The following is a 186794-nucleotide window of genomic DNA, read 5'->3' as shown; positions in this document are numbered from 1 at the left end:
TGTCATGGAGGTGCCGTCGCCGGCGATGTGGTGCAGGCAGATGGCGAGCAGGTGCTCGTCGTCGCTGATGGTGTAGAGGCGCACCCGCAGCGGCGGCTCCGACTCCAGGTCGAACGGCCGGCGGCACAGCCGCTCCGCGGCCGCGTCCGCCTCGGCGGCGGTGACCCGGGCGGCGGCGAAGTCCACCGGCGTGTCGGCGATCGGCAGGACGCGCTGGCCGGGCTCCCCGTCGGCCTCGCCGTACACGGTGCGCAGGATGTCGTGCCGGGCCATCAGGTCGCCGACGGCGGCGCGCAGCGCGGGCACGTCGACCGGGCCGTGCAGGCGGGTGAGGACCGGGATGTTGTACGTCGCCGAGGGTCCCTCGTAGCGGTACAGGAACCACAACCGGCGCTGCGCGGACGACAACGGGACCATGGGAAGCTCTCTCTCGGCGACGGGGCGGGCGGTCCGGGGCGGCGGCGCGGCTAGGCCGGCCGGTCGGCGCGCATGGCGTCGACGAGGCTGCGCGGGCGCATGTCCACCCAGTTCGCCTCGACGTACGCCAGGCACTCCGCCCGCGTGGTCTCCGGCAGGGCGACGGTCCAGCCGGCGGGCACGTCCACGAAGGACGGCCACAGCGAGTGCTGGTTCTCGTCGTTGACCAGGACGGTGAAGCGGCCGTTCTCGTCGTCGAAGGGGTTCATGCCGGGGCTCCTCAGCAGCGGGGGCGGCCGCGGGTGCGGCGGTGCCCGGCCGGGGCGGGGGCACCGGGGCCAGCGTGGCGGTCGGCGCTTACCGGGGGCTTCCCGGATTCTTCCCGCGGCGCCGGCGACGGCCGGGAACGCGGCGGACCCGCCGCGGGAAGCCCCGCGGCGGGTCCGGTGACCCCCGGCAGGGGGTCGGTGTCGATCAGTGGTGGGCAGGGCCCGGCAGGGCTAGTTCCACCACTGGTAGTTGCCGCCGTTGCAGGCGTGCGTGTAGAGCTGCTTGGCGGCGTTGCTGTCGAGGCAGAAGCCGGTGGCGACGTTCTTGAAGCCGACGTCGCCGCCGCGGCGCAGGACGGTCCACTTCTGGTAGCTGCCGCCGTTGCAGGCGTGGGTGTACGCCTGCTTGGCGGCGTTGCTGTCGAGACAGAAGCCGGTGGCGACGTTCTTCAGGACGACGCCGCCGCTGGACTGGACGTCCCACTTCTGGTAGTTGCCGCCGTTGCAGCCGTGCGTGTATGCCTGCTTGGCGGCGTTGCTGTCCAGGCAGAAGCCCGTGGCCACGTTCTTGAACGTCTGGACGGACGGTGCGGCGGCGCTGGCCGGCGAACCGACCGCGATCCCGGTGATCGCGAGCGCCGCGGCGGCCCCGGCGGACAGGAGCCTGGCAGTGGTGCTGGTCATGCAATGCCTCCCCGGCAGTGGGATGGACGACTCGCGGATGCGGCAGCATCCACGATTGACGTTCGTCAGCCTAGAGGGCCACATCGGACGATCGCTACCGGCTGGTACCGGTCCGGACTGTGAACCGTCTCATAGCGACGGCCGTAACACCGCGTGGCGGCGCCGGTTGCCTATCGTGAACGGATGGCCCACCCCTCGCGCCGCACCCCGGCGACGCCGGCGCAGCGGCGGGCCGACCGCCGGCGCCGGCTGCTCGGCCTCCTGGCCGCGGCCCTCGGCGCCGGTTACCTGGGCTGGACCGTCGCCACCCTGAACCCGGCCGCGCCGTGGCTGGCCGCGCCGGTCGCCGGGGCGCACGCGCTGTTCGTCGGCCAGGTGTGGCTGGCGGTGGTCAACCACTGGCACCGCAGCCACCCGGCGCTGCCGCCGCCGCTGCCCCGCGGCGCCGAGCCGCCGGTCGCGGTCGTCGTCCCGACCAGCGGCGAGCCGGTGCCGATGCTGCGCCGGACCCTGTGCAGCGTGCTCGACCAGGACTGGCCCGGCGACGGGCTGGTGCTGGTCGTCGGCGACGACGCCGGGCGGGCCGCGGTGCGGGCGCTGGTCGCGGAGCTGGCCGCCGGCTACCCGGCGCCGGCCCTGCACTACCTGCGCCCGCCGCCGCGCGGCGCCGCCGCCCGCCGCGGCGCCGGCAAGGCCGGCAACCTCAACGCCGCCCTGGACCTGCTCGACGCGGTCGCGCCCGCCGCCCGGTACGTCGAGTTCCGGGACGCCGACGACCTGGTCGGCGACCCGCTGTTCCTGCGCCGGGTGGTCGGGCACCTCGCCGCCCGCCCCGAGCTGGCCTACGCCCAGACGATCAAGGACGCCCGGGTGTCGCCGGGGGACCCGTTCGGCAACCGGCACGCGCTGTTCTACCGCGGGGTGCTGTACTCCCGGGACGCCGCCGGGGCCGTCCCGCCGTGCGGCAGCGGGCTGGTCTGGCGCCGCGCCGACCTGCGGGCGATCGGCGGCCTGCCGACGTGGAGCCTGGTCGAGGACGTGTACTCCGGGTACGTCGCTTGGCGCACCGGCCGCCGCGGCACCCACCTGCCGGTGCGCGGCGCCGTCGCCCAGATCGCCCCGGAGGACCTGCCGAACGTGTACCGGCAGCGCGGCACCTGGGCGCTGGACACCCTGCGCACGTTCCTCTGGCGCTGCCCGCTGTGGGCCCGCGGCCTGACCGGCCGGCAGCGGGCGCACCTGACCGAGCAGGCCGCCTACTACCTCACCGCGTTCCCGACGCTGGCGCTGATCCTCGCCCCGGCCGCCGCCCTGCTGCTGGACCGGCGGGCCGTGCTGGCCCCGCCGCTGCCGTACGCGGCGGCCACGGCGGCGTACCTCGCCGCCGGCACCCTGTTCACCCGGTCGCTGGCCGACCGGCTGCCGTGGCGGGACCTGCTGCGCGGCCGGCAGGTGTACACCGGCCTGGCGCCGCTGTTCGCGCTGGCCGCCCTGCGCGCCCTGTGGTACGGCCCGCGGCGCAAGCCGGACTGCCCGGTGACCCGCAAGGTGCACCGGCCGGGCCTGTACCCGCGGCTGGTGCTGCCGCAGGCGGTGCTGTGCGCGCTGCTCGGCACGGCGGTCGTGGTGCACCTGAGCCGGCACGCGCTGTCCACTCTGGACGCGGGGGCGCTGCTGTGGGCATGCTGGCACCTGTGGCCGCTCGGCCGGTTCGTCGGCCGGGCCCGGTACGGGTGGCGCGCCCGGTTCCACCGGCGTGACCGGTTCCGCTGGCGCCCCCGGCTCCGGCGGCCGCCGGGCCGCCGCGCCCGCCCGCCCGCCGACCCCGGAGGTGCGCCGTGCCCGCCGCCCGCCCCCGCGCCGCGGCCGTCCAGCGCGCGCTCGACCGGTTCGGGCTCGGCCGGCTGACCGGCCTGGCGCCGCTGGCCGGCGGCAGCTTCGGGCAGAACCACGCCGTCGACACCGACCGCGGCCGGTGGGTGCTGCGCGGCCCGCCGCACACCGACCGGCAGTTGCCCACCGAGGCGCACTTCGCCGGGCTGCTCGCCCGGCACGGCCTGCCGGCGCCGTGGCCGTACCACGTCGACCCGCGGGCGGACCTGCTCGGCTGGCCGTACGCGCTCATGCCGCTGCTGCCCGGCCGGACCGCCGGCGACCCGGCCACCCGCGCCGCGACCGGCGGGTCCGCGGCCGACGCCGGGCCGGTCGCCGCGCTGCTCGGCGCGACGCTGGCCGCGCTGCACGCCGTCCCCGGCCCGCACCCCGGCCGCTGGCAGCCGGGCCGCGGGGTCCGCCCGCTCGACCCGGTCACCGAGCTGGCCTGGTGGGGGCGCCCCGACCCGGCCGCCGCCGCCCGGGCGCCGCGGATCGGGTACGGCGAACGGGCCCGCCGCCGGACCCGGCACCGGCTGGCGGCGGCCCGCGCGCACGACCCCGCCGGCACCACGGCGGCGGACCTGGCCCGGGTCGGGGAGTTGCTGGCCGCGGCGGCGCCGGCGCTGGCCGCCGACCCGTACGCCGCCGACCCGGCCGGCCCGGCCACCGTGGTCATGCACGATTTCCACGCCGGCAACGTGCTGGTCGACCGCGACCCCGGCGGCGCCTGGCGGACCACCGGCGTCCTGGACTTCATGGAGTGCCACTACGGCGACCCGGAGGCCGACCTGCCGCGGCAGCTCTGCGCGTACCTCGACGAGGACCCGGCCGGCGGCCTCGCCCGGGCGTTCGTCGGCGGGTACCTGGACCGGCGGCCGGCGCGGCCCGGCCTGGCCGCCCGGTTCCCCGCGTACCTGCTGCTGGACCGGGCCGAGCTGTGGGGCTTCCTGTGCCAGCACCGGCGGCGGCCGGGCGGCGCCACGTTCGCCGGGTGGGCCGGGCACTACCTCGACCTGGCGGCGGCCGCGGTACCGGCGCTCGGCCGGTGACCCCGGCGCCGGGCCGAGCGGTCAGTGGGCGCCGGAGCCGGTGAGCGCCCGGTGCTCCAGCGCCGCGAACGCCGCGTCGTCCGCCGCGTCCCGGCGCCGCCGCCCGGTGGCCGCGCCGAGCGCCGCCAGCGCGAAGCCCGCCGGAATGGAGATCAGGCCGGGGTTCTCCAGCGGTACCGGCGCCACGGTCGTGCAACTGAACAGCGCGCCCGGGTTGCCCACCGTCGTCGCGCCCGCCGGCACGCCGCAGGTCGCGGCCTGCTTCGCGGTCAGCTTCACCGCCGGCTTGGTGGCCGAGGCGCCGCCCCAGCAGATCGGGCTGAGCAGCACCACGCCGACCGCGGCGACCAGCCCGCCGACGATGCCCCAGACCGCCCCGCGGGTGGTGAACCGGCGCCAGAACAGCGTGAACAGCAGCACCGGCAGGTTCGCCGACGCGGCGATCGCGAACGCCAGCGCCACCAGGAAGGCGACGTTGAGGTCGCGGGCGAACACCGACAGCCCGATCGACAGCGCCCCGATCACCACGGCCGCCAGCCGGGCCACCCGCATCTCCCGCCGCTCGTCGCCGGCGCCGCGGCGCAGCACGTTCGCGTACAGGTCGTGCGCCACCGACGACGACGCCGCGAGGGTGAGCCCGGCGACCACGGCGAGGATCGTGGCGAACGCCACCGCGGCGATGAACGCCAGCATGAACGACCCGCCGGCCGTCCCGGCGCCGCCGCCGAGGGTCTCGGCGAGCAGCGTCGCCGCGGTGTTGCCGCTGGGGTCGGACGCCTTGATGTCCGCCCCGCCGACCAGCGCCGCCGCGCCGAACCCGAGGACGAGCGTCATCAGGTAGAACACGCCGATGATGCCGATCGCCCAGAGCACGCTGCGCCGGGCGGCCCGGGCGCTGGGCACGGTGTAGAAGCGGATGAGGATGTGCGGCAGGCCGGCGGTCCCGAGCACCAGGGCCAGGCCGAGCGAGAGCAGGTCGAGCTTGCTCCACGCGTCGGTGGCGCCGTACTTCAGGCCGGGCTCCAGGAAGGCCAGCCCCTTGCCGGACCGGTCGGCGGCCGCGCCGAGCAGCTCGGAGACGTCGAAGTGGTAGTGCGCCAGCACCAGCACCGTCATCAGCGCGGCACCGGCCATCAGCAGCACGGCCTTGACGATCTGCACCCAGGTGGTGCCCTTCATCCCGCCGACGGTCACGTAGAAGATCATCAGCGCGCCGACGGCGACGATCACCCACACCTTCGGCGCGACGCCGGTGACGCCGAGCAGCAGCGACACCACCGAGGCCGCGCCGACCATCTGCGCCACCAGGTAGAACGTCGACACGACCACGGTGGACACCCCGGCGGCCAGCCGGACCGGGCGGGCGCGCAGCCGGGCGGCCAGCACGTCGGCCATCGTGTACCGGCCGCTGTTGCGCATCAGCTCGGCGACCAGCAGCAGCGCCACCAGCCAGGCGACGAGGAAACCGATCGAGTAGAGGAAGCCGTCGTACCCGTTCAGCGCGATCAGGCCGGCGATGCCGAGGAAGCTCGCGGCGGACATGTAGTCGCCGCCGATCGCGACGCCGTTCTGCATCGCGGAGAACGACCGGCCGCCGGCGTAGAAGTCGGCGGCGCTGCGGGTCTGCCGGCTCGCCCGGATCGTGATGGCCAGCGTGACGGCGACGAAGCCGAGGAACAGCGCGATCGTCACCGCACACCACCCGTCGCCCCGCCGTCGCCCGCCGGCCCGGCGCCGTCGCCCGCCCCGCTCGCGCCCGCCCCGGTGTCGGCCGCTCCGGTGTCGGCCGTCCCGCTGCCCGCCGGTGCGCTGCCGGCTGTGCCGCTGCCGGCCGGTGCGCTGCCGGCTGTCGCGTCGGCGGCGGCGCGGAGGCGGTCGGCCAGCGGGTCCAGCCGGCGGCGGGCGTACGCGGCGTACCAGGCGGCGATGCCGAACGTCGAGGCGAACTGCCCCAGCCCGAGCAGCAGCGCCACGTTCACGTTGCCGACCACCCGGACCGCCATCAGGTCGCGGGCGTACGCCGAGAGCAGCACGTACAGCAGGTACCAGCAGAGGAACGCCGCCGTCATCGGGAAGGCGAACCGGCGGTACCGCCGGCGCAGGACATCGAGGTCGGGCTCGGGCACGGGTACCTCCGCGGGCTCGGGGAGGACGCCGCACGCGGTCCGGCCCCGGCGCCCCGACGGATTCTCCGGGCGGTACCGGTCCGGGGCAAGGGGGACATGCCGGAACATTCACGATGGCGACACCGCCGTCCACCCCGTCCCGCTGCGCGCCCCTAGGCGGCGACCCCGTCGTCGCCGCCGACCAGCGCGAACGAGTGATGCTCGTGCGTGACGACCCAGCGCCCGCCCCGCTTGCGCAGGCCGACGGTCAGCCGCAGCCGCCGGTCGGGGTGGTCGCGCAGCTCGGTCGGGGTACCGCAGCGCAGCAGCGCCCGGGCGAACGCCACGTCGGCGCCGGCGGTCACGTCCAGCTCGACGAGGTCGAACCGGGCGCCGCCCTCCTGCCAGCTCAGGAACGGCGGCCAGGTGGCCCGGTACGCGGCGAGCCCGCGCACCCCGTCCTGCGGCGGCGGCACGTCGAACATCACTATGTCGTCGGCGTGGTCGGCCAGGACCGCGTCGAGGTCGCCGGCGTGCACGGCCCGCACCCATCGCTCGATCAGCCCGCGGATGACGACCTCGTCGGCGCTCGCCCCGCCGCTCACGCCGCAGCGCCCGCCCCGGCGCCGCCCCGCGGGTCGGCCCCGGCCGCCGGGTCCGGCGCCGGGCCGGCCAGGACGTCGAGGTAGTGCTGGTTGTACATCACGCCCAGCACGTTGCCGAACGGGTCCACCACGCTCGCCGTGACGAACCCCGGCCCGTGCTCGGTGATCGGCAGGTACGGCGTCGCCCCGAGCGCGAGCAGCCGGTCGACCGTCGCCGGCAGGTCGTCCACGTGCCAGTGCATGATCGCGCCGCCGGGCTCGGTCGGCGCGCCGGGCGGGGCGTACCGGCGGTCGATGATGCCCAGCTCGGCCAGGCGGTCGCCGATCCGGAACTCGGCGTAGGCCAGCCGCCCGTCCGGCCCGGGCCTGGTGAAGTACGCCGGCCGCCCGAGGAACTCCGTGTACCAGGCCACCGCCGCCGCCGGGTCGTCCGCCCAGTAGTTGATCGTGCTGAATCCGCGCAGGCTCATCGCTCGTCCCTCCCGTACCGTCGCCGGGCACGCTAGCCGGGGCCACCGACATTCCCCGACGCGCCGCCGCCAACCCCGCCGGCGCCCGGTATCGCCCCGCCCGCGCGACTCCCCCGGATCGGCAGCCCGCCCGGCCGGCACCGGCGGGCGCCCCGGCCATCAACCGCGCCCCGGCGATCAGCCGCGCGCCTCGTGCACCAGGATCGCCGCCTGCACCCGGTTGGCCAGCGACAGCTTCGCCAGCGCCCGGCTGACGTGCGCCTTCACGGTCGCCTCGCGCATGTCCAGCCGCCGGCCGATCTCCGCGTTGGACAGCCCCTCGGCCACCGCGTCGACCACCTCGGCCTCCCGGCCGGTCAGCGCCGCCAGCCGCCGCCGCGCCTCGTCCGCCCGGCTCGGCCCGCGCTCGGCGAACGTGCTGATCAGCCTGCGGGTGACCCGCGGCGAGAGCATCGCGTGCCCGGCCGCCACCGTGCGCACCGCCGCCGCCAGCTCCCGCGGCGGGGTGTCCTTGAGCAGGAAGCCGACCGCCCCGGCGCGCAGCGCGGCGTGCACGTACTCGTCCAGGTCGAACGTCGTCAGCATCACCACCCGCGGCGGGTCCGGCAGCGCGGCCAGCCCGGCCGCGGCGGCCAGGCCGTCCTGGCGGGGCATCCGGACGTCCAGCAGCACCACGTCCGGCCGGTGCCGGGCCGCCGCGGCGACCCCCTCGGCGCCGTCGCGGGCCTCGGCGACCACCGCGATGTCGTCGCTGGCCTCCAGGATCATCCGCAGCCCGGACCGGACCAGCTCCTCGTCGTCGACCACCAGCACCCGGATCACGTCGCCTCCTCCACCCCGGCCGGCAGCCGCGCCTCGAGGGCGAAGCCGCCGCCCGGCTCCGGCCCGTACGCCAGCCGGCCGGCCACCAGCGCCACCCGCTCGGCCAGCCCGGTGAGGCCGTACCCGCTGGGCGCCTCCCCGTCGCCGGGGAGACCGTTCCCGCTCGGCGCCTCCCCGTCGCCGGGGAGACCGTTCCCGCTGGGCGCCTCCCCGGCGCCGGCCGCCGGCCGCGGCTCCGGCGGGGTGTTGCGGACGGTCACCGTCAGCCGCGTCGGCTCGTACCGCAGCGTCACCGCCACCGCCGCGCCCGGCGCGTGCTTGTGCACATTGGTCAGCGCCTCCCGCACCACCCGGTACGCGGTCCGGCCGACCACCGGCGCGAGCGGCCGGGCGCCGCCGCTGACCCGCAGGTCCGCGGGCACCCCGGCGGCCACCGACTGCGCCACCAGCCCCGGTACGTCGTCGACGCCCGGCTGCGGGGCCAGCGGCGCGCCGTCGTCCGGCTCGCGCAGCGCGCCGAGCGCCGCCCGCAGCTCGACCAGGGCGGCCCGGCCGGTGGTCCGGATCAGGTCCGCCGCCGCGGCGGTCCGCTCGTCCGGCGCGTTGACCTCCAGCGCGCCCGCGTGCAGGACGATCAGCGACACCCGGTGCGCGACGACATCGTGCATCTCCCGGGCGATCCGCGCCCGCTCCTGCGCCCGGGCGGCGCCGACCGCGGCGGCCTCCTCCCGCTCCCGCCAGCGGGCCCGCTCGTGCAGCCCGGCCAGCACCTGCCGGCGGGCCTGCACCCACATCCCGAACACGAACGGCAGCGCCAGCCCCACCCCGGCGGTCAGCAGCGCCAGCAGCAGCGCGCCGCCGAGCTGGCCGCCGGCGATCCCGCCGAGCACCACCGGCAGCACCACGGCGGCGCCGGCCGCGACGAGGAACAGCAGCGCCCGCCGCCGGTCCAGCCGGGTCGCGGCGTGGTACGCGGCGATCGGCAGCGTCACCCAGACCGATGTCGCCCACCACAGCACGCCCGCGCAGGCGTACAGCGCCGCCGGCCGCCGCCGGGCCCGGTACGTCGCCCAGGTCGCCCACAGCGCCCCGGCGACCATCAGGCCGCCGATCAGCCAGCCCGCGGCGTTGCGGTCCGCGCCCCACGGCTCGTCGACGAACCAGCGCAGCGGCGGCATCGCCGGGGTGAGGAAGGACAGCAGGAACACCGTCGGCAGCAGCACCCAGGGCGCCAGCCGGCGGGCCCACCGGGCCGCCCCCGGATAGATCGGCGGGTAGATCACCCCGGCCCGCGTCCCCGTCATGCCCCGAGCGTACGGCCGGGGCGGCGCCGGGCGGGCCGCCGTCGGTCGACGCCACCCCCGACGAAAGTCGGGGGTCCGGATCGACCGCGGCCCGATGCCGGCCGGCGCCGGCCGGCCGAGCATCGGGGCCATGGAGATCACGGTACGGGGCGTGGGCCTCACCAAGACGTACGGCGCGGGCGACGCGGCCGTCACCGCGCTCGCGGGCGTGGACGTGGCCATTCGCCGCGGCGAGTTCTGCGCCATCATGGGCCCCTCGGGCTCCGGCAAGTCGACCCTCATGCACTGCCTCGCGGGCCTGGACACGCCCACGGCCGGCGACGTGCACCTCGGCGGCACCCGGCTCACCGGGCTGCGCGACGACGCGCTGACCGCGCTGCGCCGGGACCGGATCGGCTTCGTCTTCCAGGCGTTCAACCTGCTGCCGACGCTGACCGCGGCGGAGAACATCACCCTGCCGCTGGACCTGGCCGGCCGCCGCCCCGACCCGGCGTACCTGGACACCATCGTCGACGCCGTCGGCCTGCGCGACCGGCTCGACCACCGCCCGGCCCAGCTCTCCGGCGGCCAGCAGCAGCGGGTCGCCTGCGCCCGGGCCCTGGTCACCCGCCCGGACGTGGTGTTCGCCGACGAGCCGACCGGGGCGCTGGACTCGCGCGCGTCCGCCGAGGTCCTCGGCCTGCTCCGGCGCAGCGTGGACGCCCTCGGCCGGACCGTCGTCATGGTGACCCACGAGCCGACCGCCGCCGCGTACGCCGACCGGGTGCTGTTCCTCGCCGACGGCCGGCTGGTCGCCGAGCGGGCCGGCGCGACCGCCGACGGTATCCTCGACGCGCTCAAGTCGCTGGACGGTGCCCCGTGCTGAGGTCCCTGCTGCGCGACCTGCGCGCCCACCCCGGCCGGCTGGCGATGACGCTGCTGGCCATCGTCCTGTCGGTGTCGTTCGTGGTGGCGAGCTGGGTGTTCGCCGACTCGCTGTCGCGCACCGCCGCCGACGCCCGCACGCGCGACGACGCCGGCGTCCTCGTCGCCGCGGCGGCCCGCCCGTTCACCCCGGCCGAGCGGGACCGGCTGGCCGCGCTGCCCGGCGTCACCGCCGCCCGCGGCGTCGTCGTCGGCCGGGCCGGGTTCGTCCAGCGCGACGGCAAGCTCGGCGGGCTGTACGACCCCGGCCGCGGCGGCACCGACTGGGACGGCACCCGCCGGTTCGCCCTCGTCGCCGGCCGCGCGCCGGCCGGGGCGGGCGAGGTGGCGCTGGAGGAGGAGGCCGCCGAGCAGGGCGGCCGCCGGCCCGGCGACACCGTCCGGGTGCAGCTCGCCGGCGGTCGGACCCGGGACCTGACCGTCACCGGCCTGTTCACGTACCGGATGCTGGCCGGCGCGGTACCCGCGCTGGCGCTGCCCGAGGCGACCGCGCTGGAGCTGCTCGGCGGCGGGTTCGCGCAGGTCGAGCTGGACGGGCCCGACCCCGCCGCGCTCGCCGCCGCCGTCCGCGCGGCCCGCCCCGACCTGCCGGCCGACGCGGTCGCGCTCGCCACGGACCTGGCCGCGAAGCGGCGGGCGGCCGCCCGCGAGGAGGCCGAGGAGATCCGGCTGCTGCTGCTCGCCTTCGCCGCCGTCGCCGTCCTGGTCGGGGCGCTGGTCATCGCCAACACGTTCACCATCCTGGTCGCGCAGCGGACCCGGCAGTTCGCGCTGCTCCGGGCGGTCGGCGCCAGCCGGCGGCAGGTCCGCCGGGCGATCCTCGCCGAGGCCGCCGTCGTCGGCCTGCTCGGCGCGACCGCCGGCGGCGCGGCCGGGGTCGGGCTGGCGTACGGCGGGCTGGTCCTGCTGCGGGCCGCGGGGGAGGAGGTCACCCTCGCGCTCGGCCCGGCCGGGCTCGCCGTCGGGTACGCGATCGGGCTCGGGGTGACGCTGCTCGCCGCGTACGGCTCGGCCCGGCGCGCCGCCACCATCGCCCCGGTGGCCGCGCTGCGCACCGACGCGACCGTGCGCCGCCGCTCGCTGGCCCTGCGCGGGACCGCCGGGGTGCTCGCGCTCGCCGGCGGCGCCGCGGTCCTGCTGGTGGTCACCGACGGGCCGCTGAGCCGGGCCGACCGGGTGGCCGGCATCGGTGCGGTCCTCGCCGCCTGGCTGGGCGTCCTGCTGATCGGGCCGCTGCTGGCCGGGCTCGTGCTGCGCCCGCTGGCCGCGCTGACCCGGTACGGCGGCGGCCCGGCCCTGCGGCTGGCCGTGCGCAACGCGATCCGGGACCCGCGGCGGACCGCCGCCACCGCCTCGGCGCTGATGATCGGCGTGGCGCTGGTCTGCGCGTTCGCCACGATCGGCGCCAGCGCCGAGCGGCTGCTGATCGGCGACGTCGCCCGCACCCTGCCCGCCGGCACCGCGATCCTGCGCGCGCCCGGCTTCGCGTCCACCCTGGACGGCACCGTCGCCGACCGGGCCCGGGCCGCGGCCGGCGTCGACCGGGTCGCCGCCGTGCGCCCGCTGGTGGCCACCGTGGACGGCGAGCCGGACACCCTCCAGCTCGTCGACGCCGCACCGCTGGCCACCCTCGTCACCCCGACGATCGTCAGCGGCGCGGCCAGCGCCCGCGGCGGCGCGCTGGTGATGGACGACCCGGTCGGCGGCGCCCGGGCCCGGGTCGGCGACCGGCTGCGGCTCGGCCTGCCCGACGGCCGGGCGGCGACCGTACCGGTGGTCGGCACGTACCGGGCCGTGCAGGGCTTCGCCGGCACCCTGGTCGACGCCGCCCTCGTCCCCGGCGCGGCCGCGGTGCCGCCCGGCACCGTCTACGCCGGCGGCCCCGACCCGGCGGCCGCCCGGGCCGGGCTGCGGGCGGCGTTCGCCGACCGGCCGGACGTGCTGGTCGAGGACCGCGAGGCGACCATCGCGCAGCTCGGCGACGCGTTCGCCCTCACCCTGCGGGTCCTCGCCGTCCTGCTCGGGATGGGCGTGGTGATCGCGGTGTTCGGGGTGGTGAACACGCTCGCGCTGAGCGTGCACGAGCGGACCCGGGAGATCGGCGTCGCCCGCGCGGTCGGCGCCGGGCGGCGGCTGATCCGGCGGACCGTGCGCGGCGAGAGCACGGTCCTGGCCGGGTACGGCGCCGTGCTCGGCGTCGCCGTGGGCCTCGCCGTCGGCGCGATCATGCAGCACCTGCTGCTGGACGCGCCGGTCCTGGACGCGGTCGTGCCGGTCGGCACGGTCGCGGCGGCGCTCGGCGGCCTGGTGGCCGCGGGCGTGCTGGCCGCCTGGTGGCCGGCCCGGCGGGCCGCCCGGACCCCGGTGCTGACCGCCATCGCCACCGAGTAAACCCGGCGGCGCCCGCCCGCCGCGGCGGTGCATTGCGGCCCGCCCGCCCCGTCGCCCTGCCGGCGGGGCGGGCGGGCCGGCGGCGCGGCGTCAGCGAGGGGTCGACTGCGCCGCGATCTCCGCGTCCAGGGCGGCCCGGGCCGCCGCGAACCGCGGCCCGCCGAACTGCCGGACGGCCGCGTAGTACAGGTCCGCCACCCGGCGGCAGGCCACGTCCTTGCCGCAGATGCCGTACAGGTCCTTCTTGAGCTGGTTGTCGATGCGCAGCCGGCTGTTCTTGTCGAACCGGTGCTGCCGCTTGTGGTTGCGGTACCCGAAGTCGTGCCGGTGGCAGCCGGGCAGGAAGTCGTGCCCGGCGGGCCGGTCCGGCGACCAGGAGCAGCCGTCGCTGGCCCAGTCCAGCTCGCCCGGGCGCGGCTGCTGGCGGCGCAGGTCGACGAAGGCCGGCAGCGCGGTGGCGAACACCAGCCGGTCGGTGAACTGTTCGATGGTCTCCGCGCCGGCCGCGGCCGGCGCGGCGGCGAGGGCGGTGGCCAGGGCGGCCGCGGCGCCGAGGGCCGCGATCGTCCGGCGGGGGATGGTCCGGGTGGGGTGGCGCATGCCGCGCTCCCTTCGCGCCGGCTCCGCCCCCGTACGGATCGAGTGTCGTCTATTCTCAGGGTCCGCCGCGGGCGGCCGGATGAGAAGGGTCCGTTCGGCTGTTCCGGCACCGGGCGCACGGTTCGTCCCACGGGGGTGGCGGCGCGGGCCGCCGGGCCGCATCATGTCCACACGAGAGGGTCACCCGGGCGGGGGACGGGACGGAGGGGACCCATGGCCGTACGATCCGCCGCCGCACGACCCGCGGCCGCGCCGGGCCGCGTCCGCGCGCCCGGCCGCGCCGCGCGCCGCCGGGGCGAGCGGTGGCGGCTCGACCTGCCCGGCGGCCGCACGCTGGCCCCGCCGTACGAGGGCGTGCTGTACGCCGGCACCGACGACGGGCTCGCCGCCGTGGACGCCGCGACCGGCGCCCTGCGCTGGTCGCACGAGCTGCCGTACCGCGGCTCCCGCGCGGTCGCCGCGGCCGGCGACCTGGTCTTCGTCGGCGGCGAGGACACCGTCACCGCCCTCGACCGCCGGACCGGCGCGCCCCGCTGGGCGCAGCCCACCCGGTACCCCACCGGCCTGCGCGGCGTCAGCGGCGGCCTGCTGCTCGCCGTCGGCGAGCGGCCCGGCGGCGGGACCTTCCTCCAGGCCCGCGACCCGGCCACCGGCGCCGTCGCGTGGAACCTCGACGACACCGCGCTGCCCGGCGGCCCCGGCCCGGTCGGCCCGCTGCCGGCCGCCGTCCTGGCGGCCCGCGACCCGGCGGTCGAGTACGGGCGCCGCGTCGACCTGCTCACCCTCCCCGACGCCGCCGCCCGGTGGACCGCCGCCCGCACGAGCCTGCTGCCCGACGCCGGCCGCCCCGGCGCGCACGCCGGGTCACTGATCGCCGCCGGGTACCGGCTCGCCGACCGATCCGTGCTCTGGCTGGACGCCGACACCGGCGCGCTGACCTGGCAGGTCGCGGTACCGGGGCTGAGCCTGCTGCGGGTCGCCGACGGCGTGGTGTACGCGGGCGACCTCGACGGCGTGACCGCGATCGACGCCGGCCACGGCGGCCGGCGCTGGGCGTGGGCGCAGCCCCTGCGCGACCTCGCCGGTACCCCCGGCCGCGCGCACGTCGCCGCGCCCGACGCCCTGCACACCCTCGACTCGGCCACCGGCGCGGCCGTCGGCGACCCGCTGCCGTACGGCTGCCACGCCGTCGCCGCCGACGCCACCGGCGTGTACGCCCTCGACGGCGCCGGCCTCGTCGCCGCGGAGCCCCGGTGAGCGCCGCCCGGCTGCGCCGGCGCAGCCTGCTGGCCGCCGGCCTCGCCGCGGCGCTCGCGCCGCGCCCCGCCGCCGCCGCGCCCGCGCCGCGTCCCGCCCCGGCCCGGCCCGGCTGGACCCACCGGCTGCCGCGCGGCGCCGTGCGCGCGGCGCCCGCCCGCGGCGGCGACCTCGTCGCGCTCGTGCAGGTGCGCAGCGTGGTCGCGCTCGCCGCCGCCGACGGCCGGGAGCGGTGGCGGGTGCCGCTGGCCGACGACGCCGACGACGACGCCGGGATCGCGCTGGTCGTCAGCGGGGACCGGGTCATCGTCTGCCGTACCGAACCGGCCGACGGGGGCCAGCGGCGGGCCACGGTGTCGGCGCTGCGCGCGGCCGACGGCGCGCCGGCCTGGACGGCCCGGGTCCGCGGGCCGGTGACCCCCGGCGTGCGGGGCGGCACGCTGCTGCTGGAGTGCGGCTGGCCCCGCGACGCGTACGTGCAGGCCCGCGACCCCGGCACGGGCGCCGTCCGGTGGAACCGCCGGGCCGCCGCCCTCGGCGCCGCCGAGCCGGTCCGCCCCGCCGACCCGCTCGTCCCGGTCGCCGTGGAGCTGGACACCCCGCGGGCCGGCTGCCATCTGCTCGACGCCGCCACGGGCGACGCCCGCTGGCGGTCCGGGCGGGTGGCCGTCGCCGCGGCCGACCTCGCGCCCGGCGGCGGGTACCTCGCCGCGCTGACCGCGACCGCCGGCGAGGCCGAGCTGATCCGGCTCGCCCGCGCGACCGGCGGGCCCGAGTGGGCGGTGCCGGTCACCGACACCCGGGCCGTGCGGGCCGGCGCGGCGCACGTCGTCACCGTCACCGGCGGCGGCGAGGTCGCCGCCCGCGACCCGGCCACCGGCGCGGTCCGCTGGCGCTGGGTGGCGCCGGCCCCGCTGCGCGACCCCGCCGTCCTGCTCCCGCCCGGCGTCGTGCTGGTGTGGGGCGAGGAGCGGCTGTACCCGCTGGACGCCGCCACCGGCGCGCCGCTGCCCTCCCCGCTCGGTGCCGTGGAGTGGCGGCCGGCGCTGGACGCCGCCGCGCTCTACGCGATCAGCGGCCGCGACGTTGTCGCCCTGCCGCTGGGGTCCCGGTGACCCCCGCGCGGCGCCCCGCCGCCGTCACCCGGCGCGCCCTGCTGCGCGGCGCCGCCGCGGGCCTCGCCGCGGCGGCCGCCGGCGCGACCCCCGCCGCCGCGTCGCCGCCGGCATCCGCCGCCGCGGCCCCCGGCACCGCCCCGGCTACCCCGGGCACCGCCCCCGCGGGCCCGGACGCCGCTCCCGCGGCCCCGGGCGTCCGCGGTCCGGCCGGCGGGGCGCGGCGGGGTGGCCCGCCGCCCGTGCGGTGGCGGACCCCGCTGGCCGGCATCGGCGCGTTCACCCTCCGGGACCGGATCGTGTACGCGATGCAGGGCGCGACCCTGCGCGCCCTGTCCGCGGCCGACGGCGCGCCGCGCTGGCGGGTCCCGGTCGGCCCGCCCGACGACGCCCGGCTGCTCGACGTGGCCGTCGTCGCCGGCGCCGAACGGGTCGCCGCCACCGTCACCCGGCACCGCCCCGGCCCGAGCGGCCCGACCGTGGTCGGCGACGTGTTCGGCGCGGACGGCGCGCTCGGGTACCGATTGGACAGCGGCCGCGGCGACCTGCACTTCTTCGGCGACACCCTGGTCCGCAGCGTCCGGGCCTCGCACTCGTCCTTCCACTATGTCGAGGCGTACGGGCCGGACGGCGCCGTCCGGTGGCAGACCGACGACCTCGGCTCGGCGTGGCTGAGCGGCCTGCCCCCGGTGGCCGGCCCGGCCGCGCGGGCGCTGCTGACCATCGAGGACGACGCCGGCGGCACCCGGCTCGCGCTCGTCGACACAGCCACCGGCGCCGCCCGCTGGTCGGTCGACGGCGTCGGGCAGCCGGCGCCGCTCGGGCTGGACGAGGGGGATCGGCTGCTGGTACCGCTGGTCCCCGCGGACGGGCGGCGCGACCGCCGGACCCGGCTGTACTGGCTCGACCCGGCCACCGGCGCGGCCGCCAGCAGCGTGCCGGTGGAGGAGTTCGCCGGCCAGCTTCGCTGCGGCGGGACGCTGTTCGTGGTCACGTACGACGGGGCGGTGCTGGCGCTGGACCCGGCGTCCGGGGTGGCGCGCTGGCGGGCCCACCTCGACGCCCCGCCCGCGGCGACGGCGCTCGCGGCGAGCGGCGGGGCGCTGCTGGTGTGGGCCGACGACCGGGTGTACCCGCTGGACCCGGCGTCGGGGGCGGCCCGGGGCGCGCCGTGGCCGGGGGTGGCCGCGCCGGTGTGCGCCGACGCCGCCGGCGTGTACGCCAGGGTCGGCAACGAGCTGGTCGCCTACGCGCCGCCCACCGGCTGACCGGCCGCGATCACCGGACACCACCGGCTCGAACCGGACGGTCACCGACCCGCCGCCACCGCCGGATCGTACGGCGCAACCACCGATCCGCCGCGGTCGGATCGGTTCGCGCGACCGCCGGCCGGCGGCTGCGCCGCGGCCGGTGCGGGTGGTACCGGTGCGCCCGGTGCGGCTCAGGAGCCGCCGGGATGGGTGGCGATCAGGCCGGCCAGCCGTTCGACCTCGCGCATCGGCAGGTTGACGCCGAGAGCGCGGAGCTGGGTGGCCATCTCGGCGGCAACCTCCGCCAACGGCCGGCCGGCGAAATTGCCTGACATATTCTTGATGACCTGCTCGACCCGGACCTCCTGGTGCCGGTTCAGCGCGGAGCGGTAGCCCCCGCCGTCGCCGGCGGCGCTGATGGGTTGGGTGGGGCGCGCCTGTTCGTGCGACATGCAATGAAGGTAAAACAATGAGTACACGGCCCGGGCCGGAACGGCCGGGTCGCAACAGTTGCCCGGCCGGTCGCCGGGGCGGCGTTCAACGCCGGTGCGACAGCGCCCGCCCGTCGCCGCGCCCACTGCGACGGCGGGCGGGGCGGCCGTGGCGGATGCGCCCGTCGGCCCGGATCGGTGGGGCCCGGGCCGCAACCGGTCCGGACCCCACCCGTCCGGCGGGCGCACGTCCGCCGGGGCGGATCCCCCCGGCGGCCCGCCGGACCGATCGGGAGCGCGGCGACGGCGGACCCCGCCGGCCGCGCCGGGGTGCCCGCGGCCGACCGCGCGCCGCCCGCGACGGGCATGGGGACCCGTCGCGGACGAATCGACACTAAGCAATGCAATCGTCGCGGAGTACCCGCCTACAATCCATCGGCGTCCGCCGCTGCCGCGGTCCTTGTTTATTGCCGCAAGGCCCGGCCGCGGCGCCTCAGCGCCGGGGGCCGCCGGCGAGGACGGCCAGCGCGGTGGCGCTCTCCACGTCGTCGTCGAGGAACAGCTCCGGGCCGGTCCCCGGCCGCCAGGCGGCCAGCCACGGGAACAGGCCCATGCAGGTGCGGGCCAGCGGCGGGAAGCGCAGCCGCGCGGGCAGCCCGTCGCCGGCCCGCGCCGACCAGGCGCGGCGCACCCGGCTGTCCCGCCGGACGACGACCGTGGGCGTCCGGTCGGCCAGGCCGCCGGCCCGCAGCCAGTCCGCGGCCAGTCGCTGCACCCGGGGCCAGGCGCCCGCGGTACAGCGGTCCAGCACCGCGCAGCCGAGGATCCGCGGCCCGCGCCCGACGTACTCGGGGCCGAGCCGCAGCACCCCGCCGGTGGACCGGGCCGGGCCCGGCGCCCGCCCGGCGGTGCGGGCCAGCTCCACCGCCAGCAGCGCCCCGGTACCGGGGCCGTCGGGCGTGGACAGGTAGTCGATCAGGGCGGCGCACGCCGCGGCCGGCGAGGCCCCGCCGAAGTCGACCACGTCGAACGGCCGGTGCGCCGGCCGGTGGTGCGGGTACGGCACGAACGCCCCGCCCGGCGCCGCGCCGGGCGCCCACCGGCTCGTCATCAGCACGTCGATCCCGGCGAGCGCCGCCGGCCCGGCCGCGGCCAGCACCGCGTCGACCGGCTCGGCCCGGTCGTCCGGCCGGGCGTCCCGTGGCGGCAGGAGGACGTGCCGGACCGCCTGTACGTACAGCGGGGACGGCACGGTTCAGGCGGCAGCCGGGCCGGCGGGGCGGACCCGCGCGGGGGCGGTCCCGAGGGCGAGCGGCAGTCGCGGACCCGGCGCGGCGCTGCCGGATACGAAAGCGACGGTCCTGTCCTCGAACGCCATGCGGCTCCTTCAGCGATCCGGTCGGCGAAATCGCCGGTGCGCAGTGGGGTTTACTGTGGCCTTTGCCGCGAGTCAGCGTAGCTGTTGCCCAAGGGCCATTCCAGTGACGTATCGGCGAAATTCCGGGGGACGCGGAAAACCCGATTCATGGCCGTCGCGTGAATCGAATATCTCCCATGTGGAGACTCGGAAAACCGGCCATCCGGACCGAGCCTGCGGGGGTCACGGCGAATGCCCGGAAATGCGCAGCCGCGGCAATGGTACGGCACTCGAACGGGGGAGGACAATCGTCGGCGCTGAATCGCCGGACGTCGTCCGGAACCCCGCCCATCGACATCGGACATCGCCCGTTCGATCATGATCGCGGCGACCCGGGGTTGACCTCCACCGGGTGCAGGTTTCACGATCGGGGCCGCGCCGGCCGCGCGGCCGGCGCACCCGAGTGGGGGAGGAATGCGGCAGTGGGCTTCACGTCGTACGGCGCGGTCCCGGTCCGCTACGGCGAGGGGCTCGCCGACGGCACCGCGGTCGCGCCGGGCATCCCGCTGCCGGTGCCGGACCCTTCGGCGGCGCGGCTGCGCGAGCTGGCGGACCCGTACGACCGCGGCGTGCTCCGGGTGCACCTGCGCGCGGTGCGCCCGCTGGCCCGGGCGGCCGACGCGCACCGCGCCGCGTAGACCGGCCGCGGCAAGGTCGTCCGGACGGTCCCCTGAACCCCGGCTGCGGGCACGGAAAGGGCGGGCCGGCGACCCGACCCGCCCCTTCGCCGCGGTCTACTTGTTGGGCTGCGGCGTGACGCGCAGGTACGGCTTCTTGGCCTCGAAGCCCTTCGGGAAGCGCTCGCGCGCCTCGTCGTCGGACAGCGCCGGCGCGACGATCACGTCCTCGCCGTCCTTCCAGTCCGCCGGCGTGGCGACCGTGTACTGCGCGGTGAGCTGGAGCGAGTCGATGACCCGCAGCACCTCGTCGAAGTTGCGGCCGGTCGACGCCGGGTAGGTCAGCGTCAGCTTGACCTTGTTGTCCGGGCCGATGACGAACACCGAACGGACCGTCAGGGTGTCGTTGGCGTTCGGGTGGATCATGTCGTACAGGTCGGCGACCGTGCGGTCCGGGTCGGCGATCAGCGGGAAGTTGAGCGCGTGCCCGGTGACGTCGGCGATGTCGCCGGCCCAGGCCTTGTGCTCCTCCAGCGGGTCGACCGACACGCCGATGACCTTGACGTTGCGGCGGTCGAACTCCGGCTTGAGCGCGGCCACCCGGCCCAGCTCGGTGGTGCAGACCGGGGTGAAGTCGCGCGGGTGGGAGAACAGCACCGCCCACTTGTCGCCCTTCCAGTCGTGGAAGTCGACAGTGCCGTCGGTGGTCGCCGCGGAGAAGTCGGGCGCCTGGTCGCCGAGTCGCAGAGTTGCCATTGATGCCTCTCTCGAAGGGGGATTCGTTTCGGCGGAACCTAGCGCGTCCCCCGCGGGATGCCCAGCCCCGAACGGGACAAATGCCACCCCGATCCGATCACCCCGCCCCCGGTCACCCGCTCGGGGCGCCCGCGGCCGTGCCGGTCCGCCGTCCGCGGGTGCCGGCGGCGGCGCGCTCAGCGGTCGAGCAGCCCGCGCAGGTACGCCGCCTGTCCGGCGTGCTGGAGGCCGTCGTCGGCGATGCTGACCAGCCGGACGCCGAGCGTCACCGGCGGGTCCCAGGCCCGGTCGACGACCCGGTCCAGGTCGGCCGGGGTGAGCCCGGCCAGGTAGTCGGCGGTCCGCTCGTGCACGGCCGCGTGGTACTCGACCAGGACCTGCCAGCTCTCCGGGCGGACGGCCGCGACCTCGTCGGGGGTGTGCCCGTAGCCGGTGTTCTCCGGGTCCGGGTCCAGCCCGAACCGGGGCGCCCAGCCGCCGGCGACCCAGAGCTGGTCGGCGCCGAGCAGCGCGGCGACGTGGTGGTCCTGCACCCGGCTGAGGTGCCACACCAGCCAGCCGGCCGGGTTCGCCCCGGCCGCCGGGGCGAACCCGAGCCGGTCCGGCGTCAGGTCGGTGACCGCGGCGCGGACCAGGTCCGGCAGGCGGCCGTACAGCTCGCGCAGGAGCCCGGCGACGTCCACGGCCCGAACTCTACGCGGCCGGTCAGAACCCGGCGGTGATCCGGGCGAACTCCCAGTCGGCCTGCGGCGTGCCGCTGGACCCGCTGCGGTCGCGGTTGATCGCCCAGTACGTGAACCGGGCCAGCCCCTTGCCCCTGGCCCAGTCCCGGATCCGGGTCCACTGCGCGGGCGTGGTGACCTCCTTGTTGTCGGAGGCGCCGTTCATGCCGGAGATGCCCATCCGCGCGTACGCCTGCTGGTCGGTCCAGCCGAACACCCCCCTGAGCGTGGCCCGCAGCGCCTCGGTCGACTCGACCGTGCAGTCGTACATGTCCAGGCCGCCGGTGCAGCCGAAGTTGAACGGCATGATCGTGTAGACGTCGATGTCCACGCCGGTGGCCTTCGCGTTCTCCACCAGGTGCTTGCCCGGCGCGCTGAGCCCGCTGCGGAACGTCGGCAGCGTGACGACGACCCTGATGCCGGGGTTCTTCTGCTTGACGATCCCGACCGCGGCGATGATCCGGTCCTGGTTGGGCAGGTGGTTCAGCTCGTCGTCGTTCTCGATGTCGAGGTCGATGGCCGTGAGCCGGTACTCGTCGATCACCTTCTGGTACGCCGCGGCCAGCGCCTCCGGCGTCCGGCAGTTGGTCCCGAGCTTGCTGCCCGACCAGCCGCCGAACGACGGGATCACGTCGCCGCCGGCCGCGCGGATCGCGGCGATGGCCCTCGCGTCCGCGCCGCCGGCGAGCGGCCGCTGGCCGTCCCAGGCGGGGTTGCAGCCGTTCTGCGCCAGGACGAAGGCCATCGTGTACCGGGTGATGCCGGTCGCCCGCATCACCGCGACCGGGTCGGGCGGGCTGTCCCAGCCGAGGTACAGGTACGGCGCGGCGGCCGTGCCCGCGCCCGGCGGCGCGGCGGCGGCCGGGACGGCGAGCGCGGCGCCGGCGAGCACGCCGGCCAGGCCGGCGGCGAGGGCGGTACGGGGGTTGCGTGTCACCTCTGTGTCCAGTTCCGGGTGCGAAGGGGCGGGTCCGGTCAGGGAAGGGTGGCCAGGTGGGGCTTGACCGCGCGGGCGAAGCCGCCGCCGTTGCGGACGTCCCAGTTGATCGACCAGGTCATCGCGCCGCGGATCCCCGGGTACGTGCGCGGCGGCCTGAACGAGCCGCACCCGGTGCCGCGGGCCAGGCAGTCCAGCGCCGCGTTCACCACCGACGGGGCGACAATGCCGCCGCCGGCCGCGCCGGCGCCCGAGGGCAGGCCGAGCGCGACCTGGTCCGGGCGCAGCCCGTTCTCCAGCGGGATGCAGGCCAGCGCGGTGAGGAAGTCCAGCGTCCCCTGGGCGTACGCCTTCGACTGGTCGCAGCCGAGCATCGTGCCGGAGTTGTAGTACTGGGTGTGCACGACGGTGAGGATGTCCTTGAGCGCCAGCGCGACCCTGAAGTAGTCGGTGTTCGCCGACTGCATGTCGATGGTCTGCGGCGCCATCGTGAGGATCTTCTCCGGCGGGCTGATCCGGCTCCACACGGTGCGCAGCGCGGGCACCATGTACGTGCTGTTCAGGCCGTTCTCCAGGTCGATGTCGACCCCGTCGAAGCCGAACTCGTCGATGATCCGGGCGAGCGTGTCGGCGAAGTTGTCCCGGGCCTCGGCGTTGCCGACCCAGACGGTCCCCTTCTCGCCGCCGACCGAGATGATCACCTTCTTGCCCCTGGCCCGCAGGGCGGCGATGTCGGCCTTGACGTCGGCGTCGGTGTACCCGCCGAGCTTCTTGGCCAGGCCGGCGTCCACGCCGAAGGTCAGCGCGCCGCGGGTGGCCGGGACGGCGTCGGCGAACGCGACCGCGATCACGTCGTACTCGGCCGGCACGTCCCGCAGCTTCAGCACGGTCGACCCGTTGTCGAAGTTGTGCCAGTACCCGGTCAGGACGTGCTTCGGCAGGGCCGGCGGTGCGGCCGGGCCGGCCGGCGCCGCGGCGGCGGGGACCGGGGCGAGGACGGCGGCGGCGATGGCCGCGGCGACCCGGGAACGCAGCACAGTGACCTCCATCGATGTCGGCTCGCCGACCAGCATCGGGGGAGGGGGCCGTACTTGGCAAGAGGAGGACCATGCCGGTCCATACCGGTACCCGAAATATCCGCATTCCGCGGCCGGTCGACCGCCGGCCGTTACGCCGCCGGCGGCATTCGCCCGGATTCGCCCGGCGTCAGCCCCGGCTGCCCGGATCGGCGAACGGGGCGTGCAGCGCGTCGAGGTGCTCGGCCAGCTCGACGTCGAGCGCGGTGACCCCGCCGGCGTCGTGGGTGCGCAGCGTGACGTCGACGCGGTTGTACACGTTCGTCCACTCCGGGTGGTGGTTCATCCGCTCGGCCCGGGTCGCCGCCGCGGCGAGGAAGCCGATGGCCCTGGCGAAGTCGGGGAACGCGTACCGGCGGCGCAGCGCGTCCGCGGCCACGGCCCAGCCCGGCAGGCGGGCGGCGGCGTCGGCGAGCGCGGCGGGGTCCAGGGTCACGGGCACGGGGCCAGCGTAGTGCGTACGACGATCTGAACAAACGGGCAGTCGTCGCCAATGCCCGCACACCGCGCGGTATCGATGCGCGCAGTGACGGATCAACCACCTTTCGTGGATGCTTCGGGGAGCTGGTCTAGACCGGCATGGGCCGGTACTTGCCAGCGGTACGCGGCGCCGTCGATTCTGTTCCCGGAACTCATATCGACGGAGGTCACTGTGCGACGACCGAAGCTCATCCCCTCTCTGGCGGCTGCCGTCGTCGCGCTGCTGGCCGCCGTCGGGGCGGCGGGGCCCGGCCGGGCGGACGCCGCGCCCGGCCCCGCCGCTTCCGCCGACGACGAGGCGTGCCGCCCGGACGGCCTGTACCGGACGCCGGGCGCCGCCGTGCCGTACTGCACCGTCTACGACACCGCCGGCCGGGAGAAGCTCGGCGACGCCCACCAGCGCCGGATCATCGGCTACTTCACGAGCTGGCGGACCGGGAAGAACGGCATGCCCGCCTACCTGGCCAACAACATCCCGTGGCAGCGGATCACCCACATCAACTACGCCTTCGCGCACGTCGACGCCGACAACCGGATCTCGGTCGGCTCGCCCGCCGCCAGGGACAACCCCGCCACCAACATGACCTGGCCGGGCGTGCCGGGCGCGGAGATGGACCCCACCCTGCCGTACACCGGGCACTTCAACCTGCTCCACAAGTTCAAGAAGGCGCACCCGCACGTCAAGACGCTGGTCAGCGTCGGCGGCTGGGCCGAGACCGGCGGGTTCATCGACGACGCCGGCAAGCGGGTCGACGCCGGCGGCTTCTACCGGATGACCACCACCGGCGGCAACGGGATCAACACCGCCGGCATCAACACGTTCGCCGACTCGGTCGTGGAGTTCCTGCGCAGGTACGGGTTCAACGGCGTCGACATCGACTACGAGTACCCGACCTCGAACAAGTTCGCCGGCAACCCGCTCGACTTCGCCCAGTCCAATGCCAAGCGGCCCGGCCTCAACGCCTCGTACCACGTGCTCATGAAGGTGCTCCGGGAGAAGCTGGACGCGGCGTCGGCCGCCGACGGCAGGCACTACCTGCTCACCATCGCCGCGCCGGCCTCCGGCTGGCTGCTGCGCGGGCAGGAGGCGTTCCAGTCGTTGCAGTACCTCGACTACGTCAACATGATGACCTACGACCTGCACGGCTCGTGGAACCACTTCGTCGGCCCGAACGCCGCCCTGCTGGACAACGGCAGGGACAACGAGCAGATCGACGGCGGCGTGTACAGCGGGTACGACGGCATCGGCTACCTGAACGCCGACTGGGCGTACCACTACTTCCGCGGCGCGGTGCAGGCCGGGCGGATCAACGTCGGCGTGCCGTACTACACCCGCGGCTGGCGCGGCGTCACCGGCGGCAGCAACGGGCTGTGGGGCAAGGCCGCCCTGCCCGACCAGAAGAAGTGCCCGAACGGCACCGGCGGTACGGTCGGCTCCACCACGCCCTGCGGCAACGGCGCGATCGGCATCGAGAACCTGTGGCACGACCTGGAGGACGGCAAGGAGGTCGCCTCGGGCGTCAACCCGATGTGGCACGCGAAGAACCTGGAGAACGGCGTGCCGGGCGACTACCTGGAGGCGTACGGGCTCACCCCGGCCACCGACCCCGACGACACGATCAGGGGCACGTACGCCCGGCACTACGACGCCTCGCTCGCCGCGCCCTGGCTGTGGAACCCGACCCGGACGTCGTTCCTGTCGACCGAGGACGAGCAGTCGCTCGCGGTCAAGGCCGACTGGGTCGTCGACAAGGGCCTGGGCGGCGTGATGATCTGGGAGCTGGCCGGCGACTACGCGCACGACGCGGCGAAGAAGCAGTACTTCATGGGCGACACGCTCACCACGCTGCTGCACGAGAAGTTCCGCAGGTCGACCCCGTACGGCGCCGCCAAGTCCACCATCGCCATGCCGGACCGGGCGCTCGACGTCGGCGTGGAGATCACCGGGTTCGCGCTCGGCGACAACAACTACCCGATCAGCCCGAAGCTGACCCTGCGCAACAACTCGGGGCAGGCCATCCCGGCCGGGTCGAAGCTGGAGTTCGACTACCCGACCTCGGCGCCCGGCTCGCTGACCCAGCAGTCCGGCTGGACGCTGACCACGGTCTCGTCCGGCCACAAGGGCCCGAACGCCGGCGGCCTGAAGGGCGACTTCCACCGGGTGTCGCTGAACATCCCGTCGGCGATCAACAACGGCGGGTCGGCGACGGTGGCGCTGAGCTACCGGCTGCCGATCGCCGGCCCGAGCAACTACACGGTGACGATCGGCGGCACCCGGTACGCCCTCGCCGCGGACCACCCGCGCACGAAGCCGGCGCGGTAGGCGCGCGCCGCACCGACGCCCCCGCCGGGCCGCCCACTACTCCCGCGGCCCGGCGGCGGGCCCACCCGCCCGCCCCGCCCGGCACCCCCGGGGACCGCCCGCGCCCGTGATCGTGGCCGCAGCGACCTTGTGGGCTCATCCAGCTCATGGTGATCGAGTTGCTGGCCGTGTCGGTGGGGCCGGGGTGGTTCCCGCGCGGCCGGGCAGTGGGGGAATGCACTCGGATCGCAACCGTGTGCGTGTCCGATTCCGGCGGCGCCGGCCGATCGGACGGGCTGTCACGGTTCGACGGGTGGGAGGCCGGCATCATGGAGCAGCACGAGAGGGACGGGGCGCAGCCCCCGGCACGCGTACGCTGGGCCCGGCGGCGCGGCCTGCTGACCCTGCTGGGTCTGGGCGTCACGGCGGCGGTCGTGTACCAGCAGACGGCGGGTACGTTCAGCGCCACCACCTCGAACCCCAGCAACGCCTTCACCATGGGCTCGGTCGTCATCACCGACAACGACTCCGGCGCGGCGCTGTTCACGGTGACCGGCATGGTCCCCGGCCAGACCGCGAACAACTGCCTCGTGGTCACGTACAGCGGTAACGCCACCTCGACGGTGAAGCTGTACACGGCGAACTACAACGCGACCGACGGCGCCGCGGACGGCGCGACCGCGCCGTCGTGGCTGCGGATGCACATCCAGGTCGGTACCGGCACCTGCGGCGCCCCGGTGGGCCTGACCAGCGTCACGGCGGCGGCGCCGGGCGACACGATGGCCACGGTGTCCGGCAAGACCAACTTCGCCAACGGGTACACGACCGGCTGGACCAGCGCGACCAACGGCAACACCCGGGTGTTCCGCTTCACCTACACCCTGGACTCCAGCGCGCCGAACACGGCGCAGAGCGACGGCATCACGACGGACTTCGTCTGGGAGGCGCAGAACAACTAGCCCCGCCCCCGTGAACGCCGACGGCGCGGTCCCCGATCCGGGGGCCGCGCCGTCGTGCGTCGGGTGGGCGTCAGCCGCCGACCGCGCCGCCGGTGGCCTGCTTGATCCAGGACAGGTGCGCCGGGACGCTGGTGTAGATGGAGGGGTTGCGGGCGCAGGTCTGCTCGCCGCGGCTGGTCACGCCGATCAGCACCCACTTGCCGTCCACCTGGCTGATCTGCGGGCCGCCCGAGTCGCCGAAGCAGGCACCCTGGTTGCCGCCCGGGTTGTCGGTGCAGATGTCGCCGCTGGGGTCGAACTGGCTGATGCCGCGGCAGCGCCCGGCGTCGACCATCGACGTGTCCAGCTCCTTGAGCACGGACGACGGCGAGCCGCCGGAGGCCGTGGTGGCGCCCCAGCCGAGCAGCTTGCTCTTGGTACCCACGGTCGGGTGCGCCGCGGCGATCGGGATCGGCGGGGTCTTGGCGGGCGAGGCCAGCTCGCCGACCGCGATGTCGTGGATCGTCCGGTACTGCGGGTGGTTGGTGTACCGGGTGACCCGGACGACCTCGCCGCCGGAGTTCTTGTTGTTCGAGTCGAGGCGGACGTTGCCGCCGCCGCCACTGGTGCAGTGCGCGGCGGTCACGATCCACTTCTCGTGGATCAGGGCCGAGCCGCAGCCGCCGAGGCTGCCGGTGAACGGCCACTTCTCGGTGGTGACCTTGCCGCCGACGATGCGGTTGCTGCCGGGGTCGGCCGCGGCCGGTACGGCGACGGCGCCGGCGGCGAGCGCGGCTGCCGCCAGTGCGGCCAGCGCGATTCTCGGTGCGATCTTCACGGATGGCTCCTTGTGCCCGGGGTGGGGAATGGGGTGGGTGGTCGTCGCCCGCCCGGCCGGGGCGCGGCGACCGCGGCGGACCGTTCCCTGCCCACGCTAGACCGCATCGAGCAACTTCGATAGCTGTTGGTCAAGCGAATTCGACCCGGGCCGGCGGCATCCCCGGGCGGGGCCGGCGGCATCCCTCCCGACGGGAGACCGCATCCTTCCCGACGGGAAGGTCAGAAGACGAGCACCAGGTTGTCGTGCCGGAGCAGCCGGTCGGCGCAGTGCCAGCGGACGGCCCGGGCGAGCACGGTCCGCTCCACGTCCGCGCCCAGGCGGGCCAGCGCGGCGGTGTCGTCGCGGTGCGACGCGCGGATCACGTCCTGCTCGATGATCGGGCCCTCGTCCAGGTCCTCGGTGACGTAGTGCGCGGTCGCGCCGATCAGCTTGACGCCGCGCTGCCGGGCCCGCTCGTACGGGGCCGCGCCCGGGAAGGCCGGCAGGAACGAGTGGTGGATGTTGATGATCGGCACGCCGACCCGGGCGAGGAAGTCGGCGCTGAGGATCTGCATGTACCGGGCCAGCACGATCAGGTCGCAGGTCCCGGCGAGCAGCTCCAGCAGCCGCGCCTCGGCGGCGGCCCTGCCGTCGACCGGTACCGGCACGTGGTGGAACGGCAGCCCGAACTCCGCCACCGTCGGCGCGAGGTCGGGGTGGTTGGCGGCGACCAGCGTGATGTCGCCGCCCAGCTCGCGGCGGCGCCACCGCCAGAGCAGGTCGACGAGGCAGTGGTCGGCGCGCGAGGCCAGCACCGCGATCCGCTTGGGCACGGCGGCGTCGGCGATCCGCCACCGCATCGCGTACGGCGCGGCGACCCCCTCGGCGAACGCCGCCGCCAGCCCGGCCCGCCCCGGCGCCGGCAGGTGGAACTCCATCCGCAGGTGGAAGGTCCCGCGCTGCGGGTCGGAGGAGTACTGGTCGGACGTCGTGATGTTCGCGCCGCGCCCGTGCAGGAAGCCGGAGACGGCGCTGATGATGCCGGGCCGATCAGGGCAGGTGACGAGGAGGCGCAGTACGTCCACCGCCACCGCCCCCGTCCCGTCGTGCGTGCGCCGGGCGCCGCGGCCCGGCCGTGATCACCCTACCGCGGGCCGCTGCCGCGGACGGGGCGCGGACGCGCGGGTCCCCGGATCGACCGGCGCCGACCCGGCGGCGGGCGGCGGGTCGCCCGGCAACGGCGCGGTGGGCAACGGGGCGGCGGGCGCGGTGCCGGCCAGGGCGGCGAGTTCGGCGCGGAGGTGGCGCAGTTCGGTGGCGACGGCGATCAGGCCCAGCGCCTGCGCGACGCTCGCCTTCACCAGTCGCATCTCCGGGGTACCGGCCTTGCCGGCTTTCACGATGGCCTCGGTGACCCGTGCGATGGGGTCCGCTTCGTCCCGCATGCGAGCTCCTCGGGTGCTCGGGGGTGTCCCGAGAGATTCCCACGACGGCGGCGCCGCGTCGACCGCTGGAAACCCGCCCGGCGAACGCGCCATCCCGAATTCGCCGGCCGGTCGGGAAACGGCGACGGCCGATCCCCGCCGGTCACGGGCGGTTCGCCAGGGCGTCGCACAACGGCCACCCGACCCGGCCCGCCGGCCGGGGTGCGCCGCGGCTGCCGGCGGGTGGCGGCGCGCAGGAAAGGGGCCGCCGCGGCCCTGTCGGATATCCGACAGATCACCGAACGCGGTTGCACACTGTCCATCCGTGACAGTGGTCCGGCGGCCGCGTTGACCCACGGGGGAGGAAGCGATGACCGAGTCCGCACCACCCGGGCCGGGCGGCGCCGACGCGCCGACGCCCGCGCCCGGCCGTCCCGCCGGCCCTCCGGCACCCCGCCCCGGCGGCGCGTCCGCACCCGGCGGCGGGGCCGGTTCCGGTCGCCGGCCCGCGCCCGGCGGCGAGCCGGCGGCGGAGCCGGAGCACCCGCTCGCCGCGCTGCTCGCCGCCGTCACCGCCGTCGACCGCCTCCGGTACCTCCCGCGCCCGATCATCGCCCTCGCCACCACCGGACGCTCGTCGTCGCCAGCGCGGGCCACAGCCACGGCCTCGGCGCCCGGCGCCGCCCCGCCCACCGGGCCGTCCGCGGACCCGGCCGATCTGGTCGGTGCGGTGGGGGCGCTGCTCGACGCCGCCGCCCCGCGCATCCCGCACGCCGTCGTCGACGCCGCCGCCCACCCGGACGTCCGCGGCCTGCTCGACGCCGCCGTGGCCCAGTTGGAGCGGCCGGGCTCGGGCTGGCGGCCGCTGCCGTTCCCCCGGTACCGCGACGTCGCCGCCATCGCCGACCTGCACCTCACCACCAGCGGGGTGGACCGGCGGGCCGCCGCGATCCGCGCCGCGATCGGCCCGCCGAACACCGGCGCGCCGCGGGCCACCGAGCCGATGGTGTCGATGCTCACCGCCGCCGGTACGGTCGCCGCGCTCTCCGCCGGCCAGGCCGGCGGCACCCGGCTGTCCGCCGCGCTGTACGCGCTCGGCGTGGCCCTGCTCTGCGTCGTGCTCGCGCTGGCCGCGCGCCGGCTATGGACGGTGGCCGGGCCGCGCTGGCGGCTGCGCCGGCTCGGCCGGCGCGGCGTCGGCGTCGAGCGCGGCGCCGGGGTGCTCGCCGAGGCGACGACGTGGACCGCCGACGCGGTGGCCTCCGCGCGCGACCCCGGCGCGGCCCGGCTGCGCCGGGACCGGGTGCTGGTCGCCGCGTTCCTGGCCGACCTGCGCGCGGCCCACCGGCGGCGGTGGTGGAGCGGGGACTGGCGGACGGCGTACCCGGTGCTGGTCCTCGCCGACCGCGCCGGCGCGCCCGCGGCGGCCACGCTGCTCGCCGGCCACGCCGCGACCGCCGACGCGCGGGCGCTGGTGGTCGTCACCGACCGGCCGGACCCGCGCGCCCGGTACCGGCCGCTGGCCCAGTGGACGGCGTACCGGCGGCCGTGGGCCGGCGGCGCCGACCGGACCCGCCCGTGGGCGCTCGTGCTGGACGCCGCCGCGCTGGCGGCACTGGCGGCGGCGACCGCGGGACCGGCCGCCCGCCCGGCCCGGCGGACCGAGCGGGCGCGCAGCCGGCTGCTGGCGGCGGCGCTCGGCGCGAGCCTGCTGGCGGGCGCCGGCGTGGTCGCGTACCGGTCGCTGGTGTGGGCCTGCCGGCCCGGCGTGTTCGGCGAGAACGTGGTGACCGAGCAGGGGCAGGAGATCGGGTACCGGCTGTGCGGGGCGCCGTTCGGCGGGCCGGCGAGCCGGTCGGCGCGGTACGAGAAGCTGATCTACGCCGAGAACCGGCGGGTCGAGCGGCTGCGCCGCGAGCAGCCGGCCCGGCGGCCGCTGACGCTGGTCCTGCTCACCGCGCTGACCCGGCCCAGCGGCGACGCGCGCACCTCGCAGGTGGCGGAGTCGGAGGACCTGGCCGGCGCGTACGCGGTCCAGCTCGCCGTGAACAACGACGGCCCGTCCGGCGGGCCGCTGCTGCGGCTGGCGGTGGCGAACGCCGGTGCCGCCAGCGGCCACGCCGGCCTGGCGGTGGACCGGCTGGGCGAGCTGCTGGCCGCCGACCCGACGGTCCGCGGCGGCGTGGTCACCCTGGACAGCCGGGAAGCGGTCAAGCAGGCGCTGACCCGGCTCGACCCGGCCCGGTTCGTGATGATCAGCCCGACCATGACGGCCGAGGACCTGGTCCGGGCGCTGCCGGGGTTCTTCCAGATGATCGCGCCGAACGGCGCGCAGGCCGAACTCGTCCGCCGGTACGTCGACCGGGTGGCGCCCGGCGCGACGCTGATCGACGTGTACGCCGCCGGGGCCGAGCAGGCCGCGGACACGTACGTGCTCACGCTGCGCCGGGAGCTGGCCCGCCGGTTCGGCAAGCGGTTCGGGGTCTGGCGGTGGAGCCGGCCGGGCGAGCCGCCCGGCCGCGACCGCGACGGCCCGCTGACGAACGCCTTCTGCGGCGGGGCGAACCGGGTGCTGTTCTTCGGCGGCCGGTACACCGACTTCCGCGACTTCACCTGGGACCTCGTGGACACCTGCAACGGCCGGATCCCGCTGCTCATCGCCGACGACTCGACCTCGCGGTTCATCGCCGACCGGGACCTGGCGGCCAGCGCCCCGCCCGGCCTGGCGGTGGTGATGGCGACCAAGAGCGTGCTGCTGTCCTGCCGGCGGCTGCTCGACGACCGGTTCGCCGGCGCGACCGCCGGGCCCGCCGGGACGGGCGTCGCGCCCCGGCTCCAGTTCCGCCGGGACATCGGGGCGGCGCTCCAGCGCTGCCCGACCGCCGAGCGCGCGGGGGAGCGCGCCGACGAGCTGACCGACCTGGCCGGCGGGTGGGCGGCGACGTCGTACGAGGCGGTCCGGCTGCTGCACTGGGCCGCCGGCCGGGCCGAGCCGCCGCGCGCCGGCGCCGCCCCGGCCGGGCCGCTCGGCGAGCGGATGGCGGCGGTGCTGCGCGGCGGGACGCAGCGGGTGCCGCTGCCGTACGGGGTGAACAGCCCGGTCCGGTTCGACGCCGACCGGGTGAGCCGCAGCCGGCGCACGTCGCTGGTCTGCCTGCGCGACCTGACCGCGGCCGCGGTCTCCGGCACGGCGGCGGACGTGGCGGTGGAGGTCGCCCGGCGCGGCACGGCCTACCCGGCCGACGGGCGGGAGCCGGTACCGGTCACCTGCCCGCCGCCGGCCGTGCCCCGCGGCGCCGGCTGAGCCTGCGCCGCCGCGGCCCGGGCGTCCGGCCGGACGCGCACACGAGGGTGGGGCGGGGCACCCCGCACGGGTGCCCCGCCCCGAGGGGATGCGGTTCAGTCGAGGAGGGCGCCGGCGTTGCGGACCGCGTACGCGCCGACGCGCCGGCCCAGCTCGGCGCCCACGATGTCCGCCGTCCGGGTGTGGATGCCGGAGAACACCCGGGCGTCCACGTTCTCGTCGGTCAGCGTCCGCCAGGCGCGGTACGTGCGCACCGCCCCCGGCTGGGTCGGGCTGCCGATGCTGAACGGCGCCCGGGCGTGCTCGCCGACCAGGGCGGTGAGGACCGCCTCCGCCGCGCCCGAGTAGGTGTTGTGGCCGCTCGGGTAGTCCGGGTGCGCCGGGGTGCGGTGCAGCGGGGTCCAGGCCGCCTCGCCGCCGGCCCGGATCGCCGTCACCGGGCGCCAGGTGAGGTACGCGTACTTGGCGTCCGAGGTGGCGATCTGGGTGTCGACCAGCGCGGCGTGGAACACCGCGACCAGCGCCGCCCGGTCCGCGGTCGGAGCCGCCGACTGCACGACGGCCGCCCGCAGCACCCCGGTGTACAGGGTCAGCGAGGAGCCGAGCCAGAACGTCGCGGTGTCGGTCTGCGCCGCCGTCCGGGCGGTGCTGGCGGCCGACCCGTACGCCCTGACCTCGGCGAGGTCCCGGTGGTACGGCGCCGAGCCCACCGCCGGCGGGGTGGCCGGCCGGAACCGGTCCGCGGCCGGCAGCACGAACGGCTTCGCCACCCGGTTCCCGGCCTGCTGCGCCGGGTCGAAGGTCGGCGGCGTCGGCTGCCACACGCCCGGCGCCGGCTGCGGCGTCGGGAACGGGGCGTTGACGCCGGCCGGGTCGAGGCCGTCGCCGGTCCGGGCCCCGAGCAGCTCGGCCGCCTCGGTCCGGCCGGCGGCCACGCCGCGCTCGCGGGGCGCGCCGGCGGGGATCCGGCCGAGGGTGGTGGCCAGCGCCGCGTCCAGCGGGGCGGCCCGGTCCGGGACGAGCGCGCGCAGCGCGTGGTGCACCGCGGTGGCGAGCGCGGCGTCCCGGTACTGCCGGGCCGGGCCGGGCTCGGTGAAGGTGGGCGTGCGGCGCAGCGCGCGGGCCGCCGCGAGCCAGCCGATCGCCCACGTGCGGCTGTCGGTGACCTGCGGCTCGGTGCCGGCGGCGACCGCCGCGGCGGTCACGTCGTACCACTCGGCGACGGTGTCGACCTCGGGCCGGGCGGCCGCCGCCGGGCCGGCGAGGCCGCCCGCGGCGATGAGGGCGCCGGTCGCGGCGGCAACCGCGCGGCGCAGGGGAGAGGAGAGGACGGACATGGATTCGCTCCCTGTGGCGAGGAATGGCATCGAACGCCGGCCGGAGTGGGCCGGCGGCGGTGTCCGCGCAGCCGTTGTCGGCGCGCCGCCGGGCGGGCGGCGCGGAGCGCGGGGTCGAGTGCGATGGGGCAGCGGATCAGGGGCGACAGCGGGTACTGCACACCCGCTGGTGGTCGATGACGCGGCGGCGGGTCAGCCGCGGGTCGGGGGGCATGCCGGAAAACTACGGCCGGCGCGCCGCGGATGTCCATGCGAATGTGCCCCGCATCACCTATTAAGCCCATGGGATTACTGGGATACGATCATGCCCACCGGACGATTCCGCACGTCGGCCGGCATGTGAACGCGAATACAGTGAACGTTCCCACCCGTCGGCCCGCCGCCGCCGGCCTGTCGAGCGACAATCCGCGCGTACCACCGCACAGCGGGCGGGAAATCCGGGCGCCCGCCGCCGGCCGGGTGAGCGCCCATCACCTGTGTTGATCGATGGCTATGGATGAATTCCGGCCCGGGTCCTAGGGTGGCGACGCACGGCGGGTCACCCACCCCGCCGTCTCCCGCCCCACGGGGAATTCCCTGGTGAAACGAGGTCCGTGTGACTGCAAACGCCGTCCGCATCCTGACCGCCGCCGGGCTGGTCGTGGCCCTCGGGTCCGGCTCGGCCGTCGCCGCCGCGGCCCCGCCGGCGCCCGTCGCGGCCCGCGGTACCGCCCCGTACTGCTATGACGAGCCCGTCACGGCGCAGGCCGACATCAGCGACGTCCGGTCCGCCTTCAAGCAGAGCAATTGGCTGCCCACCATCCAGGCCATGTACAAGCGCCGCTGGCCGAGCGGCGAGGGCCTGGCGACCGCGCAGGCGAAGGACAAGTACTTCGACCAGTTCGTCAAGAAGGAGAGCTTCGAGGCGCTCGCCGAATCGATGATGGTCGCCATTCACGAGGAAACCCACATGTGGGACCTGGACCCGTCCCGCACCTCGTGGAACAAGCACATGGGCGCCTGGATCAACAACACGCAGCAGGCGGCGAAAGTGCCGCTGCACGGCGGATTCCCGCGCAAGGAGATCCTGCCGCTGATCAAGGACAACCTCACGTCGAGCATGGACGAGACGTACCTCAAGGACAAGACGCAGGGCGAGTACTTCCTGCAGGGCGTCATGGCCGAGCTGAACGCGGGCCTGATGGGCCTGCCGGCCGCGACCGTCGTCGGCGAGTACATCAAGGGCGTCGGCGCGAGCAACTCCCGCGACATCGTCGCGACGAACATGCTGTACCTCCAGCTCTACCTGCGCGTCGCCAAGAGCAGCCACGCCGACTACTGGGCGAAGATCAAGAACGAGCCGGCGCTGCGCGAGCTGGTGCTGACCGAGTTCCTGCGCGGGGCGTACTGGCAGGAGCGGGCGGCGGCGCACCCGGCCGCCGGCAAGCTCGGCGGCCCGAACGCCACGAAGATCATCGCGAAGAACTACGACCCGGCGAACATCGCGATCCTGGAGGAGTTCACCGGCCGCAAGCTGCGGGTCCAGGGCGGCCAACTGCACTGCACGGCCGACTGACCGCGGCAACGGCGGCGGGGCGGGGGGCGACAGCAGCCGCACCCCGCCCCGCCGCCGTTCACCGCCCGTCGGAATACCAAGTTAACCGGTCGGAATTATGGGTGTTCTCGGTCACGTTCCCGTGAGGGTTTCCCGGTGCGCGGGTTAACGTGCCGGCAGTGGCCGCCCGGTGACCGCCCGGCCCGGCCGCGCGTCCACCCCCGCCCGGCCGGAGGAGTACCGCAGTGCCGCAGCGCCGGGCCGAACGGGCCGTGTTCGTCGTCCTCGCCGTCGCCACCGGCGCGTTCTCGGTACTGCAATCCCTGGTCGTCCCCGCGCTCGGCACGTTCCGGCACGCCCTGGACACCACGCCCGCCGGCGCCGCGTGGATCCTCACCGCGTACCTGCTCAGCGCCTCCGTGCTGACCCCGATCATCGGCCGGTTCGGCGACCTGTACGGGCGCAAGTGGCTGCTCGTCGCCGCCCTCGGTGGCCTGTGCGCCGGCTCGATCACCTCGGCACTCGCCGACAACCTGGCGCTGATGCTCGCCGGGCGGGTCGTGCAGGGCGCCGGGGGCGCGGTGTTCCCGCTGTCCTTCGCGATCGTCCGGGACCACGTCGCCCCGGACCGCCGCCCGCGCGCCATCGGCGCCCTGTCCGCGGTGCTCAGCGTCGGCGGGGCGCTCGGCACGGTCGCGGCCGGGCCGATCCTGGACCACCTGTCGTACCACTGGCTGTTCTGGATCCCGGCGGGCGTGACCGCCGCGGCCGCGGCGACCGCGGCGGTGCTGGTGCCGCGCTCGCCGGTCGACCGCGGCGGCGCCCGGGTCGGCTGGGCGGGCGCCCTGCTGCTCGCCTCCTGGCTCACCCTGCTGCTGCTGGCGATCAGCACGGTCGGCCGGGCCGACTGGCGGTCGCCGGCCGCCGCCGGCCTCGCCGCCGGCGCGGCCGCGCTGTTCGCGGTCTGGCTGCGCGTCGAGGCCCGGGCGCGGCACCCGCTGGTGGACCTGCGGACGCTGTGGCTGCCCACCGTACGGGCCACCAACGCCGCCACCCTCCTGCTCGGGCTCGGCTCGTTCGGCGCGTGGATGGTGGTCCCGCTGCTGGTCCAGCAGCCGGCCGGGACCGGGGTCGGGTTCGGCGCCACGCCGACCGTCGTCGGGCTGGTCATGCTGCCCACGGCCGTCGGCAACGTGCTGGTGATGCGCTGGGGCGGCAGCACGACCAACCGGCGCGGGCCGCGGGTCACGCTGCTCGCCGGCACGGCCCTGTCCGGCGCCGCGTACCTGCTGCTGGCCGCCGGCCACCACCACCTGCCGGCGGTCTGCGCCGCGGTGCTGCTCATGGGCGGCGGGGTCGGGCTGGCGTTCGCCGCGGTCGCCGTCCTGGTGGTCGAGGCGGTGCCGGCGGACCAGACGGGCTTGGCCACCGGCATCAACACGATCATGCGGACGATCGGCGGCACGCTCGGCTCGACCGTCGCCGGCAGCCTGCTCACCGCCGCGCTGACCCCGGCGGGGTATCCGCACGACGGGGCGTACCTCGCGGCGTTCCTGCTGTTCGCCGCGGCGCTGGCCGGCTCGTTCCTGGTCGGCACCCGGGTGCCGACCAGGCCGGTGCCGGGAGCGGCGGCGCCGGCGGCGCTGGCCGGCCTCACTCCCGCCCGCTGACCGCGACCCCGGCCGGCCGTGCCGGAACCCCGGGATCGTGCTCACGGTCGAGCGGCCCTCACGGTCGCGTGGCCGGGGCGGCGCTCACGGCCGGGCGGCGGCCGCGGGGCGCGGGGCCGGGACGCTCGCGGCGAACGGCACCGCCGCGCCCGCGTCGGCCGGCTCGCCCGCCGGGTGCCGCCACAGGCCGCGCGCCCGCAGCACCGGCAGCACCCCCTCGCCGAACCAGTACGCCTCCTCCAGGTGCGGGTGCCCGGACAGCACGAACTCGGTGATGCCGAGCCGGTGGTACTCGGCGATCCGGTCGGCGACCTCGGTGTGGCTGCCGACCAGCGCGGTGCCCGCGCCGCCGCGGACCAGGCCGACGCCGGCCCACAGGTTCGGCGCCACCTCCAGCCGGTCGGTGCTGCCGCCGTGCAGGTCCAGCATCCGCCGCTGCCCCTCGGACTCGCTGCGGGCCAGCCCGCGCTGGACCGCGGCGATCGTCGCCGGGTCGATCCCGGCCAGCAGCCGCCGGGCCCGGGCCCACGCCTCGTCGGCGGTGTCCCGGCTGATCACGTGCAGCCGGATGCCGTACCGCAGCTCGCGCCCGCGCGCGGCCGCCGCGGCCCGGACCCGGTCCAGCTTCGCGGCCACCGCCGCCGGCGGCTCGCCCCAGGTCAGGTACGTGTCGACGTGCCGGGCGGCGACGTCGATCGCCTCGGGGGAGGAGCCGCCGAAGTACACCGCGGGCACCGGGTCCGGGACCCGGTCGAGCTGCGCCCCCTCGACCCGCAGGTGTTCGCCGGCGAAGTCGACCGGCCCGCCCGCCCACAGTGCGCGGACGACGTGCAGGAACTCGTCGGTGCGCCGGTACCGGGCCGGCTTGTCCAGGAAGTCGCCGTACGCCCGCTGCTCGTGGCTCTCCCCGCCGGTCACGACGTTGAGCAGCAGCCGCCCGCCGGAGTGCCGCTGGAACGTCGCCGCCATCTGCGCGCCGAGCGTCGGCGAGACGAAGCCGGGCCGGAACGCCACCAGGAAGCGCAGCCGCTCGGTCGACTCCACCAGCATCGCCGTGGTCAGCCAGGCGTCCTCGCACCACGCGCCGGTCGGGGTCAGCGCGCCGACGAAGCCGAGCTGCTCGGCGCTGCGGGCGATCTGCCCCAGGTACGCCAGCGTGGCCGGGCGGGCGCCGCCGGCGGCGCCGGCGGGCGTGCCGTGGCCGCCGGCGACGATGTCCCGGCTGTCGCCGTACGTGGGCAGGAACCAGTGGAAGGTCAGGGTCATCGCGGGTACCTCGGGTTCGGGTCAGAGCAGGCCGTGGCGCGGCGGGAGCGTCCCGTTCAGGACGTACCGGCCGATGTGCTGGATCTTCCAGCGCACCGGGTCGTGCAGGGTGTGCGTGCGGGCGTTGCGCCAGTGCCGGTGCAGGTTGAGCCGGTCCGGGCTGGACCGGGTGCCGCCCAGCTCGAACACCGCGCTGCCCAGCTCGACGGCGACCGGGTCGACGTACGCCTTCGCGCTGGCCACCGCGATCGACGCCGCCGCGGCCGACGCCCCGGTCAGCTCGCCCCGGGCCGCGTCCACGGCCCGGCCGGCGGCGTGCAGCAGGGCCTCCGCGGCCCGCACCTTGATCGCCAGCTCGCCGACCCGCTGGATCGACAGCGGGTCCGCGGCGGCCGTGGGCACGCCGCTCTCGAACCACGGGCGGGCGCTGGTCCGGACGAACCGGACGGCCTCGTCCAGCGCGGCCCCGGCGATGCCGACGTCGATCGCGGCGTGCAGGAGCTGGGCGTACGCGCCGTGGAGCTGCGGCCCGGCGAACGTCCGGTGGTGCGGCACCACGTGCGCCGCCGGCACCGGCACGTCGTTGAGCCGGACCGTGCCGCTGGCCGTCGTCCGCTGGCCCATCCCGTCCCAGTCGTCGACGACGGTCAGGCCGGGCGCGCCGCGCGGGACGTACGCGACCAGCAGCGCGTCGTCCGGCCCGAGGGCGAGCACCGGCACCCAGTCGGCGAACAGCGCCCCGGTGCTGTAGTGCTTGGTGCCGCGCAGGATGTACCCGCCGTTACCGTCGGGGTGCAGCCGGGTGCGGTACTCCTGCACGTGCGCGGTGCCGGCCTCGGACTGGGCGTTGCCGAACCGCTTGCCGGCCAGCACCTCGCCGAGCAGGTACGCCCGCTGGTCCTCGGTGCCCTGCTGGCGCAGCACGTTGACGTAGACGAAGTGGCTCTGCGGGATCTGCGCGATGTTCGGGTCGCCCGCGGCGAGCAGCCGGAACACCTCGGCGGCCGTGGTCGCGCCGACGTCGGCGCCGCCGTACCGGCGGGGGACCGTGATCCCGAGCAGCCCGCTGGCCGACAGCCGGTCCAGCTCGGGGCCGGGCAGCCGGCGTTCGGCGTCGCGGGTGGCGGCGTCCACGGCGAAGTCGGCGGCCAGCTCGCGGGCGGCGGCCAGCGCCTCGGTGTCGTCGGCGATCACCCGGGCGGCCGGGGCGGCGGCGCGGTCGGTCATCGGCGGGCTCCGTCTCGGTCGGGGCGGCCCGGCGGCGCGGCGACCCGGACGGGAGCGCCCGGCGGGCCGGGGGAGACCGCGAGAATATCCTAGTCAGCCGATCTGACATATAGGTGTGCTGTGATACTGCTCTCGCTGCGGTGACGCCGGCCCGGCGCGGGCGATACGGTCCCGGTCCGAAAGCGAACCCGCCGCCCGCCCGGGCGGCCGTACCCGGGCGGAGCCCCTCATGACCATCGACCTCGGCTCCGGCGCGCGCCGGTGGCGCCGCGCCGGCACGGCCGCGCTGGCCGTCCTCACCCTCGTCGCGACGGGCACCCTGGCCGGCTGCGCCGACGACGAGCCGGCCGGCGGCCCGGGCGACCCCGGCGCGCTGCGGGTCGGGTACCAGCGGTTCGGCGGCCTGAGCCTGGTCAAGGCGCGGGCGGCGGCGCCGGCGGCGCAGTGGTCGCTGTTCGAGAGCGGGCCGGCGCTGACCGAGGCGCTCAAGGCCGGCGCGATCGACATCGGCCAGACCGGCGAGGCCCCGCCGATCTTCGCCGCGGCCGGCCGGATCCCGTTCGTCGTCGTCGGGACCAGCGCCCCGGTGCCGAAGGGCGAGGCCGTCCTGGTGAAGAAGGCCCGCGGGTTCCGGACGTTCGCCGACCTCAAGGGCAGGACGATCGCGCTGAACAAGGGCTCGAACGTGCACTGGCTGCTGGTCAAGCTGCTGGCCGCGCACAAGCTGACGCTCGCCGACGTCAACGTGAAGTATCTCAAGCCCGCCGAGGGGCGCCCCGCGTTCGACAACGACCAGGTCGACGCGTGGATCATCTGGGACCCGTACTTCGCCCTGGCCGAGCGGCCCGACGTGCAGATCCTCGCCGACGCCACCGGCCTGGCCGGCAACCGCGAGTACATCCTCGTCTCGCCGGGGGCGGCGCGGGGCAAGGCGGAGCTGCTGCGCGAGTTCCTCCGCACGTACCGCAGCACCACCGACTGGGGCATCGCCAACCCGGCGGAGCGGGCGAGGGTGCTCGCGCCGGAGCTGAACATCCCGCTGGACGTGGCCAGCCGGGCGCTGTCGCGCAGCGCCCAGCCGCTCGCCCCGGTCACCCCGGCCATCGGCGACGAGTTGCAGGCCATCGCCGACGGGTTCAGCACGCTGAAGCTGATCCCGGAGCCGATCGACATCAGGTCCCGGATCGACCCGCAGTTCGGCGAGGCGTTCCGGTGACGGTCGCGCCGCCGGCCGCGGGGTCGCCGACGACGACCCCGGCCGCGGCTCGGGCAGCCGCCCGGCCGCGCCGGCGGCTGCCGCGCTGGCAGCGGCTGGCCAGCCCGCTCGCCATCGCGCTGGTCTGGGAGGCGGCGGCCCGGGCGGGCCTGCTGTCGCCGGAGAAGCTGCCCGCCCCCAGCGCGGTCCTGCGCACCGGGTGGGCGCTCGCCGCCGACGGCACGCTCGGCGCCAACCTGGTCGACTCGCTGACCCGGGCCGGCGCCGGCCTGGCGATCGGCGGCGGCCTGGCGCTGATCCTCGGCACGGTGTCCGGGCTGCTGCGCCGCGGCGACGACCTGATCGACCCGCCGGTGCAGATGGCCCGGATGCTGCCGCACCTGGCGCTGGTCCCGCTGCTGATCATCTGGATCGGCATCGGCGAGCCGCTGAAGATCACGCTGGTCGCGCTGGGCTCGTTCTTCCCGATCTACTTCAACACGTACGCCGGCATCCGCGACATCGACGAGCGGCTGGTCGAGGCGGCCCGCTCCTGCGGGCTCGGGCCGCGGGCCCGACTGCGGTACGTGGTGCTGCCCGGCGCCCTGCCGGGGGTGCTGCTCGGCGTGCGGCTGGCGATCGGCGCCGCCTGGCTCAGCCTGGTGGTGGGGGAGCAGACGAACACCCAGAGCGGGATCGGCTTCCTGATGATGGAGGCGCGCGAGTTCAGCCGCACCGACGTGGTCGTGCTCGGCCTGTTCGTGTACGCGCTGCTCGGGCTGCTGTCCGACCTGGGCGTCCGGGTGCTGGAGCGGCGGCTGCTGGGCTGGCGCCGCGGCCTGCGCGCGGGGTGAGAACGGCGGGCCGGTCCCGTGGCGGCGGCCCGGCCCGACCGCGGCGGGCCGCCGACGATCGAGGTCGTCGGCGGCCCGTTCCGGGGCGGCCCCTTCCCGGCCGGCGGCCCGGAACGGCCGGTACCGCCCGAGGGCGCGGTACTGCGGTGGCGCGGTGCGCCCGGCGGCGCCGGGGGTCGGGCGGGCGGTTGCCTAGGCGGCTTCCGGGTCGGGCAGCACCCGGGCCACGCCCGGGTCGCCCATCGCCAGCGCGCGCGGCGGGATCGCGTCGGCCTTGGCCGGGTCGATCTGCTCCAATGAGCCGTCGGCGGCGCCCTTCACGATGGCGATCATCGAATTCAGCGCCGACTCGATCTGCGACTCCTCCTTGCCGGGCAGGTCCGACAGCTCGACCAGCAGCGACGAGCTGCCGCGCAGCCCGTACGCGTTGCGGGCGATGCCGTCCAGCTCCTCGCCCGGGTACTTGGTGACGTTCGCGCCGCCCGCGGTCATCGTCGCGTGGGTGAGCACGGCGAGCTGCTTGCCGCGGTTGCGGGCCTCGGCGGTCACCTTCGCATGGGTCGGCCAGAGGATCGAGGACGTGATCACCTTGCCGTTCGGCGAGGTGAACTTGCCCTGCATGTGGTAATCGACGACGATCCGCGGCTTGGTCTCCAGCCACAGCCGCTGCATCGCCGCGGCCTCCGGCGCGGGGTTCTTCTCGGGCGCGGTGGTCGGGTGGTGGTACCGGTTGATGTCGTACCCCTTGCCCGCCTCGCCCCACTGCGGCTTGGCCTTCGGGTCGTAGTTGTACCGCCACTTGCGCGCCTGCCCGTCCGGGTTGGCCCGCACGACGATGTCCAGCGTGATCCTGCTGAGCAGCCAGCGGGTCCACTCGGTGTCCTCGACGCCGACGGCCCGGAGTGCCCGGACGGCGGCCGGGGTGCCCAGCGGCTCGTTGCCGTGCTGCTGGGTGACGAAGCAGACGCGGACCGGGCCGGTGCCGACGGTCGCCCGCTTGATCGGGCGCTTCTCGTTGGTCGTCCCGATGGACCCGATCGTGACCCGGCCGCCGCTGGCGGCGGCGATGTCGTCGAGCTGCTTGGTCAGCTCCTCGTTGCTGGGGTCGTCCGGGCCGAACCGGGCGGCGCCGGCGGCCAGCTCGGCGGGGCCGGGGGCGGCCGGCGCGGCGGGCGCGCCGAGGGCGGGCGCGGGGGCGGCGATCAGCAGGCCCACGAGGGCCGTGGCGGTGATCCGGGTGGGGGACCGCATGTGGAACCTCCTATTGATTCCCATGGATGCGTCAGCCTAACGGCGCGCGCGCGGGAACTCACCGGTTCGGCTCCCACGACAATTCCACAGCACGGGCTCCGGCGACGTCACTGCGTGCACATCACCGTGAAACGCCGAATCGCCGTCGATCGATACGCTATGCGTACGGATCACGGCGGTCCGGACAGCGCACAACCGCATCGCGCGCATCAATGCGCGCCCGCCGGCGGGCATGCCGAGGGTGGCCGGGATCCGGTGCCGTCCCTTGGCACCGGACCCCGACCGCTCGGTGAACGCGCGCCGCCCGTCGCCGGTTCGGGGCCGGGCGGCACGTCGATAGTGGTCCACCGATCCGGGCGGCCGGGCCGTCGCCGGCCGGCCGCCCCGACGGGGGAGCGTCAACACATCGTTCCGGGCAACCGCATGGCGGCAGGGAAGCGCCGGGCCGGGTGCCACCCGCACCGGACCGGTTCGACGACTCCCGTCCGCCCCATCCGCCGGACGATGCCTCGGCCACCCCCTCGCCGCGCTCCTCGACCCGGCACCGCCATGCCGGCCGACCTGGCCCAATGCCGCTGCCCCGGGGCGCGTCGGGGGAGAGCTGCGGGCCGTGCTGCGTGATACGGTCCCGGCCAGACATCCGCGTACGATCGGGCGACGTACACCTCGGAGCAGCCGGCTCATTACTGAGCGAGATTCTGACGGAACTCGGCTTTTGAGGGAAATAACTATGGCGCCGTCCCCATACGCTGCGCGCATGGATGTGCAGTTGCGACATGTCCAATCATTCATTGCGGTCGTGGACTCCGGTACGTTCACCGACGCCGCCACGGCGCTCGGGGTGTCCCAGGCCGCGGTGTCGCGGTCGATCTCGGCACTGGAGACCGCGCTCGGCGTACGGCTGCTCCAGCGCACCACCCGGCACGTCGAGCTGACCGCCGCCGGCCACCGGGTCGTGGCCCGGGCCCGGCGCATCCTCGACGAGGTGCACCACCTACAGCAGAGCGTCGAGGACACCGACACCGAACTGCGGATCGGCTACGCCTGGTCCGCGCTGGGGCGACATACCCGGATACTCCAGCGCCAGTGGGCGGCGGCGCACCCGCACGTCCCGCTGGTGTTCGTCCACGCGAACACCCCCACCAGCGGGCTGAGCGAGGCCACCGCGGACATCGCGGTGATCCGCCGGCCGTTGCAGGACTCGCGGTTCGACACGGCCCTGGTCGGGGTCGAGGCCCGGTACGCCGCCGTCGCCACCGACAGCCCGCTGGCCCGGCGGCGGTCGCTGATGCTGGCCGACCTGGCCCGGTACACGGTCGCCATCGAGTGCCGGACCGGGACCACCACGCTGGAGCTGTGGCACCGCGAGTCGACGCCGGTGGCGACCCGGGTGACGCACGGCGTGGACGAGTGGCTGACGCTGATCGCCGCCGGCCAGGCCGTCGGGATGACCTCGGAGGCCACGGTCAACCAGCACCCGCGGCCGGGGATCGCGTACCGGGTGGTCCGCAACGTCCCGCCGATCCCGGTAAGGCTCGCCTGGTGGCGGGACGACCCGCCGCCCCGGCTGAGCGAGCTGATCGCCCTGATCCGGACCAGCTACGGCCGCATCCCGCAGGCGCCCCCGGGCGCACCGCCCCCGGCGGCCGTCCGGGAGCCGGGCGAACCCACGCCCGCCTGACGCACGACCGACCGACCGCAGGACCCGCACGACCCCGCCCCGGGCCCCACACCGCGGCGACCACCCGAACCGCACGCACCCCGACCGGCCCTCGCGGGCCCCCTCGGCATGCCCGCGACCGGCACCCGGCCCCGGGGCGGGGCGCGGGCGGCGCCGCCGGTCAGCGCGGCGCCGGTCATCGGCCGGCCGGCGCGAGCCGGTCATCCGCCGGCCCGCGCGGGCCGGTCAGTAGTGGATCGGGCCGGTCGCGCCGCCGCCGGCGGCGATCGCGTCGCCGTTGATCGCCACGCCGGCCGGCGAGGCGAGGAAGGCGACCACCGCGGCCACCTCGTCCGCGGTCACGGCCCGGCCGATCGCCGTACCCGCGGCGAGCCGCCGGGCCGCCTCGTCGGCCGGTACGCCCCACTCGGCGGCGGCCGCGGCGACCCTGGCCGGCGTCCGCTCGGTCACCGTGGCGCCGGGGTGGACGACGGTGACGTTCACCCCGTGCGGGCCCAGCTCGTCGGCGAGGTTCTTGGTCAGCGCGACCACGCCGGCGTTGCGCAGCGTGGCGACGAGGTTGCCGGCCGACCGGACGGACAGGCCGCCGATGTTGACGATCCGCCCCCAGCCGCGGGCGACCATCGCCGGGGCGACCGCCCGGGCGGTGCGCAGTTACCCGGTGACCTTGACATTCACGTCGTCGACGAGCTGCGCGTCGGTGACCCGCGACGGCGGCACGCCCTGGCTCAGCCCGCCGGGCGCCGCGGCGTTGTTGACCAGGATGTCGATCCCGCCGAGGCGCTCGGTGACCGCGGCCACCGCCGCCCGGACCGAGGCGTCGTCGCCGGTCTCCACCGGCACCGCGACCACCCGCCCGCCCCGGCCGGCCAGGGCCGCCGCGGCGGCGTCCAGCCGGGCCCGGTCCCGGGCGGCGATGGCGACGTCGGCGCCCTCGGCGGCCAGCGCCCGGGCGATGGCCAGGCCGATCCCGCGACTGCCGCCGGTCACCAGCGCGCGCTTGCCCGTCAGCTCCAGATCCATCGATGCTCCTCCCGCCCCGGTGGGCCCATTGTCAAAACCCTAGTTCTACGATAGGAAAAGCATGCTATACGCCCGCCGTCGGCGCGGGTACCCCGAGACAAGGACACCCCCATGGCCATCGCCGCCCTCCGCCCGCTGCGCCGGACCCCCCTCTGGGCGCAGCTCCTCGCCGGCCTCGTCGCCGGCGTCCTGCTCGGCCTGCTGGCCCGCGGGCTCGCCCTGGACTGGCTGACCGAGACCCTCGCCCGGGTCGGCGCGATCTTCGTCCAGTTGCTGAAGCTGGCCGTCCCGCCGCTGGTCTTCACCGCGATCGTGGTGAGCGTGGCCGGCCTGCGCGGGGTGGCCGGCGCGGCCCGGCTCGCCGTCCGGACGCTCGGCTGGTTCGCCCTCACCGCGCTGCTCTCGGTCGCCGTCGGCATCGGGCTCGGCCTGCTGCTCGACCCCGGCCGCGGCCTCGCCGTCGACCCCGCCGCGAAGCCGCCGGAGTCCGCCGGCGGCTGGACCGACTTCCTCACCGGCATCCTGCCGAGCAACGCCGTCGGCGCGTTCGTCGAGTTCAACGTCCTGCAGATCGTCTTCCTCGCCATCGTCACCGGCGCGGCGGCGCTCGCGGTGGGGGACCGGGCCGAGCCGTTCCTGGCCGTCGGCCGGTCGGTGCTGGAGATCGTGCAGAAGGCGCTGTGGTGGGTGATCCGGCTCGCCCCGATCGGCGTCGCCGGCTTGATCGGCAGGGCCGTCGCCTCGTACGGCTGGGACCTGCTCGCCCCGCTGACCCGGTTCACCGTCGGCGTGTACGTCGGCTCGCTGCTGGTGCTGTTCGGCGTGTACCCGCTGATCCTCGCCCTGGCCGCCCGGCTCAACCCGGTCCGCTTCTACGCCGGCGCCTGGCCGGCGCTGGAGCTGGCGTTCGTGTCCCGCTCCTCGCTCGGCACCCTGCCGGTGTCGCTGCGGGCCGCGCGGCGGCTCGGCGTGCCCCGCGACTACGCGTCGTTCGCCGTGCCGTTCGGCGCCACGACCAAGATGGACGGCTGCGCCGCGGTGTACCCGGCGCTGGCCGCGATCCTGGTCGCCCGGGTCTTCGGCGTGGACCTCGGCCTCACCGACTACCTGCTGATCGCCTTCGTGGCCGTGGTCGGCTCGGCGGCCACCGCCGGCCTGACCGGCGCGATCGTGATGCTCACGCTGACCCTGTCCACCCTCGGGCTGCCGCTGGCCGGGGTGGCACTGCTGCTGGCGATCGACCCGATCCTGGACATGATCCGGACGGCGACCAACGTGGGCGGCCAGCTCCTCGTCCCGGTGGTGGTCGCGGCCCGCGCGGGCATCCTGGACCGCGCGGCCTACGACGGCACGGCCACCCCGACGGACCCCGACCCCGCCGCCGACGGTACGGGCGACCCCGCCCGTACCGCGGTGCCGGTGGGCGCCACCCCGGCGGACGCGGACGCCCGCACCCCGGCCGTCCCGGACCAGCGCCGCGGCACCGCCGACGCCACGACCACCCACCCGGCCTGACCCCGCCGCGCCCGCGCGACGCCGGTGTCAGGCCGGCGCCGCGCGGGCGCCACAGCGATCGGGGGTCACGGTTCGGTGGGGAAAGCCCAGGAGGCCAGGGCGAGAGCGGTCGGTGCGCCGCCCTCCGCGACCGACCAGGCCCCGGCCAGCACCAGCAGCCGGCAGCCCGCCGGCGGCGTGAACCGCACGGTGACCCGGCCGCCGGTCGCGGTGTACCCGCACGGCCCGGCACCGGCGCACTCGTGCAGCCGCGGCGCCCCGACCGGCAGCCCGCGGCCGTCCACCGCCGAGTAGGTGAGCACGTCCACCGTGGCCGGCGGCGCGGCCGTGTCGATCCGCAGCCGTACCGGCACACCCGCCGCCAGCGCGACCGCGCCGGCGCGCGGGACCCCGCGGGTGCCGGCGGCGTCGCTGCGCCCCCGCCACTGCGCCCGCACCAGCAGCCCCCGCACGGCAGCCCCGCCGGGCCGCAGCAGCACGACCCCCGGCGGTGCGTCCGGCGGCGGCACGTACTCGCGCAGCGGCACCCCGCCCGACCCGCCGCCGCCCGGCGACCCGGCGCCCCGCGGAGCCCCGCCCGGCGTCCCGGCACTGCCCGGAGACCCGCTGCCCGGCGGGCCCGGTGGGTCGCCGGCGCAGCCGGTCGGGAGCAGCAGCGCGAGCAGCAGCGGCCACGCCGCCCGCCCCGGCAGCGGGTGCCGGGGCGAGGCGGCGGACCGCCCCGCGCGGGCCGGCCGGAACGGCCGACCCGCGGCGGAGCCGGGCGCCCGCGGGCGCCGCAGCGTCATCTCACCCTCCCGGCGTGCAGCTCACGGTCGTGCGCGAGCGGGACAGCGCCGCGTGGTAGCTGCTCCCGGACTCGACGCTGATCTGCGAGGTGGTGCCCCGGTACGTGCCGGCCGGCCGGCCGATGCAGGACGGGCTCGCGGCCGTGCTCCTGATCGTATCGATGCCGGTGGTCCGGCGTACCCCGGAATCGCCGACCAGGGTCCAGCCCCACTGGTCCATCCGCAGCAGCCACGTCCGCGCGCTGAGCGTGCTGACGTTGGCGTCGCACGAGCCGAGGCCGTGCACCGCCACCGTGCCGGCGGTGCCGGCCGCGCCGGAGCCGCGCGGGTTGTCCAGCGCCGCCGTGCACCGGGCCGGGCTGTACCGGATCGTGCTCGCCGAGGCGCCCTCGTCCCACGGCGGGACGTTCGACGACGACGTGGACACCCAATCCTCGGACGTTTCCATCTGGCCGGTGCCGCTCGCGCCGCCGCTGGGCACCGGTTCGAGCGCGGCGAGCGCGTCGGCGCCGACCCGGAACCGGTACGCGCGGGCCGGCGAGTCCACGCCGAGCGACGACCGGGCGACCACGGAGAGCACCTGGTCCCCGCTGGTGGTCGGCGTCACCGTGACGGCGACCGGGTTGGCCGGGTCGGCCGCCACCTGCGTCGTCGCCCCGCCGTTCAGCCAGTACGTGTACGTGGCCACGTCCGGCATCCCCGGCGGCGGGCTGATCGCGAACGTGCCGGCGCTGCCGGCCGGTCCGCCGCCGGCGTTCTCCGGGTAGTCCAGCGAGGAGACGTCCGGGACGGTCGTGTCGACGGTGAACTCGCACCAGTCCGACCACGGCGTCTCGGCGCCGGAGTCGGACGCCCGGCTGCGCCACTTGTACGTGCCGAGGTGGGCGAGCTGCCCGCCCGGCACCGCCGCCGTCGGGGTGAGCCGCAGGTCGGCGTCGGCCAGCGTGGTGCTGCCGAGCGGGGCGGTGCCGTTGACGTCCCACCACTCGACCGTCACGTCGGCGGTGGTGGAGTCGCTGTCGCTGTACTCGGCGGCCAGCGCCGGCGTCGCCGTGTTGACGACCGGCCGGCCGGCGCCGGTGGCGCAGGCGCCGCCGGGCAGCATCGCGTTGGCGACGAACCGCGGGTACGAGGTGTAGACCACGACCAGCTTGGGGTTGTTCGAGAAGGTCTTGTACCCGCGGGTGTCGGTCTCGCTCGTCGCCTTCAGTCCGATGTTGACGTTGTTCCAGCCGTTGAGCTGGGAGTTGCGGGCCAGCGACGTGACGTCCAGCTTGACCGTGCCGGGGTCGGCGCAGCCGGGCCGCCCGAGGTTCGTGGTCGCGCTGGACAGGATCTTGTTGATCCCCGGCTGGCTGTTCCAGGTCGTCGTCAGCCCGGGGGAGCTGGTCAGCGAGTACGCGCTGAACTCCATCGGGACGCACGACGCCGAGTACTCCAACTGGAGCTGGAGCTTGGCCGAGACCAGGTAGTCGGAGGGGGTCCAGGGGATGTTGTCGGCGTTCTCCACGAAGTACGACCGGTACTTGGTGGCGCCGGCGTTGGGGGTGCCGATCGGGGCGTCGGCGCCGGAGTTCCAGAAGTTCGTGTTGGGGGTGGCGGAGCTGGTGTACGTCCAGTTGCGCCGGGGGGCGGTGTAACCGGGGTCGATGTATACCGGGTACGTGGTGTCCGGGTCGGCGAGCATGGCCGCGTCCGGCACGATCGACAGGCTGTCGGCGGTGACCGCGACGGCCATCTCCTCCTCGACGCCGTGGTGCGCCGGGTCGGGCTGCCCGCCGGTGTCCCGGTGCGCGTCGGCGAAGTCCTGGTCCCACATGGTCGGGGTGGCGCCGATGAACAGCTCCGCCCCCGTGGCGTCGGCGACGGTCAGGTTCCCGGCGGCGTCGGCGCGCACGGTGGCGTCCTCGCGGACCATCGGGAAGGTGAGCCGGTCCAGCTCCGGGTTGGCCGCCGCGGCCTCGCTCTTGACGACGAGCTGCTGGGCGTACCCGTCCACGTCGGCCCGCAGCCGCAGGTCCACGCCGGGCAGCACCTCGGGGTACGTGGCCGTGTCGCCGTCGAGCACCGGTGTCGGCAGCGCGCCGAGCGGCGAGCCGAACGCCACCGTGCTGTCCTCCTTGGCCAGCGCCACCAGCGGCTCGGTGCCACCGCCGGAGAACGCCATGTCGGCGGCGGCGGCCCGCGGCCCGACCGTCCCGTCCGGCCGGACCTCCAGCGTGGTGTCCACCGGCACCCAGTCGCCGTCGCGCTCCAGCCGTACCGGCCGGTAGTGGTGCGACCACTCGACGGTGCCGTCGGGCAGCGCCCACGCCTCGTCGGTCTCGGTGGTGAGCCCGGTGATCCGGACCCGCTCGCCGCCGGCCCGCGCCGCCGCGACCGCCGTCGCCTCGTCCGGTGCCGCGTCGGTGCCGGCCGCGCGCGCCGGCACGTCCAGCATCGTCACCATCATCGCCACGGCCACACCGGCCGTAACCGTCCTACCCGTACGCATAACCCGCCAACGGGCGCCGGACCCGGCAGGGGCCGACTGCCCACGTGAAGCAATCACGAATCGCTCCTTCGTCCATCTGATCACGACGGCCATCCATGGCCGCCCCCATGCCGGATCAGACGGCGGGGCGAAGCGATAACTGAGTTCTCTTCGACGGATGATGATCCACGGGCGCCGGCGTCAGGGCGCGAAGACGGTCACCCGGTCCGTTCCGGTGCGCGCGTACAGCCGGCCGCCCGCGACCGCGACCGGGGTCAGCGGGCCGGCCAGCGCGGAGCCGGCGGCGACCCGGGCGCCGGTGGCGGCGTCGCGGACCACGAGCGGGCCGCCGGCTACCGGCGCGTAGACCAGGCCGCCGGCGCGCAGCGGCCGACCGACCCGGCCGCCGCACGGCACCGACCAGCGCAGCCGCCCGTCGCGGGCGTCGTACGCCGCGAGCCGGTCCCCGATCCCCAGGTACACGCGGCGGCCGTCGGCGGCGATCCGGTCGCTGACGGCGTCCACGCTCCACTGCGGGTCGTCGCCGCCGGGCGCGTGCGCGGACAGCGACCAGGTGGTCGCATCGCCCACGTAGTACTGGCCGCCGGGGGCCGCGGCGAGGTACGTGAACCAGCCGTCCCGCCCGCCCCAGCGCAGCTCACCGGTCGCCGTGTCCAGGCCCCGGAACTCGCCCCGGTGCTCGACCAGCAGGGTGTGGTCGGCGACGACGGTGCTGACGATGCGGTGCGTGTCGGCGTCGCCGTCGCGGGTCCACCGGACGCGCCCGTCGGTGATCCGGTACGCGGTAATCGTCGGACCATTGACGTTGTCGCCGCTGACGATGACGTGGCCGTTGTCCACGATGACCCGGTCCGTGGCGGTGTCGTCCCGCGCGCTCCACCGCCGCGCCCCGGTGCCGAGGTCGTACACGGTGACCAGGCCGTCGGCGGCGCCGCCGTCGGAGCGGCAGGGCCCGCGCCGGGCGGTGTGCACGAGCAGGTTGCCGGCGATGACCAGGCCGGTCGGCGCGCGGTCGGCGGCGGCGGTGGCCCGCCAGGCGGGGGTGCCGTCGCCGACCCGGCGCGCGGCGATGCCGTCGGCGTCGGCCGTGACGGCCAGGCCGGCGCCGATCACCGGGCCGGCGGTGCCGCAGGCGCCGGGGCGCAGCGGCAGCCGCCAGCGCGGGGCGAGCCGGCGGACGCTGCCGGCGTGGAGCACCGACTCGTCCGGGTTGTAGTGGGACCCGCCGGCGTCGTAGCCCGGGGCGGGCCAACCCGGCGCGGCGGCCGGGCCGGCGGGCGCCGCGGGCGCGGGGCGGGCCGGCGCCGCGGTGGCGGGCGCGGCGAGGACGGCGAGCAGGGGCGCGGCGGCCAGGGCCGCGCCGAGTGCGTTCGGCATGATCTCCCCCGGGAAACGACAGCCCGCCCACGATAGCCGGATTCAACTATTTGAACCTCGTTTGTCTCACATGGGGGACGGGTCGCCGGCCCGCGCCAGGTCCGCCGCCCGCCAGCGGTACGGGCCGCCGGGCGGGCCGACCGCCCACCACAGCGTGTCCGGCCCGGCCGCCACGACCGCGACGCCGCGGTCGACCTCGAACAGCCGGCCGGTGGCCAGGTCGACCAGGCGCAGGGTCACCGTCCCGCGGCCGGGCTCCGGTACGCCGACGGGCTCGAACCGGTCGGCCACCGCGAGGTCGGCGATCACCTCGGTGGCGTCGGCGCCGGCGACCCGGCGCCGGTCCCGGCCGTCCGGGCGCATCAGGTCGACCCGGCCGGCGCCGCTCTCCTGCCCCACGACCACCCGGCACCAGGACGGCCGGCAGCGCGCCGACTCGGTCGGGTCGGTCGGCACCACCCGGCTGGTCCGCCGGCGCACGTCGTACAGCACCGTCGGGATCGACACGTCGCTCTCGGCGCTGGTCAGGTACGGCCACGCCGTCGGCGCGACCAGCGGCGGCACGGTCCGGCGGCGCACCGGGCCGCCGGCCAGCGGCACCGCGCGCAGCTCGGCCGGCGTGCGGCCGCGCACGCCGCCGACCGCCCAGTGCACCCAGTGCACGGCGCCCTCGGCCACCACCAGGTCGAAGGCGCTGCCGCGCAGCACCGGGTTGCCGGCGTCCGCGGCGAGCAGCCGGGCCGTGCCGGCGACCGGGTCGCCGAGCAGGATCGCGGTCACGTTGACGCCGCCGGGCGCCGGTACGGTCTCGGCCCACACCACCGCGCCCGGCCCGGCCGGGGCGAAGCCGGCGAAGTCGGGGTTGCGGGCGGCCGGCACCCGGCGCAGCTCGACCAGCCGGCCGTCGGCGTACCGGGCCAGCACCCGCTGGGCCAGGCCGTCGGGCGTGGGGGCGGTGCCGATCGCGCGGTCCGCCGCGGGGTAGAGGCGCGGCGCGAACGTCGTGCCGTCCGGCAGCCGGTCGGCGGCGGGCGCGGAGACCACCGCGCCCGGCAGCGCGCCGGCCAGCGGGGCCGCGCCGGCGGCGGGCGGCTGCGGCGGCCGGGGGAACCCGGCCAGCAGCGCCGCGGCCGCCAGCAGCGCCGCGGCGGGGCCGGCCGCGACCAGCGCCCGCCGCCGGGTTCCGCCCATGCGCACCCCTCGCCGCCCGATGTGCCCGTACCGCGGACGGTAGCCGCCGCGGCCGGCTGCGCGCGTCGCCCGTCCGGCCGCCCGTCCGGTCGGCGGGCGACGCCCACCCGGCCAGTGAAACGGGCGGGCGCGCCGCCGGCAAGCCGCCGCCAGAGAGCGCAACTGGACGGGCGGGGCTCAGTTCTCCCGGCGCGGGACGAACCGCAGCAGCGCGCCGCCCAGCCCGATCAGCGCGACCGCGCCGATCAGCAGCCAGATGATCGAGATGCCGGTGTCGGCCAGCGCCGCCAGACCGCCCGCCGCGCCGACGCCGCCGGTCACCTTGCCGTACATGGGGCTCCTTCCGGGTCGGGGGGCGCCCAGCGCTGGTCGCTGCGCCGGGCGAAGCGGTAGCAGGCGGCGATGAACACGAGCTGCTGGAACAGGTCGTACGCGATCTCGATCGGCGCGCACAGCGCCACCGCGGTCGGCCGCGCGCCCCGGCCCCGGCAGGTCCACACCCGATCGGCGAGGTACACCAGGAACACCCCGATCCAGAACGGCTGCCAGCGCAGCGACCCGGCGTCGGTCGCGGCGATCCCGGCGATCAGCCCGAGGTACAGCAGGGAGAGCAGGGTGACGAACGCGGTCCAGCAGGTCTTGGTCAGGTACGGCCAGGTGGTCCGGTTGAGCCCGTGGTCGCGCAGGTTCTCCAGGGCGCCGCGGCGCCAGCGCACCCGCTGGTGCCACAGCTCGCCGAGGGTGGCCGGCGCCTCGGTGTACAGCGCGCACGCCTTCGGCGAGACGATCCGGTAGCCGAGCCGCTGGATGGCCAGGCTCAGCTCGTTGTCCTCGGTGAGCACGCCGGTCTGGTAGTACCCGGTACCCGGCAGCCGGCCTTCGTCCCTGGCCCGGCGGACCTCGCGCAGCACGCCGACCCGGAACATCGCGCCGGCGCCGGTGAGCACGTTCGCCCGGGCCAGCGGGCGGCGGCTGATCTGCCGGACGTACCGGGCGTACTCGTTGCCCTGCACCACCCGCAGCAGGTTGTCCTCGGTGGCGGCGTAGAAGCTGCCGCCCACCCCGCCGACCGCGGGGTCGGCCAGCCGCCGCTCGGCCTCGGCGAAGAACACCGGCGCCAGGGTGGTGTCGGCGTCCATCACGAACACCGCGTCGTCGTCGCCCAGCTCGGCGTCCAGCAGCGCGAGCCCGTGGTTGATCGCGCCGGCCTTGAGGCCGGGGTTGATCGGCATCTCGATCACCCGGGCGCCGGCCGCGCGGGCGACGGCGGCGGTGTCGTCGCGGCAGTTGTTGACGACGGCGACGATCTCCTCCGGCGGGCGGGTCTGCCGGCGCAGGCTGTCGATCGTCTCGGCGACGGTGGCGCGGCGGTGCACCGGGATCAGCGCGTGGATGCGCCGGGGCCGGTCCGGGGGTGGCGGGGCGGGCGGGCGGGTGGGCGGCATCCTCTCTCACCCCATGACTCGGGGCGCGCCGCTGCGCGGGCACCCGGGATCCGACGTGTCCGATCAGGACGCGACGAAGCTAACCCGGCCCGGGTGGGTGCTCAAACCGATGCGGATGGGTCGATGTCCTTTTCCGCGCGCCGCCCCGCGGGGCCCCGGCCGGGGCGGGTGCGGGCGGGCGCGACCGTCCACCGTGAACGACCTGGTCAGGGCGGGCAGCGGTGGCGCGGCGAAGGTGAATGGGTGGCGTTGACCACACCCGCGTACGCCGAGCGGGGGGCGGCGCGGCATGCGATGCTGCTCCGGCGGACCATCACCGGCCACCGGCTGCGGGCTGCGGCGTTCCCCGGCCGCGGGGTCGCCGGGTCGGGCAGGGCGGACCGCCGGCCCGGGCGGGTCAGGTGAGGAGCAGGGCGGCGGCCGCGGTGAACGAGTCGGCCGTGGCGTCGGCGGCGGGCTCGTCGGCGGCCCGGGCGTACTCGCCCGTGCGCACCCGGATCGCCCGCGCCCCCACGGCCCGGGCCACCGCGACGTCCTTGCCCGGCCGGTCGCCGATCATCACGACCCGGTCGGCCGGCACGCCCAGCGCCGCCGCGGCGGCGACCAGCCCGGCCGGGTGTGGCTTGCGGGCGGCCCGGCCGCCCAGCTCGTCGGAGAGCACGACCGCGTCGAACGCCGCGGCCAGGCCGGTGGCGGCGAGCTTTGCCCGCTGGATCGCCGGGGCGCCGTCGGTCAGGCAGGCCACCGGGTAGCGGTCGCGCAGCGCGGCCAGCGCCGCGTCGGCGCCGGGGTACCGGGGCAGCGTGGCGGGCGCGTGCGCGGTGAACGCCGCGACCAGCTCCCGGACCAGCTCCGGTGCCGGGTCGACGCCGCAGGCGGCCAGCGCCCGGTCGATGGTGCCGCCGCGGTCCGAGCCGGCGGCCAGCTCCCGGCGCAGCGCCCGGCCGACCGCCGGGCCGGGCAGCCCCGCCCCGGCCGCGGCGCGGCCGACCGCGTCGGCGGCCCCGGCCAGGTACGCGGCCTGCGGGTACAGCGTGTCGTCCAGGTCGACGACGACGGCCGCGGGCGTCACCGGGCGGCCCCCACCGGCGGCGGGCCGGCGGTGAAGTCGGGCTCGACCAGGTCGAGCAGCCGGTCGGTGGCCGGGTCGCCGAGGATCGCCGCGACCCGGGCGCCGGTGGTCCCGTCGCCGTACGGGCAGGGCAGCGCCGCCAGCCGGGCCAGCGCGGCCGGCTCGCTCAGCCCGGCGGCGGCGGCCAGCGCCCGGTCGGCCTCGTCGTCGGAGGTCAGGCCGGACAGCACCGTACCGCCGGCGGACACCCCCTCCCAGCGCGGCGTGGACCGGCGCAGCACGACCACGGGCACCCCGAGGTACGCCGCCTCCTCCTGGATGCCGCCGGAGTCGGTGACCGCCACCCGGGCGCCGGCCAGCGCGCCGAGCAGCGCGTCGTACGGCAGCGGGTCGACCAGCGCCACGCCGGGCAGCCCGGCCAGCCGGTCGAGCAGGCCGGTGGCCCGCAGCCGGTCGGCGGTCCGCGGGTGCAGCGGGAACGTCACCGGGCCGACCCGCCCGGCCAGCGCCCCGACCAGCCCCACGAGCCGGGCCAGCCGCTGCGGGTCGTCCACGTTGGTCGGCCGGTGCGCGGTGACCAGCACGCCGGAGCGCAGGTCGGCCGGCAGCGGCGCGGCGCCGCGCTCGCGCAGCGCGTCGATGACCGGGTTGCCGACGACGAACACCCGCTCGTCCGGCACCCCCTCGGCGGCCAGGAACGCCGCCGCCCGGTCGGTCGGGGCGAAGTGGAGCTGCGCTGCGGCCGCGGCGACCCGCCGGTTGACCTCCTCGACGCTGCGCTGGTTGAAGCTGCGCAGCCCGGCCTCCAGGTGCCCGAACGGCACGCCGAGCCCGCGGGCGGCCAGCGCGTACGCCGGCACGGTCGCGGTGTCGCCGAGGGCGAGGACCAGGTCGGGGGCGACCCGGCCGACGGTCCGGATCGCGTCCGCGGTGAGCGCGCCCTGCCGCTGCGCCGGGTCGCCGGCCGGCAGGGTGAGCGCGATGTCGACGGGCAGGCCCAGCTCGGCGTACCGGGCGGCGCCGAGCGCCGCGGCGGCGTGCTGGCCGGTGTCCACCGTGGTCACGGCGTGGCCGGCGGCCCGCAGCGCCCGGACGACCGGCGCCAGCTTGATGATCTCCGGGCGGGTGCCGCACGGCACCAGGACCCGCCGCCGCGCGGTCACGCCGCACCCACCGGCGCCGCCGCGGCCGGACCGGCCGCCGACCCGGCCGGCACCGCACCGGCCGGCGCCGTGCCGGCTGCCGGGGCGGCCGCGGGCGCGGCCGGGGCCGGGTGGGCCGCCGGGCGCAGCGGGTCGGGGACGGTCGCGCCGTCGGCCGCCGTGTACACCTCGCTGAAGTGCCGGGCCATCCGCACCCCCGGCTCGTACGTCAGCCGCGGCAGCTCGGCGTCCGGGTCGAGGATGCCGGCCAGGTACGTGCCGACGACGTCCGCGCCGGCGGCCAGGGTCAGCGGCAGCCCGCCGGAGAACCGCGGGTTCACCTCGACCACGGCCACCCGCACCGGGGCGTCGGGGTCGGCGGCGAGCGCCTCCGGGTCGGCAACGAAGCCCTGCACGTTCGCCGGGCCGGTCAGCCCGACCGCGCGCAGCGTCGCCGCCACGATCGCGGTGACCGCGGCCGAGTCGAACGTGGTGCCGCGCACCGAGATGCCGGCCTTGGTCTCGTCCCGCCAGCGCGGTACGCAGGTGAGCAGCGTGCCGTCCCGGCCGACGAGCGCGTCGGCGGTGAACTCCCGGCCGGCGAGCCGGGTCTGGGCCAGCGCGTCCGGCACCCGGGCCAGCGCGTCGGCCAGCTCGGCGGCGGTATCGGCGGCGACGACGTCGCGGCTGCCGCGGCCGTGGACCGGCTTGACGATCCACGGGCCCGGCAGCTGCGCCGCCCGGGCGGCGCCGGCCGCGGTCGGCGGGTGCGGCACGCCGGCGGCGTGCAGCGCGCCGGCGAAGGCCAGCTTGTCCAGGCAGGTCGCGGACGCGGCCGGGTCCGGCAGCCAGGTGCGGCAGCCGAGGTCGGTCAGCGCGTCGGCCAGCGGGGCCAGGGCGGCGTACTCCTCGGCGACCGTGCAGACCAGCGCGTCCGGCCGGTGCTCGGTGACGAGGTCCAGCAGCGCGGCGGCGTACCCCGGCTCGTCGGCCCGGGGCAGCACCCCGGCGGCGGAGGCGAGCCGGAGGCCGACCGCCTCGGGGTTGGCGTCCAGGCCGAGCACCCGGTGGCCGGCGGCGCGCAGCGCGCGGATCACCGCGACGCCCGCGGGGCCGCCCGCGCCGGTGACGGCGACGGTGCGCTCGCCGACGCCCGCGCCGGGGGTCGGCTCGGGCGCGCGCATGATCCAGGCCCGGGCCCACAGCCGCAGCGCGGTCACCTGCGGCCGGGTCACCGGCTCCCACTGCCGGGCGGCGACGGCCGCGGCCAGCGCGTCCAGCACCACCGGGTCGGTCTCGTGCGAGGCGACGGCCAGCAGCGTGGCGGTGTGCACGCCGAGGCCCTTGGCGGCCAGCGCGGCGACCCGGTTCGCCCGGGCCTGCGGGCCGAGGTGGCCCAGCCGGTAGTCGACCCGGCTGCGCTCGCGGCGGGCGCCCAGCCAGCGGGACACCGGCCGGGGCAGCAGGAACCGGTGGACGAACGAGATCAGCCGGTACTTGCCGCGCGGGGCGCTCGCGGCCGCGGCGTCGTCGGCCCGGTAGCCGAGGCCGGGGCGGGCCCAGGCGTCGGGGCGGTTGGCGGTGTGCCGGCCGCTGCGGTCCTGCTCGGCCCGCTCGGCGCTGTGCATCGTCGTGGTGATCAAGATGAGGAGTCCGATCAGCGTGTAGGCGAAGTTGAACAGCGCGCCGACCCAGTCGTGGAACAGGATCAGCGCCCCCTCGCCGTACGCGACACCGGCGAGCAGGGAGGCGACGAGCCGGGCCAGGTTGGCCCCGATCACCCAGGCGGCCGCCGCGGCGACCCCGAGCAGCGCGTGCGGGCGGTCCCGCAGCAGGAACAGCGCCAGCGCGCCCAGCGCGAGCAGCGCGGCCAGCGCCGAGCAGGACGGCGTGAGGACGGCCAGCATCATGCCGCCGTCCGGGCCGAAGACGAGGAACGTGTCCTCGAACGCGCCCGCGACCCGGTTCTCGCCGAACAGCCCGAGCAGCAGCAGGACCAGCTTCACCTCGGCCCGCCGGGCCGGGTCGATGAGCAGGGTGAACCCGCCGTAGCACCAGACGACCGCGCCGACCAGCTCCAGCACCACGCTGCGCCGGCGGGCGATCGCGCCGGGACGGCGGCGGCTGGCCCGGACCCGGCGGACGAGCCGGCCCTCGCCGACCGCCGCGGTCACCGGGGCACCCCCGTCGGGGCGGGCGCGGCGGCCCGCCGGGCGAAGGTCGCCGGCCGGCGCGCCGGGGCGGCGCCGGGGGCCGCGCCGACGGTGCCGGAGCGGGCGGTCTTGGCCCAGCTCAGCCGCTTGCCGACCATGCCGTCGAGGTACGCGTGGGTGGCGGTCAGGATGGACAGCCCGAACGCCGGCAGGAACGCCACGAGCTGCCAGGCCGCCCGCCGCTCCACCCGGCCGATGATCAGCCCGACGGCCAGCTCGGCGAACGGGCCGGCGAACAGCAGCGCGGACAGCGGCAGCAGGCCCACGATCGCCTGCCCGCCGACGCCGAACGCGCGCAGCAGGGTCAGCGCGAGGCCGAGCCCGCAGAGCACCGGCACGTGGTACACCCACAGGAACATCACGGTCTCGATCTTGTCCATGAGGCCCAGGTGCGGGCTGCGCACGACCGGCCGCCAGTAGTCGCGCAGGCACTTCTGGTGCCCGAGCGCCCAGCGGTGCCGCTGCCGCCAGAACCGGCGGGTCGAGTGCACGGCCTCCTCGAAGTCCACCGCCGTCGGGTCGTACCGGACCCGGCCGCCGGCCAGCAGCACCCGCAGGGTCAGGTCCGTGTCCTCGGTGACGGTGTCGGGGTTCCAGCCGCCGAGCGCGCGCAGCGTGCTGACCCGCACGGCGCAGTTCGCCCCGCCGTACGCCGGCAGCTCGAACAGGGCCTGCCGGCCGTACTCGTTGACCAGGTACCCGGACAGGTAGTCCACGAAGATCGTCCCGGCCAGCGACGAGTCGGCGCCGTTGCGCACCACGCACCGGCCCATGACCGCGCCGACGAACGGGTCCCGGAAGTGCCGGACGAGCCGGCGCAGCACGTTGCGGGCCGGCTCGTGGTCGGCGTCGAACACCACGGCGATCTCGGCGTCCACCCCGGCCAGCGCGTCGTTGAGCGCGCCGGACTTGCCGCCGCCGGCCCCCTCGGGCCGGTGCAGTACGCGCAGCCGCCGGTCGGTGGCCGCCCAGGCGTCCAGCCGGGCGCCGGTGCCGTCGGTGGACGCGTCGTCGACCACGACGATGGTCAGCCGGTCCGCCGGGTAGTCGAGCCCGAGCAGCGCGGCCACCATGCCGTCGACGACCAGCTCCTCGTTCTTGCAGGCCACCAGCACGGCCACCGGCGGGGTGAAGCCCTCCAGGCCGATGCTCGCCGCCTCCAGGTCCGCCTCGGCCCAGCGGGCCGCCGAGATGGCGAACGCCAGGTGCCGGAAGAAGAACGCGAGGAACACGACGTTGAGCACGCCGGCGATGACGCCCAGCGTGAGGTCGAGCCCGATCAGCCACACGGCGCCGGCGAACGTGAGCGCGTAGACCACCAGGGCGATCCAGTGCCGCTCGACGTGCCCCCCGGCGCCCGGTGCGGTGCTCACCACGGCGGCGCGGTGGCCTGGCCGGGCGCCACGGCGACCCGGGCCGGCGGCGCGTCGGCGGGGATGCGGCCGAGGTCCCAGACGAACCGGGCCGGGACGAACGCCTCGGCGTACCGGATCCGGGCCCGGGCGCCGTGGTACCGGGCGCCGGCCGCGACCGCCTCCGGGTCCACCATCGCCGACCCGGCCACCTGGCTGCGGTGGCAGGCGAGCGCGGCGAGCTTGCGGTCCAGGTGCGCGGCGACGTCGACGTACACGGTCGGCTCGAACGCCGTCGTCGACGGGCTCTGGTAGTGCAGGACCCGGGTGCCGTACCGGGCGGCCGAGACGACCGCGGCGGCGGTGGCCCGGTGGTCCTGGTGCGAGTCGTCGGGCGCGTGCACGTAGATCACGTCGGCGGCGACGGCGTCGATGACCTGCTCGATCCCCGAGATCGTCCCGGCGTCGGCGGTGACGGCGCAGTCGACCAGGTGCCCCCACAGCAGCACCGCGCCGAGGGTCCGGGCGGCGTCCTCCTGCTCGGCGACCCGCTCGCTCACCGAGCCGGGCCCGTTCTGCCCGCCCGAGAGCACCAGCATGGTCACCACGTCGCCCGCCGCGGCGTGCGCGGCCAGGGCGCCGCCGCAGCCCAGTTCGATGTCGTCGGGGTGCGCGCCGACGGCCAGCACGCTGTACATCAGGCCCGCCGGCGGCGCAGCTTGTGCACGACGAGGACGGCGATGGTCACCAGGCCGCTGATGCCCAGGGCGATCAGCGGGCCGGTGCCGTTGCCGTCGGCCGGCAGGCTGACCTGCGGGCCGCAGCTCCGCGAGGAGGCCCGGGCGGTCGCGGCGTTGCCGTTGACCGTCCACCGGATCTCCGTACCCACCGGCACGGCGGTGGTGGTGAACGCGGCCCGGCGCTGGCCGGGGGAGAAGCGGGTCGGCTGGGTGCCGTTGAGCGTGCTCGGGGTCACGGCGTTGCCGCTGCCGAGGGCGACGGTCGTCGTGGACGCCGCGTAGTTGGTGTAGCTGAAGATGGCCCGGTACCGGCCGTCCACCGGCGTGGTCACGCACTCGACCGCGGGCACGACCTGGCCGTAGTGGGCACTGGCCGGGGCGGCGGGCAGGGCGACGGCGCCGGCGGCGGCCGCCGCCGCGACGGCGTACGCCAGGCGGCGGGTCGGGGTAGTGAGCACGGGGGCCTCCGTGGCGTCGGGTCTACGGCGCCACCGCCTCCTGCGGCTGGCCCACGGGGATGTTCGGCCGCCGCGCCGCCGGGCTGAGGACTCCCGCCGGCCACACCGGCCCCGCGGGGCCTACCCCGTGCCCCCGGCCCACTCCCGGCGCAGGATCGCGTACACGTACTCGTCCCGCCACTCGCCCTTGACGTGGTTGTTCTCGACGAAGTGCGCCTCCCGGCGCATGCCCAGCCGCTCGGCCAGCCGCGCCGAGGCCGCGTTGCCGGCGGCGCAGCGGGCGACGATCCGGTGCAGGCCCCGCCCGGCGAAGCCCCAGTCCAGCAGCGCCCGGGCGGCCTCCGTGGCCAGCCCCCGCCCGTGGTACGCCGGGTGGAACACCCAGCCCAGCTCGCCCGCGCGGTGCGCCTCGCTGACCCAGACCAGCTCGACCGTCCCGATCAGCCGCCCGCCGCACTCGGCCGCCAGGGTCAGGCAGTCGCCCTCGGCGGCCAGCGCCCGCTCGCCGGCCATGTCGGCCACCGACGCGCGCGCCGCCGCCCGGTCCCGCGGCTCCCAGCGCAGGTACCGGGCCACCGCCGGCAGCCGCTGGTACGCCCACACGTCGTCCAGGTCGGCGGCCGCGACCGGGCGCAGCAGCAGCCGCGCGGTCGCCAGCGGCAGCGCCGGGGCCCGCTCGTTCCCCGATTGCCCCATGCGGCCGAGCCTGCCACACCGGCCCCGGGCGCACCACGGGGTTGTCCGGCGGCCGTGGACGGAATGGACCCCGCGGAGCGGCCGCGGTCTGTAACGATGACACGATCATGTGGAAGTGGTCGCAGTGGCGCCTGCTCGCGGGCGTCCTGGTGCTGCTCGGGGCGTTCGCCGTCCCGCTCTGGCTGGTGGCGGTCAACGCCTTCGACCGGCTGGAGCGCCGCGCCGTGGGCGACGAGGGCCGGGACCTCCAGGTCGCGCTGAACGCCCGGGCGCAGCGGCTGACCGACTTCGGCGCCACCAACGCGATCTGGACCGTCGCGTACGAGGAGATCCGCACCCGCGACCGGGTGGGCTTCGCCCGCGACTTCCCCGGCGCGATCCTGCGCAACCTCTATGGCGTCACCGGCGTTCTCGGCGTCGACCGCGCCGGCGTCGTCCGGGTGGGCGGGCCGATCGACGCCGCGGGGCAGTACGGCCCGCCGACCGGGGCGTTGGCCGACCCGGCGGTGCTGCGCCGCATGTACGACCCGGACAGCGCGCCCGGCGCCACGCGTTGCGGCGTCGTGAAGGGTCCGGACGGGCCGCTGGCCTACTGCGGCCTGGCCGTCGTCCGCGACGGCGGGCGCGGCCCGGCGGTCGGCGGGTTGATCGTCCTCTCCGCACTCGACGCGGCCTGGCAGCAGCAGCTCAGCACCACCCTCGACCAGCGCATCGAGGTGGTCGAGAGCGCGGCCCCGCCCGGCGTGGCGCACCGCGACTTCGGCACCGCGCTCGGGACGCTGGACGTCCGTACCCAGACCCGCGGCGAGCGGATCCGGATGTCCGCCGCGCTGCCCACGGTCAACGAGGGGCCGGTCACCCTGCGCTCGGACGTCCCGCGCCCGATCCACGACCTCGCCACCGAGACCCTGCTGCGGGTGCTGGGCCTGCTCGCCGTCGCCGTCGTCCTGATCACCGTCGCGATCCTGTGGCTGATCCGGCGCGGCATCCGGGACGAGGTCCGGCCGCTGCGCCGGACCGCCGAGCAGATCATCGCCGGCAACGACCTGTCGCTGCGGATCGAGCCCGCCGGCGACGGCGACATCGCCGCCCTCGGCCGGACGTTCAACGGCATGCTCGGCAACCTCCAGGCGCACCAGCAGCTCCTGGAGCACACCCACCGCCAGTACGAACAGGGCCTGCGGGACCGGTTCGCCGCCCGCGAGGACGAGCAGACCGCCGCCGACGCGGCGAGCCGGGAGGCGGCCGGGGCCGCGCTCGCGGCCATCGCCGACGACCTGGCCGGCGCCGTCGAGCGGCTGGGCGGGGTCGCCGCCGCGGCCCGCGACCTGGCCGGCGGCGCCGGCACCGCCGAGGCCGCCATCGAGGACGCCGCCGGCCTGCGCGAGCCGGTCGACCGGGCCGCGGCGGCGCTGGGCGCCAGCCTGCCGACCGTCACCGAGCTGGCCACCGTGATCACCGAGATCGCCGGCCGGACCCGGCTGCTCGCGCTCAACGCCACGATCGAGGCGGCCCGCGCGGGCGCCGCCGGGCGCGGCTTCGCCGTCGTCGCGCACGAGGTGAAGGACCTCGCCGACCGCAGCGCCCGGGCCGCCGAGCGGATCGCCGCGACCCTGCGCACGCTGCACACCGACGCCGACGGCGTGGCCCGGTCGGTGGCGTCGCTGTCGGCCTCGGTCGACCGGGCCCGGTCCGGCGTCGGGGACATCGGGCGGGTCGCCGAGGAGCAGCAGCGGGCCGCCGACCGGCTGGCCGGCGAGGTCGAGGTGGCCGCGGCCGCGCTCGCCGACGTCCGCGCGGGCCAGCGGCCGGCCGCCGACTGACCGCCGCGCCGGCCGGGCGCGGTCAGGGCGCCGCGCCGCCCGGGGGCAGCAGCGGGTACGGGATGAACGTGCTGCGCTTCTCGTCCAGGTCCAGCCGCCCGCCGATCGGCGCCGCCGCCCGCTGCGGGCAGGTCGGCCGCTCGCACGTCTTGCAGCCCGGCCCGATCGGGGTGGCCGCGTCGGTGGCGTGCAGGTCCATCCCGGCGGAGTAGACGAGCCGGCCGGCGTGCCGGATCTCGCAGCCCAGGCCGATCGCGAACGTCTTGCCCGGCTGGCCGTACCCGCCGTGCCGGTGGGTCACCGTGCGGGCGATCCACAGGTACCGCTGTCCGTCCGGCATCGCCGCCACCTGCACGGTCACCCGGCCGGGGGCGCTGAACGCCTCGTACACGTTCCACAGCGGACAGGTGCCGCCGGAGCGGGAGAACGGGAACCCGGTCGCCGACTGCCGCTTGGACATGTTGCCCGCCCGGTCCACCCGGACGAACGAGAACGGCACCCCGCGGGCCTTCGGCCGCTGCAGCGTGCTCAGCCGGTGGCAGATGCTCTCCCAGCCGAGGGCGAAGTGCCCGGCGAGCAGCTCGATGTCGTACCGCAGCCGCTCCGCCGCGGCCAGGAACTTCGCGTACGGCAGGATCAGCGCCGCCGCGAAGTAGTTGGCCAGCCCGATCCGGGTGAGGATGCGGGTCTGCATGTCGTCGAACCGCTCCGCCTCGATGATCTCGTCGATCAGCGCCGCGTACTCCAGCAGCGCGATCTGCGCGCCCATCCGGATGGCCTGCTGCCCGGCGCCGAGCGAGCCGGCCAGGTACAGCGTCCGGGTGCCGGGCCGGAACCGGTGCAGCTCGCCGCCGAGCGCGTCGGCGTCCTGCGCGACGATCCGCACCCCGTGCAGGTCGGCCAGCCGGTCGTGCAGCGCCGCCCGGGCCTCGCCCCGGCGCACGCCGATCCGGGCGGACAGCTCCTCGGCGGCGGCGTCCAGGTGCGGGATGTAGTTCTGCCGCCGGTAGAAGAAGTCGGTGACCTGCTCGTGCGGGCTGCGGGCGCCGGTCCAGTCCCGGTCGCCGACCACCTCGGCGAGCTGGTCGTCGGTCTGCCGGTACCGCCGGTACAGGTCGATCACCGCCTCGGCCACCTCGGGCAGCCGGCGGGCCAGCTCGGTCAGGTCGGGCAGGGTGGCCCGGGCGGGCAGCGCCTCGCGCAGGTCGGCGACCAGCCGCGGCGTGTCGTGCGGGGCGAAGTACGCGGTGTCCACCCCGAACACCTCGGTGATCCGGATCAGCACCGGCACGGTCAGCGGCCGCGAGTCGTGCTCGATCTGGTTGAGGTAGCTGGGCGAGATGCCGAGCTGGCGGGCCAGGTCGACCTGGCTGAGCCCGCGCTCCTCGCGCAGCCGGCGCAGCCGGTTGCCGGCGAACGTCCTGGCCATGGCGTCTCCTCGCGCCCGCGTCCCCGCACGCGCCGCGCTTCGACGCGGCTCGATCCCGCTGGGTCGACGGGGTTGAATACGTTAGCACGCGTGCCAAGCGGGCCTTCGCAAGTTGGCGAAACGATGTGCCAGCTTTTCAAGGTTTTGCTTGTTGCGGGTCTCGACCCGGCCCCGACGCCCGTGCCAAGGTGTGCGGCACGTCACGTTGACGGACCGGAGGGAGGCCCGGGATGAGCGCATCGGTGGAGCAGTTGCGGACCGAGTGGAGCACCGACCCGCGGTGGCGGGGGGTGGCCCGCACGTACCACGCCGCCGACGTCGTCCGGCTGCGCGGCCCCGTCCGGGAGGAGCACACGCTCGCCCGCCGCGGCGCGCAGCGGCTGTGGGCGCTGCTGCACGACGAGGACTACGTGCCGGCGCTCGGCGCGCTCACCGGCAACCAGGCCGTGCAGATGGTCCGGGCCGGGCTGAAGGCGATCTACCTGTCCGGCTGGCAGGTCGCGGCCGACGCCAACCTGGCCGGGCAGACGTACCCCGACCAGAGCCTGTACCCGGCCAACTCGGTGCCCGCGGTCGTCCGCCGGATCAACAACGCGCTGCTGCGCGCCGGCCAGATCGCGGCCGCCGACGGCGACGACGCGGTGGCCGACTGGCTGGCCCCGATCGTCGCCGACGCCGAGGCCGGCTTCGGCGGCGTGCTCAACGCGTACGAGCTGATGACCGCGATGGTCGTCGCGGGCGCCGCCGGGGTGCACTGGGAGGACCAGCTCGCCGCCGAGAAGAAGTGCGGCCACCTGGGCGGCAAGGTGCTGATCCCGACCGGGCAGCACGTCCGGACGCTGAACGCGGCCCGGCTCGCCGCCGACGTGGCCGGCGTCCCGAGCGTGATCATCGCCCGGACCGACGCCGAGTCGGCCACCCTGCTCACCGCCGACACCGACGAGCGGGACCGCCCGTTCCTCACCGGCGAGCGCACGGCCGAGGGCTTCCACCGGGTGCGCGGCGGGCTCGACCCGTGCGTGGCCCGCGGCCTGGCCTACGCCCCGTACGCCGATCTGCTGTGGATGGAGACCGGCACCCCGGACCTGGACGTGGCCCGCCGGTTCGCCGAGGCGATCAAGGCGGAGTTCCCGGACCAGCTCCTCGCGTACAACTGCTCGCCGTCGTTCAACTGGCGCAAGCACCTGGACCCGGCGACGATCGCGAAGTTCCAGCGGGAGCTGGGCCACATGGGGTACCGGTTCCAGTTCATCACCCTGGCCGGCTTCCACGCCCTCAACTACGCGATGTTCGACCTGGCCCGCGGGTACGCCGCCGACGGCATGTCCGCGTACGTCGACCTGCAGGAGCGCGAGTTCGCCGCCGAGCCGCTCGGCTACACCGCGGTCAAGCACCAGCGGGAGGTCGGCACCGGCTACTTCGACCTGATCGGTACCGTGCTCAACCCGACCGCCGCGACGACCGCCCTGCGCGGCTCCACGGAAGAGGAGCAGTTCGCATGAGAATCAGCATCACCGGACCCATGCGCGACCGGTACGACGAGGTCCTCACCCCGGCGGCGCTGGACTTCCTCGTCGCCCTGGACAGCGGGTTCGCCGCCCGGCGGGTCGCCCTGCTGGACACCCGGCGGGCCCGCCGCGCCCGGTACGCCGCGGGCCAGCTCCCCGGCTTCCTGCCGGAGACCGCGCCGGTGCGCGCCGACCCGACCTGGTCGGTGGCGCCGGCGGCGCCCGGCCTGGTCGACCGGCGAGTGGAGATCACCGGCCCGACCGACCGCAAGATGACCGTCAACGCGCTCAACTCCGGCGCCCGGGTCTGGCTCGCCGACCTGGAGGACGCGTCGGCACCCACCTGGGACAACGTCGTCGGCGGGCAGCTCAACCTGCGGGACGCGATCGAGCGGCGGATCGACTTCACCGACCCGCGCGGCAAGCGGTACGCGCTCGGGCCGGACCCGGCCACGATCGTGGTCCGGCCGCGCGGCTGGCACCTGGTGGAGAAGCACGTGCTGGTCGACGGCCGGCCGATCGCGGCGAGCCTGGTCGACTTCGGGCTGTACTTCTTCCACTGTGCCCGGCCGCAGCTCGCGGCCGGCAGCGGCCCGTACTTCTACCTGCCGAAGCTGGAGAACCACCGCGAGGCGCGGCTGTGGAACGACGTGTTCGTCTTCGCCCAGCGGTACGTCGGGCTGCCCGTCGGCACGATCCGGGCGACCACGCTGATCGAGACGCTGACCGCGGCGTTCGAGATGGAGGAGATCCTCCACGAGCTGCGCGAGCACTCCAGCGGCCTGAACGCCGGCCGCTGGGACTACATCTTCAGCATGATCAAGAATCTGGGCCACCGGACGGACTTCGTCCTGCCGGACCGGGCCGGGGTGACGATGACCGTGCCGTTCATGCGCGCGTACACCGAGCTGCTGGTGAGCACCTGCCACCGCCGCGGCGCGCACGCGATCGGCGGGATGGCCGCGTTCATCCCCAGCCGGGACCCGGCGGTCAACGAGGTCGCGCTGGCCCGGGTGGCGGCGGACAAGGAGCGCGAGGCCGGCGACGGCTTCGACGGCTCGTGGGTGGCGCACCCCGGCCTGGTCCCGGCGTGCCGGGCGGCGTTCGACGCGGTGCTGGGCGACCGGCCGCACCAGGTGGAGAAGCGCCGCGACGACGTCGTGGTCACCGCCGACGACCTGCTGGCCGTCGACCGCACGCCCGGCCGGGTGACCGCCGCCGGGCTGCGGTCCAACGTCGCGGTCGCCCTGCGGTACTTCGACGCCTGGCTCGGCGGCACCGGCGCGGCGGCCATCGCGAACCTGATGGAGGACGCGGCCACCGCCGAGATCGCCCGCTGCCAGGTCTGGCAGTGGATCCACCACGGCACGCCGCTGGCCGACGGCGGCGCGGTCACCGCGGACCTGGTCCGGACCCTGCTGGACGAGGAGGCGGCCGCGCTGCGCGGCGAGCGGCCGGCCGCCGGCCACGGCCGGGTCGACGCGGCCGTGGCGCTGTTCGCCGAGCACGCGCTGGCCGAGGACCTGCCGGCGTTCTTCACCCCGACCGCGTACGCGCGGCACCTGGTGACGCCGGCCTGAGCCGCCGGGGGTCCGCGCACGGCGCCGCGGACCCCCGGCCCACTCCGGCCGGGACGGCGGGTGCCGACGGGCCCCCGCCGCGTGGCACCCGCCGCCGGCGGTGCCCGGTCAGCGCGGCGCGGCGCCGCCGAGGGTGTTCAGCAGCAGGTTCGGCGAGCCGGGCTTGGCGTCGCCGATCGTCACCTTGCTGGCCGCGGCCACGAGCGCGTCCCGGACCTCGGCGGCCGTGGCGGTCGGCTTGGCGGCGAGTTGGAGGGCCGCGGCGCCGGCGACGTGCGGGGAGGCCATCGAGGTGCCGCTCATCGTGCGGCTGCCGCTGTTGTTGTTGTGCGACGCGGAGACGATCGAGCTGCCGGGCGCCCAGATGTCGAGGCAGGAGCCGTAGTTGGAGCTGCCGGCGCGGCCGTCGGCGTTGGTGACGTTGCCGACGGTGATCGCCTCGGGCAGCTTCGCCGGCGAACTGGTGCAGGCGTCGGTCGACTGGTTGTTCGCCGACAGGGCCCACACCGTGCCGGAGAGGATCGACTTCTTGATGGCGGCCTCGAGGCTGCTGCCGCCGCCGACGATGCTGAAGTTGGCCACGGACGGCTTCACCGCGTTCTTGGCCACCCACTCGACGCCGTTGAGCACGCCGGAGCCGCTGCCGCTGCCGCTGCAGCTCAGCACCCGGACGGCGACCAGCTTGACGCCCTTGGCCACGCCGTAGGTGGCGCCGCCGACCGTGCCGGCGACGTGGCTGCCGTGCCCGTGGCAGTCCTGGGCGGTGTTGTCGTTGTCGACGAAGTCGTACCCGTACGACGCCCGGCCGCCGAAGTCCTGGTGCGCGGTGTTGATGCCCGAGTCGACGATGTAGGCGGTGACGTTCGGGGCGGTGCTGCGGTAGGTGTACGACTTGCTCAGCGGCAGGGCGCGCTGGTCGATCCGGTCGATGCCCCAGGACGGCGGGTTCTGCTGCGTCTCGTCGGCGGCGCCCGCGGCGTGCACGACGGGGTCGGGCTCGACGTACTGCACCGCCGGGTCGGCGCTGAGCCGCTGCGCCTGCGCCGCGGTGAGCCGGGCCGCGAAGCCGCGCAGCGCGACGGACCAGGTGTGGGTGACGCTGCCACCGTACCGGTCGGCCAGCGCCCGGGCCCGGCCGGCGACGTCGCCGCGGACGCCGTCCCCGAGGACGACGATGTAGCTGCCCGGGATCCGCGGCGCGCCGCCGGCGTCGAGCAGGCCGGTCGGCAGGTCGCCGGCGGGGGCGGCGGCGGCCGGCGCCGGGCCGGCCAGGAGCGCGGCGGCCAGGGTGAGTACGGCGAGGGTGCAGGTACGCGGGGTGGGGCGCAACGGTGTCATTCGGGCTCTCCTCCACGGTGGGCCGCCGGCCTCGCGGCCGTTCGGGTGCGGCGTGACGCCGTAGTGTAGAGAGATGCCCGTCAATATCCGGTAGTGCTGAATCGGCTGCCCGAACGGCTCGTGCACAGGTGAAAACCGCAGCTCCGTGCGCCGCATCGACGTATGAGCGTCAATATGTGAACGAGTGGAAACGTTCCGTGGTTTCTACGTTCTGTTTATTGCGTCAAACCCCGCCGCCCGGACTAGAAGGGCGCGGGCCCCTCGCCGGCCACCTCGACGGCGACCGAGTCGGGCGCCGACCGGCGCAGCGCGACGGCGCCGTCCGCGCCGATGTCCAGGCGCAGCGGGCGGGTGCTGCCGAGGTCGACGCAGAACACGCCGGCGCGGCGCTCGTCGGTCGCGGTGACCGTGCCGTCCCAGATCCGCCGCCCGCCCTCGACGCGGGAGTGCAGGTCGACGACGACCGGCAGGTCGGTGCCGTCGCCGAGGGTCAGGTTGCCGGTACCGCGGAAGCGTGCCATGCCTGCACGGTAGCCGGCGGCCCGGTCACCCGCGCGACCCGGCCGGGTGCAGCGAGCCGGGGTGCCGGCGCTCCCACTCGTGCGCGAGCAGCTCGTACGAGCGGATCCGGTCGGCCGGGTCGTGGGTGATCGTCGTGACGATCAGCTCGTCCGCGCCGGTGGCCGCCCGGAGGCCGTCCAGCCGGTCGGCGACCCCGGCGGCGGTGCCGACGAACTGCGTCGCCAGCCGGTCGGCGACCAGGCGCCGGTCCTCCTCGGTCCACTCGTGTGCCGCGGCGGCCGCGGGCGGCGGGAACGGGATCGCGCCGGCGGCGGTCCGGATGCTGCGCACCCACAGGCCGTACCCGGCGGCCGCCCGGCGGGCCGCGGCCGCGGTGTCGGCCACCACCACGTCCGCGGAGACCGACACGTACGGCCGGTCCACCGCGCCGGGCCGGAACGCCGCCCGGTACCCGCCGACCGCCTCCAGCACCGTGGCCGGGCTGACGTGGTGGTTGGCCGCGAACCGCAGCCCGTTGCCGCCGGCCACGGCCGCGCTCTCGCCGGCGCTGCTGCCGAGGATCCACACCTGTACGTCGGCGCCCTCGCCGGGTACGGCGTGCGCGGGGGTGCCGGCCGGCGACCGGTACGTGCCGGCCAGCAGCGCGAGGATGTCGCCGACCTGCGCGGTGTAGTCCGCGGGGACGGCGCCGGGCGGGTTGAGCAGCAACTTCTGCACGGCGAACCGGGGCGAGTCGAGCAGCGCGGCGAACGAGAACCGCGCGGGAATGACCAGCCCACCCGCCGCCGCACCCGCCCCGGCCCCGGTCGCGGGGCCCGGGTCCACCGCTGCCGCCGGGCCCGCGGTCGCGTCCGATTCGGTCGATGTCGAGCCGGCCGCCGACGCGGTGGCCGCGGGGTTCGTGGCCGGGGCCGGACCCGGCCCCGGGGCTGCGGGGTCGGCCGGCGGGCGGGCCGGCGGGGCGCCGCCCGAGCGGCCCAGGCCCAGGTCGAGCCGGCCGGGGTGCAGCGCGTCCAGCAGGCCGAACTCCTCCACCGTGGCCAGCGCCGTGCGGTGGCCGAGCTGGACCGCGCCGGAGCCCACCCGGATCCGGGCGGTCGCGCCGGCCACCAGCGCCAGCACGACCGCCGGGGAGGTGCCGGCCACGCCGGGGTTGAGGTGGTGTTCGGCGACCCAGTACCGGGCGTAGCCGAACTCCTCCGCCCGGCGGGCCAGCTCGATGCTCGCCCGCAGCGCCGCCGCGGCGGTCGCCCCGGCCGGGATCGGCACCAGGTCCAGGACGGTCAGCGGTACGCCGGTCATCCGCCCACCCCCGCCGGCCGGGCCACGCCGAGGTGCTCGCGCAGGGTGCGGCCGGTGTACTCGGTGCGGTACGAGCCGCGCTCCTGGAGCAGCGGCACCACCCGGTCCACGAACCCGTCCAGGCCGCCGGGCACCAGGTGCGGCACGAGGATGAACCCGTCGGCGGCGTCGGCCTGGACGAAGTGGTCCAGCGCCGCCGCGACCGTGGCGGGGGAGCCGACGAAGGACTGCCGCCCGGTCACCTCGATGATCAGCTCCCGGGTCGACAGGTTGCCGGCCGCGGCCCGGGCCCGCCAGTCGCGGGCCACGGCGAGCGGGTCGCGGTGCATCCGGACGCTGGCCCGGCCGTGCGCGACGGTGTTCTCGCCCGGCAACGGGTCGACCGCCGGGAGCGGGCCGTCCGGGTCGTGGTCGGACAGGTCCCGGTTCCAGAGCTGTTCGAGCAGGTGGATCGCGGTCGCGCCGCTGACCTGCTGCCGGCGCACCTCGCGGGCCAGCTCGCGGGCCTCGGCGTCGGTGTCGCCGAGGACGAACGTCGCCGCCGGCAGGATCAGCAGGTCGTCGGGCCGCCGCCCGTACCGGGGGAGCCGGGCCTTGACGTCGGCGTGGAAGGCCCGCCCGTCGTCGAACGCGCTGTGCCGGCTGAAGATCGCGTCGGCGGTGGCGGCGGCGAAGTCCCGGCCCTCGGGCGAGTCGCCCGCCTGGAAGATCACCGGCGTGCCCTGCGGGCTGCGCGGGACGGTGAACCGGCCGGCGATGTCGAAGTGGTCGTCCCGGTGGGCGAAGGCGCCGGGGTCCGGGGCGGCCAGGAACACGCCGGCGTCCCGGTCGGCCACGATCTCGTCGCCGCGCCAGGAGTCGAACAGGTGCCGGGCCGCGCGGAGGAACGCCGCCGCCCGCTCGTACCGCTGCTCCCGCGGCAGGTACCCGCCGCGGCGGAAGTTCTCGCCGGTGAACGCGTCCCAGCTCGTCACGACGTTCCAGCCGGCTCGCCCGGCGGACAGGTGGTCCAGCGTGGCGAACTGGCGGGCCACCTCGTACGGCTCGTTGAAGGTCGAGCTGATCGTGCCGGCCAGGCCGATCCGGTCGGTGACCGCGGCGAGCGCGGCGAGGACCGTGAACGTGTCCGGCCGCCCGACCACGTCGAGGTCGTGGAGCCGCCCGTGCTGCTCGCGCAGGCGCAGCCCCTCGGCGAGGAAGAGGAAGTCGAACCGGCCGCGCTCGGCGGTCCGGGCGAAGTGGACGAACGAGTCGAACGCGATCTGGCTGCCCGCCCGCGGGTCGCTCCACACGGTCGTGTTGTTCACGCCGGGGAAGTGCGCGCCCAGGTGGATCTGCTTACGCGGCCGGCTCATCGCCGACCCCCGGCGGCGGCCGGGGCGGCGTACCGGCTGGCCGGCCGCGGCAGCCCGAGCCGGGCCCGCAGCGTGGGCGCGGGCGGCCCCGACCGGAACACCCGGCGCCGGCGCAGCTCGGGTACCAGCAGCCGGGTGATCTGCCGCAGGTCGTGCGGCAGGGCGGCGGGCCGCAGCCGGACGCCGGTGACGCCGGCCGCCAGCCAGTCCACGAGCAGGTCGGCCAGCCGGACGGGCGTGCCGACGAACACCGCCGGCCCGGCGGCGGGCGCCCCGCCGGCGGCCCGGTCGAGCCGGTCCCGGCGGGCCGCGGCGGCGTCCGCGTCGGCGTCCAGGAGGACGACCAGGTCGGCGAGCAGGTGGGCGGGCCCGGCCGGCGGCTCGGGGCCCGCCGCCGGCCCGGCCGACGCGCGGACGTCGTCGGCCGGGCCAGCGGACGGGTGCGCGGGTCCGGCCGCCGCCCGGGCGGCCGCGGCCGGTGTCGCGGCGGCCGCAGCGCCGGCCGTCGTACCGGTGCCGGGGCGCAGCCGGCGGGCCAGCGCGGCCGCGGCGGCGGTGTCGGCGGGCGCCACCAGGCCGACGTCGGCCGAGCCGGCGATCAGGCCGTACCCCGCGTCGTCGCGACCCGGTACGAGCACCGGCGGCTGCCCCTGCGGCGGCCGGGGCGTGATCGACGGGCCCTTGACCCGGAAGTGCGGCCCGGCGAAGTCGATGTAGTGCAGCTTGTCCCGGTCGATGAACCGGCCGGTGGCGACGTCCCGGATCTCCGCGTCGTCCTCCCAGCTGTCCCAGAGCCGGCGCAGCACCTCGACGTAGTCGGCCGCCTCGGCGGCCAGCCCCGCGGCGACCGCCGGGTCCGCGGCGCCGGCCGGGAACGTGCGCCGGCCCAGGTGCGCGGCCTCGGCCGGGTCGGCGGTGACCCGGACGGCGACGCCGGCCCGGCCGCGGCTGACGTAGTCGAGGGTGGCGACGGCCCTGGCGGCGTGGAACGGCTCGGTGTGCGTGGCGACGACCGTCGGGACCAGGCCGAGGTGGCGGGTCAGCGGGGCGATCCGGGCGGCGACGAGCAGCGCGTCGAGCCGGCCGCGGACCCGGTCGGCGCGCGGGCCGGCGGCCTCGCCGTCGGACTGGAGGCGCAGCGCGTCGTCGATCGTGACGAAGTCGAGCTGCCCGCGCTCGGCCTCGGCGGCCAGCCCGGCCCAGTAGCCGGCGGTGAACAGGGCCGCCGGGTCGGCGTCGGGCTCGCGCCAGGCGGCGGGGTGCCAGCCCGCGCCGTCGAGGGCGGCCGCGAGCACGAGGTGGTCGGGGGGTGTGGACATGGCGGCGCTGCCTTCCCCGCGGGGGCGCGGTCGGGTGCCGGGACCGGGCACCGGCGCTGTGGCGGACCGCCTTCCCCGCGGGGCGCGGTCGGGTGGCGACGGTGGTGAAGGCGCGCGGCGCCCGCCCGGGAACCGGACCGGGCGGGTGTCGGTGCGTCCCCCACCGCCGTCCGGTCCAGCGTATCGGCCGCTGAACCTTCCCACAATCCCGATCGGGTTGACAGGAATATTGTCCCTGGCTGCGGCTCGCCCGGCGGGCTATATTCCCCCTGCGCCGACGGGAGTGGTGGGAAGGGATCCCGCGCCGCGGCGCCGGAATGGGGTACCACATGTCCGTCACCGACGCGCTGCTGGACAGCGCCGCGGCGTACCGCGCCGCCTTCGACCGCGGCGACCTGCCGCTGCCGCCCGCCCGCGGGGTCGCCGTCGTGGCGTGCATGGACGCCCGGCTCGACCCGCACCGGCTGCTCGGGCTCGCCGAGGGCGACGCGCACGTGATCCGCAACGCCGGCGGGGTCGTCACCGCGGACGTGCTGCGCAGCCTCGCGATCAGCCAGCGGCTGCTCGGTACCGGGGAGATCGTGCTGCTCCACCACACCGACTGCGGCATGCTCACGTTCACCGACGACGAGCTCAAGGCGGGCATCGTCGCCGATACCGGGCTGAAGCCGGCGTGGGCGAGCGAGGCGTTCACCGACCTCGACGACGACGTGCGGCAGTCGGTCGGGCGGATCCGCGCCGACCCGTTCGTACCGCACACGGACGCCGTCCGCGGCTTCGTCTACGACGTGCGCACCGGCGGGCTGCGCGAGGTGCCGACCGACTGACCGCTTCCGCCCGTCCGGCCGCCCGGCTACCGTCCGATGTGGCCGCCCCGCCGTCGCACCGCCCGGCCGCGTTTCGCCGGGCGCCCGGCGGGGAATCGGGGCCGCGGCGAGGGGAGGCGCGGATGGCGCGCACGGGTACGGGTACCGGGGCCGAGATCGTCGTGTGCGCGGACGGGCCGCTGCTGCTGCGCGGCGACTTCACGATCGTCACCCAGTCCGGCGAGCCGGTGGACGCCCGGCGGGCCACCGTCGCGCTGTGCCGGTGCGGGCGCTCGGCGATCCGCCCGTTCTGCGATGGTACGCACAAGCTCGTCGGCTTCACCGCCCCCGACCACCGCGAGGGCTGACCCCGTCGGCCCGGTGCCGTGCGGGGGCGTCGCCGGGTCCGCGGTTGCCGCTCGGCCCGTGCTGCCGCCCGGCCGGCCGGGCGTGCCGGTCAGGCGGCCGCGGCGGCGGGCGGGGCCGGGCGCAGCGAGGACGCCCCGGCCGCCCAGGCGTCGAGCAGGTGCGCGGCGAACAGCCCGTCCAGGTACAGCGCGCAGGCCGCCCCGAACAGCACGTCCGCCGCTTCCGCCGGGTGCGCGGCCGCGAACGCCCCGCACATGCCCCGGGCGGCGATCTGCTCGTGCACCGCGTCGGCCTCGACGTGCTCGTCGTAGAAGTCGGTCGCCGGGGCGGCGCCGCCCAGCCGGCGCAGGCCGCTGCCGTACCGCCGGTTCGGCAGCGACGAGGTCATCTCGTACGCGGCCAGGTGGCCCAGCAGCGCGCCCCGGCGGGCCCGGTGCAGGCCGAACAGCGACATCAGGTTGTTCGTCGCCAGGGTGACGCCGGGGGCCGCGTCGACGTGGGCGCCGTACCGGCCGGCCAGCCCGAAGTGGGCCAGCACGTGCCCGAACAGCGTGCTGTGCATCCGGTCCAGCCGCCCGTTGCCGTACTCGTCGCGCTGGATCTCCACCAGCGCCGCCTTCGCCGGGCCGGCCAGCCGCGGGATCGCCCAGGTGTGCGGGTCGGCCTCCCGCTGGTGGTACACCGACCGGTGCGCCACGAACTCGGCGAACTCGGCCGCGTCGGCCCGCCGTTCCAGGTACCGGGCCAGCGGCGGCCCGTCGTCGGCCGCGACCAGCGCCCGCAGCGCCGCGGCGACGGCCGCCGGCTCCGGCTCCGGCGTCGTCGGGACCGGCACGCGGCGGCGCAGCCCGCGCAGGAACCGCTCCTCGGCCGCCGCCCGCAGCCGCAGCAGTTCCGGCGCCCACTCCCACTCGGCCGGGACGCCGTCCCAGCCCCGGTAGTGCAGCTCGTAGCAGGCGAACAGCGTCACGTGCAGGTCGTCGTCGGTCAGCGGGTCGCCGGTGAACGGCGGCAGGCCGGCCGGCAGCGCCCCCGGCCGGCCGGGCAGCCGGGGGAACAGGCGGGCGGAGACCGGGCCGCGCGGCTCGGGCAACTGCATGCGGGGCACTCCCGGGTGGACGGCGGTGCCCGTCGGCGTGCGGCCGGGCGCCGAGTGGGTGATCAGCGGGACGGCCCTACCCGGCGCCCGCGGACCCGAAACGATACCGCCCGCGCCCCCGCCGGCCCGGCGCGCCGCCCGGGCGCGGCGCGCAAGGCCCCGGCCCGACATTCGCGCTGTCCGCACGACGTCGCCGGCGACGATTGCCGCTCCCGGCGGCGGGGAAACGGCCGACGGCGGGGGAGGGGCCGCAGTCGCGGCCCGCGGCCCGCGCCCGGACCCCGGGCCCAGCCGACGGAGGCCGACATGCGCTACCACGACATCGACCGCGGGACGGTCCTGCCGCCGGCCCCGCCGGGGTACCGGTACCTCGACTTCCTCGGCGGCTCGCGCGACCTGCGCTGCTACCTGGTGCCCGCCGACACCCCGCGCTGCGTGTTCCTGCGCCGGCACCGCGACGTGCTGGACGAGGCGCTGCAACCGGTGTACGACCACCGGGGCGTCTGCGTCCGGCAGGACGCCTCGCACGCCCTGCCCGGCTTCTACATCGTCGGCCTGGACCGGCAGTACCCCGCGCTGGACCTGATGGACGAGGATACCCACCTGCGGGTGGCGCTGGTCCTGCGCGCGGTCCGGGCCGGGATGCGCGCGGCCCTCGGGATCGACTACGTGCACGTGTACCAGGAGGAGAAGCCGGACCCGTCGTGCAACGTGCACTACTGGCTGATGCCGATCGTCGAGCCGTGCGGCGACGCCACGACCGTGGCCCGGCTGGACGTCGGCCGGTACCTGGCGGCGTTCCGCTTCCCCGACCACCGGGCGACGATCCGGCAGTACAACCGGCGGCTGCGCCGGCACCTGGCCGCTGCCGACCTGGCCGGCCGGGACGACGCGCTCGCCGCGCGGCTGGCCGCGCCGGCGGGCCCGGGGCCGGCCGCGGCGCGCGCGCCGGCCCGCTGGACCTGCACCTGGACGCCGACCCGCGACCTGCGCGCCGCCGGCTGAGCGCCCCGACTACCGGCCGCCCACCGCACCCGCGCGGTCCGGGCGGGCCGCCGCGCCCGGGCGGGCGGCGGCGGCCAGCCGGGCGGCGGCCCGGCGGGTGGCGGCGACCAGGTAGGGCGCGCGGCGCAGTCGGGCCCCGGCGTACGGCGAGCCCGGCCCGTGCCGGTGCAGCACCTCGGCGATCCGCGCGTCCACGGTCGTCGGCTCGCCCCGCGGCCCGACGGTCTGGTCGGCCGCGGTCAGGGCGTCGGCCAGCGGCGAATCCTCCCGCGGGTACGCCCCCAACTCCCCGGCCAGCCCCACCTCGCGGGCCAGGAACCGGGCGCCGGAGTGGTGGGCGACCAGCGCGGTGAGCCGGGGCGGCCAGCCGGCCCGGTCGAGGTAGCGGGCGCCGTCGAGGGGGTGGAAGCCGGTGTCCCGGACGGTGTCGGCGTACCCGACGTCGTGCAGCCACGCGGCGGCCACCAGCAGGTCGGCGTCGGCCCGCCCGAACCCCGCCGCGTACCGGGCGGCGCGGGCGGCCACGCCCGCGGTGTGCGCCCAGCGGTCGGGCAGGTCGGCCAGCAGCACGCCGGCCAAGCCGCGGGCATAGCGGACCTCCACATCGGACACCGGTGCGGGCATGCGCCGAGGCTAAGCGCGCCAGCCGGCCGGCCGGTACCGCGGCAGCGGACCGGCCATCGAGAGTTCACGATCCGTCCACTCGCGCCCGGCGCGGGCCGGACGCGCGCCGGACAGGTCCCGGCCACCCGCCGGCGGCGTCGGCGTCGCCGCGGCGGAGGTGAATGGGTCCCGTCCGCGGCCCGCCGGGCCGCCAGCACGAGGGAAGGCAGCGCCATGCCCACACGCGGATTCCGCGCCATCGTTCGCACCGCCGCCGTCGGCCTCGCCGCGACCCACGCCGCCGCCGGCCCGCTCGCCGCCGGCCCGGCCGCCGCGGCGCCCGCCGGCGACGGCGTCGTCCAGGTCCTCACCGCCGTCGGCTCCGACACCACGCAGGACGTCGTCGGCGCCGTCCTCGCCGGGTACGCCGCCGACCGGGCGGCCAACCCCGACGGCGACATCCCGGTGAACGTCCCCGTCCGGCCCGCCGCCCCGGTCGACGCGCCCGCCGACGCCACCTGCGCCCGCCGCGGCTGGGTCGCCGCCGGGCAGGAGCGGCCGCCGGCCACGTACGCCGCCCCGGCCGGCTCCGGCGCCGGCAAGGCCGCCCTGGTCGACCCCGCCAACCGGGCCACCGCCTGCGTCGACATCGCCCGCTCGTCCAGCGGCCGGGCCGCCGGCGACCCGGCCGAGCTGGTCTACTTCGGCTTCGCCCGCGACGCCGTCTCCTGGGCCCGGTACCCCGGCGCCGCCCCGGCCACCCTCACCCTCGACCAGCTCCGCGGCATCTACTCCTGCGCGGTCACCGACTGGTCCGCCGTCGGCGGCGCCGCCGGCCCGATCGTCCGGTACCTGCCGCCGGCCGCATCCGGCACCCGCGCGTTCTTCGTCGGCACGCTGCTCGGCGCCGAGCCGTCGACGGCCTGCGGGCCGCTGCGCGAGGTCCCCGAGAACGACGGCGCGGCCGTACCGGCGGCCGACCGGGCCGCGGCGATCCTGCCGTACTCCGCCGCCGGGTGGGTCGCGCAGGCCAACGGCGTCGCCGCCGACCGGCGCGGCGGCGCGGCGATCGGCGCGCTGGCCGGCCGGCAGCCGGTCAGCGGCCCGGACGCGGACGGCCGCTACCGCCCGGACGACGCCGTGATCAACGGCGGCTTCCCCGGCACCCGCACCGTCCACCACATCCTCGACACCCGGCTGCCCGGCCATGCCGAGGCGGTCCGCGCGGTCGGCTTCGACGCCGCCGGCCCGGGCTACCTGTGCGCCGGCGGCGCCGGCGTGCTCGCGACCCTGCGCACGTACGGCTTCACCCCGCTGCCGGCCGTCGACGGCCGCACCTGCACCCGTTCGTGACCCGTACCTCCCGCGGGTGGTTTGCCCGCCCGCGGGGCCGGGCATCAACCCGGCATGGCCTGGCGCGCGCTGTCCGTACTCCCGCAGCGGCGCCGGTCCGCGCCCCGCGACCCCGCGGATCGCCCCCCGCCGCCCGAGCCGGCCGCGCGTCCCGAGGACGCGTCGGATGCCGGGCGGCGGGAGGACGAGCGGGACCGCTGGCGGCGCACCTTCACCGAACTGCTCCGGGAGCTGCGGGTCGCGCAGACCGGCGTGCAGATCCTGTTCGCCTTCCTGCTGATCCTGCCGTTCAACGCCCGGTTCACCGAGACCACCGGCTTCGAGCGCAACGTCTACCTGGTCGCCCTGCTCAGCGCCGCCGGCGCCGCCGCGATGATCATTTCGCCGGTGGCGTTCCACCGGGCGCAGTTCCGCCGCAACCGCAAGCCGGAGCTGGTCATGTTCGCGCACCGGATGGCCACCGGCGGCCTCGCCCTCACCCTGGTCGCCATGGTCAGCTCGGTCCTGCTGATCACCGACTTCCTGCTCGACCGGGCGCTCGCGTTCGCGCTGAGCGCCACGGTCGCCCTGGTCTTCCTCACCCTGTGGACCCTGCTGCCGCACCGCCCGCAGGGCCGCCCGGTCGCCGATCGGCCACCGCCGCCCGCCGACCGGGATTGACCGTCGGCCGCCCGGGTCTGGACACGCCCGCCGCGGCGTACCACGATGCCGGACATGGGCGATCCTCGATTCGATCCGGCACCCCCCACCCACCCCGGCCGGCGCGCCGTGCTCACCGGCGCGGTCGCCGCCGCCGCGGCGCCGCTGATCCCACGGCAGGCCACCGCGGCCCCCGCCACCCCCCGCCGCGCCGCCGGCCCCGGCCGGCCGCTCGCCCCGCAGGACCCCGACCCCGACCTGGTCGCGCTGCTGCGGGCCGTCGACCCCGGCCGGATCGAGGCGACCGTACGGCGGCTCGTCGCCTTCGGCACCCGGCACACCATGTCCAGCCAGGACCACCCCACCCGCGGCATCGGCGCCGCCCGGGACTGGCTGTACGCCGAGCTGCAGGCCATCGCCGCCACCGCCGGCGGCCGGATGGCCGTCGAGAAGCAGCGGTTCGTCCAGCCGGCCGGGCCGCGGCTGCCGGTCGACACCCCGATCACCAACGTCGTCGCCACCCTGCGCGGCAGCACCAGCCCCGAGCGGACGTACGTCGTCACCGGCCACTACGACTCCCGGGTCACCGACGTCCTCGACTTCACCTCCGACGCCCCCGGTGCCGACGACGACGCCTCCGGCGTCGCCGCGGTGCTCGAGCTGGCCCGGCTGTTCGCCACCCGCGAGGTCGGCGCGACGCTGGTGTTCGCGCTGGTCGCGGGGGAGGAGCAGGGCCTGTTCGGCTCGGCCCACCTGGCCAAGTCCCTCAAGGCGGCGAACGTCGACGTGCAGGGCATGTTCAGCAACGACATCGTCGGCGCCAGCGAGGCGTTCGACGGCACCCCGCCCGACCCGCACTCCGTCCGGCTGTTCGTCGAGGGCGTGCCGACCGCGGAGACGCCGCAGCAGACCACCACCCGGCAGTCCACCGGCGGGGAGAACGACGGCCCGTCCCGGCAGCTCGGCCGGTTCGTCCGGGACGTCGCCGAGAACCCGGCGACCGACATGCGGGTCCGGGTGGTCTGGCGGCGGGACCGGTACCTGCGCGGCAGCGACCACATCTCGTTCCTCCAGCAGGGCTACCCGGCGGCCCGGTTCACCGAGCCGCGGGAGAACTTCGACCACGAGCACCAGGACGTCCGGGTGGAGAACGGCGTCCAGTACGGCGACCTGCCCGAGTTCTGCGACTTCGCGTACATCGCCCGGGTGGCCCGGGTCAACGGCGCGGCCCTGTGGTCGCTGGCCCGGGCGCCGGGCACGCCGCGCGACGCGGTGATCGTCACCTCGCGGCTGACCAACGACACGACGCTGCGCTGGCGGCGCGGCCCCGAGCCGGACCTGGCCGGGTACGAGGTGGTGTGGCGGGACACCACCGAACCGGAGTGGACGCACGTGATCCCGGTCGGCGACACGACCACGGCGACGGTGGACCTGTCCAAGGACAACGTCCTGTTCGGCGTCCGCGCGGTGAGCCGCGCCGGCCACCGCAGCCCGGTCGCCGCCCCGCAGCCCGGCGCCTGACCCCACCCGCCCCCCGCCGCAGCCGGCCGGGCGGCGGGTCAGTCGCGCTGGACGGCGATGATGCAGGTGTCGTCGTCGGTGTCGGCGTTCGTGAAGGTGAGGAGCTGCTCCAGGAGGTTGTCCAGGCCCGTCGCCGGGCGGGCCGCCGTGTCCAGGAGCTGGCTCAGCGCGTCCTCCAGGCTGTCGCCGCGCCGCTCGATCAGCCCGTCGGTGTACATCAGCAGCGTGTCCGCGGCGCCGAGCTGCACCTCGTGCTCGGCGTACTCGCTGTCGGCCAGCGCCCCGAGCAGGATGCCGGGGATCTGCGGCAGCATCCGCGCCGCCCCGCCGCTGACCAGCACCGGCGGCAGGTGGCCGGCGCGGGCCCAGCGCAGCGTCGCGCTGTCCGGGTCGTACAGGCCGCACACCGCCGTCGCCGTCACCTGCTTGGTCAGGTGGTGCGCGACGACGTTCAGCCAGGCCAGGAGCTGCCCCGGCCCGGCGCCGGTGGTGGCCAGCCCGCGCAGCGCGTTGCGCAGCACCACCATGCCGGTGGCGGCGTCGATGCCGTGCCCGGCGATGTCGCCGACGCACAGCAGCACCTGCTTGGACGGCAGCACCACCGCGTCGTACCAGTCGCCGCCGACCAGGTGGTCCTTCTCCGCCGGCCGGTACCGGACCCCGACCCGGAGCCCGCACGCCTCGATCGGCCCCTGCGTCGGCGGCATGATCGCGTGCTGGAGTTGCAGCGCCAGCCGGTTGCGCTCGGCGGACTCCTGGGCGGTGTGCGCGAGCTGCTCGCGGGTGGCCGCCAGCGCCACCTCGGTCCAGTGCTGGGCCGAGATGTCCTGGTACGCCCCGCGCACCCCGACCATGTGCTCGTGCCCGTCCAGCACCGGCTCGGCCACCACCCGGATGTGCCGGACGATCCCGTCGGGCCGGTGCAGCCGGAACGCTGTCGACGCCGGCCGCCGGTGGTGCAGCACGGTACGCAGGAACCGCTCCACGGTGCCGGCGTCGTCGGCGTGCGCGTGCCGGGCGAGCCGGGCCAGCGGGATCGGCCCGGCGCCGGCGGGCAGCCCGTACAGCTCGTGGAGCTGGCTGTTCCAGGCGATGTCGCCGGTGCCGATGTGCTCCTCGAACCCGCCGATCCGGCCGAGCCGCTGCGCGTGCTGGAGCAGCCGGGCCAGCCGGGCCGACTCGTCGTCCACCCGCCAGCTCAGCACCACCGCGCCGCCGAGCCGGGCGATGCTGATCCCGGCGGCGCCGCGCAGCGGCACCTGGTCGACCAGCGCGGTGATCGTCATCCGCTCGGCCCGGAACGGCTCGCCGGTGGCGTACACCCGCTCGACCATCTCGAACAGCCCGTACGCCCCGGCCGCCATCGGGTACACCTCCAGCAGCCGCGCCCCGGCCACCGCCGCGCGCGGCCGCCCGGCCGGGTCGACGAAGCGCGGGTTGGCGTGGGCGATCCGGAAGTCGGCGGGCTGGCCGTCGGCGTCGGGCTCGGGGACCAGGACCAGCGCGGCGTCCTCCAGCCCGTCCACGAAGTCGACGATCTCCTCCGCGGCGGGCGGGCGGTCGCCGGGCGGGGCGGGCGGCGCCGCCCGCTCCAGCGTGTGCGCGCACAGCTCGGCCAGCGCCTCGAACTGCCGCTGCACCCGCGGGCTCTGCTCCGGCGTCGGGCGCGGCCAGCAGATCTCCAGCACGCCGGCGATCCGGCCGCCGGTGCCGGCGGGCACCACGGTCCGGCCGCTGTCCGGCTGCTGCCGCCCGCCGATCGACGGCAGGCCGGCGGCGCCCAGCGACGGGTAGTGCACCGTACGGCGGTCGGCCAGGCAGGTCCGGGCGGGCGTGGCCACGCCGGGCGGGACGAACCGCCAGCTCCGCACCTCGGCGGCCGGGAAGCCGGCGGCGCCGGCCAGGCTGAGCGAGCCGTCCGGCCCGGCCATCCAGATCGCCACCGCGGACGCGCCCAGCGGTGCGAGCGCGTGCGCGAGCAGCGAGCCGGCGACGGCGAGCGCGTCGTCGGTGGTGAGCGCGCTGGCCTGCGCCGTGCGCAGCCGGGTCACCGCACTCGCCTCGTCGGCGTCCGGCATCGTGGAGGTGAGCTGGAGGAATGCCCGGGTGGCGTCGGTGACCTGGTCCCTGGCGGCCTGGTTGACGATGTCGGCGGCCAGCGCGAGCTGGCTCACGCTGCCGTCGCGGGCCAGGTCGGCGAGCTGCCGGCTGGCCTCGACCGGCCCGTACCCGAACCGGGCGATCAGCACCCCCTTGGCCAGGTCGATGAGGGCGCGGCCGTCGGCGGCGGCGTGCGCGCGGGTGACCTCGGCGCGCAGCCGGTCGACGGTGGCGGCGAGCCGGCCGGCGCTGCGGGCGGGGTCGGGTGGGGCGGCCGGTCCGGCCCGCCCGGCACCGGCGGGTTGGGCCACGGTGTCTCCCATCGGTGGCTAGGGCTGCGGGTCGCTGGCGCCCGTACCGAGCCAGCGGCGGATGCAGTCGATCAGCTCGCCGGCGTCCACGGGTTTGGTCACGTAGTCGTTGGCGCCGGCCCCGATGCTCTTCTCCCGGTCGCCCGGCATGGCCTTGGCGGTGACGCTGATGATGGGTAATCCAGCGTACTCCGGCATGGCCCGGATCGCGGTGGTCGCGGCGTACCCGTCCATCTCCGGCATCATCACGTCCATCAGGATCAGGTCGATCTCCGGGTGCGCGGCCAGGATCTCGATGCCGCGCCGGCCGTCGTCGGCGCGCAGCACCCGCATCCCGTGCAGTTCGAGCACGCTGGTGATCGCGTACACGTTGCGGGCGTCGTCGTCCACCACCAGCACCGTCCGCCCGGCCAGCCCGTCGTCGGCCCGCGGCGCCGGGGTCGCCGGCAGCGCCAGCGTGCCGGCCGGCTCGGGGCGGACCAGCGGCAGGACGTCGCCGGGCTCGTCGGCGGACAGGTGCAGGATGATCCGCTCGCGCAGCTCGTCCAGGCTGGACAGCAGCTCCAGCGGCTCCCGGCTGGACAGCAGCGCCAGCTCGTCGTCGGGGGCGAGCCGCCGGTTGTTGTGCGCCAGCACCGGCAGGTGGGCCAGCGCGGCGTCGCCCTGCATGGCGGCGAGGAACCGGCGCGCGGCCCCGTCCGGCAGGTCCAGGTCGAGCACGACGCAGTGGCACGGCTGCGCCGCCAGCGCCGCGGCGCCCTCGGCGGCGCTCAGCGCGGTCACCACCTCGACCCGCGGCGGCGGGCTGTGCGGGTCGGTACCGCGGTCGATCTGGGCGCCGGCGCTCTCGGCGACCAGCGACAGCAGCCCGCGCGGCCGCTCCTCGATCACCAGCAGCCGGCGGCCGGGCCGCGCCGCCGCGCCCGGCCGGGGCGGCGCCGCGCCCGGCTCGCCGGCCGCGGCCGCGGCCTCGGCGGCGGTCTGGAAGTCCGGCCGGGCCACCGGCAGGTACAGCGTGAAGGTGCTGCCCGTGCCCGGCGTGCTGGTCGCGGTGATCGCCCCGCCGAGCAGGTACCCCAGCTCGCGGCTGATCGACAGGCCGAGGCCGGTGCCGCCGTACTTGCGGCTGTTCGTGCCGTCCGCCTGCTGGAACGCCCCGAAGATCGTTTCGAGCTGCGGCTCGGCGATGCCGATGCCGGTGTCGATCACCCGGAAGGCGATCGCCGGGCCGTGGTGCCGGACCGCCGGCGGCACCTCGGCCGGGTCGGCCGGCTCGATCCGCAGCTCGACGCTGCCGACCTCGGTGAACTTGACCGCGTTGGCGAGCAGGTTGCGCAGCACCTGCTGGAGCCGGGCGCCGTCGGTGACCAGGTCCAGCGCGACGCCGGGCGCGGTGCCCACCCGCAGGGTCAGGCCCTTCTGCGTGGTCAGCGGCCGGAAGTTGGCCTCCACGTAGTCGAGGAGCTGGCGCAGCGGCACCCGCTCGGGGGTGATGTCCATCTTGCCGGCCTCGACCTTGGACAGGTCGAGGATGTCGTTGATGAGCTGGAGCAGGTCGGAGCCGGCGGAGTGGATGATGCCGGCGTACTCGACCTGCTTGGCGGTGAGGTTGCGGGTCGGGTTCTGGGCGAGGAGCTGGGCGAGGATGAGCAGGCTGTTCAGCGGGGTGCGCAGCTCGTGGCTCATGTTGGCCAGGAACTCCGACTTGTACTTGGACGCCAGCGCGAGCTGCTGCGCCCGGGTCTCCAGCTCCTGCCGGGCCTGCTCGATCTCCCGGTTCTTGGTCTCGATGTCCCGCTTCTGCGTGGCGAGCTGGGTCGCCTTCTCCTCCAGCTCGGCGTTGCTGCGCTGCAACTCGTCCTGCCGGGCCTGCAGCTCCTCGGACCGGGCCTGCAGCTCGCCGGCGAGCCGCTGCGACTCGGCGAGCAGCTCGTCGGTGCGGGCGTTGGCGACGATGGTGTTCAGGTTGACCCCGAGGGTCTCCATCAGCAGTTCGAGGAACGCCCGGTGCACCGGGGTGAACCGGTGCACGCTGGCCAGCTCGATCACGCCGAGCACCTGCTCCTCGGCGACGATCGGCAGCACCACGAGGCTGCCGGGGTCGGCGCTGCCGATGCCGGAGGTGATCGACACGTACCCGGCCGGGACGTCCTCGACGAGCACCGTCCGGCGGCTGCGGGCGGCCTGGCCGACGAGCGACTCGCCGAGCCGGAACCGCGCCGGGGTGCGCTGCGCGGCCGGCAGCCCGTACGCGCTGATCATCTCCAGCTCGGTCCGCCCGTCGGCGTCCTCGGCGAGGTAGAACGCGGCGTACTGCGCCTCGACCAGCGGGGCCAGCTCGTCCATCACCAGCTCGGCGACGATGGCGAGGTCGCGGTGGCCCTGCATCAGCCCGGAGATCCGGGCCAGGTTGGTCTTGAGCCAGTCCTGCTCCTGGTTGGCCTTGGTGCTGTCGCGCAGCGACTCGACCATGGCGTTGATGTTGTCCTTGAGGTCGGCCACCTCGCCGGAGGCGTCGACGGTGATCGACCGGGTCAGGTCGCCCTCGGCGACGGCGCTGGTCACCTCGGCGATGGCGCGGACCTGCCGGGTCAGGTTGCCGGCCAGCTCGTTCACGTTCTCGGTCAGCCGCTTCCACGTACCGGAGACGCCCTCGACCTCGGCCTGCCCGCCCAGCCGGCCCTCGCTGCCCACCTCGCGGGCCACCCGGGTGACCTCGGCGGCGAACGAGGACAGCGTGTCCACCATCGTGTTGATGGTGGTCTTCAGCTCCAGGATCTCGCCCTGGGCGTCGACGTCGATCTTGCGGGTGAGGTCGCCCCGGGCCACCGCGGTGGTCACCTGGGCGATGTTGCGGACCTGGCTGGTCAGGTTGTTCGCCATCGAGTTGACGTTGTCGGTGAGGTCCTTCCAGGTACCGGCGACGTTCGGCACCCGGGCCTGGCCGCCCAGGATGCCCTCGGTGCCCACCTCGCGGGCCACCCGGGTCACCTCGTCGGCGAACGCCGACAGCGTGTCCACCATCGTGTTGATCGCCCCGGCCAGCGCGGCGACCTCGCCCTTGGCCTCGACGGTGACCTTCTGCGACAGGTCGCCGCGGGCGACCGCGCCGGAGACCTGGGCGATCGACCGGACCTGCGCGGTCAGGTTGGAGGCCATCACGTTGACGTTGTCGGTGAGGTCCTTCCACGTCCCGGACACCCCGCGCACGGTGGCCTGGCCGCCGAGGTTGCCCTCGGTGCCGACCTCGCGGGCCACCCGGGTCACCTCGTCGGCGAACGACGAGAGCTGGTCGACCATCGTGTTGATGGTCTCCTTCAGCTCGAGGATCTCGCCGCGGGCGTCCACCCGGATCTTCTGCGACAGGTCGCCCTTGGCCACCGCCGTGGTCACCTGGGCGATGGACCGGACCTGCGCGGTCAGGTTCTCCGCCATCAGGTTCACCGACTCGGTGAGGTCCTTCCAGGTACCGGAGACGCCCTTGACGTCGGCCTGGCCGCCCAGCCGCCCGTCGGTGCCCACCTCGCGGGACACCCGGGTCACCTCGTCGGCGAACGAGGAGAGCTGGTCGACCATCGTGTTGATCGTGTTCTTCAGGGCCAGGATCTCGCCCCGGGCATCCACGGTGATCTTCTGCGACAGGTCGCCCTTGACCACCGCCGTGGCGACCTGGGAGATCGACCGGACCTGGTCGGTCAGGTTGCCGGCCATCGCGTTCACCGAGTCGGTCAGGTCGGCCCACGTACCGGAGACGCCGGGGACCCGGGCCTGCCCGCCGAGCTGGCCCTCGGTGCCCACCTCGCGGGCCACCCGGGTCACCTCGGAGGTGAACAGCGAGAGCTGGTCGACCATGCCGTTGAAGACGCTGGCGATCTCGCGCAGCAGCCCCTCGGAGCCCTCGGGCAGCCGGGTGCCGATGTCGCCGTCGCGGACCGCGGTGAGCCCGGCGAGCAGCCGCCGCAGCTCGGCTTCGCTGACCGTCAGGTCGCCGCCGTCCTCCGGGGTGTCGACCCCGGGGGCGATACCGACCACCGTGTCACTCACGACAACCTCCGTGACTCGGGCGAACGCCGGTCGCGGCGCGCTCGCCGGGGGGATCGATGTGCGAGTCCGTCGAACGTTACCGCATGGCAAATGTCCACGTCAGCGTCGCGGCGCGCGGCCGACCCCCGGCGGGGACCGACCGACCGCCGGTCATTCGCGACGAATCGCCCGCCGCCCGTGCGCCGCCACCCCGGACGAACCGGTACGGGACGGCCGATCCGCCGTGCGAGTGTCCCCCTCGGAGTGTCACCCGCACCGGGGTTGCGCCCGGCGCCGGCCGGGCCCGGGTCCGCCAGTGCCGCGCGCAATGGCTGACTGAATGGGGTGTATCGATCTCCGGGGGCCGGGTAGGGACGGCGGGACAGCACATCCACATATCGGAATACCGGAATGTCTTGGAGGACATCATGCGGATCAACCGGAGCCTCACCGCCGTCGCCCTCGCCGCGACCATGGCGCTCGCCCCGGCCGTGGCCGCCACCCCGGCCGCCGCTGCCCCCGCCCGCGGGGACGGCCTGGTCAACGTCTTCGTCAAGGACGTGCTGAACGGCAACGACGTGGCCATCCTCAACAACGTGGCCGTCAGCGTCGCCGCGGCCGTGTGCGACGTGACCGTCGAAGTGATCAAGAAGCAGCTCGCCGACCTCGGCGAGGCGGAGTGCCCGGCGAAGTCCACCGTGGGTCAGCGCGCCTACATCAAGGAAGCATAAGCCCGGATAAGACAAACAGCCACGAACCACTCGATGGGCGCCGGATCCCCGGCGCCCATCGACGCGTTCCGGCCCGTCTACTCATCGGTAACAAACGGGCAACCGGGCGCAAACCCGCGGGTCGAGGGGGTTTTGGTCAAGTCCGCCCCCGCACGGCCGAGAGAAAGCGTGAAGAAGGGTAGGTGGGAACGTGTCCACGGACGGCGGTAGCGGTACCGACAGCGGCTTCACGTTGGTGGAGCTGCTGGTGTCGCTTGTCGTCATCGGGCTGGTCATGTCCGCCGTGACCTCGTTCTTCGTCGTCACCCTCGGCACCACCCACGACCAGGCCGACCGGCAGGCCGCGAGCCAGGCCGCCACGTCCGCCTTCGACTACGCCCAGCGCAAGGGCGCCGCCGCCGTCGAGACCTGGATCCAGGGCAACGACGAGCCCGGCGACACCGCCGCCACGGCCCCGGACCGCTGCGCGGCGCCGGCCGAGCCGCAGACCTGCCAGTACGTCGACCTCGGCGGCGTCCGGTACAGCCGGGCGTGGGACATCGACCGGTGCCACCTGCCCAACCCCGTGCCGACCACCGCGCCCTCGCCGGCCGCCTGCCTGGACGGCCCGGGCGACGCCGACGACGCGGCGCTGCTGCGGGTGACCGTCCGGGTCACCTGGCCGTGCCGCACCGGCACCTGCGTGCTGGAGGACGCGACGCTGCTCAGCGCCGCCCGGGTCGAGCCGGGGTTCCGCTCGTGAACCGGCCGGACCCGCGCGACGACCGCGGCGTGACGCTGACCGAGGTACTGGTGTGCCTGGGGATCATGTCCGTGGTCATGGTGGTCTTCACCGGCGGCATCATCGCCATGCGCCGCACGCTCGCCCGGACCGAGCAGATCAGTTGGACCCAGCAGGAGGTCGCCCGGGCGTTCGACCGGGTGGACGCCGTGCTGCGCTTCGCCAGCGCCGTCGAGGTGGGCAACGGCGGCGCCGCGATCACCTTCGTGCTGCCCGAGCGGGCCACCGAGCCGGAGTGCTTCCGGCTGGTCCTCGGCACCGACCGCCGGCTGCGGCAGAGCGCCGCGCCGCTGCCGCTGGACGGCGCCGCCGTCCGGTCGACCGTGCTGGCCAGCAACGTCACCGCCTCCAACGCCACCGCGTTCCAGTACCCCAGCGGCGGCGACGCCGCCCGGCTGAACATCGCCATCACCGCCACCACCAGTGACAACACCACCGGTCGCCGGCTCGACCAGACGTTCGAGCTGCCCAACCAGGGCAGCGACAGCGGCGGCCGGCTGGATCAGTGCAAGTCGATCATGGGAGTGTCGTGATGAGGCGAGCGGTGGCGCGGGTCGCCCGGGGCGAGCGGGGCTCGCTGCCGATGGCGATGCTCCTGGTGCTGGTGTCGGTCGGGCTGAGCGCGACCGCGCTGCCGGCCGCCATGACCCAGATCGGCAGCACCCGGCAGACGGTCAACCGGGAGGGCGCGCTGCGCTCGGCGCAGACCGGCCTGGAGGTGGCGCTGGCCCGGGTGCGGAGCCTGACGACGTACAACGAGCTGTGCGGCAACCAGCGGGACACCGAGCCGATCACCTTCGTGGCGAGCAGCGGCACGTCCCGGTACACCGTGACGGCCCAGTTCTGGGACAACGCAGCCGAGGACCGCCCGGTGGCCAGCGAGGACGACCCGGCCCACTGCGGGCCGACGACCCGCTGGATGCGGCTGATCGCCACCGGCACCGAGGGGGCGTCGCAGCGGCGGCTGACCGGCTTCTATCCGGTCCGGCCGGGCGCGCTGAGCGTGGCCCCGTACGAGCCGAGCATCGACCTGTACACCCAGCCGCGGCTGATCCCGACGTGGACCGACCCGGCGGGCGGCACCGGCCAGGAGGCGATCTGCCTGGACGCGGTCAAGTCGGTGCCGGACGAGAACGGCCCGGTGTCGATGAAGCCCTGCCCCCGGAACTTCACCGAGGACATGGGCATCAACTACAAGCAGTACTGGTACTACCGCACCGACCTCACGCTGGCCACGGTCGGCTCGCTGCGCGCCGCCAGCGACGCGGCCAAGGCGATGTGCCTGGACGCCGGTTCGGACAGCCCCTCGGTCGGCGCGGTGCCGCGGATGCGCAGGTGCGTGACGCCGGTGCCGGCGCGGCAGCGCTGGTACTACACCAACAACCGCAACTTCGAGCTGGGTACCGCGGCCGGCGGCCTGAGCGGCCTGTGCCTGAACGTGGTCGACCCCGACCCGGACGGCTCGGCGATCAACCTGGGCAACGGCGTGAACTGCCGGGGCACGACGCTGAACTCCAAGCAGCACTTCGCGCCGCTGCAGAAGGCCGGGCCGGGCCAGGCCGGGTTCCGCACCGCGGCGTGCCCGGAGCTGGGCATCACGTACCCGTGCGAGCTGACCCAGCTCCGCAGCACCGGCGCGCCGAACACCTGCGCGATGGCCGTGGACAGCGGCAACAACATCTGGGTGGAGACCGTCGACGACCCGACGTTCGTGGCGAACACCGAGTGCTTCCAGCACCCGCAGCTCACCGCGATCAACTGGGCCCAGCTCTTCCGCATCCCGGCGACGCCGACCGGCACCGGGCAGAGCGCGCCCGGCCCGGTGTACACGATGAAGAACCTGACCAAGTACTGCCTGGAGCCCAAGGAGCGCAACGTCGTCCGCCCGGTCTCCTGCACCGGCCGGGCCGCGCAGAACTGGGTCCGCACCGGCGACACCGGCGACTACAACACCAAGTACCGGCTGTTCCACCCCGCGACCGGGAAGTGCCTGACCCGGGTCAGCCCGGAGGAGACCGACCGGGATTCGGACATCAAGCAGCAGAACATCTACTGGCAGGGCTACACGATCAACTTCAAGATGATGGTCGTGACCTGCCGGACCAACGCCGTGGCCGAGGACGACGACGACGACTTCAACGAGCCGTCGCTGGTCCAGCTCCAGAAGTGGAACAGCCCCGGCGTGGTGCTGCACGACGACGGCAGCACCGGCGGGGGCGGCAACGCCGTCCCGGCCCCGACGGTCTCGGCCACCCCGCTGCGCGACGTCGTCGACGGCTGACGGGCCCGACAGCAGCGAACGGGCGCCGCGACATCGCGGCGCCCGTTCGGCATGGCATGGCATGGCCCGGGCTGGCTTGCGGCGGGGCGGGGCTCAGGGGATGCGGACGCCGACCGACCGGCCGCGCATCTTGTCCTGCTGCACGCCGGCGTTGGTCCCGCTGGCGATGGTGGCGACCGCGTCGACCCAGAACACGTACTGCCCGCCGCTGCGCAGCCCGCCGATCGTGGTGGACTGCTCGCCGCAGCCGGACCCGGCCGGGACGGTGACCCACGTGGGCTCCTCGACCACCCCGTTGACGGGGAGCTGGGGTACGGCGGCGACGCGGTACGTCTGCACCCGGCTGTCGCCGAGCTTGGCCCAGGTGACCAGGGCGCTGCCGGCGGACGGGGTCACACCGACGCTGTCGAACGTGCCCATCCGCAGCCGGCTGGTGCAGGCCGGGGAGGCCGAGGCGCCGGCGCCGCCGCCGGCCGGGTAAGGCAGGTAGCCACTGCCGGGCTTGGACGGGTACCGGCCGTTGGGCGGCTCGGTCGGCGACGCCTGCGGCCGGCCGGCGACGTACACCTGCCAGCCGACGCCGCCGCTGCCGCCGCCCGACGCGCTGCCGTCGCCGCCGCTGCCGTCCTCGCCGCCGAGGCCGAGCGCGGCGCAGCCGGTCAGCAGCGGCGCGACGGCGGCCGCGGCCAGCACGGCGGCCGCCCGGCGCCCGCGCGGGCGCCCGGCGGCGCGGGCCGCAATCCTGGTCACGTCCGCACGTTCGGGCGCTGCGGCCCGGACCTGAACGACCTCGTCGCCCGAATCCGGCCGATCGTCCGACGGGGCCGCCCGGTCCCGCCCCGTTCCGCCCCGGCCGGCCCGCCCCGGGGCCGCCGCCCGCCGCCGTCCCGGCCGCGACGCCCGATCTCGCTGTGCGTTATGTCGGCTTTTTCGGTGGTCCGGCCGGCCGGCACCCGGGATGATGCCGCGTTCCCTTCCCGTTCCCGCCGGCGCCCCACCGCCCGGCGCCACCCCCGGAGGACGCCGTGACCCAGCGCGCGCACGCCCACCCGTTCGAGGCGTACCGCCCCGCCCGCCTGCCCGCCGCCGAGGCGCTCGCCCGCGCCGCGGCCCTGCACGCCCACCTGGACGCCCGGCGCAGCGTGCGCTGGTTCAGCCCGGACCCGGTGCCCGCCGAGTGCATCGAGTGGGCCGTCCGCTGCGCCAACACCGCCCCGAGCGGCGCCCACCACCAGCCGTGGCGGTTCGTCGCGGTGGGCGACCCGGCGGTCCGGCACGCCATCCGCGAGGCCGCCGAGGTCGAGGAGCGGCTGAACTACGAGGGCGGGCGGATCACCGAGGAGTGGCGGGCGGCGCTGGCGCCGCTGGAGACCGGCTCGGACAAGTCGTACCTCGACGTCGCCCCCTGGCTGGTCGTCTGCTTCGCCGAGAAGGCCACCCCGCGCCCCGACGGCAGCCTGCGGAAGAACTACTACGTCAACGAGAGCGTCGGCATCGCCTGCGGGCTGTTCATCGAAGCCCTGCACACGATGGGCCTGGCCACCCTCACGCACACGCCGAACCCGATGGCGTTCCTGTCCCGGATCCTCGGCCGGCCGGCGCACGAGCGGCCGTACATCCTGTTCCCGGTGGGCTACCCGGCCGCGGACTGCGAGGTGCCCCGGCTGGACCGCAAGCCGCTGGCCGAGGCGCTGGAGTTCGTCCCGCCGCGCGGGGCGTGACCGGCGGCCCGGCGGCGTCCGTCCGGGATGGCCGGTGCGGCGCTCCCGACCGCCCGCGCGGCGCCGCCGGGGCGCGTCCCGATTGTCGTGTCCGTCTGTATGTGAAGTGGCCGGATGCAGTTATCCAGTTACCACCCGTAGTCCAACTTGACCGGCCCCCCGGTCGTGTGAGCATGTGGTCGGCGAAATCCGCGTTCATCACTGCCCCTGGGGGACCGTGTGACACCACTCGTTCGGGGCCTGGCTTATGCCGCGAGCGCCGTCCTGGCCGTTACCGCGACATTCAGCTCTGCCTTGGCCGCACCCAGCACCGCAGAACCCGCACTGCGGTTGGCCACCTTCGAGACCACGACCGAAGCCACGATCGACCCGGACGCCGGCCTGGCGTACGGCGACCTCGACATGTACCTGATCAGCGGGGCCAACCCGATCGAGCTGCACGTGCGCCGCGCGGCGTACGACAAGCCGGTCGAGGCCCGCATCGTCCGCGACAAGGGCGATGCCGGCAAGGACGTGCTCCTCGCCGACGGCCTGGCCGCCGACCTCAACAAGCTGGACCACTTCTTCGACATCACCGTGACCAACAGCCGCGGCGCGGTCGTCGCGGACATCGACCAGGCGCTGTGCCTCAACGGCGCCGACACCCGGATGGCGCCGGACGCGCCGGCCGCCAACCCGTACCCGGTGGCCTGCAAGGCCAACCCGTTCGCGCAGAGCAACGTGTGGGGCATGCCGCGCAAGTGGGGCCTCATGCCGTTCTTCGGCGACGACAACGAGGTCGGGCTGCCGCTGCGGGTCGGCGCGTACTCGGTGCGGGTGTCGGTCACCGCGCCGTACCGGGCCGCGTTCGGCATCCCGGACGCGCAGGCCGAGGCCAGCCTGAAGCTGAGCGTCGTCAACGGCAAGGACGGCGACGCCGGCCGGGCGCTGTCCCCGGCGGCGCGGCAGAAGCTGCGGCTGGACGGCCCGCCGGGCGAGCAGCCCGGCCGGGTCAAGTGGCACAAGGGCCCGCAGGGGGTACCCCCGAACGCCCCGAAGCCCGACCTGCGGGCCGTGCCCGCGTGGGACATCTCGACCGACCACGGCACGACCGCCGACGGCGTCGAGGACCGGGACATGGTCAAGTTCGGCTCGACCGTGTGGGTCGACGGCGACGCCCCGCTGTTCGTCGACGGCTTCCGCACGACCAACGAGCCGTACATGGACGCGTACCAGTACTTCCTGGACGCCGCCGGCAACGAGGTCGGCTACGTCAATGTCGGCAAGATGGAGTGGGACCCGCGCCCGCTGCACCTGCACTGGCACTTCCAGGACTTCGCCGGTTACCAGCTCCTCAAGCAGGACGGCTCGCTCGCGATCAAGAGCGCCAAGGAGGCGTTCTGCATCGCGAACACCGACCAGGTCGACCTGCTCGGCAAGAACGCCGTCCTGCGCCCCGGCAACCTCGGGCTGCGGGTCAACGAGTGCGGCGGCGAGTCCGAGATGGAGGTCAGCCAGCGGCTCGACGTCGGCTGGGGGGACACGTACGGCCCCGAGCGGCCGGACCAGGAGTTCGACATCACCGACATCCCGAACGGCACGTACCTGATCAAGGTGACGGCCAACCCGAACGGCAGCCTGCACGAGCTGTCCACCGCGAACAACAGCTCGCTGCGGACGATCGTGCTGGGCGGCCGCAAGGGCGCCCGGACGGTGACCGCACCGCCGGTCGGCAAGATCAACGCCTGACCCGTACCACGGCACACCCGGCCCCGGCCCGAGGCGACTCGGCCGGGGCCGGCGCCCGTCCGGGGCCGCCGCCCCGGCCCCGACGGCCGCCCGATCGGGCAAGGCGGCGGGGCCCTGCCGGGCGGGTCAACCCGCGCCGAGCGGGTATCCCGCCCCGTCGGCCGCCCGGCCGGCGACGCGACATCGCGAGGGGGAGCGGGCATGACCCAGACGCTGGAGAACGACACGAGCACGCTGGAGACCATTCACGGGCTCGTCGACAACGCCCGGGCCGACAGCGTGTTCGGCGCGCCGATCAGCCGGGACGGGCTGACCATCCTGCCGGTGGCCAAGGTCCGCGGCGGCGGGGGCGGCGGCAGCAGCGCCGGCTCGGCCGGCGAGCGGGGCGGGGCGTCCGGCGGCGGCGCGGGCCTCGGGCTCTCGGCCCGGCCGCTCGGGGTGTTCGTGCTCCGGGAGGGCCGCGTCTCCTGGCGGCCGGCGGTCGACGTCAACCGGATCGTCCTCGGCGGGCAGGCGGTCGCGATCACGGCGCTGCTCGTGCTGCGCGCGGTGCTCAAGCGCCGGCACCGCCCCGCGGCCCGCTTCCGCCGCCCCGGCCGGCGTTGACCGGCGGCGCTCCGGCGAGCGGGCGGCGGTCCGGCGCGGAGCGGTGCGAGCCGGTCCGGCGACGCCGCCGGACCGGCCGGACGGCCCGCCGCCGGTCGGATGCGTGCCAGGATCTCCGCCTTCTCGGCCGAGAACTCGTCCGCTGAGACCAGCCCCGCGTCGCGCAGCTCGCCGAGCCGGATCGACGGGCGGTGCCGTCGACCCGGCCGCCCGTGGGGGCCGGGTCGACGGCGTTGCGTACGGGGGCGGTCGGTCAGGCGGTGGCGGGCTCGTCGTGCTCGGCGCGGTCCGCGTCGGCCTTGGTGGGGTGGATCGTGCCGGGCGGGTGCTCCGCCGGGCCGTACAGGCTGACCAGGCGCAGCGGCACCGCGCCCGTGTTGACGATGTTGTGCTCGGCGCCCGCCGGGATCAGCACCGCGTGCCCCTCGCCGAACGGCCGCCGCTGCCCGTCCACGACGGACTCGCCGGCCCCGGCCGCCACGAGTAGGAGCTGGTCGACGCCGTGGTGGACCTCCGACCCGATCTCCTCGCCGGGGGCCAGCGTCATGAGAACGAGTTGCGCGTGGTCGGTGGTGGCGAGTACCCGTCTGAAGTCGTCGCCGGCGCGGGCCGCGCCGAGCAGGTCACCATGGTAGCCGTGGAGCGCGTTCGTCATGCGCAGACGTTACCGCGACCGGCGCCGGCCCAGGGCACCCCGCGGCACTCGTGCAGGGGATGGCGGAGCCGGCCGCCGTTGGTTATGCGCGCCGCCCGACACGCGGATGATTGTCCGGCGCGCCGCGCTGGCGGTGTCATGTGGATCACGAACGACCGGCAACGGCGCGGCGACCGGCGGATATCCGCCGCGCGACGGGCCGCTGACGGGCCGTACGGTGTCGGGGGGCGGGACTAGGGTGGCGGCATGACTCGGATGAACCTCGCGGAGGTGGCCCCGGCGGGCTACCGCGCGGTCCTGGCCCTGGAGCAGTACGTGCGCGGCGCGGTCGACCGGTCCACCCTGGATCTGGTCAAACTGCGCGCCTCGATCCTCAACGGCTGCGCGTTCTGTGTGGACATGCACAGCACGGACGCGCTGGCCGCCGGCGAGTCCAGCCGCCGGCTGTTCGCGGTGGCCGCCTGGCGGGAGGCGCCGTTCTTCACCGAGGCGGAGCGGGCGGCGCTGGCGCTCACCGACGCCGTCACCCGGCTCGGCGAGCACGGGGTGCCCGACGACGTGTGGGCCGCGGCGGAGAAGCACTGGGCGGCCGAGGGCACGGCCAACCTGATCCTCGCGATCGCCACGATCAACGTCTGGAACCGCGTCGCGGTCAGCACCCGCATGCCCCCGCCGCCCGAGCCGGCCCCCGCCGGTCACCCGACCCCCGCCGATCAGCCGGCCCCCGCCGACCGGTCCACCGCCGCCGGCCGACCCGCCGCCGACTAGCCGGCCGCCGGGGCGTCCGTGCTGCCCGCACTGCCCGGGCCGCCCGCGGCCGGTCCCGGGCCCGCCGCGTCGGGGCCGCCCGCGGCGGCGCCGTCCGGCGGGCCGTCGACGAGCGCCGGGCGCAGCTCGCCCCACAGCACCTTGACGATCCCGGCCACCGGGATCGCCAGCAGCGCGCCCAGGATCCCGGCCAGCTCGACCGCGATCAGGATCGCGATCAGCACCGCCAGCGGACTGAGCTGCACCGTGCGGGCGAACACCACCGGCTGGAGCAGGTGGTTCTCCAGTTGCTGGTACACGACGAAGAAGGCGATCAGCACGACGCCGGCCAGGGTGGACTCGGTGAAGCCGACCAGCACCGCCACCACCGCGCCGATCGTCGCGCCGACCAGCGGGATGAGGTCCATCAGCGCTACGAACAGCGCCAGCAGGCCGGCGTACGGGACGCCGAGCAGGAGCAGGGTCACGTACGTCAGGCCGCCGCAGACGGCGCTGATCACCAGGTTCCCGGTGAGGTACCCGGTGACCGTGCGCGCGCACCGCCGCCCGACGTCCGCGACCCGGGCGGACCGGTCGGGCCGGAACAGCCCGAGCAGGCCCGCGACGATCCGGGGTGCCTGGAGCACCACCACGTACGTCAGCACCACCACCGTCACCGCGCCGACGACCGTGTTGGCGGCGCCGCGCAGCAGCGACAGGGTGGGGGTGCCGAGCGAGGTGAGGTACTGCCGCACCTGGTCGCCGTGGGTGGCCAGGTACTCGCGCACCCGGAACCGCTCGATCAGCCCGGCCAGCGGGCCGCGGCCGGCGCGGGTGTCCCGGACGAGGTCCGGGACCCGCTCGGCGAGCTGGGCCAGTTCCCGGCCCAGCGGGATGGCGAACGCGGTCACCACGCCGGCGACCAGTACGGTGGCGCCGAGGAAGACGACCAGCGTGGCGAGCCAGCGGGGGCAGCGGCGCACCCGGCGTTCGAGCAGGTCGACGGCGGGCGCGATCGCGGTGGCGAGGAAGATCGCGATGACCAGCCAGACCAGCACCCGCTGCACGGCGTGGGCGACGGTGAGGGTCGCCGTGGTCAGCAGGACCAGGCCGATGACGGTCAGGGTGATGCCCGCGGGGGAACGGGAGTCCGGCGTGCGCATGTCGACGGGACTTCCCGCCCCGGCGGGCGGTAAACCTGAACAAACGGACATCCCGTCGGTACGGTTTCGTCCGGTGCGCAACCGGGAATCGGCTGCGGCGGGGGAGAGGCCCGGAGGAGGCGGCGTGACGGCAGGTGTGACGGTGACCGAGTCGTACGCGCACTGTCGCGCGGTGATGCGTCGCCACGGTCGGTCGTACTACCTGGCGACCCGCCTTCTCCCGGCTCCCCGGCGGCGGCACGTGCACGCGCTGTACGCGTTCACCCGGCACGCCGACGACCTCGTCGACGTCGCCGGCACCGCCGCCGACCTGCGCGCCTGGGGCGCGGCGTTCACCGCCGGCCGGCCCGGCGACGACCCGCTGCTGCCGGCCGTGCTGGACACCGTCGACCGGTGCGGCCAGGACCCGGCCGACTTCGCCGCGTTCCTCGCCTCGATGGCGATGGACCTGCACGTGACCGCGTACCCGACGTACGCGGACCTGCTCGACTACATGGAGGGCTCGGCCGCGGTGATCGGCACCATGGTGCTGCCGATCCTGGCCGCCCCCGACCCGGCCGCGGTGCGCGAGCCGGCCCGGCAGCTCGGCCTGGCCTTCCAGCTCACCAACTTCATCCGCGACGTCGGCGAGGACCTGGACCGCGGCCGGCTGTACCTGCCGCTGGCCGACCTGGCCGCGCACGGGGTCGACCGGGCGGACCTGGTCGCCGCGCACCGGGCCGGCGGCCTGCCCGACTCGCCGGCCGGCGAGCGGATCCGGGCGCTGCTGGCGTACGAGGTGGACCGGGCCCTGGTGCACTACGCCGCGGCCGAGCCGGGCATCCGCGGGCTGACCGGGGCGTCCCGGACGTGCGTCCGGGCGGCCCGGCGGCTGTACGGCGGGATCCTGGACGAGATCGTGGCCCGCCGGTACGACGTGTTCGCCGGCCGGGCGGCCGTGCCGCGCTGGCGGCGGCTGCGCATCGCCGCGGCGTGCGTGCTCAGCCGGGGGGCCGCGCCGCGGCCGCGACCGCCGGCCGGGCCGCCGGCCGCGCCCGGCGGGTCAGCAGCAGCGGGGCGGCCGGGCGCAGCGTGATGCCGGCCGCCGGGGCCGGGTCGCCGCCGCGGACGACCAGGTCGCCGGCGCAGAACGGCGCCAGCGCGGTGCGCAGCATCAGCCGGGCCAGGTGCGCGCCGAGGCAGGTCCGCCGCCCGGCCGAGAACGGCAGGTACCCCCAGGCGGGGCGGCCGTCGTCGGCGAACCGCTCGGGCCGGAACGCCGCCGGCTCCGGCCACTGCGCCGGGTCCCGGTGGGTGAGCAGCGGCGAGTACAGCACCAGCGTCCCGGCCGCGACCGGCACGCCCGCGACGACCGTGTCCCGGACGGCGCTGCGGCTGCCGATCCAGCCGGCCGGGTACAGCCGCAGCACCTCGTCGATGACCGCCGGCAGCAGCTCCGGCCGGCGCCAGACCGGCGCCGCGGCCAGGTGCCACAGCGCCCAGGCCAGCGTGTGCGCGGTCGTGTCGTACCCGGCGGCCAGCGCCACCCGCAGCTCGGTGCCGGCGTCGGGCAGCCCGACCAGTGCGGCGGCCATCGACCCCGCGGGCGGGTCGGCGGCGACCGCGGCGATGGCGGCGTCCACCCGGCGGAACAGCCGGCGCCGGGGCAGCAGCGGCGCCGGCAGCGGCGCGTGCAGCGGGGCCAGGAACGCGGCCAGCAGCTCGGCCGGCAGGCGGTCGCCGAACAGCGCCGCGTTGAGCATCCGGCGGACCGCGCCGGCGGCCCAGTCCAGCGCCTCGAAGTCGCCGGCCGGCGGCGCGACGACGGCGGCCAGCCGGCCGGCCAGCGCCGCGAGCGCGCGGCGGTGGAACGGCGGGTTCAGCGCGGCCCGCCGCTGCGGGTGCTCGGGGACGTCGGCGTGCACGACCCCGGCGGCCAGGTACGGGGTGAGCCCGCTGAGGCTGCGCCGGGCCCGGAAGGTGTCCAGGTCGCCGAGGACCGCGCGGTTCCACTCCGGCCGGTAGCCGACGACGGCCGGGCGCCACAGCCGCAGCCGGAAGACCGGGCCGGCGGCGGCGCCGTCGGCCAGCAGGGCGAGCGGGTCGCGGGTCCAGCGCCACAGGTGGAAGCCGGGCGGGGCGGGCGGGGTCACCGGTAGTCGCGCCCCTTCCACCGGGCGGTCCGGCGCAGCGCCACCGCGTACACCGGGGCGGCGGCGGGCGCGGTCAGCGGCACGAGGGCGGCCTCGGCGTACGCGCCGCGGCCGGTCTTGGCGTTGGTCAGCAGGCGCTCGACCAGGCCGAGGACCGCGGCCGCCCGCCACGCGCCGCCGGCGCGCAGGCGCAGCCAGGGCACGGTGTACGCGAGCAGGTGCCAGGCCAGGGTGGCGGCCAGGGCGGCGTCGCTGCCGCCGTGCGCCGCGCGCAGGCTCTTGCCGAGGCCGCGGACGGCGTCGGCGTACCCGCGGTACATCCGGGTGCCGGCCAGGTCGCCGCCCAGCGCCAGGCCCAGCCGCAGGCCGAGGCGGCGGGCGCGGCGGGCCAGCGCCACGTCCTCCAGGATCCCGCCCGCCACGGCGGCGTGGCCGCCGATCCGGTCGTACGCGGCCCGGCGGAAGGCGAGCACCTGGCCGTTGGCGGTGGCCGCCGCCGGTACCGGGGCGCGCAGCAGGCCGTGCGGCAGGAAGGCGAGCAGCGTCTCGTCGATCAGCGGGACGAGGACCCGCTCACCGAGCGTGCCGGTGTGCTGGCGGGGGAAGACCGAGAACACGTCGGCGGCCTGCCGGTCCAGCTCGGCGTGCAGGGCGCCGAGCGCGCCGGGCCGGAGCGTGACGTCCGCGTCGACGAAGACGAGCAGGTCGCCGGTGGCCGCCCCGGCGAGCTGGTGGCAGGCCCAGTTCTTGCCGACCCAGCCGGGCGGCAGCGGCGCGCCGCGCAGCAGCCTCACCCGCGGGTCCGGGCAGGCGGCGACGATCGCGGCGGTGTCGTCGGTGGAGTCGTCGTCCAGGACCAGGATCTCGTCGGCCGGCTGGGCGAGCAGGCCGGGCAGCGCGGCGGGCAGCCGCAGGGCCTCGTCCCGGGCCGGTACCAGCAGCGAGGTGCGCGGGCCGGCCCGGCCCGGCGGCGCGGGCCGCAGCGTCGGGAACGCGCGCAGGTTGGCCAGCAGCCCGGCGACCTTCACGGCGTGGAACGCGGCCACCAGCACGCCGGCCCCCGCCGCGACCCGCGCGGCCCGCCCGCTCACGCCGGCCCCGCCGGCGCGCCGGTCGTGTCCCGGCCGCTGCCCGGCCCGGTCGCGGGCGGTGACGGTACGCCTGGGCGGGACCAGCGGCCCAGCAGCTCCTCGGCGCTGCGCCGCCCGGCCACCGCCGGCCGGTACCCCGGCAGCGGGGCGCGCGGGTCGGCGGCCGCGACGGCGGCGTCCAGCGCGGCCAGGTCGGCGGCCAGGCCCTCGGCCAGCGCCGCCGTGCCGCCGCCGGGGACCGGCCGCAGGCACACGTACGCCTCGGCGGCCTGGTGGCCGCGCACGACGACCCGGGTCGCGGCCGACCACAGCGGCACCCCGCCGCGGCGGGCCAGCCAGGCGGCGCCGCCGGCCAGCGGGCCGGGCGGCCCGGCCGGGCGCAGCTCGCCCTCGGGGTAGACGATCAGCGTGCGGCCGCGGCCGAGCAGCGCCAGGCCGCGGCGCGGCTCGTCGGCGGCGAAGCCGCCCAGCCGGCGGACGAACCGGTACCGGTCGGCGTTCTCCCGGCTCAGCAGCGGGCTGCCCGGCCGGTCGAGCAGGGCCAGCGCGACGAACGGGTCCCACCAGCAGTGGTGGTTCGCGGCCCAGACCACCGGGCCGGGCGGGCGGTCGCCGGCCAGCCACACCCCGCGCAGCCCGCGCCGGACCAGCCGCCGGGCGGCGTGCCCGAGCAGCCCGCCGGACCGCGCCGCGTCACCCATCGCCACCACCCCCGGCCCCGGCCGGGGCCGCTTCGGTACGGGCGGGTCCGGTGCCGGCCGCCCCGGGATCGGCCGGTTCGGGGCGGGCCGCGGCGGCGGTGCGGGCGGGTTCGGGATGGGTCGCCGCGGGACCGGCCGGGTCGGTACGGGCCGCTGCGGCGGCGGCGCGGGCCGCGGCGCCGCGGCGCGGGCGGTCGGCCAGCCAGCGCCAGGCGAGCAGGGCGGCGGTGACCAGCGCGTACCCGAAGCCGAAGTCCTCGATCGGGATGTGCCACGGCCAGCGGATGCCGGAGGTCGCCGCGTCGCTGTACAGCACCACCGGCGCGTCGGCCCGGGTGAGCCAGCCGTCGACCGGCACCTGGAAGCCCAGCGCGATCGCCACCGTCACCCAGTACCGGCCCTCGCGCAGCAGCCCGGTGCGCAGGAGGGTCAGCTCGACGGCGACGACGAGCAGGGGGGCGGCGACGGCCGCCACGGTGTACTCACCGATCACGGGTATCCGCCGATCCGCGCCGCCGCCGGGTGCCCAGCACCTCGTACGTGAGCAGCGCGCACAGCGGCACGACGAGGAAGAACAGCCACTCCTCGACCGGCAGGCCGGCGAGCCGCAGGCCGACCGTCCGGCCGGGGGCGAACCACCAGTGCCCGCGGGCGACGGCGACGAGGTCCCAGACGACGAACGGGATCGCGGTCAGCGCCAGCGTGGCGGCGAGCCGGCGCGGCCGGCGCAGCACCCGGGCGCCGAGGGCGAACTCCAGCGGCAGCGTGACCAGCACGCACGCGGCGAGTACGGCGAGGTAGCTCAGCGACGCCACCGCGTCCTCCCTGCCACCGCACCCTCCTCCGCCGCCGGACCCGGCCGAGTCTAGGCCAGCCACCCCGGCACCGCCGGACGGCACGCGTTTCCCCGCACCCCACCCACCCCGACCCCGAACGCCGCACCCCCGCTCACCCCACCGACCCGCCCCCCGACACCTCGCGAAACGGACTCCCGGTCCACCCGTCCCGCCACTTGGCAAGCGCGGCGGCCGCCGCCGGTGCCGGCAATACCCGCTGGTCGATCGCCCGGCGGGGTGACCGGCGGGCCGGCGCACCGTGATCTGCATCGCGGTACGCGGCATTTCGTCCTGTATCGTGGCGGCGCGACACGCGGGCCGACGCGCCCGCCCCCACGGCGCCGCCCGCCCCCGGGCGTGCGCCGTCGGTGCTCCCGCGCCCGGCCCGACCCGGCCCCGCGGCGGCCGCCCCCGGCGGCCCGCCGCGCTGCCGGGTCGATTCGCGGCGCGGCGCGCCTGACACAATGCGTGTCGCCATCGGAGCGGCGGGCCACCGCCGCGGTGCCATCGCCGCGCCCGCGGCGGCGCCGATCGAGGCACGGCACCGGTACGCGATCGGGAGGGTCTGGTTCGTTGCTCCGCACTCGCCTGTCAGCCAGCGCGCTGGCGCTGCTCACCCCGCTGGCCCCGGCCCCGCCGGCCCTCGCCGCGCCGCGGACGGCGCCCACCGCCCCCGCCGGCGAGCGGGCCGCCCCGCCGCTGCTCGGCGACGTCCTGGAGCAGGTCGGCCGCGGCTGGTCCACCGCGAAGGCCAGGGTCGACGCGTCCAAGCGCCGGCAGGCGCTGCTGTCCGCCCGGGTGCAGCAGGCCCGGGCCCGGCACGACGCGCTCGTCCCGGAGGTGGCCCGGATCGCCGCCGGCAGCTACCGGGTGGGCCGCCTCGGCATGGCCGCGACGCTGCTGGAGGAGGGCACCGCCGGCTCCTTCCTCAGCCGCGCCACCCGACTCAACGAGCTGAACACCATCAACGACACGAAGCTGCGCGAACTGAACGCCGCGCTCGCCGACCTGAACCGGGCCAGCGCGGCCCTGGACGGCGAGCTGCGCGAGGAGCAGCGGCAACTGTCGATCATGGACAAGCAGAAGCAGGAGGCGGAGAAGGCGCTCGCGCTGGTCGGCGGGCGCTCGCTCACCGAGGGGATGGTCAGCGCCAGGTCGCCGGTGGCCAAGCCGGGGCCGCGCTCGGCCGACGGCAGCTTCGGCCCGCTGCCCTGCGACCGGGACGACCCGACCACCGGCGGCTGCGTCACCGCCCGCACCCTGCACGCGTACCGCGAGGTCAAGCGGGCGGGCTTCGCCCGCTTCGTCGGCTGTTACCGGCCGGGCGGGCCGTTCGAGCACCCGAAGGGCCGGGCCTGCGACTGGTCGCTGCGCAGCAGCGGCTTCCGCCCGGCGGCGAACCGGGACGAGAAGATGTACGGCAACAACCTCACGGCGTTCCTGGTCCGCAACGCCGACCGGCTCGGCATCCTGTACGTCATCTGGTACCGGCGGATCTGGTTCCCGGCGACCGGCTGGAACGGCTACAGCGGGGCCAGCGACCACACCGACCACGTGCACATGTCGATGCTCTGACCCCGCCGGCCGCCCCGGCGGTCACGCGGTCCGGCACCGGTCGGCCGGGTGCGCCGCCCGGGCCGGCCGGGCCGCAGCCGCGAACCGGGCCCGCCGCCGCGGCCCGCGGTCGGGGACCGCGGCGACCGGGCGGGCGGTGAGCGCCCGCAGGTCCGCCGCGGCGCGGACCCGGTCGCGGTCGTCGGCGGCCGTACCGCCGAGCGGCCAGGCGGCCGGCGCGCGCCGGTGCCGGCGCTCCACCGCGGCGATGAGCAGGGCCAGGGACACCGTCAACAGCAGCAGAAGAATCATGGCACTAATTTAAGGCTGCTCGATATCCTGCCACCAGTGGCAGAACTGACGTTGTGCCACAAGATTCTGCCAGCTACCCTGGGCCCATGCTGCGGACCGTCGGCGTGATCGCCACCGGGGGCATGACCCCCTTCGAGTTCGGCGTGCTGTGCGAGGTCTTCGGCATCGACCGGACCGACGACGGCGTGCCCCCGTTCGACTTCCGGGTGTGCGGCGCCCGCCCCGGCGAACCGGTCCCCACCAGCGTCGGCGTCGCCCTGACCCCGCAGCACGACCTGACCGCGCTCGCCGGCGCCGACCTGGTCGCCGTACCGGCCATCGGCATCCGGGACGCGTACCCGCCGGAGGTGATCGCCGCGATCCGGGCGGCCGCCGCCCGCGGCGCGACGCTGCTCTCCCTGTGCACCGGCGCGTTCGTGCTCGGCGCCGCCGGGCTGCTCGACGGCCGCCGGTGCACGACCCACTGGCGGCACGCCGACGAGTTCGCCCGCCGGTACCCGGCCGCCGCGCTCGACCCGGACGTGCTGTTCGTCGACGACGGCGACATCATCACCAGTGCCGGCACCGCCGCCGGGATCGACGCCTGCCTGCACCTGGTCCGGCGGGAACTGGGCGCGCAGGTCGCCACCGCGATCGCCCGGCGGATGGTGGTGCCGCCGCAGCGCGAGGGCGGGCAGCGGCAGTTCGTCGCCGCGCCGGTGCCCGAGTGCACCGCCGACAGCCTCACCCCGCTGCTCACCTGGCTGCTGGAGCACCTGGACGAGGAGCACAGCGTGGCGGCGCTGGCCGACCGGGCGAACCTGTCCGCGCGGACGTTCGCCCGCCGGTTCGTCGCCGAGACCGGGACCACGCCGCAGCGCTGGCTGGCCACCCAGCGGGTACTGCACGCCCGCCGGCTGCTGGAGGACACCGCGCTCGGCGCCGAGGAGGTCGCCGCGCGCAGCGGCTTCGGCTCGGCGGCGCTGCTGCGCCACCACTTCACCCGGGCGGTCGGGGTCACCCCGACCGACTACCGGCGCACGTTCGCCCACCGCCCGGCCGGCGCCCGCGGCTGACGCCGGGGCGCCGCGCCGGGCCCCGGGACGCGCCGGCCCCGGGGTCAGTGCACGGTCACGAAGCCGGCGTCCGGCGCCGCGTCGTACGCGGCCAGCGAGTCCTCGGCGTCGGCCTCCTGGTCGTACACCGTCTCCACCCGGTAGCCGATCGCGTCCGGGTCGCCCAGGCAGTCCAGCGGCACCGTCGCCACGTGGGTGTTCTCGCTGAACTCGGCCTCCCCGGTGCACAGCACCGGCGGCTCCTCCTGCGTGTCCACCCGGTACACGTCCACGTACAGCCCGCCGTCGAGCACCCCGTACTCGACGTCGAAGTCCTCCTTGTCGTCCCCGGTCGTCTCCAGCAGCACGTCGGTGTAGCTGCTGTCGCTGACCCAGTTCGGGTCCTTGGTCGGGTCCAGCGGCTTGCGGGTGGCGTACCGCAGCTCCAGCTTGGTCGCCGAGCGCAGCGCGTCGATCGAGACGATGTCGGCGTACGGGGCGTCGGTCAGCTCGTCGTTGTCGTCGTAGACGTCCGCACCGGGGTCGGTGGCACTCGCCCGGCCGACGGGGTGCGTCGGCGCCCCCGCGCTGTCGTCACCGCCGCACGCGCCGAGGCCGAGCACGAGGATCGGCGCAGCCAATGCCGAAACCGCTCGCCTGCTCGTCATTCCCATTGTGTTCGGGCCTCCCTCTGCACTGCCCCGACGGTCCAAGGCTAGGGAGCCGATCGATGACTCGCAATGGGTCGGCCGCCGAACGGACGGGTCCGTTCGGATGGACTTCGATGAATGGCCGGGATCGTCAATACCCGGCGCCGGATTGACAGCGGATCCATAGGATTCGCTGAGCTGGCTCAAAGATTCCCCGGCGAGAATGTGCGCAGTTATCCCGACGGCGGCCGCGACGCCGGCGGGGCACCAGCCGGCGGTGCTCCCCGTCGGTCCCATAGCTCCGGGTATGTGATGACTCAAGACACCCTCGACGGGTCGGCACCGGGCGCCGCGGTCTCCCCGGGCACCGGGGACGGCGCCGCGCCCGGGACCGCCCGCCTCGTCCACGTCGATGCCCTGCGCGGCCTGGCGCTGCTGGGCATTCTGATGGTCAACATCGGATATTTCGCCTCGGACTACAAGGGCACGGGCGTCCTCGCCCCCGAGTTCGACCGCCCGATCGACGCCACCGTGGCATTCGTGGTCGATCTGGTCTGCGAGACCAAGTTCTACCTGCTGTTCTCGTTTCTTTTCGGGTACAGCCTCACCCTGCAAATGACGTCCGCCACCCGGCGCGGCACGCCGTTCGTCCCGCGATTCCTGCGCCGGCTGCTCGGCCTGTTCGTGCTGGGGGCCCTGCACGCCGTGCTGCTGTTCCAGGGCGACATCCTCATGCTGTACGCCTCGCTCGGCCTGGTCCTGCTGCTGCTGCACCGCATCCCCGGCCGGGTCGCGGCCGGCCTCGCCGGGGCGCTGCTCGTCGCCGGGGTGCACTACTACGGGTACTGGGCCACGATCGCCTGGCACCTGGACACCCCCAACGGGGTGGACGCCCGCGAGGTCCGGGACTGGGCCGAGGCGGCGCACGCCGTCTACCGCAGCGGGGCGTCGGACATCATCGCGCAGCACCTCGTCGACTTCCGGGAGATGCTCTCGGTCCTGCTGGAGTTCCAGGCGCCGGCGGTACTGGCGATGTTCCTCGTCGGCATGCTCGCCGGGCGGGCCCGGTTCCTCGCCGACCCCGCGCGGCACCGGCGGCTGCTCGGCTGGATCATCGCCGGCGGCGCGTTCGTCGGCATCCCCGGCGCGATCCTGTACGCGTTCGCCAACGCCCACTACGTCGACACCGCGCTGGAGCTGTTCGCGATCTCGTACGGGTACCTGGCCTCGCCGGCCCTGGCCGCCGCGTACGGCGCCGCCGCGGTCCTGCTGTTCCACGGCATCCGGCCGCTGGGCCGGCTGTTCGCGCCGGCCGGGCGGATGGCGCTGTCGAACTACCTGTTCCAGTCGCTGTTCGCCGCGTTCGTCTTCACCGGGTACGGGCTGGGGCTGATGGGGCGGGTGTCGCCGCTGGCCGCGGTGCTGACCGGGCTCGGGCTGTTCGCCGTACAACTGGCGTTCAGCGCGTGGTGGCTGGGCCGGCACCCGTACGGGCCGGTGGAGTGGGGGCTGCGCGCCCTCAGCTACGCCGAGGTGCCGCCGTGGCGGCGGCGCGCGGACGGTCCGGCGGGCCCCCGGCCCGGCGGCGCGCACCGGCCGGGGGTACCCCGCTGAGCGGCCCGGCGGTCAGTCCGGGCCCGGGTCGGCGCCGGCCCGTACGGCGAGCGCTGGTCCGCCGGCACCGGGTGCCGGTCGGCGCCGCGGCGGACCCCGCGGTCCCGGTTCTCGCCCTTGACGCTGTCCATGACCAGGGCGTCATGGCCGCTGCGCCGCAACTCCGGCTGCTGCACGTTCGACATCATGCCCTCCCCTCCCGGCGGTGCCACCGGGCAGTACCCGGCCCGACCGCGGATCAACCCCCGCCGTCGGCCCCGCCGTCCGGCGCGGCCGCCGGCAGGGTCAGCGCGACGGACGTGCCGCGGTCCGGCGCCGACTCGATGGCCACCGCGCCGCCGTGCCGGACGACGATCGTCCGGACGATCACCAGCCCGAGCCCGCTGCCCTGGACCGCCCGGTCCACGGCGTTGCGGGCCCGGAAGAACGGGGCGAACAGGCGCGTCTGGTCCTCGGCCGGGATGCCGATGCCGGTATCGGACACCCGGATCGTGATCACGTCCCGCTCGGTGCTCACGGTGACGGTGACCCGGCCGCCGGCCGGGGTGAACTTGACGGCGTTGTTCAGCACGTGGGCGATCGCCCGGCTGAGCTGGCCGGCGTCCGCCGAGGCGACGGTCGGGCCGCCGACGGTCGCGTCCAGGGTCAGCCGGGCGGCCTCGGCGGCGGGCCGGATCGCGTCGATCCCGGCGTTGACCAGCGCGGCCATGTCGACCGGCTGCGGCCGGGTGGTCAGCGTGCCGGACTCCATCTGGGAGAGCACCAGCAGGTCGTCCACCAGTGCCTGGAGCCGGTCGGTGTTGCGCTCCAGCACCGCCACCGTCCGGTCCTGCCGAGCGGTCAGGTCGCCGGCGTCGCGCAGGGTCTCCAGGTACCCGACGATGTTGGTCAGCGGGGTGCGCAGCTCGTGCGAGACCGTGCTCATGAAGCCGTTGCGGGCGCGTTCGAGCTGGCGCAGGTTGTCCACCAGCCGCCGCTCCTGCTGGTACATGCCCTCCTGCAGCCGCCGGGTCCGGGCGGCCTCCTCGGCCATCGCGTTGGTCGCCTCGGCGACGGCGGCCAGCTCGACGACGTCGGAGCGGGCGCGCACCCGGGCGTCCGGGTCGCCGCCGCCCAGCTCGGCCAGCACCCCGCTCAGCTCGCCCAGCGGGCGGACGATCCGGACCGTGGTGCGCCGGGCCACGTACCAGGCCAGCGCCGCCGCGGCCGCGACCACCAGGACCGTGCCGGCGAGCCGGCCGATGCTGATCCCGGTGGCCCGGGCGGCCAGGTCCCGGTTCTCGTCGTCGAGCTGCCGCTCCAGCCGGTCGTTGGCGGCGGTGAACTCGTCGAACAGCGCCTGCCCGGACGGCACCTGCGCCCGCACCCCCGCACTGCCGACCGGGCGGGTGAGCTGCGCGGCGACGAAGTCCCACCAGCGCCGGGCCAGCCGGTCCTGCTCGGCCACCTCGGCGGCGTGCTCGGCGCCGGCCACCACGCGCAGGTGGTGCACGGTCGGCTCGTACGCCGTCCGGGCCCCCTCGTACGAGGCCAGCAGCGGCGTGCCGCCGCTGAGGAAGTACCCGCGGACCGAGCGCTGCGCGTCCAGCATGACGATCCGGAGCTGGAGGTTCGCGGTACGGCTGGGGCCGACGTGCCCGGTGAGGTCGCGGACGGTGTCCTGCTGCACCAGCGCGGTGGTGATGCCGGCGATGCCGGCGAGGCCGACCAGCGTCACGAGCACGCCGAATGCGCGCCGCAGCAGGCGCCCCACGGTCGGCGGGCGGCCCACGGCCCTACTCCCGCGGGCGGTCGAGCAGGGAGCGGACGCGGGTGGCCAGCTCCCGCGGGCTGAACGGCTTCGTCATGTAGTCGTCCGCGCCGACGGCGAATCCCTGCTCGATGTCGGTCTCCTGGGCCCGTGCGGTGAGCAGCAGGATCAGCATGTGCCGGGTCTCGGGGGCGGCGCGTAGCTGCCGACACACCTCAAGACCCGACAAACCGGGCATGGCGACGTCGAGTACCGCCACGTCCGGCCGGTCCCGCAGGGCCGCGGCGACCGCCGCCAGGCCGTCCTTGACCTCGATGACGTCCAGCTCGGCCTGCTTCAGTCGGAAGATCACGAGGTCTCGGATGTCGGTGTCGTCCTCCGCGATCAGCACCGTCGCCATGCGCTCACCTCCCCGACGCCCCGCATTCTCCCACCGTAGCGCCCGTTCCGTCGGATTCGATCCGGTTCGGCCGGGGTGCCGGGCACGCCGCCGGCCGGGCGGTGGAGCGATCGGGTTGCACTTCCTCACCCCCGCCGGCCCGGCGTCGATATGTGTGCCGTGGTGGACAAGGGGACGGGCAGCCGGTGCGGCCGCCGGTCGGCGGGAGCGCTGGCCGGCCTCGTCGTCGTGCTCTCCGCCGCCATCGCGCTCGGCGCCGGCGCCGCGCTCGCCGCGGGCCAGCGGCACCTCGTCGCCGAGCAGCTCGACCGGCGGGCCGCCGCCGCGGCCGACGCCGTCGGCGCCGAGGCCAACCGGTACGTCGACACCCTGCGCACGGTCGCCGGCGCGCTGAGCGCCCACCCCACGCTGACCCGCGGCGCCTTCGACACCTCCGTCGCCGCGCTGCGCGACCTGCGGCTGGCCGGCGCCTCCTCGGTGGCCTACCTCGTGCCGGCCACCGACGCCGCGATCCCGGCGACCCGGGCGCTGTGGCGCGGCCGCGGCGTGCCCGGGCTCACCCTCAGCACCGAGCGGACCGGCCGGGAGCACTACTTCTCCGTCCTCAGCGTCCCGCTCGACGGCAGCAACGCGGCCCGGCTCGGCGTCGACGCCTCCCGCGCCGCCGCCCCCGCCCGGGCGCTCGCCGCCGCCCGCCGGACCGGCGACGTCGCGCTGTCCGCGGCGTACCAGCTCCTCATCGACCGGGCCCTGCCCGCCGACCAGCGGCAGATGTCGTTCACCCTGACCGCCCCGGTGTACGGGCCGGCCACCGCCGGCGCCGCCCGCCCGTTCCGCGGCTGGGTACTGCTGGGCATCCGCGGCCGCGACTTCATGTCGGCCGCACTCAGCAGCCGCAGCGCCGCCGACCTGGTCGACGTCGCGCTCACCGCCGCCGACGACAGCGGCCGCGCCGTCACCATCGACGCCCACCGCGCCGCGGTCGAGGGCCGCCGGGACGTGGTCCGCGACCTGCCGCTGGCCGTCGCCGGCCAGCAGTGGCGGCTCGCCGTCGCCGCCCGCGGCGCCGCGCTGGTCACCGGCGGCGGCGCGCTGCCGGCCGTGGTCGCCGGCGCCGGTACGCTCGTCGCCCTGCTCCTGGGCGGCCTGGTCTGGGCGCTCGCCACCGGCCGCAGCCGGGCCCGCTCGGCCGTCGCCGCGGCCACCGCCGAGCTGGCCGCCGAGCGGACCCGGGCCGAGGAGCAGGCGCACCTGCTCGGCGCGATCCTGGACAGCATCTCCGACGGCGTCGGCGTGGTCGACGCCGACGGCGAGTTCCTGCTGCACAACCCGGCCGCCCGGGAGATGCTCGGCGCGGCCGCCGACCGGGACGGCCCGGAGCACTGGCAGGAGCACTACGGCATCCTGCGCCCGGACGGCGAGACGCCGTTCCCCACCGACGAGCTGCCGCTGGTCCGCGCCCTGCGCGGCGAGGCCACCGAGCAGGTACCGATGGTCCTGCGCAACGCCGCGCACCCCGCCGGCCTGCACATCTCCGTCTCCGGCCGGCCGCTGCGCGGCCTCGGCCAGTCCGGCGCGGTGGCCGTCTTCCACGACATCAGCCGGGCCCGGGCCACCGAGGAGCGGCTGCGCGAGCTGGACCGGATGAAGAGCCAGTTCATCGCCACCGTCTCGCACGAGCTGCGCACCCCGCTGACCTCCATCCGCGGGTACACCGAGCTGCTCGCCGACACCGACACCCTCGGCCCGACCGAGCAGCGCATGGTCAAGGTGATCGACGACAACGGCCAGCGGCTGCTGGAGCTGATCGAGGACCTGCTGACGTTCACCCGGATCGACCAGGGCGGCGTCACGCTGTCCCGCGGCGCCGTGGACGTCGCCGCGCTGCTGGACCGCTGCCTCGCCGCGATGTCCGGCACCGCCCGGACCGCCGACGTGGCCCTGGCCGCCGAGGTGTCCGCCGACCTGCCCGTCCTGGACGCCGACGCGGCGCAGCTCGAGCGGGCGCTGCTCAACCTGCTGTCCAACGCGGTCAAGTTCTCCGCTCCCGGCGACCGGGTGACCGTGACCGCCCGGGCCGACGGCGCCCGGCTGGTCCTGGCGGTCGCCGACACCGGCACCGGCATCCCGGACGACGAGCAGGCCAAGCTGTTCACCCGGTTCTTCCGGGCCGACCGGGCGCGCCGCGACGCGGTCCCCGGCACCGGCCTCGGGCTGGCCATCGCGAAGGCCATCGTGGACGCGCACGGCGGCTCGATCCGGGCGGAGTCCGCGGTCGGCATCGGCACCACGATGACGGTCCGCCTCCCGCACGCCGCCTGACGACCCATCGGTGCCGGCGCCGCCGGCGGCGCCGGCTACGGTTCGGGAAGATCACCCGAGCCGAGGAGCGCCGCCCGATGCCGACCGCACCCCACCCGCCGACCGCGGTCGTGCTGGCCTCGTGCGCCCGCTGCCCCGCGGGCGACGGCGACGAGGCCGCGCTGCCCGGGCTGCTCGCGGCGCGCGGCGTCCCGGCCCGCTGGCAGCCGTGGGACGCCGGCCCACCGCCGCCCGGCGCGCTCGTCGTCCTGCGCGCCACCTGGGACTACACCGACCGGCCCGCCGACTTCCTCGCCTGGGCGGCGGCCGTGCCGCGGCTGGCCAACCCGTACCCGGTGCTGCGCCGCAACACCGACAAGCGGTACCTGCTGCGGCTCGCCGCCGCGGGCGTACCGGTCGTGCCGACCGCAGTCCGCGAGCCGGGGGAGCCGCTCGGCCCGGTCGCCGGCCCGATCGTGGTCAAGCCGGCGGTCGGCGCCGGCGCCCGCGGCGCGGGCCGGTTCGACCCGGCGACCGCCGACGCCGCCGCGGCGCACCTGCGGGCGCTGCACGCCGCGGGGCGGGCGGCGCTGGTCCAGCCGTACCAGCCGGCGGTCGACGCCGAGGGGGAGACGGCGCTGGTGTTCGTCGGCGGCCGGTACTCGCACGCCTTCACCAAGGGGGCGATGCTGTCCGTTGGCCCGGGCGACCCGGCGGGCGGCGAGTTGTACCGGTCCGAGCGGCTCGCCCCCGTCGGGGCCGCGCCGGCGCTGGTGGCGTTCGCGCGGCGGTGCCTCGACGCGGCCGCGGCCGATGCGGGGGTGGCGGTTGCCGATTTGCTGTACGGCCGGGTGGACGTGGTCCGCGGCCCGGCCGGACCGCTGGTGCTGGAGGTGGAGCTGACCGAGCCGTCGCTGGGTTTCCGCCAGGCCGACCCGGCCCGCTTGGCCGCCTTCGCCGACGCCATCGCCGCCCGAATCAGCGGATGAGTGCGCTCGCTCGGCCACCCCGTGACCGCGGATTCGTCGATTCAGGACATTGTCAATGCAGCACGGGCCTTAGCGCGGCGACCATGTCCGCGAACTCGCGGTCGACCTCAGTGTTCTGGCTGACGTTGGCCCTGAGCCGCCCGGAGGCTACAGCTCGTCCATGGCCTTCGTGACCAGGCGACGAGCGTCCCTGCCGTAGACCGCTTGGGCTTGCAGCACACTGAATAGCCGCTCGTACTGCTGGATCTCCTTCGGCCGAGTCATCCGAACGGCCGCGGGTGGGGGTCTCGACTGACACTTCCGACATCCCAAAGATCCAGAAGCCCACGTTCGCTACCAGCATCCGGACGGTGATGCTGGGGATGATGCCGAGCGAGATGGCAGGATGCTTCGCCATGACAAGCAGGTGTGCGAGCTGGCTCTCATGCTCGCTCGGTCCGGTCACGCGAGTTCGACAGACTTCCTCGCCGAGCACGACCAGAACCCGCTTGCCGGCCGTGAGGGCACGCTCTGTCCGCTCAGCCCGATAGGCCAATGCCTCTTCGACGTCGTCCGGCGTGCTGAGGAAGGACCGCCAGCTCGCGTGGATCGAGCGGTAGTAGGACTCGGTCTGCAAGATGCCGGGCATTACCAGGGGCTCGAAGATGCGGAACAGGGTGGTGCGCTCGTACTTGTCCTTGGAGCCGCCCGGGCGCTTCTGGCCCGCGCGGGTCTGAAGGTGCCACTCGATGTACGCGGAATTGACGTTCTCCAAGGTGGCCAGTAGGTCAGGGAACTGCTCGAGACAAGAACAGGCTGCACACCAGTCGCGGATATCGTCCTTCGATGGAAGCTGCTTACCGTGCTCAATCTTGCTGACCTTGGAAAGCTGCCAGCCGTAGGTCTCCGCGAGCGCCGTCGCCGTCAGCCTGGCGTCGATGCGAAGCTGACGGAGACGTACGCCGAGGGCTCGCCGCTCCTCGCGTGCGGCGCTACTGGGGCTTGTAGTCACGGTGCGGCGTGCTCAGGCTCCACACGTCCTCGAACGCCCGCCGGCAGAGGTCGAGGACGGCGAGATCCTCGGTGGTGGTGTAGCCGGTCAGCTGCCGTCACCCTCGTAGTGCAGGAACACGGCGATCCGGCCGTCGAGCAGGTAGAAGTCGTTGCCGGGGATTCCGATCTCGCAGACAAGGCGGCGGGGACACCACCGGATGTCCTCACCGGCGTCGACCATGGGTGGAGCCACGAGCACGCTCCATTGCTGGTACCGGCTCAGCGGCTCGCTGACTATCCGGGCTCGGCGGAGCTTGCGACCGTTGGTGACGTGCGAGCGGAGCATGCCGCACCACTCGTTCATGGCGGGCCACTCGGTGAGCCAGGAGGTGTCCCCGCTCTCCTGCCAGCGAGCCATGTAGGGCAGTTCCTCGGCAGTGCCGTAGGAATCCCGCGTTTCGAGGTGCTCCCACGATCGCTGGATGTTGCGGCGAAGGTCCGCTACCTCGGAGGCGCTGATCTCTCGCACGCTATACCCCGCGGGCGAAGAGCGGCATCATCCGATGCTGGGATCTCTACCACGCTCTCTCCTTCTGGGACATCCATGGCGGCGAGCTCCTCGGGATCGGTCACCACCCAGCCCTGGACCACGTACGTGTTCCTGTCCGTCCGGTATAGCGACGGACAGTCACCGGGGTTGCTGCCGGGGTCCTTGCCCAAGAACTCCACACGCACGTCGTCGCCTCCCGTCGTGAGTTTTGCTCCGATTTGCTCGGTTGCCATCGTTCCGTAGCCCGGCAAGCGGATCAATGCGCAAAGGACAGCAAGGTCGTGGGTCCGGCCACCGATGCATCCTGGCTTGAGAACCAGCAGCAAGCCCGACAAGGCCCTGACGCCGTGAGCGAAGTCCACGAACCGCGGCGGGTAGGTGAGGGTGCGCTGTCTCGGAGGTGGAGGCCGGTCACCCGAGCCGGCCTCCACCCTCAACCCGCTCGGACAACAAGGAGGCCGCCCCGATGCTCCGCCGCGGTGACGTGCTGATCCTGCGCGAGACGGAGTGGCGCACGGGGCAGGGCAGCATCCTCGTCACCGTGACAGCCGTAGGCGACAGGCGCTACGACGACGGCGGCTGGTGGATCAGCGTGAAGTGTGACCAGATCACCTGGCGGAAGCAGCCGGAAGTCAGGTTCATCGAGATCAGAGCCGCCAGCGTCCAGCGGGCCAGACAGCGGGTGGAGACGCCGGCAACCGGGAGGTGCTCGGTTGTCCAGGAGGGAGGAGGTCGGCTGGGTCGGAGCGTCGGCTTGTCCCGCTGGCGGTCCCGGAGCGGCGCATGATCGCCGGCGCCCTGGTCGCCCGTGAGGAGCCAGCCGGATAAGGAAAGTCGATCGGTGGTCAGGCGGTCGCGAGGCGGCGGGCGAGGTGCGGGGGCAGCACAGTGGACGCCGCGTACACCTCCGGCGTCAGGTGCTCGCTGACCCCGTCGATGTTCGACCAGTCCCCGGCCGCCACCGCCGCCGCCGGCCGCAGCGGATGCGCCGCCGCGACCAGGAACCCGAAGCTGGTGAGCTGATAGCCGGGGATCACCGCGTGGTGCAGCAGCGTGTCCGCGAACACCCGCCCCGCCGCGGCCCGGGTCCGGGCGACCTCCGCCGGCTGTACGGTCAGCGACCCGCACTGCAACGCCAGCACCCCGCCCGGCGCGAGCCGCCGCGCCGCCGCGGCGAGGAAGTCGGCGCCGAACAGCGGCTCCGCCGGCCCGCCGGGGATCGGGTCGGGCAGGTCCAGCACGATCACGTCGAACGCCGGCCCGCCGTCGGCCACGTACGCCGCGCCGTCGGCGAACACCAGCTCCACCCGCGGGTCGTCCCACGCGTCGCCGCCGATCGCCGGCAGGTGCTCCCGGCAGACCCGGGTGACCGTCTCGTCGATCTCCACCTGGACCACCCGGCGCAGGCTGCGCAGCCGCAGCGCCCGGCGCAGGGCGCCGCCGTCCCCGCCGCCGACGATCAGGATGTCGCGCGGGGCGCCGTGCTGCAACGCCGGCGGCAGGACCAGCATCTCGTGGTAGATCGCCTCGTCCCGCTCGGTGGTCTGGATGATCCCGTCGAGCACGAGCACCCGCCCGTGGAACGGGGTGTCCAGGACCTGCACGTGCCCGTACGGGGTCCGCTCGTCGTGCCGGACCGCGGTGTACGCGACCTGCACCCGCACCCCCGGGCTGGCGTACGGCAGCGCGCTCTCGGTGAACCAGTGCACGGGCCCGTCCTCCATGGGAGGAGGCTACGCAACCCCGCCGCCGGTCAGCCGGCCAGGTCGCGGCGGCGCAGCCCGGCCAGGCCCGCGGCCAGCAGCGCCGCCGCCGTCCCGGCCAGCCACAGCAGCGGCGCGGCGTGCGCCGTCCCGCCGGGCAGCCGCGGCGCGTGCGCGAACGGCGACAGGTCCAGCACCCACTGGTCCAGCCCGGCGAGCGCGCCGACCAGGCTGAGCAGCACGCACAGCCCCAGCGCGCCCCACGCCACCCCGGCGGCGAGCCGGGGGAGCAGGCCGCAGGCGGCGAGCGCCACCCCGGCCAGCACCCACACCGCCGGCACCTGCGCCGCGGCCGCCGCGAGCGCGCCGCCGGGGTCGTGCGCGGTCAGCCCCGACCCGACGCCGTACCCCAGCAGGGCCAGCACCGGCCCGCCCAGCGCGAACAGCAGGTGGCTACCGGCCCAGCGCAGCCGCCCGAGTCCGGTGGCCAGGATCGGCTCGGCCCGGCCGGCCGACTCCTCGGCGCGCAGCCGCAGCGTCGCCGAGACGGCGTACCCGGCGGCGGCCAGCGCCATGATCCCGGCGGTCGCGGCCAGGTACGTGTCCCGCATCGCCGCGGCGCCGCCGAGCCGGGGGAGCAGGTCGCCCAGCTCGCGACTCGACGCCACCATCTCGTCGATGCCCGCCGAGGCGCCGCCGACGACCAGGCCGACCAGGGTCAGCCCGGCCAGCCAGCCGAGCAGCGACGCGCGGTGCAGCCGCCAGGCCAGCCCGACCGGCCCGCGCAGCGCCCACCCGGCCGCCGCCGGCCCGCGCCGCTGCGGCAGCGCCCCGGCGCCGAGGTCCCGCCGTGCCTGTACCGCCGCCGCCCCGGCCGCCAGCAGGACCGCCACGGCAGCCAGCGCCCCGAGCAGCCACCAGCGCTCGCCGGCGAACGGGCGGACCCGCTGCGCCCAGCCCAGCGGCGACAGCGCCGACAGCCACGCGGCCCCGCCGCCCGGCCCGGCCGCGTCGCCGGCCGCCCGCAGCGCGTACGCCGCGCCGAGCACCCCCAGCGCCACCCCGCGGGCCGCCCCGGCCGACCGGGCGAGCTGCGCGGCCACCGCGCCGACGGCGGCGAACACCAGCCCGGCCAGCGCGAACGAGCCGCCCAGCGCGACCGCGCCCGGCCACGGCAGCCCGCCGGCGCCCAGCGCCAGCGCGGCGACCGCGCCGAGCGCGAGCAGCGCCCCGGCGGCGACGGCCAGGGCCGCGGCCAGCGGCGCCAGCCGGCCGACCGCGCCGGCGCCGAGCAGCTCGCGGCGCCCGGCGTCCTCCTCGGCCCTGGTGTGCCGGACGACCGTGAGCAGCCCGGCCAGCCCGACCAGCGCGAGCAGGAACCCGCACCGCCAGGCGACCACGGCGCCCAGCGAGGAGCCGAGGATCGGGCCGACGGTGGACAGCATCGCCGGGTTGGCGGCGACGGAGTCGTGGTACTCGCGCAGCCCGACCCCGCCCGGGTACAGGCCACGGAAGCTCGCCGCGTACGCCGCCGGCAGCAGCGCCATCGGCAGCACCCACAGCGGCAGCACCCACCGGTCCCGGCGCAGCGCCAGCCGGATCAGCCGGCCGGTACCGGCGGTCACCGCGCACCGCCGGCGGGCAGCTCGTCGCGGTAGTGGCGCAGGAAGAGCTGCTCCAGCGTCGGCGGCTGCGCGGTCAGCGCCCGCGGGCCGGCGGCGGCCAGCCGGCCGAGGACCGGGCCGAGCGCGGCGGCGTCCACCTCGCAGGCGATCCGGTCGCCGCGTACGTGCAGGTCGTGCACGCCGGGCAGGTCGGCCAGCCCGGCCACCGGCGCGGCCAGCTCGGCGGTCACCGTGGTCCGGGTGAGGTGGCGCAGCTCGGCCAGCGTCCCGGTCTCGACGGTGCGGCCGGCGCGGACGATGCTGACCCGGTCGCAGAGCGCCTCCACCTCGGAGAGGATGTGGCTGGACAGCAGCACCGTCCGCCCGCGCTCGCGCGCCTCCTCGGCGACGACCTCGCGGAACACCTCCTCCATCAGCGGGTCCAGCCCGGACGTCGGCTCGTCCAGCAGGAGCAGGTCGACGTCCGCGGCCAGGGCGGCCACCAGCGCGACCTTCTGCCGGTTCCCCTTCGAGTACGCCCGCCCGCGCTTGCCCGGGTCCAGGTCGAACCGCTCGACCAGCGCGGCCCGCCGCCGCGGGTCGAGCCCGCCGCGCAGCGCGCCGAGCAGGTCGATCACCTCGCCGCCGGTCAGGTTCGGCCACAGGGTCACGTCGCCGGGCACGTAGGCGAGCCGCCGGTGCAGCGCGGTCGCGTCCCGCCACGGGTCGCCGCCGAGCAGCCGGGCGGTGCCGCCGTCGGCGCGCAGCAGCCCGAGCAGCACCCGGATCGTCGTGGTCTTGCCGGCCCCGTTGGGGCCGAGGAAGCCGTGCACCTCCCCGGCGGCCACGCGCAGGTCCAGGCCGTCCAGGGCGCGGACCGCCCCGTACGCCTTGGTCAGCCCGGCCACCTCGATCGCCGTACCGTCAGTCATCCGCCGCTCCCTCCGCCCGGTTCCCCGCCGCCCGGGCGGCGCGCTGCCGCTCCCGGTACGCCTCCCAGCGGCGGATGAACGCCTCGCCGTACTCGTCCTCCAGGAACGCGATCAGGTCGCCCAGCTCGTGCACCCGCTCCCGCTGGCCCGGCTTGTCCGGGCCGAGGGCGCGCAGCCCCAGCGCGGTGGTCTCCCGGACGGCGTGCAGCCGGGCGATCCGGTACCGCCAGATCCGCGCCCAGCCCCCCTCCGCGATGCGGTAGTGGTGCTGCCGGGTACCGGGCACCGGCACGCGCTCGACCAGCGAGCCGGCCTCGAGCTGCCGGACCAGCGTGCTCACCGACGCCTTGCTCACCCCGAGGGCGGCGGCGATCTCGGTGATCGACTGGTGCGCGGGATCGGCGATCATCAGCCAGCCGTGGATCCGCCCGGCCGTCCGCTGCCCGCTGAGCTGCTCGAACATGAGCCCGATCCGCTCGACGAACTCCGCCTCACCCGCGCTGGGCCCCACCGGCACTCCCGACCATCATCAACGTTCAGAACCTACTGAACGAACGCTACGCCGCCGCCCGGAGCCGGTCAACGCCCGCGTCGGCGGCCCGGCCCGCGCGGCGGGCGCGGCGCAGGCCGGCCGCACCGAACAGCACCCCCAGCACGGCGGCCGCCCCGACCGCCGCCCGCACCCACACCCCGGCCGCCCCGCCGTCCAGCGCCGCCGGCAGCGGCAGCAGCGCGCCCGGCGCGGTGAGCGCCACCAGCGGCAGGTGCTCCCAGCCGGTCGCGGCGGCCGATCCCAGCGTCCACGCGTACGCCGGGATCGCGGCGGCCACGGCCACGGCGACGGCGTACGGGCGGGCGGTCAGCGGCAGCGCGGTCATCGGGGGTACCTCCGGGTCCGGTGTGGAGCGCGGGCGGCGGTCGCCGCCCGACACCATTGATCCTCGGTACCGGCCGTTCGGGGCGCGTGAGTACCCGTACCCGGGTACTCTGTCGCCGATCCGACACCGCCGATGCCGGGCGCCGGCGGGGGCAGGGGAGCGGATGGCCGACGAGCTGCGGATGGGCACCGCCCGGGGGCGGTGGGTGCTGCTGACCACCGTCCTCGGCTCGGGCCTGGTCATGCTGGACGGCACCGTCGTCAACGTCGCCCTGAAGGGCATCGGCACCGACCTCGGCGCCGGCTTCGCCGGCCTCCAGTGGACGGTCAACGCGTACACCCTCGCCCTGGCCGCCCTGATCCTGCTCGGCGGCTCGCTCGGCGACCGGTACGGCCGCCGCCGGCTCTTCCTGGTCGGCGTGGCCTGGTTCGCGCTGGCCTCGCTGCTCTGCGGCCTCGCCCCGAACGTCGGCGCGCTCGTCGCCGCCCGCGCCCTGCAGGGCGTCGGCGGGGCGCTGCTCACCCCCGGCAGCCTGGCGATCATCTCGGCGTCGTTCCACGGGCGGGACCGGGCCGCCGCGGTCGGCGCCTGGTCCGGGCTGGGCGGCACCGCCGCGGCGGTCGGCCCGTTCGTCGGCGGGTGGCTGCTGGAGTGGTCCTGGCGGGCGGTGTTCCTGGTCAACCTGCCGGTGGCGGCGCTGATCCTGCTGGTCGGCCGCCGGCACGTACCGGAGACCCGGGACCCGGCCGCGGCCCGCGGCCTCGACCTCGCCGGGACGCTGCTCGGCGCGTGCGGCCTCGGCCTGGTCACGTGGTCGCTGACCACGGCCGGCGCGGGCGCCGGGCCGGCCGTGTGGGCGGCCGGGCTCGCCGGGGCGGCCGCGCTGGCCGGCTTCGTCGTGGTCGAGCGGCGCTCGGCGCACCCGCTGGTGCCGCCGGCGCTGTTCCGGGACACCCGGTTCACCGCGGCCAACGCGGTCACGTTCCTGGTGTACGCGGCGCTCGGCGTCGTCTTCGTCCTGCTCGTCCTGCACCTGCAGGTCGTCGCCGGCTACCGCCCGCTGCTGGCCGGGACCGCGCTGCTGCCGGTCACCGGCCTGATGCTGCTGTTCTCCGCCCGGGCCGGGGCGCTGGCGCAGCGGATCGGGCCGCGGCTGCCGATGACCCTCGGGCCGCTCGGCTGCGCCGCCGGGCTGCTGCTGATGCTGCGGATCGGGCCGGGCGCGTCGTACCCGCTCGCGGTCCTGCCCGCCGCGCTGGTCTTCGGCGCCGGGCTCACGCTGACCGTCGCCCCGCTCACCGCGACCGTGCTGGACGCGGCCCCCGACCGGTACGCCGGGGTGGCCTCCGGGGTGAACAACGCCGTCGCCCGCGCCGCCGGCCTGCTCGCGGTCGCGGTCATCCCGGTGCTCGCCGGCATCGGCGGCGCCGACTACCTCGAACCGGCGGCATTCGCCGGCGGGTTCCGCCGCGCGGTGCTGATCTGCGCCGGGCTGATGGCGGCCGGCGCGGCGGTCGCGGGGCTGTGCGTGCGGGCCCGCCCGGAGCCGCCGCCGGCGCGGCTGCCGGTGGAGCGGGCGGCGCACTGCCCGCTGTCCGGCCCGACCCCGCACCCGGGGCCGGACCGGGACTGACGGTCAGACGTGCACGGCCGGGGCGCCGACCAGCGCCGCCACCCGCCCGCGCCGGTACAGCAGCAGGCTGACCAGCAGGCCGGCGGCGAAGAACGTGGCCGACCACAGGTACGCCGTGTGCGCGCTCTCCAGGCTCGCCCCGGCGAGCACCGCCGGCAGCCGCACGTCCTTGCCGACCAGGTAGTCGGTGGCGGCGCTGGTGGCGAGCGTGTTCAGCAGCGCGGTGCCGATGGAGCCGCCGACCTGCTGCACGGTGTTCACCGTCGCCGAGGCGACCCCCGCGTCGTGCGGGTCGACGCCGGCCGTGGCCACGTTCATCGACGGCGCGATGATCAGGCCGAGGCCCAGGCCCATCATGACCAACTGCGGCAGGACGTGCGTGCCGTAGCTGCTGTCCAGGTCCAGCGTGGTCATCCAGAGCAGCGCGCCGACGGCGAGCCCCATCCCGACCGGGACGATCGGCTTGGGCCCGAACCGGGCCACCAGCACGGTGGTGGACAGCGTCGCGGTCAGCATGAGCGCGCCGACCAGCGGCAGGAACGCCAGGCCGGTCTCGACCGGCGTGTACCCGCGGGTGCCCTGCAGGTAGTAGGTGAGGAACAGGAACACGCCGAACATGCCGGCGCCGCTGATCAGCATGGCCACGTACGAGGCGGCCCGGTTGCGGTCCAGCAGGATCCGCAGCGGCAGCAGCGGGTGCGCCGCCCGGGTCTGCCACCAGGCGAACGCCGCGAGCAGCACCGCGCCGCCGGCGAGGAAGCCCCAGGTGGCCACGTCGCCCCAGGCGTGCGAGTCGGCGTTGGCGAAGCCGTACACGATGCCGAACAGGCCGGCCGAGACCAGCAGCGTGCCCGGTACGTCCAGGGTGGCCGCCCGGTCCCGGACGCCGCGCGGCAGCAGCGCGGCCGCGCCGGCGATGGCCGCGGCGGCGAAGACGACATTCACGTACAGCGTCCAGCGCCAGTCGAGCTGCTCGGTCAGCACGCCGCCGAGCAGCAGCCCGATCGCGCCGCCGGCGCCGGCGATCGCGCCGAACACGGCGAACGCCCGGGCCCGCTCGCGCACCTCGGTGAACGTGGTGGTCAGCAGCGACAGCGCCGCCGGGGCGAGCAGCGCGCCGAACACGCCCTGCGCGGCCCGGGCCACGACCAGCACCTCGAAGTTGCCGGCGGCGCCGCCCAGCGCGGACGCGGCGGCGAAGCCGACCAGCCCGGCGATGAACGTGCGCTTGCGGCCGAACAGATCGGAGATCCGCCCGCCGAGCAGCAGCAGGCTGCCGAACGCCAGCGAGTACGCCGTGACGACCCACTGCCGGTCGCCGTCGGTGAAGCCGAGCGCCTGCTGGGCCGAGGGCAGCGCGATGTTCACGATCGTGGCGTCGAGCACCACCATGAGTTGCGCGAGGCCGATGACGACCAGCACCCACCAGCGGTGCCGGGGCGCGGCCGGCGCGGCGTCCGCCCGCGGCGCGTCGATCGTGGCGTGGGGCATGGAGGGGCTCCTCATCGGGACGGCGCGGCGGCGCTGGTACGGCCGTGAGCTGCGCTGAGCTGGGTGGCGAGCCAAGGGGAGGCCCGCCTCACTTTCGTAAGCTACAGCAAGTCGAGGGCGCCCTCGACTTGTTATGCTGTGGAACATGACACAGCAGGCCGCGCCCACCCCCGCCACTGTGGCGCCCGGGACCGCCGGTGCGCCCGGGGTGCCCCGGCCGCTGCGCCGCGACGCCCAGCGCAACCGGGACGCCCTGGTCGCGGCGGCCCGGACCGCCTTCGCCGCGGACGGGCTGGAGGTCTCGCTGGAGCGGATCGCCCGGGACGCGGGCGTGGCCATCGGCACGCTGTACCGGCACTTCCCGACCCGCGGGTACCTGATCTCCGCGGTCTTCGCCGAGAAGATGCGGGTCGTCCTCGACCGGGCCGAGCGGGCGGTCGCCGAGCCGGACGCCTGGACCGCCTTCGCCGGCCTGCTGGAGACGCTGTGCGAGATGCAGGCCGGCGACCTGGGCTTCTGCGAGCTGGCGGCGCTCGAACTGCCGCCCAACGGCGACCTGGCGCTGATCCAGCAGCAGGTGGCGGCCCTGGGCGGGGCGGTACTCGACCGCGGCCAGCGGGCGGGCGCGATCCGGCCCGACCTGGCCATGCCGGACCTGTTCTTCCTGGTCTGGTCGCAGAGCCGGATCATCCGGGCCACGGCGGGCGTGGCGCCGCGGGTCTGGCGCCGGCACCTGTACCTGCTGCTGGACGCGTACCGGGCCGACCGCGCCCACCCGCTGCCCGAGCCGCCGCTGACGGAGGCGGAGTTGCCGCGCTGCATGGCCCGACTCGGCGACGCCTGCACCCGCTGACCCGTCCCGGCCGGCCATCGCGTCACCGGCCGACTCCGCTGCGTGCGATTCCGCCGGTCGCCGCCCGGGATTCGCCTGCTGTTCCGGCGATCGCCGCGGCGCGATTCCGCGGGTGGGCGGGGAATGTCGGGGGTCGGCGGTAGCGTCCGGGGGACGGCGCAACGCCGCCGCGGCGCGCCCCTGCGCCCCGATGCGCTCGGGGCCCGCGGAGCGCCGCACCCCCGGACCCGAACGCGTCGGGACACCGGGTACCGCCGTACCGCGAAGACCGCCGACCGAGAGACGAGGCAGCCGATGACCGCGCCCATTCCGCACGCCGACCCCAGCGACGGGCTCGCCCGCGAGCGCACCGACCTGCTCGACGCGCTGGCCAAGGCCCGCTACTTCCTGCGCCACCCGTCCCGCGAGCTGACCGACGCCCAGGCCGGCTCCGCTCCCTCGGCCAGCGAGCTGAGCGTCGGCGGGCTGATCAAGCACGTGGCGCAGGTCGAGGAGAACTGGGCGAACTTCATCGTGGACGGCCCGTCGGCCATGCCGTCCTGGACGGACCCCGACGCCGGGCGCCGGCACGCCGACGGCTTCCGCCTGCTCGACGGCGAGACGCTCGCCGACGTGCTCGCCGAGTACGAGAAGGTCGCCGCGCGCACCGACGACCTCGTCCGCACGCTGCCGGACCTCGACGCCGCCCACCCCCTGCCGGAGGCGCCGTGGTTCCCGCCGGGCACCACGTGGTCGGCCCGGCGGGTCGTGGCCCACATCGTCGCCGAGACGGCGCAGCACGCGGGCCACGCCGACATCGTCCGGGAGACGATCGACGGCGCCAAGTCCATGGGCTGACGCCGTCCCCGCCGCTCCGTCAGGCGCTCGGCACGATGATCCACATCGCGAGGTAGACCAGGAACTGCGGGCCGGGCAGCAGGCAGGACAGGACGAACAGGATCCGCACGGTCGTCCGGGACAGGCCGAACCGCTCGGCCAGGCCGGCGCACACCCCGGCGATCATGCGGTGGTGGCGCGGGCGGACGAGGCGCGGTCGGGTCGTGGTCATCATCGCGCTGGCTCCCCTCGGGTGTCGGCGCGGTGTCGATCACCGCTGCTCCACCCACGGTAACCAGCCGCGGCAACATCGAACCCCGACAATCGCGCCGAGTGCCGCCCGACCACCCGCGGACCGGGCCCCGGCCCCCTCCGCGGGTGGTCGAGCAGGGGTCGCGCCCCGCCGCGCGCAGGTCGCGGCCCAGCCTCCGCGGGCGGTCGAGCGGGTGGCGCCCGGCTGCGCGCGGGCCGGGCGCGCCCCGGCCCGCGCGGCGGTTCAGGGGCGGTCGGCGCCCGCCCGGGCGGGTTCGCGGACGTCGGCCGGGCCGGTCGGGCGGCGCGCCGTGTACCAGGCGATCGTCGCCGGCCACCCCTGCTCCCGGACCCGGCGCATCGACCAGCGCACCCGCATGTCCGGCCGCCGGGCGTACCGGTCGGTGACCGCGCGCACCCGGTTGGCCAGCGCCCGGTCCTCGAACCCGGCCGAGAAGTCCGCCCGCGGAAACCCGCCGGACCGCTCGTACAGCTCGGCGGTGATGGCGAGGTTCGCGCCGGCGGCGAGCACGTACGGCCCGCGGTACGCGCGGCCCCGGTTGTCCGGGCGCAGCCGCCCGAGGTGGTGGAACGCCGACTGCACCGGCCCGAGCAGCGCCCGCTGCGACAGCGGCACCGGCCCGTCGTCGGTGCGCGGGTACAGCCGCCCGGCCAGGAACCCGTACCCGGCGGCGAACCCGGCGGCGATCGCCATGGTCCAGTCCCGGTCCGGCAGGCAGTCGGCGTCGGTCCGGGCCAGGTGGGTGGCGCCGCGGGCGATGGCGTAGCGGCAGCCGGTGTCCGCCGCCCGCCCCGCCCCGCGCTCGGCCTCGGCGACCAGGTGCGCGGCGACGCCGCTGCCCCGGACGGCGGCGGCGGTCCCGTCGGTGCTGGCGTTGTCCACCACCACGATCCCGGCCGGCGGCACCCACTGCGCGGCGAGCGCGGCCAGCGTCGCGCCGATCGTGGCGGCCTCGTTGTGCGCCGGTACGACGACCCAGAGCCTCACGGCAGCTCCTGGAGCATGATCCCGAGGCTGATGCCGGACGCGAGCCCGATCAGCGCGACCCGGTCGCCGGGCCCGCACTGGCCCCGGTCGAGGGCGAGCGAGAGTTGCAGCGGCAGCGTCGCCGACGCGGTGTTGCCGTGGCCGGCGAGCGTCGGGACGAGCCGGTCGGTGGGGATGCCGGCCCGCTCGCACATCTCGTACAGGTGCGGCACCGCGGCGACGTGCACGCAGATCGCGGCGTAGTCGTCCCAGCGGGTGTCGGTGCGGGCGAGCGCCTCGGTGAACGCCGCGTAGGCGAGCCGCTCGCACGCCTCCTTGAGCGCCCGGCCGTCCCCGCGGAAGTGCGCGTACGCCGGGTCGAGGCCGTGCATCGTGCCGCCCGCGCGGATCGTCGCCCGGTCCCAGGCGGTCGAGTCGGCGGCGAACGCCCGGTACCGGATGCCCCCGCCCGCGACCGGCTCGACGAGCGCCGCCCCGCCCGCGTCGGACAGCGTGAACGCCGCGCACTGGGCGGTGAACGCGGCCCGGTCCGGCACCGTCCAGGAGACCGTGCGGCTGGGCACCTCGCCGGTGCAGACGAGCACCCGCCGGTACCGGCCGTCGCCGACCAGCGCCGCCGCGACCTCGACCCCGTTGAGCCAGCTGTTGCAGGCGTTCTTCAGGTCGAACACCGGGCAGCGCGCGCCGAGCTTGTGCGCGGTGATGTGCGCGGTGGCCGGCTCGATCAGGTCCTGCGACGCCGAGGCGAAGATCAGCAGGTCCAGGTCGGCCGGCGCCAGCCCGCGGTCGGCGAGCAGCTTCGTCGCGGCGGCCACGGCCAGGTCGGACGCCTGCTGGTCGGGCGCGGCGACGTGCCGGCCGGTCACCCCGGTCGCCCGGGCGATCGTGCCGGCGAGCGGGGCGGAGCCGTCGATCCGGGCCACCACGTCGGCGTCGCTGAGCACCCGCTCGGGCAGGTACGCCGCGGCGGCCGTGACGGCGACGCGGTCGGGAACGGTGATCATCGCAGGGCCTCCCTGGCCTCGACGGTGCGGACGGGGCGCGGCGCCTGCCGCGGGACCGGCGCGCGGCGCACCGGCAGCGCGCGCAGCCGGCGGAACGCGATGTCGCCGCCGTACCGGCCGCCGTCCACCGGGCACAGGTCCGGCAGCCGGTCGAGCAGCGCGGCGATGAGCAGCGCGCACTCGTGCCGGGCCAGGCCCGCGCCCTGGCAGTAGTGCGGGCCGGCGCTGAAGGCCAGGTGCCGGCCCGGCCGCCCCGGCCGGAACACCGCCGGGGCGTCGAAGACGTCCGGGTCCCGGTTGGCCGCGGCGAGCACCAGCCGGACCGGCTGCCCGGCCCGGAACCGCACGCCGGCCACCTCGGCGTCCCGGGTCGGGTACCGCTGGGTGAACTGGGCCGGCGTGACCAGCCGGGCCAGCTCCTCGACCGCGTCCGGGATGCGCTCCGGCCGGGCGGCCAGCCGCGCCGCGGCGTCCGGGTTGCGGTGCAGCGCGAGCACGGCCTCCGGCAGCAGGCCCGCGGTCGTCTCGTACGCGGCGCCGGCGAAGAACGCCACCAGGTACGGCAGGTGCTCCGCCAGCGCCGGGTCGACGGTGTCGCACAGCCGCCCGACCGCCCCGCCGGGTACCCGGCGGGCCCCGCGGACCAGCTCGTCCCAGTACGCCCGCCAGTCCCGCAGCGCCCGGGCCGCCCGCCGGTCGGTGGCCGCCCCGGCGGGCCCGAACGACCCGGCGATGCCGGCCGCGACCGCCCCGACGGCGGGCGCGTCCCGGCGGGGGAGCCCGAGCACCGCGCAGGCCACCGCGATCGGCAGGTCGGCGCCCAGGACCGCCGCGGCGTCGGCGACCCCGCCGCCGCGGGTCTGCCGGGCGATCCGGTCGACGTGCTCGTCGACGATGTCCGCGACGAGCGCCCGGGTCGCGTCCCCGGCGTGCGGGGCGATCAGCGTGGCGCAGTGCCGGCGGGCCAGGGCGTGCGCGTCGCCGTTGAGCGACAGCAGGGTGCGGCTGAGCCCGACCCGGCCCGCGTCGGCCCGCCAGCCGGGCTCGTGCGCGTCCCGCCAGGCGGCGTCGAGGGTGTGCCAGGCCGGGTCGCGCAGGATCCCCGCGCAGACCGCGTACGAGGTGGTCAGCCGCCCGCCGGGCATGGCCAGCACCGGGCCGAGCGCGCGCAGCCGCTCGTACACCGGGTACGGGTCCCGGCGCCCCGCCTCGGTGAGCAGGGTCCGCATGAGCTTCGTCACGGACGATCGGTCGGCCACACTCCGCTTAACGACCGACCCCGATCGTGGCGCCGGATTCGAGCCGATATTTCGGATCAAGACGCTTATGCCCGTGCCCCCGCATCCGCCGCCGACCGGGCCCTGGTACCCCCCAGGGGTACGGGCTAGGATGAGGGAGTGGCTGATGCGACCCGTACCTACACCGTCCAGGGCATGACCTGCGGGCACTGCGTGTCCGCGGTGAGCGCCGAGCTGACCGCGCTGGGCGGCGTCCGCGCCGTCGACGTGGACCTGCCCACCGGCGCGGTCACCGTCACCAGCGCCGCGCCGCTGGACCCGGCGGCCGTGGCGGCCGCGATCGACGAGGCCGGCTACACCCTCGCCGCCGCCTGACCCACTCCCCCCGGATCGACCCACCGCCCCCATTCCCGGGGCCGGCATGGGGTCGGGCGCCGCCGCGGGTCCGGCGCGGGGCGGGCGTCGATCATCGGCTCCGGCCGGTGTCGTACCGTGGGCCGGTGACCACCCCCACCGCCACCACCGGGACCGGCCGCGCCCCCGGGGCGGGCGCGGTGTGGGCGGCGCTCGCCACCGTGTACGTGGTCTGGGGCTCGACCTACCTCGCCATCCGCGTCGTCGTCGAGGACGTACCCCCGTTCCTGTCCGCCGGCGCCCGCTTCGCCTGCGCCGCGGGCGTCCTCGCCGTCGTCCTGGCCGCCCGCCGCGCCGGGGCGCTGCGGGTCGGCGGGCGGGAGCTGGCCGCCTGCGCCCTGGTCGGCGTCCTGCTGCTGGTCGGCGGCAACGGCCTGGTGGTGCTCGCCGAGACCCCGGCGATGGGCGTGCCGTCCGGCATCGCCGCCCTGCTCGTCGCCGTGGTGCCCCTGCTGGTCGTGGTCCTGCGCGCCGCGACCGGCGACCGCCCGCGGGCGGCCACCGTCACCGGCGTGCTGGTCGGCTTCGGCGGCCTGGTCCTGCTCGTCCTGCCGTCCGGCGGCGGGCCGGCCGCGCCGCTCGGCGGCGCGCTGCTCGTCCTCGTCGCCGCGGCGAGCTGGTCAACCGGCTCGTTCGCCGCCGGGCGGCTGCCGCTGCCGGCGGACCCGTTCGTCGCCACGGTGTACGAGATGGCCTTCGGCGGGCTGGGCCTGCTGCTGCTCGGCCTCGGCACCGGCGAGGGGGTCGGCTTCGACCCGGCGGCGGTGTCCGGCCGGGCGTGGGGCGCGCTGGCCTACCTCACGGTGGCGGGCTCGCTGCTGGCCTTCACGGCGTACGTGTGGCTGCTGCACCACGCCCCGCTGTCCCTGGTGGCCACGTACGCGTACGTGAACCCCGCGGTCGCGGTCGCCCTGGGCGCCCTGCTGCTGGCCGAGCCGGTGGGGCCGCGGGTGCTGGCCGGCGGCGCGATCATCGTCCTCGGCGTGGCCCTGGTCGTCTCCACGGAGCGCCGGCGCCCGCGCACCCCGCCGCCCGACGACCCGCCCCCGCCCTGACCGCCGCGCGCGGCGCCGGCAGTCTGGCCGGATGGCCGACCCGGCGCCGGCTACCGGCCGGTAGCGTTCCGGCGGCGGGGTCGGCCAATTCGTTGGGCGCACCGGCCCCGCCACCGTCGCGGCTTGCCGCGCCGCCCGCACTGCTGAACGATGGCACCCAGTCGGCTGGATCGCCCGCCGCGCCAGGCGAAGGGAACCCAGCCCCGTGAGCGTCGTCAAGTCCCTGTGGGCAGCCGTCCAGGGCGATCCCGCCCTCATGCGCCGCATCAACGGCTGGCTCACGGTCTTCTGGATCGTCATGATCCCGATCAGCCTCGCCGCCGGCTGGCTCGACTCCGTCGCGTACGTCTCCGCCCTGTCCCTGTGGGCGCTGGTCTCCGGGCACTGGTCGGCCTGGCAGGCCGCCCGCGTCGAGGTCAAGCAGGAGCAGGAGGCCGAGGCCCGGCGGGCGGAGGACCTGCCGGGCGACGTGGCGGCGAAGGTCGCCGAGGTGGTCGACCTGCCGCAGCCGCGCTCCGGTACGGCGGACGGCCGGCCCGCGGACGCCGACCGCGCCCACTAGCCGGGCCGCCTCACGTGTTGTTGAGGTAGGCCAGGACGGCGAGGACCCGGCGGTTGTCGTCCTCGGACGGCGGCATGTTCAGCTTCGTCAGGATGTTGTTGATGTGCTTGCTCACCGCCTTCTCGGTGATGCGCAGCGCGGCCGCGATGGCGGCGTTGGACCGGCCCTCGGCCATCTCGCCGAGCACCTGCCGCTCCCGGGGGGTGAGCACCGCCAGCGGCTCCCGGCGGGCGAGGAGCTGCGAGACCACCTCCGGGTCCATGGCGGTGCCGCCGCCGGCGACCCGGCGGACGGCGTCGACGAACTCGCTGACGTTGGACACCCGGTCCTTGAGCAGGTAGCCGACCCCGCCGTGCGGGGTGCCGAGCAGCTCGCGGGCGTACAGCGGCTCCACGTGCTGGGAGAGCATGAGCACCGGCAGGCCGGGCAGCCGCCGCCGGGCCGCCAGCGCGGCCTGCAGGCCCTCGTCGGTGAACGTCGGCGGCAGGCGGACGTCGATGACGGCCACCCGGGGCTCGTGGGTGAGCAGCGCGGGCAGCAGGTCCGGCCCGTTGTCGACGGCGGCCACGACGTCGAAGTCGAACGCGCGCAGGAGCCGGATCAGCCCGTCCCGGAGGAGGGCGTGGTCCTCGGCGATGACAACGCGCACGGCAGCTCCATGGTGACGACGGTGGGCCCGCCGGGCGGGCTCGACAGGTCGATCGTGCCATCGAAGGCGGCGAGCCGGCGTTCGATGCCGCGCAGGCCGGTGCCCGCCGAGGGGTCGGCGCCGCCGGCGCCGTCGTCGGCGACCACGAGGGTCAGCGCGCCCGCGGCGTGCCGTACGTGCACGGAGCCGGACCGGGCGCGGCTGTGCCGGATCATGTTGGCCAGCGCCTCGGCGACGGCGAAGTACGCCGCCGACTCCACGGGGGTGTCGGGCCGGCCCGGCAGGTCGATGTCGACCGCGACCGGCATCGGCAGGCCGAGCGCCAGCGCGCGGATCGCCCCGCCGAGGCCCCGCTCGGCCAGCACGGGCGGGTGGATGCCGCGGACGAGGTGCCGCAGCTCGACCAGGGCCGCGCCGCTGGACTCGCGGGCCTCGGCGAGCAGCCGGTGCGCCTCGGCCGGGCTCCGGTCGATGAGTTCGTCGGCCAGGCCGATGGTCATGCTCAGCGACACCAGCCGGGCCTGGACGCCGTCGTGCAGGTCGCGCTCGATGCGGCGCAGCTCGGCCGCCTGGGCGTCCACCGTGTCGGCCCGGGTCACCGTCAACTGGACGACGCGCAGCCGGAGCTCGGCCGCCTCGGTGGGGGCCAGGAACAGCCGCGCGAAGTGGGCGTCGACGCGGCGCAGCCACGGCGCCACCCACAGGCCGACGGCGAGGATCGCCGCCCCCTGCGGCACGCAGAGCAGGCCGGCGGCGGGCGGGTCGGCCGACCAGGTCGCCCCGTAGCCGTACCAGCCGGTGCCGAGGGCGATCCACACCGGCGCCAGGGTCAACCCCGCGACGCCGTACAGCGGCACGGCCACCGCGATCGTGCCGAGGGCGAAGCCGACGATCGCGCCGGGCAGGAGCCAGGCGAGGTCCCGCCAGGTGGCCGGGTCGGTCACGACCCAGCGGAAGCGCGGCCACCCGCCGGCCACCGCCCGCTCCGGCGGCGGGTGGTACGGCCGGGTCACCGGTACGCCGGCCAGCGACGCCCGCCGGCGTTCGAGGTCGGCGCGCAGCCGGACCAGCGTCATCGTCCACGGCAGCAGCGCGAGGCCCAGGAACGGCACCGGCGCCAGCGCGAGCGCCGCCACCGAAACGACCAGCAGCGGAAGGTTGGTGAACGCCAGCCCCGCGGCGGCGAGACCGCCCAGCACGGCGGTAACCCGGCGCCGGACCCATCGGCCGGCCCGCGCGCCGCTCCCGGCCCTGTCCATGCGCCATATTGTGCCCGTTCGCGGCCGGTCCGATGGTGGTGCCAGCACCCCCGGGCGGCTGGACCCAGCACTCCTGACGGGGCACGCCCCGGTCGATGTACTGGGGGCATGACCGCAACCTTGACGCCGGCGCCGCCGACGACCGGCAGCGACTTCGCCACGCTGGCCCGCCGGATCCGCGCCGAGGGGCTGATGGACCGCCGCCCCGCCTACTACCTGGCCCGGGCCGGCGTCGTCACGCTCATGCTGCTCGGCGGGTGGACCGCGTTCTTCCTCATCGGCTCGTCCTGGTGGCAGCTCCTGACGGCCGCGTTCCTGGCCGTCACGTTCACCCAGGTGGGGCTGCTGGCCCACGACCTCGCCCACGGCCAGGTGTTCCGCACCAAGCGCCCGGGCGCGTTCGCCGGCCGGCTGGCCGGCAACCTCGGCGTCGGGATGAGCTACGGCTGGTGGACGGACAAGCACACCCGCCACCACAACAACCCCAACCACGACGACCTCGACCCGGACGTCGCGCCGGAGGTGCTCATCTGGGCGACGGAGTCGGCGCTCGGCCGGCGCGGGCTGAAGGGCTTCGTCACCCGGCACCAGGCCGGCCTGTTCTTCCCGCTGCTCACCCTGCTCGCCGTCGACCTGAAGCTGTCCAGCGTCAAGGCGCTGCGCCGCGGCACGGTGAAGCGCCCCGGCCTGGAGAGCGCGCTGCTCGTCGCGCACGCCGTCGGCTACCTCGCGGCGCTGCTGATCGTCCTGTCGCCGCTGCAGGCCCTCGCCTTCCTGGTCGTGCACCAGGCGCTGTTCGGCGTCTACCTCGGCATGACGTTCGCGCCCAACCACAAGGGCATGCCGCACCCGACGGGTACCGAGGACTACCTGCGCAAGCAGGTGCTCACCTCGCGCAACGTCCGCAGCGGCCGGCTCACCGACGCGGCGCTGGGCGGCCTGAACTACCAGATCGAGCACCACCTGTTCCCCGGCATGCCGACCCCCAACCTGCGCCGGGCCCAGCCGATCGTGCGGGCGCACTGCGCCGAACTGGGCGTGTCCTACGAACAGACCGGCCTCGTCGCCTCGTACCGCGAGGCGCTGCGCCACCTGCACCGGGTGGGGGCGCCGGCCCGCGCCGAGCACGCGGCCCGCCGCCGCTGAGCCGGCGGGGCGGGCGGGCTCAGCGGCCGAGGAAGCGCAGGGCGTTGCCGCCCAGCAGCGCCGACCGGTCGGCGTCGGTGAGGAAGTCCGCCGCCCGGACCACCGCCCCCACCGGCCGCTCGCCCAGCGGGTACGGGTAGTCGCTGCCCAGCAGCACCCGCTCGACCCCCATCGTCGCGACCAGCAGCCGCAGCGCCTCGGGCGCGAACACCACCGAGTCCACCAGGAACCGGTCGGCGTACGCGCTCGGCGGCCGCTGCGACGCCCCGCGGACCAGGTCGCCCCGGCGATGCCAGGCGTTGTCCGCCCGCCCGGCCCAGAACGCGAAGCTGCCGCCGCCGTGGGCGAAGCAGATCCGCAGCGACTCCGGTACCCGGTCGAACACGCCGCCGAGGATCATCGCCAGGATCGACAGGTGGGTCTCGGCGGGCATGCCGGTCAGCCAGCGGGCCATCCAGCGGTCCAGCCGCGGGCTCTCCGGCATGTCCCACGGGTGTACGAACACCGGCGCCCCGACAGCCGCGCAGTGCTGGAGGAACTGCACCACGCCGGCGTCGTCGAGGTCCCGGTCGCCGACGTGGTTGCCGATCTCCACGCCGGCGTGGCCGGCGGCGAGGCAGCGGTCCAGCTCGGCGCAGGCGGCGTCGGCGTCCTGCAGCGGCACCTGGCAGAACGGCACGAGCCGGTCCGGCGCCGTCGCGGTGACCGCCAGCGTCAGGTCGTTGAAGATGCGGGACACGGCGGCCGCCTGCGCGGCCGGGCGCTCGTACGAGAAGAACAGCGGGGTGGGGGAGACCACCTGGACGTCCACGCCGTCGGCGGCCATGTCGGCGAGCCGGGTGGGCGGGTCCCAGGCGCTCGACCGGACCGGGCGCCACTCGGCGTCCCGGAGCATGATCATGGCTTCCCGCTCGGAGTCGATCCGCAGCCACGGCCAACCCCCGCCGCCGCACGCGGCGGCGAGGTCGGGCCAGCCCTTCGGGACGAGGTGGGTGTGGACGTCGACGACCGGCGGCATCAGCCCTTGCCCGGGTGCAGCGCCCCGCAGGCGCCGCAGGTGCGGGCGGCCTCGTCGGCGTAGAAGGCGCTGAAGATCGGCGGCAGGTCGACCACGATGTCCCGGACCTGCAACTCCACCTCGTGCACGAGGGCGTGGCACCGCTCGCAGTACCACTGGAACCGCTCCAGCGTGCCCTCCGGCCGGACCCGCTCGATGACCAGGCCAATCGAGCCCGGCTCGGGGCGCTGCGGCGAGTGCGGGACGTTGCGCGGCAGCATCCACATCTGGCCCTCGCCGATGGTGACCGTCTCCGGCCCGTCCGGCGTCATCAGGTTGACGTGCATGGTGCCCTTGACCTGGTGGAACCACTCCTCGTACGGGTCCACGTGGTAGTCGGTGCGGGCGTTCGGCCCGCCCACCACCATGACCACGAAGTCCTCGCTGGACGTGAAGATCTGCCGGTTGCCCACCGGCGGCTTGAGCAGGTGCCGGTTCTCGGCGAGCCAGTCGGCGAAGTCGATCCGGCTGGCGGAGTGGGGCTGGGTCACGGCGCCTCCTGCGGCAGTACGGCCACGGCTTGGATCTCGATCAGCAGGTGCGGGTGGGGGAGCTGGTGCACGGCCACGGTGGTCCGGGTCGGGCCGGTGGCGTCGAAGTAGTCGGCGTAGACCTCGTTGTAGCCGCCGAAGTCGTTCATGTTGACCAGGTACGTCGTGAGCTGGACCAGGTCGGCCAGGTCGGCCCCGGCGGCGCGGAGCAGGTCCCGGATGTTCTCGATCACCGCCCGGGTCTGCGCCCGGATGTCCAGCGTCGTCGTGCCGAACGGGTCCACGGCCGCGCCGGCGATGCTGTTGTCGGCGCGGCGGCTGGACGTACCGGAGACGAAGATCAGCCCGCCGGCCACCTTGACGTGCGGGAACGCCCCGCGCGGCGTGGCCTTCCCGGCCACCACCCGGGCCCCGGCGCCGAGCCCGGTCACGCCGGGCCCGCCGCGGTCAGCGACGCCGTGCCCAGGCCCTCGACCACGGCCCGCACGTGCGCGCCCGGCCGCAGCGGCACCGCCGCGGTCGCCGCGCCGGCCAGCAGGATCCAGCCCGGCTCCAGCACCACCCCGTGCGCCGCGGCCAGCCGGACCGCCGCCGCGTACGCCCGCCGCGGGTCGCCCAGGATCGCCGCGGTCGAGCCGGTCTCGGCGACCTCGCCGTCGACCTCCAGCAGCACGCCGAGGTTGTCCAGCCCGGCCGGGACCGGCTGCCATTCGCCGACCACGAACGCCGCCGCCGAGGTGTTGTCGGCGATCACGTCCGGCAGGGTGAACCGGAAGTCGGCGTACCGGGAGTCGATCACCTCCAGCGCCGGCGCGACCGCCCGCACCCCGGTGGCGAACTCGCCGGTCGGGCCGTCCAGCAGGAACGCCACCTCGGGCTCGACCCGCGGGTGGATGTGCGCGCCGACGTCCAGGGTGCCGCCGTCGGCGACCCGCATCGCGTCGGTCAGCCCGCCGCGGATCACCTCGTCCACCCCGACCTGGGCCATCTTGGCCCTGCTGGTCAGGCCCAGCTTGACCCCGACGGCGCGCTCGCCGCGGCGCAGCCGCCGGTCGAGCAGGGCGGCCTGGACGGCGTACGCGGCGCCCTCGTCCAGCCCCGGCACGTCCAGGGTGAGCTGCGGGATCGCGGCGGCGCCGCGCGCGGCGTCGTCCAGCCTGGCGGCCAGGGTCGCGGGGTCGGTCACTGGTCGTCCTCCTTCGCGCCGGCGAGGTCCAGCGCCACGTCCACGATCATGTCCTCCTGGCCGCCGACCATCCGGCGGCGGCCCAGCTCCAGCAGGATCTCCCGCACGTCCACGCCGTACCGGGCCGAGGCCCGCTCGGCGTGCCGCAGGAAGCTGGAGTACACCCCCGCGTACCCGAGCGACAGCGTCTCCCGGTCGACCCGCACCGGCCGGTCCTGCAGCGGGCGGACGATGTCCTCGGCGGCGTCCATCAGCGCGAACACGTCGCAGCCGTGGGTCCAGCCGAGCAGCTCGGCGTTGGCGACGAACACCTCCAGCGGGGCGTTGCCGGCGCCCGCGCCCATCCCGGCCAGCGACGCGTCCACCCGGGTCGTGCCGTGCTCGACGGCGACGATCGAGTTGGCCACGCCCAGCGACAGGTTGTGGTGGGCGTGGATGCCGATCTGGGTGGCCGGGTCGAGCACCTGCCGGTACGCGTCCACCCGCTCGGCGACGTCCGACATCAGCAGCCGGCCGCCGGAGTCGGTGACGTACACGCAGTGGGCGCCGTACGACTCCATCAGCTTGGCCTGCGCCGCCAGCCCGGCCGGATCGAACATGTGCGACATCATCAGGAACCCGGACACGTCCATGCCGTTGTCCCGGGCCCACGCGATGTGCTGCGCGGCGATGTCCGCCTCGGTGCAGTGGGTGGCGATCCGGACGCTGGTCACGCCCAGGTCGCGGGCGGCCCGCAGGTCGGCGATCGTGCCGATGCCGGGCAGCAGCAGCGTCGTCAGCCGGGCCCGGGTCAGCACGTCGGCGGCCGCGGCGATCCAGTCGGCGTCGGCGGCGGCGCCGTGCCCGTACGTGACGCTGGACCCGGCCAGGCCGTCGCCGTGCGCCACCTCGATCGCCGCCACCCCGGCGGCGTCCAGCGCCGTGGCGATCCGGCGCACGTCGTCGACGGTGTACCGGTGGGCGATGGCGTGCATGCCGTCGCGCAGGGTCACGTCCTGGATGTACAGCCGGGGCGTCCCGCTCATCCGCGCACCTCCACCAGCTTCTCGGCCGTGCGCAGGGCGGCCGAGGTCATGATGTCCAGGTTCCCGGCGTACGCCGGCAGGTAGTGCCCGGCCCCGGAGACCTCCAGGAACACCGACACCTGGAGGCCGGCCAGGTGCCGGCCGAGCTGCGGCACGTACGCGTCGACCGCGTCGAACTGCACCTCCTGCTTGAGCCGGTAGCCCGGCACGTACCGCTGCACCTCCGCCACCATGTCCACCACCGACTGCGCGATGGCCGCCCGGTCGGCGGCCGGGTCGGGCACCAGGCAGTGCACGGTGTCCCGCATGAGCAGCGGCGGCTCGGCCGGGTTCAGCACGATGATCGCCTTGCCCCGCTCGGCGCCGCCGACCGCCTCGATCGCCCGGGCGGTGGTCTCGGTGAACTCGTCGATGTTCGCCCGGGTGCCCGGCCCGGCCGAGCGGGAGGCGATCGAGGCGACGATCTCGCCGTACGCCACCGGCGCCACCCGGCCGACGGCCGCGACGATCGGGATCGTGGCCTGGCCGCCGCAGGTGACCATGTTCACGTTGTCCCGGTCGAGGTGGGCGTCGAGATTCACCGTCGGCACCACGTACGGGCCGATCGCCGCCGGGGTGAGGTCCACGACGATCCGGCCGTGCCCGGCGAGCACCGCGGCGTTGTGCCGGTGCGCGCCCGCCGACGTGGCGTCGAACACCAGTCGCACGTCGGCGAACTCCGGCATCGCCACCAGCCCGTCCACGCCCTTGGCGGTGGTGGCCACGCCCAGCCGCCGGGCCCGGGCCAGCCCGTCGGACTCCTCGTCGATGCCGACCAGCGCGACCATCCGCAGCGCCGACGACAGCCGCAGCACCTTGATCATCAGGTCGGTGCCGATGTTGCCCGACCCGATCACCGCCACCCCAGCGCTCACGCGGCGGCCCCGCTGAACCGGGTGCGCACCGAACCGAGCCCGGAGATCCGCGCCTCGTACGCCGCGCCCGGCCGCACCGGCGCCATCGGCCCGAGCGCCCCGGACAGCACCAGGTCGCCGGCCCGCAGCGGCGCCCCGAACCGGGCCTGCGTACCGGCCAGCCAGGCCACCGCGTTCAGCGGGTTGCCCAGGCAGGCGGCGCCGGCGCCGACCGAGACCGGCTCGCCCGCGTCGGTCAGCACCATCCCGCACAGCCGCAGGTCCACGTCGGCGAGCCGGCGCGGGGCGGTGCCGAGCACGTACCGGGCCGCGGCCGCGTTGTCGGCGACGGTGTCCACGATGGAGATGTCCCAGTCGGCGACCCGGCAGTCGACCACCTCGATGGCCGGCAGCAGGAAGTCCACCGCCCGGACCACGTCCGCGGCGGTCACCCGCTCGTACGGCAGGTCCGCGCCCAGCACGAACGCCACCTCCGCCTCGACCCGCGGCTGGAGCAGCGCGGTCACGTCGATGACGGCGTCGTCGTCGCTGGCCATGTCGGCGAACAGCACCCCGAAGTCCGGCTCGGCGATGCCCAGCGCCCGCTGCACGGCCGGCGCGGTCAGGCCGATCTTCGCCCCGACCGGCCGCCGGCCGGCGGCCACCCACGCGTCCACCTGCGCCCGCTGCACCCGGTACGCCGCCGGGATGTCCCCGGCCGGGATCAGCCGGTCGCGCAGCGGCGGCACCGGCACCCCGCTGCGCCGCGCCCCGTCCAGCGCCGCGACCGCGCCGTCGGCGTCGAACCCGTTGTCGCCCACTCTTCCTCCGCTTCCCACGAAACCCGCCCGGACCGTCCCGCCGGTCAGGGGTCGACCGCCACGCAGACGTTGGTCAGCTCGCTGTAGAAGTCCAGCGAGTGCGTGCCGCCCTCCCGGCCCACCCCGGACGCCTTCACCCCGCCGAACGGGGTGCGCAGGTCGCGCAGGAACCAGGTGTTGACCCAGACGATCCCGGCGTCCAGCGCGGCGCCGGCCCGGTGCGCCCGGCCCACGTCGCCGGTCCACACGGCCGCGGCCAGCCCGTACGGGCTGTCGTTGGCCAGCGCGAACGCCTCCTCCTCGGTGTCGAACGGCGCCACGTGCACCACCGGCCCGAAGATCTCCTCGCGGTTGGTCCGGGCCGCCGGGCCGAGCCCGGTGAGCACCGTCGGCTGCACGTACGCGCCGCCGTCGCGGGCGTCGCCGAACCCCGGCACCCCGCCGCCGGCCAGCACGCTCGCCCCCTCGGCCCGGGCCAGCGCGTAGTACCCGAGCACCTTCTCCCGGTGCTGCCGGGAGATCAGCGGCATCGTGGCGGTCGCCTCGTCCGACGGCCAGCCGGCCGGCAGCGCGGCGGCCGCCCTCGCCAGCCGCGCGGTGAACTCCTCGAACACCGGCCGCTGCACGTACAGCCGCTCGGTGCACAGGCACACCTGCCCGCCGTTGGTGAACGCCGACCGCACCGACCCGGCCACCGCCGCGTCCAGGTCGGCGTCGGCGAACACCAGCCCGGCGTTCTTGCCGCCCAGCTCGAACGACACCGCCTTCACCCCGTCGGCCGCCGCCCGCATGATCGCCGAGCCGGTCGCCGACTCGCCGGTGAAGGTGATCGCGTCCACGCCCGGGTGGGTGGTGAGGAACTCGCCGGCCGCGCCCGGGCCGTGGCCGTGCACGACGTTGAACACGCCGTCCGGCACGCCCGCGTCGCGCAGGATCGCGGCCAGCAGCGTCGCCGAGGACGGCGTCTCCTCGCTGGGCTTGACCACCACCGCGTTGCCGCAGGCCAGCGCCGGCGCCACCTTCCAGGTGAGCAGCAGCAGCGGCAGGTTCCACGGCACGATGATCCCGATCACGCCGACCGGCTTGCGGACCGCGTAGTTCAGCGCCCGCCCGCCGGTCGCCGTCACCGTGGTGAACGACTCCGTCGGCGCGGTCGCCGCGATGTCGGCGAAGGCGCGGAAGTTCGCCGCGCCGCGCGGGATGTCCAGCGTCCGGGCCTGCGAGATCGACTTGCCGGTGTCGGCGACCTCCGCGGTCACCAGGTCGGCGAACCGCCGCTCCAGCTCGTCGGCCACCCGGCGCAGCAGCGCCGCCCGGCCCTGCTCGCCCAGCCGCCCCCACTCGCCGCGCAGCGCCCGCCGGGCGGCCGCGACCGCCAGGTCCACCGTGCCGGCGTCGGCCTCGGCCACGTCGAACAGGTGCGCGCCGGTCACCGGGCTGTGCTTGGCGAACGTCTCCCCGCCGCGCACGTACGCGCCGTCGACGAAGTGCGGCAGGTGCCGCGGCCCGCCGGGCGACCGCCCGGCCATCAGCTCGGCCGGCCAGTCCGGCTCGGCCGTCACCGCCGCCCCCGCAGCGCCCGGGCCAGCAGGAGCAGGCCGGTGCCGCCGAGGCCCGCGGCCGCCGCCGCCAGCACCCGGTGCTGGCGGCGGATCCGCCGCTGCACGGCCGCGTACGGCATGGTCGAGAACGACACCAGCTCGTACCGGGACAGGTACAGCGACGGCAGCGCCCGCTGCAGCGCGTGCTCCACCCGCCGCCCGGCCAGGAACACCGGGGAGGCCACCCGGTCGCGCATCTCGACGAAGTTCTCCAGCGCCATCCGGGCGATCGCCTCGGCGTTGTCCGCCCGGTTCCGCTCGTACGCCGCCAGCGCCGCCGGCCAGTCGTCGCCGTGCGCGTCCAGGCAGCGGTCCAGCTCGACCACGTCCTCGAACGCGCAGTTCGCGCCCTGCCCGTAGAACGGCACGATCGCGTGCGCGGCGTCGCCGACCAGCGCCACCCGCCCGTACGCCTGCCAGGGGTGCGTGCGGACCGTGCCCAGCTTGCCCACCGGGTTGGCCCGGAAGTCGGCGACCAGGTCCGGCGCCAGCGCCGGCACATCCGGGTAGTGCGCGGCGAAGTGGCCGCCGATCTCCGCGTCGGTGGTCAGCGCGGCGAAGCTGCCCGCCCCGGTCAGCGGCCAGAACAGCGTGCAGGTGAACGACCGGTCCGGGTTCGGCAGGGCGATCATCATGGACGAGCCGCGCGGCCAGATGTGCAGCGCGCCGGGGTCCAGGGCGAAGTCGCCGTCGGCGCCGGCCGGGATCGACAGCTCCTTGTACCCGTAGTCGAGGAACTCGACGTCCTCGCCGACCAGGCCGGCGTCGTGCAGCGCGCCGCGGGTGGCCGACCCGGCGCCGTCGGCGCCGAGCACGATGTCGGCGTCCGCCTCGACCCGCCCGTCCGGGGTCTCGAACGCCAGCGCGCCGGTCTTGGCGTCCAGCCCGACCAGCTTGTGCGCGAACCGGACGGTCACGCCGGGTCGGGCCGCCGCGGCGTCGAGCAGCGCGTTGTTCAGCGCGCCCCGGCTGATCGAGTTGATCGCCCGGTCGCCGTCCAGGCTGTACGGCTGGAAGTCCGGCTCGCCCGCGACCGGGTGCACCATCCGGCCGCGCATCGGCAGCGCCGCCGCCATCACCGCGGTGTCCAGGCCGATCCGGCGCAGCGCGTCCAGCCCCCGCTCGGACAGCGCCAGGTTGATCGACCGGCCCCGCTCGGCCGCGCCGCCGCGCGGGTCGGGCCGCCGCTCGTACAGCGTCACCGCGTGGCCCCGGCGGGCCAGGAAGCAGGCCAGCAGCGACCCGGCCAGCCCGGCCCCGACCACCGCGACCCGGTTGCCGCCCGGCGCGCTCACGCGGGCACCACCGCGGCCAGCGCGGCCGCCGCGCGCCAGCAGTCGTGGTACGTCGAGTACAGCGGCACCGGCGCCAGCCGGACGACGTCCGGCTCCCGCGCGTCAGCGATCACCCCGTGCTCCTCCCGCAGCCGGCGGGTCACCTCGCCCGCCCGCACGCCCGTCACCCGCACCGACAACTGGCAGCCGCGCGCGGCCGGGTCCCGCGGCGTGAGCACCGCCAGCGGGCGCCCCGGCAGGATCGCGTCGAGCTGCTCCGCCAGGTACCCGGTCAGCCGCTCGCTGCGCGCCCGCAGCGCCGGCATCCCCACCCTGTCGAAGATCGCCAGGCTGCTGCGCACCGGCCCCATGGCGAGGATCGGCGGGTTCGACACCTGCCACGCCTCGACCGTGGCCGGCGGCCGGGACACCGGCGCCATCTCGAACCGGGTCGCCGCCGCGGTGCTCCACCAGCCCTCCAGCCGGGGCAGGTCGGGGTCGCCGAGGTGCCGCTCGTGCACGAACACCCCGGCCGGCGCGCCCGGCCCGGAGTTCAGGTACTTGTACGAGCACCACGCCGCGAAGTCCACCCCCCAGTCGTGCACGGCCAGCGGGACGTTGCCCGCGGCGTGCGCCAGATCCCAGCCGACCACGGCGCCCGCGGCCCGCCCGGCGGCGGTGATCGCCGGGATGTCCATGAACTGCCCGGTCAGGTAGTTGACCCCGCCCAGCAGCACCAGCGCGATCGTCGGCCCCTGCTCGGCCAGGACCGCGCACACGTCCTCGGTGCGCAGCACGTCCTCGCCGGCCCGCGGGCGCAGCCGCAGCACGGTCGCGTCCGGGTCCAGGCCGTGCCAGCGGGCCTGGCTGCGCACGGCGTAGCTGTCGGACGGGAACGCCGAGTCCTCGATGACGATCCGGGTGCGCTCGCCCGCCGGCCGGTAGAACGTCGCCATCAGCAGGTGCAGGTTGACCGTCAGCGAGTTCATCACCACGGCCTCGCTGGGCCGGGCGCCGACCAGCCGGGCGGCCGCGCCGGTGAGCAGCTCGTGGTACGACAGCCAGGCCCGGCCCGCCTCCAGGTGCCCCTCGACGCCCAGCCGGGCCCAGTCGGCCAGGTCCTCGGCCAGCTCGCCGGCCGTCGCGCGCGGCTGGAGGCCGAGGGAGTTGCCGGCGAAGTACGCCGCCTCGGGGTACCCGCCCCCGGTCGCCGGCGGGACGTGGAACAGCTCCCGGTGCCCCGGCTCCGCGGCGTCCCGCGCCAGGGCGGCTTCCTCGGCTGCGCTCAACTCGGCCTCCTCGCCTCATCCCCGACGGTACGGCGGGAGCCGCGGCCGGGCGGGACAACCCGACACGGCGGCGGTCCCCGGTCTTTCTATCGCACCGCGGCCCCCGCCGTCGCGTCCGGTGTTCGCCGTCCTATGGCTCGGGCGATGGCCCGTGGCTCGGGCGATGGCATGCCGGCCGCCCCGGGGGATAGCCTGCCGGCGTGGACGACCCGCGCTCCGTGCTCACCCGCCCCGCCCCGCCGCCCGACCACGTGCTCTCCTACGACTCCGGCGACGACCGGGTTCTGGACCTGCGGCTGCCGGCGGCGCCGCGGGGCCGGCCGCTGGTGGTGCTGCTGCACGGCGGCTTCTGGCGCCCCGAGTACGACCGCGCCCACGTCGGCCCGCTGGCCGCCGACCTGGCCGCGCGGGGCTGGCCGGTCGCGGTACCGGAGTACCGCCGCACCGGGTGGGACGACACCGCCGCCGACGTGACCGCGGCGCTCGCCGCGGCGGCCGACCTGGCGGCGCCGCACCTGGCGGCGGCCGGCGCGACCCCGCCGCCGGGCGTGCTGCTGATCGGCCACTCCGCCGGCGGCCACCTGGCCCTGTGGGCCGGCGGCGCGGCGCCGGCGGTCCGCGGGGTGCTGGCGCTGGCCCCGGTCACCGATCTCGCCGAGGCGTACCGCCTCGACCTCGACGACGGCGCGGTGGCGGCGCTGCTGGGCGGCGGCCCCGACGAGGTCCCCGACCGGTACGCCGAGGCGGAGCCGCTGTCCCGGCCGCCGGTGCGCGCCACGCTGATCCACGGCACCCTGGACGAGCAGGTCCCGCCGGCCCAGAGCCGCACGTACGCGGCGACCCGCTCGGCCCGCCTGGTGGAAATCCCGGACGCCGAGCACTACGCCCTGATCGACCCCCTGAGCCCCGCCTGGCCCACGGTCCTGACGGAACTGACCACCCTCACCACCCGCCCCTGACCCACCCTCCTCCGGCGTGGCTGGGCGGCGCGCACGGCTGGTGACCTCATGCGGGGCTATTCGGCCGCTGGGCTCATGTGGATCACGGTTGGCGGAGCAGGTAGGTGTCCATCAGCCAGCCGTGGCGGGTGCGGGCGGCCGCGCGGGTCGCCTGGACGTCGTCCAGGACGACGTCCAGGGGGCCCGCGGCCAGGAGCTCGTCGGGGGTGCCCAGGTAGGCGCCCCAGTACAGGTGCAGGCCCCGGCCGCGCAGGGCGCGGGCGGCGGACAGGTCCGGGTCCAGCATCACCACGACGTCCCGGGCGCCCGCGGGCCAGCCCTCGTCCACCAGCCGCCGGGCCGGCGTGACGTGCACCGGCGCCGCCACGGCGTGCAGCGGGACCCGGTGCCGCGCCGCCAGCGCCTGCACCGCGCTGATGCCGGGCAGCACGTCCCACTCGACGTCCGCGGTCGCCGCGAGGTCCGCCATGATCCGGATCGTCGGGTCGTACAGCGCCGGGTCCCCCCACACCAGGATCCCGGCCACCTGCCCGTCGGCCAGCTCGGCCCGCAGCGCGGCCCCCAGCGCCCCGGCCCGGGCCTGCCGCCACCGGTCGACGGCGTCCGGGTAGTCGGCGGCCGCCCGGTCCCGCGGCGGGTCGGCCACGGTGACGATCCGGTACGCGCCGTCGTCCAGGAACCGCGCGCACAGCCGCCGCCGTGCCTCGGTCAGATCGGCCGTCGCCGGCCCCTTGTCCAGCACGAGGAAGACGTCGACGCTGCGCATCGCCTCGATCGCCTGCACCGTCACGTAGCCCGGGTCGCCCGCGCCGACCCCGATCACCCGTACCCTGCGCACCCGCACTCCCGCCGTCGCCCCGCCCGCTCGACCGCCGGGGCCGGCCCGGTCCTCGATCGGCCGCCAGTCTCCCGGGCGCGCCGGCCGTCCGCGCACCCGGCATCCCGGGCCGCCCGGTCCGGCCGCCGGTTCCCCGGGCGTCCCGGCCGCCCGCGCTTCCCCGTCCCGCCGGGCGGCCCGGCCCGCCGCGGGCGGGCCCGCGGGCGTCGGGCAGGATGCCCGTCATGTCCGACGTTCTCGCCCGCGTGACCGGCCACCTCGGCCACCTCACGCTGAACCGCCCCGCCGCCCTCAACGCGCTCACCGACGCGATGGTCCGCGACCTCGACGCCGCCCTGGTCGCCTGGGCGGACGACGACCGGGTGCGCGCCGTCCTCATCGACGGCGCGGGGGAGCGGGGCCTGTGCGCCGGCGGCGACGTCCGCGCCCTGTACCACGCGGCCCGCGCGGGCGACGGCGCGACCGCGCGGGCCTTCTGGGCGCACGAGTACCGGCTCAACGCCCGCATCGCCGCCTACCCCAAGCCGTACGTCGCGTTCATGGACGGCCTGGTCATGGGCGGCGGCGTCGGCGTCTCCGCGCACGGCACGCTCCGGATCGTCACCGAGCGGACCCAGCTCGCGATGCCCGAGGTCCGGATCGGCTTCGTCCCGGACGTCGGCGTCACCCACCTGCTCGCCCGCGCCGGCCACGCCGGCACCCACCTGGCGCTGACCGGTACGACCGTCACCGGCGCCGACGCGATCGCCTGCGGCCTGGCCGACCACTGGGTCCCGGCGGACCGGCTGCCGGCCCTTCGCGCGGCCCTGGCCGACACCGACCCGGCCGCCGCGGCCGCGGCCGCGGCCGCGCCGCCCCCGCCGGCCCCCCTGGCCGCGGCCGCCGACTGGATCGCCGACTGCTACGCCGCCGACTCGGTGCCGGCGATCCTCGACCGGCTGCGCGCCCGCGGCGGCCCGGCCGCGGCGGCCGCGGCGGAGATCGCCGCCCGCTCGCCGATGTCGCTGACCCTGACCCTGGAACTGCTGCGCCGGGGCGCGACCGGGACGGTGGTCGACGCGTTGGACCGGGAGTACGCCGTCGCCACGGCCCTACTGGACGGACCCGACTTCGCGGAGGGCGTCCGGGCCCAGTTGATCGACAAGGACCGCAACCCGCGCTGGGACCCGCCGACGCTGGCCGCGGTCGACCCGGCGGCGGTCGCGGCGGCCCTGGCGGGCACCGGCGAGCCCCGCCCGCGTACCTGAGTGGTGTGGGTCACACACCCCGGTGGTTGCACTTAGGTAAGCCTTGCCTAAACTAAAGCGCAATCGGATGGGTGCCGGCCGGCACCGCCCCCGTACGGCCGGGGTGGCCGTGGTCTTGCGTGGCGATGCGACCGCGGCCGGGCCGCCGGCACCCACCCGATGACACGAGACGTTGCTCGTGGCGCTTCCTGGCGGTAGGCGCCACCAGAGGAGCCCGGCGGGGGTGGACCCGCCGGGCTCCTCTTAATTCTCGGTAGGCCACGTGATTCTCGGTGGGCCACGTGGTCATCCGGCCGGGAGGATCCCCGCCACGAGCGACCCCCTCCACCGCTGGCTCCGGGGCACCCTCGGGGCCGGCATCACCCCGACCGCTGCCCGGCCTGACTGCCGTTCCCGGCTCCCGATGGGGGCGCGACAGCTCGCCGTGGTTCCACCGACGACGGGAACGGCGCCCGCTACGGTCGTCAACGCGCCGGTCGGCTACCTGTGGGTGGGCATCCTCTGCGTCGGCAGTTCGGCGACCGTGAACGTCGTCGGTCAGGGGACGTTCCCTTTCGAGTGCGCTACCGACGAAGATGAGGTCGCTCCGATCCGGAGCACCGAGATTCGCCTGTTGCAGCCCGAGCCCGGCTTGAGGATCGAGGTTCGTCCAGGCGAACCCGACGTGAGATGGTCCATGTACGTGGGAACCCGGGCAACGCGACCGGCAGAGAGCTGACTCGGTTCGGACAGCTACGCCGGCAACACGGAGCGGCCCGCCGGGCTGTCCGTATCGGAGCATGGTCGTGTCGGTCGGCATCGCACCCGGTGTGGGCGGTCAGTCGTCGGGGCCGACCGCCGCGTGGACCGTACGGGCCGTGGGGATCCCGGCGTACGCGACCGCCGTCCGCACCGCCGCCACCCCCGTCGGCGAGCCCGCCGCCACCGCCCACCAGTCCGGCGCGAGCGGCAGCCCCGCGAGCGCCCCGGCCAGCTCCACCGCGCTGTGCACCACGACGGTGTCGGCCAGCGCCGCGAGCCGCACCCGGTCGTACGACTCCTCGCCCGGCGGTACCCAGTGGAGCACCGCCCGCGGCCGCCGGTCCCCGGCGGCGCGCAGCTCGGCGAGCAGCCCCAGCACCGGCGCGGCCCCGGTGTCCTCGGCGACGAACAGCAACCCGGCCGCCGCCGGGTCCACCGCCGGCCCGCCGACCGGCGGGCCGAGCCGGACCGGGTCGCCGACCGCCACCCGCCCCACCAGCGCCGTCGCCACGGCGTCCGCGCCCTCGGCCCGGACGTGCAGTTCCACGATGTTGTCCGGGCGCGGGCCGCCGGCGATCCAGCACGGCCGCCACGCGTCCCGGTGGTGGCCGGTCTCGACGGGGGCGCGCTCGCCGCCGGCGTACGGGTACGGCAGGTACGTCCGGACCCGCAGCACCGCCAGGTCCGGCCGGCGCTCCTCCCGTTCGACGACGGTCCCGGTCCAGTACGGCGGCGCGTACGAGCCCGCCGCCGCCCCCTCGGCGACCCACCGGGCGGCCAGGCCGCTGGCCGCGCGCCAGGCGGTCCACTCGCGCGGCGTCCAGACGCCGTTGGCCCGGGCGGCGTCGGAGAGCAGCACGGCGAGGGCCTCGGCCTGCTCCGGCCGGACGCCGAGCGCCGCGACCGCGGGGCCGAGCTGCGCGGTGGCCGGGGCGACGACCTGCGGCCGGTCCAGGTTCTCGACCAGCCAGCCGACAGCTCGGGTGAGCTGCGCGGACCGCGCCTCGGGGGCCGCCGGGAGCAGCGCGTCCAGTGCCCGCCGGACGCCGTCGGCGGTGAGCGGGGTACCGGGCGGGTTGAGCGGCCGGGCGGTCCGGCCGGGGGCGTTGGTGGTCACCGGTCCGGGCAGGGGTTGCCCGCCGGGGCCCACCGGGTCGCCGCTGGGCGGGGTGGGGTTGACCGGGAGGCCGCCCGGGCCGACGCCACCGACAGCGCCGCCGCCGGGCGGGAAGGGTCGGCCGGGCACCGCGGTGCCGCCCGGTGCGCCGCCGCCGCCCGGCCCGCCGTGCGGCGGAACGGCCGCGCCACCGGCCGGACCACCGCCCGCGCCACCCCCCACTCCCGTCCCGCCACCGGCCGGCCCCGTTCCGCCACCCACTCCCGTCCCGCCGCCCGTTCCCGCGCCGCCCGCGCCGCCCGGCCCGCCGGGCCCGACCGGGCCACCCGCTGCACCCGCCCCGCCGCCCGCGCTACCGCCGACGCCGCCCGCCCCGGCGCCGGGTCCACCGCCGGCGCCGCCCGCTCCGCCCGCGACCCCACCCGGGCCGGCTCCGGTGCCCGCCCCCGGGCGGCCCGCCCCGCCCCCGTCGGTACCGACGCCACCCCCGCCCGGCGTGCCACCGGGGCCCGCCGCCGACCCACCGGCACCGCCGCCCCCGGCGATCGCCCCGCCGCCCGGCACCGCACCGCCAGCCACCGCGCCGCCGGAGCCGCCCGCCGTGCCCGCCGCCGCGCTGCCGCCCGGGCCGGATCCGGTCGTACCCGGTCCGGCGGGCGCGTCGGTCAGCCGGTCGAGGGCGGTCAGGACCGCGTGCGCCACCGCCGCCGGCCCGCCGCCGGCGGCCAGGCTCGCGCGCAGCGTCTGCTGGAGCTGGACGAGCTGCGACGGGGCGTGCGGGGCCGGCCCGTCCGCCGCCCGGCCGATCCGGCCGCCCTGCGCCGCCCGGGCGACCGCCGCGGCCGAGGACGCCGCCGTCGTACCGCCGGCGCCCTCGGTGAGCGCCTGCCGCAGCGTGCGGATCAGCCCGGTCAGGTCGGGGGCGGGACCGTCGGGCCCGATACTCGTCACGCCCCGAGTATGCGCGGCCGGGTCCGGAATGTCCGGGCCTCGGGTGGGCGGGGCCGGGTGGGCGGCGGATAGGTTCGGGGGATGCAGAACACCACGGATCACCTCGGCGGCGGCCTCACCATCGGCGGCGACCTGACGGTCGGGCGGCTCGGGTACGGGGCCATGCGCCTGTGCGGGCCCGGCATCTGGGACCGGCCCGCCGACCCCGCCAACTCGCTCGCCGTGCTGCGCCGCGCGGTCGAGCTGGGCGTCACCTTCATCGACACCGCGGACAGCTACGGGCCGGAGATCAACGAGGAGCAGGTCCGGGCGGCCCTGCACCCGTACGACGGCCTGCTCGTCGCCACCAAGGGCGGGCTGACCCGCTCGGGCCCGGACGCCTGGCACCCGGTCGGCCGGCCGGAGTACCTGCGCCAGTGCGTCGAGCTGAGCCTGCGCCGCCTCGGCGTCGAGCGGATCGACCTGTGGCAACTGCACCGGATCGACCGGCACGTACCGGTCGAGGACTCCCTCGGCGCGATCCGCGACCTGCGCGACCAGGGCAAGATCCGCCACGTGGGGCTGTCCCAGGTCAGCGTGCACGAGATCGAGCGGGCCCGGCGGGTGATCGACATCGTGAGCGTGCAGAACCTGTACAACGTGGCGGACCGGTCCAGCGAGGACGTGGTCGAGTACTGCACCCGCGAGGGCATCGCGTTCATCCCGTGGTACCCGGTCGCGGCCGGCGAGCTGGCCCGGCCCGGCGGCGTGCTGGACGTCATCGGCAAGGAGACCGGCCACACGCCGGCGCAGCTCGCGCTGGCGTGGCTGCTGCGGCGGTCGCCGGTGGTCGCGCCGATCCCCGGTACGGCGTCGCTGGACCACCTGGCCGAGAACGTCGGGGCGGCGGCGATCACCCTCACGGACGAGCAGTACCGGGCCATCACGGACGCCGGCGCGCACTGACGTCGCAGTTCGGGTGGGTGCGCGGCCGGCGCACCCACCCGACAGCCGCTGCCGCGGAACCGCCCGGCCCGCATCGGCGTCCGGCGCATCTCCGCCCGAACGGAAACCGTTGCTGAATGTTGGGGGTTGTGCGTACCGGGCGACGATGGAAGCGGATCCACGCCACCGTCCACTGGGGAGCCCGCGTGGAGCTGACGTACGTGGGAAAGGATCCGGGCTCGGGCAACGACAATTGCCCGGCGCTGTACCGCACCGATCGGGATTCGTACATCGTGCAGGGTTGGCGGGTGACCGACCCCGCCGCGCTGGCGGAGCTGGCCATTCCCGACCACGAGACCTGCGTGGAGATCCCGGCCCGGATGCTCCCGCTGTTCCGGCCGGTCGGGGGTTGAATGCGCGACATCGACTACGCGGAATTTCGCGAGCGGTACCGCGCCATTCGGCACTCGTGGGCCCACCTCGAACTGCGCGACTCGTACGGCACCGCGGTCGAGAACGGCCCCTTCGCCCGCTGGCTGCGCGACGGCGTCGCCGACCCCGGCTACCTCGCCGAGTGGTGCGAGCTGCTGCGCGGGCTGGCCGCCGCCGGCCGCACCCTGCGCCGGGTCAAGGTCGTCGGGAACCCGCCGAGCGAGTACCACCGGTGGATCCGCGCGATCATCCAGCCGGTCGTCGACGCGGGGGAGGCGACCCGCTGGTGCGACCGGCGGGCGGTGGCCGCGGTCGCCCTCCCCGGCGCCGACTTCTACGTCCTGGACGACGAGACCGTGCTGTTCCCGCACTTCGACGGCGCTGGCTCGCCGGTCGGCTACAGCCTGACCGACGCGCCGGAGACCGTCGACCTGTGCCGGACGGCGTTCGAGGCGTGCTGGGCGGCGGGCACCGACCACGATGACGGCCGACCCCCAGCGCGTCACCGAGGCGCGGCGCGTCCTCGGTGCGCGGCTGCGCCGCCTGCGCCGGATGGCCGGGCTCACCGCCCGGGCGCTCGCCCCACGGACCGGGCAGCACTTCACCCGCGTATCGAAGATCGAGAACGGTGCGCAGGCGCCGAGCGTCCAGAACATCCGCGACTGGTGCGCCGCCTGCGGCGCGGATGATCAGGCGCCCGACCTTGTCGCCACGCTCACCAACGTCGAGGCCGGGTACGTCGAGTGGCGCACCCGCGTCCGGACGGGCATCAAGCGCATGGGCGCGCCGAACTCCCTGGCCACCTACGACCGCACCACGGTGTTCCGGATCCATGAGGTCAACGTCCTGCCGGTGGTGTTCCAGACCGAGCCGTACATGCGCGCGCTGATCGGGTACTGGCGCGACTTCTACGACGCGCCGGACGACTCGGCCGAGCTGATCGCGTTCCGGCACCGGCGCAACGCGCGGGCGCTGAATCCCGGCAAGCGGATCGTCGCGGTGCTGGCCGAGGACGTCCTGCGGACCCGGTTCTGCGATCCCGCCGTGCACGCCGCCCAGCTCCTGCACCTGCTGTCGATCATGCTGCTGCCGTACGTCAGCGTCGGCATCATCCCGTCGGACCGGCTGCGCCGCGGGATCGCCTCGATCGGATTCTGGATCTTCGACGACGGGCTGGTGATGCTGGAGACGCCGTCGGCTCAGCTCCGGGTGACGCAGCCGGCGGAGATCTGCACGTACGTCCGGCTGTTCGAGGACTTCCAGCGGCAGGCGGAGCACGGCGCGGCGGCGTGGGCGCTGGTCCATCGCGCGATGATGGCCCTCGGCGACCACTGACCCGATCCCGGCCGGTCGTTCGGCGATCGGGGAATGACGATCAGGGAATGACGTGGGTGCGGCCCTCGCCGGCGGCGGCGACCGCGGCCTCGGCCGCCGCGCCGGACATCGCCGCCTGGTCGAACGCCACCCACCCGTCCCCGGTGGCGATGGTCGCGCCGCTCCACGTCGGGTGCAGCAGCGGCACGACCCCGTTCATCATCGCCGTGAAGGCCGTGACGTCGGACGCGCGGTCGAAGGTGATCACGGTCAGCCGGGTGCCGCCGAGCACGCAGGTGCCGCGCTCGTGGTACCGGTACGTCGAGGTCCCGGGGCGGGTGAGCGCCCGCAGGTCGGTGCAGCCCAGGTCCGCGGCGAGCCGGGCCACCGGCGCGCCGACGTGGTCGCCGCCGAACAGCGGGTGGAGCGCGGCCGGGGCCTGCCAGCCGAGCAGGCCGCCGATGCCGGCGGCGGCGACGGCGCCCAGGACGTACGCGCCCAGCTTGCGGCTCAGCCGCTCCCGCGCGGGTCGGGTGGCAAGTCGCTCACCGTCCGTAGTGGCGCGGGTGGGGGTCGAAGCGTCGGTCGCCGCGGTCACGGGCGGTCCCTTCCGTATCCCGGAGAAATCGGTACTTACTCAGCGTAATTGTGGTGGGGGAGGGGTGCTGTCGGCCGCGGGGTCGCGGGGGGCTGGCCGTCCGGGTGCGGAGCGGGCCCGCCCCGGGGACGCACAGTGGCGGCCGCCCGAACGGGCGGCCGCCACTGGAGGGGGGTGGGGTCAGGCGCGGAAGATGCTGCCGTTGCGTACCCGCAGCTTGCGCCGGACCAGGCCGGACTGCGCCGGCCCGTTGGTCACCCCGCCCTGGTCGTCGAACTGCGCCCCGTGGCCGGGGCAGTTGATCGTGCCGTTCTTCGGCGGGCTGACCTGGACGCCCTGGTGCGGGCAGGCCGCGTCGAACGCCCGGAACCGGCCCTGCTCCGGCTGCATGATCAGCAGACCGTCGACGACCTTGCCGCCGCCGACCGGGATCTCGTCGGTGCTGGCCAGCGCGTTCGCCGCGCCGCCACCGCCGCCGCCGTCGTTGGCGCCGCCGCCGTTGCCGCCGGTATTGCCCCCGCCGCCGGCCGGGTCGGGGGCGGCGCCGCCGCCGGCGGCCGGGTCGTTGCCGGCGGCCCCGGCGTTGTCCACCGGCGGTACCTGGTAGTCGTTGTAGCCGTCGCCGCACGCGGCCAGCAGGGCGACGACGCTCACGCCGCCGGCCGCGGCGAGCAGCCCCCGGCGAACGGGGCAGATGGCATTGCCGGTGGGCGCCGGCGGGGGTGTCTGCGGGCTGGGGCTCATCGGTCGGCACCATCCTCGTGCGTCGGGCGGCGGTCGGGGAGGCCGTCGCTGTCGGTGTTCCTACTGTCGGTACGGGCACCCTGGTCGGGCAGTGGTCACGCTGAGCAGCGGCTGAGCCGCTCAGCGCCGTCTCGGGGCCGCGACCGGCGCGGGCGCGCCGGCGCGGCTCAGTTTCAGGGCCAGTTCGGGGCAGACCTTCACGGACTGCTTGGCGTCGCCCTCCAGCCAGGGCGGCACCGGCAGGTCGGGCAGGGCGGGGAAGCCGTTGCCGTCCAGTCGGATCAGTTCGGGCGCCACGTACGCGCACAGGCCGTGGCCGTCGCACCGGCTCCAGTCGACGCTCAGCCGCAGCACGCCGTCGCCGACCCGGCGCGGCATCGGCAGCACCTCGTCGACCGACCGGCCGCAGCCGCCGTTGCGGGCGTGCTCCTCGATCTCCTCGGCGAAGGTGTCCATCGCCGAGATCGTGAACGCCGCCGTACCGTCGGGGTGGCTGCACGCGCCGCGGCCCTTGACCACGCCGACCGCCGCGCGGACGGCCGCCACGCCGCCGGTGCCGGCGACCACCTCGCGGACGAGCCGGGCCACGTCCGGCAGCCCGAACCGGCACGGGCCGCACTGGCCCGCCGACTCGCCGGCCAGGTACTGCACCACCCGGGCCACCTCGCCGATCGGGCAGGTCTTCGTGCCGAGCGGGATGAGGATGCCGGCGCCCAGCGAGCCGCCCACGGCGGACATGCCGGACCGGGACACCTCCGCCCGCTCGGCCGCCTCCGCCGTGATCCACTTGCCGTGGAAGCCGCCGGTGAGCAGGCCCGAGCCGACCTCGGCGCCGCACAGCCGCAGCACCTCGCGCAGCGGGGTGCCGGCCGCGCACTCGACCACCGCGGGCCGCTCGGCGCTGCCGGAGACGGTCAGCAGCACCGTGCCCGGCTCGGCCCGGGTGCCGACCGAGGCGTAGTGCTCGGCGCCGATCCGGGCGGCGATGGCGAGCTGGGCGAACGTCTCCGCATTGGACAGCAGCGTGGGCAGCTCGTCCACCCCGGAGTCGCTGGACCGGACCTTGACACCCGGCGGGATGTGGGCGAGGCCGTTGATCCCGTTGACCATCGCGCCGCCCTCGCCGGAGATGAACCGGTGCGGTACGGCGACGACCCGGGTCGGCACCGGCATCTGCCGCTCGGCCAGCGCGCCGGTCAGCGACCGCTCGCCGACGCCGTCGTCGCCGATGCCGAGGACGATCTCCTCGGCGCCGAGCGCCTCGGCCACCAGCGTCGCCCCGTCCAGGATCAGGTGCGGGGCGCGGGTGAGCAGCGTCTTGTCCTTCCACGCCGCCGGCTCGCCCTCGGTCGCGTTGACGACCACGACGGTCGGCAGGTTGCGCTTCTCCGCCGACTCGATCACCGCGCGCAGCTTGCGGGCGAACGGGAAGCCGGCGCCGCCGCGGCCCTTCAGGCTGATCCGGTCGGCCAGCTCGACCAGCTCCTCCATGCCCAGTTCGGGCAGGCCGCCGTGCACCTCCTCGTGGACCCACAGGTTGAGCCGGCGGTAGACGTCGAAGCCGGCGGTCAGCCGGGGCGTGCCGATGGAGACGACGAACGGGACGGACTTACCGTTCACTGTGCCTCCCGCCAGCGGTCGCCGTACGCGTCGTCGGCGTACCACTCCTCGGACCGCGGCGACCGGGACCGGCCGCGGTTGCGCTCGCCGCGCTCGCCCCGCTCCGCCCGGCGCGCCCGCCGGGCGGCCAGGTTGACCAGCGTCGGGGTGTCGTCGGGCTCCATCCGGCCGAACGTGCCGGGCGGGCCGTCGGCGTACACGCCGTCGAAGTCGATCTCCAGCTCGCGCTCGTCGACCCGGGAGCCGATCGCCGCCCGGGCCACCGCGCGGGCGGGGCGGTCGGCGTCGCGCGGCTCGTACTCGCGCAGCCGGCGCGGCCGGTACTCCGGCTCGGCGGCGCGCTCGTCCAGCCAGTCGACCTCGCCGGTCGGCTCGTCGTACCACTCGGCGCGGGCCGGCGGGCCGTCGTACGGGTCGGCCGGCTCGGCGTCGAGCCGCTCGGCGAACCGGGCGTCCGCGTCCTCGTCGTACCCGGGCCGGGGCTCGTAGCCGGCGCGGTCGTCGTACCCCGCCCGGTCGTCGTACCCGGCGGCCGGCTCGTACGCCGGCCGCTCGGGCGCGGGGGCGGGCGCCGCCCGGCGGCCCGGCGGCCCGGCGGCCACCGGCTCCGGGGCCCATTCGCGCTCGGCGTCGCGCTCCGACCGCTCGGGGACGCGCTCGGCGGCCCACTCCCGCTCGGGCGCGCGCTCCGGCTCCGGCTCGGCCGCGGCGGCCGGCTGGGGCGCGGGCTCCTCGGAGACCAGCGCGTGCGCGCTGGACGCCCAGGACTCCGCCGCGGTCGCCCACCGCTCCTCCAGCGGGTTCGTCGTCCGCTCGGCCGGCGCCGCCGCCGCGCGGCCGCGGGCCGATGTGGTGTCGACAGTGCGGACCTGCCGGCCCTCGGCGTCGATCGCGATGGCCGGGCGGGCCTTGCGGCCGCGCTCGCGGGCCTTGTTGCGGCTGGTCGCCAGGCGCAGGATCAGCGCGGCGGTGACCAGCACGACGCAGATCAGGTAGCTCGCGGTGACCCAGCCGGCCGGGCGCCGGCCGGCGCCGAGGCCGTGCAGCAGGGCCAGCGGCCAGACCAGGTACGCGGCGCTGTGCAGCAGCCGCCACACCCGCGGGCTCCACTTGTCGGCGAAGATCGCCCGGGCGATGCCGGTCCAGAAGATCAGGACCATCAGCCAGCCGGAGATCGGCCCGAGGCCGAGGTACAGGTTGGTGGTCGCGCCCGGGTTGGTGAACGGGACCAGCGCGTTGAACGGCGTGATCGTCCCGCCGGTCGCCTTCGTCCACACGTGCACCGCTAGGAAGATCATCGAGAACGCGGCGATGCACCGGTGGATCGCCTGCATCCACACCCGCAGCCGCGGGTTCAGCACGATCCGGTCGGTCGCCACCAGGCCGAAGATGACCGTGCCGGTCAGGCCCATGAGGATGAACACGCCCGCATAGAAGTGCATGAAGTAGAAGACGAACGTATAGGCGACCCGACCGGCGGTGCTGGACGCGGCCACCGCGTAGAAGGCGGCGAACGCCAGTACGCCCGCGGCGATCGTCCACAAGCGCGGCAGCCGACGGCGCGGGGGGCTGGCGGTGCTCTCGGCACCCGCGGTCCGCTGCGCTCGCTCGCGTTTAGGCATGGGCTCCTCGTCCGTGTCTGCGCATGTCCTGCTCACCGGGGGACCGGCGGCACCCCGCACGGGTCGCGGTCGGGTTGCGGCATGAGGTACGTAGAAATGCGCCCGGCGGATGAGGCTGGGGACGGCTTTTCCACACGCACGACCTTTTCCCTGGTGGGCGCGCCCGATCGGGGGTCGGGAGGTCCCCCGAGTGGGTGAGCGCGCGTTCAGGGAAATGATGAGGAATCCGGCAGCGGCCCGGGGTCAGCCGGCGGTCCGGAACCCGGGGCGGGCCGCGCGGGATGCCGCGCCGGTTGGACCGGCGGAAAACGGACGTTGTGCCCGATCGGGCGCAGGGGCCGCGCGCGAGCGCTATTGTCGGCGATTGGCCGATCGCGGCCGCCGGGGCGGAATCGTGGGCCACCCGGGCGGGAATCGCGGCCGCCGGGCAGAATGGTCCGCACAAAACGCAGCACGGGGCCGCACAAAACAAGAACGGACCGCTTATCGCGATCCGTTCTACCTCCAGCTTAACGGACAGGGCAGGAATTGTCAACGAGTCGACTGGACGAACCCCGCCGCGCCGACGCCGCGGACCTCGCGGCCGAGCAGCGCCACCTCGACGTGCTGTACGCGCGCCTGGACGACCTGCGCGCCGCCGCCGGCGCCGAGCTGGCCGCCGCGCTGCGCGAGGACGGCGGCACGCCGGCGATCCGCGCCGAGCGGGAGAGCCGGGTGGTCCGGCACCGGGGCGAGGAGGCCCGGTACGGCGCGGTCGAGGACGGCCTGTGCTTCGGCCGGCTGGACGCCGCCGCCGGCGGCACCACGTACATCGGCCGGATCGGCCTGCGCGCCCCCGACGCCGACGACGGGCCGCCGCTGCTGGTCGACTGGCGCGCCCCGGCCGCGCAGCCGTTCTACCTGGCCACGGCGGCCGCGCCCGCCGGGGTGCGCCGGCGCCGGCACCTGCGCACCGCCGGCCGGCGGGTGCTCGGCGTGGACGACGAGGTGCTGGACCTGGCCGGGGCGGGGGACCAGCGGGCCGCCGACATCACCGGCGAGGCGGCCCTGCTCGCCGCCGTGGCCGCCCCGCGGTCGGGCCGGATGCGGGACATCGTCGCCACCATCCAGGCCGAGCAGGACCGGATCATCCGGGCGCCGCTGGCCGGGGCGCTGGTCGTGCAGGGCGGGCCGGGGACGGGCAAGACGGCGGTGGCGCTGCACCGGGCGGCGTACCTGCTGTACACGCACCGGCGCGAGCTGAGCAGCCGGGCGGTGCTGATCGTCGGGCCGAACACCACCTTCCTGCGGTACATCGCCCACGTCCTGCCGTCGCTGGCCGAGACCGGCGTGGTGCTGTGCACCACCGGCGACCTGTTCCCCGGCGTCACCACCCGGCGCACCGAGGACCCGGCGGTGGCGGCGCTCAAGGGCGACCCGGTGATGGTCGGCGTCCTCGCCGCCGCCGTCGCCGACCGGCAGCGGGTACCGGACGAGCCGATCCCGATCGAGACCGAGGACGGGACGGTGCTGCTGCACCCGGCCATGGTCGCCGCCGCCCGGGAGCGGGTGCGCCGCACCGGGCAGCCGCACAACCCGGCCCGGCCGCTGTTCGACCTGGAGGTGGCGCACGCCCTGGCCGACGCGCTCGCCGACACCCTCGGCGCCGACCCGCTGGGCGGGGCCAACCTGCTCACCGAGGCCGACCGCGCCGACCTGCGCCGGGACCTGCGCCGCGACCCCGGCCTGCGGGCCGAGCTGGACGCCCTCTGGCCGATCCTCACCCCGGAGCGGCTCGTCGCCGAGCTGCTCGGCGACCCCGACCGGATCGAGGTCGCCGGCGCGGCCCTGACCGCCGACCAGCGCCGGCTGCTGCACCGGCCCGACGGCGCGGCCTACACCCCGGCCGACGTGCCGCTGCTGGACGAGGCGGCCGAGCTGCTCGGCACCGACGACCGGGCCGAGCGGCTGGCCGCGGCGCGCGCGCAGCGCCGGGCGGTCGCGTACGCCGAGGGCGCGCTGGAGATCGTCCGCGGGTCGGCGTCCATCGACGTCGAGGACGAGGACGACCCCGAGATCCTCGCCGCCACCGACCTGCTCGACGCCGACCGGCTGGCCGCCCGGCACGTCGACGTCGACGCCCGGACCGCCGCCGAGCGGGCGGCGGCCGACCGGGAGTGGGCGTACGGGCACGTGATCGTCGACGAGGCGCAGGAGCTGTCGGCGATGGACTGGCGGCTGCTCATGCGCCGCTGCCCGAGCCGGTCGATGACGATCGTCGGGGACGTGTTCCAGACCGGGCACCGGGGCGGGGCGACGTCCTGGGCGGACGCGCTGGGCCCGTACCTGGCCGACCGGTGGCGGCTGACCGAGCTGACCGTCAGCTACCGCACCCCCGCCGAGCTGATGGCGCCGGCCGCCCGGGTGCTCGCCGCGATCGACCCGGCCGCCACGGCGCCGACGGCGGTCCGGTCCGCCGGGGTGGCGCCGCGGGCGCTGCCGGTCGACCCGGCCGCGCTGCCCGCGGCGCTGGTCGAGGCCGTCGCCGCCGAGCGCGCGGCCGTCGGCGCCGGTACCGTCGGGGTGCTGCTGCCCGAGGACCGGTACGCCGCCCTCGCGCCGGTCGTCCGGGCCGCCCACCCGGAGCGGTCCCGGGTCACCATCGCCACCGTCGGCCGGGCCAAGGGCCTGGAGTTCGACGCGGTGGTGCTGGTCGAGCCGGCCGCGATCGCCGCCGGTTCGCCGCGCGGGCTGCGCGACCTGTACGTGGCGCTCACCCGGGCCACCGCCCGGCTGGTCGTGCTGTACGCCGCCGGGCTGCCCGACGCGCTGGCCGGGCTGGCGCCGGACTGAGGGCGGTCGATCGCCGCGGCCCGCTTCCGCGGGCCGCGGCCGGGCTCTACCGTGGATGGACATCCTCGGTGAGGGAGGCCCCCGATGCCCGTACCGAATCCCCCGGACAAGCCCCCGACGAACCCGCCCGGCGCCCGGCTGGACCGGCTCCAGACCATCGTCGCGCTCGCCCTGCTCGTCGTCTTCGCCGTCGCGTTGATCGTCCTGGCCACCATGCGCGACGACCCGCACTGGGACCGCCTCGTCTACCTCCTGGCCGGCTTCGAGGCGGTCGTGTTCGCCGCCGTCGGCGCGTTCTTCGGCGTCACCGTCCAGCGCGGCGCGGTCGCCGCCGCCCGGCTCGCCGCGGCCGAGGCCAACGAGCGGGCCGCCGAGGCCCGGGCCGACGCGCGGGTACAGCGGGACCTGCTCGACGCCGAGCGGCGCGACGCGACGGCCGGACGCACGCTCGCCGCCGCGGTGCTCGCCGCGCCGGGCCGGATCCCGCACGCCCGCTCCGGCGCGGACGCGGCCGGCGACCTCGCCGACCTGGCCCGCGCCCTGTTCACCGACGGCCCGGCCCCCGGCCGCGACTGAGCCGCGGCGCGCACCCCGCCCCCGCGGTCCGACCACCGCGGGGGCGGGGGTGTCGCATAGGGTGGCGGCGTGGACGCCGAGGAATCGAGCGCGGCCCCGACCCGGGCCGTTCACCTGCCGCCGCGCCGCCAGCGTCCGCTGGTGGCGCTGGCGGCGCGGCTGGGCTCGGCCGTCGCGCTGATCCTGCTCGTCGTGGGCGTCGTGTACGCGGGGCGGGCGGGGTACCGCGACGTCAACGAGGACGGCATCACCCTGCTCGATGCGTGCTACTACGCGGTCGTCTCGCTCTCCACCACCGGGTACGGCGACATCACCCCCGCCTCGCCGCACGCCCGGCTGGTCAACGTCCTGCTGATCACCCCCGCCCGGGTGGTGTTCCTGATCATCCTGGTCGGTACGACCCTGGAGATCCTCACCGAGCAGTACCGCAGCGGCCTGCGGGTGAACCGCTGGAGGAAGACCGTGAAGGACCACGTCATCATCTGCGGGTACGGCACCAAGGGCCGCAGCGCCGTCAGCGCCCTGCTGGAGAACGGCACCCCCGCCGACCGGATCGTCATCGTCGAGCGGGACCCGTCCCGGGTCCGCGAGGCGGCCGCCGCGGGCCTGGTCGCGATCGAGGGCTCGGGCACCCGCTCCGGCGTGCTCGTCGAGGCCAACGTGACCGGCGCCCGCACCCTCATGATCGCCACCGACCGGGACGACGCCGCCGTGCTGGTCGCGCTGACCGCCCGCCAGCTCACCGCGGGCAAGGTCCGGATCGTGGCCGCGGTCCGGGAGGCGGAGAACGCCCCGCTGCTGCGGCAGAGCGGCGCCCACCACGTGATCGTCTCCTCGGCGACCGCCGGCCGGCTGCTCGGCCTGTCCAGCTCGGCCCCGCCGCTGCTGGACGTCGTCGAGGACCTGCTCGCCCCCGGCGAGGGCATCAGCCTGGCCATGCGCTCGGCCACCCGGGAGGAGGTCGGCCGCCCGCCGCGGGAGCTGGCCGACCTGGTCATCGCGGTGATCCGGCGCGGCCAGGTGGTCGGCCTGGACGACAGCCGGGCGAGCCGGATCGAGTCCGGCGACCAGCTCGCGCTGGTCCGGCACGTGGACGCCGACGCCCGCCCCTGAGGCCGGCCGGGCCGAGCGGCGGGCCGATGTCGGTCGTACCGGCTAGGGTCATACCACTGGGCGTGCGCACATTCCCTGTCCGATGGACCCTGTCCTGATCCGGGTCCCTTTCCCGAATCCGAGCCCCATCCCCACCGCGCCCGCCGGCCGCGCGCGGTTGATCCGGCGCACCGGTCCGCCCGTAACACCGTACGTTCGTACTGGTCCCCCGTAACCGGACGAAAGGCGCGTGGATGCTCCACCATCCGCCACCGGCCACCGCCCGGCCCGCCGGCCCCGCCCGCGGCGCGGCGCCGGCCGAGGTGCTCACCACCGTCGACCGCGCCCGCGCGTACGTGGCCGCCGGCGCGCTGCGGTACGGGGCGGCCACCCGCACGGGGGCGGAGCTGGAGTTCACCGTGCACCACGCCGACGACCCGTGCCGGCAGCTCACCGCGGCGGTGCTCACGGCGGCGCTCGGCCCGCACGCACCCGCCGGCCTGGGCGGCCCGGCCGCGCCGCTGCCCCGCGGCGGCCGGGTCACCGTCGAGCCGGGCGGGCAGGTGGAGATCTCCACCCCGCCGTACGCCGACCTCGACGAGCTGCTGGCCGCCACCGACGCCGACCTGGCGCACCTGGCCGACCTGGTCGGCCGGCACGGGCTGGCCCTCGGCCGGTCCGGGCTCGACCCGCACCGGCCGCCGCACCCGGTGCTCGCCTCGCCGCGGTACGACGCGATGGCCGCCGCGTACGCCCGCTCCGGCCCGGCCGGCGGGATCATGATGCGCAGCACGGCCGGCCTCCAGGTCTGCCTGGACGCCGGGGACCGGTCCGAGGCCGCCGAGCGGTGGCGCCTGGCCCACCTGCTCGGGCCGCCGCTGCTGGCCGCGTTCGCCACCGCCGACCGGCACGCCGGACGCCCGACCGGCCGGGCGTCCGCCCGGATGTGCGCCTGGCTGGACATCGACGTCGGCCGGACCGACCCGGTCTGGACCGTCGCCGCCGCGGACGTCCCGCCGGCGACCGCCTGGGCGGCGTACGCCCTGGCCGCCCCGCTGCTCTGCCTGCGCCGCCCCGGCGGCGACTGGACCGCGCCGCCGGGCACCACGTTCGCCGACTGGATCGAGGGGGCGCTGCCCGGCCCGCCGACCACGGCCGACCTGGAGTACCACCTCAGCACCCTGTTCCCGCCGGTCCGGCCGCGCGGGTACCTGGAGATCCGGTACCTCGACGCGCAGCCCGCCGACGCCTGGGCACCGCCGGTGCTGGCGCTGTGCGCGCTGCTGGCCACCCCGGCGATCCGGGCGGAGGCCGCCCGGCTCTGCGCGCCGGCCGCCGACCGCTGGCGCCGGGCCGCCCGGGCCGGGCTCGCCGACCCGGTCGTCGGGCCCGCCGCGCGCGCCGTCCTGGCGCTCGCGATCGACGGGCTGGCCGCGCTGGACCTGCCGGAGCCGCGGCGCGCCGCGGCCCGGGTGAGCATCGCCGCCCGACTGGGTACGGCGGGGGCGGGGGGTGCCGGATGAACGGATCGATCGTCGACCCGGTCGCGCTGCGCGGCGACGACGCCGGCCTGCGCGCGGCGGTCGCCGCCGCCCTGGACCGGACGAGGGCCCGCACCCTGGGCCTGACCGCCGTGGACGACGGGGAGCTGATCACCCAGCACTCGCCGCTGATGTCGCCGCTGGTCTGGGACCTGGCGCACATCGGCAACCAGGAGGAGCTGTGGCTCGTCCGCGACCTCGGCGCCCGGGCGGCGGTGCGGTCGGACATCGACGAGCTGTACGACGCGTTCAAGCACGCCCGCAGGGACCGGCCGGCGCTGCCGCTGCTGCAACCGGCCGAGGCCCGCGCCTACACGGCCAGCGTCCGCGGCAAGGTGCTCGACCTGCTCGACGCGGTGCCGTTCACCGGCAGCCGGCTGCACGACGACGGGTTCGGCTTCGGCATGATCCTCCAGCACGAGCAGCAGCACGCCGAGACGATGCTGGCCACCCACCAGCTCCGCGCCGGCCCGCCGGTGCTGGACGCCCCGCCGCCCCCGCCGGCGCGCGCCGCGGTGGCCGGCGAGGTGCTGATCCCGGCCGGGGCGTTCACCATGGGCACCTCCACCGAGCCGTGGGCGCTGGACAACGAGCGCCCCGCCCACGTGGTCGACCTGCCGGCGTTCTTCCTGGACGCGCACCCGGTCACCAACGCCGAGTACGCGGCGTTCGTCGCCGACGGCGGGTACGCCGACGCGCGCTGGTGGACCGCCGCCGGCTGGGCCCACCGCCGCGAGGCCGGCCTGGCCGCCCCGCTGCACTGGGTCCGCGACGGCGACGGCTGGGCGCAGCGCCGGTTCGGCCGGGTCGAGCCGCTCGACCCCGCCGCCCCGGTCGTGCACGTCTGCGCCCACGAGGCCGACGCGTACGCCGCCCGGGCGGGCAAGCGGCTGCCCACCGAGGCCGAGTGGGAGAAGGCCGCCCGGTTCGACCCGGCCACCGGCCGGTCCCGCCGGTACCCGTGGGGCGACGCCGCCCCGACCGACCGGTACGCGAACCTCGGCCAGCGGCACCTGGGCCCGGCGCCGGTCGGCGCGTACCCCGAGGGCGCCTCGCCGGCCGGCGTGCACCAGCTCGTCGGCGACGTGTGGGAGTGGACGGCGAGCACGTTCGCCCCGTACCCCGGCTTCGCCCCCTTCCCGTACCGGGAGTACTCGGAGGTCTTCTTCGGCCCCCGGTACCGGGTCCTGCGCGGCGGCGCCTTCGCCACCGACGCGCTGGCCTGCCGCGGGACGTTCCGCAACTGGGACCACCCGATCCGCCGGCAGATCTTCAGCGGCTTCCGCTGCGCCCGCGACCCCCGCCCCGGCGAGGTGCGCTGACCCGATGTGCCGCCATCTGGCCAGGCTGGGGCCGCCCATGCCGCTCGCCGGTCCGCTGTTCGACGACCCGCACGCGCTCGTCCGCCAGTCCTGGGCGCCGACCGACATGCGCGGCGGCGGGACGATCAACGCCGACGGGTTCGGCGTCGGCTGGTTCCCGCCCGGCGGCGGCCCGGCCGTCCGGTACCGCCGGGACTGCCCGATCTGGGCCGACGCCTCGCTGCCCGCGCTCGCCGCGGCGACGACGGCGGGCAGCCTGCTCGCCGCCGTCCGGTCGGCGACCGTGGGGATGCCGTGCGTGGAGACCGCGGCGGCGCCGTTCACCGACGGGCGGTGGCTGTTCAGCCACAACGGCGTCGTCCCCGGCTGGCCGGACAGCCTCGCCCCGCTGGCCGCGACCCTGCCCGTCCGGGAACTGCTGCTGCTCGACGCCCCCAGCGACGCCGCGCTGCTGTGGGCGCTGGTCCGGCACGCCCTGGCCGCCGGCGCCACCCCGGCGGCCGCCGTCGCCGACACCGTGCGCCGGGCCGCCGCGGCGGTGCCCGCGGCCCGGCTCAACCTGCTGCTGGTCGGGCCCGCCGTGGCCGTGGCCAGCACGCTCGGCCACTCCCTGTGGTACCGGGTGGCGGCCGGCAGTACCACGCTCGCCTCCGAACCGCTGGACGCCGACCCGGCCTGGCAGCCGGTCGGCGACGGCCGATTGGTGGAGGCCACACCCGGCACCGTGAAACACGATTCACTGATCAGCAGTACGCCGATAGACCAGGAGGCCCGATGACGCCCGCGCCGCTCAAGCACCTGCTCCACGATGACGACCTAGCGCGCGCGCTCCGGGCCGACGTGCGCGCCGGCCTCACCGCCACGCCGAAGTGGCTGACCCCGAAGTGGTTCTACGACGCCCGGGGCAGCGAGCTGTTCGAGGAGATCACCCGGCTGCCCGAGTACTACCCGACCCGGGCCGAGCGGGCGGTCCTGCGCGAGCAGGCCCGCTCCATCGCGGCGATCGCCAGGGCCAAGACGCTCGTCGAGCTGGGCTCGGGGGCGTCGGAGAAGACCCGGCTGCTGCTGTCCGCGCTGCACGACGAGGGCAGCCTCGCGGCGTTCGTCCCGTTCGACGTGTCCGCGGCCGCGCTGACCGACTCGGCCGCGGCGATCGCCCGGGAGTACCCGAGCCTCCAGGTCCAGGGCATCGTCGGGGACTTCACCCGGCACCTGGGCAGCATCCCGCCCGGCGGCGGCCGGCTGGTGGCCTTCCTCGGCGGGACGATCGGCAACCTGCTGCCCGAGGAGCGGGCGGCGCTGCTGGACTCGCTGCGCGCCGTCCTGGAGCCGGGGGAGTGGCTGCTGCTCGGCACCGACCTGGTGAAGGACCCGTCGGTGCTGGTCCCGGCGTACGACGACGCGGCCGGGGTGACCGCCGACTTCAACCGCAACGTCCTGCGCGTGCTGAACCGGGAGCTGGGCGCCGACTTCGACCCGGCGGCCTTCGCGCACGTCGCGCACTGGAACGCCGAGCGCGAGTGGATCGAGATGCGGCTGCGGGCGAGCCGGGCGATGCGGGTCCGGCTGCCCGCGCTGGACCTGACGGTCGAGTTCGCGGCGGGCGAGGACCTGGGCACCGAGGTGTCGGCGAAGTTCCGGCGGGAGCGGATCGCGGCGGAGCTGGCCGCGCACGGGTTCGCCCTCGAACACTGGTGGACCGACCCCGAGGGCCTGTTCGGCGTCAGCCTGGCCCGCGCCACCTGACGGCCCGCCCGTCGCCGATCCCGCGCCCGCGCTCGCCCCGCGGGTGCGGGTGTCCGGCGGCGGGCGCGGGCCGGGCCCGGCCGCGCCGGCGGCCCGCTGTCCCGATCGGGCGGTCAGGCGCGGGGGCAGCCGTGGGTGCGGCGCCAGGCGCGCAGTTCGCGGGCCGGCGACAGCGGGCGCCCGGCCCGCCAGGCGTCCAGGTAGTCCGCCGGCCAGATCGCCCCGCGCCGCAGCCACCAGTCGCCCGTCCGGGCGCACGCCGGGGACAGGCCGAAGTGGATGTGGCAGGCGCTCGCGTCCCCGGTCCGGCCCACCGCGGCGATCCGCTGCCCCGCCCGCACCGGGCGGCCGGGCGCGACCGCCGGATCGATGGCGGCGTAGTGCGAGCCGTAGTACCGGGCGCCGTCGCGGCCCAGGATGGAGATCGACAGGCCGCCGCGGGTGGCCCCGTCGTCGACGGCGCGCCGGTACCGGTCGACCCGGCTCACCTCGAGCACCTCGCCGTCGACCGGGGCCAGCGCGGCGGCGCCGCACGGCGCCATGATGTCGGCGGCGGGGTAGTCGTGGTGGGTCCGGGCGTAGGAGGCCGGGCCGCGGACCGGGAACGCGTACCGCACCGCGGCCGGTGCGCTCGCCGTGGGCGTGGCGCCCGGCGTCGGCCCGGGACCCGGCGTCGGCCCGGCACCGGGGCCGGGAGCGCCGGCCGACGGCGTGGGGGTCCCGGCCGCCGGGACGAAGGTCGGCCGCTGGGTGCAGCCGCCCGCGAGCAGCAGCGCCGCGGCGAGCACGAGGGCGGCGCCGCACCGGCGCCGAGCGACGAGAACCATCGCGGGCCACCGTACGCCCCCCGCCCGACCGCCCCGCCCACCACCCTCCGTCGACGCCCGCCCCCGGCCGCCGCCCGCGGCAGTGAATCTGCGGAATATTGTCGAAGCAAGTATCGTTCGGGGAGGCGTTGGAGTCGAGTCGAGGAGGAAAGCCATGCCGGCCGTGACCGTTCAGGACATCCGTACCGTGCCCCGGCTGCCCGAGGCGACCGGCGCCGCGGTCCGCCCCGTGACCTCGGTGACCACCGCGCCGCAGGGGTTCGAGGGCGAGGGCTTCCCGGTCCGGCGGGCGTTCGCCGGCGTGGACCTCGCCGCGCTGGACCCGTTCATCCACATGGACCAGATGGGCGAGGTCGAGTACGCCCCGGGCGAGCCCAAGGGCACCCCCTGGCACCCGCACCGCGGCTTCGAGACCGTGACGTACATGATCGACGGCCAGTTCGCGCACCGCGACACCAACGGCGGCGGCGGGCTGATCTCGGACGGCGACACCCAGTGGATGACCGCCGGCAGCGGCCTCCAGCACATCGAGACCCCGCCGGAGCACCTGGTGGCCAGCGGCGGCCTGTTCCACGGCATCCAGCTCTGGGTGAACCTGCCGCGGGAGCTGAAGATGTCCCCGCCGCGGTACCAGAGCATCGCCGGCGGCCGGGTGTCGCTGCTGGCCGGCGCCGACGGCGGCGCGCTGCTGCGGATCATCGCCGGCGAGCTGGCCGGGCACGGCGGGCCGGGCGTGACGCACACCCCGATCACGCTCGTGCACGCCACGATCGCGCCCGGCGCGGAGCTGACGGTCCCGTGGTCGGCCGACTTCAACGCGCTGGCCTACGTGCTCGCCGGCCGCGGCGCGGTCGGCCCGGACGCCCGGCCGATCGGCGCCGGCCAGCTCGCGGTGCACGGCGCCGGGTCGGCGCTGCGGCTGCGGGCCGACGACCGGCAGGAGGCCCGGTACCCGCACCTGGACGTGCTGCTGCTCGGCGGCCGCCCGATCCGGGAGCCGGTGGCCGCCTACGGGCCGTTCGTCATGAACACGAAGGCCGAGCTGGTGCGGGCGTTCGAGGACTACCGGGCCGGGCGGCTCGGGGTCATCCCCGCCGACCACACCCCGCACGGCGGTGTGAGCGGGGCGACACCGGACGCCTGACCGGGTGCTCAGGTGGCCGGCCGGGCCGCCGATGGGACCGGGTGACGAGATACGGGCTGCCTCCGTGGCGGCCCGTATCCCCGTACCCGGGCCGCGGTGGCCCGCCGAAAACAGGGGAGCACGCTGTGTCCGCCACCATGCCGGTCGAACTGGCCCCGGTCGTCTCCGCGACGGCCCGCTGGCTGGCGCACTCGTTCCCCGCCCCCTGGCCGGGCGCCTTCAGCAGCGCCCTGGTCGAGTTGCAGGCCCGGCAGGCCGTCACGGTCGCCGCCTGGCTGCGGTACCCGACGACGATCGACGCCGAGCTGCTCACGATCGCCGGGCCCGGCGGCGCCGACCACCTGGACTGGATCTTCGGCGCGGCCCCGCTGGCCGAGCCCGAGCAGTGGCGCACCTGGGTCGACGAGGTGGCCGCGAGCTGGGCCGGCAACCTGCTGACCGACCCCGCCCTGGCCGACGCCGCCGTGGCGACGCTGGGCCAGCGGGCCGGCTCGCGCGGCCTGGCCGCCCGGTTCCGCCGGCTGCTGGCGCCGGACGAGCAGGACCTGCGCGCCGCCGTCCTGCTCCGGCACCCGGACCTGGTCGCCCCGATCGCGGCCCTGCACGCCGACGAGCTGCTCCGCCTGCTGGACACCGAACTGGCCACCCCGCAGCACTGACCGCGGCCGGCCGCCGCGCCGCCCGCCCCGAGCCACCGCCCCGCGCCCCCCGGTCGCGGGGCGGTGCGCTGTCCGGCCCCGGCCCGCCCCGACCGCCGCGCGCCCGGTCGGCCACCGCCGCCGAAATGCCCGGACCCGTGCGCAGCGCGCCGTCCGGACCCGTGTGCCGCTCTGGCCTGTGTGCCGCTCTGGCCCGTGCGTCGCCCTGGCCCGTGCGTCGCCCGGACCCGTGCGCCGCGAGAGGTCCGGACCCGTGCGTCGCCGGCCGCGGGGACCCCGTGGGTAGCCTGGCGGGATGACCGAGGAGGCACCCCCGCCGGCGGACGACGACCGGTGGCTGGCCGAGGCGGTGGCGCTGTCCCGGCGCTGCCCGCCCAGCCCGACGGCGTACTCCGTCGGCGCCCTGGTGGTCGCCCCCGACGGCACCGTCCTGGCCCGCGGCCACTCCCGCCAGGGCGGGGACCCGGCCGTGCACGCCGAGGAGGCCGCCCTGGCGGCCCTGCCGCCGGGCGCCGCCGCCGGCGCGACCGTCTACAGCTCGCTGGAGCCGTGCACCCATCGCCGGTCGCGCCCGCGGAGCTGTACCGCGCTGATCATCGACAGCGGCGCCGCCGCGGTCGTCTACGCGCTGGCCGAGCCGCCCGACCTGGCGCCGTGCACCGGCGCCGCCGACCTGCGCGCGGCGGGCCTGGCCGTCCGGCACCGGCCGGCCCTGGGGGCCGCGGTGCGGGCGGTCAACGCCCACCTGCTCGGCGGCGGCTGACCGGCCCGGTTCAGCGCCAGGTGTCGTACTTGTACAGGTTGTGCGACTTCATCAGCGCCGTCACCTTCGCGTAGTACTGCGGGTCGGTGGCGTACCCGGCCTTCCAGATCCGGTACAGGAACTGGTTCGACGAGCGGGTGTACGTGAACGCGCCCTTGTACCGCGAGTTCGACCGCAGGAACAGCCCGTGGTCCCGGAACGAGTTGGCCGGCGCCCGGTACGTGCGGAACGAGTCGCTCATGTCGAAGCAGTTGCCGTTGCTGCTGCACTCGAACGTCTGGTAGCTGTAGCAGCCGCTGGCCAGCGGGCCCTTGCCGTTGCACTTGATGCCGAAGTAGTTGTGGTGCACGGCGGCGAGCGCGCTGCGGCCCCAGCCGGACTCCAGGATGGCCTGGCCGATGGTCACCGACGGCGGCACCCCGTACTCGCGCCAGCCGCGCTGCGCGCCGGGCCCGGCGAGCTTGATGAACTGCGCGTTGGTCAGCACCGCCGGCGGCTTCGGCACCGAGGCGCAGCGCGGCAGGCGGCCGGCGCTGACGTACGCGTGCGAGATCCACCGGCCGTCGGCGAGCTTGTCCCACTGGGTCGTGGTGCCCCGGGTGCCGGTGATCCGCTCGCCGGTGGCGGCGCAGGTCAGCCGCAGCTTGGTCCGGTTGAGCACGCTGGCCACGATCGGGAACCGGGTCGACGGGCCGGTGCGCAGCCGCACGCCGCCGTCGGCGCTGACGACCGCCCCGGCGTACACCCGGACGGCCCGGCCGCTGACCGACTTGGCGCAGGTGCGCGGCCACGTGCTGTACCGGACGTTGGCCATCGACACGTACGCCCCGTTGGCCAGCCTGGCCCACGCCCGGGAGCGGCGGACGCTGCCCTTGACGGTCTGGCCGGAGACGGCGCAGCGGATGGTCATCCGGGCGCCGTTGCGCAGGTGGCCGGCGGCGGCGGTCTTCGTGCTGGCGCCCTTGCGCATGGTGACGCCGCCGGCGACGGCGACCCGCCCGGCCACGGGGGCGGCGGCGGCCGGCGTCGGGATGACGACGAGGGAGCTGACCATGGCGACGAGCGCGCAGGCGGTACCGATCGACTTCCGGCTGGTCATGCGGGGACCTCTCGACTCGGCACACAGGGGGTCCCCTGACCATCGGTTCGCTGCGCCCGAGCCCGCGGTGCACTCCGGGTGCAGGTGGGTTGTCCCTCGGGCCGGCCCGAGGGCGCCGGAGTAGAAAGGCGGTAAACCATCCCTTTCCGGCCCGTCATTCGGGAAGAAAAAGGCACGAATCATGTAGAAAGGTAAAGTCAGGATCCTGCCGGCGAATCCGGCCGACGCTCGCCGGCGCCGCCCGCTCGCCGGGCCAGCGCGACCCGCCGCGGGGCGGACCGCGACCGGCGAACCCGCTTCTCCGCGAAGGTGCCCATGACTGAACCGCGGGGTGTCACCGCGACCGCCGTCGCCCAGCAGCCGGACGCGGCCGGGCGCGGGCTCCCGCGCGACGCCGCCCGCGGCTGGGCCCGGCTCGCCGCCCTGGCCACCGGGGCGCCGCTGGCCGCCGTCTGGCTCGCCGCGGGGGACCACCTCGCCGTCCGGGACCGCTGGGCCGCCCGGGCGCGGCCGGACGACGACGTGCTGGACAGCGCCCTGCCGTACGTGGAGCTGGTCCGGGACACCGGCGAGCCGTACGAGCTGCGCGACACCCGGGCCGCCGCCCCCGGCGACGTGCACGCCTTCCTCGGCGTGGACATCCCCGACCCGGACGGCCGCCCCGTCGGCGTCGTCGCCGCCCTCGACCTGCACCCGCGCGCCTGGCAGCCCGCCGACTACACCACGCTGCGCGACATCGCCGGCATGGTCAGCGCCGCCCGCACCCCGGACCTCGGCCGGCGGGCCCCGCTGCTGCTGTCCGGCCTGCTGGAGAGCGTGGAGAACATCATGATCATCTCGTGCAACGCGGACGGGACGATCGAGCTGGCCGACGAGGCCCTGCGCGCCCTGCCGGGCATGCCGGCCTCGGTCCGCGCCGACGCCGACCACGTGCTGCCCTGGCTGTGCGACGCCGCCGGCCACCCGCTGCGGGTCGGCGACACCCCGCTCGCCCGGGCGTACGGCGGGGAGCGGGTGCGCGACGCCCGGGTGCTGTACCGGCCGCCGTCGGGCACCGCGCGCACCTGGTCGATCAACGGCCTCCCGCTCCGGCACGCCGACGGCCGCCCGGCCGGGGCGATCGTCGCCGTGCACGACGTCACCGACGCCCGGCGCCGGCGCCGGCTGCGCGAGGCGGAGCTGGCCGTGGCCCGGGCCGTGGCCGTACCCGGCGCCGCCCCCGACCGGGTGTACGCCGCGATCCTCGCCGCGCTCGGGGCCGCCCTCGACGCCACCGGCGCCGAACTGTGGCTGGACGACGCCGTCGGCGGCCGGACCCGCCGGGCCGCCCGCTGGCCGGCGCCCGCCGACGGCCAGCCGCCCGCCGACCCGGCCGGCGCCGCCGAGGTCACGCCGGTGGCGCTCGGCGGCCACCGGTTCGGCAGCCTGCGCACCCGCGGCGCCCGCGCCGACGGCGCCCGGGAGCTGCTGGACAGCGTCGCCGAGCAGGTCGCCCACTACCTCGAGCAGCGCCGGGCCGCCGCGCTGGCCGAGGAGCTGAGCCGGACCCGGGACGAGTTCATCGCGCTCGCCGGCCACGCCCTGCGCACCCCGCTGACCGCGATCGCGTCCCTGGCCGAGCTGCTCCGCGAGGGCGACGCCGACCTGGCCGACCAGCGGATCGCCCTGCTCGGCCGGATCGAGAGCAACGCCGCCACCCTGCGCGGCATCGTCGAGGACCTGCTCGACCTCGCCGGCCTGGAGTCCGGGCACATCAGCCTCATCTGGGCCCCGGTGGACCTGGCCGAGCTGGTCGAGCGGCGGCTGGCCGAGCGGGCGCCGGCCGACGGGCGGGTCCGGCTGCGCGGCGAGCTGCCCGAGCACCTGCCGCTGACCGGCGACCGGATGCGGCTCGGCCAGGTCGTCGACAACCTGCTCTCCAACGCCGTCAAGTACAGCCCGGAGGGCGGCGAGGTCCGGGTCCGGCTGCACCGGCACGACGACATCGCCGAGCTGACGGTCGCCGACGAGGGCCTGGGCGTACCCGCGGCGGAGCGGGACAAGCTGTTCCACCGGTTCTTCCGCGGGGCGACCGCGCACGAACGCGGCATTCCCGGCACCGGCCTCGGCCTGGCCCTGACCAGGGTCATCGTGGAGCGGCACGGCGGCAGCATCGCGCTGGCCGACGACGCCGCCCGGGGCGCGGAGTTCGTCGTCCGGCTGCCGCTGAACCCGCCGCAGTGACGAATATCCATCGATCAATCCCGGCTCGCATTCGGTAGCCTGAGCGGCATGAGAATCGGTATCGTCGGCGCCACCGGTCAGGTCGGCGCGGTCATGCGCCAGCTCCTGGCCGACCGCAACTTCCCCGTCAGCCAGCTCCGGGTGTTCGCCTCGGCCCGCTCGGCCGGTCGCACCCTGCCCTGGAAGGACGGCGAGGTCACGGTGGAGGACGCCGCGACCGCCGACTACGCCGGCCTGGACATCGCCCTGTTCTCCGCGGGCGGCTCCACCTCCCGCGAGCTGGCCCCGCGGGTCGCCGCCGCCGGCGCCGTCGTGATCGACAACTCGTCGGCCTGGCGGATGGACCCGGACGTCCCGCTGGTCGTCGCCGAGGTCAACCCGCACGCCGTCGCGCACCGGCCCAAGGGCATCATCGCCAACCCCAACTGCACCACGATGGCGGCCATGCCGGTGCTCCGGCCGCTGCACGCCGAGGCGGGGCTGACCGCGCTGGTGGTGGCCACGTACCAGGCCGTCTCCGGCGCCGGGCTCGCCGGCGTGGCCGAGCTGGCCGACCAGGTCGCCAAGGCCGGCGACGGGGCCAGCGCGCTGGCCTTCTCCGGTACCGCTGTCGACTTCCCCGAGCCGCGGGCGTTCGGCGACACCGTCGCCTTCAACGCGCTGCCGCTGGCCGGCAGCGTCCTCGACGACGGCTCCAACGAGACCTCCGAGGAGCGCAAGCTGCGCGACGAGTCGCGCAAGATCCTGGAGATCCCGGACCTGCGGGTCTCCGGCACCTGCGTCCGGGTGCCCGTGTTCACCGGCCACAGCCTCCAGATCAACGCCCGGTTCGCCCGGCCGATCGCCCCGCAGCGGGCCGCCGCCCTGCTGGCCGCGGCCCCCGGCGTCGAGCTGGTCGACGTGCCGACCCCGCTGCGCGCCGCCGGCCAGGACCCGACGTACGTCGGCCGGATCCGCGCCGACGAGACCGTCGAGCACGGCCTCGCCCTGTTCTGCAGCGGCGACAACCTGCGCAAGGGCGCCGCGCTCAACGCGGTGCAGCTCGCCGAGCTGGTGGCCGGGGCGTAAGGGCCAGCGGATGCCGCCGATCCGGTTCGGCTACAAGGCCAGCGCCGAGCAGTTCGCGCCGGTCGAGCTGCTGGACCTCGCCGTCGCCGCCGAGGCGTGCGGCTTCGACTCGGTGTTCGTCAGCGACCACCTCCAGCCGTGGCGGCACACCGGCGGGCACGCCCCCGCCGCCCTGCCCTGGCTGGGGGCCCTGGTCGCCCGGACCGAGCGGGTGGTCGTGGGCACCAGCGTGCTCACGCCCACCTTCCGGTACCACCCGGCGGTGATCGCCCAGGCGTTCGCCACCCTCGGCTGCCTGGCGCCGGGCCGGGTGGTCCTCGGCCTCGGCTCCGGCGAGTCGCTCAACGAGGCGCCGCTGGGCGCCGCCTGGCCCGCCCCGCGCGAGCGGCTGGACCGGCTGGCCGAGGCCGTCGCGCTGATCCGCCGGCTGTGGACCGAGGAGCGGGTCGACTTCGCCGGCGCGTACTACCGGACCAGCCGCGCCACCATCTACGACCGCCCGGACACCCCCGTGCCGCTGTACCTGGCCGCGGGCGGGCCGCGCGCCGCCCGGCTGGCCGGCGCGCACGGCGACGGCCTGATCTGCACCTCGGGCAAGGGCGACGCGCTGTACCGGGACACCCTGCTGCCCGCGCACGCCGCCGCCCGCCCGCCGGGCGCCCCGCCGGCCGACCTCATGATCGAGGTCAAGGTCTCGTTCGACCCCGACCCCGCCGCCGCGCGGGCCGCCACCCGGCACTGGGCGGCGCTCGCCCTGACGCCCGAGGAGAAGACCGGCGTGGACGACCCGGCCGAGCTGGAGCGGCGCGCCGACGCGCTGTCCGAGGAGCGGGCGGCGAGCCGGTGGATCGTCTCCGCCGACCCGGCGGCGCACGCCGCGGCGATCGGCCGGTACCTCGACCTGGGCTTCCGGCACCTCGTCTTCCACGCGCCCGGCCCGGACCAGCGCGCGTTCCTGCGCCGGTACCGCGACGACGTCCTGCCGTTGCTGCGCGGCCGGGCCGCCGGCTAGGCGCCCGGTGCCCGCACCCGAACCGGACCCGGCCGACCGGGAACTGCTCGCGTCGATCGTCCGCTCCTCGCACGACGCGATCGTCGCGCTCAGCCTCGACCTGACGATCCTGAGCTGGAACCCCGGCGCCGAGCGGCTGTACGGCTACCGCGCCCACGAGGTGATCGGCCGCTCCGCGGACGTGCTCGTCCCGGCCGACCAGCGGGCGGACATCGGCGAGCTGGTCCGCCGGGTCGCCGGCGGCGCGCGGATCGACCGGTTCCGGGCCCGGTTCAGCCGGCGCGACCGGCACCTGACCGTGTCGCTGGCGGTGTCCCCGCTGACCGACAGCCGCGGCACGATCGTCGGCGTCACCACCATCGCCCGGGACATCAGCGACAGCGAGCGGGCCGAGGCCCGGCTGAGCGCGGTCCTCGACGCCGCCCCGGACGCGATCATCGCCGTCGACCGGCGCGGCCGGGTGGTGCTGGCCAACAGCCGGGCCGAGCGGCTGTTCGACCGCCCGCTGCCGGACCTGCTGGACCGGGACGTGGACACCCTCGTCCCCGGCGGCCTGGTCGGCGGCGAGGCGGACGCCCCGGTGGTCAGCCGGGCGATCCGCCGCGACGGCGGGGCGGTGCCGGTGGAGCTGACGCTGAGCGTCACCGACACCGACGAGGGGCCGCTGCGCTGCGCCGCGCTGCGCGACATCACCGACCGGCTGCGGGCCCGGGCCGAGGAGCAGCGGCTGCGGGCGATCGCCGAGCGGGACCGGCTCGACGCCCAGCTCCAGCGCGCCCAGCGGTGGGAGAGCCTCGGCCAGCTCGCCGGCGGGGTGGCGCACGACTTCAACAACCTGGTCGGGGTGATCCTCAGCTACGGCGAGTTCGTCATCGAGCAGGCCAGCACCGGCGGCGACCCGGCCGCGATCGCCGCCGACGCGCAGCAGGTGGTAGGGGCGGCGCAGCGGGCCAGCGAGCTGACCCACCAGTTGCTGTCGTTCGCCCGGCGGGAGGCGGTCCGGGCCGAGCCGCTGGACCTGCCGGCGGTGATCGAGGGCCTGCTGGACCTGCTGCGCCGGTCCGTCGGCGAGCACATCGCCGTCCGGGTCCGCCGCCGCGGCACCCCGCCGCCGGTGACCGCCGACCGCGGCCAGCTCCAGCAGCTCCTGGTGAACCTGGCCGTGAACGCCCGGGACGCGATGCCCGGCGGCGGGACGCTGACCCTGTCCACCGACACGGTCGTGGCGCCGCCGGGCGCCGAGCCGGGCGGCCCGGCGCCGGGGGAGTACGTCCGGCTGCGGGTCACCGACACCGGCTCGGGGATGCCGCAGGAGATCCGGGACCGGGCGTTCGAGCCGTTCTTCACCACCAAGCCGCGCGGCGAGGGCACCGGGCTGGGCCTGGCCACGGTGTACGGCATCGTCACCCAGGCCGGCGGGGACGTGCGGATCGAGTCCGCGGTCGGCGCCGGTACGACGATCGTGGTGCTGCTGCCGGTCCGCCCGCCCGCGGCGCCCGCGGTCGAGGCGGCGCCGGTGGCCGCGCGCGGCGAGACGATCCTGCTGGTCGAGGACGAGGCCGCGCTGCGCGGCGTGGCCGCCCGGACGCTGCGCAGCGCCGGGTACGAGGTCCTGCTCGCCGCCGACGGCCGGTCCGCGCTGGAGGAGGCCCGGCAGCACCCCGGCCCGATCCAGCTCCTGGTCAGCGACGTGGTGATGCCCGGCATGCAGGGCCGCGAGCTGGCCGCCCGGCTGGAGGTGAGCCGGCCGGGCACCCGGGTGCTGTACGTCTCCGGCTACGCCCGCCCGGTGCTCGCCTCGCGCGGCACGCTGGAGGGCGACCAGGTGCTGCTGGCCAAGCCGTTCAGCCGGGACGAGCTACTGCGCGCGGTGCGGCTCCGGCTCGACGCCCCGGAGTAGCCGCCAGGTCACGGTCCCCGCGCCGGCCGCCGCGCCGAGCCGGGCGCCGACGTCGGCCGGGGCCATCGGGCGGGCGAAGTGGAAGCCCTGGGCGTACCGGTAGCCGAGCCGGTGGAGCTGCTCGGCCTGCTTGCCGCTCTCCACGCCCTCGGCGATCGTGCCGAGCTTGAGCCCGTCGGCGATCTGGAGCATGGCGGTGGCGATGATCGTCTCCTGCTCGTTGCCGGGCACCCCGTCGACGAACGTCTTGTCCACCTTGAGCACGTCCACCGGGGTGGAGCGCAGCAGGCCCAGCGACGAGTGGCCGGTGCCGAAGTCGTCCAGCGCCACGGACACGCCCAGCGCGGAGATCTTGTCCAGCGCGTCGACCGCGGCGCTGTTGTCGAACACGGCCGTCTCGGTGACCTCGATCATCAGCCGGTCCGGGGTCAGGCCGCTGGTGCGCAGCGCGTCCTCGACGGTCCGGGCGATCTCGGGCTCGCGCAACTGCCGGGCGGAGATGTTCACGCTGACCGTCCACGGCTGGGTGGCGCCGTCGCGCACCTGCCAGCCGGCGGCGTGCCGGCACGCCTCGCGCAGCACCCACTCGCCCAGCGGGACGATCAGGCCGGTGCGCTCGGCGGCGGCGATGAACTGGTCCGGCCGGACCAGCCCGCGCTCGGGGTGCTGCCAGCGGACCAGCGCCTCGGCGCCGACGATCATCCCGTCGGGCAGCCGGACGATCGGCTGGAACAGCAGGGTGAACTCGGCGGCGGCCAGCGCCCGGCGCAGGTCGGCGCCGAGCTGCGCGTCGGTCGCCGCGACGTCGTCGAGGCCCACGTCGTACCGGCGGTGCCGGCCCTTGCCGCCGGACTTCGCCGCGTACATCGCCAGGTCGGCGCGGCGCAGCAGCTCGTTGGGGGACAGGCCGGGCGCGGTGTCGGCGATGCCGATGCTGGACGTCACCAGCAGGTCGAACCCGTTGACCGACATCGGCCGGTCCAGCGCGTCGGTGATCCGGTCCAGCAGCTCGGCCGCCCCGCCGGCGGTGACGCCGGGCAGGATCAGCGCGAACTCGTCGCCGCCGAGCCGGGTGACGGTGTCGGTGGCGCGCAGGCAGCCGCGCAGCCGGTCGGCGATGCTGACCAGCAGCGCGTCGCCGGTGGCGTGGCCGAGCCGGTCGTTGATCACCTTGAAGTCGTCCAGGTCGATCAGCACCACGCTCGCCGCGGTGCCGTCGCCCTCGACCAGCGCCAGCCGCTCCTCGAACAGCCGCCGGTTGCCCAGCCCGGTCAGGCTGTCGTGCTGCGCCTGGTGGGCGAGCTGGGCCTGGGCGTCGCGCAGCTCGCGGACGGTGTGGTCGACCCGGCGCAGCAGGCTGCCGTTCTCCCGCAGCGCGGTGATCTGCCGCAGCACGACCACGGCGGTGAGCACGACGGCGGCCACGGCGACGACCAGGCCGGGCGTCCGGCCGCCCCACGAGGTGACCACGAGCAGGGTGTCCAGGGCGCCCACGGCCAGGTACGGCAGGGTGCTGAACGGCCGCCGCGCCCGCCCGGCCGGCGGCGGTTCGGCGGGCCGGCGGCGCTGCCGGTCGGCGGCGAGCGCCACCAGGATCGCCACCGGCGGCAGGGCCAGCACGGACGGGACCAGGTTGGGCCGGCCGGCGAACAGCGGCGACAGCGCGCCCGCGCCGGCGCCGACCGCGGCGGCGAGGGCGAGCAGCCGCATCGCGACCGGGTCGACCGCGCCGGCGCCGAGCAGGCTGATCTTGAGGAAGGCGAACGCGCCGATGAAGCCGAGCACGACGATGGCCAGGGCCGGGCCGGCGTTGCCGGGCCGCACGTCCCACTGCTGGAAGTGCCGGAACGAGAAGTACCAGACGAACACGCCCGCGGTGATCAGCACGATCCCGGCGTCCATCGCGAAGCGCAGCCGCGCCTGCCGGGTCATCTCGGTGCGGCTGGGCAGCCGCAGCAGGGCCCACAGCAGCACCAGCAGCGCGGCGGCGTACCAGGCGAACACCGACACCCCGGCCCGCTGGCCGGCGTGCGCGGTCGGGGCGGTCAGGGTGTGCACGGCGTTGGCGATCCCGCCGGCGGTCAGCAGCGTGATCGTGCCGGCGAACCGCAGCCAGTACCGCCGCGCCTCGGGCAGCCGGTGGGCCAGCGCGGCCCGCCAGCATTCGACGGCGGCGGCCCCGACGGCGAGCACCGTCGGGGCGAATCCGGCCAGCACCGGCAGCACCACGCCGGCCGCGCCGAGCGCCAGCCAGGCCAGCCCGGCCACCCCGCCCGCGAGGGCGAGCAGCAGGGGCAGCCGGCCGAGCACGGCGCGCAGCGCGGTCACCGTTCGACCGCCCGGTCGGCGGCCGCGGCGGTCCACGGGTCGTGGATCACGTACCGGTTCTTGCCCTGCTGCTTGGCCGCGTACATGGCGGCGTCGGCCGCCCGCAGCAGCGCGACCGGGTCGCGGTCGCCGGCGGCGGCGATGCCGACGCTGGCCTGCAGCCGCAGCATCCGCCCGCCGACCAGCACCGGCCGCTCCAGCGACTCCAGCAGCCGCTGGGCCACCAGGGTGGCCTCGCCGGGCGTGGTGTCCGGCAGCAGGATGGCGAACTCGTCGCCGCCCAGCCGGGCGCCCACGTCGATGTGCCGGATCGCCGCCCGGACCAGGTCCGACAGCGCCATCAGCGCCTCGTCCCCGGCGTGGTGGCCGAGGCTGTCGTTGATCCGCTTGAAGTCGTCGAGGTCGATGACCAGGACGGTCACCGAGGAGACGCCGGGCGTCCACTCGTGCAGCATCCGGGTGAGCCGGTCGGTGAACAGCGCCCGGTTGGCGAGCTGGGTCAGCGGGTCGTGCGACGCCTCGTGCCGGAGCCGGTCCTGCAGCTCGCGGGCCCGGGTGACCTCGCGGGCGTTGCTCACCAGGCCGCCGACGTCCGGCTGGTCGATGAGGTTCGTCATGATCACTTCGAGCCAGCGCCACGAGTCGTCGGCGTGCCGGTACCGGGCCTGGTACGTCACCGTGTGGCCGGGCGAGGCCAGCAGCTCGTACATCAGCGGCTGCAATTCCACCCGGTCGTCCGGGTGGATGAACGCCGTCGAGTGCTGCCCGGTGACCGCCTCCGGCGGGTGCCCGAGCACCCGGGCGATGGACGGGCTGACGTAGGCGTACCGGGAGTTCGCGTCGATGATCGACGTGACGTCGGAGGAGTGCCGCAGCAGCGCCCGCAGCCGCTGCTCGTGCCGCTGCACGTCGGCCAGGCTCTCGTCGACCCGGCGCAGCAGCCGGTGGTTCTCGTTGAACGCCACGAGCTGCCGGACCAGCACCAGCGCGACGATCCCGACCGCGCCGGTGAGCACGCCGAGCGCCCGGCTGTCCACGATCGGCAGGTTCCACAGCAGCAGGGTGAACACGGCGGCGACCATGACGTACGGCAGCACGCTGTACGCCCGGCGCGGCCGCAACCGGCCCGCACTCGGCCGCCCGTACCGCAGCAGCCGCAGTTGCAGCGTCGCGGCGATGGCGACGGCCAGCGCCGGCAGCATCCGGACCAGCATCAGCGGCCCGTACGACCCGGCCGTGGCCAGCGTCGGGAACGGCAGGACGGCGTCGCACAGCACCTCGCCGGCGGTGGCGCCGATCAGCAGCGTGGCGGGCCAGCGGCCGACCGGCGGGTCGTCGCTGACGATCAGCCGGGCGCCGGCGAAGGCGGCCACCATCAGCACGATGGCGGTCAGCACGGCGATGCCGATCTCCCGGCCGCCGGCGTCCGGGGCGACGCCGAGGTACCAGCGGAACACCGCCGCCCCGACCAGCACCGTCCCGGTGTCCAGCCAGAAGCCCACCCGCTCGCGCACGGTGCGCCGGCTGGACGGGTACCGCAGCAGCGCCACCAGCACCGCCGCGCAGCCGATCACCAGGGTCAGGTTGCGGACGACGACCAGCGCCTCGCCCAGTGACCCCGCGTGGCCCAGGTTGCCGAGGGCGTAGCCGACGTCGCCGACGGTGAACAGCAGCGACGCGAACGCCACCGCCGACCAGAACCGGCGCATGTGCGGCGCGGCCAGCCGCTGCGCGACCCGGCGGGCCGCGACGGCGGCGATCAGGTCGAGGACGGCGATGGAGGTCCAGAAGAGGTGGAGCTGGCCGACCGGCCCGCCGAGGCGGCCGGCGAACACCGGCAGCAGCGCCAGCCCGAACAGGCCCAGGCCGATCGCGACCCGGCCGGCACCGATCGCCGGCCGGTGCGGCAGGCGCTCGGCCGCGGGCGGCAGGACGGCGGGGTTGAGCTGCACAGTGCTCCTCACGAGGGTCGGTGCGTACGGTCCTCCACCCCTCCGGCATCGGCACCCCGGCACCCCGGCCTGAGAACTCCCCGGGCGGCGCGCCGCCGCCGACACCCGGCGCCACCCCTCCCGGCACACCGGGCACGCTTGCCCCCGTCGATCGGGACGGGTAGGCAGGTTCCGACCGCAACCACGATGAGGAGGCAGAATGCGACGACTCGTCGCTCCCGTCCCGATCGCCCCGGGCAGCATCCGCACCGCCGCGCGCCGCGCCACCGCCGCGGCCGGCGGCGCCGCCCTGCTCCTCGGCCTCGCCACCCCCGCCCCGGCCGCGGCCGCGGACCCGCCGCGGGACCCCGTCGCCGAGGGCACCGGCGGCGCCATCTCGACCGTCGACCCGACCGCCACCGCCGTCGGCCTGCGGGTGCTGCGCGACGGCGGCAACGCCGTCGACGCCGCCATCGCCGCCGCGGCGGCGCTCGGCGTGACCGAGCCCTTCTCCGCCGGCATCGGCGGCGGCGGCTTCCTGCTGTACTACGACGCGAAATCCGGGAAGCTGCAGAGCATCGACGGCCGGGAGACCGCGCCGGCCGCCACTACCGAGAAGCTGCTCCAGGACGACGCCGGCAAGCCGCTGGCCTTCCCCGAGGCCCGGGTCAGCGGGCGCTCGGTCGGCGTACCGGGCACCCTGCACGTCTGGCGCGACGCGCTGAAGCGGTGGGGCACCCGCTCGCTGGCCGACACGCTGCGCCCGGCCGCCGACGTCGCCGACGCCGGCTTCGCCGTCGACCCCACGTTCCGGGCCCAGGTCGCCCAGAACGCCGACGCGTTCGCCCAGTTCACCCCGACCCGGGCGCTGTACCTGCCGGGCGGCGCCCCGCCGGCCGTCGGCAGCACGTTCCGCAACCCGGACCTGGCCCGCACGTACCGCAGCATCGCCGCCGATGGCACCGACGCGTTCTACCGCGGCCCGATCGCCGCCGACATCGCCGCCACCGTGGCGCGGCCGCCGCTGGCGGCCGACCGGCCGGCCTGGCCGTACGCGATCCGGCCCGGCGCGCTGACCGCCGCCGACCTGGCCGGGTACCGGCTGCGCTGGCCCGGCCCGACCTACACCCGGTACCGCGACCTCGACGTGTACGGCATGGCCCTGCCCTCCAGCGGCGGCGTCGCCGTCGGCGAGGCGCTGAACATCCTGGAGACCACGAGGTTCGCCGGGCTGCCCCGCACGCAGGCGCTGCACCGGTACCTGGAGGCCAGCGCCCTGGCCTTCGCCGACCGCAACCGGTACCTCGGCGACGGCGTGCCCAAGGCCACCGCCAAGGCGCTGCTCACGGACCCGTACGCGGCCCGCCGCGCCTGCCTGGTCGACCCGGCCCGGGCCCTGCCCAAGCCCGTCGCCCCCGGCGACCCGGCCGCCCCGGGTGCCTGCCCGAAGGCCGCGCCCGGCGGCTCGCCGATCGAGGGCGGGGAGAGCACCACCCACCTCACCGTCGCCGACAAGTGGGGCAACGTCGTCGCCTACACCCTCACCATCGAGGAGACCGGCGGCAACGCGATGGTCGTACCCGGCCGCGGCTTCCTGCTGAACAACGAGCTGACCGACTTCAGCTTCGCCCCGAGCCAGGGCACCGCCCGGGACCCGAACCTGCCCGGACCGGGCAAGCGGCCGCGCAGCTCGATGTCCCCGACGATCCTGCTCGCCGACGGCAAGCCGGTCCTGGCGCTGGGCACCCCCGGCGGGTCGACGATCATCACGACGGTGCTGCATATCCTGCTGAACCGGCTGGAGCTGGGGATGACCCTGCCGGCGGCGCTCGCCGCCCCGCGGGCCACCCAGCGCAACACCGAGAAGGTCGAGGCCGAGGCGGGCTTCCTGGCGCTGCCGGAGGCGGTGGGGCTGACGGCGCTCGGCCACACGTTCGCCCGGCGGGACGAGATCGGCGCGGCCACCGCGATCGGCTTCGGCCCGCGCGGGGCGCTCCAGGCGGTCGCCGAGCCCACCCGGCGCGGCGGCGGCGCGGCGGCGGTGGTCCGCCGCTACTGACCGCGGGCGGGCGCCGGCCCGGCGCCCGCGAAACGGGCTGCGGGCCCCGCACCGGTGTGCTCGGTGCGGGGCCCGCGGTCCGTCCGGTCGGCCGGGTCAGAGCAGCGCGCGCGCCGCCCGTCGCCGACGGGTGGCGACCAGCGCCAGCGCGCCGCCCGCGGCGAGCAGGGCGCCGATGCCGGCGACACCGCCCAGCGCGAGGCCGGTCACCGGCAGCGTGTTGTAGTCGTAGTCCTCGTCGTCGTCGTCCGCGCGGCAGACGAGGCCCTTGCCGGTGTCGACGCAGTCGTCGTCCTCGTCGTCGTAGTCGCCGATGTGCTCGGCGCTGCTGCACACCCGGCCCTTGCCGCTGTCGTCGCAGTCGTCGTCGTGGTCGTAGTCGTAGTCGTCCTCGTCGTCGTGGTCGCGGCCGTAGTCATCGTCGTCGTGGTCGCGGCCCTTGTCCCGGTCGCGGTCCCGATCGCGGTCCCGGTCGTCGTCGCGGCCCTTGTCGTGGTCGCGGCCCTTGTCCTCGTCCCGGCCCTTGTCGTGGTCGCGGCCGTCGTCGTCGTAGCCGTACATCCAGCCGCCGAGCACGCCGTACCCGCAGAGGCAGTTCATCGCCACGTACATGGCGACGCCGGAGCAGACGGTGGCGTACGACTTGACGATGTTCCAGCCCTTGTCCGAGCTGGCCAGCCAGTACTGCTTCTTGCCGCCGACCAGGTGCGAGCCGCCCCACAGCCCGTCGTCCATCTTCTTGCCGAGCAGCCGGTCCTTGCCGACCTTGACCTTCTTGTCCGAGCGGCCGTCGCCGTCGGTGTCCACCTCGGCGGTGATCTCGTCGACCGAGCCGTGGTCGGGCATGTCCCAGGTGGACATCTTGCTGCCCCAGCTCAGGTCCAGGCCGAGCGACTTGACGATTTCGAGGGTGCCGCACCCGCCGTTGTTCGCGTACGAGTCGGCGTTCTTGTATTGGTCGCCGAGAACCGACCCGAGGCCCGGGATGGTGGCGGAGGCGGGGGTGACGGACACCAGAGCTGTTGCGCCGCCGAGGATCAATCCGGCGAACGCCGCGCTGATTCGCGCAGATAACTTCATACGGGCTCCCGGGGAGGGGTAGCAAACGGACGCCTCATCGTGGCGGGTGCCTCTTGACCTGCGGATCCACCGAACGGCCCGACCGGAATGACCGCCGCCATCGCACCCGGCAAGACCGGCAATCATGGAATTTCCGGCAATTTGCCGAACGCCCCGTACTACAGTGATGCCCATCAATTCGCGCTTCTCCGACATTCTGGGTGAACGCGCGTTTAACGGGTTCGTGCCGCGGGTACTCGCCGACCCACATCTGCCGAGAATCATGCCGCGGCGCCCGGCCCCTGCCGGGTGCCGCGGCGCAGCACAGGAGGACCCATGCTTGTCGAGGAGGCCCGCGCCGGCGCGGTCACCCCCCAGCGCTCCGGCGGCGCGCGCAGTCAGGCCGAGATCGACGAGATCAAGGCCGGGCTCCAGCGCCGGCACAACGAGCTGCAGGCCGAGTACGAGGAGGCGGTCAGCCTCACCCAGCAGCTCAGCCGCGCCCACCTCGCCGACACCGCGGGCGACGACGACGCCGACATCGGCACGAAGACCTCCCAGCGGGAGGGCGAGCTGTCGGTGCTGCGCGGGATCTCCGAGCGGCGCGAGCAGGTGGAGCTGGCGCTCCAGCGGCTCGGCGAGGGCACGTACGGCTACTGCGAGCGGTGCACCGCGCCGATCCCGGTCGAGCGGCTGGGACTGTTCCCGTGGGCGACCACCTGCGTCGGCTGCAAGCAGCTCCAGGAGCGGCGCGCCGGCTGACCCGCCCGCGGCCGGAGCGGAGGCCGGCCGGGGCGCACCCCGACGACGCAACGGCCGGACCCCGAGCGGGGGTCCGGCCGTTGACCGCGCGCAGCCGGGGTGCCCGGCCGCGGGTCAGCCCAGCGGGCCGCGGGGCAGGGCCCGGCGCGCCGCGCGCAGGGCGGCCACGTCGGCCGGCGGCGCGGCGTTGCACAGCGAGGCGTACTGCGCCCGGCCCTTCGCCGCGAACACCCGCTCGGCCTCGGCGTCGGTGACCCAGACGTTCTGGTTCTCCGCGGTGGTCACCTGGCGGGTCGCGTCCGGGGTGTGCAGGGACGAGGTCAGGTGCCCGACGGTCCCGCCGTCGTGGCCGTAGAACCACTGCGCGCCGGTCGGGCAGGGGAGCTGCACGGCCAGCAGCCCCAGGCCGTACCGCACGCCCGGCTGGCCGGTCTCGGCGAACCGCAGCAGCTCGGCCTGCTGCGCCGGGGCGAGCAGCTTGCCGGTGAGCAGGGCGCGGTAGAACGTGTTCAGGTCGGCGGTGGTGGAGACCAGCTCGCCGGCCGCCCACGCCCAGGACATGTTGAAGTCGGTGTAGTCGCGCCGCCCGGCGGCGTCGTACGCGATGTACGCCCGGTCGTGCTTGCCCCGGATCCGCGGCTGCGTGCCCGGCGCGTACGTGTTCGCCAGCTTCAGCGGCGCCAGGATCCGCCGCCCGACCTCCTCGGCGTACGGCTTGCCGGTGACCCGCTCGATCACCAGCCCGGCCAGCAGGTAGTTGGTGTTGGAGTACGACCAGCCCTTGCCCGGCGCGAACACCGGCGCCCCGCCGATCCCGATCCGGGCCAGCACGGCCGGCGGGATCGTGGTGTGCCGGGCCCAGTCGATCGCCTCGGGGCTGGTGGTGAGGATGTCGGTGTAGTTGGCCAGGCCGCTGGTGTGCTGGAGCAGCATCCGGACGGTGATCTGCCCGCCCCGGTCCGGCTTGCCGTCCGGCCCGGTCGCCGGCAGCAGCTCGGGCAGGTAGGTGGCGATCGGCGCGTCCAGGCCGACCTTCTTCTCCGCGACGAGCTGGAGCACGGTGGTGGCGACGAACGTCTTGGTGATGCTGCCGACGCGGTGCCGCAGGTACGTCTCCATCGGACGCTCGCCCGGCACGTCGGCGAGGCCCTGCGCGAGCCGGGCCTTCTCGGCGCCGGCCCGGACCTCGGTGTAGACGCCCGGCATGCCGGCGGCCACCTCGGCCCTGAGCAGCGAGCGGATCAGCTTCTCATCGATGCCGGTGTACGGCGTGGACGGTGGTGCGGCCGCGGCCGGTGCGGGCGCGCCCAGCGGTGCGGCGACGGCGAGCGCGAGGGCGAACGCGGCGACCGGGCGGGCGAACGGCATGGGCACCTGGGAACCTCCGTGGTTGCGGGGACACGTCGCGGCCAGGCTATCGGCCGCCCGCCACCGCCGGCGGCGTTCTACCGGGGCGCGGCGTACCCCACCGTCGCCCCGACCGGCCCGCCGTCGGTGCCCGCCCGGTACCGGTAGTAGCCGGCCACCCCGCGGTGGCGCAGCGCCGCGGTCCCGTCGCCGCGGGCGGTCGCCGCGGTCACCCAGGAGCTGCCGGTCCACCGCTCGAGCGCCAGCGTGACCGGCGCGCCGCCGGGCGCGGCGACGCAGCCGCGGTGGGTGCCGGGGGCGCGGCTGACGTAGTAGGTGGCGTTCGGCCGGTACGCCGGCGCGTCGTCGCGCAGCGTCGCCGGGCCGCGCACGGGCAGCCCGGCGCAGCCGGTGCCGGGGGCGGGCGGCGGCGGGTCGGCGACGCGCAGGTTGAGCCCGTACGCGCTCAGCGCCTCGCGCAGCGGCTGGAAGTAGGTGACCCCGCCGTCGGTGCAGTCGCCGGAGCCGCCGGAGGTGATCCCCTGGGCCTGCCCGTCGGAGATCCAGCTCCCGCCGGAGTCGCCCGGCTCGGCGCAGACGTCGGTCCGGGTCAGGCCGGTGACGTTGCCCTCGGCGTACTTGACCGTGGCGTTGCGGGCGAGGATCGTGCCGCAGCGCCAGCCGGTGCGGGCGCCGGACCGGCAGACCGACGCGCCGACCGGCGCCTCGCGCGCGCCCAGCACCGGCACCGCGGCGCCGCCGTGGTCGTTCACGCCCGGCGCGACGCTCTCGGCCGTGCGGACGAACGCGTAGTCGTCGCCGGGGAAGTGGGTGCTGGCGAAGCTGCCCAGCGGCCGGTCCCCGTCGGTCCGGGCGCCGCTGCCGACGCGGCCGCAGTGGCCGGCGGTGACGAACCCGCCCTCGACGGCGAAGCCGATCGAGCAGGCGCCGCCGTCGCCGCGGAACCCGTCGCCGCCGGCGCGGCGGTCGGCGTACAGCCGGGGGCGGCCGGGCGCGGACCGGACGGTGACGGCGCCGTCGTCGACCCCGGCCCGGCGCAGGTACGCCCGGGTGCG

The 186794-nt window shown here is 76.3% G+C and carries 161 protein-coding genes and 6 pseudogenes (1 of these 167 running past the window's edge); 70 read left to right on the top strand and 97 right to left on the bottom strand.

Annotated features, from left to right (window positions below):
* The 3 genes from IEY94_RS18270 to IEY94_RS18260 all read right to left on the bottom strand — a co-directional run.
* The coding region (locus IEY94_RS18270; RefSeq protein WP_189171420.1) for a condensation domain-containing protein at positions 1 to 408 on the bottom strand (408 nt) is incomplete at its 3' end.
* Positions 409 to 467: 59 nt separating this feature from the next.
* Positions 468 to 686 (bottom strand): MbtH family protein, encoded by a 219-nt coding sequence (locus tag IEY94_RS18265; protein ID WP_189171419.1) that lies wholly within the window; start codon positions 684 to 686, stop codon positions 468 to 470.
* Between the two features lie 231 nt (positions 687 to 917).
* The gene (locus IEY94_RS18260) at positions 918 to 1370 is read right to left on the bottom strand and encodes an RICIN domain-containing protein (protein WP_189171418.1); all 453 of its coding nucleotides are present in this window, start codon (positions 1368 to 1370) and stop codon (positions 918 to 920) included.
* 183 nt (positions 1371 to 1553) lie between these two features.
* On the opposite strand from IEY94_RS18260, the gene IEY94_RS18255 reads away from it, so the two are divergent.
* A complete protein-coding gene (locus tag IEY94_RS18255; protein ID WP_189171417.1) occupies positions 1554 to 3278 on the top strand; it encodes a glycosyltransferase in 1725 nt (574 codons plus the stop codon).
* Positions 3209 to 4294: a phosphotransferase family protein gene (locus tag IEY94_RS18250; protein ID WP_189171416.1), complete on the top strand. Its 1086-nt coding sequence runs from the start codon at positions 3209 to 3211 to the stop codon at positions 4292 to 4294. The genes IEY94_RS18255 and IEY94_RS18250 overlap by 70 nt, the downstream gene beginning before the upstream one ends.
* Positions 4295 to 4315: 21 nt before the next feature.
* On the opposite strand, the gene IEY94_RS18245 is transcribed toward IEY94_RS18250, so the two are convergent.
* From IEY94_RS18245 to IEY94_RS18220, 6 genes and pseudogenes are all read right to left on the bottom strand, one after another.
* Positions 4316 to 5986: a monocarboxylic acid transporter gene (locus IEY94_RS18245; RefSeq protein ID WP_189171415.1), complete on the bottom strand. Its 1671-nt coding sequence runs from the start codon at positions 5984 to 5986 to the stop codon at positions 4316 to 4318.
* A 134-nt stretch (positions 5987 to 6120) separates the two neighbouring features.
* A pseudogene (locus IEY94_RS23685) lies at positions 6121 to 6420 on the bottom strand (DUF485 domain-containing protein); the annotation flags it as partial.
* Between the two features lie 158 nt (positions 6421 to 6578).
* Positions 6579 to 7004: pseudogene (locus IEY94_RS18235) on the bottom strand (YybH family protein); the annotation flags it as partial.
* Positions 7001 to 7474, bottom strand: coding sequence for a VOC family protein (locus IEY94_RS18230; protein WP_189171412.1), 474 nt, complete (start codon positions 7472 to 7474; stop codon positions 7001 to 7003). The pseudogene IEY94_RS18235 and the gene IEY94_RS18230, both read right to left, overlap by 4 nt.
* Before the next feature lie 177 nt (positions 7475 to 7651).
* Positions 7652 to 8296 carry a response regulator gene (locus IEY94_RS18225; RefSeq protein ID WP_189171411.1) on the bottom strand — a complete coding sequence of 215 codons (645 nt, stop codon included), beginning with the start codon at positions 8294 to 8296 and terminating at the stop codon, positions 7652 to 7654.
* The gene (locus tag IEY94_RS18220; protein WP_189171410.1) at positions 8293 to 9600 is read right to left on the bottom strand and encodes a sensor histidine kinase; all 1308 of its coding nucleotides are present in this window, start codon (positions 9598 to 9600) and stop codon (positions 8293 to 8295) included. Before IEY94_RS18220 ends, IEY94_RS18225 begins: the two co-directional genes overlap by 4 nt.
* A 94-nt stretch (positions 9601 to 9694) precedes the next feature.
* Between IEY94_RS18220 and IEY94_RS18215 the strand changes: the two genes are divergently transcribed.
* Positions 9695 to 10465, top strand: a complete 771-nt coding sequence (locus IEY94_RS18215; protein WP_189171409.1) for an ABC transporter ATP-binding protein — start codon at positions 9695 to 9697, stop codon at positions 10463 to 10465.
* Entirely contained in the window at positions 10459 to 12915 is a 2457-nt protein-coding gene (locus IEY94_RS18210) for an FtsX-like permease family protein (RefSeq protein WP_189171408.1), read from the top strand. The genes IEY94_RS18215 and IEY94_RS18210 overlap by 7 nt, the downstream gene beginning before the upstream one ends.
* Before the next feature lie 90 nt (positions 12916 to 13005).
* On the opposite strand, the gene IEY94_RS18205 is transcribed toward IEY94_RS18210, so the two are convergent.
* Positions 13006 to 13515 carry a phospholipase gene (locus IEY94_RS18205; protein ID WP_189171407.1) on the bottom strand — a complete coding sequence of 170 codons (510 nt, stop codon included), beginning with the start codon at positions 13513 to 13515 and terminating at the stop codon, positions 13006 to 13008.
* 213 nt (positions 13516 to 13728) lie between these two features.
* Between IEY94_RS18205 and IEY94_RS18200 the strand changes: the two genes are divergently transcribed.
* Genes IEY94_RS18200 through IEY94_RS18190 form a run of 3 tightly spaced genes read left to right on the top strand, consistent with a single transcriptional unit; the run spans position 13729 to position 17155 of the window.
* Positions 13729 to 14772 (top strand): outer membrane protein assembly factor BamB family protein, encoded by a 1044-nt coding sequence (locus tag IEY94_RS18200; RefSeq protein ID WP_189171406.1) that lies wholly within the window; start codon positions 13729 to 13731, stop codon positions 14770 to 14772.
* Positions 14769 to 15887, top strand: coding sequence for an outer membrane protein assembly factor BamB family protein (locus IEY94_RS18195; RefSeq protein WP_189171405.1), 1119 nt, complete (start codon positions 14769 to 14771; stop codon positions 15885 to 15887). Before IEY94_RS18200 ends, IEY94_RS18195 begins: the two co-directional genes overlap by 4 nt.
* Positions 15884 to 17155, top strand: coding sequence for an outer membrane protein assembly factor BamB family protein (locus IEY94_RS18190; RefSeq protein WP_189171404.1), 1272 nt, complete (start codon positions 15884 to 15886; stop codon positions 17153 to 17155). Before IEY94_RS18195 ends, IEY94_RS18190 begins: the two co-directional genes overlap by 4 nt.
* A 173-nt stretch (positions 17156 to 17328) precedes the next feature.
* On the opposite strand, the gene IEY94_RS18185 is transcribed toward IEY94_RS18190, so the two are convergent.
* The gene (locus IEY94_RS18185) at positions 17329 to 17589 is read right to left on the bottom strand and encodes a hypothetical protein (RefSeq protein WP_189171403.1); all 261 of its coding nucleotides are present in this window, start codon (positions 17587 to 17589) and stop codon (positions 17329 to 17331) included.
* A gap of 472 nt (positions 17590 to 18061) precedes the next feature.
* Complete coding sequence (locus tag IEY94_RS18180; protein ID WP_189171402.1) at positions 18062 to 18820, bottom strand: hypothetical protein; 759 nt, start codon at positions 18818 to 18820, stop codon at positions 18062 to 18064.
* 587 nt (positions 18821 to 19407) lie between these two features.
* On the opposite strand from IEY94_RS18180, the gene IEY94_RS18175 reads away from it, so the two are divergent.
* Positions 19408 to 19623 (top strand): hypothetical protein, encoded by a 216-nt coding sequence (locus tag IEY94_RS18175; RefSeq protein WP_189171401.1) that lies wholly within the window; start codon positions 19408 to 19410, stop codon positions 19621 to 19623.
* Positions 19624 to 19719: 96 nt separating this feature from the next.
* On the opposite strand, the gene IEY94_RS18170 is transcribed toward IEY94_RS18175, so the two are convergent.
* From IEY94_RS18170 to IEY94_RS18150, 5 genes are all read right to left on the bottom strand, one after another.
* Positions 19720 to 20358: a peroxiredoxin gene (locus IEY94_RS18170; RefSeq protein WP_189171400.1), complete on the bottom strand. Its 639-nt coding sequence runs from the start codon at positions 20356 to 20358 to the stop codon at positions 19720 to 19722.
* A gap of 176 nt (positions 20359 to 20534) precedes the next feature.
* Positions 20535 to 21041 (bottom strand): mycothiol transferase, encoded by a 507-nt coding sequence (locus IEY94_RS18165; RefSeq protein ID WP_189171399.1) that lies wholly within the window; start codon positions 21039 to 21041, stop codon positions 20535 to 20537.
* A gap of 22 nt (positions 21042 to 21063) precedes the next feature.
* Complete coding sequence (locus tag IEY94_RS18160) at positions 21064 to 22017, bottom strand: chitinase (RefSeq protein ID WP_189171398.1); 954 nt, start codon at positions 22015 to 22017, stop codon at positions 21064 to 21066.
* A 38-nt stretch (positions 22018 to 22055) separates the two neighbouring features.
* A complete protein-coding gene (locus IEY94_RS18155; protein WP_229784232.1) occupies positions 22056 to 23054 on the bottom strand; it encodes a chitinase in 999 nt (332 codons plus the stop codon).
* Positions 23055 to 23223: 169 nt separating this feature from the next.
* Positions 23224 to 23535, bottom strand: coding sequence for a 4a-hydroxytetrahydrobiopterin dehydratase (locus tag IEY94_RS18150; protein ID WP_189171396.1), 312 nt, complete (start codon positions 23533 to 23535; stop codon positions 23224 to 23226).
* 210 nt (positions 23536 to 23745) lie between these two features.
* On the opposite strand from IEY94_RS18150, the gene IEY94_RS18145 reads away from it, so the two are divergent.
* Positions 23746 to 25896: a glycosyl hydrolase family 18 protein gene (locus IEY94_RS18145; protein WP_229784231.1), complete on the top strand. Its 2151-nt coding sequence runs from the start codon at positions 23746 to 23748 to the stop codon at positions 25894 to 25896.
* 308 nt (positions 25897 to 26204) lie between these two features.
* A complete protein-coding gene (locus tag IEY94_RS18140; RefSeq protein ID WP_189171394.1) occupies positions 26205 to 26834 on the top strand; it encodes a hypothetical protein in 630 nt (209 codons plus the stop codon).
* Between the two features lie 70 nt (positions 26835 to 26904).
* Here the strand turns inward: IEY94_RS18140 and IEY94_RS18135 are convergent, their stop codons facing one another.
* From IEY94_RS18135 to IEY94_RS18125, 3 genes are all read right to left on the bottom strand, one after another.
* Positions 26905 to 27651, bottom strand: coding sequence for a S1 family peptidase (locus IEY94_RS18135; RefSeq protein WP_229784230.1), 747 nt, complete (start codon positions 27649 to 27651; stop codon positions 26905 to 26907).
* A gap of 221 nt (positions 27652 to 27872) precedes the next feature.
* Positions 27873 to 28718, bottom strand: coding sequence for a formyltetrahydrofolate deformylase (gene purU, locus IEY94_RS18130; protein ID WP_229784229.1), 846 nt, complete (start codon positions 28716 to 28718; stop codon positions 27873 to 27875).
* Between the two features lie 54 nt (positions 28719 to 28772).
* The gene (locus IEY94_RS18125; protein ID WP_189171392.1) at positions 28773 to 29078 is read right to left on the bottom strand and encodes a hypothetical protein; all 306 of its coding nucleotides are present in this window, start codon (positions 29076 to 29078) and stop codon (positions 28773 to 28775) included.
* A 349-nt stretch (positions 29079 to 29427) separates the two neighbouring features.
* Here IEY94_RS18125 and IEY94_RS18120 point away from each other — a divergent pair, with 349 nt between their 5' ends.
* Positions 29428 to 32361, top strand: coding sequence for a hypothetical protein (locus IEY94_RS18120; RefSeq protein WP_189171391.1), 2934 nt, complete (start codon positions 29428 to 29430; stop codon positions 32359 to 32361).
* A 95-nt stretch (positions 32362 to 32456) separates the two neighbouring features.
* Here the strand turns inward: IEY94_RS18120 and IEY94_RS18115 are convergent, their stop codons facing one another.
* On the bottom strand, positions 32457 to 33698 hold the full coding sequence (locus IEY94_RS18115) for a vanadium-dependent haloperoxidase (protein WP_189171390.1): 1242 nt from the start codon (positions 33696 to 33698) through the stop codon (positions 32457 to 32459).
* 595 nt (positions 33699 to 34293) lie between these two features.
* On the opposite strand from IEY94_RS18115, the gene IEY94_RS18110 reads away from it, so the two are divergent.
* Positions 34294 to 35253: a hypothetical protein gene (locus IEY94_RS18110; protein ID WP_229784228.1), complete on the top strand. Its 960-nt coding sequence runs from the start codon at positions 34294 to 34296 to the stop codon at positions 35251 to 35253.
* Between the two features lie 224 nt (positions 35254 to 35477).
* Positions 35478 to 36902, top strand: a complete 1425-nt coding sequence (locus IEY94_RS18105; RefSeq protein ID WP_189171389.1) for an MFS transporter — start codon at positions 35478 to 35480, stop codon at positions 36900 to 36902.
* Between the two features lie 84 nt (positions 36903 to 36986).
* Here the strand turns inward: IEY94_RS18105 and IEY94_RS18100 are convergent, their stop codons facing one another.
* Together IEY94_RS18100 and IEY94_RS18095 are read right to left on the bottom strand one after the other, a co-directional pair.
* Positions 36987 to 38168 (bottom strand): LLM class flavin-dependent oxidoreductase, encoded by a 1182-nt coding sequence (locus IEY94_RS18100; RefSeq protein ID WP_189171388.1) that lies wholly within the window; start codon positions 38166 to 38168, stop codon positions 36987 to 36989.
* Positions 38169 to 38189: 21 nt separating this feature from the next.
* Complete coding sequence (locus tag IEY94_RS18095; protein WP_189171387.1) at positions 38190 to 39395, bottom strand: SfnB family sulfur acquisition oxidoreductase; 1206 nt, start codon at positions 39393 to 39395, stop codon at positions 38190 to 38192.
* Between the two features lie 229 nt (positions 39396 to 39624).
* Between IEY94_RS18095 and IEY94_RS18090 the strand changes: the two genes are divergently transcribed.
* Together IEY94_RS18090 and IEY94_RS18085 are read left to right on the top strand one after the other, a co-directional pair.
* Positions 39625 to 40611 (top strand): aliphatic sulfonate ABC transporter substrate-binding protein, encoded by a 987-nt coding sequence (locus tag IEY94_RS18090; protein ID WP_189171386.1) that lies wholly within the window; start codon positions 39625 to 39627, stop codon positions 40609 to 40611.
* On the top strand, positions 40608 to 41444 hold the full coding sequence (locus tag IEY94_RS18085) for an ABC transporter permease (protein WP_189171385.1): 837 nt from the start codon (positions 40608 to 40610) through the stop codon (positions 41442 to 41444). Before IEY94_RS18090 ends, IEY94_RS18085 begins: the two co-directional genes overlap by 4 nt.
* Positions 41445 to 41636: 192 nt before the next feature.
* On the opposite strand, the gene IEY94_RS18080 is transcribed toward IEY94_RS18085, so the two are convergent.
* Complete coding sequence (locus IEY94_RS18080; RefSeq protein WP_189171384.1) at positions 41637 to 42695, bottom strand: M14 family zinc carboxypeptidase; 1059 nt, start codon at positions 42693 to 42695, stop codon at positions 41637 to 41639.
* Positions 42696 to 43425: 730 nt separating this feature from the next.
* On the opposite strand from IEY94_RS18080, the gene IEY94_RS18075 reads away from it, so the two are divergent.
* Entirely contained in the window at positions 43426 to 44376 is a 951-nt protein-coding gene (locus tag IEY94_RS18075; protein ID WP_306341610.1) for a LysR family transcriptional regulator, read from the top strand.
* A 225-nt stretch (positions 44377 to 44601) separates the two neighbouring features.
* On the opposite strand, the pseudogene IEY94_RS18070 reads toward IEY94_RS18075, so the two are convergent.
* A pseudogene (locus tag IEY94_RS18070) lies at positions 44602 to 45399 on the bottom strand (SDR family NAD(P)-dependent oxidoreductase).
* 135 nt (positions 45400 to 45534) lie between these two features.
* Here IEY94_RS18070 and IEY94_RS18065 point away from each other — a divergent pair.
* A pseudogene (locus tag IEY94_RS18065) lies at positions 45535 to 46779 on the top strand (dicarboxylate/amino acid:cation symporter); the annotation flags it as partial.
* 200 nt (positions 46780 to 46979) lie between these two features.
* Here IEY94_RS18065 and IEY94_RS18060 read toward each other — a convergent pair.
* From IEY94_RS18060 to IEY94_RS18000, 13 genes are all read right to left on the bottom strand, one after another.
* On the bottom strand, positions 46980 to 47702 hold the full coding sequence (locus IEY94_RS18060) for a hypothetical protein (RefSeq protein ID WP_189171382.1): 723 nt from the start codon (positions 47700 to 47702) through the stop codon (positions 46980 to 46982).
* Between the two features lies 1 nt (position 47703).
* Positions 47704 to 50154: a DNRLRE domain-containing protein gene (locus IEY94_RS18055; protein ID WP_229784238.1), complete on the bottom strand. Its 2451-nt coding sequence runs from the start codon at positions 50152 to 50154 to the stop codon at positions 47704 to 47706.
* Positions 50155 to 50376: 222 nt separating this feature from the next.
* Positions 50377 to 51573 (bottom strand): outer membrane protein assembly factor BamB family protein, encoded by a 1197-nt coding sequence (locus IEY94_RS18050; RefSeq protein WP_189171380.1) that lies wholly within the window; start codon positions 51571 to 51573, stop codon positions 50377 to 50379.
* Between the two features lie 66 nt (positions 51574 to 51639).
* Positions 51640 to 52764 (bottom strand): hypothetical protein, encoded by a 1125-nt coding sequence (locus tag IEY94_RS18045; protein WP_189171379.1) that lies wholly within the window; start codon positions 52762 to 52764, stop codon positions 51640 to 51642.
* A gap of 177 nt (positions 52765 to 52941) precedes the next feature.
* The gene (locus tag IEY94_RS18040) at positions 52942 to 53097 is read right to left on the bottom strand and encodes a hypothetical protein (RefSeq protein WP_189171378.1); all 156 of its coding nucleotides are present in this window, start codon (positions 53095 to 53097) and stop codon (positions 52942 to 52944) included.
* Positions 53082 to 54209 carry a glycosyltransferase family 2 protein gene (locus tag IEY94_RS18035; protein WP_189171377.1) on the bottom strand — a complete coding sequence of 376 codons (1128 nt, stop codon included), beginning with the start codon at positions 54207 to 54209 and terminating at the stop codon, positions 53082 to 53084. Before IEY94_RS18035 ends, IEY94_RS18040 begins: the two co-directional genes overlap by 16 nt.
* 397 nt (positions 54210 to 54606) lie before the next feature.
* Positions 54607 to 55281, bottom strand: coding sequence for an HAD family hydrolase (locus tag IEY94_RS18030; protein WP_189171376.1), 675 nt, complete (start codon positions 55279 to 55281; stop codon positions 54607 to 54609).
* Complete coding sequence (gene wecB / locus IEY94_RS18025; RefSeq protein WP_189171375.1) at positions 55278 to 56444, bottom strand: non-hydrolyzing UDP-N-acetylglucosamine 2-epimerase; 1167 nt, start codon at positions 56442 to 56444, stop codon at positions 55278 to 55280. The genes IEY94_RS18030 and wecB overlap by 4 nt, the downstream gene beginning before the upstream one ends.
* Positions 56441 to 58597, bottom strand: coding sequence for an ATP-grasp domain-containing protein (locus tag IEY94_RS18020; RefSeq protein ID WP_189171374.1), 2157 nt, complete (start codon positions 58595 to 58597; stop codon positions 56441 to 56443). The genes wecB and IEY94_RS18020 overlap by 4 nt, the downstream gene beginning before the upstream one ends.
* Positions 58594 to 60012 (bottom strand): glycosyltransferase family 2 protein, encoded by a 1419-nt coding sequence (locus IEY94_RS18015; RefSeq protein WP_189171373.1) that lies wholly within the window; start codon positions 60010 to 60012, stop codon positions 58594 to 58596. Before IEY94_RS18015 ends, IEY94_RS18020 begins: the two co-directional genes overlap by 4 nt.
* Entirely contained in the window at positions 60006 to 60686 is a 681-nt protein-coding gene (locus tag IEY94_RS18010; protein ID WP_189171372.1) for a PIG-L deacetylase family protein, read from the bottom strand. The genes IEY94_RS18015 and IEY94_RS18010 overlap by 7 nt, the downstream gene beginning before the upstream one ends.
* Positions 60686 to 61186: a hypothetical protein gene (locus tag IEY94_RS18005; protein ID WP_189171371.1), complete on the bottom strand. Its 501-nt coding sequence runs from the start codon at positions 61184 to 61186 to the stop codon at positions 60686 to 60688. The genes IEY94_RS18010 and IEY94_RS18005 overlap by 1 nt, the downstream gene beginning before the upstream one ends.
* A 120-nt stretch (positions 61187 to 61306) precedes the next feature.
* On the bottom strand, positions 61307 to 61882 hold the full coding sequence (locus IEY94_RS18000; RefSeq protein WP_189171370.1) for a GNAT family N-acetyltransferase: 576 nt from the start codon (positions 61880 to 61882) through the stop codon (positions 61307 to 61309).
* Between the two features lie 107 nt (positions 61883 to 61989).
* Between IEY94_RS18000 and IEY94_RS17995 the strand changes: the two genes are divergently transcribed.
* Positions 61990 to 63705 (top strand): methyl-accepting chemotaxis protein, encoded by a 1716-nt coding sequence (locus IEY94_RS17995; protein ID WP_189171369.1) that lies wholly within the window; start codon positions 61990 to 61992, stop codon positions 63703 to 63705.
* A gap of 22 nt (positions 63706 to 63727) precedes the next feature.
* Here the strand turns inward: IEY94_RS17995 and IEY94_RS17990 are convergent, their stop codons facing one another.
* Positions 63728 to 65134 carry a short-chain fatty acyl-CoA regulator family protein gene (locus IEY94_RS17990; RefSeq protein WP_189171368.1) on the bottom strand — a complete coding sequence of 469 codons (1407 nt, stop codon included), beginning with the start codon at positions 65132 to 65134 and terminating at the stop codon, positions 63728 to 63730.
* A 230-nt stretch (positions 65135 to 65364) separates the two neighbouring features.
* Between IEY94_RS17990 and aceA the strand changes: the two genes are divergently transcribed.
* On the top strand, positions 65365 to 66636 hold the full coding sequence (gene aceA / locus IEY94_RS17985; protein WP_189171367.1) for an isocitrate lyase: 1272 nt from the start codon (positions 65365 to 65367) through the stop codon (positions 66634 to 66636).
* The gene (gene aceB / locus IEY94_RS17980) at positions 66633 to 68222 is read left to right on the top strand and encodes a malate synthase A (protein ID WP_189171366.1); all 1590 of its coding nucleotides are present in this window, start codon (positions 66633 to 66635) and stop codon (positions 68220 to 68222) included. Before aceA ends, aceB begins: the two co-directional genes overlap by 4 nt.
* Positions 68223 to 68330: 108 nt before the next feature.
* On the opposite strand, the gene IEY94_RS17975 is transcribed toward aceB, so the two are convergent.
* The 5 genes from IEY94_RS17975 to IEY94_RS17955 form a co-directional block, all read right to left on the bottom strand.
* Complete coding sequence (locus IEY94_RS17975) at positions 68331 to 69560, bottom strand: S8 family peptidase (protein WP_189171365.1); 1230 nt, start codon at positions 69558 to 69560, stop codon at positions 68331 to 68333.
* Between the two features lie 242 nt (positions 69561 to 69802).
* Positions 69803 to 70081, bottom strand: a complete 279-nt coding sequence (locus tag IEY94_RS17970; protein ID WP_189171364.1) for a hypothetical protein — start codon at positions 70079 to 70081, stop codon at positions 69803 to 69805.
* Positions 70082 to 70106: 25 nt separating this feature from the next.
* Positions 70107 to 71384 (bottom strand): LLM class flavin-dependent oxidoreductase, encoded by a 1278-nt coding sequence (locus tag IEY94_RS17965; protein ID WP_229784226.1) that lies wholly within the window; start codon positions 71382 to 71384, stop codon positions 70107 to 70109.
* Positions 71381 to 72739 carry an NtaA/DmoA family FMN-dependent monooxygenase gene (locus IEY94_RS17960; RefSeq protein ID WP_189171363.1) on the bottom strand — a complete coding sequence of 453 codons (1359 nt, stop codon included), beginning with the start codon at positions 72737 to 72739 and terminating at the stop codon, positions 71381 to 71383. Before IEY94_RS17960 ends, IEY94_RS17965 begins: the two co-directional genes overlap by 4 nt.
* On the bottom strand, positions 72736 to 74058 hold the full coding sequence (locus tag IEY94_RS17955; protein WP_189171362.1) for an LLM class flavin-dependent oxidoreductase: 1323 nt from the start codon (positions 74056 to 74058) through the stop codon (positions 72736 to 72738). The genes IEY94_RS17960 and IEY94_RS17955 overlap by 4 nt, the downstream gene beginning before the upstream one ends.
* Positions 74059 to 74387: 329 nt before the next feature.
* Here IEY94_RS17955 and IEY94_RS17950 point away from each other — a divergent pair, with 329 nt between their 5' ends.
* Both IEY94_RS17950 and IEY94_RS17945 read left to right on the top strand, forming a co-directional pair.
* Complete coding sequence (locus IEY94_RS17950; protein WP_189171361.1) at positions 74388 to 74885, top strand: beta-class carbonic anhydrase; 498 nt, start codon at positions 74388 to 74390, stop codon at positions 74883 to 74885.
* A 122-nt stretch (positions 74886 to 75007) separates the two neighbouring features.
* Entirely contained in the window at positions 75008 to 75232 is a 225-nt protein-coding gene (locus IEY94_RS17945) for a CDGSH iron-sulfur domain-containing protein (RefSeq protein WP_189171360.1), read from the top strand.
* Between the two features lie 89 nt (positions 75233 to 75321).
* On the opposite strand, the gene IEY94_RS17940 is transcribed toward IEY94_RS17945, so the two are convergent.
* Complete coding sequence (locus IEY94_RS17940; RefSeq protein ID WP_189171359.1) at positions 75322 to 76332, bottom strand: iron-containing redox enzyme family protein; 1011 nt, start codon at positions 76330 to 76332, stop codon at positions 75322 to 75324.
* Between the two features lie 306 nt (positions 76333 to 76638).
* Here IEY94_RS17940 and IEY94_RS17935 point away from each other — a divergent pair, with 306 nt between their 5' ends.
* A complete protein-coding gene (locus IEY94_RS17935; RefSeq protein ID WP_189171358.1) occupies positions 76639 to 77337 on the top strand; it encodes a hypothetical protein in 699 nt (232 codons plus the stop codon).
* 9 nt (positions 77338 to 77346) lie between these two features.
* On the opposite strand, the gene IEY94_RS17930 is transcribed toward IEY94_RS17935, so the two are convergent.
* Positions 77347 to 77961 (bottom strand): HD domain-containing protein, encoded by a 615-nt coding sequence (locus IEY94_RS17930; protein WP_189171357.1) that lies wholly within the window; start codon positions 77959 to 77961, stop codon positions 77347 to 77349.
* Positions 77962 to 78174: 213 nt separating this feature from the next.
* Between IEY94_RS17930 and IEY94_RS17925 the strand changes: the two genes are divergently transcribed.
* Genes IEY94_RS17925 through IEY94_RS17915 form a run of 3 tightly spaced genes read left to right on the top strand, consistent with a single transcriptional unit; the run spans position 78175 to position 81453 of the window.
* Complete coding sequence (locus IEY94_RS17925; protein ID WP_189171356.1) at positions 78175 to 79293, top strand: substrate-binding domain-containing protein; 1119 nt, start codon at positions 78175 to 78177, stop codon at positions 79291 to 79293.
* Positions 79294 to 79347: 54 nt separating this feature from the next.
* Positions 79348 to 79953: a DUF6328 family protein gene (locus IEY94_RS17920; RefSeq protein ID WP_229784225.1), complete on the top strand. Its 606-nt coding sequence runs from the start codon at positions 79348 to 79350 to the stop codon at positions 79951 to 79953.
* Positions 79954 to 80007: 54 nt separating this feature from the next.
* A complete protein-coding gene (locus tag IEY94_RS17915; protein ID WP_189171355.1) occupies positions 80008 to 81453 on the top strand; it encodes a M28 family peptidase in 1446 nt (481 codons plus the stop codon).
* 38 nt (positions 81454 to 81491) lie between these two features.
* Here the strand turns inward: IEY94_RS17915 and IEY94_RS17910 are convergent, their stop codons facing one another.
* Together IEY94_RS17910 and IEY94_RS17905 are read right to left on the bottom strand one after the other, a co-directional pair.
* On the bottom strand, positions 81492 to 83864 hold the full coding sequence (locus IEY94_RS17910; protein ID WP_229784224.1) for a SpoIIE family protein phosphatase: 2373 nt from the start codon (positions 83862 to 83864) through the stop codon (positions 81492 to 81494).
* A gap of 18 nt (positions 83865 to 83882) precedes the next feature.
* A complete protein-coding gene (locus IEY94_RS17905) occupies positions 83883 to 87908 on the bottom strand; it encodes a HAMP domain-containing hybrid sensor histidine kinase/response regulator (protein WP_229784223.1) in 4026 nt (1341 codons plus the stop codon).
* 407 nt (positions 87909 to 88315) lie between these two features.
* Between IEY94_RS17905 and IEY94_RS17900 the strand changes: the two genes are divergently transcribed.
* The 4 genes from IEY94_RS17900 (at position 88316) to IEY94_RS17885 (ending at position 91680) form a co-directional block, all read left to right on the top strand.
* On the top strand, positions 88316 to 88618 hold the full coding sequence (locus IEY94_RS17900) for a hypothetical protein (RefSeq protein ID WP_189171353.1): 303 nt from the start codon (positions 88316 to 88318) through the stop codon (positions 88616 to 88618).
* Between the two features lie 190 nt (positions 88619 to 88808).
* Complete coding sequence (locus IEY94_RS17895) at positions 88809 to 89360, top strand: prepilin-type N-terminal cleavage/methylation domain-containing protein (protein ID WP_189171352.1); 552 nt, start codon at positions 88809 to 88811, stop codon at positions 89358 to 89360.
* Positions 89357 to 89932: a PulJ/GspJ family protein gene (locus IEY94_RS17890; protein ID WP_189171351.1), complete on the top strand. Its 576-nt coding sequence runs from the start codon at positions 89357 to 89359 to the stop codon at positions 89930 to 89932. Before IEY94_RS17895 ends, IEY94_RS17890 begins: the two co-directional genes overlap by 4 nt.
* Positions 89932 to 91680, top strand: coding sequence for a ricin-type beta-trefoil lectin domain protein (locus IEY94_RS17885; RefSeq protein ID WP_189171350.1), 1749 nt, complete (start codon positions 89932 to 89934; stop codon positions 91678 to 91680). Before IEY94_RS17890 ends, IEY94_RS17885 begins: the two co-directional genes overlap by 1 nt.
* A gap of 93 nt (positions 91681 to 91773) precedes the next feature.
* Here IEY94_RS17885 and IEY94_RS17880 read toward each other — a convergent pair whose 3' ends face one another.
* Positions 91774 to 92430: a fibronectin type III domain-containing protein gene (locus tag IEY94_RS17880; protein WP_189171349.1), complete on the bottom strand. Its 657-nt coding sequence runs from the start codon at positions 92428 to 92430 to the stop codon at positions 91774 to 91776.
* Positions 92431 to 92705: 275 nt separating this feature from the next.
* Here IEY94_RS17880 and IEY94_RS17875 point away from each other — a divergent pair, with 275 nt between their 5' ends.
* From IEY94_RS17875 to IEY94_RS17865, 3 genes are all read left to right on the top strand, one after another.
* A complete protein-coding gene (locus tag IEY94_RS17875; protein WP_189171348.1) occupies positions 92706 to 93401 on the top strand; it encodes a nitroreductase family protein in 696 nt (231 codons plus the stop codon).
* Between the two features lie 294 nt (positions 93402 to 93695).
* Entirely contained in the window at positions 93696 to 95129 is a 1434-nt protein-coding gene (locus IEY94_RS17870) for a lysyl oxidase family protein (RefSeq protein ID WP_189171347.1), read from the top strand.
* A gap of 201 nt (positions 95130 to 95330) precedes the next feature.
* Positions 95331 to 95735: a spore germination protein GerW family protein gene (locus tag IEY94_RS17865; RefSeq protein ID WP_189171346.1), complete on the top strand. Its 405-nt coding sequence runs from the start codon at positions 95331 to 95333 to the stop codon at positions 95733 to 95735.
* 253 nt (positions 95736 to 95988) lie between these two features.
* Here the strand turns inward: IEY94_RS17865 and IEY94_RS17860 are convergent, their stop codons facing one another.
* Positions 95989 to 96390, bottom strand: a complete 402-nt coding sequence (locus IEY94_RS17860) for a cupin domain-containing protein (protein ID WP_189171345.1) — start codon at positions 96388 to 96390, stop codon at positions 95989 to 95991.
* Positions 96391 to 96636: 246 nt separating this feature from the next.
* Here IEY94_RS17860 and IEY94_RS17855 point away from each other — a divergent pair, with 246 nt between their 5' ends.
* Positions 96637 to 97158, top strand: a complete 522-nt coding sequence (locus IEY94_RS17855) for a carboxymuconolactone decarboxylase family protein (protein WP_189171344.1) — start codon at positions 96637 to 96639, stop codon at positions 97156 to 97158.
* Here IEY94_RS17855 and IEY94_RS17850 read toward each other — a convergent pair.
* Complete coding sequence (locus IEY94_RS17850; protein ID WP_189171343.1) at positions 97155 to 98300, bottom strand: AI-2E family transporter; 1146 nt, start codon at positions 98298 to 98300, stop codon at positions 97155 to 97157. The genes IEY94_RS17855 and IEY94_RS17850 overlap by 4 nt on opposite strands.
* 175 nt (positions 98301 to 98475) lie before the next feature.
* Here IEY94_RS17850 and IEY94_RS17845 point away from each other — a divergent pair, with 175 nt between their 5' ends.
* Positions 98476 to 99375, top strand: coding sequence for a phytoene/squalene synthase family protein (locus IEY94_RS17845; protein WP_189171439.1), 900 nt, complete (start codon positions 98476 to 98478; stop codon positions 99373 to 99375).
* On the opposite strand, the gene IEY94_RS17840 is transcribed toward IEY94_RS17845, so the two are convergent.
* Genes IEY94_RS17840 through IEY94_RS23680 form a run of 5 tightly spaced genes read right to left on the bottom strand, consistent with a single transcriptional unit; the run spans position 99281 to position 103039 of the window.
* On the bottom strand, positions 99281 to 100432 hold the full coding sequence (locus IEY94_RS17840; RefSeq protein ID WP_189171342.1) for a cytochrome P450: 1152 nt from the start codon (positions 100430 to 100432) through the stop codon (positions 99281 to 99283). The genes IEY94_RS17845 and IEY94_RS17840 overlap by 95 nt on opposite strands.
* Positions 100429 to 101523, bottom strand: a complete 1095-nt coding sequence (locus tag IEY94_RS17835; protein ID WP_229784222.1) for a glycosyltransferase family 2 protein — start codon at positions 101521 to 101523, stop codon at positions 100429 to 100431. The genes IEY94_RS17840 and IEY94_RS17835 overlap by 4 nt, the downstream gene beginning before the upstream one ends.
* Positions 101520 to 102224: a lysophospholipid acyltransferase family protein gene (locus IEY94_RS17830; RefSeq protein ID WP_189171341.1), complete on the bottom strand. Its 705-nt coding sequence runs from the start codon at positions 102222 to 102224 to the stop codon at positions 101520 to 101522. Before IEY94_RS17830 ends, IEY94_RS17835 begins: the two co-directional genes overlap by 4 nt.
* Complete coding sequence (locus tag IEY94_RS17825; protein ID WP_189171340.1) at positions 102217 to 102717, bottom strand: lycopene cyclase domain-containing protein; 501 nt, start codon at positions 102715 to 102717, stop codon at positions 102217 to 102219. Before IEY94_RS17825 ends, IEY94_RS17830 begins: the two co-directional genes overlap by 8 nt.
* Complete coding sequence (locus tag IEY94_RS23680) at positions 102707 to 103039, bottom strand: lycopene cyclase domain-containing protein (protein ID WP_229784221.1); 333 nt, start codon at positions 103037 to 103039, stop codon at positions 102707 to 102709. The genes IEY94_RS17825 and IEY94_RS23680 overlap by 11 nt, the downstream gene beginning before the upstream one ends.
* Positions 103040 to 103633: 594 nt before the next feature.
* On the opposite strand from IEY94_RS23680, the gene IEY94_RS17815 reads away from it, so the two are divergent.
* Positions 103634 to 104635 (top strand): coiled-coil domain-containing protein, encoded by a 1002-nt coding sequence (locus IEY94_RS17815; RefSeq protein WP_229784220.1) that lies wholly within the window; start codon positions 103634 to 103636, stop codon positions 104633 to 104635.
* A gap of 21 nt (positions 104636 to 104656) precedes the next feature.
* Here IEY94_RS17815 and IEY94_RS17810 read toward each other — a convergent pair whose 3' ends face one another.
* The gene (locus tag IEY94_RS17810; RefSeq protein ID WP_189171339.1) at positions 104657 to 104926 is read right to left on the bottom strand and encodes a hypothetical protein; all 270 of its coding nucleotides are present in this window, start codon (positions 104924 to 104926) and stop codon (positions 104657 to 104659) included.
* A gap of 86 nt (positions 104927 to 105012) precedes the next feature.
* Between IEY94_RS17810 and IEY94_RS17805 the strand changes: the two genes are divergently transcribed.
* Positions 105013 to 105981, top strand: a complete 969-nt coding sequence (locus IEY94_RS17805; protein WP_189171338.1) for a GlxA family transcriptional regulator — start codon at positions 105013 to 105015, stop codon at positions 105979 to 105981.
* Positions 105982 to 106025: 44 nt separating this feature from the next.
* Here IEY94_RS17805 and IEY94_RS17800 read toward each other — a convergent pair whose 3' ends face one another.
* Complete coding sequence (locus IEY94_RS17800) at positions 106026 to 106601, bottom strand: hypothetical protein (RefSeq protein ID WP_189171337.1); 576 nt, start codon at positions 106599 to 106601, stop codon at positions 106026 to 106028.
* A 321-nt stretch (positions 106602 to 106922) separates the two neighbouring features.
* On the opposite strand from IEY94_RS17800, the gene IEY94_RS17795 reads away from it, so the two are divergent.
* Positions 106923 to 108224 (top strand): DUF418 domain-containing protein, encoded by a 1302-nt coding sequence (locus IEY94_RS17795; RefSeq protein ID WP_189171435.1) that lies wholly within the window; start codon positions 106923 to 106925, stop codon positions 108222 to 108224.
* 238 nt (positions 108225 to 108462) lie between these two features.
* Here IEY94_RS17795 and IEY94_RS17790 read toward each other — a convergent pair whose 3' ends face one another.
* Together IEY94_RS17790 and IEY94_RS17785 are read right to left on the bottom strand one after the other, a co-directional pair.
* Positions 108463 to 109995 carry an ATP-binding protein gene (locus tag IEY94_RS17790; RefSeq protein ID WP_189171336.1) on the bottom strand — a complete coding sequence of 511 codons (1533 nt, stop codon included), beginning with the start codon at positions 109993 to 109995 and terminating at the stop codon, positions 108463 to 108465.
* A gap of 4 nt (positions 109996 to 109999) precedes the next feature.
* A complete protein-coding gene (locus tag IEY94_RS17785) occupies positions 110000 to 110374 on the bottom strand; it encodes a response regulator transcription factor (protein WP_189171335.1) in 375 nt (124 codons plus the stop codon).
* 162 nt (positions 110375 to 110536) lie between these two features.
* Between IEY94_RS17785 and IEY94_RS17780 the strand changes: the two genes are divergently transcribed.
* A complete protein-coding gene (locus IEY94_RS17780; RefSeq protein ID WP_189171334.1) occupies positions 110537 to 112696 on the top strand; it encodes an ATP-binding protein in 2160 nt (719 codons plus the stop codon).
* 77 nt (positions 112697 to 112773) lie between these two features.
* On the top strand, positions 112774 to 113664 hold the full coding sequence (locus IEY94_RS17775) for a DcsG N-terminal domain-containing protein (RefSeq protein WP_189171333.1): 891 nt from the start codon (positions 112774 to 112776) through the stop codon (positions 113662 to 113664).
* A 52-nt stretch (positions 113665 to 113716) separates the two neighbouring features.
* On the opposite strand, the gene IEY94_RS17770 is transcribed toward IEY94_RS17775, so the two are convergent.
* Positions 113717 to 114655, bottom strand: a complete 939-nt coding sequence (locus IEY94_RS17770; RefSeq protein WP_189171332.1) for a Scr1 family TA system antitoxin-like transcriptional regulator — start codon at positions 114653 to 114655, stop codon at positions 113717 to 113719.
* Positions 114636 to 115165 (bottom strand): annotated as a pseudogene (locus IEY94_RS24380) (DUF6879 family protein). The gene IEY94_RS17770 and the pseudogene IEY94_RS24380 overlap by 20 nt, the downstream one beginning before the upstream one ends.
* Positions 115166 to 115652: 487 nt before the next feature.
* Between IEY94_RS24380 and IEY94_RS17760 the strand changes: the two are divergent.
* A complete protein-coding gene (locus IEY94_RS17760) occupies positions 115653 to 115973 on the top strand; it encodes a hypothetical protein (protein WP_189171331.1) in 321 nt (106 codons plus the stop codon).
* Positions 115974 to 116031: 58 nt separating this feature from the next.
* Here the strand turns inward: IEY94_RS17760 and IEY94_RS17755 are convergent, their stop codons facing one another.
* Genes IEY94_RS17755 through IEY94_RS17735 form a run of 5 tightly spaced genes read right to left on the bottom strand, consistent with a single transcriptional unit; the run spans position 116032 to position 120303 of the window.
* Positions 116032 to 116910, bottom strand: a complete 879-nt coding sequence (locus IEY94_RS17755; protein WP_189171330.1) for a spermine/spermidine synthase domain-containing protein — start codon at positions 116908 to 116910, stop codon at positions 116032 to 116034.
* A gap of 29 nt (positions 116911 to 116939) precedes the next feature.
* A complete protein-coding gene (locus IEY94_RS17750; protein WP_189171329.1) occupies positions 116940 to 118514 on the bottom strand; it encodes an ABC transporter permease in 1575 nt (524 codons plus the stop codon).
* A complete protein-coding gene (locus IEY94_RS17745; protein WP_189171328.1) occupies positions 118511 to 119425 on the bottom strand; it encodes an ABC transporter ATP-binding protein in 915 nt (304 codons plus the stop codon). The genes IEY94_RS17750 and IEY94_RS17745 overlap by 4 nt, the downstream gene beginning before the upstream one ends.
* Complete coding sequence (locus IEY94_RS17740) at positions 119418 to 119936, bottom strand: GbsR/MarR family transcriptional regulator (protein ID WP_229784218.1); 519 nt, start codon at positions 119934 to 119936, stop codon at positions 119418 to 119420. The genes IEY94_RS17745 and IEY94_RS17740 overlap by 8 nt, the downstream gene beginning before the upstream one ends.
* A gap of 46 nt (positions 119937 to 119982) precedes the next feature.
* On the bottom strand, positions 119983 to 120303 hold the full coding sequence (locus tag IEY94_RS17735; RefSeq protein WP_189171327.1) for a hypothetical protein: 321 nt from the start codon (positions 120301 to 120303) through the stop codon (positions 119983 to 119985).
* 163 nt (positions 120304 to 120466) lie between these two features.
* Between IEY94_RS17735 and IEY94_RS17730 the strand changes: the two genes are divergently transcribed.
* Positions 120467 to 121936, top strand: coding sequence for an MFS transporter (locus tag IEY94_RS17730; protein WP_189171326.1), 1470 nt, complete (start codon positions 120467 to 120469; stop codon positions 121934 to 121936).
* Positions 121937 to 121939: 3 nt separating this feature from the next.
* Here IEY94_RS17730 and IEY94_RS17725 read toward each other — a convergent pair whose 3' ends face one another.
* Positions 121940 to 123427 (bottom strand): MFS transporter, encoded by a 1488-nt coding sequence (locus tag IEY94_RS17725; RefSeq protein WP_189171325.1) that lies wholly within the window; start codon positions 123425 to 123427, stop codon positions 121940 to 121942.
* A gap of 145 nt (positions 123428 to 123572) precedes the next feature.
* On the opposite strand from IEY94_RS17725, the gene IEY94_RS17720 reads away from it, so the two are divergent.
* Positions 123573 to 124280, top strand: coding sequence for a TetR/AcrR family transcriptional regulator (locus tag IEY94_RS17720; protein WP_189171324.1), 708 nt, complete (start codon positions 123573 to 123575; stop codon positions 124278 to 124280).
* A 294-nt stretch (positions 124281 to 124574) separates the two neighbouring features.
* A complete protein-coding gene (locus tag IEY94_RS17715) occupies positions 124575 to 125117 on the top strand; it encodes a DinB family protein (RefSeq protein ID WP_189171323.1) in 543 nt (180 codons plus the stop codon).
* Between the two features lie 19 nt (positions 125118 to 125136).
* Here IEY94_RS17715 and IEY94_RS17710 read toward each other — a convergent pair whose 3' ends face one another.
* From IEY94_RS17710 to IEY94_RS17695, 4 genes are all read right to left on the bottom strand, one after another.
* Positions 125137 to 125328, bottom strand: coding sequence for a PspC domain-containing protein (locus IEY94_RS17710; RefSeq protein WP_189171322.1), 192 nt, complete (start codon positions 125326 to 125328; stop codon positions 125137 to 125139).
* 264 nt (positions 125329 to 125592) lie between these two features.
* On the bottom strand, positions 125593 to 126357 hold the full coding sequence (locus IEY94_RS17705; protein ID WP_189171321.1) for a glycosyltransferase family 2 protein: 765 nt from the start codon (positions 126355 to 126357) through the stop codon (positions 125593 to 125595).
* Positions 126354 to 127361, bottom strand: coding sequence for a 3-oxoacyl-ACP synthase III family protein (locus IEY94_RS17700; RefSeq protein WP_189171320.1), 1008 nt, complete (start codon positions 127359 to 127361; stop codon positions 126354 to 126356). Before IEY94_RS17700 ends, IEY94_RS17705 begins: the two co-directional genes overlap by 4 nt.
* Positions 127358 to 128602 carry a cytochrome P450 gene (locus tag IEY94_RS17695; protein WP_189171319.1) on the bottom strand — a complete coding sequence of 415 codons (1245 nt, stop codon included), beginning with the start codon at positions 128600 to 128602 and terminating at the stop codon, positions 127358 to 127360. The genes IEY94_RS17700 and IEY94_RS17695 overlap by 4 nt, the downstream gene beginning before the upstream one ends.
* A gap of 156 nt (positions 128603 to 128758) precedes the next feature.
* Between IEY94_RS17695 and IEY94_RS17690 the strand changes: the two genes are divergently transcribed.
* From IEY94_RS17690 to IEY94_RS17680, 3 genes are all read left to right on the top strand, one after another.
* The gene (locus IEY94_RS17690) at positions 128759 to 128974 is read left to right on the top strand and encodes a heavy-metal-associated domain-containing protein (protein WP_268244857.1); all 216 of its coding nucleotides are present in this window, start codon (positions 128759 to 128761) and stop codon (positions 128972 to 128974) included.
* 125 nt (positions 128975 to 129099) lie between these two features.
* On the top strand, positions 129100 to 130068 hold the full coding sequence (locus IEY94_RS17685) for an EamA family transporter (RefSeq protein ID WP_229784217.1): 969 nt from the start codon (positions 129100 to 129102) through the stop codon (positions 130066 to 130068).
* Positions 130069 to 130273: 205 nt separating this feature from the next.
* Positions 130274 to 130630 carry a hypothetical protein gene (locus tag IEY94_RS17680; RefSeq protein ID WP_189171318.1) on the top strand — a complete coding sequence of 119 codons (357 nt, stop codon included), beginning with the start codon at positions 130274 to 130276 and terminating at the stop codon, positions 130628 to 130630.
* Positions 130631 to 130640: 10 nt separating this feature from the next.
* Here the strand turns inward: IEY94_RS17680 and IEY94_RS17675 are convergent, their stop codons facing one another.
* Positions 130641 to 131279: a LuxR C-terminal-related transcriptional regulator gene (locus IEY94_RS17675; RefSeq protein WP_189171317.1), complete on the bottom strand. Its 639-nt coding sequence runs from the start codon at positions 131277 to 131279 to the stop codon at positions 130641 to 130643.
* Positions 131231 to 132538 (bottom strand): sensor histidine kinase, encoded by a 1308-nt coding sequence (locus tag IEY94_RS17670; protein WP_189171316.1) that lies wholly within the window; start codon positions 132536 to 132538, stop codon positions 131231 to 131233. The genes IEY94_RS17675 and IEY94_RS17670 overlap by 49 nt, the downstream gene beginning before the upstream one ends.
* Before the next feature lie 108 nt (positions 132539 to 132646).
* On the opposite strand from IEY94_RS17670, the gene IEY94_RS17665 reads away from it, so the two are divergent.
* A complete protein-coding gene (locus tag IEY94_RS17665; protein ID WP_189171315.1) occupies positions 132647 to 133684 on the top strand; it encodes a fatty acid desaturase family protein in 1038 nt (345 codons plus the stop codon).
* Positions 133685 to 133703: 19 nt separating this feature from the next.
* Here the strand turns inward: IEY94_RS17665 and IEY94_RS17660 are convergent, their stop codons facing one another.
* From IEY94_RS17660 to kynU, 10 genes are read right to left on the bottom strand one after another with little or no spacing between them, the layout of a single operon-like run.
* On the bottom strand, positions 133704 to 134705 hold the full coding sequence (locus IEY94_RS17660) for an amidohydrolase family protein (protein ID WP_189171431.1): 1002 nt from the start codon (positions 134703 to 134705) through the stop codon (positions 133704 to 133706).
* The gene (locus tag IEY94_RS17655; RefSeq protein WP_229784216.1) at positions 134702 to 135232 is read right to left on the bottom strand and encodes a 3-hydroxyanthranilate 3,4-dioxygenase; all 531 of its coding nucleotides are present in this window, start codon (positions 135230 to 135232) and stop codon (positions 134702 to 134704) included. The genes IEY94_RS17660 and IEY94_RS17655 overlap by 4 nt, the downstream gene beginning before the upstream one ends.
* On the bottom strand, positions 135229 to 135663 hold the full coding sequence (locus IEY94_RS17650; protein WP_189171314.1) for a RidA family protein: 435 nt from the start codon (positions 135661 to 135663) through the stop codon (positions 135229 to 135231). The genes IEY94_RS17655 and IEY94_RS17650 overlap by 4 nt, the downstream gene beginning before the upstream one ends.
* Positions 135660 to 136418 carry a 2-keto-4-pentenoate hydratase gene (locus IEY94_RS17645; protein WP_189171313.1) on the bottom strand — a complete coding sequence of 253 codons (759 nt, stop codon included), beginning with the start codon at positions 136416 to 136418 and terminating at the stop codon, positions 135660 to 135662. The genes IEY94_RS17650 and IEY94_RS17645 overlap by 4 nt, the downstream gene beginning before the upstream one ends.
* Positions 136415 to 137443: a 4-hydroxy-2-oxovalerate aldolase gene (gene dmpG, locus IEY94_RS17640; protein WP_189171312.1), complete on the bottom strand. Its 1029-nt coding sequence runs from the start codon at positions 137441 to 137443 to the stop codon at positions 136415 to 136417. Before dmpG ends, IEY94_RS17645 begins: the two co-directional genes overlap by 4 nt.
* A complete protein-coding gene (locus IEY94_RS17635) occupies positions 137440 to 138357 on the bottom strand; it encodes an acetaldehyde dehydrogenase (acetylating) (protein ID WP_189171311.1) in 918 nt (305 codons plus the stop codon). Before IEY94_RS17635 ends, dmpG begins: the two co-directional genes overlap by 4 nt.
* A complete protein-coding gene (locus tag IEY94_RS17630) occupies positions 138354 to 139157 on the bottom strand; it encodes a 2-keto-4-pentenoate hydratase (RefSeq protein ID WP_229784215.1) in 804 nt (267 codons plus the stop codon). The genes IEY94_RS17635 and IEY94_RS17630 overlap by 4 nt, the downstream gene beginning before the upstream one ends.
* A 44-nt stretch (positions 139158 to 139201) precedes the next feature.
* Positions 139202 to 140686 (bottom strand): 2-hydroxymuconic semialdehyde dehydrogenase, encoded by a 1485-nt coding sequence (locus tag IEY94_RS17625; protein ID WP_189171428.1) that lies wholly within the window; start codon positions 140684 to 140686, stop codon positions 139202 to 139204.
* 29 nt (positions 140687 to 140715) lie between these two features.
* A complete protein-coding gene (locus tag IEY94_RS17620) occupies positions 140716 to 142053 on the bottom strand; it encodes an FAD-dependent oxidoreductase (RefSeq protein WP_189171310.1) in 1338 nt (445 codons plus the stop codon).
* Complete coding sequence (gene kynU, locus IEY94_RS17615; RefSeq protein WP_189171309.1) at positions 142050 to 143321, bottom strand: kynureninase; 1272 nt, start codon at positions 143319 to 143321, stop codon at positions 142050 to 142052. Before kynU ends, IEY94_RS17620 begins: the two co-directional genes overlap by 4 nt.
* Positions 143322 to 143521: 200 nt before the next feature.
* On the opposite strand from kynU, the gene IEY94_RS17610 reads away from it, so the two are divergent.
* On the top strand, positions 143522 to 144280 hold the full coding sequence (locus tag IEY94_RS17610) for an alpha/beta hydrolase family protein (RefSeq protein ID WP_189171308.1): 759 nt from the start codon (positions 143522 to 143524) through the stop codon (positions 144278 to 144280).
* 82 nt (positions 144281 to 144362) lie between these two features.
* Here IEY94_RS17610 and cobF read toward each other — a convergent pair whose 3' ends face one another.
* Positions 144363 to 145118, bottom strand: coding sequence for a precorrin-6A synthase (deacetylating) (gene cobF / locus IEY94_RS17605; RefSeq protein ID WP_189171307.1), 756 nt, complete (start codon positions 145116 to 145118; stop codon positions 144363 to 144365).
* A gap of 224 nt (positions 145119 to 145342) precedes the next feature.
* Between cobF and IEY94_RS17600 the strand changes: the two genes are divergently transcribed.
* Positions 145343 to 146365, top strand: coding sequence for an enoyl-CoA hydratase/isomerase family protein (locus IEY94_RS17600; protein ID WP_189171306.1), 1023 nt, complete (start codon positions 145343 to 145345; stop codon positions 146363 to 146365).
* Between the two features lie 817 nt (positions 146366 to 147182).
* Here IEY94_RS17600 and IEY94_RS17595 read toward each other — a convergent pair.
* Positions 147183 to 149174, bottom strand: coding sequence for a hypothetical protein (locus IEY94_RS17595; protein ID WP_189171305.1), 1992 nt, complete (start codon positions 149172 to 149174; stop codon positions 147183 to 147185).
* An 81-nt stretch (positions 149175 to 149255) separates the two neighbouring features.
* Between IEY94_RS17595 and IEY94_RS17590 the strand changes: the two genes are divergently transcribed.
* The 4 genes and pseudogenes from IEY94_RS17590 (at position 149256) to IEY94_RS17580 (ending at position 151865) form a co-directional block, all read left to right on the top strand.
* Positions 149256 to 150119, top strand: coding sequence for an aldo/keto reductase (locus IEY94_RS17590; RefSeq protein WP_189171304.1), 864 nt, complete (start codon positions 149256 to 149258; stop codon positions 150117 to 150119).
* A 185-nt stretch (positions 150120 to 150304) separates the two neighbouring features.
* Positions 150305 to 150511: a hypothetical protein gene (locus tag IEY94_RS17585; RefSeq protein WP_189171303.1), complete on the top strand. Its 207-nt coding sequence runs from the start codon at positions 150305 to 150307 to the stop codon at positions 150509 to 150511.
* A pseudogene (locus IEY94_RS24375) lies at positions 150512 to 150955 on the top strand (DUF6879 family protein); the annotation flags it as partial.
* A gap of 127 nt (positions 150956 to 151082) precedes the next feature.
* Positions 151083 to 151865: a Scr1 family TA system antitoxin-like transcriptional regulator gene (locus IEY94_RS17580; protein WP_229784212.1), complete on the top strand. Its 783-nt coding sequence runs from the start codon at positions 151083 to 151085 to the stop codon at positions 151863 to 151865.
* A gap of 40 nt (positions 151866 to 151905) precedes the next feature.
* Here IEY94_RS17580 and IEY94_RS17575 read toward each other — a convergent pair whose 3' ends face one another.
* The 4 genes from IEY94_RS17575 to IEY94_RS17560 form a co-directional block, all read right to left on the bottom strand.
* A complete protein-coding gene (locus IEY94_RS17575) occupies positions 151906 to 152442 on the bottom strand; it encodes a hypothetical protein (RefSeq protein ID WP_189171301.1) in 537 nt (178 codons plus the stop codon).
* 180 nt (positions 152443 to 152622) lie between these two features.
* Positions 152623 to 153186 (bottom strand): Rieske (2Fe-2S) protein, encoded by a 564-nt coding sequence (locus tag IEY94_RS17570; RefSeq protein ID WP_189171300.1) that lies wholly within the window; start codon positions 153184 to 153186, stop codon positions 152623 to 152625.
* A 120-nt stretch (positions 153187 to 153306) separates the two neighbouring features.
* Positions 153307 to 154806, bottom strand: coding sequence for an NADH-quinone oxidoreductase subunit NuoF family protein (locus IEY94_RS17565; RefSeq protein WP_189171299.1), 1500 nt, complete (start codon positions 154804 to 154806; stop codon positions 153307 to 153309).
* Positions 154803 to 156350: a hypothetical protein gene (locus IEY94_RS17560; protein WP_189171298.1), complete on the bottom strand. Its 1548-nt coding sequence runs from the start codon at positions 156348 to 156350 to the stop codon at positions 154803 to 154805. The genes IEY94_RS17565 and IEY94_RS17560 overlap by 4 nt, the downstream gene beginning before the upstream one ends.
* Before the next feature lie 606 nt (positions 156351 to 156956).
* Here IEY94_RS17560 and IEY94_RS17555 point away from each other — a divergent pair.
* From IEY94_RS17555 to egtD, 7 genes are all read left to right on the top strand, one after another.
* Positions 156957 to 159260 (top strand): HelD family protein, encoded by a 2304-nt coding sequence (locus IEY94_RS17555; RefSeq protein WP_229784210.1) that lies wholly within the window; start codon positions 156957 to 156959, stop codon positions 159258 to 159260.
* Positions 159261 to 159344: 84 nt separating this feature from the next.
* Positions 159345 to 159836 (top strand): hypothetical protein, encoded by a 492-nt coding sequence (locus IEY94_RS17550; RefSeq protein ID WP_189171297.1) that lies wholly within the window; start codon positions 159345 to 159347, stop codon positions 159834 to 159836.
* A gap of 69 nt (positions 159837 to 159905) precedes the next feature.
* Positions 159906 to 160949: a potassium channel family protein gene (locus tag IEY94_RS17545; RefSeq protein ID WP_189171296.1), complete on the top strand. Its 1044-nt coding sequence runs from the start codon at positions 159906 to 159908 to the stop codon at positions 160947 to 160949.
* Between the two features lie 233 nt (positions 160950 to 161182).
* Positions 161183 to 162451 carry a glutamate-cysteine ligase family protein gene (locus IEY94_RS17540; protein ID WP_189171295.1) on the top strand — a complete coding sequence of 423 codons (1269 nt, stop codon included), beginning with the start codon at positions 161183 to 161185 and terminating at the stop codon, positions 162449 to 162451.
* Positions 162448 to 163791 carry an ergothioneine biosynthesis protein EgtB gene (gene egtB / locus IEY94_RS17535; RefSeq protein WP_189171294.1) on the top strand — a complete coding sequence of 448 codons (1344 nt, stop codon included), beginning with the start codon at positions 162448 to 162450 and terminating at the stop codon, positions 163789 to 163791. Before IEY94_RS17540 ends, egtB begins: the two co-directional genes overlap by 4 nt.
* Before the next feature lie 4 nt (positions 163792 to 163795).
* Complete coding sequence (gene egtC / locus IEY94_RS17530) at positions 163796 to 164569, top strand: ergothioneine biosynthesis protein EgtC (protein WP_189171293.1); 774 nt, start codon at positions 163796 to 163798, stop codon at positions 164567 to 164569.
* A complete protein-coding gene (gene egtD, locus IEY94_RS17525) occupies positions 164566 to 165537 on the top strand; it encodes an L-histidine N(alpha)-methyltransferase (RefSeq protein WP_189171292.1) in 972 nt (323 codons plus the stop codon). The genes egtC and egtD overlap by 4 nt, the downstream gene beginning before the upstream one ends.
* 113 nt (positions 165538 to 165650) lie before the next feature.
* On the opposite strand, the gene IEY94_RS17520 is transcribed toward egtD, so the two are convergent.
* Positions 165651 to 166364 carry a M23 family metallopeptidase gene (locus IEY94_RS17520; protein ID WP_189171291.1) on the bottom strand — a complete coding sequence of 238 codons (714 nt, stop codon included), beginning with the start codon at positions 166362 to 166364 and terminating at the stop codon, positions 165651 to 165653.
* A gap of 154 nt (positions 166365 to 166518) precedes the next feature.
* On the opposite strand from IEY94_RS17520, the gene IEY94_RS17515 reads away from it, so the two are divergent.
* The 3 genes from IEY94_RS17515 to IEY94_RS17505 all read left to right on the top strand — a co-directional run bounded on the left by IEY94_RS17515 (position 166519) and on the right by IEY94_RS17505 (position 168930).
* Positions 166519 to 167508 (top strand): pirin family protein, encoded by a 990-nt coding sequence (locus tag IEY94_RS17515; protein WP_189171290.1) that lies wholly within the window; start codon positions 166519 to 166521, stop codon positions 167506 to 167508.
* Between the two features lie 125 nt (positions 167509 to 167633).
* A complete protein-coding gene (locus IEY94_RS17510) occupies positions 167634 to 168167 on the top strand; it encodes a hypothetical protein (RefSeq protein ID WP_229784208.1) in 534 nt (177 codons plus the stop codon).
* A 295-nt stretch (positions 168168 to 168462) separates the two neighbouring features.
* Complete coding sequence (locus IEY94_RS17505) at positions 168463 to 168930, top strand: cytidine/deoxycytidylate deaminase family protein (RefSeq protein ID WP_189171289.1); 468 nt, start codon at positions 168463 to 168465, stop codon at positions 168928 to 168930.
* 10 nt (positions 168931 to 168940) lie between these two features.
* Here the strand turns inward: IEY94_RS17505 and gsmA are convergent, their stop codons facing one another.
* Complete coding sequence (gene gsmA / locus IEY94_RS17500) at positions 168941 to 170029, bottom strand: sporangiospore maturation cell wall hydrolase GsmA (protein WP_189171288.1); 1089 nt, start codon at positions 170027 to 170029, stop codon at positions 168941 to 168943.
* Between the two features lie 315 nt (positions 170030 to 170344).
* Between gsmA and IEY94_RS17495 the strand changes: the two genes are divergently transcribed.
* The 4 genes from IEY94_RS17495 to IEY94_RS17480 are packed head-to-tail and all read left to right on the top strand — an operon-like array spanning position 170345 to position 176232.
* Positions 170345 to 172252 (top strand): sensor histidine kinase, encoded by a 1908-nt coding sequence (locus tag IEY94_RS17495; protein ID WP_189171287.1) that lies wholly within the window; start codon positions 170345 to 170347, stop codon positions 172250 to 172252.
* Positions 172253 to 172300: 48 nt separating this feature from the next.
* Positions 172301 to 173320, top strand: a complete 1020-nt coding sequence (locus IEY94_RS17490) for an aspartate-semialdehyde dehydrogenase (protein ID WP_189171286.1) — start codon at positions 172301 to 172303, stop codon at positions 173318 to 173320.
* Between the two features lie 10 nt (positions 173321 to 173330).
* A complete protein-coding gene (fgd, locus tag IEY94_RS17485) occupies positions 173331 to 174332 on the top strand; it encodes a glucose-6-phosphate dehydrogenase (coenzyme-F420) (RefSeq protein WP_189171285.1) in 1002 nt (333 codons plus the stop codon).
* Positions 174333 to 174339: 7 nt separating this feature from the next.
* Positions 174340 to 176232 (top strand): hybrid sensor histidine kinase/response regulator, encoded by a 1893-nt coding sequence (locus IEY94_RS17480; RefSeq protein ID WP_189171284.1) that lies wholly within the window; start codon positions 174340 to 174342, stop codon positions 176230 to 176232.
* Here IEY94_RS17480 and IEY94_RS17475 read toward each other — a convergent pair.
* Together IEY94_RS17475 and IEY94_RS17470 are read right to left on the bottom strand one after the other, a co-directional pair.
* Positions 176191 to 178560: a bifunctional diguanylate cyclase/phosphodiesterase gene (locus tag IEY94_RS17475; protein WP_189171283.1), complete on the bottom strand. Its 2370-nt coding sequence runs from the start codon at positions 178558 to 178560 to the stop codon at positions 176191 to 176193. The two genes, IEY94_RS17480 and IEY94_RS17475, sit on opposite strands and share 42 nt — an antisense overlap.
* The gene (locus tag IEY94_RS17470) at positions 178557 to 180512 is read right to left on the bottom strand and encodes a sensor domain-containing diguanylate cyclase (RefSeq protein WP_189171282.1); all 1956 of its coding nucleotides are present in this window, start codon (positions 180510 to 180512) and stop codon (positions 178557 to 178559) included. Before IEY94_RS17470 ends, IEY94_RS17475 begins: the two co-directional genes overlap by 4 nt.
* 199 nt (positions 180513 to 180711) lie before the next feature.
* Here IEY94_RS17470 and ggt point away from each other — a divergent pair, with 199 nt between their 5' ends.
* Complete coding sequence (gene ggt, locus IEY94_RS17465; RefSeq protein WP_189171281.1) at positions 180712 to 182550, top strand: gamma-glutamyltransferase; 1839 nt, start codon at positions 180712 to 180714, stop codon at positions 182548 to 182550.
* A 96-nt stretch (positions 182551 to 182646) separates the two neighbouring features.
* Here the strand turns inward: ggt and IEY94_RS17460 are convergent, their stop codons facing one another.
* Complete coding sequence (locus IEY94_RS17460; protein ID WP_189171280.1) at positions 182647 to 183630, bottom strand: hypothetical protein; 984 nt, start codon at positions 183628 to 183630, stop codon at positions 182647 to 182649.
* A 315-nt stretch (positions 183631 to 183945) separates the two neighbouring features.
* Here IEY94_RS17460 and IEY94_RS17455 point away from each other — a divergent pair, with 315 nt between their 5' ends.
* Positions 183946 to 184371 (top strand): TraR/DksA family transcriptional regulator, encoded by a 426-nt coding sequence (locus IEY94_RS17455; RefSeq protein WP_189171279.1) that lies wholly within the window; start codon positions 183946 to 183948, stop codon positions 184369 to 184371.
* 114 nt (positions 184372 to 184485) lie between these two features.
* Here the strand turns inward: IEY94_RS17455 and IEY94_RS17450 are convergent, their stop codons facing one another.
* Positions 184486 to 185739: a serine hydrolase domain-containing protein gene (locus IEY94_RS17450; protein ID WP_229784237.1), complete on the bottom strand. Its 1254-nt coding sequence runs from the start codon at positions 185737 to 185739 to the stop codon at positions 184486 to 184488.
* A 77-nt stretch (positions 185740 to 185816) separates the two neighbouring features.
* A protein-coding gene (locus tag IEY94_RS17445) for a S1 family peptidase (RefSeq protein ID WP_229784207.1) crosses the window boundary here: on the bottom strand, positions 185817 to 186794 show its 3' portion. It continues 501 nt past the right edge of the window; only the last 978 of its 1479 coding nucleotides appear in the window; its start codon lies off the right edge, out of view; it ends in the stop codon at positions 185817 to 185819.

Origin of the sequence: Pilimelia anulata (assembly GCF_014647895.1) — a bacterium.
In the GTDB taxonomy this organism is placed as follows: domain Bacteria; phylum Actinomycetota; class Actinomycetes; order Mycobacteriales; family Micromonosporaceae; genus Pilimelia; species Pilimelia anulata.
This window is presented reverse-complemented; position numbering and strand designations above follow the sequence as displayed.

Bases quoted from the DNA above. Each gene is read 5' to 3' on its own strand.
- IEY94_RS17850 (WP_189171343.1), bottom strand. From the start codon at position 98,300: ATGCGCACGCCGGACTCCCGTTCCCCCGCGGGCATCACCCTGACCGTC.
- IEY94_RS17845 (WP_189171439.1), top strand. From the start codon at position 98,476: ATGCGTCGCCACGGTCGGTCGTACTACCTGGCGACCCGCCTTCTCCCG.
- IEY94_RS17940 (WP_189171359.1), bottom strand. From the start codon at position 76,332: ATGCAGTTGCCCGAGCCGCGCGGCCCGGTCTCCGCCCGCCTGTTCCCC.
- IEY94_RS18120 (WP_189171391.1), top strand. From the start codon at position 29,428: ATGACCGAGTCCGCACCACCCGGGCCGGGCGGCGCCGACGCGCCGACG.
- IEY94_RS18115 (WP_189171390.1), bottom strand. From the start codon at position 33,698: ATGTCCGTCCTCTCCTCTCCCCTGCGCCGCGCGGTTGCCGCCGCGACC.
- gsmA (WP_189171288.1), bottom strand. From the start codon at position 170,029: ATGACCAGCCGGAAGTCGATCGGTACCGCCTGCGCGCTCGTCGCCATG.
- aceA (WP_189171367.1), top strand. From the start codon at position 65,365: ATGAGCGCATCGGTGGAGCAGTTGCGGACCGAGTGGAGCACCGACCCG.
- IEY94_RS18260 (WP_189171418.1), bottom strand. From the start codon at position 1,370: ATGACCAGCACCACTGCCAGGCTCCTGTCCGCCGGGGCCGCCGCGGCG.
- IEY94_RS18010 (WP_189171372.1), bottom strand. From the start codon at position 60,686: ATGTACAGCGTGCTGGCCGTCGGCGCGCACCCCGACGACATCGAACTG.
- IEY94_RS17725 (WP_189171325.1), bottom strand. From the start codon at position 123,427: ATGCCCCACGCCACGATCGACGCGCCGCGGGCGGACGCCGCGCCGGCC.
- IEY94_RS18000 (WP_189171370.1), bottom strand. From the start codon at position 61,882: ATGGGGCAATCGGGGAACGAGCGGGCCCCGGCGCTGCCGCTGGCGACC.
- IEY94_RS18200 (WP_189171406.1), top strand. From the start codon at position 13,729: ATGGCCGTACGATCCGCCGCCGCACGACCCGCGGCCGCGCCGGGCCGC.
- IEY94_RS18090 (WP_189171386.1), top strand. From the start codon at position 39,625: ATGACCATCGACCTCGGCTCCGGCGCGCGCCGGTGGCGCCGCGCCGGC.
- IEY94_RS18060 (WP_189171382.1), bottom strand. From the start codon at position 47,702: ATGACGCTGCGGCGCCCGCGGGCGCCCGGCTCCGCCGCGGGTCGGCCG.
- IEY94_RS17720 (WP_189171324.1), top strand. From the start codon at position 123,573: ATGACACAGCAGGCCGCGCCCACCCCCGCCACTGTGGCGCCCGGGACC.
- IEY94_RS17665 (WP_189171315.1), top strand. From the start codon at position 132,647: ATGACCGCAACCTTGACGCCGGCGCCGCCGACGACCGGCAGCGACTTC.
- IEY94_RS17865 (WP_189171346.1), top strand. From the start codon at position 95,331: ATGACCCAGACGCTGGAGAACGACACGAGCACGCTGGAGACCATTCAC.
- IEY94_RS17490 (WP_189171286.1), top strand. From the start codon at position 172,301: ATGAGAATCGGTATCGTCGGCGCCACCGGTCAGGTCGGCGCGGTCATG.
- IEY94_RS18170 (WP_189171400.1), bottom strand. From the start codon at position 20,358: ATGGCAACTCTGCGACTCGGCGACCAGGCGCCCGACTTCTCCGCGGCG.
- IEY94_RS18140 (WP_189171394.1), top strand. From the start codon at position 26,205: ATGGAGCAGCACGAGAGGGACGGGGCGCAGCCCCCGGCACGCGTACGC.
- IEY94_RS18075 (WP_306341610.1), top strand. From the start codon at position 43,426: ATGGCGCCGTCCCCATACGCTGCGCGCATGGATGTGCAGTTGCGACAT.
- IEY94_RS17805 (WP_189171338.1), top strand. From the start codon at position 105,013: ATGCTGCGGACCGTCGGCGTGATCGCCACCGGGGGCATGACCCCCTTC.
- IEY94_RS17570 (WP_189171300.1), bottom strand. From the start codon at position 153,186: ATGAGCCCCAGCCCGCAGACACCCCCGCCGGCGCCCACCGGCAATGCC.
- dmpG (WP_189171312.1), bottom strand. From the start codon at position 137,443: ATGAGCGGGACGCCCCGGCTGTACATCCAGGACGTGACCCTGCGCGAC.
- IEY94_RS17965 (WP_229784226.1), bottom strand. From the start codon at position 71,384: ATGACCGGCGTACCGCTGACCGTCCTGGACCTGGTGCCGATCCCGGCC.
- IEY94_RS17810 (WP_189171339.1), bottom strand. From the start codon at position 104,926: ATGATTCTTCTGCTGCTGTTGACGGTGTCCCTGGCCCTGCTCATCGCC.
- IEY94_RS17730 (WP_189171326.1), top strand. From the start codon at position 120,467: ATGGCCGACGAGCTGCGGATGGGCACCGCCCGGGGGCGGTGGGTGCTG.
- IEY94_RS17855 (WP_189171344.1), top strand. From the start codon at position 96,637: ATGACTCGGATGAACCTCGCGGAGGTGGCCCCGGCGGGCTACCGCGCG.
- IEY94_RS18040 (WP_189171378.1), bottom strand. From the start codon at position 53,097: ATGTACGGCAAGGTGACCGGCGGCGTCGGCGCGGCGGGCGGTCTGGCG.
- IEY94_RS17670 (WP_189171316.1), bottom strand. From the start codon at position 132,538: ATGGACAGGGCCGGGAGCGGCGCGCGGGCCGGCCGATGGGTCCGGCGC.
- IEY94_RS17460 (WP_189171280.1), bottom strand. From the start codon at position 183,630: ATGAAGTTATCTGCGCGAATCAGCGCGGCGTTCGCCGGATTGATCCTC.
- IEY94_RS18230 (WP_189171412.1), bottom strand. From the start codon at position 7,474: ATGAGCCTGCGCGGATTCAGCACGATCAACTACTGGGCGGACGACCCG.
- IEY94_RS17625 (WP_189171428.1), bottom strand. From the start codon at position 140,686: ATGGCCGGGCGGTCGCCCGGCGGGCCGCGGCACCTGCCGCACTTCGTC.
- IEY94_RS17455 (WP_189171279.1), top strand. From the start codon at position 183,946: ATGCTTGTCGAGGAGGCCCGCGCCGGCGCGGTCACCCCCCAGCGCTCC.
- IEY94_RS18095 (WP_189171387.1), bottom strand. From the start codon at position 39,395: ATGACCGACCGCGCCGCCGCCCCGGCCGCCCGGGTGATCGCCGACGAC.
- IEY94_RS18265 (WP_189171419.1), bottom strand. From the start codon at position 686: ATGAACCCCTTCGACGACGAGAACGGCCGCTTCACCGTCCTGGTCAAC.
- IEY94_RS17550 (WP_189171297.1), top strand. From the start codon at position 159,345: ATGCCCGTACCGAATCCCCCGGACAAGCCCCCGACGAACCCGCCCGGC.
- ggt (WP_189171281.1), top strand. From the start codon at position 180,712: ATGCGACGACTCGTCGCTCCCGTCCCGATCGCCCCGGGCAGCATCCGC.
- fgd (WP_189171285.1), top strand. From the start codon at position 173,331: ATGCCGCCGATCCGGTTCGGCTACAAGGCCAGCGCCGAGCAGTTCGCG.
- IEY94_RS17590 (WP_189171304.1), top strand. From the start codon at position 149,256: ATGCAGAACACCACGGATCACCTCGGCGGCGGCCTCACCATCGGCGGC.
- IEY94_RS17975 (WP_189171365.1), bottom strand. From the start codon at position 69,560: ATGACACCGTTGCGCCCCACCCCGCGTACCTGCACCCTCGCCGTACTC.
- IEY94_RS17955 (WP_189171362.1), bottom strand. From the start codon at position 74,058: ATGTCCACACCCCCCGACCACCTCGTGCTCGCGGCCGCCCTCGACGGC.
- IEY94_RS17580 (WP_229784212.1), top strand. From the start codon at position 151,083: ATGGCCGGGCTCACCGCCCGGGCGCTCGCCCCACGGACCGGGCAGCAC.
- IEY94_RS17760 (WP_189171331.1), top strand. From the start codon at position 115,653: ATGCTCCGCCGCGGTGACGTGCTGATCCTGCGCGAGACGGAGTGGCGC.
- IEY94_RS17925 (WP_189171356.1), top strand. From the start codon at position 78,175: ATGCCCACACGCGGATTCCGCGCCATCGTTCGCACCGCCGCCGTCGGC.
- IEY94_RS17935 (WP_189171358.1), top strand. From the start codon at position 76,639: ATGCGCTACCACGACATCGACCGCGGGACGGTCCTGCCGCCGGCCCCG.
- IEY94_RS17515 (WP_189171290.1), top strand. From the start codon at position 166,519: ATGCCGGCCGTGACCGTTCAGGACATCCGTACCGTGCCCCGGCTGCCC.
- IEY94_RS17915 (WP_189171355.1), top strand. From the start codon at position 80,008: ATGGGCGATCCTCGATTCGATCCGGCACCCCCCACCCACCCCGGCCGG.
- IEY94_RS18055 (WP_229784238.1), bottom strand. From the start codon at position 50,154: ATGATGGTGACGATGCTGGACGTGCCGGCGCGCGCGGCCGGCACCGAC.
- IEY94_RS17995 (WP_189171369.1), top strand. From the start codon at position 61,990: ATGTGGAAGTGGTCGCAGTGGCGCCTGCTCGCGGGCGTCCTGGTGCTG.
- IEY94_RS17970 (WP_189171364.1), bottom strand. From the start codon at position 70,081: ATGGCACGCTTCCGCGGTACCGGCAACCTGACCCTCGGCGACGGCACC.
- IEY94_RS18080 (WP_189171384.1), bottom strand. From the start codon at position 42,695: ATGCGGTCCCCCACCCGGATCACCGCCACGGCCCTCGTGGGCCTGCTG.
- IEY94_RS17505 (WP_189171289.1), top strand. From the start codon at position 168,463: ATGACCGAGGAGGCACCCCCGCCGGCGGACGACGACCGGTGGCTGGCC.
- IEY94_RS17860 (WP_189171345.1), bottom strand. From the start codon at position 96,390: ATGACGAACGCGCTCCACGGCTACCATGGTGACCTGCTCGGCGCGGCC.
- IEY94_RS17930 (WP_189171357.1), bottom strand. From the start codon at position 77,961: ATGCCCGCACCGGTGTCCGATGTGGAGGTCCGCTATGCCCGCGGCTTG.
- IEY94_RS17900 (WP_189171353.1), top strand. From the start codon at position 88,316: ATGCGGATCAACCGGAGCCTCACCGCCGTCGCCCTCGCCGCGACCATG.
- IEY94_RS18205 (WP_189171407.1), bottom strand. From the start codon at position 13,515: ATGCGCCACCCCACCCGGACCATCCCCCGCCGGACGATCGCGGCCCTC.
- IEY94_RS17785 (WP_189171335.1), bottom strand. From the start codon at position 110,374: ATGGCGACGGTGCTGATCGCGGAGGACGACACCGACATCCGAGACCTC.
- IEY94_RS18215 (WP_189171409.1), top strand. From the start codon at position 9,695: ATGCCGGCCGGCGCCGGCCGGCCGAGCATCGGGGCCATGGAGATCACG.
- IEY94_RS17715 (WP_189171323.1), top strand. From the start codon at position 124,575: ATGACCGCGCCCATTCCGCACGCCGACCCCAGCGACGGGCTCGCCCGC.
- IEY94_RS17600 (WP_189171306.1), top strand. From the start codon at position 145,343: ATGTCCGACGTTCTCGCCCGCGTGACCGGCCACCTCGGCCACCTCACG.
- IEY94_RS18220 (WP_189171410.1), bottom strand. From the start codon at position 9,600: ATGACGGGGACGCGGGCCGGGGTGATCTACCCGCCGATCTATCCGGGG.
- IEY94_RS17495 (WP_189171287.1), top strand. From the start codon at position 170,345: ATGACTGAACCGCGGGGTGTCACCGCGACCGCCGTCGCCCAGCAGCCG.
- IEY94_RS17700 (WP_189171320.1), bottom strand. From the start codon at position 127,361: ATGATCACCGTTCCCGACCGCGTCGCCGTCACGGCCGCCGCGGCGTAC.
- IEY94_RS17735 (WP_189171327.1), bottom strand. From the start codon at position 120,303: ATGACCGCGCTGCCGCTGACCGCCCGCCCGTACGCCGTCGCCGTGGCC.
- IEY94_RS18100 (WP_189171388.1), bottom strand. From the start codon at position 38,168: ATGACCCTGACCTTCCACTGGTTCCTGCCCACGTACGGCGACAGCCGG.
- IEY94_RS17775 (WP_189171333.1), top strand. From the start codon at position 112,774: ATGCCGACCGCACCCCACCCGCCGACCGCGGTCGTGCTGGCCTCGTGC.
- IEY94_RS18255 (WP_189171417.1), top strand. From the start codon at position 1,554: ATGGCCCACCCCTCGCGCCGCACCCCGGCGACGCCGGCGCAGCGGCGG.
- IEY94_RS18050 (WP_189171380.1), bottom strand. From the start codon at position 51,573: ATGCCGAACGCACTCGGCGCGGCCCTGGCCGCCGCGCCCCTGCTCGCC.
- IEY94_RS18035 (WP_189171377.1), bottom strand. From the start codon at position 54,209: ATGCCGCCCACCCGCCCGCCCGCCCCGCCACCCCCGGACCGGCCCCGG.
- IEY94_RS18045 (WP_189171379.1), bottom strand. From the start codon at position 52,764: ATGGGCGGAACCCGGCGGCGGGCGCTGGTCGCGGCCGGCCCCGCCGCG.
- IEY94_RS17745 (WP_189171328.1), bottom strand. From the start codon at position 119,425: ATGACTGACGGTACGGCGATCGAGGTGGCCGGGCTGACCAAGGCGTAC.
- IEY94_RS17710 (WP_189171322.1), bottom strand. From the start codon at position 125,328: ATGACCACGACCCGACCGCGCCTCGTCCGCCCGCGCCACCACCGCATG.
- IEY94_RS17945 (WP_189171360.1), top strand. From the start codon at position 75,008: ATGGCGCGCACGGGTACGGGTACCGGGGCCGAGATCGTCGTGTGCGCG.
- egtC (WP_189171293.1), top strand. From the start codon at position 163,796: ATGTGCCGCCATCTGGCCAGGCTGGGGCCGCCCATGCCGCTCGCCGGT.
- IEY94_RS17520 (WP_189171291.1), bottom strand. From the start codon at position 166,364: ATGGTTCTCGTCGCTCGGCGCCGGTGCGGCGCCGCCCTCGTGCTCGCC.
- IEY94_RS17540 (WP_189171295.1), top strand. From the start codon at position 161,183: ATGCTCCACCATCCGCCACCGGCCACCGCCCGGCCCGCCGGCCCCGCC.
- IEY94_RS18185 (WP_189171403.1), bottom strand. From the start codon at position 17,589: ATGTCGCACGAACAGGCGCGCCCCACCCAACCCATCAGCGCCGCCGGC.
- IEY94_RS17960 (WP_189171363.1), bottom strand. From the start codon at position 72,739: ATGAGCCGGCCGCGTAAGCAGATCCACCTGGGCGCGCACTTCCCCGGC.
- IEY94_RS17990 (WP_189171368.1), bottom strand. From the start codon at position 65,134: ATGGCCAGGACGTTCGCCGGCAACCGGCTGCGCCGGCTGCGCGAGGAG.
- IEY94_RS18125 (WP_189171392.1), bottom strand. From the start codon at position 29,078: ATGCGGGACGAAGCGGACCCCATCGCACGGGTCACCGAGGCCATCGTG.
- IEY94_RS17450 (WP_229784237.1), bottom strand. From the start codon at position 185,739: ATGCCGTTCGCCCGCCCGGTCGCCGCGTTCGCCCTCGCGCTCGCCGTC.
- IEY94_RS17950 (WP_189171361.1), top strand. From the start codon at position 74,388: ATGTCCGTCACCGACGCGCTGCTGGACAGCGCCGCGGCGTACCGCGCC.
- IEY94_RS17830 (WP_189171341.1), bottom strand. From the start codon at position 102,224: ATGGGTGACGCGGCGCGGTCCGGCGGGCTGCTCGGGCACGCCGCCCGG.
- IEY94_RS17920 (WP_229784225.1), top strand. From the start codon at position 79,348: ATGGCCTGGCGCGCGCTGTCCGTACTCCCGCAGCGGCGCCGGTCCGCG.
- egtB (WP_189171294.1), top strand. From the start codon at position 162,448: ATGAACGGATCGATCGTCGACCCGGTCGCGCTGCGCGGCGACGACGCC.
- IEY94_RS17755 (WP_189171330.1), bottom strand. From the start codon at position 116,910: ATGGAGGACGGGCCCGTGCACTGGTTCACCGAGAGCGCGCTGCCGTAC.
- egtD (WP_189171292.1), top strand. From the start codon at position 164,566: ATGACGCCCGCGCCGCTCAAGCACCTGCTCCACGATGACGACCTAGCG.
- aceB (WP_189171366.1), top strand. From the start codon at position 66,633: ATGAGAATCAGCATCACCGGACCCATGCGCGACCGGTACGACGAGGTC.
- IEY94_RS17885 (WP_189171350.1), top strand. From the start codon at position 89,932: ATGAGGCGAGCGGTGGCGCGGGTCGCCCGGGGCGAGCGGGGCTCGCTG.
- IEY94_RS17795 (WP_189171435.1), top strand. From the start codon at position 106,923: ATGACTCAAGACACCCTCGACGGGTCGGCACCGGGCGCCGCGGTCTCC.